This is a genomic window from Gardnerella sp. KA00771 (genome assembly GCF_049244045.1).
Lineage (GTDB): Bacteria > Actinomycetota > Actinomycetes > Actinomycetales > Bifidobacteriaceae > Bifidobacterium > Bifidobacterium swidsinskii.
In genome coordinates this window covers 865070-1095755 of the sequence record NZ_CP058368.1, presented here as the reverse complement: position 1 = coordinate 1095755, position 230686 = coordinate 865070, and the positions used below count along the sequence as shown (strand labels likewise).

183 protein-coding genes, 5 tRNA genes, 2 pseudogenes and 3 riboswitches (2 of these 193 cut by a window edge) are annotated in these 230686 nt (G+C 42.1%); of the genes and pseudogenes, 149 read left to right on the top strand and 41 right to left on the bottom strand.

The genetic code is table 11. The features are described from left to right. A protein-coding gene (locus HXT57_RS04660; protein ID WP_415693051.1) for an LTA synthase family protein crosses the window boundary here: on the top strand, positions 1 to 1099 show its 3' portion. 971 nt of this gene lie to the left of the window's left edge; the window shows 1099 of its 2070 coding nt (coding positions 972-2070); the start codon falls outside the window, past its left edge; it ends in the stop codon at positions 1097 to 1099. A 115-nt stretch (positions 1100 to 1214) separates the two neighbouring features. Here the strand turns inward: HXT57_RS04660 and purD are convergent, their stop codons facing one another. The 6 genes from purD to purT form a co-directional block, all read right to left on the bottom strand. Next, on the bottom strand, positions 1215 to 2486 hold the full coding sequence (purD, locus tag HXT57_RS04655; protein ID WP_421779377.1) for a phosphoribosylamine--glycine ligase: 1272 nt from the start codon (positions 2484 to 2486) through the stop codon (positions 1215 to 1217). A 71-nt stretch (positions 2487 to 2557) separates the two neighbouring features. Next, positions 2558 to 3592 carry a phosphoribosylformylglycinamidine cyclo-ligase gene (purM, locus tag HXT57_RS04650; RefSeq protein ID WP_421779375.1) on the bottom strand — a complete coding sequence of 345 codons (1035 nt, stop codon included), beginning with the start codon at positions 3590 to 3592 and terminating at the stop codon, positions 2558 to 2560. A gap of 96 nt (positions 3593 to 3688) precedes the next feature. Then, positions 3689 to 5176: an amidophosphoribosyltransferase gene (gene purF, locus HXT57_RS04645; protein ID WP_421782741.1), complete on the bottom strand. Its 1488-nt coding sequence runs from the start codon at positions 5174 to 5176 to the stop codon at positions 3689 to 3691. 82 nt (positions 5177 to 5258) lie between these two features. Next, entirely contained in the window at positions 5259 to 9014 is a 3756-nt protein-coding gene (locus HXT57_RS04640) for a phosphoribosylformylglycinamidine synthase (RefSeq protein WP_421782740.1), read from the bottom strand. Between the two features lie 143 nt (positions 9015 to 9157). Then, entirely contained in the window at positions 9158 to 9940 is a 783-nt protein-coding gene (purC, locus tag HXT57_RS04635) for a phosphoribosylaminoimidazolesuccinocarboxamide synthase (RefSeq protein WP_421783461.1), read from the bottom strand. A 175-nt stretch (positions 9941 to 10115) separates the two neighbouring features. Continuing rightward, positions 10116 to 11399 (bottom strand): formate-dependent phosphoribosylglycinamide formyltransferase, encoded by a 1284-nt coding sequence (gene purT / locus HXT57_RS04630; RefSeq protein WP_421783459.1) that lies wholly within the window; start codon positions 11397 to 11399, stop codon positions 10116 to 10118. 140 nt (positions 11400 to 11539) lie between these two features. Between purT and HXT57_RS04625 the strand changes: the two genes are divergently transcribed. Further along, positions 11540 to 11615, top strand: a tRNA-His gene (locus HXT57_RS04625). Positions 11616 to 11790: 175 nt separating this feature from the next. Here the strand turns inward: HXT57_RS04625 and HXT57_RS04620 are convergent. Continuing rightward, entirely contained in the window at positions 11791 to 11976 is a 186-nt protein-coding gene (locus HXT57_RS04620; RefSeq protein ID WP_076002948.1) for a hypothetical protein, read from the bottom strand. 99 nt (positions 11977 to 12075) lie between these two features. On the opposite strand from HXT57_RS04620, the gene HXT57_RS04615 reads away from it, so the two are divergent. The 8 genes from HXT57_RS04615 to HXT57_RS04580 all read left to right on the top strand — a co-directional run bounded on the left by HXT57_RS04615 (position 12076) and on the right by HXT57_RS04580 (position 25194). Continuing rightward, positions 12076 to 15795 carry a Rib/alpha-like domain-containing protein gene (locus HXT57_RS04615; protein ID WP_421783457.1) on the top strand — a complete coding sequence of 1240 codons (3720 nt, stop codon included), beginning with the start codon at positions 12076 to 12078 and terminating at the stop codon, positions 15793 to 15795. A 226-nt stretch (positions 15796 to 16021) separates the two neighbouring features. Then, on the top strand, positions 16022 to 17659 hold the full coding sequence (locus HXT57_RS04610) for a SpaH/EbpB family LPXTG-anchored major pilin (protein ID WP_116431607.1): 1638 nt from the start codon (positions 16022 to 16024) through the stop codon (positions 17657 to 17659). 89 nt (positions 17660 to 17748) lie between these two features. Further along, positions 17749 to 18762 (top strand): class C sortase, encoded by a 1014-nt coding sequence (locus HXT57_RS04605; protein WP_116431608.1) that lies wholly within the window; start codon positions 17749 to 17751, stop codon positions 18760 to 18762. 123 nt (positions 18763 to 18885) lie between these two features. Then, positions 18886 to 21585, top strand: coding sequence for a DNA translocase FtsK 4TM domain-containing protein (locus HXT57_RS04600; RefSeq protein ID WP_421783454.1), 2700 nt, complete (start codon positions 18886 to 18888; stop codon positions 21583 to 21585). 81 nt (positions 21586 to 21666) lie between these two features. Continuing rightward, on the top strand, positions 21667 to 22347 hold the full coding sequence (gene pgsA / locus HXT57_RS04595) for a CDP-diacylglycerol--glycerol-3-phosphate 3-phosphatidyltransferase (protein WP_421783452.1): 681 nt from the start codon (positions 21667 to 21669) through the stop codon (positions 22345 to 22347). Between the two features lie 112 nt (positions 22348 to 22459). Beyond that, positions 22460 to 23149 (top strand): CinA family protein, encoded by a 690-nt coding sequence (locus tag HXT57_RS04590; protein ID WP_421783450.1) that lies wholly within the window; start codon positions 22460 to 22462, stop codon positions 23147 to 23149. Between the two features lie 205 nt (positions 23150 to 23354). Beyond that, positions 23355 to 24494, top strand: a complete 1140-nt coding sequence (gene recA, locus HXT57_RS04585) for a recombinase RecA (RefSeq protein WP_064621600.1) — start codon at positions 23355 to 23357, stop codon at positions 24492 to 24494. A 31-nt stretch (positions 24495 to 24525) separates the two neighbouring features. Further along, positions 24526 to 25194 carry a regulatory protein RecX gene (locus tag HXT57_RS04580; RefSeq protein WP_064621599.1) on the top strand — a complete coding sequence of 223 codons (669 nt, stop codon included), beginning with the start codon at positions 24526 to 24528 and terminating at the stop codon, positions 25192 to 25194. Between the two features lie 59 nt (positions 25195 to 25253). On the opposite strand, the gene thrC is transcribed toward HXT57_RS04580, so the two are convergent. Continuing rightward, complete coding sequence (gene thrC / locus HXT57_RS04575; protein ID WP_415697863.1) at positions 25254 to 26780, bottom strand: threonine synthase; 1527 nt, start codon at positions 26778 to 26780, stop codon at positions 25254 to 25256. A 201-nt stretch (positions 26781 to 26981) separates the two neighbouring features. On the opposite strand from thrC, the gene HXT57_RS04570 reads away from it, so the two are divergent. The 10 genes from HXT57_RS04570 to HXT57_RS04525 all read left to right on the top strand — a co-directional run bounded on the left by HXT57_RS04570 (position 26982) and on the right by HXT57_RS04525 (position 34894). Next, positions 26982 to 28259 (top strand): glutamate-5-semialdehyde dehydrogenase, encoded by a 1278-nt coding sequence (locus HXT57_RS04570; protein ID WP_103013846.1) that lies wholly within the window; start codon positions 26982 to 26984, stop codon positions 28257 to 28259. Between the two features lie 38 nt (positions 28260 to 28297). Next, positions 28298 to 28816, top strand: a complete 519-nt coding sequence (locus tag HXT57_RS04565) for a hypothetical protein (protein ID WP_004108325.1) — start codon at positions 28298 to 28300, stop codon at positions 28814 to 28816. Continuing rightward, a complete protein-coding gene (nadD, locus tag HXT57_RS04560; protein ID WP_064621531.1) occupies positions 28806 to 29618 on the top strand; it encodes a nicotinate-nucleotide adenylyltransferase in 813 nt (270 codons plus the stop codon). The genes HXT57_RS04565 and nadD overlap by 11 nt, the downstream gene beginning before the upstream one ends. Before the next feature lie 96 nt (positions 29619 to 29714). Continuing rightward, the gene (locus HXT57_RS04555) at positions 29715 to 30737 is read left to right on the top strand and encodes a ribose-phosphate diphosphokinase (protein ID WP_421783448.1); all 1023 of its coding nucleotides are present in this window, start codon (positions 29715 to 29717) and stop codon (positions 30735 to 30737) included. A 91-nt stretch (positions 30738 to 30828) separates the two neighbouring features. Continuing rightward, a tRNA-Gln gene (locus tag HXT57_RS04550) sits at positions 30829 to 30899 on the top strand. Between the two features lie 114 nt (positions 30900 to 31013). Further along, a complete protein-coding gene (gene glmU, locus HXT57_RS04545) occupies positions 31014 to 32423 on the top strand; it encodes a bifunctional UDP-N-acetylglucosamine diphosphorylase/glucosamine-1-phosphate N-acetyltransferase GlmU (protein WP_421783446.1) in 1410 nt (469 codons plus the stop codon). 36 nt (positions 32424 to 32459) lie between these two features. After that, complete coding sequence (rsfS, locus tag HXT57_RS04540; protein ID WP_004108303.1) at positions 32460 to 32864, top strand: ribosome silencing factor; 405 nt, start codon at positions 32460 to 32462, stop codon at positions 32862 to 32864. A gap of 24 nt (positions 32865 to 32888) precedes the next feature. Continuing rightward, on the top strand, positions 32889 to 33707 hold the full coding sequence (locus tag HXT57_RS04535) for a histidine phosphatase family protein (protein WP_415693699.1): 819 nt from the start codon (positions 32889 to 32891) through the stop codon (positions 33705 to 33707). Between the two features lie 138 nt (positions 33708 to 33845). Beyond that, a complete protein-coding gene (locus HXT57_RS04530) occupies positions 33846 to 34355 on the top strand; it encodes a LytTR family DNA-binding domain-containing protein (protein WP_421783444.1) in 510 nt (169 codons plus the stop codon). Positions 34356 to 34444: 89 nt separating this feature from the next. Next, complete coding sequence (locus tag HXT57_RS04525; protein ID WP_004108296.1) at positions 34445 to 34894, top strand: DUF3021 family protein; 450 nt, start codon at positions 34445 to 34447, stop codon at positions 34892 to 34894. A gap of 319 nt (positions 34895 to 35213) precedes the next feature. Here HXT57_RS04525 and HXT57_RS04520 read toward each other — a convergent pair whose 3' ends face one another. Then, complete coding sequence (locus HXT57_RS04520) at positions 35214 to 35618, bottom strand: pyridoxamine 5'-phosphate oxidase family protein (protein WP_415693700.1); 405 nt, start codon at positions 35616 to 35618, stop codon at positions 35214 to 35216. A 344-nt stretch (positions 35619 to 35962) separates the two neighbouring features. On the opposite strand from HXT57_RS04520, the gene HXT57_RS04515 reads away from it, so the two are divergent. From HXT57_RS04515 to HXT57_RS04500, 4 genes are all read left to right on the top strand, one after another. Beyond that, positions 35963 to 36970 (top strand): DMT family transporter, encoded by a 1008-nt coding sequence (locus HXT57_RS04515; protein ID WP_004108292.1) that lies wholly within the window; start codon positions 35963 to 35965, stop codon positions 36968 to 36970. Positions 36971 to 37160: 190 nt separating this feature from the next. Then, entirely contained in the window at positions 37161 to 38237 is a 1077-nt protein-coding gene (locus HXT57_RS04510) for an ATPase (protein ID WP_421783441.1), read from the top strand. Positions 38238 to 38403: 166 nt separating this feature from the next. Continuing rightward, positions 38404 to 38476 (top strand) — tRNA-Ala (locus HXT57_RS04505). Positions 38477 to 38590: 114 nt separating this feature from the next. Then, positions 38591 to 38777, top strand: a riboswitch (Lysine riboswitch). A 149-nt stretch (positions 38778 to 38926) separates the two neighbouring features. Next, positions 38927 to 40318, top strand: a complete 1392-nt coding sequence (locus HXT57_RS04500; protein ID WP_421783749.1) for an amino acid permease — start codon at positions 38927 to 38929, stop codon at positions 40316 to 40318. A gap of 116 nt (positions 40319 to 40434) precedes the next feature. Here the strand turns inward: HXT57_RS04500 and HXT57_RS04495 are convergent, their stop codons facing one another. Together HXT57_RS04495 and HXT57_RS04490 are read right to left on the bottom strand one after the other, a co-directional pair. Further along, on the bottom strand, positions 40435 to 41319 hold the full coding sequence (locus HXT57_RS04495) for an ATPase (RefSeq protein ID WP_421783439.1): 885 nt from the start codon (positions 41317 to 41319) through the stop codon (positions 40435 to 40437). A 181-nt stretch (positions 41320 to 41500) separates the two neighbouring features. After that, positions 41501 to 41576 (bottom strand) — tRNA-Asn (locus HXT57_RS04490). A 206-nt stretch (positions 41577 to 41782) separates the two neighbouring features. On the opposite strand from HXT57_RS04490, the gene HXT57_RS04485 reads away from it, so the two are divergent. Then, complete coding sequence (locus HXT57_RS04485) at positions 41783 to 42400, top strand: M23 family metallopeptidase (protein WP_421783437.1); 618 nt, start codon at positions 41783 to 41785, stop codon at positions 42398 to 42400. A 142-nt stretch (positions 42401 to 42542) separates the two neighbouring features. Further along, complete coding sequence (locus HXT57_RS04480) at positions 42543 to 44354, top strand: AMP-dependent synthetase/ligase (protein WP_421783435.1); 1812 nt, start codon at positions 42543 to 42545, stop codon at positions 44352 to 44354. 113 nt (positions 44355 to 44467) lie between these two features. On the opposite strand, the gene HXT57_RS04475 is transcribed toward HXT57_RS04480, so the two are convergent. The 4 genes from HXT57_RS04475 to HXT57_RS04460 form a co-directional block, all read right to left on the bottom strand. Beyond that, positions 44468 to 46177 (bottom strand): hypothetical protein, encoded by a 1710-nt coding sequence (locus tag HXT57_RS04475; RefSeq protein WP_421783433.1) that lies wholly within the window; start codon positions 46175 to 46177, stop codon positions 44468 to 44470. A 123-nt stretch (positions 46178 to 46300) separates the two neighbouring features. Then, entirely contained in the window at positions 46301 to 47116 is an 816-nt protein-coding gene (locus tag HXT57_RS04470; protein WP_116431622.1) for a fructosamine kinase family protein, read from the bottom strand. 82 nt (positions 47117 to 47198) lie between these two features. Further along, positions 47199 to 47642 (bottom strand): DUF2871 domain-containing protein, encoded by a 444-nt coding sequence (locus tag HXT57_RS04465; RefSeq protein WP_080551015.1) that lies wholly within the window; start codon positions 47640 to 47642, stop codon positions 47199 to 47201. Positions 47643 to 47716: 74 nt separating this feature from the next. Next, complete coding sequence (locus HXT57_RS04460) at positions 47717 to 48157, bottom strand: hypothetical protein (RefSeq protein WP_004108264.1); 441 nt, start codon at positions 48155 to 48157, stop codon at positions 47717 to 47719. Between the two features lie 209 nt (positions 48158 to 48366). Here HXT57_RS04460 and leuS point away from each other — a divergent pair, with 209 nt between their 5' ends. From leuS to pyrE, 22 genes are all read left to right on the top strand, one after another. Further along, a complete protein-coding gene (leuS, locus tag HXT57_RS04455; protein WP_421783431.1) occupies positions 48367 to 51351 on the top strand; it encodes a leucine--tRNA ligase in 2985 nt (994 codons plus the stop codon). A gap of 593 nt (positions 51352 to 51944) precedes the next feature. Next, on the top strand, positions 51945 to 52742 hold the full coding sequence (locus HXT57_RS04450) for a ComEA family DNA-binding protein (RefSeq protein WP_421783429.1): 798 nt from the start codon (positions 51945 to 51947) through the stop codon (positions 52740 to 52742). Between the two features lie 7 nt (positions 52743 to 52749). After that, on the top strand, positions 52750 to 54441 hold the full coding sequence (locus tag HXT57_RS04445; protein WP_064621711.1) for a ComEC/Rec2 family competence protein: 1692 nt from the start codon (positions 52750 to 52752) through the stop codon (positions 54439 to 54441). A 66-nt stretch (positions 54442 to 54507) separates the two neighbouring features. Continuing rightward, the gene (holA, locus tag HXT57_RS04440) at positions 54508 to 55506 is read left to right on the top strand and encodes a DNA polymerase III subunit delta (RefSeq protein ID WP_421783427.1); all 999 of its coding nucleotides are present in this window, start codon (positions 54508 to 54510) and stop codon (positions 55504 to 55506) included. 71 nt (positions 55507 to 55577) lie between these two features. Then, positions 55578 to 56150: a tRNA (adenosine(37)-N6)-threonylcarbamoyltransferase complex ATPase subunit type 1 TsaE gene (gene tsaE / locus HXT57_RS04435; protein ID WP_012914282.1), complete on the top strand. Its 573-nt coding sequence runs from the start codon at positions 55578 to 55580 to the stop codon at positions 56148 to 56150. Between the two features lie 113 nt (positions 56151 to 56263). Continuing rightward, a complete protein-coding gene (gene tsaB / locus HXT57_RS04430; protein WP_421783425.1) occupies positions 56264 to 57091 on the top strand; it encodes a tRNA (adenosine(37)-N6)-threonylcarbamoyltransferase complex dimerization subunit type 1 TsaB in 828 nt (275 codons plus the stop codon). A gap of 25 nt (positions 57092 to 57116) precedes the next feature. Further along, a complete protein-coding gene (gene rimI / locus HXT57_RS04425) occupies positions 57117 to 57647 on the top strand; it encodes a ribosomal protein S18-alanine N-acetyltransferase (protein ID WP_064621714.1) in 531 nt (176 codons plus the stop codon). Between the two features lie 21 nt (positions 57648 to 57668). Next, a complete protein-coding gene (tsaD, locus tag HXT57_RS04420) occupies positions 57669 to 58712 on the top strand; it encodes a tRNA (adenosine(37)-N6)-threonylcarbamoyltransferase complex transferase subunit TsaD (RefSeq protein ID WP_064621715.1) in 1044 nt (347 codons plus the stop codon). A 60-nt stretch (positions 58713 to 58772) separates the two neighbouring features. After that, positions 58773 to 59909 (top strand): tRNA (adenine-N1)-methyltransferase, encoded by a 1137-nt coding sequence (locus HXT57_RS04415; RefSeq protein ID WP_064621716.1) that lies wholly within the window; start codon positions 58773 to 58775, stop codon positions 59907 to 59909. 9 nt (positions 59910 to 59918) lie between these two features. Further along, positions 59919 to 60476 (top strand): SixA phosphatase family protein, encoded by a 558-nt coding sequence (locus tag HXT57_RS04410; RefSeq protein ID WP_004108244.1) that lies wholly within the window; start codon positions 59919 to 59921, stop codon positions 60474 to 60476. 713 nt (positions 60477 to 61189) lie between these two features. Next, positions 61190 to 63544 carry a 5-methyltetrahydropteroyltriglutamate--homocysteine S-methyltransferase gene (metE, locus tag HXT57_RS04405; RefSeq protein WP_116431629.1) on the top strand — a complete coding sequence of 785 codons (2355 nt, stop codon included), beginning with the start codon at positions 61190 to 61192 and terminating at the stop codon, positions 63542 to 63544. A gap of 3 nt (positions 63545 to 63547) precedes the next feature. Next, positions 63548 to 64402 carry a methylenetetrahydrofolate reductase [NAD(P)H] gene (metF, locus tag HXT57_RS04400; RefSeq protein WP_421783417.1) on the top strand — a complete coding sequence of 285 codons (855 nt, stop codon included), beginning with the start codon at positions 63548 to 63550 and terminating at the stop codon, positions 64400 to 64402. 871 nt (positions 64403 to 65273) lie between these two features. Further along, positions 65274 to 72215 carry a peptidase gene (locus HXT57_RS04395; protein WP_421783415.1) on the top strand — a complete coding sequence of 2314 codons (6942 nt, stop codon included), beginning with the start codon at positions 65274 to 65276 and terminating at the stop codon, positions 72213 to 72215. A gap of 296 nt (positions 72216 to 72511) precedes the next feature. Then, positions 72512 to 75700, top strand: a complete 3189-nt coding sequence (locus HXT57_RS04390) for a bifunctional [glutamine synthetase] adenylyltransferase/[glutamine synthetase]-adenylyl-L-tyrosine phosphorylase (RefSeq protein ID WP_421783413.1) — start codon at positions 72512 to 72514, stop codon at positions 75698 to 75700. Between the two features lie 80 nt (positions 75701 to 75780). Next, positions 75781 to 76014 (top strand): hypothetical protein, encoded by a 234-nt coding sequence (locus tag HXT57_RS04385; RefSeq protein WP_421783411.1) that lies wholly within the window; start codon positions 75781 to 75783, stop codon positions 76012 to 76014. Continuing rightward, positions 76014 to 76346 (top strand): type II toxin-antitoxin system mRNA interferase toxin, RelE/StbE family, encoded by a 333-nt coding sequence (locus HXT57_RS04380; protein ID WP_174182560.1) that lies wholly within the window; start codon positions 76014 to 76016, stop codon positions 76344 to 76346. Before HXT57_RS04385 ends, HXT57_RS04380 begins: the two co-directional genes overlap by 1 nt. A 144-nt stretch (positions 76347 to 76490) precedes the next feature. Beyond that, complete coding sequence (pyrB, locus tag HXT57_RS04375) at positions 76491 to 77726, top strand: aspartate carbamoyltransferase (protein WP_421783409.1); 1236 nt, start codon at positions 76491 to 76493, stop codon at positions 77724 to 77726. 55 nt (positions 77727 to 77781) lie between these two features. Then, positions 77782 to 79194: a dihydroorotase gene (locus HXT57_RS04370; RefSeq protein WP_004108592.1), complete on the top strand. Its 1413-nt coding sequence runs from the start codon at positions 77782 to 77784 to the stop codon at positions 79192 to 79194. 34 nt (positions 79195 to 79228) lie between these two features. Next, the gene (gene pyrF / locus HXT57_RS04365; RefSeq protein WP_421783407.1) at positions 79229 to 80272 is read left to right on the top strand and encodes an orotidine-5'-phosphate decarboxylase; all 1044 of its coding nucleotides are present in this window, start codon (positions 79229 to 79231) and stop codon (positions 80270 to 80272) included. Positions 80273 to 80366: 94 nt separating this feature from the next. Then, positions 80367 to 81263, top strand: coding sequence for a dihydroorotate dehydrogenase electron transfer subunit (locus tag HXT57_RS04360; RefSeq protein ID WP_116994677.1), 897 nt, complete (start codon positions 80367 to 80369; stop codon positions 81261 to 81263). A gap of 5 nt (positions 81264 to 81268) precedes the next feature. Beyond that, complete coding sequence (locus tag HXT57_RS04355) at positions 81269 to 82258, top strand: dihydroorotate dehydrogenase (RefSeq protein ID WP_116994678.1); 990 nt, start codon at positions 81269 to 81271, stop codon at positions 82256 to 82258. 62 nt (positions 82259 to 82320) lie between these two features. Further along, positions 82321 to 83013 (top strand): orotate phosphoribosyltransferase, encoded by a 693-nt coding sequence (gene pyrE / locus HXT57_RS04350; RefSeq protein ID WP_004106403.1) that lies wholly within the window; start codon positions 82321 to 82323, stop codon positions 83011 to 83013. On the opposite strand, the gene HXT57_RS04345 is transcribed toward pyrE, so the two are convergent. Then, a complete protein-coding gene (locus HXT57_RS04345; protein ID WP_004108603.1) occupies positions 82989 to 83378 on the bottom strand; it encodes a YccF domain-containing protein in 390 nt (129 codons plus the stop codon). The two genes, pyrE and HXT57_RS04345, sit on opposite strands and share 25 nt — an antisense overlap. A gap of 233 nt (positions 83379 to 83611) precedes the next feature. Here HXT57_RS04345 and HXT57_RS04340 point away from each other — a divergent pair, with 233 nt between their 5' ends. From HXT57_RS04340 to HXT57_RS04260, 17 genes are all read left to right on the top strand, one after another. Continuing rightward, positions 83612 to 84817, top strand: a complete 1206-nt coding sequence (locus HXT57_RS04340; protein WP_004108607.1) for a zinc-ribbon domain-containing protein — start codon at positions 83612 to 83614, stop codon at positions 84815 to 84817. Between the two features lie 83 nt (positions 84818 to 84900). After that, positions 84901 to 85464, top strand: coding sequence for an elongation factor P (efp, locus tag HXT57_RS04335; RefSeq protein ID WP_004111770.1), 564 nt, complete (start codon positions 84901 to 84903; stop codon positions 85462 to 85464). A gap of 167 nt (positions 85465 to 85631) precedes the next feature. Next, the gene (nusB, locus tag HXT57_RS04330) at positions 85632 to 86114 is read left to right on the top strand and encodes a transcription antitermination factor NusB (protein ID WP_004108611.1); all 483 of its coding nucleotides are present in this window, start codon (positions 85632 to 85634) and stop codon (positions 86112 to 86114) included. Between the two features lie 86 nt (positions 86115 to 86200). Next, positions 86201 to 87412 (top strand): glutamine-hydrolyzing carbamoyl-phosphate synthase small subunit, encoded by a 1212-nt coding sequence (gene carA / locus HXT57_RS04325; RefSeq protein ID WP_421783404.1) that lies wholly within the window; start codon positions 86201 to 86203, stop codon positions 87410 to 87412. Between the two features lie 32 nt (positions 87413 to 87444). After that, on the top strand, positions 87445 to 90840 hold the full coding sequence (gene carB, locus HXT57_RS04320; protein ID WP_004108615.1) for a carbamoyl-phosphate synthase large subunit: 3396 nt from the start codon (positions 87445 to 87447) through the stop codon (positions 90838 to 90840). Positions 90841 to 90843: 3 nt separating this feature from the next. Continuing rightward, positions 90844 to 91755, top strand: a complete 912-nt coding sequence (pyrF, locus tag HXT57_RS04315) for an orotidine-5'-phosphate decarboxylase (RefSeq protein ID WP_004108617.1) — start codon at positions 90844 to 90846, stop codon at positions 91753 to 91755. 15 nt (positions 91756 to 91770) lie between these two features. Then, positions 91771 to 92379, top strand: a complete 609-nt coding sequence (gene gmk, locus HXT57_RS04310) for a guanylate kinase (RefSeq protein ID WP_004108618.1) — start codon at positions 91771 to 91773, stop codon at positions 92377 to 92379. Positions 92380 to 92461: 82 nt separating this feature from the next. Beyond that, positions 92462 to 92746, top strand: coding sequence for a DNA-directed RNA polymerase subunit omega (rpoZ, locus tag HXT57_RS04305; RefSeq protein ID WP_004108619.1), 285 nt, complete (start codon positions 92462 to 92464; stop codon positions 92744 to 92746). Between the two features lie 138 nt (positions 92747 to 92884). Beyond that, entirely contained in the window at positions 92885 to 94102 is a 1218-nt protein-coding gene (gene metK / locus HXT57_RS04300; RefSeq protein ID WP_012914262.1) for a methionine adenosyltransferase, read from the top strand. 72 nt (positions 94103 to 94174) lie between these two features. Then, entirely contained in the window at positions 94175 to 96595 is a 2421-nt protein-coding gene (locus HXT57_RS04295) for a primosomal protein N' (RefSeq protein ID WP_102703157.1), read from the top strand. A 22-nt stretch (positions 96596 to 96617) separates the two neighbouring features. Then, positions 96618 to 97811, top strand: coding sequence for a shikimate dehydrogenase family protein (locus tag HXT57_RS04290; RefSeq protein WP_415697872.1), 1194 nt, complete (start codon positions 96618 to 96620; stop codon positions 97809 to 97811). Between the two features lie 80 nt (positions 97812 to 97891). Continuing rightward, on the top strand, positions 97892 to 98767 hold the full coding sequence (gene rapZ, locus HXT57_RS04285) for an RNase adapter RapZ (RefSeq protein ID WP_100066708.1): 876 nt from the start codon (positions 97892 to 97894) through the stop codon (positions 98765 to 98767). A 289-nt stretch (positions 98768 to 99056) separates the two neighbouring features. Further along, the gene (gene whiA / locus HXT57_RS04280) at positions 99057 to 100004 is read left to right on the top strand and encodes a DNA-binding protein WhiA (RefSeq protein ID WP_012914259.1); all 948 of its coding nucleotides are present in this window, start codon (positions 99057 to 99059) and stop codon (positions 100002 to 100004) included. A 648-nt stretch (positions 100005 to 100652) separates the two neighbouring features. Continuing rightward, positions 100653 to 101858, top strand: a complete 1206-nt coding sequence (locus tag HXT57_RS04275) for a phosphoglycerate kinase (RefSeq protein ID WP_116431645.1) — start codon at positions 100653 to 100655, stop codon at positions 101856 to 101858. Positions 101859 to 102021: 163 nt separating this feature from the next. Further along, positions 102022 to 102828, top strand: a complete 807-nt coding sequence (gene tpiA, locus HXT57_RS04270) for a triose-phosphate isomerase (RefSeq protein ID WP_064340411.1) — start codon at positions 102022 to 102024, stop codon at positions 102826 to 102828. 61 nt (positions 102829 to 102889) lie between these two features. After that, positions 102890 to 103138: a preprotein translocase subunit SecG gene (gene secG, locus HXT57_RS04265; protein ID WP_004119067.1), complete on the top strand. Its 249-nt coding sequence runs from the start codon at positions 102890 to 102892 to the stop codon at positions 103136 to 103138. 147 nt (positions 103139 to 103285) lie between these two features. Further along, a complete protein-coding gene (locus HXT57_RS04260) occupies positions 103286 to 104122 on the top strand; it encodes an HAD hydrolase family protein (protein WP_415697873.1) in 837 nt (278 codons plus the stop codon). Positions 104123 to 104920: 798 nt separating this feature from the next. Here HXT57_RS04260 and HXT57_RS04255 read toward each other — a convergent pair. Further along, positions 104921 to 105370, bottom strand: coding sequence for a hypothetical protein (locus HXT57_RS04255; protein WP_415697874.1), 450 nt, complete (start codon positions 105368 to 105370; stop codon positions 104921 to 104923). Between the two features lies 1 nt (position 105371). After that, the gene (locus HXT57_RS04250) at positions 105372 to 105572 is read right to left on the bottom strand and encodes a helix-turn-helix transcriptional regulator (protein WP_415693027.1); all 201 of its coding nucleotides are present in this window, start codon (positions 105570 to 105572) and stop codon (positions 105372 to 105374) included. A gap of 264 nt (positions 105573 to 105836) precedes the next feature. Here HXT57_RS04250 and HXT57_RS04245 point away from each other — a divergent pair, with 264 nt between their 5' ends. The 9 genes from HXT57_RS04245 to HXT57_RS04205 all read left to right on the top strand — a co-directional run bounded on the left by HXT57_RS04245 (position 105837) and on the right by HXT57_RS04205 (position 113924). Beyond that, entirely contained in the window at positions 105837 to 106484 is a 648-nt protein-coding gene (locus tag HXT57_RS04245) for a zinc ribbon domain-containing protein (protein ID WP_421783399.1), read from the top strand. 390 nt (positions 106485 to 106874) lie between these two features. After that, entirely contained in the window at positions 106875 to 107345 is a 471-nt protein-coding gene (locus HXT57_RS04240) for a GNAT family N-acetyltransferase (RefSeq protein WP_004111719.1), read from the top strand. A gap of 194 nt (positions 107346 to 107539) precedes the next feature. Further along, positions 107540 to 108157 (top strand): SAP domain-containing protein, encoded by a 618-nt coding sequence (locus HXT57_RS04235; protein ID WP_421783397.1) that lies wholly within the window; start codon positions 107540 to 107542, stop codon positions 108155 to 108157. 601 nt (positions 108158 to 108758) lie between these two features. Further along, entirely contained in the window at positions 108759 to 109193 is a 435-nt protein-coding gene (locus tag HXT57_RS04230) for a hypothetical protein (RefSeq protein ID WP_415693025.1), read from the top strand. Positions 109194 to 109293: 100 nt separating this feature from the next. Further along, entirely contained in the window at positions 109294 to 110109 is an 816-nt protein-coding gene (locus tag HXT57_RS04225; protein ID WP_415697877.1) for a hypothetical protein, read from the top strand. 40 nt (positions 110110 to 110149) lie between these two features. After that, complete coding sequence (locus HXT57_RS04220) at positions 110150 to 112165, top strand: ATP-binding cassette domain-containing protein (protein WP_421783395.1); 2016 nt, start codon at positions 110150 to 110152, stop codon at positions 112163 to 112165. A 171-nt stretch (positions 112166 to 112336) separates the two neighbouring features. Beyond that, positions 112337 to 112639 (top strand): type II toxin-antitoxin system RelB/DinJ family antitoxin, encoded by a 303-nt coding sequence (locus HXT57_RS04215; RefSeq protein ID WP_415693023.1) that lies wholly within the window; start codon positions 112337 to 112339, stop codon positions 112637 to 112639. After that, entirely contained in the window at positions 112639 to 112962 is a 324-nt protein-coding gene (locus HXT57_RS04210) for a type II toxin-antitoxin system RelE/ParE family toxin (RefSeq protein WP_415694053.1), read from the top strand. The genes HXT57_RS04215 and HXT57_RS04210 overlap by 1 nt, the downstream gene beginning before the upstream one ends. Positions 112963 to 113195: 233 nt before the next feature. Continuing rightward, positions 113196 to 113924, top strand: coding sequence for an ATP-binding protein (locus HXT57_RS04205; RefSeq protein WP_421783392.1), 729 nt, complete (start codon positions 113196 to 113198; stop codon positions 113922 to 113924). Positions 113925 to 114027: 103 nt separating this feature from the next. Here HXT57_RS04205 and tal read toward each other — a convergent pair whose 3' ends face one another. Continuing rightward, positions 114028 to 115131, bottom strand: coding sequence for a transaldolase (gene tal / locus HXT57_RS04200; protein ID WP_416091165.1), 1104 nt, complete (start codon positions 115129 to 115131; stop codon positions 114028 to 114030). A 220-nt stretch (positions 115132 to 115351) separates the two neighbouring features. Beyond that, a complete protein-coding gene (gene tkt / locus HXT57_RS04195; RefSeq protein ID WP_415697880.1) occupies positions 115352 to 117451 on the bottom strand; it encodes a transketolase in 2100 nt (699 codons plus the stop codon). A gap of 219 nt (positions 117452 to 117670) precedes the next feature. On the opposite strand from tkt, the gene hrcA reads away from it, so the two are divergent. From hrcA to HXT57_RS04160, 7 genes are all read left to right on the top strand, one after another. Next, positions 117671 to 118687, top strand: coding sequence for a heat-inducible transcriptional repressor HrcA (hrcA, locus tag HXT57_RS04190; protein WP_165845982.1), 1017 nt, complete (start codon positions 117671 to 117673; stop codon positions 118685 to 118687). A gap of 90 nt (positions 118688 to 118777) precedes the next feature. Continuing rightward, positions 118778 to 119929 (top strand): molecular chaperone DnaJ, encoded by a 1152-nt coding sequence (gene dnaJ / locus HXT57_RS04185; protein WP_415697881.1) that lies wholly within the window; start codon positions 118778 to 118780, stop codon positions 119927 to 119929. Between the two features lie 46 nt (positions 119930 to 119975). Continuing rightward, positions 119976 to 120959, top strand: coding sequence for a methionyl-tRNA formyltransferase (fmt, locus tag HXT57_RS04180; RefSeq protein WP_415697882.1), 984 nt, complete (start codon positions 119976 to 119978; stop codon positions 120957 to 120959). A gap of 25 nt (positions 120960 to 120984) precedes the next feature. Beyond that, positions 120985 to 121638 (top strand): phosphoserine phosphatase SerB, encoded by a 654-nt coding sequence (gene serB / locus HXT57_RS04175; RefSeq protein ID WP_415697900.1) that lies wholly within the window; start codon positions 120985 to 120987, stop codon positions 121636 to 121638. 226 nt (positions 121639 to 121864) lie between these two features. Further along, positions 121865 to 122695, top strand: coding sequence for an inositol monophosphatase family protein (locus HXT57_RS04170; protein ID WP_004108666.1), 831 nt, complete (start codon positions 121865 to 121867; stop codon positions 122693 to 122695). 482 nt (positions 122696 to 123177) lie between these two features. After that, positions 123178 to 128907 (top strand): GA module, encoded by a 5730-nt coding sequence (locus HXT57_RS04165; protein WP_421783389.1) that lies wholly within the window; start codon positions 123178 to 123180, stop codon positions 128905 to 128907. A 235-nt stretch (positions 128908 to 129142) separates the two neighbouring features. After that, positions 129143 to 129679, top strand: coding sequence for a peptidylprolyl isomerase (locus HXT57_RS04160; RefSeq protein ID WP_004108678.1), 537 nt, complete (start codon positions 129143 to 129145; stop codon positions 129677 to 129679). A 330-nt stretch (positions 129680 to 130009) separates the two neighbouring features. Here HXT57_RS04160 and thiC read toward each other — a convergent pair whose 3' ends face one another. From thiC to HXT57_RS04140, 4 genes are all read right to left on the bottom strand, one after another. Continuing rightward, positions 130010 to 132667, bottom strand: coding sequence for a phosphomethylpyrimidine synthase ThiC (gene thiC, locus HXT57_RS04155; protein ID WP_012914246.1), 2658 nt, complete (start codon positions 132665 to 132667; stop codon positions 130010 to 130012). Next, a riboswitch (TPP riboswitch) is annotated at positions 132665 to 132770 on the bottom strand. It overlaps the preceding gene by 3 nt. A gap of 64 nt (positions 132771 to 132834) precedes the next feature. Next, positions 132835 to 133515, bottom strand: coding sequence for a methionine ABC transporter permease (locus HXT57_RS04150; protein WP_004108684.1), 681 nt, complete (start codon positions 133513 to 133515; stop codon positions 132835 to 132837). Positions 133516 to 133517: 2 nt separating this feature from the next. After that, positions 133518 to 134366 (bottom strand): methionine ABC transporter ATP-binding protein, encoded by an 849-nt coding sequence (locus HXT57_RS04145; protein WP_004108686.1) that lies wholly within the window; start codon positions 134364 to 134366, stop codon positions 133518 to 133520. Between the two features lie 205 nt (positions 134367 to 134571). Then, positions 134572 to 135405 carry a MetQ/NlpA family ABC transporter substrate-binding protein gene (locus HXT57_RS04140; protein WP_004106340.1) on the bottom strand — a complete coding sequence of 278 codons (834 nt, stop codon included), beginning with the start codon at positions 135403 to 135405 and terminating at the stop codon, positions 134572 to 134574. Between the two features lie 221 nt (positions 135406 to 135626). Between HXT57_RS04140 and HXT57_RS04135 the strand changes: the two genes are divergently transcribed. From HXT57_RS04135 to HXT57_RS04105, 7 genes are all read left to right on the top strand, one after another. Further along, a complete protein-coding gene (locus HXT57_RS04135; RefSeq protein ID WP_004108689.1) occupies positions 135627 to 137339 on the top strand; it encodes an NAD+ synthase in 1713 nt (570 codons plus the stop codon). 117 nt (positions 137340 to 137456) lie between these two features. Continuing rightward, positions 137457 to 139832 (top strand): formate C-acetyltransferase, encoded by a 2376-nt coding sequence (pflB, locus tag HXT57_RS04130; RefSeq protein ID WP_004108690.1) that lies wholly within the window; start codon positions 137457 to 137459, stop codon positions 139830 to 139832. Between the two features lie 110 nt (positions 139833 to 139942). Next, positions 139943 to 140824: a pyruvate formate-lyase-activating protein gene (gene pflA, locus HXT57_RS04125; protein WP_004108692.1), complete on the top strand. Its 882-nt coding sequence runs from the start codon at positions 139943 to 139945 to the stop codon at positions 140822 to 140824. A 143-nt stretch (positions 140825 to 140967) separates the two neighbouring features. Then, on the top strand, positions 140968 to 141348 hold the full coding sequence (locus tag HXT57_RS04120; protein ID WP_004108694.1) for a hypothetical protein: 381 nt from the start codon (positions 140968 to 140970) through the stop codon (positions 141346 to 141348). A 191-nt stretch (positions 141349 to 141539) separates the two neighbouring features. Continuing rightward, complete coding sequence (locus HXT57_RS04115; RefSeq protein ID WP_004108696.1) at positions 141540 to 142970, top strand: HRDC domain-containing protein; 1431 nt, start codon at positions 141540 to 141542, stop codon at positions 142968 to 142970. A 53-nt stretch (positions 142971 to 143023) separates the two neighbouring features. Next, complete coding sequence (tig, locus tag HXT57_RS04110; RefSeq protein ID WP_012914242.1) at positions 143024 to 144373, top strand: trigger factor; 1350 nt, start codon at positions 143024 to 143026, stop codon at positions 144371 to 144373. A gap of 257 nt (positions 144374 to 144630) precedes the next feature. Further along, positions 144631 to 145926, top strand: coding sequence for a chloride channel protein (locus HXT57_RS04105; protein ID WP_415697885.1), 1296 nt, complete (start codon positions 144631 to 144633; stop codon positions 145924 to 145926). A 129-nt stretch (positions 145927 to 146055) separates the two neighbouring features. Here HXT57_RS04105 and HXT57_RS04100 read toward each other — a convergent pair whose 3' ends face one another. Beyond that, on the bottom strand, positions 146056 to 146949 hold the full coding sequence (locus HXT57_RS04100) for a hypothetical protein (RefSeq protein ID WP_415693718.1): 894 nt from the start codon (positions 146947 to 146949) through the stop codon (positions 146056 to 146058). A gap of 214 nt (positions 146950 to 147163) precedes the next feature. Between HXT57_RS04100 and HXT57_RS04095 the strand changes: the two genes are divergently transcribed. The 5 genes and pseudogenes from HXT57_RS04095 (at position 147164) to HXT57_RS04075 (ending at position 150971) form a co-directional block, all read left to right on the top strand. Then, the gene (locus tag HXT57_RS04095; RefSeq protein ID WP_004108703.1) at positions 147164 to 147775 is read left to right on the top strand and encodes an ATP-dependent Clp protease proteolytic subunit; all 612 of its coding nucleotides are present in this window, start codon (positions 147164 to 147166) and stop codon (positions 147773 to 147775) included. A gap of 2 nt (positions 147776 to 147777) precedes the next feature. Then, entirely contained in the window at positions 147778 to 148452 is a 675-nt protein-coding gene (locus HXT57_RS04090) for an ATP-dependent Clp protease proteolytic subunit (RefSeq protein ID WP_004108705.1), read from the top strand. Positions 148453 to 148605: 153 nt separating this feature from the next. Continuing rightward, a tRNA-Arg gene (locus HXT57_RS04085) sits at positions 148606 to 148679 on the top strand. Between the two features lie 176 nt (positions 148680 to 148855). Then, positions 148856 to 150094, top strand: a pseudogene (locus tag HXT57_RS04080) (Na+/H+ antiporter NhaA); the annotation flags it as partial. 73 nt (positions 150095 to 150167) lie between these two features. Beyond that, positions 150168 to 150971 carry a TIGR00730 family Rossman fold protein gene (locus HXT57_RS04075; RefSeq protein ID WP_116431655.1) on the top strand — a complete coding sequence of 268 codons (804 nt, stop codon included), beginning with the start codon at positions 150168 to 150170 and terminating at the stop codon, positions 150969 to 150971. Position 150972: 1 nt separating this feature from the next. On the opposite strand, the gene HXT57_RS04070 is transcribed toward HXT57_RS04075, so the two are convergent. Then, a complete protein-coding gene (locus tag HXT57_RS04070; protein ID WP_116431656.1) occupies positions 150973 to 152049 on the bottom strand; it encodes a succinate dehydrogenase/fumarate reductase iron-sulfur subunit in 1077 nt (358 codons plus the stop codon). 93 nt (positions 152050 to 152142) lie between these two features. On the opposite strand from HXT57_RS04070, the gene HXT57_RS04065 reads away from it, so the two are divergent. The 6 genes from HXT57_RS04065 to era all read left to right on the top strand — a co-directional run bounded on the left by HXT57_RS04065 (position 152143) and on the right by era (position 157787). Beyond that, positions 152143 to 152940, top strand: coding sequence for a 16S rRNA (uracil(1498)-N(3))-methyltransferase (locus HXT57_RS04065; RefSeq protein ID WP_116431657.1), 798 nt, complete (start codon positions 152143 to 152145; stop codon positions 152938 to 152940). Positions 152941 to 153053: 113 nt separating this feature from the next. Beyond that, positions 153054 to 153416 (top strand): histidine triad nucleotide-binding protein, encoded by a 363-nt coding sequence (locus HXT57_RS04060; RefSeq protein ID WP_004106318.1) that lies wholly within the window; start codon positions 153054 to 153056, stop codon positions 153414 to 153416. A gap of 3 nt (positions 153417 to 153419) precedes the next feature. After that, on the top strand, positions 153420 to 154613 hold the full coding sequence (locus tag HXT57_RS04055) for a PhoH family protein (protein WP_076002904.1): 1194 nt from the start codon (positions 153420 to 153422) through the stop codon (positions 154611 to 154613). Positions 154614 to 154616: 3 nt separating this feature from the next. Further along, positions 154617 to 155183 carry an rRNA maturation RNase YbeY gene (gene ybeY, locus HXT57_RS04050; protein ID WP_004108739.1) on the top strand — a complete coding sequence of 189 codons (567 nt, stop codon included), beginning with the start codon at positions 154617 to 154619 and terminating at the stop codon, positions 155181 to 155183. A gap of 20 nt (positions 155184 to 155203) precedes the next feature. Next, positions 155204 to 156703: a hemolysin family protein gene (locus HXT57_RS04045; RefSeq protein ID WP_004108742.1), complete on the top strand. Its 1500-nt coding sequence runs from the start codon at positions 155204 to 155206 to the stop codon at positions 156701 to 156703. 22 nt (positions 156704 to 156725) lie between these two features. Continuing rightward, positions 156726 to 157787 (top strand): GTPase Era, encoded by a 1062-nt coding sequence (era, locus tag HXT57_RS04040; protein WP_004108744.1) that lies wholly within the window; start codon positions 156726 to 156728, stop codon positions 157785 to 157787. 180 nt (positions 157788 to 157967) lie between these two features. Here era and HXT57_RS04035 read toward each other — a convergent pair whose 3' ends face one another. Further along, positions 157968 to 160016: an AMP-dependent synthetase/ligase gene (locus tag HXT57_RS04035; protein ID WP_012914232.1), complete on the bottom strand. Its 2049-nt coding sequence runs from the start codon at positions 160014 to 160016 to the stop codon at positions 157968 to 157970. Between the two features lie 326 nt (positions 160017 to 160342). Here HXT57_RS04035 and HXT57_RS04030 point away from each other — a divergent pair, with 326 nt between their 5' ends. The 6 genes and pseudogenes from HXT57_RS04030 to HXT57_RS04005 all read left to right on the top strand — a co-directional run bounded on the left by HXT57_RS04030 (position 160343) and on the right by HXT57_RS04005 (position 164932). Next, complete coding sequence (locus HXT57_RS04030) at positions 160343 to 160966, top strand: 50S ribosomal protein L25/general stress protein Ctc (protein ID WP_004108747.1); 624 nt, start codon at positions 160343 to 160345, stop codon at positions 160964 to 160966. A gap of 245 nt (positions 160967 to 161211) precedes the next feature. Continuing rightward, entirely contained in the window at positions 161212 to 162381 is a 1170-nt protein-coding gene (locus HXT57_RS04025; RefSeq protein WP_004108753.1) for a branched-chain amino acid aminotransferase, read from the top strand. Between the two features lie 140 nt (positions 162382 to 162521). After that, the gene (locus HXT57_RS04020; RefSeq protein ID WP_041160500.1) at positions 162522 to 163235 is read left to right on the top strand and encodes a trimeric intracellular cation channel family protein; all 714 of its coding nucleotides are present in this window, start codon (positions 162522 to 162524) and stop codon (positions 163233 to 163235) included. Positions 163236 to 163389: 154 nt separating this feature from the next. Next, positions 163390 to 163785, top strand: a pseudogene (locus HXT57_RS04015) (transposase-like zinc-binding domain-containing protein); the annotation flags it as partial. Positions 163786 to 164094: 309 nt separating this feature from the next. Beyond that, a complete protein-coding gene (locus tag HXT57_RS04010; protein ID WP_012914229.1) occupies positions 164095 to 164652 on the top strand; it encodes a hypothetical protein in 558 nt (185 codons plus the stop codon). Between the two features lies 1 nt (position 164653). After that, positions 164654 to 164932 carry a hypothetical protein gene (locus HXT57_RS04005; RefSeq protein ID WP_033888441.1) on the top strand — a complete coding sequence of 93 codons (279 nt, stop codon included), beginning with the start codon at positions 164654 to 164656 and terminating at the stop codon, positions 164930 to 164932. 97 nt (positions 164933 to 165029) lie between these two features. Here the strand turns inward: HXT57_RS04005 and rpsT are convergent, their stop codons facing one another. After that, complete coding sequence (gene rpsT, locus HXT57_RS04000; RefSeq protein ID WP_004106518.1) at positions 165030 to 165290, bottom strand: 30S ribosomal protein S20; 261 nt, start codon at positions 165288 to 165290, stop codon at positions 165030 to 165032. A 262-nt stretch (positions 165291 to 165552) separates the two neighbouring features. Between rpsT and lepA the strand changes: the two genes are divergently transcribed. The 3 genes from lepA to HXT57_RS03985 are packed head-to-tail and all read left to right on the top strand — an operon-like array spanning position 165553 to position 169265. Then, positions 165553 to 167433 carry a translation elongation factor 4 gene (gene lepA / locus HXT57_RS03995; protein ID WP_012914227.1) on the top strand — a complete coding sequence of 627 codons (1881 nt, stop codon included), beginning with the start codon at positions 165553 to 165555 and terminating at the stop codon, positions 167431 to 167433. Further along, positions 167430 to 168752: a radical SAM family heme chaperone HemW gene (gene hemW / locus HXT57_RS03990; protein ID WP_004108768.1), complete on the top strand. Its 1323-nt coding sequence runs from the start codon at positions 167430 to 167432 to the stop codon at positions 168750 to 168752. The genes lepA and hemW overlap by 4 nt, the downstream gene beginning before the upstream one ends. Before the next feature lie 57 nt (positions 168753 to 168809). Continuing rightward, positions 168810 to 169265: a hypothetical protein gene (locus HXT57_RS03985; RefSeq protein WP_012914225.1), complete on the top strand. Its 456-nt coding sequence runs from the start codon at positions 168810 to 168812 to the stop codon at positions 169263 to 169265. A 198-nt stretch (positions 169266 to 169463) separates the two neighbouring features. Here the strand turns inward: HXT57_RS03985 and HXT57_RS03980 are convergent, their stop codons facing one another. The 4 genes from HXT57_RS03980 to HXT57_RS03965 all read right to left on the bottom strand — a co-directional run bounded on the left by HXT57_RS03980 (position 169464) and on the right by HXT57_RS03965 (position 173130). Next, positions 169464 to 169913 carry a Panacea domain-containing protein gene (locus HXT57_RS03980; protein WP_012914224.1) on the bottom strand — a complete coding sequence of 150 codons (450 nt, stop codon included), beginning with the start codon at positions 169911 to 169913 and terminating at the stop codon, positions 169464 to 169466. Between the two features lie 215 nt (positions 169914 to 170128). Further along, positions 170129 to 171061, bottom strand: a complete 933-nt coding sequence (locus HXT57_RS03975) for a LysR family transcriptional regulator (protein ID WP_012914223.1) — start codon at positions 171059 to 171061, stop codon at positions 170129 to 170131. 180 nt (positions 171062 to 171241) lie between these two features. Continuing rightward, positions 171242 to 171892 carry an HAD family hydrolase gene (locus HXT57_RS03970; protein ID WP_012914222.1) on the bottom strand — a complete coding sequence of 217 codons (651 nt, stop codon included), beginning with the start codon at positions 171890 to 171892 and terminating at the stop codon, positions 171242 to 171244. A gap of 98 nt (positions 171893 to 171990) precedes the next feature. Then, complete coding sequence (locus tag HXT57_RS03965) at positions 171991 to 173130, bottom strand: ADP-dependent NAD(P)H-hydrate dehydratase (RefSeq protein ID WP_102155119.1); 1140 nt, start codon at positions 173128 to 173130, stop codon at positions 171991 to 171993. A 472-nt stretch (positions 173131 to 173602) separates the two neighbouring features. On the opposite strand from HXT57_RS03965, the gene HXT57_RS03960 reads away from it, so the two are divergent. The 15 genes from HXT57_RS03960 to HXT57_RS03890 all read left to right on the top strand — a co-directional run bounded on the left by HXT57_RS03960 (position 173603) and on the right by HXT57_RS03890 (position 188627). Further along, on the top strand, positions 173603 to 174784 hold the full coding sequence (locus HXT57_RS03960; RefSeq protein ID WP_421783383.1) for a metal ABC transporter substrate-binding protein: 1182 nt from the start codon (positions 173603 to 173605) through the stop codon (positions 174782 to 174784). 144 nt (positions 174785 to 174928) lie between these two features. Next, positions 174929 to 175651 (top strand): metal ABC transporter ATP-binding protein, encoded by a 723-nt coding sequence (locus HXT57_RS03955; protein WP_421783381.1) that lies wholly within the window; start codon positions 174929 to 174931, stop codon positions 175649 to 175651. A 6-nt stretch (positions 175652 to 175657) separates the two neighbouring features. Continuing rightward, positions 175658 to 176614, top strand: coding sequence for a metal ABC transporter permease (locus HXT57_RS03950; protein WP_012914218.1), 957 nt, complete (start codon positions 175658 to 175660; stop codon positions 176612 to 176614). Continuing rightward, complete coding sequence (locus HXT57_RS03945) at positions 176615 to 177508, top strand: metal ABC transporter permease (RefSeq protein WP_004108805.1); 894 nt, start codon at positions 176615 to 176617, stop codon at positions 177506 to 177508. It abuts the gene before it with no gap. A 182-nt stretch (positions 177509 to 177690) separates the two neighbouring features. Next, positions 177691 to 179721: a threonine--tRNA ligase gene (gene thrS, locus HXT57_RS03940; RefSeq protein WP_012914217.1), complete on the top strand. Its 2031-nt coding sequence runs from the start codon at positions 177691 to 177693 to the stop codon at positions 179719 to 179721. A 215-nt stretch (positions 179722 to 179936) separates the two neighbouring features. Then, the gene (locus HXT57_RS03935; RefSeq protein WP_064621377.1) at positions 179937 to 180593 is read left to right on the top strand and encodes a CDP-alcohol phosphatidyltransferase family protein; all 657 of its coding nucleotides are present in this window, start codon (positions 179937 to 179939) and stop codon (positions 180591 to 180593) included. Positions 180594 to 180655: 62 nt separating this feature from the next. Continuing rightward, entirely contained in the window at positions 180656 to 181414 is a 759-nt protein-coding gene (locus HXT57_RS03930) for a YebC/PmpR family DNA-binding transcriptional regulator (protein ID WP_004106544.1), read from the top strand. Positions 181415 to 181420: 6 nt separating this feature from the next. Then, positions 181421 to 182002: a crossover junction endodeoxyribonuclease RuvC gene (gene ruvC, locus HXT57_RS03925; protein WP_012914216.1), complete on the top strand. Its 582-nt coding sequence runs from the start codon at positions 181421 to 181423 to the stop codon at positions 182000 to 182002. Between the two features lie 87 nt (positions 182003 to 182089). Beyond that, positions 182090 to 182719 (top strand): Holliday junction branch migration protein RuvA, encoded by a 630-nt coding sequence (gene ruvA / locus HXT57_RS03920; RefSeq protein WP_064621376.1) that lies wholly within the window; start codon positions 182090 to 182092, stop codon positions 182717 to 182719. A 94-nt stretch (positions 182720 to 182813) separates the two neighbouring features. After that, on the top strand, positions 182814 to 183818 hold the full coding sequence (ruvB, locus tag HXT57_RS03915; RefSeq protein ID WP_217431467.1) for a Holliday junction branch migration DNA helicase RuvB: 1005 nt from the start codon (positions 182814 to 182816) through the stop codon (positions 183816 to 183818). Positions 183819 to 183877: 59 nt separating this feature from the next. Beyond that, the gene (yajC, locus tag HXT57_RS03910) at positions 183878 to 184279 is read left to right on the top strand and encodes a preprotein translocase subunit YajC (RefSeq protein ID WP_064621375.1); all 402 of its coding nucleotides are present in this window, start codon (positions 183878 to 183880) and stop codon (positions 184277 to 184279) included. A 140-nt stretch (positions 184280 to 184419) separates the two neighbouring features. Then, complete coding sequence (locus HXT57_RS03905; protein WP_012914213.1) at positions 184420 to 185001, top strand: adenine phosphoribosyltransferase; 582 nt, start codon at positions 184420 to 184422, stop codon at positions 184999 to 185001. An 89-nt stretch (positions 185002 to 185090) separates the two neighbouring features. Further along, the gene (locus tag HXT57_RS03900) at positions 185091 to 186464 is read left to right on the top strand and encodes a DUF6350 family protein (protein ID WP_415697889.1); all 1374 of its coding nucleotides are present in this window, start codon (positions 185091 to 185093) and stop codon (positions 186462 to 186464) included. 33 nt (positions 186465 to 186497) lie between these two features. Beyond that, entirely contained in the window at positions 186498 to 188168 is a 1671-nt protein-coding gene (gene purH / locus HXT57_RS03895) for a bifunctional phosphoribosylaminoimidazolecarboxamide formyltransferase/IMP cyclohydrolase (protein WP_415697890.1), read from the top strand. Between the two features lie 141 nt (positions 188169 to 188309). Then, positions 188310 to 188627, top strand: a complete 318-nt coding sequence (locus HXT57_RS03890; protein ID WP_012914210.1) for a hypothetical protein — start codon at positions 188310 to 188312, stop codon at positions 188625 to 188627. An 8-nt stretch (positions 188628 to 188635) separates the two neighbouring features. Here the strand turns inward: HXT57_RS03890 and HXT57_RS03885 are convergent, their stop codons facing one another. Next, positions 188636 to 189607: an MIP/aquaporin family protein gene (locus HXT57_RS03885; protein WP_004108851.1), complete on the bottom strand. Its 972-nt coding sequence runs from the start codon at positions 189605 to 189607 to the stop codon at positions 188636 to 188638. 247 nt (positions 189608 to 189854) lie between these two features. Between HXT57_RS03885 and HXT57_RS03880 the strand changes: the two genes are divergently transcribed. From HXT57_RS03880 to HXT57_RS03865, 4 genes are all read left to right on the top strand, one after another. Next, complete coding sequence (locus tag HXT57_RS03880) at positions 189855 to 190628, top strand: pseudouridine synthase (protein ID WP_064621404.1); 774 nt, start codon at positions 189855 to 189857, stop codon at positions 190626 to 190628. Beyond that, positions 190625 to 192829 carry a bifunctional cytidylate kinase/GTPase Der gene (gene der / locus HXT57_RS03875; protein ID WP_415697891.1) on the top strand — a complete coding sequence of 735 codons (2205 nt, stop codon included), beginning with the start codon at positions 190625 to 190627 and terminating at the stop codon, positions 192827 to 192829. Before HXT57_RS03880 ends, der begins: the two co-directional genes overlap by 4 nt. A 50-nt stretch (positions 192830 to 192879) precedes the next feature. After that, positions 192880 to 195408, top strand: coding sequence for a DEAD/DEAH box helicase (locus HXT57_RS03870; protein ID WP_421783377.1), 2529 nt, complete (start codon positions 192880 to 192882; stop codon positions 195406 to 195408). An 87-nt stretch (positions 195409 to 195495) separates the two neighbouring features. After that, entirely contained in the window at positions 195496 to 196884 is a 1389-nt protein-coding gene (locus HXT57_RS03865) for a replication-associated recombination protein A (RefSeq protein ID WP_410310378.1), read from the top strand. 13 nt (positions 196885 to 196897) lie between these two features. On the opposite strand, the gene HXT57_RS03860 is transcribed toward HXT57_RS03865, so the two are convergent. The 3 genes from HXT57_RS03860 to HXT57_RS03850 all read right to left on the bottom strand — a co-directional run bounded on the left by HXT57_RS03860 (position 196898) and on the right by HXT57_RS03850 (position 200323). Beyond that, complete coding sequence (locus HXT57_RS03860; RefSeq protein WP_004108863.1) at positions 196898 to 197203, bottom strand: YhbY family RNA-binding protein; 306 nt, start codon at positions 197201 to 197203, stop codon at positions 196898 to 196900. 190 nt (positions 197204 to 197393) lie between these two features. Next, positions 197394 to 199733, bottom strand: coding sequence for an energy-coupling factor transporter ATPase (locus tag HXT57_RS03855; RefSeq protein WP_116994702.1), 2340 nt, complete (start codon positions 199731 to 199733; stop codon positions 197394 to 197396). A gap of 20 nt (positions 199734 to 199753) precedes the next feature. Continuing rightward, positions 199754 to 200323, bottom strand: coding sequence for an ECF transporter S component (locus HXT57_RS03850; RefSeq protein WP_004108872.1), 570 nt, complete (start codon positions 200321 to 200323; stop codon positions 199754 to 199756). 6 nt (positions 200324 to 200329) lie between these two features. Then, positions 200330 to 200476: riboswitch (FMN riboswitch) on the bottom strand. A gap of 72 nt (positions 200477 to 200548) precedes the next feature. Between HXT57_RS03850 and HXT57_RS03845 the strand changes: the two genes are divergently transcribed. The 3 genes from HXT57_RS03845 to HXT57_RS03835 all read left to right on the top strand — a co-directional run bounded on the left by HXT57_RS03845 (position 200549) and on the right by HXT57_RS03835 (position 203731). Next, positions 200549 to 201583, top strand: a complete 1035-nt coding sequence (locus HXT57_RS03845) for a glycosyltransferase family 2 protein (protein WP_064621409.1) — start codon at positions 200549 to 200551, stop codon at positions 201581 to 201583. Between the two features lie 93 nt (positions 201584 to 201676). Then, complete coding sequence (gene ppgK, locus HXT57_RS03840; RefSeq protein ID WP_004108876.1) at positions 201677 to 202450, top strand: polyphosphate--glucose phosphotransferase; 774 nt, start codon at positions 201677 to 201679, stop codon at positions 202448 to 202450. Positions 202451 to 202543: 93 nt separating this feature from the next. Then, the gene (locus HXT57_RS03835) at positions 202544 to 203731 is read left to right on the top strand and encodes a pyridoxal phosphate-dependent aminotransferase (RefSeq protein ID WP_415697893.1); all 1188 of its coding nucleotides are present in this window, start codon (positions 202544 to 202546) and stop codon (positions 203729 to 203731) included. A gap of 19 nt (positions 203732 to 203750) precedes the next feature. On the opposite strand, the gene HXT57_RS03830 is transcribed toward HXT57_RS03835, so the two are convergent. Continuing rightward, positions 203751 to 205967, bottom strand: coding sequence for a beta-carotene 15,15'-monooxygenase (locus HXT57_RS03830; RefSeq protein WP_410310381.1), 2217 nt, complete (start codon positions 205965 to 205967; stop codon positions 203751 to 203753). A gap of 51 nt (positions 205968 to 206018) precedes the next feature. Further along, positions 206019 to 207620 carry an ABC-F family ATP-binding cassette domain-containing protein gene (locus tag HXT57_RS03825; RefSeq protein ID WP_012914200.1) on the bottom strand — a complete coding sequence of 534 codons (1602 nt, stop codon included), beginning with the start codon at positions 207618 to 207620 and terminating at the stop codon, positions 206019 to 206021. 282 nt (positions 207621 to 207902) lie between these two features. Here HXT57_RS03825 and uvrA point away from each other — a divergent pair, with 282 nt between their 5' ends. The 19 genes from uvrA to HXT57_RS03730 all read left to right on the top strand — a co-directional run bounded on the left by uvrA (position 207903) and on the right by HXT57_RS03730 (position 228599). Next, on the top strand, positions 207903 to 210794 hold the full coding sequence (gene uvrA / locus HXT57_RS03820; RefSeq protein ID WP_421783748.1) for an excinuclease ABC subunit UvrA: 2892 nt from the start codon (positions 207903 to 207905) through the stop codon (positions 210792 to 210794). A 101-nt stretch (positions 210795 to 210895) separates the two neighbouring features. Next, complete coding sequence (gene uvrC, locus HXT57_RS03815) at positions 210896 to 213235, top strand: excinuclease ABC subunit UvrC (protein ID WP_415697894.1); 2340 nt, start codon at positions 210896 to 210898, stop codon at positions 213233 to 213235. A 38-nt stretch (positions 213236 to 213273) separates the two neighbouring features. Continuing rightward, positions 213274 to 214404, top strand: a complete 1131-nt coding sequence (locus HXT57_RS03810; protein WP_064622111.1) for a GuaB3 family IMP dehydrogenase-related protein — start codon at positions 213274 to 213276, stop codon at positions 214402 to 214404. Positions 214405 to 214767: 363 nt separating this feature from the next. After that, positions 214768 to 215358: a hypothetical protein gene (locus HXT57_RS03805; protein WP_004108888.1), complete on the top strand. Its 591-nt coding sequence runs from the start codon at positions 214768 to 214770 to the stop codon at positions 215356 to 215358. A gap of 287 nt (positions 215359 to 215645) precedes the next feature. Beyond that, positions 215646 to 217685 (top strand): AMP-dependent synthetase/ligase, encoded by a 2040-nt coding sequence (locus HXT57_RS03800; protein ID WP_033888437.1) that lies wholly within the window; start codon positions 215646 to 215648, stop codon positions 217683 to 217685. A 63-nt stretch (positions 217686 to 217748) separates the two neighbouring features. After that, on the top strand, positions 217749 to 218237 hold the full coding sequence (locus HXT57_RS03795; RefSeq protein ID WP_004108893.1) for a peptide deformylase: 489 nt from the start codon (positions 217749 to 217751) through the stop codon (positions 218235 to 218237). Positions 218238 to 218546: 309 nt separating this feature from the next. Continuing rightward, positions 218547 to 219365: a 30S ribosomal protein S2 gene (gene rpsB, locus HXT57_RS03790; protein ID WP_032842488.1), complete on the top strand. Its 819-nt coding sequence runs from the start codon at positions 218547 to 218549 to the stop codon at positions 219363 to 219365. Positions 219366 to 219465: 100 nt separating this feature from the next. Next, entirely contained in the window at positions 219466 to 220317 is an 852-nt protein-coding gene (gene tsf / locus HXT57_RS03785; protein ID WP_004106601.1) for a translation elongation factor Ts, read from the top strand. 174 nt (positions 220318 to 220491) lie between these two features. Continuing rightward, on the top strand, positions 220492 to 221241 hold the full coding sequence (gene pyrH, locus HXT57_RS03780; protein WP_004108906.1) for a UMP kinase: 750 nt from the start codon (positions 220492 to 220494) through the stop codon (positions 221239 to 221241). 19 nt (positions 221242 to 221260) lie between these two features. Then, a complete protein-coding gene (gene frr / locus HXT57_RS03775; protein ID WP_004106603.1) occupies positions 221261 to 221815 on the top strand; it encodes a ribosome recycling factor in 555 nt (184 codons plus the stop codon). Positions 221816 to 221848: 33 nt separating this feature from the next. Then, positions 221849 to 222880 carry a phosphatidate cytidylyltransferase gene (locus tag HXT57_RS03770; protein ID WP_004108908.1) on the top strand — a complete coding sequence of 344 codons (1032 nt, stop codon included), beginning with the start codon at positions 221849 to 221851 and terminating at the stop codon, positions 222878 to 222880. Positions 222881 to 222922: 42 nt separating this feature from the next. Beyond that, positions 222923 to 223840, top strand: coding sequence for a prolipoprotein diacylglyceryl transferase (gene lgt / locus HXT57_RS03765; RefSeq protein ID WP_004108913.1), 918 nt, complete (start codon positions 222923 to 222925; stop codon positions 223838 to 223840). A gap of 79 nt (positions 223841 to 223919) precedes the next feature. Beyond that, positions 223920 to 224585, top strand: coding sequence for a ribulose-phosphate 3-epimerase (gene rpe, locus HXT57_RS03760; protein WP_004108916.1), 666 nt, complete (start codon positions 223920 to 223922; stop codon positions 224583 to 224585). A gap of 123 nt (positions 224586 to 224708) precedes the next feature. Further along, positions 224709 to 225317 (top strand): CDP-alcohol phosphatidyltransferase family protein, encoded by a 609-nt coding sequence (locus HXT57_RS03755; RefSeq protein WP_064621630.1) that lies wholly within the window; start codon positions 224709 to 224711, stop codon positions 225315 to 225317. 15 nt (positions 225318 to 225332) lie between these two features. Beyond that, positions 225333 to 226382, top strand: coding sequence for a DUF881 domain-containing protein (locus HXT57_RS03750; protein WP_081378935.1), 1050 nt, complete (start codon positions 225333 to 225335; stop codon positions 226380 to 226382). 2 nt (positions 226383 to 226384) lie between these two features. Then, the gene (locus HXT57_RS03745) at positions 226385 to 226717 is read left to right on the top strand and encodes a small basic family protein (RefSeq protein WP_004106615.1); all 333 of its coding nucleotides are present in this window, start codon (positions 226385 to 226387) and stop codon (positions 226715 to 226717) included. Positions 226718 to 226720: 3 nt separating this feature from the next. Further along, positions 226721 to 227557: a DUF881 domain-containing protein gene (locus HXT57_RS03740; protein WP_004108919.1), complete on the top strand. Its 837-nt coding sequence runs from the start codon at positions 226721 to 226723 to the stop codon at positions 227555 to 227557. A gap of 18 nt (positions 227558 to 227575) precedes the next feature. Further along, positions 227576 to 228016 (top strand): FHA domain-containing protein, encoded by a 441-nt coding sequence (locus tag HXT57_RS03735; RefSeq protein WP_102155138.1) that lies wholly within the window; start codon positions 227576 to 227578, stop codon positions 228014 to 228016. Further along, complete coding sequence (locus HXT57_RS03730; RefSeq protein WP_102155140.1) at positions 227994 to 228599, top strand: MerR family transcriptional regulator; 606 nt, start codon at positions 227994 to 227996, stop codon at positions 228597 to 228599. Before HXT57_RS03735 ends, HXT57_RS03730 begins: the two co-directional genes overlap by 23 nt. Before the next feature lie 643 nt (positions 228600 to 229242). Here HXT57_RS03730 and HXT57_RS03725 read toward each other — a convergent pair. The 3 genes from HXT57_RS03725 to HXT57_RS03715 all read right to left on the bottom strand — a co-directional run. Next, complete coding sequence (locus HXT57_RS03725; RefSeq protein WP_012914194.1) at positions 229243 to 229977, bottom strand: HAD hydrolase-like protein; 735 nt, start codon at positions 229975 to 229977, stop codon at positions 229243 to 229245. Continuing rightward, on the bottom strand, positions 229970 to 230317 hold the full coding sequence (locus HXT57_RS03720; RefSeq protein WP_004106625.1) for an RNA polymerase-binding protein RbpA: 348 nt from the start codon (positions 230315 to 230317) through the stop codon (positions 229970 to 229972). Before HXT57_RS03720 ends, HXT57_RS03725 begins: the two co-directional genes overlap by 8 nt. Positions 230318 to 230426: 109 nt before the next feature. Further along, on the bottom strand, positions 230427 to 230686 hold the final stretch of the coding sequence (locus HXT57_RS03715) for a DEAD/DEAH box helicase (protein ID WP_421783373.1). Its footprint extends 2374 nt past the window's final position; 260 of the gene's 2634 nt are visible here — the last part of the coding sequence; the start codon falls outside the window, past its right edge — the gene reads right to left on this strand; its stop codon occupies positions 230427 to 230429.

Below are 230686 nucleotides of genomic sequence, written 5' to 3'. Positions count from 1 at the left end.
TGGTTATGGTGGCGGTACTGCAAATCTAGAGTACATGTCTTTAACTGGTTTGAGCATGGCTAATTTTGATCCTTCAATGACTAGCCCGTATCAGCAGTTGGTTCCTAATGCTCAATGGTCTCCAACTATTAATCAATATTGGGATGATTCTCGTAATTCTATTAAATCTATAGCTTTCCACCCGTATGAGCCGAGCATGTATTTGCGCGCTACTAATTACAAAAAGTTTGGATTTAGTAAGTTCTACGCATTGCAAGGACCTGATGTTATTGCTCACCGTGATGTTATAGATAAATCACCGTATGTTTCTGACGCATCAGCATATAAGAGTGCGTTAGAAAAGATTAAAGAGCATAAGCAACCTAGGTTCGTACAAATTGTTACTATGCAAAACCATATGCCTTATAGGGATTGGTATGCGAATAATGAATTCGAAGCGTCTCCTAAAGATGGTGCCGCTGATCTTGGTGATGATGAAAAAACTTCTATTGAAACGTATGCTAAGGGTGTGCAACACACTGATGAGGCAACACAAGCGTTTTTGAAGAGTTTAGATAAACTAAATAAGCCTATTACTGTTATGTTTTATGGTGACCATTTGCCAGGAATTTACGGCACTGCAAGTTCAGATGAAAAGAATTCATTGTCTTTGCATTTGACTGATTATTTTATTTGGTCAAATAAGGTTGCTTTGGAGCGTAAAGAGCGTAGTGAGAAAAAATCTTCAAACAAAAATGTAGAGCATTCTAATACAAATAAAGATGTAGATCATACTAATAAGTATTCTTCGCCTAACTTCTTTATTTCTCAGGCTGCTTTACATATGAACGCTAAAGTTTCTCCGTATCTTGCTTTCTTAACTTGTTTACATGAGCATGTGAGCGCTATGGAGCCTCCTGTTGTAAATACTATTCAAGGCTGGGATAGAATTCCTGAGGGACAATCAATTTATTTGGATAACGATGGTAATCCTATGATTTTGTCTAAGATGGATAAGAAGTCACGTCAACTTCTTCATGACTATCGCTTAATACAATACGATATTACTGCTGGAAAGCATTATTTGCGTAATACTGATTTTCTGAAATTACCGCGCTAAAAGCTAGTTTGATTATTACAATGCCCCTCGTTTGTATTTGATACATAGTATGTTTCAAATAGCGAGGGGCTTATTGATTTGCAATTTGTTAATGAAAACTATATCAATTAACAAACTATTTTAAGGCTTTAGATGCGATATCATGTCTAAAGAACATGTGTGGAAGATTAAGCTTATTTAATATGCTGTAGACGTTGTTTTGAGCGTCTTTTACGTCATCTCCATGCACTTGCACAAGAGCTACTCTACCTGAAGAAGTAAGAAGTTTGCCGCTTTCTTCATCGCTTTTTACTCCTGCATAATACACGTGCTGACCTTGATTTTCGTCAACAGGAATTTGAGGAAAGGGAGTTCCGGTAACTAAAGTGCCAGGGTAGCCTTCGCTTGCAATAATTACGCCGAGCGTAACACCGTTATTTTTCCAAGTAAAAGTTGGGCTTTTATGTCGCAAAATATTCCATATAGCTGCACCAAAATCTGAAGTAAGGCGAGGAAGCACAACTTCTGTTTCTGGGTCTCCAAAACGAGCATTAAACTCAATAACTTTAGGACCTGTTGCTGTATCAATTAAGCCAGCATAAAGCACGCCAGTAAAAGGCGTACCCTCTTTAGCTAGTCCTTCAACAGTTGGGCGCACAATTTCGTCGATAGCACGCTGAACTGTTTCGTCGCTAATTTGCGGCACAGGGCTATAAGCTCCCATGCCTCCAGTATTTGGTCCTTTGTCTCCGTCATAAGCACGCTTGTGATCTTGAGAAATAGGCATAACCCAAAAATCAGTTCCGCTTACAAAACTCATAAGCGAAAACTCTTGACCTTGCAAAAATTCTTCAATAACAACTTTTGCTCCAGCTTGACCAAAACGATGATCTACGAAGATATCATCCAAAGCATCAATTGCTGTTTGCTCATCCATAGCAACAGTAACGCCTTTTCCAGCAGCCAAACCATCCGCTTTAATAACAATTGGAGCACCATGCTCAAGAACGTATGCGCGTGCCGGCTCCAAAGCGTCAAATGTTTTGTAGGAGGCAGTTGGAACGTTGTGACGAGCCATAAGCTTTTTTGCGAAATCTTTAGAGCCTTCAATTTGAGCTGCGGCTTTGTTTGGACCAAAAGCGGCAATTCCATGCGCTTCAAAATCGTCAACAATGCCATTCATAAGGGGAACTTCAGGACCAATGAACGCAAAATCGTAGTTATTGTCTTTAACGAACTTAATAAGAGCGTCATGATCTGATTGACTTATGTTTGCAGTTTGAATGCCATCTGCTGCAATACCAGGATTTCCAGGAGCAACAGTTACTTCTTCAACGCTTTCTCCTTTAAGTAGCGCGTGTGCAATAGCGTGTTCGCGAGCGCCAGAACCAACTACTAAAACTTTCATTTTTAATCCTTTATTGCTTTAAGATTTCGCTGTCTACTGTTTTGCAGCTTTATATTTTGCTGTTTTGTGGATTACAACAATTCGACTGCAACGTTTTCGCGCTTAGCCATTTTGCCAATAATATAAGCTGTTTCGTTATGCTCGTCTAGTATTCGCATTGCCTCGTCTGCTTTGTTTTCGTCAACTGCCAAAACCATGCCAATACCCATATTAAAAACGTTGAACATTTCAGCGTGAGCAACTTTTCCAGCTTTTTCAATAACTCCAAAAATAGGTGGAACGCTCCAGCTAGTGGTATCAATTTTTGCAGCCAAATCATCTGCGTACATGCGTGGAACATTTTCAATAAATCCGCCGCCTGTAATATGAGCAACTCCCTTAATAAGATGTTCTGCAAAAAGTGGCTTTAAAGCTTTTACGTAGATTCGAGTAGGTTCAAGAAGAACTTCGCCAAGTGTCTTGCCGCCAAGCTCATCTAGCTTGGTGTCAACGCTAAAACCTGCTTCTTCAAACAAAGCTTTGCGAACAAGAGAGAATCCATTTGAATGAACTCCTGAAGAAGGAAGTCCGATAAGCACGTCGCCGGCAGTAATAGTGGAGCCGTCAACAATATTCGAACGTTCTGCAACGCCTACTGCAAAACCTGCAAGATCGTACTCGTCTTCGTCATACATTCCAGGCATTTCAGCAGTTTCGCCGCCAATTAAACCTGCTTCAGATTGCACGCAACCATCTGCAACGCCTGAAACTACCTGCTCAAGTATTTCAGGATTGTTTTTTCCGCATGCAATATAATCGAGGAAGAAAAGCGGCTCGGCACCTTGAGCTGCAATATCGTTTACGCACATTGCAACGCAATCAATGCCAATAGTGTTATGCTTATTCATCATTTTTGCAATCACAAGCTTGGTTCCAACGCCATCCGTGCCAGAAATCAGCACTGGCTCTTTGTAACCAAGAGATGCCAAATCAAATAAGCCGCCAAATCCGCCAATGCCACCTACAACGCCTGGGCGCTTTGTGCGATTTACATGAGATTTAATACGACGTACTACTTCGTATCCTGCTTCTACGCTTACGCCAGCTTCTTCATATGCGTGTGGCATATTGGTTCCTTTCGTAACAATGTTATAAGTATTTTCTTAAGTTTTATTTATAAATTGCAATGAACAATTTAATTAATAAATAATCAAGTTATTAAGTTATATAAGATTTTCGTGTGAATATTTACTGTGCTTCCTTACTTCTTGCAAATGTTCGCGTTCTTCAGGAGTAAGGGAAGCCAAGAATTCTTCGCCATAATCGTCTAGTGCAGTAGGGTAGTCGCCATTAAAGTAAGCAACGCACAAACCGCCATAAGGAGCAGGCTTTTTTAATCCAATCGACTCGACTAATCCATCTAAAGACAAAAATGCTAAGGAATCAGCATCGATATACTCGCGAATTTCTTCAACTGAATGCTTTGCTGCAATAAGTTCCTTCGTAGTTTGAATATCGATACCGTAGAAGCAAGGATATTTAAGCGGAGGGGAAGAAATACGCATATGCACTTCTTTAGCGCCAGCTTCTCGAAGCAATTGCACAATGCGCTTAGAAGTAGTTCCGCGAACAATCGAATCGTCAATAACGATAACGCGTTTTCCTGCAACCACACCACGAACAGCAGAAAGTTTCATACGAACGCCTTGCTCGCGTAATTCTTGTGTCGGTTGAATAAAAGTGCGTGCAACATATTGGTTTTTAATCAATCCCATTTCGTTTGGAATTCCGCTTGTTTCAGCGTATCCTGCAGCAGCAGAAAGTGAAGAATTAGGTACTCCAATAACCATATCTGCTTCAACAGGAGATTCTTTAGCCAAACGCGCACCCATACGCTTTCGCACAGAATGAACATTAATACCGTAAATATTAGAATCTGGGCGAGCGAAATAAATAAATTCCATTGAGCATACTGCATGCTGTACATGCTTCGTATATTGCTCAATAGTGTAGCCATCGTCATTAATAACAATGATTTCGCCAGGCTCAATATCGCGAATAAACTCTGCTCGCACAATATCAAGCGCACAAGTTTCAGAAGCGAGCACGTATGCGCCGTTCTTCATACGACCAAGCGAAAGAGGGCGGAAACCATTTGGATCAGTCGCTCCGATTAGTGCATCTTGAGTAAGTAATAAGTAAGCAAAACCGCCATGAACAGTTTGTAAAGCTTCTTTTAGGCGATCCATAAAAGTTGCTTTACTGGAGTGGCGAATCAAATGCATCAATATTTCAGTATCAGAATTTGAGTGGAATATTGAGCCTTTATCTTCCAAGGAATTACGTAGGCTAGTGCAATTTGTCAAATTTCCGTTATGAGCAAGAGCTACGTCTCCATCGTGGAAACGGAATAGGAAAGGCTGAATGTTATCAACGCTTCCAGAACCTGCAGTAGCATATCGCACGTGACCGATAGCCCTGTTTCCAGTAAGACGATTCATAACTTGTTCATTGCTAAATACTTGAGTTAGCAATCCCAATCCGCGATACCCATGCAATTTGCCATTGTTGTTAGATACAATGCCGGCACCTTCTTGTCCTCGATGCTGTAGCGCATGAAGTCCAAAATATGTCAGCCTAGCTGCATCTTGATGACCCCACACACCAAATACGCCGCATTCTTCGTGAATATCTTCAAGTTCTGCAGACATTCATACCCCCTAATAATCGATGATTGTAATCGTCGAATTTTGTAGTTATTTTGATACAAGTCTTGCAACTGTAAACTAAAGCTCATGCAGTGAAATATTCAACGCCAGCTTCAAACAATGGTTGCTCGTGGAAATCAGGAATATTGACATACAAGTCACGACCTGCGCGCTCGCAATGTCCCATTTTTCCAAAAACTCGACCGTCTGGGCTTGTAATACCTTCTACTGACATCATTGAGCCGTTAGGATTTACGTTTAAGCTCATACTTGGTACGCCATTGCTGTCAACATATTGTGTAGCTATTTGACCGTTTTTAATAAGCTTTTCCATAACTTCGTTAGTAGCAATAAAGCGACCTTCTCCATGAGAAATTGCAACAGTATGCATGTCTCCAACTTGCGTATTTGCTAACCATGGTGAAAGATTTGAAGCAACTCTAGTGCGAACAATCCTACTTTGGTGTCTGCCAATAGTGTTGTAGGTAAGAGTTGGGCAGTTAGAATCCATAGGAACAATATCTCCAAAAGGAACCAAGCCCAGCTTAATAAGCGCTTGGAAGCCATTGCAAATTCCAAGCATTAAACCGTCACGATTATTAAGCAAGTCACGAACTGCGTCTGTTACTGCTGGATTCCTAAAGAATGCTGTAATGAATTTCGCAGAACCGTCCGGCTCATCGCCTCCGGAGAAGCCTCCCGGAATCATTACAATTTGACTCTTTTTAATCTCTTCAACCAATTTCTCAGCTGATTGTGCAATATCTTTTGCGCTTAAATTATTAATAATAAGCGTATGAGCGTCTGCTCCAGCTTTTTCAAAAGCAGCTTGCGTATCGTATTCGCAATTATTTCCAGGGAAAACCGGGATAATAACGCGAGGATGCGAAAGCGGCTTTAGTTTTCCTATGTGCATGTGATTTGTAGTAGAAACATTAGTTTTGTTATTAATAGTTTCTACAATCTCGCCAGGCTTTTTGTACGGGAAGATTGAGGAAAGTTCGCTTTCCCAAACCTTTTGCAAATCACTTAAATCAATTTCTTCGCTATTTGATGAAGTAATTGCGTAATTTTCAGTTGTTTCGCCAACAATCTCAACGTCAACCAAGCTTGTATTAGCTAAAGATGGAACTTCAGCGTCTTCCTTGAGTTCAACGTAGAAGCTTCCATATGCTGGCTTAAATAAATCATCGTCGCTTAAATTGTTGAATAATTTAAGACCAATATGATTTCCAAGCGTCATTTTGAATAAGCTTTCTGCGCTAGCACCGTAGCCAGGAGTAGATATAGCAAGAGCTTGCTTGTTTTTCGTAATATTTTCTACAATTTCTAGTGCTTTCAGGAAGCTTTCTTTTTCTGGAGTGATTCCGTCGGATTTATACTTTGGAGCAATACGTATAACTTTATGATTTACACCCTTAAATTCAGGTGAAACAGTTAAACGTGCGTCTCCGGTAGAAACAGCAAACGAAATCAAAGTTGGTGGCACATCCAGATTCTCAAAACTGCCGCTCATAGAATCTTTGCCGCCAATAGCGCCAACGCCAAAATCAAGCTGTGCACTTAAAGCACCAAGAACTGCTGCAGCTGGCTTTCCCCAACGCTCTGGAATATCGTGAGGCTTGCCAAAATATTCTTGCAAACTCAAGTAAGCACGTTCGCGAGTGAAACCGCTAGCTGCTAGCTTTGCCAATGATTCAACAACCGCAACATAAGCTCCAGTAAACTGATTCTTTTCCATCAAATACGGATTAAATCCCCAAGCCATTGCGGAAGCTGTGTTTGTTTCGCCAAATACTGGGAATTTAGCAACCATGGCTTGAGCAGGAGTAAGCTGGCGACGACCGCCAAAAGGCATAAGCACAGTAGCAGCGCCAATAGTAGAATCAAATCGTTCAGATAAGCCTTTATTTGAAGCAATATTAATATCCGAAACTAAGTTATGCATGCGCTTTTCTAACGGCAAATCTGACTGATTCTGCCATGGAGTTTCGTAAGATTCTCCACTTTCAATATGCAATATCTGCTGTTTTGCAGCGCCATTAGAAGCCAAGAATGCGCGGCTTAAGTCAACAATGGTTTTTCCACGCCAAGTCATTCGCATTCGTGCTTCTTCAGTAACAGTCGCTATTATTTCTGCTTCAAGATTTTCTTCACGAGCATACTTCAAAAATTCTTCAGCATCACTTGATGCAACGTCGACAGCCATGCGCTCTTGAGATTCAGAAATAGCAAGCTCAGTGCCGTCGAGACCTTCGTACTTTTTAGAAACTTTGTCGAGATTAATAGTTAAGCCGTCGGCAATTTCGCCAGTTGCGACAGAAATGCCGCCAGCGCCGAAATCGTTGCAACGCTTAATAAGTTGACAAGCATCCTTGCGTCGGAAAAGTCGTTGCAGTTTTCGCTCAATAGGAGCATTACCTTTTTGAACTTCAGCTCCGCACTCTTCAATACTTTCAACATCTTGAGCTTTAGAAGCGCCAGTTGCGCCGCCAATGCCATCTCTACCAGTGCGTCCGCCAAGAAGAATAATCACATCGCCAGGAGCTGGAGTTTCTCTGCGCACATGGTCGGCTGGGGTAGCGGCAACAACTGCACCAACCTCCATACGTTTTGCAACATAACCAGGGTGGTATAACTCGTGTACTTCGCCAGTAGCTAAACCAATCTGATTTCCGTAAGAAGAGTATCCTGCGGCAGCAGAAGTTACAATTTTTCGCTGCGGAAGCTTACCGTTTAAAGTCTCGCTAATAGGCGTGCGTGGATCTGCAGCACCAGTTACGCGCATTGCTTGATACACATAGGAGCGTCCAGAAAGAGGATCACGGATGCAGCCACCAATGCAAGTTGCAGCTCCACCGAAAGGCTCAATCTCTGTAGGATGATTATGTGTTTCGTTTTTAAACAGGAATAGCCAATCTTCGTCGTGACCGTTTACGTCCACTTTAACTTTTACTGTGCAAGCGTTGATTTCTTCTGACTCGTCCAAATTTTTAAGCTCGCCGGTATGCTTTAAGTATTTTGCGCCAATAGTTGCCATATCCATAAGGCAAATAGGCTTATTTTCGCGATTTAGTTCTTTTCGCAAATCAAGATAACGGCTAAATGCTTCTTGAACAGTGTTATCGTCAATAGAAATATCTGTAAGCTCGGTGCCAAAAGTCGTGTGACGGCAGTGGTCGGACCAGTACGTATCAATAACGCGAATTTCTGTAATAGTAGGATTTCTATGTTCTTCACGGAAATACTTCTGGCAGAACTTTGCGTCAGCCAAATCCATTGCCAAACCGCGAGTATTAATAAAGTCTTGTAATCCAGCTTCGTTTAAATCGTTAAATGAGCTAATTACTTCTACATCAGATGGTACAACTGCTTCTCGCTGTAAACTTTTTACCTCATCAAGTGAAGCTTCTCGCGCTTCAACAGGATTAATAACGTAGTGTTTAATATCGTTTAGTGCTTTTTCGTCAAGATCACCTTTTAAAGCGATTACTCTAGCAGTGCGCACTGTTGGGCGTTCGCCTTGACTAATAAGTTGAATGCATTCGCTAGCAGATTGCGCACGCTGATCGAATTGACCAGGCAAAAATTCTACAGCAAATACGTGCTCGTCGGTTTCAATAGGCAAGTAATCGTAAGTATTATCAACTGGAGGTTCGCTTAATACTGTTTGCACAGCATTGTCGAATAAATCTTTGCTGATACCTTCAACGTCATAACGGTTAATAATTCTTGCGGAAGTAATCGCGCTTATGCCAAGAATCTCCCTAAGCTCATGTAAAAGCTGTTGCGCTTGAACGTCAAAACCAGTGCGTTTTTCCACATATACGCGAAATACCACGAGAAACCTACCTTGTTGAATGTGCGGTATGAATGCAGTGTTTATTGTTGTATTGGTTTTAAATTATAAATATTAAATTATTCAAAATCACATTAAGAATGCATGTGGCTCGCACCCCCTAAAGGTACGAGCCACAACAATCATTATCGTTCTACGCAATCGTCAGGTTTGCGCACAGAGACATCCAAGCCTTCGCTTTGAGCTAAAGATGCAAGCCTATCGTAAATCTCTTCATAAGCAGGAATGATGTCGCCTAAATCGCGTCTGAACAAGTCCTTGTCCAAATGGCTTACCTCATTCGTACCAGCATTGCGCTTATCCCAAAGTCTGCAAGTATCAGGAGTTATTTCATCAGCGAGAAGAATATTACCTTGCGCGTCTACGCCCTCTTCAATCTTGAAGTCAACAAGCTGAACATCAATCTTGGAGAAAATATCCAACAAAGCATTGTTAACAGCATGAGCTTGACGAGTGACTTCTGCTATTTCTTCATCTGTTGCTAATCCAAGAGCTACAACGCCTTCTGGATTAATAAATGGATCGCCAAGCTCGTCGGACTTTACGCAGAACTCCAACAATGGCTTCTTTAAAGGTGTTCCTTCTTTAACGCTATAACGTTTTGCAAAAGAACCTGCAGCAGTATTTCGCATAATAATTTCCAGTGGGAACATGCGCATACGCTTTACAAGTTGTTCAGTATCGGAAATTCGTCCGAGGAAGTGGCTTTTTACGCCGCGCGCCTCAAGTAAATGGAATAGTAACGAAGTAATCCGGTTATTTAAACTGCCTTTACCTGCAATCTGAGCTTTCTTCAGACCGTTACCAGCTGTTGCCTGGTTCATGTATTCAACCCATAGCACATTGGTGTCATCGGTAGCATACAGTTTTTTGGCTTTGCCTTCGTACAACTTCTCAAGTTTTTCCATGATATGCCCTCTCTTATGTGCATTCACAGTTGTAGGCGCAAACCAACAATATTTGTAGGTTTACCTGACCTTTGCCAGCACGATTAGCGTAACAATTGTTACCTACAAAATTTCCCTTCGTGCATACCGTAAATTATTATCTTTTTTAACTCTTATGCCTTAATTTTCAATGTATCTAAGCATTTGTTTGTGTAGTTTTTAGCAACATGGCGATGCGTGTCGCATTTTCTCTAGCTTCTTCCTGCGTTAATCCAGTAGCTAAAGAAACTGCCATTCGTCTGTGACCATGCACAGAAGGCTTAGCAAAAATACGCAAGTTGCATCGATGATTTTCGCCAGATTGCAAAGCTTGAGCAATATTCGTAAAACCAACAGATCCTTCCGCTTTAATAACAATGGCGTGACTTGCTGCAACTTCATTATTTTTCAAAGAAAGTTCAGTATAGTTAGCTGTAATTGGGACTCCCAAAATAGCCAATGCGTGTAATGCGAATTCACTGTAGTGCTGCGAAATCATAGTTACCATGCCAGTATCGTGTGGGCGAGGTGACAATTCATTAAAAAGCAAAGAGCCATCAGTAAGCACGAATAATTCGACTCCATAAACGCCCCAACCTGTTTCGCCAGCTTCTTGCGCAATATCAGTCAAACCTTCTACAGCGCGCTTTGCAATATCTTTCGCATTAGTGCGGATCGATTCAGGAATATTTGCAGGCTGCCAAGATTCTCTATAGTCTCCGTCTTGCTGACGCTGAGCGATCGGCTCACAAGTAGTAATTCCTGCGCAAGAGCTTATTGTAAGTACTGTAAGCTCATAATCAAGCGGAGCTAAAGCTTCAACAATAACGCGTGAACACTCATTCTCATGACCAGCTGCTGCACGCCTGCCATGCTGAGCTTCATTCCAAGCTGCAAGCAAATTTTCAGAACTACGAACTATTGACTGACCGTGACCAGAAGAGCTCATAACAGGCTTAACTACACAAGGATATCCAACTTTTTTAGCTCCATCCTCTAACTCTTCATAAGATGAAGCGAAACAATACGGTGTAGTAGGCAGTCCTAAATCTTCGTGCGCAATTCTACGCAAGCGCTCGCGATCCATTGCAATCGCGGCAATATCTGAGCTAGGAACGACTTGAATATTCTTTTTAGCAGCATCTTTCAAAACTTCAGTAGCAATAGCTTCAACTTCTGGAATAATAATGTCAGGATTCACATTGGAAATAAGTTCTTGCAATTCTTGCGGATTCGACATATCTAGCACGTGGTATTCGTGAGCTATTTGCATTGCAGGAGCGTTTTTGTAGCTATCGGCAGCGCATACTAGCACGCCTAATCGCATAAGCTCAATCGCAATTTCCTTACCAAGCTCGCCTGAGCCAAGAAGAAGTGCTGTCGTGTTGTTGCTATTTGCAGTTACGCCAAAAATGCGCTGATTTTGCTCAGAAAAACTCATACACCCATTGTTGCATTTGCCATTGTCGAATAATTGATGTTGTTACTACGACGCGCCGAAGTGTGTTGCTCTGGCGGAAATCTAGAAAATCGTGTATAGTATCCCTTTGTTGTGTGATTATGTATGTTTTCACGCGCATGGTGGCTATAGCTCAGTCGGTAGAGCATCTGATTGTGGTTCAGAAGGTCGCGCGTTCAAGCCGCGTTAGCCACCCCACTTAAACGGCAGGTAAGTATCTGCCGTTTTTTGTTTTGGATTGCAATATTTTTGCCTATAACCCGCATATAACCCCGAATTTAGGAATTTTTACGAATATTAAGAAATTTGCAAATTTTACTTGAAATTTTTCATGGGGGGGGGTATAACAACATATGTGCTTAGCAGTAGTGCACTACATTATCTTGCGTTTAAGTTTTTGGCGTGAATTAGCCTGCTGATTTTGGGCATGATTGTGCTTGCTTGCGTTCGTATCGACGTTTGCTTTGGTGGTTTGTGATATTTCGCGTTCATTTGCTGCTGATAATGCAGTGTTCTGCACCCCGGGCAATACTTGTTGATTCATAAAACCAACAGGCATGAGTATTCGAGCAGCTTTTAGATTTTTGGAAATCGAGGCGTTAGAATGTTACGGCTTCATGGCTGTTTCTCTAACCTTATGCGTATAACTTGTAGTTTTATGAATCGTCATCATGCGCTTGATGATGTTAGCGGTTCTGTAACTTTACAAAAATCTAAAGGTTGCACTAAAGGGTGCTCTATTGCTAACGCTTCTAAATTGTATTACATTCGTCGCGCGGCTCTTGCGTTGATTGTTGCAGTGGCGACTATTCTTGCTGTTCTCGTTGTGTCAGCTAAGCCTGCAAGCGCTGCGCAGGTTATGTGGTCGTATGGTGGTTATGGATATTTTACTGCTAATGGTAATGGCGTTGGTAATGCTGTTGAAAATATGCATATTACGCCAACGATTACTAAGGATTCTAATGGTACTCATGTGCAGTATGAAATATATTTTAACTATGCTTTTCTTGAGCGTTTAGATTCTCAGCCTAGACAGCGTATTCCAGCGCGACCTACTTTTTATGTAGATCTTCCGAAACAGCTTATTACGGACACTATTAGAGTGAAAAGAGATAGGCGAAATGTTTACGAGAAAAAGTGGAATGACTGGTCAACTCAGAATGCTAGCGGCATCCCAGAAACAATGAAAACTTGGGATAAGAAATGGGGCTGGTCTCAAACAATTTCTCGTTGGCATTATACGTATGGCAATACAGATTTCAATGATCAATGGGAAGATACTGTTGGTGATGGTCATTTTGGCTGTGGGTATAATGTTGATTCTGAGTCTAAATTTAAGAATTACAGTTTATGCGAGATAAAGAAGTGGCATGACAATGGCGACTTTGGTATAATGCTGCGTTCGTTTGAGAGTGCTAATTCTACGACTTGCTACCGTTGGGTTATTACTGCAGATGTGCCAGATGGTACTGATATTCGTTACATGCCTATTATTGCTGGATATCAGGCTACGAATGCTGAATCTCATGAGCGTGATTATGCAGCTTATGGTCCTTATGATCATGATGGTGATGGCATACCAGATAACGTGGAGTGGGATAATAGTACCAATCCGACTAAGCCTGGTGGGTTGCATTTTGAGGAGTCGGAGGATTCGCAGCCTCGTCAAGCTTCTTCTGTGAGAGCTTATACCGATGATGGTCACTGGCAAGAGAATCCTGGTGATTACTTCAATAATAAGGGTAGTTTTGTTCCTGATTATGGTAGTGACGGTAAAAGAGGTAAACTGTACGATCATATTCCTAAGAATCTTACTTATTCTATTGATGGTAATGCTTATTTTGATAACAATAAGGGATCCAATGCTCAAGTTACTTTTGATGATCCTAATAAGCAGAAGCCAGAGCCTTTACAACAAGGTCATGCGTGGATTGACAAGTCTACAGGTAAAGTGTATTTTAACCCAGCAGACTCGCATAAAAATCATACAGTCTATATACCGATTAAAGTAACATACCCTAATCCAAATAAGTACAACTGTAATCATCCTCAGCCTTTTTCAGAGACGGTTGTCGCTAAATTCAAAGTTTGGCCTATGTCTCATTTTTATAAGCCTGTGTATCCAGATTATGATAAAAAACAGGTGCAAGCTGGAAAATCAATTACGTCGGTTCCAGAAAATAAGGGGATTACTAAAGGCGATTTTCCGAAAGGTACTAGGTTTGAGCTTGGTAAGAGTAATAAATATTCTAAACCAGTGCTTTCTTGGTCAAAAATGACTAATACTAGTACTGGTGAAGTAACTTTTACTCCGAGCAAACCTCAAGATCCTAATAATTACGATACTCCTGTAATTGCTCACTATCCTGATGGCTCAAGTAGTACGGATAATGGGCAGGTTTATGCTCACGTTAAAGTAACGCCACTTACTGTAGGCAATAACGATTTAGGTTTTTCTATTGCTGAGGGTGCAGGTATGCACGATTACGGTAGTAACTATTCCGACCGTATTACTTATGGTTCGTATCATACGGATCATTACACGAATCTTGATAAAGATAAGCAGATAGATAGTAGTAGGCTTCTTATACCTGACGCGTGGTCTGCTAACAATAAGTCTCCTATTAAATTCCGCGCTATTTGCCACGAAGAAAATAAGGATAATTATACGCTTCTTAAATGGGATGAAGTGAAAAACAAGCCTTTTGGTGAAGTTAACGGATTAAAGTTTACAGCTTTTCGTCAATGGAAGATTGCTACGGAAGACGAAGAAAACAAGTGCAGGAATAATAAAAACTGTAATCTTAATGATTTTAAATACTCGCATTTAACTAAAGACGAGGACAACACGAATACTATGGCTCGTTCTCGCGCGATTATTACCGGAACACCTAAGAAAAGCGGTAAGTATGAGTGTCGCGTGTTTGCTTTTAACAATGCTGGTAGTCTTAAGGTTTTCGATGACATAATTGCCAATGACACTGGCGGAAGTGTTGTTTATAAGAAAATGCTATTTGCTAATTATGGTACTCAGGATGAGACTAAGAATTCAAAGGGTAAAGATTGGAATGATCAAACTTTAAAGTTTAGTGTTAAAGCTTCTTACGCGCATAGGAATAATCCTAGTTACGTGCCGTTGAAAGTGAAGGCTGGTGAATATCATGCAAGCCTTACTAATGGTTATAAGAATATGACTGATGTGCCTACGAGTAAGAAAGGCGCTAATAATGCTACTCATCAGGATGATATAGAAGAAGGCGCACTTCCAGACGGCACTTGGTTCGAGTTTGATGAAGACCAGTATAAGAAAGATAATCCTGGTTGGTATAAGAAGGATAAGGATCATCCTTATGGAATGTCTTTCTACGATAATGGTCAAGACAATAAGCCTAGCGATGGTGGGAAGACTGGTAAAAACCATGGTACAGGTGATGGTTCTCACTATGGAGTGATGTCTTTTAAGCCGCTTAAGTGGCAGAAGCCTGGCGTGTATAAAATTCCTGTGATTGTACATTATCCGGACGGTTCAAAGTCTACGGATAAAGATGCTGGTAATGGCGATGGCATAAGTAAACCAAATCCAGTGTACGCGCAAGTGACAGTAGATCCTATGGAAGGCGATGATATAAAGCTTCGAGTGCTAAGGTCAGATTCTCCTGACGCACCTGATATTAGTGATGTTGATGGTAAGTTTGGAAGTGGTAACGGTCTTACCATTATGAGTGGTATGAGTCTTATGCATAGACCGTTTATTGACGCTTGGTCTACAAAAGACGTGTGGAATAGTGGTAATAAAACTGAGAAGAAAATAAGCTTGGAAGTTTTATGCGAAAATGATGACCGTGATTTTGTTTCAGAACTTGCGGGTATGAAAGCAAGCAATCCAATTACATGGAGTCATGTTGATACGTACTCCGAGCGTGAGAAGTGTAAGAATAATTCTAATTGCAACGCGCAGCATAAATTGTATAGCTATAACGCTAACGATAATCCGAATAATCCGTTCGATGCTGCTCAACGTACTACTGCTACGCTCGATGGTATTCCAGAAAAAACTGGTGACTATCAGTGCGTTGCTTGGGCTTTGAAACCAGACGCTAAGAAATCTTTTGATGATATGAGTAGTCATCATGGTGCTAAATATGATTTGTTGCATGATGTTCACGGAGATCAGTACACCAGGGGTAAAGATTACGAGTTTAAGACTTTCATGATTCACGTTGTGAAACCATTCAGTCTGCCAAAGACCGGCGGATGCGGCTGGAATGCGTCTTTGTGTGTTGTTTCTGCGATGTTGTCTAGTTTGATTGCTGCTGTGTTTGTAATGGATCAAACTAAGCGCGGACACGAGTTGCTTGGAAGGTGGCGACTCGTATGAAACTTTTCTGCTGGGTGCATGTTTTTAATGTGCATGTTTTTGATGCAAAATCTCATGGAATTTTGGAGCGTGATATTGCAACATAATTTCACTAAATCTAAAAAAATTTACTCATTTATGAGCAAATTGTGTAAATAATTCGGTTAAAACCAAAAACAAGTAAATACTTACATCAAAATTTCAAAACTTTTAATTGCTGGAAACAGCATTTATGAAAGGAATGAATATGAACAAATTCACTAAACAATGCGTGGCAGCATTCGCCTCGCTCGCAATGGCTGGCACGCTGTGCGTTGCCGGTGCTGTGGTGGCAAACAACATAGCATTTGCTAATAGTCCAAGTGCTGAATCTGCTAAGCCAGCACCTTGGTCTGAAGCTGGTAAGAAGCTGACTGGTTCCATTACTATCACTAAGTATAAGGATGAAACCGATGAGAAAGGTAATCAGAAGAAGGCAACTCCTGTTAAGGGTGCAAAGTTCAAGGTTTACAAAGTAACCAACTTTGATTTAACAAAATACGATCAGTGGCTTGATGTTGCTGCTAAGGTTCCAACTCTTAATGCTAATCCAAATGATTCTTCTGCTGGTTTAAGCTTTGATAATGAAACTGAAAATCCTACAAATGATAATGGTGTTGCAAAGTTTGATAAATTGGGTATCGGCTTATACAAGGTTGAAGAAACAAGTGTTCCGGATGGATACGAAAAGCTTCCGCAGCCATTCTTTATGACCATTCCACAAATCACCAATGAATCTGGTAAGACAACATACACCTATGATGTGAAGGTTGATCCTAAGAACGCTTATACCAAGGATGCTATTAAGAAGACTGTTGATACTACAGGAATGGTTGGTACAAAGGATGATTTGCCATATACTATTTCAACTTCTGTAGTTACAACTAGTGGTACGCCTGTTAAAGATCGTACGACTGATGATTATCAAGGCTTTGCTGTGTGGGATGACGCATTGAAGTCTGCTTATGATTCTAATAAAGATGTAGTTAAAAGCGTTAAGATTGGCACTACGGAAATTAAGAATTCTACCGGTAAAGAGGATAGGTATAAGGTAGCGGTTGCTGCAACGCCTGGTGATAATACTCGTCAGCGTATTACCGTATCGTTTACAGATGCAGGTCTTGGCGAAATTGCTAATGCTCTTAAGACTTCGCCTAATGCAAAGTTAACTGTTGAGCTTAAATTCACTCTTAAGGCAGATGCTCCAGCTGGCGAACTCGTTAACAAGTATGGTTATCAGCCAGGATATAAGAAAGGTACTCCTGTAAAAGATCAACCAAAACCTGTTAATCCAACTCCAAATCCAGATTCTAAGGTAACTCTTGTTAAATTCCAGATCAAGAAGATAAGCAGCACTGACGGAAAAGCTATTAAGGGTGCTAAGTTTGCTGTGTTTGCAAAGAAAACTGAGGCTGACGCATGCGCAGCTGACGCTTCTCGTTCTACAGATAAGTGCAAGAACAAGTCTTCTAAGGGCTTTGCTACTGATACTGAAACTGCTGATACTGGTTTGACAGCAGCTGGATTTAAAGCAAAGGTTGGACAAAAGTTCTACGTTGTGGAAACTAAGGCTCCAGACAACTATGTCTTGGCTCCAAAGGTTGAAGAAGTTACTATTCCTACGACTTATACCTCTGCTGCTGGCTATGATAAAAATTCGCAGACGTTTGTTTACTCGTTCAAGGATGTTCCAACGAGCAATAACATCGACCACTGGTTCAAGCTTCCAAAGACCGGTGCTTATGGCGTGTTTATTTTCGCTATTGCTGGAATTGTTTTGATTGCTGCAAGCGTGTTTATTTACACTCGTAACAATCGCAAAGAAGAAGATAAGAAGCGCGCTTAGTATTCTTCTAACGTAAATATATTATAAAAAACTCAGGGGGTTGGGCGGTATTTGCTTAGCCCCCTATTTTACTTTTTGGAAGTGGATTTATGAGTTTTACTAAATTTGCAAAAGCTTGCCGCAGTAGCTTAGAAAGAGTAGAGCGATTAGCAGGCTTACATATTCTTAAATCCACTCCCAATGAATCGTCTGCAAACGAATCTTCTGCAGACTCAAATTCTGCAAATTCCAAAAAATCTGTTTTTAAATGCGTTATTGAACCAATCATTCTGGCGCTAGCTGCAATTCTATGCTTCACCTACCCAGTGGCATCAACACTGTGGAATAATCACGTGTCTAAACAAATTTCCATAGATTACGACAAAGTAACTTATAATCAAGCCGCTAGCGTGCGACAATCTATTCTAAAAAGTGCGCGAAAATACAATGCTCGCAGAAAAAAAATTTTTACAGCCGATCCGTATGATGGTAGTGACAATTACAAAAAAACAGCAGACTATAAGTCATATATCAAACAACTAGACGAACCAATGGGAATTATGGGAATTATAAAAATCCCAAAAATAGGCGTAAAACTACCGATTTATCATGGTGCTTCGCGCGATGTTCTAGCTCGCGGAGCAGGGCACTTGTGTGGTACAGATTTGCCAGTGGGCGGCAAAAACAGGCATACTGTTATCACAGCTCATACTGGTTTGCCTACAGCAACCATGTTTGACGGTTTAATCGATATGAAGCGTGGGGACTACTTCTACATTGATGTACAGGGCTATACAATGCGCTATAGGGTGTTTCGCATTAATGTTGTAGACCCAGAAGATATTAGTTTGTTGCAGCGTGAAAAGGGTCGTGATTTAGCGACTTTGCTTACATGTACGCCGTATGGTGTTAACTCGCATAGATTGCTAGTGACGGGGTATCGTGTGCTGCCGGACCCAGCGCATGCTCCAGAAGATCATCTTCAGTGGTCATTCTGGATGACGATGTTCCTTATAGCGTTAATAAGTTGCGCGGTGGTTCTTGCCACAATGATTATTGCTATAGTTCGAAAACGTCGTAATAATAATATTGCGCCGCAAGGAATGCATGTTGGCAGTAAATAAAACTCAGCTGCAACCGCTTCATTTAGATAACCTCAGTCTATGGAGTAGACTGGTATGGTTACGAATATGTATGTTGATGATGACATGGCGTACTAAATAGCACATGGTGCAGAAGGAGTATTTATGGCTGGTAAGGCTTCACCTAGTGAACCATTGTGGGAGACAATTCTCCTGTTTGTGCCTAGAACTTTAGGAAAGTTAGTGCGCTCGCTTTTTGGTGTTGGAGAATACGATGAGGCATATCGCAGGGACGGTTTGTGCTTCGTTATGCTTGTTCTTGCGATTTTGTTCTGCGCATCAGAATGGTTTAGAGTTAGTGGGTTTATTGGAGTAGGTCTCCATTTTGTGTCTTCTAGTTTGCTTGGAATTATGAGCGTTGTTCTGCCTGTGTGGTTAAGCGTTGTTGCTTTTAGGTTGATGCGTAACAGTGGAGTTGGCTCTGGTAATCCTCGTGTTATTAGCGGATTTATTATTCTATTGTTGTCTGTTTGCTCAATTCTTGATATTTCTTCTGCACCTCGCGGAAAAGCGTTTAATTTAGACACTGTACAGAAGTCAGGTGGGTTATTAGGTTTTGTGCTCGGATCTCCGCTATCGTGGGGTCTTTCTCGTATTTTTGCAATTATTATTTTTGTAGTAGCTGCTATTTTTTCGATATTAATGATTGCTCGCCTTCATGTAACTGATATAGCTCAAAGTGTTGCTACTATTTTTGCTAAATATAACAGTAAAAAGTCTTCTGAAGATTTAGGAAACTCTGCAGAAGATAATTCTGACAGCAAAACCAATTCTTTGGAATTTGCAGATGATGTGCCAACTCACAATGAAGAATCGCCTAAAAATAATAGCAGATCTTCTCAAATGTCTTCTGTATTGAAACTGTTTAAATCATTCTTTAAGCGTAAAAACAGCAATAATAATGGGGAATTGCTTGACGAATACGCCGGCGATGATGCATTTTCGCATGCTGCTTCTCACGGTAATAGTGCAGATAATCTTGAAAGAGTTGAACCTCGTAAAGCAAGAACTGTGAGCAGCTTTTCAGATAATAATGCTGCAAATAATTCTCAATTTGAAAATGCTGATAATAATTCGAGTCAACTTACACCTAGAAGTGTTTCATCTTCATCAAAGCCTGTTCCTGAAGAAATATTGCCAAAAGCTCCTATGAGTGATTCCTCTTTATCTGCAAGCGATCCGTGGTCAAGTATTCCAGCTGAACGTATGGATCAATATCGCAGGGATCAGGAAGATTCAGATGATGAAAATGCTGCCGGCAGTGAAAGTGGTGCTGGCAATAATAATGAGCCTTCTTTTGATTCTTCCTCTGAACCTTACAAGCTCCCTGATTTGAATCTTTTGGCTTATGGCAAGCCTCATGCTGCGAGAACTCCAGCAAACGATAACGTTATTCGCGCGTTAACTTCTACTTTCGAACAGTTTGACGTTGACGCTCACGTTATTGGATTCCTTAGAGGCCCATCTGTTACGCAGTACGAGGTTGAGCTTGGTCCTGGTGTAAAAGTTGAAAAAGTTACGAATTTGCAAAAAAATATTGCATACGCTGTAGCTAGTACGGATGTGCGTATTTTGTCGCCAATCCCAGGAAAGTCTGCTATTGGTATTGAAATTCCAAACGTCGACCGCGAAATTGTGCATTTGGGAGATGTTCTGCGCTCGCAAAAAGCTATGAATGACCCTAATCCTATGCTTACAGGCGTTGGAAAAGATGTTGAAGGTCATTTCGTAACGGCAGCTCTCGATAAAATGCCGCATTTGCTTGTTGCTGGTGCTACTGGTTCTGGTAAGTCGAGTTTCATTAATTCAATGCTTACTTCGATTATTATGAGAGCAACTCCTGAACAAGTTCGCATGATTATGGTCGATCCTAAGCGCGTGGAGCTTTCTGCTTATGCTGGCATTCCGCATTTGCTTACTCCGATTATTACAGATCCTAAGAAGGCTGCGCAGGCTCTTGAATGGGTTGTTAAAGAGATGGATGCTCGCTACGATGACTTGCAATTCTTTGGTTTCCGTCATGTTAAAGATTTCAACAAGGCTGTTCGTGAAGGAAAGGTTCATGCTCCGGCTGGATCTGAGCGAAAAGTTGCTCCATACCCGTATTTACTTGTGGTTGTAGATGAGATGGCTGATTTAATGATGGTTGCTAAGAACGATGTGGAAAGTTCTATTCAGCGTATTACTCAGCTTGCTCGAGCTGCAGGAGTGCATTTGGTTCTAGCTACTCAGCGTCCATCTGTTGACGTTGTAACAGGCCTGATTAAAGCAAATATTCCTTCTCGCTTGGCTTTTGCTACTTCATCTGCAACGGATTCCAGGGTTATTCTCGATACTGTTGGTGCGGAAACTTTGATTGGTCAAGGCGACGCTTTGTTCCTTCCAATGGGTGCTGCTAAGCCTCAGCGTGTGCAGGGTTCGTGGGTGAGTGAATCTGAAATTCGTAAGGCTGTTGAGTATGTTCGCACGCAACGCAAGCCAAAGTATCGTGAAGATATTGAGCAAATGGCTCAAAAAGCTGATGCTCAAGCTCAAAGCAAGCTTAAAACTAGCGATATTGGCGACGATATGGATGAGTTGCTTCAGGCTGCAGAGCTTGTTGTTAGCTCGCAATTTGGCTCTACTTCAATGCTTCAGCGCAAGTTGCGCGTTGGCTTTGCAAAGGCAGGTCGATTGATGGATTTGCTTGAATCTCGAGGAGTAGTGGGACCTTCTGAAGGTTCTAAAGCTCGCGAAGTTTTGGTTCAGCCGGAAGATTTGCCAAAAGTTTTGGCTTTTATTCGTGGTGAGTCAGATTCGTTATAATATATTGTATTGTTGTATACAGCACCAAGTTGTGTGATGTGCTAGAAGTTTTTACTTTGCAGTAGAATGAAGGTTATGCGTATGAAGAAAAAAGCTAAGTCATCATTTTTTGCTGGCTGGAATTATGCTCCAAATATTGTGACTTATATCCGTATTTTGCTTTCGCTTGTTTTTATTGTTTTATATTTGAAAGCAGGTATATGGGGTTTTGATTCAGTTTCGTTGCGTTGGGCTGCGTTTGTGCTGTTTGTTGTAGCTGCTTCTACGGATAAGCTTGACGGGTGGATGGCTCGTAAATATCATAAGGTTACAGAATTAGGTAAGTTGCTTGATCCAATTGCGGATAAAATTCTTATTTTAGCTGCGCTTATTATTGCTTCTGTTTTCGGCGAAATTTATTGGTGGATAACCATCTTGTTCATGATTCGCGAAATTGCCATTACTCTTGTGCGAATTTATGTTGTTCATGTTCGTGGAAGGGTAATTGCTGCATCCTCTGCAGGGAAATATAAGACTCTTACGCAGTCGATTGGTATTGCAATGATTATTGCACCTTTTGTTGCAACTCTTCATGCTAATCCATTGCCTTCTTGGATGGTTTCTTACTATGCAGTGGCTTTTGGCTTGCTTGGTATTTCTTTGGGCTTTGCTTTCTATTCTGCAGTTTTGTATGTCTATAGTGCTTTCTTTGAAGGTTCTTCAGATAGCGAATCTCAAGTTGATGATACAAAAAATGCAGTTCCTTTGTCTCCTGTGAAGTAAATAAAATATAACGAGTTAAACTTCTTGTTTGTAGCTTACGGTTTTTCTTAAAATTATCCCTGAAGGGTTTATGTTTTGGAAAATCGTAAGCTACAATCATATCGAGCGTATTATGAATAATTCTTCAGGTTTTAATACAGTTTCTTTAGCTGCGAATCTATTGGAAAAAAGTTTTATTAAAGGAATGCATATTGCTTCAGCAGAGTCATTAACTGGCGGGCTTTTGGCTGATGCTTTTGTTTCTGTTCCTGGTGCGTCACGAGTTTTTTGTGGATCTGCTGTCACTTATGATATTCATGCTAAATCCAAAATTCTTGGCGTAAATTCTAATCTTTTACAATCTGAAGGCGCGGTTTACCAGGATGTTGCTTTTCAAATGGCGATTGGAGCTGCTCAAATATATCGTGGCAGTGGATGGGTGTATGAGGAAGATTGTGAGTGTTGTGCAAATTTTCCTATTATTGGCTTGTCTACAACTGGTGTCGCAGGTCCTGGTCCTGATGGTAATAAACCAGCAGGTTTAGTTTATGTTGGAATATTTTTGCCTCAAGTTAGTGATGTTATGGATTCTGTTAAAGATGTAGCTCGTAAAGAACTTGAAAATGGCTGTGTGAGTAACGTCTATGATTATGATTTTGCTCAAATCGAAAGTCAAAGCGTAACTAAAATTGCGCCATCAAGTGCTGCTTTTGTTTTTGAATTGAGATTATCTGGCAGTCGTCAAGAAGTTCGCGAATCTACTGTATTTCAGTTGTTGAGAATAGCTAATGACTTGATTGCTTATGTCGAAGATTGTAAGTAGTTGGGTTGTAATCAAGACACGCGCTATCGAACAAATGTTCGCATATGTAGTATACTTATGTTTGTCGAGATGATTTAAGCTGAGTTAAGTGTTTAAGTGCTTGGATTAAATGTTTTATCCACATTGCACAAAAATGCTTGTACTTGAATCTAGTATGGAACTAAGGTCGTTCGATACATAACGGCATGCGAAAGGAGTAGCATACATGGCGCAAACAAAAAGTAAAGGCAGTATTAATCGCCTTATTGATGCGGATAAAACAGATCCACGTCGCCAAGCAGCGTTAGAAACTGCTTTAGCCAATGTTGAACGACAATATGGAAAAGGTTCTGCAATGCGCTTAGGTGATAGACCTATGCAAGATGTAGAAGTTATTCCTACTGGTTCATTAGCGTTGGACACTGCTTTGGGGATTGGCGGTGTTCCTAGAGGGCGAATAGTTGAAGTCTACGGTCCTGAGTCTTCTGGTAAAACAACTCTTGCTTTGCATATTGTTGCAAATGCTCAAAAAAATGGTGGGGTAGCGGCATTTATTGATGCTGAGCATGCTTTGGATCCTGTCTATGCGCGAAAGCTTGGAGTAGACACGGATGCGCTTATTGTTTCTCAGCCAGATAATGGTGAGCAGGCATTGGAAATTGCTGATATGCTTATTCGTTCTGGTGCGTTAGATGTTATTGTTGTTGATTCTGTAGCGGCATTAGTTCCTAAAGCTGAAATCGATGGCGATATGGGAGATAGTCATGTGGGCTTACAAGCTCGCTTAATGAGTCAGGCGTTGCGTAAGATGACTGGTGCTCTTTCACAAGCTGGCACTACTGCTATTTTTATTAATCAGCTTCGTGAAAAAATTGGCGTATTCTTTGGTAATCCTGAAACTACCACTGGTGGTAAAGCTTTGAAGTTCTACGCGTCTGTGCGTATGGATATTCGCAGAGTTTCTACTATTAAAGAGGGCGAAGAAGCTGTTGGCAACCGAACTAAAGTTAAGATTGTCAAGAATAAAATGGCTCCGCCTTTCAAAACTGCTGAGTTTGATGTTCTTTACGGAGAAGGTATCTCGACTGAAGGTTCTGTTATCGATATGGGACTGCAAGCTGAAGTTATTAAGAAATCTGGTTCTTGGTTTACTTATGAAGGTGAGCAGCTTGGACAAGGTCGTGAAAACGTCCGTAAATTCTTGAAAGATAATCCAGCTATTACTGAAGAAATTAGCGAAAAAGTCAAAGCTTCGTTAGGTTTAATGCATCCTGAAGATCAATTCGCTGAAGATTCTGAACTAGATCAATTCGATGATGATTCTGTAGCTAAAAATTCTGCACAAAAGTCATCCGAATCGAAGTAATAATAAGATTACAGTGTAAAGCGAATGCAATATGCCTATTAGTGTAGAGAATTTTCTTCGCGATCATCCAGTAGAGCGTGCTGAAGAAAATGACGAAAGTAATAGTGTAGTGACACATACTCGCAAAAAAATATCGCATAAGTCAGTACTTTTAAGCGCAAAAAATAATACAAAAAACATGCCGTATGTAAAAAACGCTAAAGTAAGTGATTTAAGCGACGAACTTTGCAATAGTAGTGAAGATGATTGCAGGGAAGCTGCTTTAAGGCTTTTAGATTATGCTCCTCGCTCTGTGATGAACATGCGCAAAAGGCTTAAAGAAAAAGGTTACACGGAAGTTGCTGTTGACGCGGTTATTCATCGCTTGCTTGAATTGCATCTTCTTGATGACAATCAATACGCTCAAATGGTGATTCGCTCTTGCGCAGTGAGGCTTCTTGGTGCTAGAGCTACTCGAATGGAATTGCAGCGTAAAAATGTTGATCCTGCTGCTATTTCACAAAATGTAGCTTCTGCTCAAAACTCTGGAGTATTCACTGAAGCAGCGTGGGAACTCGGTCGCAAAACGGCTTCGCGTACGAGAAATCTTGAGCCTTTAGTTCGAAGACGAAGATTTTTCGCAGCAGCTGCAAGAAAAGGTCATGATTTAAACGTTATTAACGAAGTGTATGCAGCTTTATTCGAAAGTAATAACGAATGAATAGTAAAAGAGGCTGGATTATACAAGTAAACCAGCCTCTTTCGCTTAAAACTTTATGATTATTTTGCGAAATTATGCGCTTGAGCTAAAACATACTCAGGCATATCTTCAACATTAATAACATCATTAAAGCGTGGAGTTTTATTTTCAAGATTTCTAAGCATGCTTGGAGCTTTAGTTCCTGTAGCTTTACTAAGAGCGTCCATGCATTTGAAATCATTCATATCTTGCACATGCTCAATATTCAAAGCTTCAGCAACAACGCGAGGGAATTTGTATGGGCTTGCAGTGCTTAGCAATACTCTAGGTGTGCTTTCGTCATGTGGAATATTTTGCATAACGAAGAATCCGCAAGCAGTATGTGGGTCGATCACATACTTGTACTTGTTCCAGCAGTCATAAATAGCTTCGCGAATTTGATCTTCATTTGCCCAACCGCAGCCAAACAGTGAGCGAATCTTTGCAAGCACATTTTCTGGAATCTCAAAAGCGCCCCACTGCTGTAAATCGTTCATAAGCATTTGTATTAAACGCGTGTCTTTATCGCACATGTAATAAAGCATTCGTTCCAAATTAGAAGAAACCAAAATATCCATAGAAGGAGCAACAGTGTGATGGAATGAGCGCTGACGGTTATAAGTGCCGCTTACCAAAAAATCAAACAAAACATTATTGCTATTGCTTGCAACAATAAGATGTTTTACAGGAAGACCAAGCATTTTTGCGTAATATCCAGCAAGAATATCGCCAAAATTGCCGGTTGGTACGCAAAACTCAACTTCGTCTCCAAGAGCTATTGCTTTACGCTCAACAAGTTGCTTATAAGCCGCAAAATAGTACACGACTTGCGGCACGAGTCGTCCAACATTTATTGAATTAGCAGAAGACAATTCAGTATTCGCAGATTCTTCAATATTTTTATTAAGCTCACTATTGGTGAAAATCTGTTTTACGCCAGTTTGAGCATCGTCAAAATTGCCTCGAACTGCGCAAACTTTCACATTTTCGCCCACCTGCGTAGTCATTTGCAATTCTTGAACGTGGCTAACTTTTCCTTCTGGATAAAAAGTAACCATAGAAGTGCCTGGAACATCAGCAAAACCAGCCAAAGCAGCTTTACCTGTATCTCCAGAAGTTGCAGTTAGAATCATAACGCTTTTTTCAATATCAGATTCGTTTTCGTGTTGAGTTTTAGTGCGAGACATTAATTGTGGCAACATTTGCAAAGCAACGTCTTTAAACGCGCATGTAGGACCATGGAAAAGTTCCATCACAAAATCGCGAGTGTTTCCAAGCTGCTGGAGTGGAGTAATAGCGTTATTAGCCCATTGATTGCCGTATGCCAGTTTAATGCAAGAAGAAAGCTCTTCTGAAGTATAATCTGGCAGTAACAGTTGTAAAATATCTTGCGCAATTTCTTGATACGATTTGCCTTGCAATTTAGAAATATCGTAACGCTCGCTACCAAGGCTATCGGCTACAAATAATCCGCCATCTTCAGCAATTCCTTTACGTATTGCTTCTTTTGAAGTGCATGTTGGCTTAAGCGAACGAGTGCTATGGAAAATAGTTGTATCTGATGCCATAATAACTCCGTAACCGTCTGTTTATAGAGAATATTTTTTACTTACATAGATTATTTATGTAAATTATTTACACAACTTATATCAAATTATGGTACCTGAAGTGCTGGGCGAATGGGCGTGTGCTAATCTCATATGTATAAATGCTTTTGTTTTACTATTAATTAATTGGCGATTAGGCAAATAATCTATAGGGGGGAAACGTTGTCTGTTGATGATTTAGTGAATGCTCGTGCGGATTGTGCGCGCAAAGCGTGGCGTAATTTTGCTCATGCAGACACTCGCGCAAAAAATGCGCTTCTCGAAAAAATGGCAGATGCCTTAGAATCTTCAGCTTCAAATATTGCTGAGGCTAACAAAAAAGATCTTAAAGAAGCTGAAGCTAAAGGAATGGATGCTGGAAAGCTCGACAGGCTTAAATTTGACGAAGAGCGAATCCAAGCTTCTGCAAAAAGCGTGCGAAAAATTGCACAATTGCAAGATCCTGTAGGAGAGGTTGTTCGCGGATACACTCTTCCTAATGGCATTAAACTTTCGCAAATTCGAGTTCCAATGGGCGTTATGGGAATGATTTACGAAGCTCGTCCAAACGTAACTATTGATGTAGCTGCTTTGTGTATTAAATCTGGAAATGCTGCGATTTTGCGTGGTGGAAGCGCGGCTCTCCATACGAATCAGGCGAGTATTGAAGTTATACAATCGGTTCTTAAAAATTCTAACTTTAGTGCTGATTTGATTCAGTCTGTTGATGATTTAGGAAGAGACGGAGCTACGTCAATGATGCATGCTCACGGTCATATTGATGTGCTTGTGCCTAGAGGTAGCGCAAATCTTATTGCAGCAGTTGTTCAAGAATCTACGGTCCCTGTTATTGAGACTGGAGCTGGAAACGTACATATTTATGTAGATAAAAGCGCTGATATTAAAAAAGCTATACCTATTATTATTAATGCAAAAACGCAACGAGTGGGCGTGTGCAATACTGCTGAAAAATTATTAGTGCATAAAGCTGTTGCGCAAGAATTTTTGCCAAAAATCGCTGCTGCTTTAGCTGAGCATAATGTAATTTTACATGCAGACGATAAATCTTACGATATTTTGCAATCCGCTAATATTCAAAGATTGCAGCTTGAGTGTGCCACTGAGGAAGATTGGAAGCGAGAATATTTGTCGCTGAATATGGGTGTGAAAGTTGTAGATGATTATACTGATGCAGCTTCTCATATTGCGAAATATTCTACTGGCCATACTGAAACCATTATTGCTGAAGATTATTCAACTATTCAAAGTTTTATTGCAAGTGTTGATTCCGCTGTAGTTATGGTAAATGCTTCAACGCGCTTTACGGATGGTGGCGAATTTGGTTTCGGCGCAGAACTTGGTATTTCTACGCAAAAATTGCATGCGAGAGGCCCTATGGGTTTGCTTGAAATGACAACAACCAAATGGATCGGCTACGGAGATGGGCAGATACGCGAGTAGTACTGGTTTTAATAGTTACGTGGCGGTAAGGTAAGAGTATGCCTAATAATGACGTGAATTTGAGTACAGCTGAGGCGCTTGATGTTGCTGCTGAACGTTTGTCCATTGTGCGATATGTTTTTTTGGTGCAAATTGAAGATGGTATTGCTTCTGCATCGCAACGTTCATCGCTTGAGTATGCTGACGCAGTGTTGATGGGCTGGCCAGATTCTGATTCGAATGATGTGACTATTCCTGATGAAACTTCGTTTAATAATGTTCTTAAAAATGTTCGCAATATGGAAAAGAATATTATTAAGTTTAGCGAATTAGAACGTGATCATGATATTGATGGCATGACATCCATGCTTGCTAAAATTTCGGAATCTGTAGCGAAAATTCGTGGTGCGTATCAACCAGATTTCCCTCTTCCAACTTTTGCCGAAATCCAGCGTGTCGTAAAAGATGAGTGGGATGAAGAAATGGGCAATATTAATCCGGATAGCGCAAATGTTGCATCTGGGTTAGTGAATGAAACTCAAGTGGAAGACAAGGAATCTGAGGCGAATGAGTCCTGAAATTCACGAAGATGCAGAACGTCGCATGTCTGACCTATTTCATGGCGCGTTTACTGGTAAAGAAGCGGCTCCTCCTGCGGTTGTGAATTCAGTTCATAAACGTACTTCTACTCGTGGCAATGTGCACGAGCGTCAGCGCATTGGAATTATGGGCGGCACATTCGATCCAATACACAATGGCCACTTGGTTGCTGCTTCAGAAGTTGCTTGGGTTTATGATCTTGACGAAGTTATTTTCGTTCCTACCGGTAGGCCTGTTTTTAAGCTTGATAAAAAAGTTACGAATGCAGAAGATCGTTATTTAATGACTGTTATTGCCACAGCCTCAAATCCAAAGTTCACTGTTTCTAGGGTTGATATTGATCGCCCTGGAGTTACTTATACTATTGATACTTTGAAAGATATTCACGCGCAGCATCCGGATGCTGAGCTTTTCTTTATTACTGGAGCTGACGCTATTGCTGAAATAATGCAATGGAAAAATGCGCGCGAAATGTGGAATTTGGCTCGATTTGTGGCTGTTACTCGTCCTGGCTATTCGAGACCAGAAAAGCTAGCAGATTCTAATTCTCCGTTAATGCCTCGCCAAATGCATACGAATGATACTGGTATTGCGGCGAATCGTGACGATATGGTTCATTGTGATTCTACGCATTTGCCGGTTGATATTTTAGAGATTCCAGCGTTGTCTATTTCTTCTACTGATGTTCGTCGTCGAGCTGAGCATGGTGAGCCGGTGTGGTATTTAGTTCCAGATGGAGTAGTTCAATACATAGTTAAGCATGGTTTATATCGTGCGTAATTATTGATTTTGTAGGCTTGTCGTTTATCGTCTGTGCAAAAAGTTAGTATTGATTATGTTCATTTCGCGAATTAAAGCGAACTAATGTTTGGAGATATGGTGAGCATCGTCCTTGAAGGAAAGCCAGATAAAAACCTTGTTCTCGTTACCGGTCGCGCACATCCGAAGCTTGCTCGTGATGTAGCTGATCAGCTTGGAATTGATGTACTTGAAACTACGGCATACGATTTTGCTAATGGTGAAATGTATGTTCGCTATACGCAATCTGTGCGTGGTACAGATGTATTTGTTCTTCAAAGCCACAGTAATCCTGTTAACAAGTCCATTATGGAACAGTTAATTATGATTGACGCTTTGAAGAGGGCTTCTGCTCGTTCAATTACTGCAGTATGCCCGTTGCTTGGTTATTCTCGACAAGATAAAAAGCATCGCGGTCGTGAGCCTATTTCTTGCCGTTTGATGTTTGACTTGCTAAAGACTGCTGGCGCTGACCGCATTATGAGCGTTGATTTGCACGCAGCTCAGTCTCAGGGATTCTTCGACGGTCCTGTTGATCACTTGATTGCTATGCCTGTTTTGGTTGATTACGTACGTGATCGTTTCCGTGATGATCTTGCAAACGTAACTGTTGTGTCTCCGGATGCTGGTCGTATTCGCGTTGCTGAACAGTGGGCGCAGCGTTTGGGCGGCGGTCCTTTGGCTTTTGTGCATAAGACTCGCGATATTACTTGCCCGAATAAGACTGTTGCAAACCGCGTAGTTGGTGACGTTGCTGGTCGCGATTGCGTGATGGTTGACGACTTGATTGATACTGCAGGAACTATTGCTGGAGCTTGCAATGTGTTGAAGGAAGCTGGAGCTAAGTCGGTTACTGTTGTTGCAACTCACGGCGTGCTTTCTGGTCCCGCAGTCGAGCGTTTGAAGTCTTGTGGTGCTCGCGAAGTTGTTTTGACTGATACTGTGCCAATTCCAGAAGAGAAGCGTTGGGATGGTTTGACTGTTCTTTCAATTGCTCCGCTTCTTGCAAGCGCTATTAAAGCAGTGTTTGAGGATGGTTCGGTTGCTAAGCTTTTCGACACTTATCCTGAGCATCACGGACAAGGATTCTTATTTGCTTAAGTATTGATTTCGTACGGTTTGCTTTTCGGCACGCCAATTTGACGTTTTTCGATATTATGGCATAATAGTGACTTGGCGGTTTTTCCGCCGTTCCCTCATGGTGTAATGGCAGCACACGGGTCTTTGGAACCCTTTGTCTTGGTTCGAATCCAGGTGAGGGAGCTTACTTGAAGCGCTACTCGTTAAATCGGGTGGCGTTTTTTGTTTTGAACGCTGCTAATAAGTAATAGAATTACATACAGTGAAATTTATTGAAATAGTATAAGGAGCGTATGCGTGGAAAAGCATGATGTAACTGCGGCAATAATTTTGGCAGCAGGCGATGGGACGCGTATGCGTTCAGAAACTCCGAAAGTACTACATCCATTTGCTGGTAAAACATTTCTCAATCGTGTTATGGATGCCATGAATGGCGTAAATCCTAAAAAACTAGCTGTAGTTGTGCATGCTCAGGCTGAGCGCGTATCTGCTGCTGCTGTTAGCTATAACGAAAATGTGCATATTGTAAATCAGGACGAAACTCCTGGAACCGGCAGAGCAGTGCAATGCGCTATTAAAGATCTTAACGAAATTGCTAAAAACGAAACCGGTGAAGCATTAAAAGGAGCTGTGCTGATTGCCGCAAGCGATATGCCGCTACTTGATACGCAAACTTTGCAATCTTTAGTTGATCTTCATAATAATAACAACAATGTAGCAACAGTTCTTACAGCAGTATTAGACGATGCAACTGGATACGGTCGTATTGTGCGCGAAGCAAACGGTGACGTTTTGCGTATTGTTGAACATAAAGATGCAAATGCTGGAGAGCTTGCTATTCATGAAGTGAACACTTCTGTATATGTATTCGATGCGACTGTATTATGTGACGCAATTGCAGATCTTAACTCTCAAAATGCCCAAGGTGAGTTCTATTTGACTGATGCTTTGGAACATGCTCGAAAGTTTGGTCATGTTGGCGCAATGTCTGCTCCAGATCCGCTTACTGTAGAAGGCGTAAATAATCGTGTGCAATTAGCTGCACTCGCAAAAGCACATAATAAGCGTGTGTGCGAAAAATGGATGCTTGAAGGTGTAACTATTCTCGACCCTGATACTACTTGGATTGAAGATAGTGTTACGCTCGCACAAGATGTTACTGTGCTTCCTGGATGCTTCCTTCAAGGTCGTACTACGGTTGCAAGTGGTGCTGTAGTTGGCCCTTACACGACTCTTATTGATGCGCAAATTGATGAGGATGCTGTGGTTGAACGTTCGCGCGTACAGGAATCGCATATTTGTAGAGCTGCAAACATTGGTCCTTGGACGTATTTGCGTGCAGGAAACGTACTTGGTGAGGAAAGTAAGGCAGGAGCTTTCGTAGAAATGAAGAAAGCTCATATTGGAAATGGCACTAAAGTACCTCATTTAAGCTATATTGGCGATGCTGATTTGGGTGAGCATACGAATATTGGCGGCGGTACGATTACTGCAAATTATGACGGAGTGCATAAGAATCATACTACGATTGGTTCTGGTGCTCACGTTGGTGCAGGAAACCTGTTTGTAGCACCGGTTACTGTGGGAGATGATGTTACTACCGGCGCTGGATCGGTGGTACGTCACGATGTTCCGGCTGATTCTATGGTGTACTCTGAAAATACTCAGCATGTAGTCGAAAATTGGAAGCCAGCTTGGGAACGCTAAAAAGCGTTTGTTGGAGAATTAAGGAGTAGTAACGTTATGACAGCTTTAGAAAGCTCAATTAGTGCAATTCGTATTGCTGCCGCTGCTGCAGACCGTTTGAAAGCAACGAACGAGCAGGCTTTTGATGTAAGCGATTTGCTTGGTATTACGGATGCTATGTTAGTTGTTTCTGCTTCAAACGAGCGTCAAGTATTGGCTGTTGCAGAAGAAATCGAAAAAGACTTGTACTTGAAAGACAACAAGCGCAAGGCTTTATCTCGTGAAGGCTTGGAATTAGCACAGTGGATTTTGCTTGATTTTGGCGATTTTGTGGTTCATGTAATGCATGAGGAAGCACGAGCATTTTACCGCTTGGAACGCCTGTGGAATGATTGCCCGGCAATCGATTTGCAGCTGCCAGAGCATGCTAGCGAAACTGAAGATTCTAGCAAAACTGAATAATAAGAAGAAAGTACGGTACAAACCATGGTTGATTTCGTAGAAAATGTTGCGAGTAACGTAAATAATTCCATTAATAGTGCGCATGAAGGAATTGCTCGTTCTGTTATGCTTATTCGCCACGGTCAAACTCCGTATAATGCACAGTTCCGTTTGCAAGGCATGATTGATATTGCTTTGGATGAGTCTGGAATGGATCAGGTGACTCGCTCTGGAAAAGCTTTGCGCGTGCTTTTTGGTGCTTCTGATTTAGAAGATCCAAAGGACCCGAACAGTGCTGAACACGTGCGCATTACGCCGGAAGAAGCGGACGCGAGTTTTGTGGCGATTGTTTCTCCACTTATTCGTGCTCAACAGACTGCTCATGCTTTTGCAGATAAGATTGGTCTTAATGTGCATGTTGAAGATGGCGTGCGCGAGCGATTTTTTGGCGAGTGGGAAGGGCTTAATCGCCAGCAAATTAGCGAAAAATGGCCTGAAGATTTTAATGCTTGGGTAAAAGGCGAAGGTGGAGAACTTAATCACGGTGCAGAAACTAAGCAAGAAGTTGGCGAGCGCGCTGCGAAAGCTGTTGAAGATTGGGCGCGCAAAACTGGATCGGACCGCGATTTACTAGTGTTCTCGCACGGATCTTGCCTTTCTCAAACTGTTCATAAGCTTCTTGGATTAGACAAGGTAGATTCTTCTTATAAGACGATTGGCGGAATGGGAAACGGCCGTTGGGCGCGCTTAATTCCAAGCCAAAATTCAGATGGCTCGATTCATTGGCGTTTGGATGCTTACGATCAAGGTCCTGCAGCTGACCCTACAAGCCAGCGTCTTATTCGCATTTGGGGTGCTGCGTAATCTCTCCTTTACCGCTTAATTACCGAAAGCTACCGTTTAGCGATTTTGTAAAGACAGACTATTTACAGTGCCGTATAGTCAAAATTACAAAACAAAAAGCTAACAAACGCTAACAGTAGTGTATGGAAAGGAGGCTTGATGAAAGTAACTATTGCTATCGTTCCGCCTGAGGAAGAGCAGTCAGTTCAGTTATCAATTCACAATATTGACGATGAGCTTAAGCACATTATCGCTCAGTTACAAAGCATTGACTCCAATGATGCAAATGTAAGAAGTACTGAAAATAATACTGAAATTAATACTTCAGATAAGTTGAGCAACAATAATCCATTCATATACGGTTATATTAACGATTCGATTATTGTTATGCATGAGCCAGATGTGATTATGATTTGCGTTGAAAATTCGCGCGTAATCATTCACGGTGATAAAGGCGAGTGCGTGTCTTACAAGCGCCTAATGGATTTTGACAATCCGCAATTCGCGTCGTTTGTGCGCATATCTAAATCCGCAATCGTGAACTTGAATCGCATTGTTCGAGTCGATCCAGGATTCGGCGGAAGTATGAGCGTAAAAATGGACGACGGAAGCGTTGAGTGGATTAGTCGCCGCTGCTTAGCTGGGTTCAAAAAGCGCTTGGGAATGTAGTTTTAAGCGTAGTCGAATATAAAACTATCAAAATTTTTAATACTAATTTTTAATACAAGATTTTAATACTTAAAAAGGAAACGATTATTATGGAAAAGCAAGTTACAACTTTTGGTAAAACAATGGTAAAAAACATTGTTAATGGCATTGGCATAGGGTGCACTATTTTTACTGCAATCAGTTTTGTGTCGAGCTTGTTAGCAAATACTGCGGTTGGAAACAGAATTGCATCTTATGCTGTAGCAACGTTTGTTATAGGCATAAGCTATGGAGTATTCGCTATTTTTTGGTCGAATGAGCGTATGTCAAATCTTGCAAAGTTCGTTTTTGCACTAGTACCACCAATTGCTATTCAATTTATTGTATCGGTGATTGTTGGATGGATTTCGTTCAAAGATGAGCCAGCTGTGATTTGCGGATGGATTGCGTTCACTGTTATTTTCCCGATTGCGATTGCTGCAATAATTTATTACTTCGAGAAGAAGAAAGCGGAAGAAATGAACACTAGACTGCAAGCATTGCGTAAAGAAAGCAAGTAAAATAGTTACAACTAAATAATCAAGTAAAGAATTGAGTGGTGTTCATCTTCGCCGTTGAGGACGAACGCCACTCGATATTGTATGACGCCTACTATAGACGTACTAATTCGGCGTTTTGCGCGACGACCTGCTTTCGCGCTCAGAGCGTAGTGCGCGAAAGCAACTCGGAGCGGAAACTCGCTAAAGTTGGAAGTCCAGTGGACTTCCAACTTTAGCGAGTTTCGTAGCGAGCGCGTTAACCGAGCGAGCGTCCTTCGTTCAGTGCGAAAAATCTCAAATCTCTACCACACTAATATCCACACGACTGAATAACTACGCACTAATCTTTTGCAATAGTTTTGCCGGCAGTAGCTCCAGAAGTCAAGTCCTGAATCTCAGTGATTTCCATAACTGGAACTGCAGCCGGCTTCTTCGTACCTTTTTCTTCAGCCATACGCACTTGCTCTTCGTAAATCGCGTCATCAGTGTGAAGGGTAACGGTTCCGCGGAAGCGATAGCCCTTCTTTTCTGCCAAATTAGCAACTGCTACAACCAGCTGGCTGCCGTCTTGCAAGTTCTTATAATGCTGACCTGCAGTGCGCTCGTGGTAGGCAAGATGGTTGTCGTCGAGTACGAACATAGACATTTTTGGTCCCAAATCAAGCTCGCCATCTTTGCTCACTGTTGCAATCCAAGCCAAATTATTCGCAATAAATTCTTTCATATCTGCGCTAAGAGTTGCCATAATATTCCTTTCCTAACAAGATTGCGCACTTTCTTCGTACGCAATTTATAAGCCTACATTGCTACATTACGCTGATTTAAAAGTGTATACGAGCGTGTAGCGTAAAAAAATTGTAAGTTGTGATATAAATCACCCAATTCTTCAATAGTTTCGTGGGCGAAATTTATACAGCAAAATACTTGATTGCCACTGTTTTCTGAAGCGTATATCGGAAATTTTACGAAGGAACGTCAGAAAGTTGTACTTTTCACGATTTTACGGCTATTCTGTTTATTTTATAAGCTAAAACGCTTTATAAAAGAAAAATTTTAAAGAATCAACTTTTATAGTTGAAGGGGAATATTATGAAGGTGAAATATGAAACAGCTAAATCTATAGCTGAACCGCTTTCGGATAAATCGGGCATGCCTCAAGGCAAAAGTGTTCATACTGCTCAGATTATGTTGTTGATTTGTGCTGCTATTTGGGGTGGCAGCTATGTTTCTTCAAAATATGCTCTTGAAGTGTTTCCTGTGCAATGGCTTATGGGCGTTCGTATGGTTGGCGCTTGCACGATTATGGCTGTTATTTTTTTCGGTACGCTTCGTAAAACTTTTACAAAAAAGCTTATTGTTCCTTCTTTACTAACTGGAATTACGTATTATGCTACTTTAATTTTGCAAACTGAAGGGTTACGTTCAATTGATCCAGGTCGTAGCGCGTTTTTGACAGCAGCATATTGCGTAATTACGCCATTTTCTGCTTGGTTAATCGTCAAGAAAAAGCCAACTCTTTTAGGATTAGTAGCTGCAGTTATGTGCGTTGCTGGAGTAGGTTTTGTGGCATTAAAACCTGGGATGCTTGTGCTCACATTGTCTTATGGAGATTTTCTTACTCTATTATGTGCTGCAATTTTTGCTTTTAATCTTACGTTCCTTGCGTATTATTCTCGTAAATATAATCCAGTTACGTTAACTTTTGGGCAATTTGTTGTTTCAGGCGTACTTTTTGTAGCTGGTGCGCTTATTTGTGAGCCTTTGCCAAACTTTAACGCTGCTGATCATTTCTCTATTTTTGCTAATATGTTCTACCTTACAGTAGTAGTAACAGTAGTTGCACAAATTATGCAAAACTATAGTTTGGTGAATCTTTCTACTGCAAACGCTTCTGTGATTATGTGCACTGAAAGTTTGTTCACGCTTTTATTCTCTACTGTTCTTTTTCATGAGCATGTTTCTAACATGGCTTTTGTGGGATTTGCTTTAATATTTGCTGCAATTATTACTGCAAGCTTAGGTGAGCATTATTGTGATAAAAAAGCGAATTGTGAGCTTTCTTATAAAGATAGAGATTTTGAGGTTGCTAAGTCTTAGGCATTTCAGTTTTGTGTAGCTAAGTTTTATGTATATAAGACTTGTGATTTTGTTGTAAGAATGCTCTGGCAATACTGTGCAATTTTTGCGTAGAGTGATACCATCATTGTTGTAATAATATTGGTAGTGGAATTTGCATATTTGCCATGCATTTTGGCATTATATTTGCATAAATAATTAAGGTGCATAAGTGAAGAATTTCTTCAAAGGCATATCGTTTACGCAAGTATTAGCTGGATCGCTCGCTGCAGTGACTTCGTTTTTACTTGCTTCGAAAATTGGTATTGCTGGTTCAGTTATTGGCGTAGCTATTGGTTCTATTGTCTCAGCAGTAGCATCGCAGTTGTATCAGAATGTTATTCACGCTTCATCGCGTAAACTTTCGGAAGTAAATCCGAATACTTCTACAGAACAGTCTAATTTTAGTAATGTGTCAGATTCTAGCGTGCGTTCAAATGGTTTAGAGAATGTTGATTCTAAAAGAATTGGAGATGATATTCATATGCAATATTCATCAAATTCATTGCAATGTAATACTGATCCTTCAGATGACAAAAATATGGCTGTTCAAGATGCAAGATTTGGACGCACTGTTAGTTCGCAAGTCCGTAATCCAGAATTAGAAAATACGCGTATTTTGGAATTGTCGAAATTACGTGAACAGCATGAAGAAGACATGGAACTGTCGGAAGGCACAATTCCAGAGCCGGTGCCGTTATCTAAGGTTGTTAGTGAAAACTACGGTTACTCTTCTGGATCTTACCAAAATAGAAACGATCATCGTACAACAATTGTTGTTGCTGTTATAAGTGCTCTTATAGCTGTTATTGTTACTGCAGGTGCTGTTCTTTTGTTTACACAAGGAAAAGGCACAGACAATATTGATAAGCCTGAAGAAATTAGTCATGAGCAGCAGCAAAATCAGCCGCAACCTAAGCAACGTCTTAACACGAATACTAATCAAGACCATAAGAAGTCTCATGATGATTCTGATAGTAAAGATGCTAATGAAGACGAAAATGATGAGCATGGCAATGAAAATGCAGATAGTTCGACAGGTGGTCATTCTGATAATGATTTAGGTAGTGACACTAACAATGATTCAGGAACGAATTCAGGTGATGCTGCTAGTGGGAATAGTGGATCGGGTGCTGATAGTTCTGATGCAGGTGCTGGATCTGCTGGATCTTCGGGATCTACTGGTTCTTCAAACAATGTAACTTCTCCTGGTAATGGTGATCAATCTGGAAGTGCCAATGGTAACTAATTTTCGAATTGGTTCTTGAATTGGTTTGCCGAATTGGCGACTAAATTGTTAGTAGAATTCGCAGGATTTTTGGAATTTGTAAGTTGAATTCGACACGCCGCATTTGGATAGAACGGCTATTTGTTGTAACCTATCAAAGGTTCGTTTGAACAGCATAAGTAAAAACGGGGCTATGGCGCAGCTGGTAGCGCATCTCCATGGCATGGAGGGGGTCGGGGGTTCGAATCCCCCTAGCTCCACAAATTTTAAACGTCACCTCTTTTTGGGGTGGCGTTTTTTGTTATTATTTTTTAATTTTTATGCGCCACGCCGTATTTTTTACTGTTTGTCTGCAAGTCGTACTAATAATGAACACCATCGACCAGAGGTCGCGCTCGACAAGAGTAGTAAGCATGAGCCAGGGAAAGCGTTAATTGCTTACAAAAGGGGAGAGCGCCGAAGTTTACTGCTTAATCCCAAAAGTAGTGAGCTGGGACTTGGCTTAATATACCAAGGACTGTCGCAGTGATTTGGCATCCGCTGCGGAGAGCTATCGACACGCTTGCTTTTGCTTGCTTGTTTTGCCTCTGATTGTCATGAAAGGAGGAAAAATGAGTAGCTCATTATCATCTACTGCTGCACAGAATACTCAGCAGAATACTCATCAAAATAACGATGTTCATCGAGGATTAAAAACCCGACATATTTCCATGATTGCTTTAGGTGGCAGCATTGGTACCGGCTTATTCGTTGCTAGTGGTGCAACAATCCATATGGCTGGTCCTGGTGGTGCTTTGCTTGCTTATGGTGCGATTGGCATTATGGTGTACTTCCTTATGACTTCCCTTGGTGAAATGGCAACATTTATGCCTATTAGTGGATCGTTTGCATCGTATTCTGGACGTTTTATTGATCCTGCACTAGGTTTCGCAATGGGCTGGAACTATTGGTTTAATTGGGCTATTACGGTTGCGGTGGACGTTAGTACTGCAGCAATAGTTCTGCAATATTGGTTCCCAACAGTGCCAATATGGATTTTCTCACTGTCGGTTCTTATGCTTATTTTGGTTATTAATGTGCTTACAGTTAAGTGCTTTGGAGAAACTGAGTATTGGCTTTCTATTATTAAAGTGTTGGCAGTAATCGTGTTCCTTGTTATCGGTTCGCTTACGATTGTTGGCATTGTTGGCGGCAAAGCGCCATTCTTGCAAAACTTCACTCATAAGGACGCTCCATTTGCAGGCGGTGTTCCTGCAGTGTTGTGTGCTTTCGCTATTGCAGGCTTCTCTTTCCAAGGAACTGAGCTTATTGGTATTACTGCTGGAGAGTCTGCAACTCCTGAAAAGAGTATTCCAAAGGCTGTAAAGCAAGTGTTCTGGCGTATTCTTCTCTTCTACATTCTTGCAATTTTCATTATTGCTTGCATTATTCCTTATACTGACAAGAACTTACTTGGTTCTGATGTAACTGATATTGCTATTAGTCCGTTTACGCTTGTGTTCCAGCGTGCAGGGCTTGCAGCTGCAGCGGCAGTTATGAATGCTGTTATTCTGACTTCTGTTATTTCTGCAGCAAATTCCGGCATGTATGCTTCAACAAGAATGCTTTATTCGCTCGCAAAAGAAGATAATGCTCCAAAAGTATTTGGCAAGGTAAGTCTTCGTGGTATTCCTGTTCCTGCGTTGATTGCTACATTTGTAGTTGCTTTATTTACTTTCTTTATGAGTATTTTTGGTTCGCAAATTTACATGTTCCTGGTTGCTGCAAGTGGTTTGACTGGTTTTATTGCTTGGGCTGGTATTGCTGCAGCTCATTATCGTTTCCGTAAAGCATACTTGGCTCAAGGTCATTCCTTAGATGAATTAGTTTATCGAGCAAAGTGGTATCCGTTTGGTCCTATTGTTGCGTTCTTCTTATGTATTCTTGTTATTGTTGGTCAGGATTTGCATTCATTTGCAACGCTTAACTGGCAGGCTATTGGAATCACGTACATGTCCGTGCCGCTATTTATCGTTCTATACATTGGTTATAAGATTAAAAATCATACTCGAGTAATTCCTCTTGAGGAAGTCGATTTAACTCATGTTCGAGTAGCAAAATGAATGAATAGTTTATAAAGTTCAACATCGTTTACGATGTAGAGTTAGATAATGTAAAAGCTCCCAGTGATATACGCTGGGAGCTTTTATTATTGAGTTAGATAACAGAGGAATATGTTTTATGGTTTTTGTGGAGATTCTGAAGATGGTGGAGGTCCTATTAGGTCCGCTTTAGCAGAGGAATCTTGGTCGCCCTTTTTTGCTTTATCATTCGGATCTTCTTGACCACTATTTCCTTTATGGTTTCCGTCGCCAGATTCGTCTTCGCTGCCTTTTTTGTCTGGTTTTGTGCTTCCTTTACCTTCTTCGCTTGGGTTTTCCTTCACCTGGCTAGTGCAATTTTTATCTCCTTTTTTGCACTGTGGATTTTTTGTATTACTATTTTTTCCATGATTTTCCTCAGTCTTCTGTTTTTTAGTGTTTTGTGTATTCTTCGTCGGCGCTGGTGTTGGCTTTGGCTTTGGTGGGACAACATTTGAACGCTGAATCACAATTCCAGTCGATTCATTTATCTCTTGCTTCTTTGCTTCTTCGTCTTGTTTGTCTTTATCTTTGTCTTTATCTTTTTTGTTATTTTCATCGATTAATGTAACAGCCAACTCGCGCACTCTTTTTGCTTTGACTGCATACCATTCAGAAGCAGCTAAAGCTTCTGCGCTTTGGGAACCAAGTTCTTCAGGAGAGTTTGCTGTGCAAGATACTGCGTCAGGAACCTTTTCGCTCATGATTTTAGCAAGTTTTTTTGCGTTATCAGAGTCACCTTTTGTGAGATCTGTTATTACGCTGTTGTGTGCTAAACTTTTCCATACGGCTTTGGCTTTAGAAACTTGTGCAACTTTTATTTCGCACTGTTTGCGAGCTGCTTTAGTGCGTTCAGTCTGCTTCATGTACCAAAGTGTGCCAACTGCGCCAAGAGCTAAAGCTAGCACAACAATTCCCACAATGAGAATAATGAGCTTTTTCTTTTGACTCTTTTCAACACTATCGGAGCTATGTTGATTCATATTTGTCCTCTGTTATCTATTGCTGCTCAACATTAGCGCATTTGAATACGCAACTTGTTTATATAATACGCCAAAATGTTTATGTTAGCCACGCTCATGAGCACTAAACAATCAAGATTTTGCTTGTGGATACAAGTCGTAATATTTAACGCAAAAAGCCACTGGAAAACCAGTGGCTTCATGGCTCCTGCGGCTGGGCTTGAACCAGCGACCATTCGATTAACAGTCGAACGCTCTGCCAACTGAGCTACGCAGGAATATCTTGTGCTCAACTAAGCGCTGTGCACAAGACATTTATATTACACGTAATTTTCAAAGATGCAAATATGGCGTGTTTTGGCGTGTCGAAACAGTGATTATAAGCATATGTTTTATCCACAATGCTTTAAAAGCTTATGATTTTTGCAAATTAGCTGCAAAACTGTTATAAAAGTCGTTTTATAAAAATATGGATGGGGAATATATGTGTATTCGCAAAAATTATGAATTATATTACAAAATATCTGCCTGTTTGGGGATTTTTATAATCTCAGTTATTTTATTATATACGCTGTTTTTACAACCCGAAATTTCGCAAAATAGTCATCATCTTAAATATTATGTTGTAGAATCTGCTGTGACATGTTGCCACAAGTGTGCTCTTTCTAAAGGCGCTTATAGCGAAAAAACATGCAAGTCAGCTATGCAATGGCCTGTAAAACCTGCACGAATAGTAAAAGCTTTTAATCCTCCGCCTAAACCTTGGATGGCTGGGCATCGCGGCGTAGATTTAGCTGCAAGCACAGGGACTCCTTTATTTGCGCCTGCAGATGGCGTTATTAGTTTTGCTGGTAAAGTCGCTGGTAAATCAGTTGTGACTATTAGGCATGGTGAACTGACATCTACTTTTGAGCCTGCTGTAACAAAGTTTAGCGTTGGTGTTTTTGTGAAAAGAGGCCAGAATTTTGCACATGTCGAAGGAGCTTCGGACCATTGCGGCACAACTTGTGTGCAGTGGGGTTTAAAACGTAAAAATCGTACATATGCTAATCCTGAAAGAATGACAGTTAAGCGTCGCATTGTGCTTAAGCCTGTGGAATAAGCAAAATACTATATTTATATCGTAGATATTTGTAGATAAATGAACAAAATTTATTACAATCTTGTAGATATTCGCATATGCGAAGACTTGCAAATCGCGTATAGTAAAGATATACGTCAATTCAGCAGATAGAGGAGCTAATATGCAAGAATATTCTCGTCCACTTGATGAGTCTATTGATACAGATGTTAATGTTTTCTCACTGCTAGAAGAGCGAGCAGAGCGCAATCCTAATGGTTCTTTGGTTGAATACGTTGGAGCTGACGGCGTTTGGAAGTCATATACTGCTCAAGAATTTAGAGATACAGTAATAGCTGTTGCTAAAGGCTTTATTGCTAGAGGGGTAATGCCTGGTGACGCTGTGTCAATTATTGCTCACACTTCATGGCAATGGACTGTTCTTGATATGGCTATTATGTCTATAGGCGCATTGACAGTGCCAATTTATGAAACAAGCTCTTCGTTGCAAATACAACATATTGTTCAAGATTCTCAAGTATGTTCAATATTTGTGGAGTCTCCTGAAATGTTGCCAAAAGTAGAGGCTGTTCAAGAAGAATGTCCTACTCTTCACGACGTATATGTAATGAATCGTGGTGCTATCGACGCGTGCATTGAATACGGTAAAGCAGTAACTGATGCTGAATTTTATGAGCGAGTGCACGCTGTTAATGGAAGTGACATAGCAACAATTGTGTACACTTCAGGTTCAACTGGTGAGCCAAAAGGAATTGAACTTACTCATAGCAATTTTGTCTTTATTGCTAAATCAGGTGTTATTTCTATGTCAGACATTGCGTTAAAAGGCAGCCCGCGTCTTTTGCTGTTCTTGCCTCTTGCGCACGTTTTTGCTAGGTTTATGCAATTGTTCTGCTTTGCTGGAAATATAACTCTTGGTTTGACGAGTAATTTGAAAACTGTATTGTCTGATTTTCAAACTTTTAAACCAACATTTATTCTTGGGGTTCCACGCATTTTTGAGAAGATTTACAATGCTGCTTCTCAAAAAGCAGGCAGAGGAGTAAAAGGTTTTATTTTTGCTTATGCATCTAAGGTTGCTCGCGAATGGTCTCGCGCTCAGCAGTCTAGTTCAATGGTTCCTCCAATGCTCGCTCTTAGCCATTCAATATGTAAAAAATTAGTGTATGCTCCACTACTACACGTATTTGGAGGCTCTGTTTCATACGCTATTTCGGGCGGTGCTCCTTTAGATTTGTCGATTGCACACTTCTTTAATGGCATTGGTTTGCCTCTTCTAGAAGGCTATGGAATGACAGAAACTTGTGCTCCTTCTATGGTGAATCCTACGACAGGTTATCGCATTGGTACCGTTGGTTTGCCTGTAAAGGGTGTATCTGTTGCTATTGCTGATGATGGTGAATTGTGTATTAAAAGTCCTGCAGTGTGCAAAGGCTACCATAATAATCCTGAGCTTACCAAACAGCAGATTGTAAATGGCTGGTTGCATACTGGAGATTTTGGATCTTTAGACGATGACGGTTTTGTGCGTATTACAGGCAGAAAGAAAGATCTTATTATTACTGCTGGCGGTAAGAACTTATCTCCAAATGCGTTAGAAGCTTCATTAATGTCTTCACCTATTATTTCTCAAGCTGTTGTTATCGGAGACAGGAAGCCGTTTGTTTCAGCAATTATTGCGCTCGATTTATCAGAAGTAAATACTTGGCTTTCTTCGCGTGGTGCATGCCCCGTACGGTCTTTAAAAGAAGCTTCACATAACGGTATTGTGCGAGCAGAAGTTGAACGTGCTGTTAGCAAAGCAAATGAGCTAGTTTCTAGAGCTGAGTCTATTCGCAAGTTCGAAATAGTTCCAGATGAGTTTACTCAAGCAAACGGTTTGATTACGCCAAGTTTAAAGGCGCGTCGTCAAGTTGTTGTAGAGCGTTATAACGACCTTATCGAACACGTTATTTATGCTCCACGCAAACGTTAGCTGTGTGTAAATTCGTGGGGAATATAGCTTGAAGTTAGCTTGAAGCTGCAGATTGCGTTCCACAACTTATATTTCACAACTTGCGTTCCATAACTTGCATCCAAAAATTGTATTTACAAGCCTGCGTCTGCTAATGATACGTAACCTGGGTCAATTAAACGTGATTTTAGATTTGTTGCGCTTACTGCCACTAGTCGCTCGTTAACAGTAGGGACAGTTTCCCCGTGTTCAATTTTTGTTTGCACTGTAGCGATTTTTTTGTCAAGTTTACCGTTTCTGTTCAAAGAATAACAAGTAGCAGTAAGATCTTGAACAATCTGCTTATGATTTTCTATAGTTGTCATCCATTGCTTTCCGCTCACAATGTTTGGCATAATATTTTTGTACGCGCCATAACCAGTTATTACTGGCCATTTCTTTGCTTCTGATTCTTCTTCCTCATCTTTTTTCTGCTGTTGTCGTAATTCTTTTTCGGATTTCTTTGCAGAATCTTTTGGAGCAGGAACTGGTCTTTTATTAAGATCTCGTTTCCCTATGAAGTTTCCGATAACGTCCGGCAAATTGAAAGATGGGTTTATATCTGCTGCGCTTCCTTCATAACCGAGATTGTTTAGTGCTTGTACGGCTTGTAAAGCAATTTGATCATCGAGCGCAATAATTCCATCAACGCGATGCCTTGAGTGTGAAAAAAGACTTGTACTTTTCGTAATTCGTTTTGTTAACTCATTTTTCACAGAGTCAGCTACATCTGCGTCGAAAGCAACATTGGTCCAGTCTTTTTCGCTACTATTCACATTCAATCTTCCAGAAGTGCTTATTAATGTTCCAGAAGCAAAATATGGTCTCAAAACTTTCCAAATGCCAGCGAATGCTTCTTCAGCAAAATCATCATGGAATGCTGTTTCGCTATTTGCATGCGTATTGTTGTTAGAATCATCATCTTCGCTTGCTTCGTCGCTGTTATTTTGTTGATTATTATTGTTTGCATTAATATTTTTTTGATTGTGACATGGCAAAAGAACTTCAATATAGCGTGGATTTTCTTTAGTTGCACGATCTAGAGCGATTTTTTGTATCAGAGTTGTTGCTTGAATTTCGCCAATGGTTCTTGCGTCAGATAAATGGAACATCACATCAGGTTTGAAACCGCTAACACGTCGTGAGAGCATAACAACGTGGATTCCCGCCTTTTTTGCTAGGCGAAGTGAGGATGCCAATCGTTTTTCTGCATTAAGCTCATCTTTAGATGATTGAGAGTTATCGTCGTTTTGTAAATTTAAGTCCTGAGTATTTGATTTTTGTGTATTTTCAGAATTAGACGCAGGCAACGTTGCATAATCTCCATAGTTATTATTGCCGTTTTTGCTAGTCCATGGAGCTATAACAATTGTCGTTTTACTTAATTGTTTTTTGATTTTTGAATTTTCAGAAACAGAATTGTGCTTTCCTGAATTATTCTGTTTTGCATTGTTCAATGAGCTTAGCAAATTTACTACATAATCTTGCACATCGCGGCTTTGTTCTGAAAGGCTAGAAGAAGTTTTAGTAGTAATAGAATTATCGTCAAATCCCTTATCTTTTAACGATTTTATTAATTCTGGAACCAATATGTCCCACGTGCTTAGAGGCTTATTGCGTGTTATTGCTAATCCGTCTGATGGAGTAAAAACAATAACGTTACCGTGATTCGCTTGTTCTTTATTTTCAGATTTTAAAGAAGTTTTTGTTGAACTTGCGCACGAGCTAACAACAAAAAGCATCGTAACTAATGCTGCCAGCATAACTAAAGAACGATGCATAGTTCTGTTGCACAAACGAATCATAGTAGTGACCTCTCGTTTCGTGGTCTATCTGTTGCTGTCTATATGTGATCTACTTGTAACTATCTTCTAACATTGTATATAGCCATGTGCTAAATACTTACATTGCTATTTTAGTGAGCAAAATTATCTTATAGAACTTTTTATAAGACTTTCGCACATATTACGGTATTCGCTCACGTAGCCTCCGCCAAAGAACACGCAATGTCCTGCAATAGGGTAGAGCTGCCAAATAATCATGCGCTGCTCAAAACCTGCTTTAAGTGGATGAACAGACTGATAGCCGTCTAAAATCTGCCTAAAATAGCTGATTCCAAACAGATGAAGCATAGCTAAATCTTCTTCGCGGTGCCCACCATGTGCTGCAGGGTCGATAAGAACAGCTTCAGTGTGTTCGCCGTCTGAACTTTTAGTCCATAACACGTTTCCGCTCCACAAGTCTCCGTGAACTCGAGCAGGCTTATCTTCTGCAGCTTTTCCTAATAAATCAGGCAGCGCATCAATAACTTCGTTTGTAAGATCTAAATCGCTTTGAGTAAGCTCTCCGCGAGCAATACCAAGCTCAACCATAGGACGCAATCGTCCGTCCGCAAGGTAGTCAATAACGTTACTCCAAGTGCCAGTTGGCATTTCAACTGGATCACTTAAAGGTCCAAAATAGCATGTGCCATCGTAATCTGCTGGTGCTTCACCAAAATATTTTGCACCGTAATCGTGCATATGAGCGAGCGCTGCACCAAACTCAAATGCAGCAAGTGGTGTTGCTGAGTGAGTGTCAATGCGCTCAATATTAAGGTAACCGTTTCCCCAATCAAATACTTCAGCCACTCTAGGGCCGCCGTATTTGTGAGCTTCAGAAAGCCATTTTAAGCCTTTACCTTCGCATTCAAAGAAACGCTCAGGAGCGTATAATCTACTTTTCTTATATACAGCGTTGTTCATAGAAGCCTTCTTAGCGTAGTAGCGCATACGAAACATGTGCTACATACTTAATAAAATATTTATTAATTTATTCCCAAACTCACTATTTTACTGAAGTATTAGCACAATGAGCGATGCTGCGTTTAATTTGCAATAAGATTAGTACAATACTTACGCCAAGTAGGATGTGTCCGATTCCTGCTAAACCAGTTATGGCAAAATCTATAGATGGACTGAGATGTAGACGTAGTACTTGTGCAATTCCACGAGTAACCATCATTAGTGCTGTGAGGTTGAGTCCAATATGATAAGTTACTAAGATTCGTGTAGTTTTTTCGTTACTAAAACTGAAGTTTTTCTCAACTAGTATAAGTAACAGAAAAACAACCATGCCAAGCATAAAGTAGTGTGTGTGAACTACAGCAAGCATACTTTTTGCATGGAAAGCATTAAATTTTGTAAATTCGCGATAAAAGACACCGCCAATCATGGCGAGGACAGCATACAACAAAGACGTATTAATATAACGTTTCATAACATGATTCATAGTAACTTCCTTACGTAGAGTGATAGTCAAATATTCCTTAGTAATGTTGCTGGTGTTACAAGTGTTTGTAAGCACTATTGCATAGTATGAGTGTTTTTGTAATGCGGACATACAGTTTTAACAAATTGATATCCAAAAAGCAATCCTGCTAAAAATAGTGCAGTTCCTAAGCCTGTGTAGAACACTGCAATAAACTGTTCTGGAGCTGCGTTAGTTGCGCGCAAAGCAATTCCGCCTGTCATCATAAAAGCCATAATTATGAAGGATTTTACGTCAAAGAATTTAAGGAAAAACTGCTTTTCTTCAGCATAGCCGTTAATTCTTTGAGTATGCTTTTTTACAAGTTTGCCAAAAATTAGGAATTGGAATATGCCAAAAACAAGAATAGACAAAGCATAATTAAGTGGTTGCAAATAATTTTGGTATGCTAACAACCCAATATTGAGAATATTAAAGCCTGCTGCTGCCCAAACTAAACAAGCAATAAGTAGTAGTGTATTCTTCGGTACTTTCAATTCTTAACCTCTTGTATTAAAAAGTTATTTAATAATAATTTGTTTACTATTGTTTTGTTTACTATTGTAATAATGGATTTTATGAAAAAGCTTGTTTGCATAAATTTATTGCATTAAACAGTAAAACTTTCGTAAAAAGCATATTTTTCTTAACAAAACTTGTAAAAAGTGTTGCGTAATGACGATATTAGACGCTATAGTCCTAGGGTATGAACGACAACGATCAACAGTATGCAACAGCTGACAACAAAGCTACTATTGCTGAGCCAGCTTTTCGTTACAACGCGCAGCTCGCACAAGATATTGAGCAGCGCTGGCAAAAAACCTGGGACGAGCAGGGCACATTTTGGGCCGCTAATGTTAAGGGCAATTTGAAGGATGGCGAAGGCAGGAATGCTGACGGTCGTCCTTCTTTCTTTGCAATGGATATGTTCCCGTATCCTTCCGGCAAAGGCTTACACGTTGGACATCCTCTTGGATATTTGGCAACGGATGTTGTAAGCCGCTACCATCGCATGAAGGGTGAGAATGTTCTTCATGCAATGGGTTATGACGCTTTTGGTTTGCCGGCTGAACAGTACGCTGTGCAAACTGGTCAGCATCCGCGCATCACCACTGAGGCGAATATTGCTAATATGCGCAGGCAGCTGCACCGCATGGGCTTGAGCTTTGATGATCGTAGGTCTTTTGCAACTATTGATACGAATTATGTGCGTTGGACGCAGTGGATTTTCTCCAAGCTTTATGACGCTTGGTACAACCCTGATTTTGTGCGCAAAGACGGCGGAAAAGGTTCTGCTCGACCAATTGCTGAGCTTGTTGATGAGTTTAAGAGCGGAAAGCGCGAAATTCCTGGTTTTGCAGGCAAAAAGTGGGAAGAGCTTAATAAAGTAGAGCAAGCGGATGTATTAAACAATTTCCGTATTGCTTATATTTCTAAATCTCCTGTAAATTGGTGCCCAGGCTTGGGAACTGTGCTCGCAAACGAAGAAGTTACTGCAGAAGGTAAGTCTGAACGCGGAAACTTCCCAGTATTCCAGCGCAACCTTCGCCAGTGGTCCATGCGAATTACCGATTATGGACACCGCTTGGTGGAAGATTTGAACACTATTGATTGGCCAGAAAAAGTTAAGCTTATGCAGCGAAACTGGATTGGCGAATCTCACGGTGCATCTGTGCACTTTGAAGTGCCATGTGCGGATGACGAAACGCGCGATTTGGAAGTGTACACTACTCGTCCAGACACGCTTTTTGGCACAACTTTTGCTGTTGTTTCTGTGGATCACCCAATTCTTGAGCATGTTCCAGAAGCTTGGGGTGCGGACGTTCCAGAAGGCTGGAAGGGCGGTTACGCAAGTCTTAAAGAAGGCTTGGCAGAGTATCAAGCTCAAGCTCGCGCGAAGACTGCTAAAGATCGCACGGAAGACGCAGGAGCAAAAACAGGCTTGTTTACGGGTCTTTATGCAATTAATCCTGTAACTGGAGCAAAGCTTCCACTGTTTGCTGCTGACTACGTGCTTATGGGCTACGGCACAGGTGCAATTATGGCAGTTCCTGGCGGCGACCAGCGCGATTATGATTTCGCAAAAGCATTCGGTTTGCCAGTAATTTACACTGTTGAGCCTTTGCCTGATTCCGAAGAAAAGTTGGAGGATTACGAGGGTAAAGCTCCGTTTGTTTCTCACGACGGAATTGTTATTAATTCAGCAGTAGAACATACTCATAAGCTTGGCGATGCTTTGTCTATTAACGGTTTGCGTGTAGATGAAGCTATTAAAAAGGTGACGACTTGGCTTGAAGCTGCAGGCGTAGGAAAAGGTAGAGTTTCTTACCGACTTCGCGACTGGCTGTTCTCTCGTCAGCGCTACTGGGGTGAACCATTCCCAATCGTTTACGATGAGGACGGTGTTGCTCACTTAGTGCCAGATAGCGAGCTTCCAATTGCATTGCCGGACGTTCCTGACTATCAGCCAAAAACTTACGCTCCAGACGACGCAAATTCGGAGCCTGAAGCACCTTTGAGTCGAAACGAAGATTGGGTAAAAGTTCAGCTCGACCTCGGCGACGGCGTAAAAACCTACTACCGCGACACCAACACCATGCCAAACTGGGCTGGTTCCTGCTGGTACTACATGCGCTACTTGGATCCAAACGACGCTGAGCATATGGTTGACAGCGACGAATACGACTACTGGATGGGCACGAACCGTCCAGGCAAAGAGCATGTTTCTGGCGGCGTTGACCTTTACGTTGGTGGCGTAGAGCATGCAGTTTTGCACTTGCTTTACTCAAGGTTCTGGCATAAGGCACTTTACGACTTGGGTTACGTGGATTCTGCTGAGCCATTCCACCGCTTGTTTAACCAGGGCATGATTCAGGCTTACGCTTATACGGATGAGCGCGGACAGTACGTTCCTGCTGACGAGGTTGAAGAAGGTGCTTCAAACGGCGCTGGTGAGCCAACCTTTACGTGGCACGGCGAGAGCGTGAACCGCGAGTTCGGCAAAATGGGCAAGAGCTTAAAGAATATTGTGACCCCAGACTACATGTACGAAAACTACGGTGCAGATACGTTCCGCTTGTACGAAATGAGCATGGGTCCGCTTTCTGAGTCTCGTCCGTGGAACACGCGTAACGTTGTTGGTGGCATGCGATTCTTGCAGCGCTTGTGGCGTAACGTTGTGAACGAAGAAACCGGAGCTTGCGTGGTAACTGACGACGCTTTGGATGAGAAGACGTTGAAGATTCTTAACAACACAATTGCAGAAGTGACTGTGGAAATGGAAGCAATGCGTCCAAATACTGCAATTGCTAAGCTGATTGTGCTTAACAACCATTTGACTTCGCTTCCTCACGTGTCGAGAGCAGCTGTTGAGCCGCTGGTTCTTATGTTGGCTCCAATTGCGCCGCATATTTGCGAAGAAATGTGGAGCAAGCTTGGGCATGATAAGTCTATTGCTCACGCAGATTGGCCTGTTGCAGATGCTCGCTACGTTGGTGAGGATACTGTTACTGCCGTTGTGCAAATAAAGGGCAAGGTTCGTGCAAAGCTTGAAGTTGATCCAAATATTGACGCTTCTGAGCTTGAAAAGCTTGCGCTAGAAGCTGTAGCTGATCGCTTGGGCGGTAAGGCTCCGCGCAAGGTGATTGTGAAGGCTCCGAAGATTGTGTCTATTGTACCAGACGAGAGGTAAGATTCGGCTTAATTAATGCTGTATTGCGCGATTTTTCGCGCTTTACAGCATTTTTTGTTATTCTTGGGTTTCGTCTATGAGTTTTGTAACTGATTTAGTTTTTTGGTTTTGACGAGGCTGGAAAAATTGTGTTTGCGTGCGTTCCGTCCTTCGTGCGCTCTGGTTGCTAAAGACGCTTATTGTGTTCGCCTATATTTAAAGAATGTAGCTTCTCAGTCCTCTTTTAGCACTGAACACAATTTTTCCAGCCTCTCAACACGCTAACCGTCAACACAAAACTCATAGACTCGTGCAGAAAGTTACGTAAAGTGCGTGGTTTACTAAGTGCAACTAAAGTCGCTTAATTAAGCTGCGCATTGACTTGCCGGAGCGCTCAAAGCGTAGCGCGCGTAGGCATTTCAATGCGGAAACTCGCTTAAGTTGGAAGTCCAGTGGACTTCCAACGCGAGTTTCGTAGCGAGCGCGTTAACCGCGCGAGCGTTCCTTCAGTCGCTTTGGCTGTTAAAGGTTTTAACCACAGGCGCGTATTTTTGTTGCGAAGTGTTACAAGTTGCCCAATAGTTAAGTTAAGAACTTTAAGAGTTGGGGGATTTATGGAAGACTTTGGGCAGAATTTTGGGCAGAATTATGCGCATAATTTTAGGTTTAATAAGCCTGCGTCTGATTTGCCTCGGAGACGAATTGCAACGTCTTTAGAGGAATTTTCTAACAGCAATGTTGGTAAAAATTTTAGTGACGACTATTGCGAAAAAGCTTGTAATTCTTTTGATGAAGAAATTATAAGTAGCAAAACTTCTCCTAGATTTCACATGAAGCCTGTACATACGCTTGCTTTAATGCTGATACTAGTTGCAGCTCTTTGCGCAAGCCTGACAATGCTTATTTCTCAATCCTTAACATATCAACGAGTTCAGAACGAAAAAGCAGGCGCGTTTGCAATAGAAAACGACGATACTAGTCGCGAAAAGCCTTCTTTTAGTGATTTAAAAGGTAACAATAAAAATGATGATGAAGAAAAAAGTGTAAGTAATGAAAGCGACGGAAACAGCGGAGGTGACGGAAACAGCGGAGGTGACGGAAACAATGTAAGTAAAGGCAACGGCGGCAGTAAAGGCAACAACAAAAGCAACAAAGGTGACAGTAATAACAAAAGCGACAGAAGCAACGAGAATACTGCTTCTCATCAAAGCAACACTGGCAGAATCAATATAAACACTGCAACGCTTGATCAGTTACAAACCTTAAAAGGAATCGGTCCCAAAACTGCTGCGCGCATTATTGCTCAGCGTAAAAGAGTTGGTTATTTTCGCAGTTTAGAAGATTTGATGCAAATTAAAGGAATTGGGCCTAAAACCTTGAATAAATTCCGTGGGAATGTTGACGTCAAATAGGTGAATTATGCGAGAAAACGTAGAAAAAGTAGAAAACGTTTCTGGAAGTCGTGATTTTCGTATGATTCCTGTTGCTGCAGCGTGCTGGGCTGGGTGCTTAATTGGAAAATTCTTATGCAATTTTACTATAATTTATTGCATTTCAATAGTTTTATTCAATGCAACTATAGTTTCGATTTTTATATTTTGCAAAAAATTTAAGTTTTTTATATGGCGCAGAACAGTTTTAGTAGCAATAAACGTTTTTGTAGCTGCGTGCATGCTTTCGTACATAACTCAATATGTGATATCTGGTGACGTTATTATGCGAGAAATACGCGGCAATAATCCTACTAAAGCACTGTATTTTCAAGGAAATAATGCCGAGCACGCGCATTTTGCAGAATTTACAGTAGTTGCTCCTGTGCGCTCGTCTAGAAGTTTTAAAGGAGATTGCCAAGCGAATGTTCAAGTGCATAAGTTTGATGCGCAAAAAAGTTATGTTCAAGCGCGACTGTATGCGTATTCGCCAATATGCAAGCAACTTAGCTATGGTTCGAGCCTAAGCGTTCCTGTTAGCGTGAAAGCTTCGAGATTTGATAGTAGTAAGCCTGAATTGCATGTAGAAAAAACTCAACGAAACTTGCATGTTGTACAAGACTCAGACTTTTGGCACAAAGCCGTTAGTAATTTGTGGAAATCGTTTTATGACGTAACAAATAAGCTCGATATGCAAGGCAGAATGTTGGTTCCTGGAGTAACTGTTGGCATGCTTGGGCAAGAATATGTGCCAGTAGAGGATGCAAGTTCACTTGAGCCGGTCGACGAAACTTATGCGAATATGACGCGTCAACATTTTCAACATGCTGGAATCATGCATGTTATGGCAGTTTCAGGCGGACACTTTTTGCTACTTAGTATGATTATTCGCAAGTTTTGCGCACGATTACTGTTGCCTCATTGGTCTACATCTTTAATACAAATTACGTTGCAAATTGCTTTGGCTGCAATAGTTTACCCTTCTGCATCTGTGCTTCGAGCGTTAATTATGGGAATAATATCCGCTGTTGCATGGTGTTGTAAACGACCATACCAGTCAGCTAGTGCTTTAAGTTGGACTGTTATAGGCGTGCTTGTGGTAAATCCCTCATACGCTTGGGACTATGCTTTTGCTCTTTCTTCCGCAGCAACTTTGGGAATTGTTGTTATGGGAGTGCCGATTTCTAAAACGCTTGCAAAATATATGCCATCTTGTGTTGCTTCTGCGCTAGCTATAACGCTTTCTGCACAATTTTGGACTATGCCAGTGCAAATTCTTATGCAACCGGAAGTGTCATTTATGTCTGTGCCAGCTAATCTAATAGTTGCGCCTCTTATGGATTGGGCAACAGTGTGCGGCTTAATTTCACTAGTTTGTGCGAGCTTTAACGATGGATTATCGCTTATTTTCGCTAGAGCTTCATCAATTGGAACAAGCTTTATGCAAAAGTGCGCGTGTTGGTGCGATGAAGTATCTTTTGGCGTGTTTCCATGGATAAAAGGTGCTGCAGGAGCGTGGGCAATGTTGTGTGCAGAATTTGTGATATTGGCTTTGTTTATGCTAGCTTTGCGCGCTTTTCGCAATAAGTATTATGCTCAAAGAGCTAGCATAATTGGTCAACTGTGGTCTGCTTCGGCAAAGCGAACGTTACGAGAAGCAGAGAAAATTTTCGAAGAGTAGCAAACACGCACGCATATTCGAATGCAATATTATGATGGTTAAGAGTTGGTTGGTTTAAGGAGCATTATGGCAGCAAATGATAAGCGTGCGCAACGCGTTATGCCAGTTACGCTGGTAGTTGGAGGTGACGCTTACTTAAACGAGCTCAATGCTCGAAATGTGCGTGAAAAAGTTCAAAAAAGTGCTCCGGATGCTGAAATTATTGAACTCGATGCGTCAACTGCGGATCAGTACGCATTTGACGAAGCTGTAGGTCCTTCGCTTTTCGGTGACGGAACGATTGTAATAATAAATAATTTGCAACAAGCAGACGAGTCTTTAGTAGACGCAATCGAAAATTTCTGCAAACAAGCGCAAAATAGTGAAAATAATTTTGTAGACTCTTCTGCAACTTGGGTTATTGCACGTCACGAAGGTGGGCTTAAAGGAAAGTCTATTATTACGCGCCTTACGAAAGCTGGCGCAAACACAATTACAGTACCGGATCTTAAAAAAGACGATGCAAAGCTCAACTTCGTTATGAGCATATTTGAGCGTCACAATCGAAGTGTTGAGCCTCAAGCAGCACAACGTCTTGTGTCAGTTTTGGGAAGTAAAACGGGAGAGCTTGCAGCATTATGCTCGCAATTATGCTTCGACTATGACGATAATCCAATAACGCTTGATATTGTCGATCGATACTTGGTTGCAGATCCGCAAGTTACCGGCTTTTTTGTTGCAGATAAAGCTGTTGCAGGTCATGCAGGTTCTGCTGTGCTTGCAGCAAGAACTGCAATTGCTCAAGGAGTTGACGCCATAGCATTAATAGGTGCTTTGGCTGCAAAAGTACGCGTAATTGCGCTCGCAATGGCAATTCGCAACGGCACGATTTCTAGTGCTGAAGCGAAAGTAAACCCGTGGGCTCTGAAAATGGCAATGCGTCAGCTTGCTGGATGGAATAGTGCAGGTGTTTCTCAATGTTTGCAATCTTTAGCTTGGGCGGATGAGCAGTGCAAAGGCGGATCTAGTGACGCGAATTATGCGCTTGAAAAATGTATTATGCTCATTGCGTCTCGAGGAAATTAGAAAGCGTAAATTAAGAATCGTGAATAAGAAACGTAAATTAAGAACTGCAAATTAGAAAGATTGTGTTAAGTATGAAAGAAGAAACGGTGTCAGAACAGCAAAAAGTTTGTACTGTGCCTACGGATACTGATATGCGCGAGCTTGGTAAAGCTGTTGCAAAGCTAGTTAAAGAAGGCGACGTTTTGCTGCTTTCTGGCCCTCTTGGAGCTGGTAAAACAACGTTCGCTCAAGGTTTTGGCGCAGGGCTTTCAATTAGTGAGCCGATTGTGTCTCCAACTTTTACGATTGCGCGCGAATTGCATGGCACTTTTGCGGATGGTAAGCCGGCGACGCTAATTCACGTTGACGCTTACCGTTTGGGTGGCGAAGATTTTGCTCCGGGGCAAGATACTGTTTCGCGTTTGCTTGACGAGCTTGAATCTTTGGGACTTGACGAAGCTTTGGAAGAGCCAGGAGACGGCACTGTTGTGCTTATGGAGTGGGGTGAGCAAATGGCAGGAGTGCTTGCTGCTGAGCGCTTAGAAGTTCATATTGCAAGACCTATTGACTCTTCGCAAGTAGACGATTTTACTAGCGATGGCGAGCGAATCGTAACTTTGAAAGCTGCTGGCAAGGATTGGCTTAATCGACTTGCAAAATTGTAATTAAGAAATAGGCAGAGTAATACGCGAGTAATACATAAGTAAATAACGCAGTAAATAACGCAAGTTGTGCTAAGCGAGTAAGCTAGTCTGGTACGTGACTTCGAGGAATGAACATGAGTAATACGCTGATTATTGACACATCATTTGGCTCTACTGTTGGAATTGTGGACCATGAGCCGATTGTTGAAACCGACTCTCGCACTCACGTGGAGCGTTTACAAGTAAATATTGCAAAAGTTGTGGAGGACGCTGGGTTTAAGCCTTCCGATATTAAACGCGTGGTTGTGGGAGTAGGTCCTGCTCCTTTTACAGGACTTCGCGCAGGATTAGTTGCAGCAAAAGCGATTGCGTTTGCAAATAATGCTGAAATTTTGGGGTGTGATAGTCTTCTTCCTCAAAGTTTGATGATGCGTTCTGGCGCGTTCGAAGAAGCTCGCAAAAATGGCAGTATAGAGAAGGGTTTTCTACTAAATCTTCAGAATGATGCTGATTCTTGCGACTCTAATATTCGTCACTACGTGCTTTCACTAAATGATGCACGCCGTCGTCAAGTGTACATGTCCTTGTACGACGACGAAGGAAATGCGCTAATAGATATGGATATTGACTATCCGCAAAATGTTGTATCTCGCGTAAACGAGTATTTAGCAAGACAAACTAACGAAAATTATTGCGTGGATGTGCTCGGACACGGTGCTAAAAAATACGTTGAAGACTGGCGAAATATTGCGCATGTTGGCGTTATTGCAGAAGTTTGCGCGCTTGACTTGGGTGTGCAAGGCTTGCAAATTTTCGAGCAATGCTCTTTGGAATATGCAAATAAAGATGAGCACGTAAAAGCTGTTGAACCGCTGTATTTGCGCCGTCCGGACGTGTCTGTGCCAAATCCGCTTAAGCATGTGCTTGGCTCTGGTGAAGCGAATAAGGCAAAAGAGAAATAGAAGCGTTTTAACGATTTGAGTAATTATGATTGTTGATATAACGCGTTCTCAATTTCCAGCAGTAGCCGAGAATTGCAATATAGTTCCAAAGTGCGATTTTACTTGCGATGAGTTAGCGCAAAAAATAGCGCCTATTGAAGCTGACTTGTTTGGCAAAGGCTCATGGAATGAGAGCATGATTTCGCAAGAATTACAAGCTCCTATGCGCGCGTATTACGCTCAAATCGACGAAAATACGCATACATTATGCGGGTATGCTGGCTACTGGTTTGACGGCGATGACGCGCAAATAATGACAATTGGCGTTGCAAAACAATATCAACGAAAAAGCATAGCCTCTAAGCTTTTGTTGACAATGATTAAAACTGCAAAACAAATTGGTGCTAAACGCATGCTGCTAGAAGTGCGAGTTGACAATGTTCCTGCGCTCGCGTTGTATGAACGTTTTGGTTTTAAGAAAATGGGTTTGCGAAAACGTTACTATCAGCCGGAAGGTGTGGATGCGTACACAATGTGCGCTGATCTAACCGCAAAAAATAACGGAACTGAGGAATAACGAGGAATAACGAGGAATAAAATGAGCGAAGCAATCGTATTGGGAATTGAATCAACTTGTGACGAAACTGCCGCAGCTATTGTGCGCGGACGCACGCTGGTGTCAAATGTGGTGGCATCTTCAATGCAAGAGCATGCGCGCTACGGCGGTGTGATTCCAGAAATTGCTTCTCGTGCGCACGCTGAAGCTTTTGTGCCGGTTGTTTCTAAAGCTTTAGCAGACGCAAACATGGATTTAAGCGATATTGACGCGATTGCAGTAAGCGCAGGTCCTGGTCTTGCTGGCTGCTTAGCTGTGGGAGTTTCGGGAGCTAAAGCATTAGCTTGGGCTGCAAATAAGCCGATTTATGGTATTAATCATGTAATTGGGCATATTGCAGTAACGCAATTGCAATTCGGCGATGTGCCGGAAGATGTACTTGCTTTAATTGTTTCCGGCGGTCACACTTCGCTTCTTCACGTGAACGATATTGCTAAAAGTATTGACGTTGTTGGCACAACTTTGGACGATGCTGCCGGCGAGTGCTTTGATAAGGTTGCGCGATTGCTTGGATTCCCATACCCGGGTGGTCCTCATATTGACAGGCATGGAAGGCTTGGAAATCCGGATACTTTGAAAGTTCCGCAAGGTTTAACGCAAGGTCGTTCCGGCAAAGAGCATCCGTACGATTTCAGCTTCTCGGGTGTAAAAACTGCTGTTGCTCGTTGGGTTGAAGCGCGTGAAGCTCAGGGTCTTGAAATTCCAGTTGATGACGTGTGTGCTTCTTTGGCTAATTCTGTGGCGGAAGTGCTTTCTAGAAAAGCTATGATGGGCTGCGAGCAGTACGGTTCTAAAACGCTTATGATTGGTGGCGGATTCTCCGCTAATTCGCAGCTTCGTGAGCATTTGTTGGCTTGCGGCAAGGAGCATGGAATTGAAGTGCGTTTGCCAGAGCTTAAGCTTTGCACGGATAACGGTGCGATGGTTGCAATGCTAGGCGTGAATTTGGTAGAAGCAGGGGTTCGTCCTTCTGCTCCTGATTTTGCAATCGATTCTGCTATGCCGCTTACGACGGTGAGCTTATAATAGTAGAAATAATAAAAGTCGCGCTAAGAAATCGTGCTCTAAAAATAAGTGAGGTGTTTTGTGCAGTCAGTTAATTCGCGTAGTGGAGTGTTACGAGTAGGTGAGAAGATTCAGTTCACCGATCGTAAAGGTAAGCGAATTACCGCACAACTTATTGCAGGCGGGGTTACGCAAACTGAGCATGGTCTTATTTGTCACGACGACGTGATTGGTCAAAGCGAAGGCGTTGTAATTACTACTGTTAGCGCAAAGCGCGAAACGCAACAAACTATTGTTGATCCTTCTAAATCGTCCAACAAACCTTGGAAGGCGGCGCGCGCTATTGGTGGCTGGGATTATGTAGTTATGCGGCCGCGCATGGTTGACTACGTGCTTTCTATGCCTAGGGGTGCGCAAATTATGTATCCGAAAGATATTGCGCAAGTAATCGCTTTAGGAGATATTCGTTCTGGCACGCGCGTTTTGGAGTCGGGGGCAGGCTCTGGCGCGATGAGCTTAAGCCTTTTGGACGCAGTTGGGGAGTGCGGAAAGCTTACTACGATTGAGCTTCGTCCGGATTTTGCACGAATTGCTGAATCTAACGCAACTTTGTACTACGGAAAGCGACCAGAATGGTGGAATTTGCTTACTGGCGATTTTGATTCTGTTGCAAAAACCTTAGATGCGCACAGCGTGGATCGCATTATGCTAGACATGCTTGACCCTTGGAATCGCCTTGAACAAGCACATCGCGTTATTGTGCCTGGAGGCGTGCTTATTGCGTACGTTACGACCACTACGCAAATGTCTCGCATGGCTGAAGCTTTGCGAGAAAGTGGCATGTGGACTGAGCCAGAAATTCAAGAAACATTGGAGCGCACTTGGAAAGCTCAAGGTTTGGCTGTGCGCCCGGATCACGCGATGATTGGTCACACTGGATTTTTGATTGTTTCACGCGCAATGGCTGAAGGTTTTAGTGCTTTGAAGAAGCGTGAACACGGTACTAAAGATACTGTGAGCGATATTGACGATATGACAGCAGAAGAGCGCGCTGAACAGTTGGAAGACTTGTCTTTGCGCGATATTTCGGATCGTAAATTGCGTAAAGTTTTACGTGATTTAGATGTGCAGCTTGCGCAATTGCCGGAAGATTCGCAATCGCAAGATTTGCAAGATTCGCAGTCTGCACAACAATCAGCGCATAATCAAGCTAAGTAGGAGAGCATTATGGCATCACCAATGAAAAAGCTTATGAAGAAAGCACATCATAGTAAGTACGTTTTGTTGCTGATGCGTCATGCGAAGGCTGAAGCTCCTGAAATGGGCGACGACTGGGGTCGTGGTCTTACTGATAAGGGCTTGAAGCAGGCGAAAATTATGGCAAAAGGCTTGGAATCTTTGAAGCTTGTGCCGAATTATATTGTGTGTTCTAGTGCGAATCGCACTGAGCAAACTTTGAAACGCATGTTGAAGCGTTTTGGCGACTCTCCTGTGGTTGAGTCGCGCAAAAGTCTTTATGATGGCGGCATGCAATCTGTTATGGACGAGTTGCAAGCGATTCGAGGCGATGTTCATACGACGATGATTGTTGGGCATGAGCCGACGATGTCGATGGCTGCGCAGTGGCTTTCTTCGCCTGATTCGGATCCGGATGTGCTTGGGGCGATGCGTTTGGGGCTTGCTAATGCGTCGGTTGTGGTGCTTGTGTCTGATCGTCCATTCGCGACTTGCGGCTTGCGCGGCGCCACGGCCCTCGCAATCCTTACGCCCAAATCCTTTGCCTAGCTAAGAATGCGCTGATTTCTGTTGTTCAAGGCACACTAGCATCAGTGCTGCCGCCCACACCACGCCAAAAAATAATCCCCCCGCTGCGCACCCACCCGTAGCTTAATTTCGTGACTTTAGTTGCACGAATACCAGTGTGGTAGAGATTTGAGATTTTTCGCACTGAGCGCGGACGCTCGCGCGGGTAACGCGCTTGCTACGAAACTCGCGTTGGAAGTCCATTGGACTTCCAACTTAAGCGAGTTTCCGCTCCGAGTTGCCTTCGCGCGCTACGCTTTAAGCGCTTCGGCAGGTCGTCGCGCAGAGCCGCAGGCTGCTGATTCGCCAAGCGAAGAAGAAAAATCGAAAAATCTCTGCGATAGACACGGTTATTAAAGGCTAGCATGCAGAGTTTGGGGGATTTCTTTACGAGCACTAAAAGAGGACTGATGGAGCAACGTTCGTAGAGAACGAAGTAGACATGAGAGTCTTTAACAACCAAAGCGACTGAAGGACGGGACGTGCGAGGAAAGAAATCCCCCGAAACTCGCGCCACGTTAATCAATTCGGCGCGCTGGTAATTTCCATTGCTCACATTTCGCCAAGGAAAAGAAACACGCACGAAATTAAGCATATAAATTAATCTTATAACGACACCCCAAGTTCTTGAATGACCGCATTCAAGCATTTCTTTGCTAGGCTAAAGCGAGTCAAAGAAATTTTTTGGAGGATGTATGTCTACGGTTTTTACTTCGGTTTCCGGTTTTCCACGTATTGGCGCTAATCGTGAGTTGAAGAAGATTATTGAACGTTACTGGAAGCAGGATGCTTCTTTGGATGAAGTGCGTGAAGTTGCTCAGTCTTTGCGAGCTAAGCATTGGCGTTTGCAAGCTGAAGCTGGGATTGATTTAATTCCAAGTAATGATTTTAGCTACTATGACCAAATGCTCGATACTGCTATTTTGCTTGGTGCTGTGCCTGAGCGTTACAATGCTTTGAATTTTGAGCATGCTGAGGATACGCTTTTTGCCATCGCGCGCGGCTACCAGGGTGAGCGCGGCGATGTGACGGCTTTGCCTATGAAGAAGTGGTTTACTACGAACTACCACTATATTGTGCCGGAAGTTGAGAATCCGCAAGACTTGCATTTGGCTGGAACTAAGCCTTTTGACGAGTTTTTGGAGGCTCGCGCGCAGGGTTTGGAAACGAAGCCTGTGCTGATTGGTCCGTACACTTTTTTGAAGTTGGCTCGTACTCCTGAAGCTCAGGAGTTGGAAGTAACAGAGTCTGTGATTTCGGCTCTGGCTTTTGCTTATGCGAGTATTGTTAAGCGTTTTGGCGAGCTTCACGCAACTTGGTTGCAATTTGATGAGCCTTATTTGGCGTTGGATAAAGAGCAAGGCGATTTGGAGCTTTTTGAAGCTTTGTATAAGCCTTTGCTTGAAGCCAGGAGTGCGGAAGTTAAGCTTCTTCTTAACACGTATTTTGGCAATATTGCTGACGCTTACGAAACTGTGAATGATCTTGGTTTTGACGGCGTTGGCGTTGATTTGGTGGAAGGCAAGGAAGAAAATCTTGCAGCCATTGAGCATTATGGTGTGAACGAAAAAACTACGCTTTTTGCAGGCGTTGTGAACGGCCGTAATATTTGGCGCAACGATTATGCTGTAAGCCTTGGTTTGGTTGACGCTTTGCGCGAGAATATTACGGATCGCGTGGCTGTTTCTACTGCTTGCTCGCTTCTTCACGTGCCTTTTAGCACTGTTGGTGAGGATGCTTTGGGGGCGGATGTGTTGCAACATTTTGCTTTTGCTGTTGAAAAGTTGCAAGAGATTCGCGATATTGCCAATCTTTCTGCAGAAGGCGACGAAAGCCGCAAATCTAGTAACGTTTTGGCTAAAAATCAGGCTTTGTTTGACGGTTCACGCGTGAAAGCGGATGTTGCTGTTGCTAATCGTCTTGCGAATCTTAAAGATTCTGATTTTGTGCGATTGCCTAAGAGGGCGGAGCGTCAGCGTCTGCAAAAGGAATCGCTTGGCTTGCCGGATTTGCCAACGACAACTATTGGATCCTTCCCACAAACTAAGGATATTCGTAACGCTCGTGCTGATCTTCGTAAGGGTGAAATTACTCGCGAAGCTTACGACGAGTTTATGCGCAATCGCATTGCTCAGTGCATTGAGCATCAGGAGCAAATTGGCTTGGATGTGCTTGTTCACGGCGAGTTTGAGCGAAACGACATGGTTGAATATTTTGGCCAGCATTTGCGCGGCTTTAAGTTTACGAAGAACGCTTGGGTACAGTCTTATGGCACTCGCTGCGTGAAGCCTCCAATCGTGTGGTCGGATGTTTCTCGCGAGTCTGCAATTACTGTGGAGTGGAGTGCTTATGCTCAAAGCTGCACGAAGCATATTGTTAAGGGCATGCTTACAGGTCCTGTGACGATTCTTAACTGGTCTTGGCCTCGCGAGGATATTACGCACGAGGAGCAGACTCAGCAGTTGGCTCTTGCTATTCGCGATGAAGTGTTGGATTTGGAGCGCGCTGGTATTCGCGTGATTCAGATTGATGAGGCTGCTTTGCGCGAAAAGTTGCCGCTTCGTCGTTCTGATTGGCATAAGAAGTATTTGGATTGGGCTATTGCTGCTTTCCGCCTGGTTCATTCTGCTGTGGCTGCGACTACGCAAATTCACACGCATATGTGCTATTCGGAGTTTAATGACATTATTCGTGACATTGACGCTATGGATGCGGATGTGATTTCTTTTGAGGCTTCTCGCGGTGACTTGGTTGTGCTTGACGCTATTCACGACGCGCATTTTGAGACTGAGGCTGGCCCTGGCGTTTACGACATCCATTCTCCTCGCGTGCCTAGTGAGACGGAGCTTGTGGAGCGTATTCACGAGATTTTGCGCAAGATGCCTGCCGAGAAGCTGTGGATTAACCCGGATTGCGGTCTTAAAACTCGAGGTGACGCTGAAACTTGGCCAAGCTTGGAGAATCTTGTTTCTGCAGCTAAAGAGGTTCGCGCGCAATTGCAAGCTAACAAGCTAAGCAATCAGCAGTGCAATTCTCAGTGCAAGGGGTGAGTTATGCCATATAAACCAAAGTTTTCGCTGGAAGTTTCCCCACCTAAGCGCACATCTCCTATTGGTACGATTTACGATACTTTGGATGGGTTGAAAGGCCTTGACCCGGATTTTATTTCGGTTACTTACGGCACTGGAAAGCTGCAGGATCGCACTGCTACTGCGCGTATTGCGAATACTATTCGCTCCGAATACGGCATTGATGCGGTTGCTCATTTAACAGCTCGATACCTTGATTACGATGCTGTTGATGAAGCTTTGGAAATGTTTGATAATGCTGGTGTTTCCGGTGTTTTGGCTTTGCGCGGCGACGTGATTGCAGGCCAGGAAGCGGCAGGCGTTTTTGAGCACGCTAGCGACTTGGTTTATTATATTCGTTCAAAGCACCCGGATTTGCCGATTTTGGGTGCTTGCTACCCGGAGAAGCATCCGGAAGCGGAAAGTTTGCAAGCGGATATTGATAATTTGAAGCGCAAGGTTGATGCGGGTGTTACGCATTTAATTTCGCAACTTTTTTACGATAACGAGGATTTTTTGCGTTTCCGTGATTTAGCTCGTGCCGCTGGTATTAATGTGCCAATTGAAGCTGGCGTGATGCCTGTTGCGAACGCTTCGCAAGTTAAGCGCATGACGAGTTTGTGTGCGTCTCGCATTACTTCGCAAGTTTCCGCAATGATGGATCGTTGGGGGAGTAATGCTGATTGTTTGCGCGATGCTGGCAGTATTTTTGCTTCTCAGCAGATTAACGATTTAATTGCTGAAGGTGTGGATGGCATTCACTTGTATACCATGAATCACCCGGGCATTGCGCGAAGGATTTGGGCGAATGTGAAGCCGCTTTTTACGAAGATTGGGTAGGTGGTAGCGTTTGCGAGTTTTGGGGGATTTCTTTATTTGCGGTTTTATTTTATGCAAAGGTGAGTGATAGGAATTACTTGTCTCGCAGCGCTACGCTCTTATACCTTATTTGGACTTAGCGGTTGTGTAGTTAAGTTTAGTTTTTTACTTACTTTTTCTGCAAAAATAGTATTCGTCAATAATATTATTACTATCGTTCCGCTTTTATATTGCTCGACCAAGCAATTCCTATCACTCACACGTTAATTCACTCACAATTGTTTTTGTTGTGGTGGGAAGAGTGCTTGGAGTGGCACATGCAGTAGCACGGATGTTAGTGTTCACTAATCAACAGGAATCAGCGTCTGCGCAGAGCGCAACTGCAAAACTTCATAAACGTGCATGCGTCCTCGCTCAGTGCGAAAAATCTCAAATCTCTACCACGCTAATATCCACACGACTGAAGGGCAGTGAGTATTGAAATTTAACATAGAGTGTGTGAGTGTATATAAATGTATATCTATGTATATATGCACAAAATAAATGCAATTTATTCTAAACATGTGTTTAGAATCGACGTTAAAAATGTAATCTAGCTTACATTTGCTATATTAATTTTGACCGCAAAAACCTGCCGAAAACGTTGAAATAAAGTCTCGCGGGGGGGGGGGTTAGTAGGCTATGCATCATAACAGATACATTGCAAAATATTCATATATTAGGTATTATTGAACATAAATCTCAACAAGGGATTCGTGCTTTTGAAAGCTGAGTGGAAGTTTTATATGTATCTGATTGTAGTTCAATCAGCGTTTGATTACTACATAAAGCTCTTCACTAATAAATTCATAAAGACTTATTCAGAGAGAATCGATATTAAGGAGATATCATTATGATAAATTCAAATTCCGGAAAGCACGCACGCAAGGTTACATTGGATGCTGCAGTAAGTAACGCGATTGCGAAGGCTGTGGATGCTCGCAAGGTGGCGGCGTTTACGGTTGGCGCTGCAGGCGTGTTAGCTGGTGCGTCGTTCGCTTTTGGTGCAACTCCGGCAATGGCGGCGGAGGTGAGTGGTACTCCTGATACTAAGCCGGATGTAGCTCAGACGCCTGTGACTGCTGGTGAGAATGCTGGGACTGGTAAGAAGGCTGAAGCTGGCGATAAGAATCAGACTGAAGCTAATAAAGAGGCTGGGTATAAGGCTGAGAATACCAATAAGCAGGCTGAGCAGAAATCCGAGAATACTGTAAATACTGATGGTACTGAAAATAAATCGACTGTTGTAAAGATTCGTGGTAAGCGCTCGTTGCCTGATGCTCAGCCAACCGACGAGACTGCAACTGAAAATCAAGATCGCGCTTCTGATGGTTCAGCAGGTCAAGATCCTAATAAAATTAATCCAGACACAACGGATACCTCTAATACCAAGATTGATATTGACGAGAATAACGCTGACACTATGCCGAACGTGTATGGCTGGGGAAGCTCAGACAATACATACAGCGTAGATGGTGAAAAGCATACTATTACTTTCCATTTTGCAAAGCCAAAAGATGGCAATATTACCAGTATCGCTATTTTCCCTGCTAAGACGAATGGTTTCAATAATGAGAAAAGTGAGAGAGGTATTGATTTTTACTCGAAAAATTCAGGTAAACACCAAGCTTATTCTGGCGAATATGAGTTTACTGCGAATAATGATGGTTCTGCTGACCTTAAGATGACAACTCTTTTTAGGGATGGTAACCTTAATGGAGGCGCTGAGAAGTATACAGCCAGTCGCTCTATTTTCGTGTACGTAACTAAAGATAATAACGAAACTGTTGCTTATAAAACAAACGTATTCCGTGCTGTAACGCTTGTGCCGCCAAAAACTTCCGGCTCTGTGGTGCTTAAGTATAACGAGCAGCTTACTCCTGAAAAGGTTCAATCAGCAATTACTGCCGCTGGCAATATTGAGACAGCGCGTAGTGATAAGAAGTCTGTAAATAATCAGCTTTCTGATAAATTTACAGAAAATATTAACGTAAAAGCTGATGGTGCTTACGACAAGACTGCATTTGAGGCTATTAATAAGGAAACCTCAGCTCAAGGCGCAACGGATAAGACTTACGTAGCTGGCGCGAAGACGCTTAACACCTATATGGTTACGGATTTGGGCTTTAAGTCGCAAGCTATTCCGCTTACGGTTGCGCGCTACGACACGCGTATCGACAAGCCAACTGTTGAAGATCCAACTAACGTTTCGCAAGAAGTAAAAACCGACATCATCAAAAAACTTGCGGCGCTTAACAATGTTGCCCAAGACAAGGTAAGTATCAACGACAAAGGCGAAGCTGTAATCAACTTTGATGGCGTGGATGCTAAGGACGCTCCTAAGATTGCGCTCAAAGACCTCGTCCTCAAGAATCTCAAAGCTGGCGAGTACGTTGTTCCAAGCGATGAGAAAGCAGTCTTTGTGGCTAACCCACTTGGATACTCAAATGCTGAACTTGACCGAATCAAGCAGGCTATTTTCGAAGCTAACAAAGACAACAAAGAGCTTGGCCTTACCAGCACAGATCAGATTTCGCTTTCGTACCTTACTGGCGATCTTACTGCATCTGGTGATGCTAATAAGGGTATCTCTAATGGTCAGGCGGAAAACAAGATTACCGTTAAGATCAAGACCGATAAGGCAGTTGCCGAGTTTACGTCTGATATAAAGGCTAATAAGCTTACAAAGCTTCCAAATATTCGTACGGATTACGACGTTACTTGGACTAAAACCAAGATTGATGGTCGCGAAACCGACGAAGGTATTTCTTGGAGTAATGATCAGAAAACCACTATTATCTACCGTTACGATCCAACTAAAGCAGAAGAATTTGATACAACAAAGATTCTTGGTTTGCTGAAAGCTAAACCAAAGGATCCAAAGTCTGGTTTGCGCGACCTTACAGGCGGCGAGACGCTTGCCTATGAAGGTACAAGTAATCATTCGCGCAAGTCGCACATGAACTATGCGTTGCAAAATGAAGAGCCAACGGGCGAGCTTACGCTTGGCAATATGGGTGGCGCTTATTGGTCTGGGAATCAGAAAGTTTCTAATTCTGACGTAGACCTCGGTGATAATTTATCAGATGCTGGTTCGTATTCATGGGATACAGAGGCTGGCTCTGTAACGGTGGCTGCTAAAAAGGGCAAGATTTTCAAGGCGCGTCTGTTTGTTGAGCCGTATGCAATGACATACTATAAGCATGTTTATCTGGAGCAAGGCCGCAATCCAGGCAATACAGCAAAGGCAATTAACGTTATCTTTGTGCCGCAGACGAATCATAAGACGAAAGACCTTTCGGATTCGATTGGCGAGCACAAGACCGAAAACGTTGAGGGCAAGGATGTTCCAATACAGTCGAAGTATTACAACGCGTCTGCTGATAAGAAAGATGCGTATGAAAAGGCATTAAAGACTGCAACAGACTTGCTTGCAACTGTTAAGGACAAGCAAGAAAAAGACCTTACCGAAGAGCAGAAGGCGCAAATCGATAACGCTACGATTAACCTTAACAAGGCACGCGCCGAGCTTGATGGTGCTGACACCAACAAGAATAAGCTGAACGACTCGATTGATGCTAATGGTAAGGCTGCAGAAGGCACTACCGCCGCAACTGGCACGCAAGCAACAAACCAGTTCAAGAACGTAAGCGACCCTGACTTCAAGAAGGCAGACGGTTCTGATGATAAGGACAGAAACGAAGCTGCTAAGAAGGCAAAGACAGATTACGACAAGGCTCTTGAGGAAGCTAATAAGGTAAAGGAAGACAAGAACGCCACGCAGAAGGCTGTTGACGACGCTAAGGCTAAGCTTGATGCTGCGCGCGAAAAGCTTAACGACTTTACCACCAACAAGGATGAGTTGAACGCTGCTATTGCTGTGGATGGCAAGGTTAACACGGGCGATGCTGATAAGACAGGCGAAGCAAAACTCAAGACTGCCGACCCAAGCTACCAGAACTCGAGCGAGACAGAGCGCAAAGCATACGACGAAGCTGTAACGCAGGCGAACAAGGTTGTAGCTGATCCAAACGCTTCCCAGAAGGAAGTAAACGAGGCTATCAAGAAGCTAAAAGAGGCAAAGGAAGCGCTCGACAAGAACGCAACCGACAAGTCGCCTCTTGAGGCTGCCGTGCAAAAGAGCTTTGATAACCCCGATCCTCAGGACGAGAGCAAGCAAAGCGTGTTCTACAAGAACGCAAAGGCCATGGCTGATGCTAATGATAGAGGTGCATTGATTGCAATTAACAATTACGATCAGGCACTAGCAAAGGCTAAGCAAGTTCTTGCGGATAAAAACGCTACCAAGAAAGACGTTGCGGACGCTAAGAAAGCGCTTGAAGACGCTGAAGCAGCACTTCATACTGAGGCTTATCAAACAAAGGATACTGATCTTGCCCAAGCACTTGCGGACAACTTCAGTGGTTATTTGATGCCAGCGTACTTCAATGCCTTTGATAAGGCACAAGCTGAGGGCAAAGATTCTCAGGCTGCTAAGGACTTCAAAGCCTATAACGACGCTTATCACGCTGCAAAAGACTTGATGGATGAATTAAATAAGCCTGGGAGCACCGTAGATCAGAAAAAGGTTGATGCGGTTAAAGAGCAGCTAATCGCTGCTCGCAAGATTATTGACACCTACGCAACCGACACCAGCAGACTTTCGGCTGCTGCGCTTAATGACTTTGCAATACAACACAGCCCAGCCTACGCGAATTTGAAAGAACTTGCCGAAAAGCAAAATCCTAGTGAAGAAGAAAAAGCTAAGGTAGAAGCTGCTAAAAAGGCTAAGGAAGCGTATGAAAAGGCAGCAGCGAAACTAACAGCTGCGCTTACTAACACGCTTCCGAAGGATCAAGCAAATGGTCATGATATTCCTGATAACATTATCCCAAAGGAAGATGGCGACCCTAACGATAAGGACTACCTGAAAGACATTCAAGCGCACAAGAACGGTGAGCCGCTGAACAGGGATGTTGACACAATCCTTAAGGAAATGAACGAAGCAGCGAAGGCACTGGATAAGTTTGCGACTAAGACCGACGAGCTGATTAAGTCGATTAACGAGGACGCAACCACTCATCCAAGCCCTGCGTTTAAGAACGCGTCGCAGCCAAGCTTCCAAAAGCCTGATGGCTCGGGACCGGATGATGCCAAGAACGCTGCTGCTAAAGCGGCAGCAGATGCCTACGGCAAAGCACTCAACGAAGCCAAAGACTTGCTCATCAAGAAGCCTGATGCTACGCAAAAGGAAATTAACGACGCCAAGGCTGCTCTTGACAAGGCTCGCGCCGAGCTTGACAAGTACAACACCGACGTCGCCAAGCTCAAAGCGAGCGTAAAGAAGCATGGTACCAAGGCAGACGTTCCTGCTCCAGAAGAAGGAACGCTTACCTCTGATGCGTATCGCAATGTGTCTGATCCTCACTTCATGAAGGAGCAGGATGGCAAGCTTGTTCCTGATGATGATAAGAACAACAAGGCCGCCGCAGACAAGAAGGCGTATGATGAAGCTTTGACAAAAGCTCAAGAGCTTTTGAAGAAGCATGATGATAAAGATACGCCGCAAGACGCTAAGCCAACGCAAAAAGAAATCAACAAGGCGCTTGATGCTCTTGATACAGCACGCACCAATCTTGACGCGTACAAGACTGACACTTCTAAGCTTGAGACAGAAATTAACAAGTCTACTGCTGAACATGCTCCTGCTGTTACTGAAGGCGACTTTGAAGCTACTCCAGAGTTCAAGAATGCTCAAGCTAAGACAAGCGATGGTAATGAAAATGCAGACGTTACTGCTTACAAGAATGCTCTTGCAAATGCTCGCAAGTTAGTAAGTGATGCAAAGGATACAAACAAGAAGAACAGCGAACGTCCAACGCAACAGCAGATTAACGATGCGTTCGATGCTCTTACTGCAGCTAAGAAGCAAATTACTGACAACTACAAGACGAATTTTGAAGCGTTGACTTCTGCCAAAGACTTTGCAGATGATGGCTTCAAGAAGACGCCTGAGTATCAAAATGCTCTTGCTAAGAAGACTGCTGGTGATCCAGGTGCTACAAATGACTTGGGTGAAACTGGCAAAGACACTGGCTTCGAGAATGTTCTCAATCAAATCAAGCAGAAGCTTAATGATGATAACTGGAAGAAGACAGCAACTCAGAAGTCTGTAAACAACTTGCTAAAGAAACTGCAAGCAGCTCAAGACAAGATTGCTAACAACTACAAGACTGATGCAAAGCTTCTTGAAAACGAAGTCGGCGATAAGGACGCACAGGGTCAACCTGTAACACCTCCATTCGAGGCGTCGGTTGAGTACAAGAACGCGCTTGAAAAGAAGAACGCTGGTGACGCTACTGCAACGGAAAAGCTTAAAGCTTATGTCGAGAAGCTTGCTAAAGCAAACGAGCTTATTGAAAAGGTCAAGAATCCTGATCCAAACGCAAAGCCAGAAGATCGTCCAACTCAGAAGCAGGTTGATGATGCTCTTGCGGCTTTGAAGAAGGCCAAGAAGGATATCGACGACAACTTCAAGACCAAAGTTGATAAGCTCCAAAATGAAGTTGATGATAAAAATGAGGATGGCACTGCGCGTACTCCAAAGTTTGAAGAATCAACTGAGTTTGCAAACCTTCAAGGAAAGACTAAGGGTGGCAAAAAGCCTGATGACCTTGTAGCGTATGAGCAAGCTTTGGCAAAGGCTAAGGAACTCATCGACAAGAACGATGGCAAAGTCAAGAATGATCAAGATCAAGAAGTTGACGTTCCAAAGGATCAGCTCCCATCCCAGAAGGAAGTTGACGAGGCTCTTAAGAATCTGAAGGAAATTAAGGATAAGATTACTAAGAACTACGTCACCAGCCCGCATGACTTGCAAGAAGAAGTTGATAAGTCGAAGGGCGGAGATACTGACACCAGAACCGACGTGTTCGAGAATACTCCAGAGTTCAAGAATGCGACTGCTAAGGGTGATGACGCTGCTAAGAAAGCTCTTGACGACTATAACAAGAAGCTCAAGGCTGCCAAGGATCTTCTTGATAAGTTTGATCGCACTACTGGAAAGCCAAAGACTGATCTTCCAGATGGTACTAAAGTCCCAACTCAAAAGCAACTTGACGATGCTCTAAAGGATCTCCAAGCCGCCAAGAAGAAGATTGCCGATGATTACAAGACTGATCCTTCCAAGCTGAAAACAGAAGCAGATGCTGATGCTAAGTTCCGTGATTCTGTATTCTTTATGATTGGAATGACTGAGGATATTGACGCCTATAACAAGGCTTTGGCTGAGGCTAACAGTGTGCTTAAGGATCCGAATGCTACTCAGGCTGAGGTTGACGCGGCTTTGAAGAAGCTTCAGGCGGCTAAGTATAAGATTAATCACCCGTTTGGCATAGGCAGTGGTGTTGGAAGCGGTAGCGGCTATGATGCTGATGCTAGTGATTCTCAGAGTGCTTCGGTTGATAAGACTGCTTTGAGAGTTGAGGTTAATAATTCTGAAGCAGATTCTTCTGCTGCGTCTAAGGCGAATACTGCTGCTGCTAGAGCTTACGTGAAGGCTTTGGCTGAGGCTAAGCGTGTGCTTGCTGATAAGAATGCTACTCAGGCTCAGGTTGATGCCGCTTTGAGGAATCTTAAGGCTGCTAAGGCTGCGTTGCGTAATGCTTCCGGTAATGCTGGTGGTCTTGCTAAGACGGGTGCTGCGACTGGCTTGTTTGCAAGTCTTGCTGCAATCTTCTCCGGTCTTGGTGCTGCTGGCGTAGCTTCTCGCCGTCGTAAGCACTCTAACGAGTAGTCTATCGCGTAACTAAAATCCCTCGCAGGTTATCTTCCGATAATCCGCGAGGGATTTTTTCTCGCTGCTGCACTAAACTAAACGCTCCAAATGTGAGATATGTTTTCCGCGTTTGGAGCTCTACGCAACCCTAAACTCTCCAAACGTGAGGTATGTTCCCCACGTTTGGAGCGAAATGTATCCTCAAACGCTCCGAACGTGAGGTAAGTTACGCGCGCAGTATGCAATCTGCGCTAGTAATGCACACATCTTATACGCAATTCGCCTTGTACACCACCACAATGTAAAGTTGCGGTATGGAAAGTGCGAACAGAACAGATAGTGCAACTACTGAAACCAACTGCAACGAAAGCAGCACAAACTCTTCCGCACTCACCTCAAGAAGCCTTATTAAAGCCGGTTTTTCTCGCCCGGATTCCGCACGTTGCGCAATGATAGCAATATGCAAAAACTGCAATAAAATATCTTTTGAAACACTACTAAGAAGCGCGCTTACAGTTGAAGATCCAGATTCTGCATTGCTTTCATTGCAAGATTTAAGTGAAGCATACCCCGAAATAATAAATAATATTTCAACTTCAAATTCGCAAGTATCTGACTCATTAACAAGCCTAATGCAAGTATTAGGTGCGTCTAACGCGTTGGCAATGCTTATGCGCACAAGACCTAATCTTATAAAAGCCGCTGCAAACGACCCGAATCATCTTTTTGCAATGACTAGGGAAGAGCGTGTAAAAGACTTACTCGAGGCAATACAAGCGTATACTGCAACAGTTGTTTCTTCTGAAAGCAGCAATTCCAACACAATTTACTTAACATCACTCGGCTTTGCACAAGCAGTTTCTGCGCTTCGTGCGCGCTACCGTGAGCATGTTGCTGCAATTATGGCAGCTGATTTAGCGAGCACTGACCCTGTTGAAGTGCAGCCAGATATTAGTCGTAAGCTTTCCGAGGCTGCCGATGCTGTTCTAGAGGCAGCGTTGTCTATTTCGCGCGGACAGGTTACTGGTTCTTCCGCATGCAGATTTGCGATTATTGCTATGGGTAAGCTTGGCGCGCAAGAAATTAACTACGTTTCCGATATTGATTTGATTTACGTTGTGGAGCCTGCGGATTTAAGCAACAAGCAGAACCAGGATGCTGCTTTGCGTGTTGGTGCTTCTATGGCGATGGTTTTGCAAAAAGTATGCCAGTCGGTGGTTATGGGCTCTGCGGAGCCTCCACTTTGGCAGATTGATACTGCGCTTCGCCCGGAAGGTAAGGATGGTCCTCTTGTTCGTAGGCTTGATTCTCATAGGGAATATTATGAAAAGTGGGCGAGTAGCTGGGAGTTTCAGGCGCTTTTGAAGTCGCGCCCTGCAGCAGGGGATGTGGATCTTGGAAAAGCTTATCGCGATATGGTCGAGCCGTTTATTTGGAGGGCTTCTGGTCGTGAGCATTTTGTAGCTGACTGCCAGCATATGCGTCAGCGTGTGGAGTCGCTTATTCCGGCTTCTCAACGCGATTTAGACATGAAGCTTGGTCGCGGCGGCTTGCGTGACGTGGAGTTTACTGTGCAAATGCTGCAGCTTGTGCACGGAAGTGAAGATGAGTCGCTTCGCGTAAGGGATACTATTTCCGTTTTGCAAGCGTTGGCTCAAGGCGGCTACGTCTCTAGGTCTCAGGCGGCGCTTTTGGCAGAACACTACCGTTTTGAGCGCGTTCTTGAGCATCGTCAGCAAATGTGGAGTATGCATCGCACGCATTTGTTCCCAGATTTGGGTGCGCAAGGAAACGGCGGCTTGGATCGTGCGCGCACAATTTCTACAGAGCAGCTTAACAATAATGATCAGATTTGCCGTCTTGCTCGTGCTGTGCGGCTTCGTCCGGAAGAGTTAGTTGCGCGTTTTGATAAAGCTCGTCGTGAAATTCGGCACTTGCATAAGGATATTTACTACCGTCCGATGCTTCCTATTAACGCTCAAACGGATGCGGATCCTATTGTACTTTCGCCGGAGGCTGCTCGCGCGCGCTTTGCTTCTATTGGTTTTGCGGATGCTCGCGCAGCACAGTTGCATGTTGAAGCGCTTACGGAGGGGCTTTCTAGGGCTGCTAAAATTCACAGAATTTTGCTTCCAGCAGTGTTGAAGTGGCTTGGCGACGGGCAGAATCCAGATATGGGTTTGCTTGCGTGGCGGCGTCTTGCTGAGCGTTTTGGTGGAAAAAACACGTATCTTGGTTTTTTGCGTGATTCTCCTTCCGCAGCTCAGCGTCTTTGCCACGTTTTGGCGGATTCGCGCTATCTTGGAGACGCTATGATGCAGTCAATGCAGTCTATTACTTGGCTTGGCGACGACGAAGCGTTATCTGCGCGCGATAGGGCAAGTCTTGACATGCAAACTAGCGCAATGGTTGCGCGTTATGCAAGTAATATTGAGGATTTTGCGCAGTCTTTGCGTGCTCTTCGCCGGCAGGAAATTGAGCGAGTTGCTTTAGCTTGGATGTGTGGTCTAATTGATGACGATACTTCTATGCTTGCAATGAGTGATGTGTTTGATGCTATTTTAGATGCGACTTTGCAATGGTCCATGCGTGAAGCTGTGTCAGTCATGAATTTGAATGCTCCTCAAGCTGAAATTGCTATTATTGCTTTAGGTCGTTACGGTGGTAGAGAAGTAAACTTCTGTTCTGACGCAGATATTATGGTAATTTACAAGCCTGTTGGTGAAGATTGCGATTTCAACGCAGCTCACCGCTTTGCGCAAAAAACTGTAGATATTTTGCGTAATATTTTGCAAGGTCCTCTTACGCTTGAACCAAAAATCATGGTCGATTTGGATTTGCGTCCGGAAGGAAAAGACGGTCCGCTTGTTCGTTCGCTAGAATCTTGCGAAAAGTATTATCGTCAATGGGCTAGCACTTGGGAGCATCAAGCGTTGTTGCGAGCGCGTTTTGCTGCAGGTTCTAAGGAGTTGGCGGATGCTTTGCTTGATGGCGTTGTAAACGAATTGCGTTACGCTGCAAATCCTCTTAGTGATTCTCAGCTTGCTGAAATTCGTAAGCTCAAAGCGCGCATGGAAGCGGAGCGTTTGCCTCGAGGTGTGAGTAGGGACAGGCATTTGAAGCTTGGTCGTGGCAGTTTAAGCGATGTTGAGTGGACTGTGCAATTGATGCAATTGCAATATGCTTCAAAGCATGAATCTTTACGAGTAGTTGGAACTATGCAAGCGTTGAAAGCATTGCAATCTGAGCATTTTATAAGCGACGAGGATGCTGAAGTTTTAAGCCGCTGCTGGCATATGTGTTCCGCGGTGCGCAACGCAAACTTCTTGTGGTCTGGCTCAATGGCTCGCGCAGATATTATTCCAACTGACTCGTATTCTTTGGGTGGAATTGCAACTTACCTTGGCTACGAGCCGAACCAGGGCCGCGTTTTTGAAAACGATCTTTTAGCAACTATGCGTCAGTGCCGTGAAATCATGTCTCGTCTTTTCTACGCTCGCTAATTTCTCAATCTTTAGTCGCTTCACATTTATTGTTGCATTCTCTTCTTTAGGTTATAATTTCAGGACGGGAGGTGATTTTAATGAAAAATACAGTAATAAGTAATGATGTAAAAGAAAGAGCCAACACTTCAGTTTTTTATGCTGATGTTTCTGCGCCTATAAAACAAGCAGTCAGTGGTGAAAATTTAGAAGAAAATGACGAATTATTATCTACTGATTTTGCTGCAAAACTTATGCATAGTTATAAGCAGTCAGTTTCTGGTTTAGTGCGTCCGTATGCGGATGTTTTTGCTGAGTTAGAAAAGGGCTTGTAATGAGTTCCTTTGATATTCTTGTTACTCAGGATGCAGAAAATGATTTAAAAAATATAAGAGACTATATTGCATCTAATATCTCTAAGAAAACTTCCATAAGAATTATTAATTTTATTAAATCTAGTATTGAAAGACTGTCTCTTTTTCCTCAGTTTGCACCTGTAGTTAAGTATGAGCCTTGGAATTCACTTGGTGTGCGTCGTATTATTGTAAAGAATTTTCTTGTTTATTACAGAGTTGTTTTAGAAGAAAATACAGTTTATATTTTGAAGGTTACTTATGGTAAACGTAATCAACAAACTGTATTGGAACAAATAGATTTATTGGATTAAGTACTTATTAAATGTTGCATAATAAGTTATAGTTCTCCGCCACTCCGGGGGTGGGGGGATTCGTCAACGCTAATCAGTAAAATTACGTAGGTCGCGTGTGGTTGCGACCGTTTGCCAATTGACGGAAGGTGAGCGGTACTTATTATGACGAACGCAATTTCTAGTTCTTTGCATCAAACTTTTTCTCGCAGTACAATTGCAAATTCTCTAGCTGGCAAAAGTGTTGTTACATTAGACGATATTTCAACTGCGCAAATACGAATGCTTTTAGACAAAGCGCGATACATTGATTCGCACCGTAAAGAAGTGGCTCACACTTGCGATGGCAGAGTGTTGGCCACTCTTTTTTATGAGCCGAGCACGCGCACCCGCTTAAGCTTCGAAACAGCAATGCTGCGTTTAGGTGGAAAAGTAATCGGTTTTGCAGGTGCGCAACTTTCCAGTGCGAGCAAAGGTGAGACTGTAAACGATACTTTGAAAGTCGTGTCTAACTATGTCGATGTTGTTGCAATGCGTCACCCAAAGGAGGGTGCTGCTTTTGTTGCAACGCAAGCTGTGAGCACGCCTATTATTAACGCTGGCGACGGCGGTCACATGCATCCAACTCAAACTCTTGCAGACTTGGCAACGATTCTTGCGCGTTTCGGCCGCCTTAATAATCTCACTGTCGGCTTGTGCGGCGACTTAACATATGGCCGCACGGTTCACTCGCTTATTGAAACTTTGTGCCGCTTTGGAAACGTTCATTTTGTGCTGATTAGCCCGGATGAGCTTAAAACTCCGCAGTACGTAATCGACCGTATTATTGACACTCCTTCGTGCACTTATGAAGAAACTCGCGACTTGATGGAAGTTATTGGCAAGCTTGACGTGCTTTACATGACTCGCGTGCAAGAAGAACGTTTTACGGATCGCGAGCAATACTTGCGACTTCGTGACACGTACATTTTGACTGAAGAAAAATTGCAAAAAGCAAAGTCGCATATGCCTGTGCTGCATCCGCTTCCTCGAATTAACGAGATTGCTCTTGACGTTGATGATGATCCTCGCGCAGCATACTTTGAGCAGGTTAAAAACGGTATGCTTATGCGTATGGCTTTGGAAAGTTCCGTTCTTGGAGACGAGCTTTGCGGCTACGAGCCAACTGATTTTGTAAACGTGCCAGAAGACGAATTGCGAGCAGTTGACGCACATGGAATTTCATTAACGGATCCTCGCGTGCACGTAACGGACGTGAATGCGCCTGAAGATCTTACTTGCCCGAATCCTCGTTGCATAACAAACAGCGAACTAACTCTTAAACGCAAGTTCTACAAAGCTGATTCTGTAAGGCACGAGTATCGCTGCATGTATTGCGACGAAGAAGCAGAAACTAAATAAAAAATTTAATAATATTATTATATAACTGTAAAAATTACGCAAAACCAGGAGTGAAATGAACGAATCAGGCACCTTAACTTTGCGCAATATCTCTGTGTGGGATACTGGCGAACGTATTGATCTTATTGTTGATGGCGTTCGTCAGGATGCCCTTATAGAGCAGAATGCGCGCGTTACTGGCGACATTGACGCAAGCGATTGGGTTGTTGCTCCTGGCTTTGCAGATCCGCATGTACATTTTAGAGATCCAGGGCAAACAGCAAAAGAAACAATGATGACAGGCAGTGAGGCTGCTGCGGCTGGCGGTTATACGCAAGTTTTGATTATGCCAAATACTGTTCCTGCGGTAGACGGTGAGCCTTGGGATGACGCTCCATTTGATGTAGAAAATGTAGTTGACTATTTGCAGCGTTATGGTTGCATTTACGGCGTAAAATTGCCAGTTCGCTACGATTTAAGCGTGTGCGCATCATTGGGACGTAAAGGCTTAAAACCAAGCAATATTGAGCTTTGGAAAAAGTATGTTGCTGGAATCGACGACGACGAAAAAACTTCTCCTATGAAAAAGCACCCGATTACTGCTATAAGCGACGACGGTGCTGCAGTACCTGAACCGATTTTGCGAGATGTGTTAGCTATGGCAAAACAAACTGGTTTGCCATTCGTGGAGCATTGTGAGCATCATGATACGGGAGCTGTGAACGAGGGTCCGATTGCAAAAATGCTTGGTGTTGGTGGAATTCCAGCTTCTACTGAGCTTGCAATTGTTCAGCGAGATATTGATGCTTCCCGCGAAACTGGCGTACATGTGCATTTCCAGCATGTGAGCACTGCTGCTGCGTTTGAAGCTATTCGTAAGGCAAAGAAAGAGGGTTTGCCGATTACGTGCGAAACTGCGCCTCACTATTTAGCTTTATGTGATGAGGATGTTTTGCGATATGGTGCTATGGCTAAGATGAATCCTCCTCTTCGTTCAAAAGCGGACAGGCAAGCAACGCTCGCTGCTATTGCGGATGGCACAATTGACATGATTGCAACAGATCACGCGCCTCACACTGCGGAAGAAAAGTCAGGAGATTTTGCAAGCACTCCTAACGGAATTATTGGGCTTGAGTGCGCGTATGGCGTGTGCCACAAAGTGCTTGTTGATGCAGGATATACGGACGATAAGCATTTAATCGAATTGATGGCAGTAAATCCAATGCAATTGATGAGCAGAAGACCTACTGATATTGCGGCTTTGCTTAACGTTTCTTCGCGATGCGCAAACAAGCGAACGCTGCGTTTAAGTATTACTGAGCACCCTGAAAACGTTGATTTAGTGCTGATTAATATGCGCGAAAATTGGGCGGTTGACGCAAATTCGTTCCATTCAAAAGCTCGAAACACTCCTTTTGATGGATGGCAACTTACAGGCAGACCTGTTGCGACGATTATTGGTTCAGAAATTGCTTTCTCGAGAATGTGATTGATTAAATATAAATTTGGAATGGTAGTAAATTATGGACGAACTTATTGAAGCGATTGCAGCCAAGCAAAATCCTAGTGTTGTGGGCTTGGACCCTAAGCCAGGTATTGTACCAGCCGAAATTATTAGCTCTCTTGCGGACGAAGTTTTGCAAGAAGTAGAAGGCGAGGATGCGCTGCCAACGCTTTTAGCTACAGCTTATTTTGAGTTTAATCGCGCTATTATCGACGCGGTTGCAGATTTTGTGCCGGCTGTAAAGCCGCAAATTGCGATGTACGAAGCACTAGGTTCCGCTGGAATGGACACGTACGCAATGACTTGCGAATACGCAAAATCGCAAGGATTAGTTGTAATAGGTGACGCAAAGCGCGGAGATATTGGCTCTACAGCTGGTCAGTATGCTGCTCATTTAAGCGGTTTCGCTAATCTTTCTTCATATTTTGAAGACGAAAATGCTACTGGTAACGCGCTTCCTCAATCTCTTAAAAATCTTCTAAAAAGCTCTAAAAATCTTGACGTTTGGCATGAAGATTCGCTTACAGTAAACCCTTATATGGGTTCGGATGGCGTGAAGCCTTTTATCGATGAAGCGGTAGCGCACGATAAAAGCATTTTTGTGCTGCTTCGCACTTCGAATCCTTCTAGCAAAGAGCTGCAGGAGCTTATTTTGCAAGATGGCAAGCCAGTGTATGAGCATATGGCTGATTTGATTGAGAACTGGGGTGCTTCAGGCATTGGTAAGCACGGTTATTCAAGAATTGGTGCAGTTGTAGGTGCCACGCATCCGGAGGAGGGCAAGCATTTGCGTGAGATTATGCCGCACACTTTCTTCCTTGTTCCAGGCTATGGCGCTCAAGGCGGTACAGCTCAAGATGTTGCTGGAATGTTTGATGCAAATTCTGAAGGCGCTATTGTCAATTCTTCTCGCGGTATTATTGGTGCTTGGAAAAAGTCTGAAGATTACGCTAAAAATCAAGGTCATATGTCTCTTGATGACATTCTTGATATTGTGCGTGATTCTGCAGTTGTTGCTGCGAAAAATATGCGTGACGACTTGCGAAATGCAGTGTATCGCTAGAATGTATAACTAAAATAAATATAACTAAAAATATAATTAAAATTAAAAATAAAACGCAACGGTACAAAACACATACAAGGGTAGGGGAAACCACATGAGTGATGGCATGTTTATTCCAACGCGAAAAGCTTCTGGAAACGCCATAATTACGTTACGTGAAGACGCTTTTGATTCTTCCGGATCAAGTTCTGCAGACGAAAGCAATAATGCAAAATATTCGCGCCTTTGGGGGCGCAGATCTGTAGAAGTACTCAATAATGAGAAGCTAGACGAAGGCGTGTACCGTTTGACTTTGCGAGATTCTGAGATTGCTAAAAAAGCTGCTCCTGCGCAATTTGTGAACTTGTATTCCCCTGATCCAACTGCTATGCTTCCGCGTCCTTTTGGAGTTGCAAGCGTAGAAGGTGATACTTTTACTTTGATTTTTGCTGTGATTGGCAAGGGCACTGCTAAGTTTGCTGAGCTTAAACCAAGAGATAGTATTGACGCTCTTGGCCCTTTAGGGCTTGGCTTTAATATTTCCAAACCTGCACATTATGTGTTGGTCAGTGGAGGTTTGGGCGTGCCGCCTATTTTGTGTGCTGCTCAAACGCTTTCAAAGCGTGAAGATTCTAGCGTAACGGCAGTGCTTGGCTACCGTAACAAGCGTTTTGCAGATGATTTAATGAAAGAATATATTTCAGACGTACACAGTATTACAAATGCTGAAGGAACTGTTATTACACTTCTTGACGAACTTGAAAAAGTTAAGCATTTTGATTTCGAAGACAATTTACCAACGGTTATTTTGTCTTGCGGACCTTTGCCTATGATGAAAGCTGTAGCTCACTGGGCGCATGAAAGAAATATTGAGTGCCAGCTCAGTTTAGAAGCGCGTATGGGCTGCGGATACGGAACTTGCGTTGCTTGCGTTGTTGACACTTTGGAAGGCAGGTTGAAAGTTTGCAACGACGGTCCTGTTTTTGATGCGAATCGTTTGGGTTGGGAGTAAAAAATATGAGTGCTGTAAATAATGCCGAAAATAATTTTGTAAATAACGCAAATTCCGCTGAAACTTTTGGCTTTGACACTAGCCACATTTGGAAGCATCCAACTCAAGTTGCAGGCGTTAAGTGGAAAAACATGGTTGGTACAGCTTCTGGAACTTTCCAGCTTGCAGCTTGCCGACGCTTTTACGACGTAAGCCAACTCGGCGCAATTTGTACAAAAGGTGTTTCCCCTGTTCCTTGGGAAGGAAATCCTTCTCCGCGCACTGCAGAATCTCCTTCTGGAATGGTAAACGCAGTGGGCTTGCAAAATCCTGGTGTCGACCATTATTTAGTAGACGAGTTGCCAAAACTAAAATCCATGGGAGCGCTTGTTATTACTAATGTTGCTGGTCACAGTGACGAGGATTATGCGCAAGTTGTTGAAAAGCTTGCAGATTCTGCTGCAGACATGCTTGAAATTAACGTAAGCTGCCCAAACGTGACTCACGGCGGAATGAGCGTTGGCACGGATCCGGTTGCATTGCACCGCTTAATTAAGCGTCTTCGCGCAATGACAAGCAAGCCAATGATCGTGAAAATGACGCCAAATGTGACGGATATTGTTTCGATTTGCAAAGCTGCTGTTGACGCTGGTGCGGATGCTCTTAGCATGATTAATACGCTGGTTGGTTTGCGAATTGATATTCGAACAGGCGAGCCGATTATTGCAAATCGCACGGGCGGTGTTTCCGGTCCTGCTATTTTCCCGATTGGACTTGGGTTTGTGTGGAGAGTTCGTCAAGCTATGCCAGATATTCCAATTATTGGCATTGGTGGCATTGATTCTGGCGAAAAAGCTTTGGAATACTTGTATGCTGGCGCGAATGCTGTAGAAGTTGGTGCTGCTGCTTTGGTGGATCCTACTGCTCCTATTCGCATTGCCCGCGAGCTTGACGATTTGCTTGATTCTCGTCCAAAGCTTGCGTCTTTACTCGCTGAAGGCAAAACTTGGCGCTGAAATTAAGTATTTAAAAAGTATTTAGAAAGTATTTAAAATCATTTTAAGAAAGAGAGCTAATTATGGCAGAATTAGACGAACGTTTTACAAAGTTTTTGCTTGATTCAGGTGCGCTTAAATTTGGTGACTTTACGCTGAAATCTGGTCGTCAATCACCTTATTTTATTAACGCTGGTGCTTTTGACGACGGCATGAAAATCGCAAATCTAGGCGCATACTACGCTGAGCGCGTTGTTGCAGCAATCGAAGATGGCAAACTTCCGCAAGATATCGACACTGTTTTCGGCCCTGCTTATAAGGGTATTCCGCTGGCAGTTTCTACGGCAATGGCTTTGACGAATAATCACAATATGCCTGTTGGTTTTACTTTCGATCGCAAAGAGCGAAAGGATCATGGCGACGGCGGAATTATGGTTGGAAAACCGTTAAAAGACGGCATGAAAGTTCTGTTAGTTGACGACGTGATGACTGCTGGAACTGCAGTTCGCGAAACTTTGCCAAAGCTTAAAGCGGAAGCAAATGTGCAAGTTGTTGGCTTGATTTTGGCAGTAGACAGAATGGAACGCACGAAAGACAGTGAGCTTTCTGCAGTAAAAGCAGTAGAGCAGGAGTTTGGTTTCCCAGTTTTGCCAATTGCAAATGTGCGCGAAATTTTCGCTGCAGCAAAGCGTTTAGTTAATGCTGACGGTAAGCCAGTTATGGATGAGGAATTAGCTTCGCGCGCTGCCGATTACTTGCGTACATATGGTGCGTAACTATCTTCTACAATTTCGGAACCAAACGGCCACAACGCAAGTTTTGCCATTTTGAAAGATTGTATGCCAAATGGAATGCCAACAATTGTGCAGCAGCAAATGAATCCTGAAACGATATAGCCTAATGCAAGCATTGGCCCAATGAAAAATACAATCCATAGTATGTTCCAAATTGTGCTAGTGCCGCCTCGGTAAATAACATGTTTTCCAAATGGCGTGAGCGTGAGCTTTGCCATTTTGAATGCTTGAATACCGAATGGTATGCCAATAACGGTTATGCAAAGAAGGAAACTTATAAGTAACCAGCTTGCAGCAATGAAAAGACCGCCGAATATCAGCCACACAATATTGCCAAGAAGTTTCATAAAAGTAGTATATTAGTTTTTTAAGTTTTAATGAAGTATGATTTTGTTCGGTATTTATAGTGTGTTATGGCATTATGATTGTATTGCTGTATGTAGGTATGCTGGTGTTGCGTTATTGCTACGCAGTCTTTGTAGTTAAAGAAAAGGCAATTTTTATAAAGAATTTGAAATATTTATTGTAGGCTGGTGTAAAATCATGTGTTGCAATAGATGCATTTGTTTAAAGGAAGAATATGTTCTGCACGCAATGTGGTAATAAAAATGATGATAATAGCAAGTTTTGCAATACTTGCGGAGCGCTTTTAGAAGTTACGCCAGCAGTCGAGTCAGCAATCCAAAATCAACAATACGAATTGCCTACTAACGAAGTGCCTACTACTGTATTTCCTGCGCAGGAAGCTTTATCGGATAATCTAAGCGTTTCAGGTTCTCCTATTATGGGTTCTTCGAACGAACAGCCTTCTATGAATAATTCACCTTACGCACAAGGCGAAGCTCCGGCTAATTATTCTCATTCAGATGATGATAAGCGCAAGAAGAAAGTAATTATTACTTTAATAGCCGCTATTATTGCCTGTGTTTTGGTGATAGGTGCTGGTGCATGGTGGTATGTAAATAATGCGCGAACAGCTCAATCAAATAATAAAACTGAATTACAATCATCAAAATCAAAAAATAATAAATCTAAGCAGCATGTTCTAACCAATGATGATTTAGATTCAGACGATGAAGATAGTGATACTAGCAGCGATAAGGATAACGCTATTGGAGCGAGTGAAAAGCTCAATACCAAAAAAATCAATAAATTAGTAAACAATTTTGCTTCAAATAATAGCGTATCTGTAGCAATTTCTGGCAAGAAGGGCATATTGTATGAGTCTTCTAATTCTCGTAAAACATTCCCTGCTGTAGGTTTTTACTTCCCTGTTGTTCTTTATACTAAGGATAATCCACATCATGATTATGAAGATAAATGTGAAGATGTTATTAAGACAATGAGTAATGATTCCGCTAATGAACTTTTAGATGATCAAGGTGGCATAGACGGATTAGATCAATGGCTGTCAGATAATGGCTATGCAAATACATCTTTTACTCGCAAATATGGTGATATTGATGCATCGAACGATGGTCACGAAAATCTTACTTCTTCTCATGATGCTGCGATGATGCTTTCAAAAGCTATGCAAAATTCGACTATTGCCAATGCGACGGGTTACGATATTTCTGCTGATGGCGTGAACGTTCCAGACGGCATAGAGGTTATGGCTCATCGTGGTCAAGGAATTAAGAATGTTTATAACTATTTCTTGATTCTTAAGAAGGGCAAGAACAAGATTGGAGTGTCTGTTTTAACAAAAAGTGCAGATAAAGATGACGTTGCTGAATTTGTTTCAAAATTGTTGAATTTGCTGAAAAATAATCTTCAAATATATTAAGTTGACACTTTGTGGCATAATAAGCAAGGTTTATTTCTTAGCTGCTTAACTTGCAGCCTATTAGCGAAAGAAACGGGTAACTCGTGGCACAGACTACCAATGATATTAAGAATGGATCGGTTTTGAACCTTGACGGTCAGCTTTGGACCGTCGTTAAGTTCCAGCACGTGAAGCCAGGCAAGGGTCCTGCTTTTGTGCGTACCACCATTAAGAACGTGCTCTCGGGCAAGATTGTCGACAAGACTTTTAATGCCGGCATGAAGATGGAGTTCGAGACCGTTGATAACCGCACGTTGCAATATTCATACGAAGATGGCGACAACTTCGTCTTTATGGATATGACCACTTACGACCAGGTTTATATTCCTAAGGTTTTAGTTGGCGAGCAGAGCAAGTATTTGCTTGAGGGCACCGACTGCATCGTAAGCTTCCATGACGGTACTCCTTTGAGCGTTGAGCTTCCAGCTTCAGTGATTTTGACTATTACTCACACTGAGCCAGGCTTGCAAGGCAACCGTTCTAACGCTGGTACTAAGCCTGCAACAGTGGAAACCGGTGCTGAAATCCAGGTTCCACTCTTTGTGGGTGAAGGCGAAAAGGTGAAGGTCGACACTCGTGACGGCTCTTATCTTGGTCGTGAAAACTAAAGAATTAATTATCTAATTAAAATAATTAGTTATCTAATTAAATTAGCTATTTATTTCTCAATAATTTTTATAGAGTGACCCGGTGGCGATTATTCGTTGCTGGGTCGCGTAATTTTTGATACAACTTTATTAAGTAATTTTTATACGTTACACAGAAGGGCGTTACGATGGCACGTTCTACCGCTCGTAAAAGGGCTTTGAATACGCTGTATGAGGCGGATGAGAAGAATCAACATATTCTTTCTTTGCTTGAGGAGCGAGTTAAGGAGCCTGGCGCTCAAACTCCGCTCCCAGAGTACGCTGTTGAGATTGTTCGAGGCGTAGGAGAGCGACGTAACAGAATCGACAAGACGCTAAACCGCTATTCGACTGGCTGGAAAGTTGGCAGAATGGCTGTTATCGATCGCAATATTTTGCGCATTGCGGTGTGGGAAATGCTTCTTAACGATGAGATTCCAGATAAAGTTGCTATTGACGAGGCGATTGCGCTCGCAAAAATGTATAGCGATGACGAAGCTATTGCGTTTATTCACGGCTTACTAAGCGCGATTATGGCAGATAAAGATGCTTGCTTGGCAAAGTTTAACGGCGAATCTTCTCCTGAAGACGCTGCTACGGAAGAGTCTACGGAAGAAGCTGCTGCCGAGTAAGAAGCAATAACTATCGCCGGCGCGTCGCCCGTCCGCCAACCTGAGTAGACTTACCACGAATATCCTAAAGCCATAAGGGGGTTAAGGTGGATTACAACGACACCTTTGCCGGATTCGGCAGTGATGATGCAGTATTGGTGTTGGAGGATGGTCAGGTTTACGTTGGTAAGCCTTTCGGTGCGCAAGGTTCTACGCGCGCTGAGATTGTGTTCTCCACGGGCATGACTGGTTATCAAGAAACATTAACTGATCCAAGTTATGATCAACAAATCGTAGTTCAAACATTCCCACATATAGGTAATACGGGAATGAATCATGAAGATCCAGAATCTGCCCACATTTGGGTTGCAGGTTATGTGGTTAAGGAGCCGAGCCCAGTAGTTAGCAATTGGCGAGCTGAAGGTTCCTTGGAAGACGATTTACAAAAGCAAGGTATCGTTGGCATTAGTGGTATTGATACTCGAAAGCTGGTACGTCATTTACGCTCGGTAGGCGTTATGCGTGCCGGCATTTTTTCTAATAAGGCCCTGGTTGATCCGTCAACCGGGGCTTTTCGTACCGTTGCTTCTTTCGTTGACGAAATTAAGCAAACTCCTCAAATGCAGGGCTTGCGCTTAACGGATGAAGTCAGTACTAAAGAGACATACACGATTGAGCCTTGCGGTGATTTTGAAGGAAAAGATCCGCTTTACACGGTTGTAGCAGTTGACTTTGGTATTAAATCTATGACTCCTCACCGTTTGGCTGAGCGCGGCTGCCGCGTGCATGTCGTAAGCTCCTCAATAAGCTTCGAATCGCTGCAAGCTCTTAACGCAGACGGCGTATTCTTCTCGAATGGTCCTGGAGATCCTGGCCAAGCAAATCGCGAAGTTGATCTTTTGCGCAAAGTTTTGGATGCAGGATACCCGTTCTTTGGTATCTGCTTTGGAAACCAGTTGCTTGGTCGCGCGCTCGGCTTTGGCACTTACAAGCTGAAGTTTGGTCACCGTGGTATTAATCAGCCTGTAAAAGACGTTACAACCGGAAAAGTGGAAGTTACAGCTCATAATCACGGCTTTGCAGTGGACGCTCCTCTTGACGGTCCTGTCCAATCTCCTTATGGAAACGGTCACTTTGGTCGCGTGCTAGTTTCGCATATTGACTTGAACGACAATGTTGTAGAAGGCTTACAATGCCTTGATATTCCAGCGTTCTCAGTGCAATATCATCCGGAAGCTGCAGCAGGCCCGCACGATGCTTCCTATCTATTTGACCGTTTTGTGCAATTGATGCGCGAAAACACTCGAAAAAGCAAGTAAGATTTTAAGATTTACGGAAAGAGAAGTTTACTATGCCAAAACGTACTGATATTAAGTCGGTTATGGTAATTGGTTCCGGCCCGATTGTTATTGGTCAGGCTGCAGAGTTTGATTATTCCGGAACGCAGGCTTGCCGAGTTCTTCGCGAAGAAGGCATTCGCGTAATTTTGGTCAACTCTAACCCGGCTACGATTATGACCGACCCGGAACTTGCGGACGCAACATATATTGAGCCAATTGACACTTCGATTTTGGAGCGAATTATTGCAAAGGAGCGTCCGGATGCGCTTCTTCCAACGCTTGGTGGTCAAACTGCACTTAATGCTGCAATGGATTTGGGTCGTGCAGGAATCCTAGAAAAATATAACGTTGAGCTTATTGGCGCTTCTTTGGAAGCAATCGACCGCGGTGAAGACCGAGAGCTTTTCAAAAAAGTCGTTGAAAAAGCCGGAGCTGAGTCAGCAAAATCCTTTATTGCTCACTCGATTGAAGAAGTAGACAAAATTGTTGAAACTTTAGGATACCCGGTAGTAGTACGTCCAAGCTTCACAATGGGCGGCTTGGGCTCTGGTATTGCTCATAACGAAGAAGAGCTTCACCGCATTGCAGGAGCCGGCATTCACTATTCTCCAACCAACGAAGTGCTTATTGAAGAAGGCATTGAAGGCTGGAAAGAGTTTGAGCTTGAACTTATGCGCGACGCAAAAGATAACGTCGTAGTTGTTTGCCCAATCGAAAACGTCGATCCTGTAGGCGTGCACACTGGCGACTCGATTACAGTAGCTCCTTGCTTTACGCTTACCGACCGAGAGTATCAAAAGATGCGCGATATCGGTATCGCTATTATTCGAGGCGTTGGCGTTGACACCGGTGGTTGCAATATTCAGTTCGCAATCAACCCTCAAACTGGTCGCATTATCGTAATCGAAATGAACCCGCGTGTGTCTCGTTCTTCCGCGCTCGCATCTAAAGCAACTGGCTTCCCAATCGCAAAAATCGCAACGAAACTTGCTCTCGGCTACACTTTGGACGAAATTCAAAACGATATTACGCGTTCAACTCCTGCAAGCTTCGAGCCAACAATCGACTATGTTGTAACGAAGATTCCGCGCTTTGCTTTCGAAAAGTTCCCAGGAGCAGACACCACGCTTACAACTTCTATGAAGTCAGTTGGCGAAGCAATGGCTTTGGCTGGAAACTTCCAGGAATCCCTTGGAAAAGCAATGCGCTCAATCGACAAGCGTCACGCGTGCTTTAGCTGGGATGGCGAGCGCCCAAGCAAGGAAGAAGTTAATAAGCTTCTTGAAGAAATGCATACTCCAACCGAGCATCGCTACTTGCAAATCCAGCGCGCGCTTTGGGGTGGAGCAACGCCAGATCAAATTTTTGCAGCAACAAAAATCGACCCTTGGTTTGTAGAGCAGCTGGCTCAAATTAACGAAACTGCGCTCGCAGTTCGTGAAGCTGAAACCTTAACTCCTAAAGTTTTGAAGCGTGCTAAACTTGCTGGTCTTTCGGACGTGCAGATTGCGCATTTGCGTAATCTTGGCGACGAAGGCGAAAACATGGTTCGTGAGCTTCGTTGGGCTTACGGTTTGCGCCCTGTTTACAAGACTGTTGATACTTGCGCAGCTGAGTTCGACGCAGCAACTCCGTACTACTATTCTTGCTACGCTGACGAAAGCGAGTTGAAGAAGCGCGATCGCGAAGCTGTGATTATCCTTGGCTCTGGTCCAAACAGAATCGGCCAGGGTATTGAGTTTGATTACACTTGCGTTCACGCTGTTCAGGAATTGGGCAAGGATTACGACACCATTATGGTTAATTGCAATCCTGAAACAGTTTCTACAGATTACGACATGTCTGACCGCCTTTACTTTGAGCCTCTTACTTTCGAAGATGTGCTTGAAATTTACGAAGCAGAAAAGAAGCTTGGACCTGTTAAGGGCGTGATTGTGCAGCTTGGTGGCCAAACGCCACTTTCGCTTGCTGCTCGTCTTAAAGCTGCAGGAGTTCCAATTTTGGGAACGACTCCTGAGGCTATTGATTTGGCTGAAAACCGTGAGCTTTTCGGCGAGGTTCTTCGTCAAGAAGGCATGAACGCTCCTCGATACGGCACAGCTTTGAGTCTTGAGGAAGCAAAAGATGCAGCTCACGCAATCGGCTACCCGGTTCTTGTGCGCCCAAGCTACGTGCTCGGCGGTCGCGGAATGGAGATTGTATACGACGACGCTCAGCTTGCAAAGTATGTTGATCGCGCATTGGATGAGGCTCGAGCAGACACGGTTGTTTCTGGCAGATTGCCTTCGCCGCTTTTGATTGATAAGTTCCTTCAGGACGCTATTGAAATCGATGTTGACGCGCTTTACGACGGCAACGAGCTTTATATTGGCGGCATTATGGAGCATGTTGAGGAAGCTGGTGTGCACTCTGGTGACGCTGCTTGTACTCTTCCTCCAAGCACGCTTTCGGACGATCAAATTCGACGCCTTCGCGAGGGTACGCTTTCGATTGCTCGCGGCTGCTCTGTTCGCGGTCTGATTAACGTGCAGTACGCTTTTATGGCAAACACTTTGTATGTAATTGAAGCAAATCCTCGAGCGTCTCGTACTGTTCCGTTTGCTTCTAAAGCTACTGGCGTTGCTCTTGCTAAAGCTGCTGCTCGAATTATGGCTGGTGAAACCATTGCACAGCAGCGCAAGCGTGGACTTCTTCTCCCGCAAGGCGATGGCGGAGATATTCACCCAGGTCAGCAGGTTGCTATCAAAGCTTCTGTGCTGCCTTTCAAGCGTTTCCGTACTCCTGTTGGTCGTACGGTTGATATTTTACTTGGACCAGAAATGCGCTCTACTGGCGAAGTTATGGGCTTCGATCGTGACTTCCCACATGCTTTTGCTAAGAGCCAGCTTGCAGCATACAAGGGTGGTTTGCCTACCAGCGGCAACGTGTTTGTGTCTGTAAGTGATGCAGATAAGCGTCAACTTCCGCTTCTTGCAGTGCGATTAGTGGAGCTTGGTTTTACTATTTGGGCTACTGAAGGTACAGCTTCTGTGCTTCGTCGTTATGGTATTGATTCCGTGATTGTCGATAAGCTTTCTAGTCAGGGCGACACGGCGAAGGATATGCCAAATAGTGAGAAAGCGCATGAAAGAATCGGTAAGAATGTTGTAGAGCTTATCGAAAATGGTAAGATTGATATGGTATTGAATACGCCGAATTCAAGGGGATCGCGCACTGATGGTTATGCCATTCGTGCGGCAGCTGTAGCAGCTGATCTTCCGCAATTCACTACTATTACCGAATTCGCACCAGTATTAATGGCTATTGAAGCTGTTAAGAACAACGATTATCAGGTGATGAGCATACAAGAACATGCTCAGCAGTTGTTTGCAATTGAACAGGCAGAAAGTCAAGAAAGTCGGGCTTAATACATGACCGAGAGCATTCGTGATCAAGAAGTGCAGGCGCAACGATCCGATTTTGGTTTGCGTTTGAAGAACGCTATGGCAAAATATGGACCATTGTGTGTTGGAATCGATCCTCATCGCAAAATGCTGCTTAATTGGGGATACAACATGGATGCTCTTGGAGCTGAACTTTTTTCTATGCGCATGCTGCAAGCTATGAATGGTAGGGCAGCGGCAGTTAAATTCCAATCCAGCATGTTTGAGCGCTATGGTTCTAAGGGTTTCGCAGCGCTTGAGCGTGTGCTGTATGCCGCTCGTCAAATGGATATTATTACTATTGTTGATTGCGGTCATGGAGGATTGTCTACTACTATTTCTGCGCTTGCAGACGCATATTTTAAGCCTGGAGCTCCGCTTCTTGCTGATGCTATTACTTTGCTTCCTTATTATGGCGCACGTTCTATGGGCGGCTTAATTAACGAAGCTCTTAATAACGGTCGCGGTGTTTTTATTGCGTCTCTAACTTCTAATCGCGAAGGCGCAAGTTTGCAAACTGCTATTAGGCAAAGCGGAACTTACCGCGGAACTACTGTAGCTCACGGAATTGCTCAAACGGCTCAAAGTTTTAACAATAAAACTAAAGGAATGGGTTCTGTTGGTTTAATTGTTGGAGCGACTATTGGCGACTGGATGAACGGTGGTGGAATTGACGTAACCAGTTTTACTGGTCCAATTCTTTCTCCTGGTTATGGGTGGCAAGGTGCAGAAGCTGACGATTTAAAGCGTGTTTTTGCTGGTACACATGGTAATGTATTGGTAACTGTTTCGCGTTCGATTGCGTCGCATGGTCCAGATATTGGTGAACTTTCGGCTGCAACTGAACGCATAGCATTGGATATTCGTCAGGCTCTTGTTGATTCAGGCGAATGTGTGTAAACGAGAGGTAAACAAATGGGTGCCACGGATGAGACTGCAGATTCGCAGTCTAGACGTCGATTAATCGTATTAACGGGTCCTACTGCGGCTGGTAAAGGCACAGTAGAAGGCATACTTCGTGAGAAGCATCCTCATATTTGGCTATCTGTTTCTGCTACCACTCGTGCGCCTAGACCTGGTGAATTTAATGGTATTCACTATTGGTTCTTAGATGAAGAAGAATTTGAGCGTCGTAAGCGTAATGGCGAATTCTTGGAAACTGCGCTGGTTCATGGCATGGCTCATTATGGCACCCTTCTTCAGCCTGTTTTGGATCATCTTACGCAAGATATTCCTACTTTGTTGGAAATAGATTTGCAAGGAGCTAGGCGTGTAAAACAAGAGGCAGCTCGTCTTGGATTAGAAGTCGTGTACGTGTTCATTGCGCCTCCGAGCTTTGAAGAGCTTAAGCGTCGTCTTATTGGTCGTGGTACTGAAACTCCTGAGCAGCAAGCAAAACGTTTGGAAACCGCTAAAGTTGAGATTGCTGCAGCTAAAGAGTTTGATGTTGTTATTGTGAACGATAATGCTGAGCGTGCCGCAGATGAACTGTGGAATGTTATTGCAAGCGAATACGACTTATAGTTAAAACTTACGCAATATCCAATCGATAGCATATAATAAGCCTTTTGGAACTATTGTGGCACCATAGAATTTGGAGAATATTATGGCATTAGGCACTCAGCCAACACCTACTGGTCTTGCGAATCCACCGATTGATGATTTAATGCAACATGCGGATTCCAAGTATGCGCTTGCCTTATTTGCTGCAAAACGAGCACGTCAAATTAATGCTTATTTTACTCAGCTTAATGAAGGTTTGCTTCAAAATGTTGGCCCACTAGTTGAGTATCAAAATCAAGAAAAGCCTTTAGCTATTGCTTTCCGCGAAATTAATGCTGGATTGCTTGAAGAGACTCTTGGTGAGGACGATTTAAGCGAAGGTAATTAATAAGCCTTGCTAATAAACGTCTTTATGGGTATTCGCAGTCGCGTATCATCCGTGCTCAATAAAGCGGATGCACGGCTGCGTTTTTCACTTTATTTAGCCTGTATTTAGCCTTATCGACTATAAACGTAAGGGGGAAATGTGGAAGAACGTAAATTAATTTCTGCAGAATCTGTAACTGAAGGTCATCCTGACAAGTTATGCGATCAAATTGCTGACGCTATATTGGACGATATGCTTCGTCAGGATTCTCATGCGCATGTTGCTGTAGAGGTTTGTGCTTCCGTTGGTCAGTTTGTGGTTTTTGGCGAAGTGCGTGGTGAAGTTTATAGCGATATTCCGGGAATCGTGCGTCAAGTTGTTCGTAATGTTGGCTACACGAGCTCCACAATTGGTCTTGATGCTGATTCTTGTGGTGTTATGGTTTCTTTAACTGAGCAAAGTGCAGAAATTAATCAAGGTGTTGCTAGGTTGGATGCTTCTTGCGAGAGTGCATCTTCTCGTGAGGAGCACTACGCTGCTCAAGGTGCAGGCGATCAAGGTGTTATGTTTGGTTACGCTAGCGACGAAACAGATACTTTAATGCCTTTGCCGATTTATCTTGCTCATCGTTTAGCTCAAAAGCTTGCTAAAGTTCGTAAAGATGGCACTGTTGCGCATTTGCGTCCAGATGGGAAAACTCAAGTAACGATTGAGTATGATTCAAAAGGATTGCCTAAACGTTTGGATACTGTGCTTATTTCTACTCAGCATGACCCAGAAGTTTCTAGAGACTGGTTACAAGATCAGCTTGTTGAACATGTTGTTAATCCTGTGTTGGACGAAGTTCTTGCTCAAAAAGTTGCGCACGATTCGTACCGTATGCTTGTAAACCCTACTGGCTCCTTCGTTTTGGGAGGTCCTGCAGCTGATTCGGGCTTAACTGGTCGAAAAATTATTGTTGACACTTATGGTGGTGCTGCTCATCATGGTGGTGGAGCTTTTTCCGGTAAGGATCCTAGCAAAGTTGACCGTTCTGCAGCTTATGCAGCTCGCTGGGTTGCAAAAAATATTGTGGCAGCTGGTTTAGCTCATAAGGCAGAAGTTCAAGTTGCTTATGCTATTGGTATTGCTGATCCTGTAAGCGTAAACGTAGAAACTTTCGGAACTGAAGCTGAAGGTATTACGCGTGCAGATATTGCGCGTGCTGTGCGTGAAGTATTTGATTTGCGTCCAGCTGCGATTATTGATGAGCTTAACTTGCTTAAGCCAATTTATGCTCCAACCGCAGCTTATGGTCATTTTGGTCGTACGGATGTCAAATTCCCTTGGGAAGAAACGAATCGTATTGAGCAATTGAAAGATGCGCTAAAAAAGTAGTTTTATTGATAAATTTTGCTGTAAAATAACAGTAATTATGTGATGTAATTCAAGTAAAACTAAGGGTTATTTATGGCAGAGCAACCTTCGCTAGACGGCTTAGCGCGTAAAACAAGACGTAAGCGCAATGCTGTTTCTCTAGTGCCTGCTAATGAATGCCCTATTGCGCATGTGATGCTTGATGTTCAAGCTTCACATTTAGGTCGTACTTTTGATTACTTGATATCGCAAGATCAAGATGAATCTGCTCAGCCTGGGGCGTTTGTACGCGTTCGTTTTGGAGCACAAAAGCTCACTGGAGTTATTTGGTCTCGTTCTTCGCATACAGACACCCCTCATACTGCTTTAAGATTTTTAGAGCGCGTGTTTCCTTCAGATGTTTTGCTTTCTAAATCTTTGCGAGACGATATTGACGCCATAGCTAAAGCTTATGGTGGAACTAGCTCAAATATTTTGCGTCTTGCTGTGCCTCAACGCGTAGCTCGTGTTGAGCATGAGGAAGTTTTTGACAACATACGCTTGCAACGCAGAAAACAGTGGCGTGAAAATCTTAAGAAGCGTTTGCAAAACGATAACAATACAAACCCAGGTTACGCTACAACTTCTCGCATGATTTATGATTACGAAAATGCAAATATTTTATACAATGCATTAATCAAAAAATCTATTGACGCAAGTTTTAGTGAAAATAAAACAGAAAATCAATTAGTCAAGCAAGCAGAAAATAATTCTTCTCAATCTTTTATTGTAGACGCTTTACCAGGTTCTTGCCGACTTGCACAAGATTTAGCGTGGATGATTGTCACTGCTTTAAGCGCGTGTAAGCAAGCTGTTGTAGTTTTGCCGACGCTAAGAGAAGTAAATGATGTAATGCGCGCGCTAATGGTTTACGGATTAAAGCCATATAAGCGTGTCAGTGAGAATCATCGTGGTTTTTCTGCTGGAAGTTTTGATGGCGATGTAGCTCGACTTTGTGCTGCGGATCCTCCAGCTGATAGATATAGAGCTTGGCGTGCAATCGCGTCCGGAATAGTTCCTTGCGTTCTTGGCACTAGAGCTGCAATGTATGCTCCAGTTGAGGGAGATGCTTTATTTGCGATTGTTGAAGATTGCGCGTACCAATATGCTGATGGCATGATGCCGTATGCTCAAGCGCGTGGAGTTATGCGACTTCGTGCGAAAAGGCATGGCGGCGTATTTGTGTCAATGTCGTATTCCAGAAGCGCGCTTAGTCAAAGTGAAGTAGACTGCTATATGTCAAATGCGCAAGATGCGCAAGGTGAGCAATCTGTTCAAACTACTAAAGTTATTCAAACTACTCAATCTGCTAAAACTGCTGAAACAATAAGCGGATCTAGCATCCCTGTAAGTGCGAGTAAACTTGCTCGCGAAAAGTTAGTTCCGTGGGTTCGTTGGCTTAATCGTGAAGCTTTATTGAAATTAGCTGACCCAAGTATTGGCGCTCGCATACCGCATAGCGCAGTAAGAGCTATTAATGATGCTCTTTCGGATGGTAAGCCTGTGCTGCTTTCTATTGCGCAAGATGGTGTGACGCAATCGGCTATATGCTCTTCTTGCAAACGTCAAGCGCGCTGTAGACGATGTACCGGGCCTCTCGATGTTGCAAATAGTCAGCAAACAGCACGTTGCTCGTGGTGTGGTGCTAGTGCAATAAATTGGTCTTGTTCTAATTGTGGCAGTAGCAATATGCGAGTTATACAAGTTGGCGCTGCTGGTGTTGCAGAAGAATTATCTAAACTATTTCGCAACGTGCCTATTATTATTTCGTCACAACACCAACCGAACGGAATTATCCAGTGTATTGATGAAAAACCTGTAATTGTTGTTGCAACTCCTGGATGTGAGCCTCGCGTACAAACGCAAGACGCAAATTGTAACGGAGAATATGGTGTTGTAGCAATACTCGATACGTGGGTAAGTTTGTACGCTTCGGGGCTTGATGCGCGAATAGATACACTTAATTCGTGGATGAAAGCTTCTGCTTTATGTGCTCCTAGAGCGCGCGGAGGAAGTGTGCTTTTGATTGGCGAAACGTATCCTGTTCTTGCGCGTGCGCTTACATTGTGGGATACGACTCAACTTTCTTGCAATGAGCTTTCAGAAAGAGCTCAAGCAATATTGCCGCCTTGTGTAACTGCAGCATGCGTATGGGGTGCTCGTGATGCGGTTATGCATGCGCTTGAAAACATTGGTGCAATGCAAGAAAATCTTGGGTGCGAAAGTAGTCAAGATGCTGATTTTTCAGCAATTTCTCCATTATTAGGAATTGTTCCAATGCATCCGCCTGTTACAGACAGATACCAGCATTTTGACGATATTTACGACCGTGTAAAAGCTGTAGTAAGAGTTCCGCTTTATTTAAGACAAGAATTAGTGAACCGATTGCACAAGGAAGTAGCTCGTCACGTAGCAACACGTGCTGCAGGAGAGTTGCGTTTTTGTGTTGATCCAAAAGATTTATTAGCGTACTAACTTACTAATAGGGGAGAGAAAAATGTTAAAAACATATCATTGCGCAGTTTTGGGAGATCCTATTTCACATTCGCTGTCGCCTGTGCTTCACAACACGGCTTATAAGGCTTTAGGTCTTACAAATTGGCAATATAGTAAGGAAAAAGTAAGCGAAACAGAGCTTCGCGATTTTATTGCGCATCTTGACGATTCTTGGAAAGGCTTAAGCCTTACTATGCCGCTTAAAAAAACCGTAATGAAACTCGGTACACCTTGCGACTACTGGTCGCGCGCGCTTAACGTGGCAAATACTGCAGTTTTTACTAGCAACCCAGCAACAGCTTCGCAATCGCAAATAAAGCTATACAACACTGACGTAAGTGGCATATTAATAACATTTATGCAAGCATTACATGAGCGCATATGCGAAGTAAAAAAGGCTGTTATTATTGGCAGCGGCAACACTGCGTCCTCTGCATTGGCAGCTTTAATTGAAATTGCGCAAGTAGCAAAGCTTGAGCAGGTGCAAGTTGTTGCTAGAACTGAAGATAACGGTAGTGTAAAAGGCGTTGAACGTTTTAATAATCTTATACAAAAGTATTGCGCTGATTTTCCAAATAAAATAAGCATAGGTCAAAATAATAAAAGCGAAGAAAATGACGCTATGTATGAGCCTGTGCAAGGTATTGAGTTCCCAACAATAAGCGAAGAAGTATTTTCAAAATTTGCAGACTATAGCGCAGAAAAATTGAGTGCAGAAAAATTGTCAGAATGTGATAAATCTCTCATTTTGAAATCTTTAAATTCACTCGAAGCTGTTCGTGCAATCGCAGAAGCAGACATAGTCATAAGCACAGTTCCAGCGCATGTAGCAGATCCAATTGCGTTTGCGTTGAAAGCGTACTGTCAAGATAGTGCGAATAATCAAACGAAATTAGGAACATTGCTTGACGTAGTTTACGATCCTCGCCCAAGCATGCTACTTAGTGTATGGCAACAATACGGTTGCGCTATTGGCGGAGAAGAAATGCTTTTGCAACAAGCTTTAGCACAAGTAAGTCTTATGACGATTGAGTACAGGCAATCTAAAGAAAATTTTGGGAATTGTGCTAAGACTGGCGCTGAGGATTGTGCTGAGACTGGTTCTGAGCTTGGTTATAAACCTAGTGCTGACAAGGCTAGATATTACGATGACTTAAGTAGTCTCATGCGAAAAGCCTTACAGGAGGCATTATGAGCGATAATACGCAACATACTACGCAAAGTGATGTGCAACGTGATGCGCAACATACTACGCAACGTTCCGCGTCGACTAGTATGCAACTATCTGACAGATTTGAAGTTATGCTAATTACAGGCATGAGCGGAGCTGGGCGCTCGCACGCTGCTAACGCGTTGGAAGATATGGGATGGTATGTTATCGATAATCTTCCGCCAAAACTGCTCATACCGCTAGTAGATATGATGACTTCATCCGGTTCTAAAGTGCATAAGCTTGCTGCTGTTATTGACGTGCGTTCTAGAGGATATTTCGACGACCTGTTTGCAGTTCTTGCGCATATTGATGACCTTGGTGTAAAAACGCGAATTCTGTTTCTAGATGCTTCAGATGCTGTGCTTATCAAGCGTTACGAGTCTGTGCGTAGACCGCATCCTTTGCAGCGCGGTGGCAGACTTATTGACGGTATTCTAGAAGAGCGAGAGCTGCTCAGTCATCTGAAAGATTGCGCAAATATTATTATCGATACTTCTGCACTTAGTATTCACCAACTTTCTACAAAGCTTTACGAAGGATTGCTTGGAAAAGGCTCTTCTACTGTTTCTGTGCATATTTTCAGCTTTGGATTTAAATACGGCATGCCAATGGACGCTGATTTTGTTGCCGATATGCGATTTTTGCCGAATCCTTTCTGGGTTCCTGAATTAAGGGAGCTTACAGGTAAGGATCAAGCTGTGCAAGATTATGTTTTATCGAATTCTGCGGCAATTACATTCTTAGATTCTTACGAAAATGCGCTTCTTACAGCTATCGACGGATTCGCTAAAGAAGACAAGCATTACGTGACTATTGCTGTAGGATGTACTGGCGGTCAGCATCGTTCTGTTGCCGTAAGTATTGAGCTTGCTAGACGTTTGAGATTGCACGGTTTGCAAGTTACAGTATCTGCAAGAGAGCTACAGAGAAGATCATAATAAGTGGAGAAGTAAAGTAGCAAAAAGTAAAGTAGTGAAAAAGTAAAGTAGTGAAATGCGATTATGAAACTAATCAATTAAAATTAATTAAAAAATTAAATAAAAATTGTGTAAATTATATAAAATATAAAAAATCTTGTACTAAAAGCATGTAAAGCATGTGCAAAAACCGGTAAAATGTCCAACGTATTCTGTATCACAGAAAGCCGGGCATGTCGTGTGCCACAGCATCATGCAAGTACCCAACAGCACTCATATTTTAAGAAGAACAAAAGTAGGAGGTTGTCCCTTGGCTCTTCTTGACGACGTCAAAAATGAACTCGTTTCAAACAACAATGAGCTCCCGACTGTCATTATGGCTCAAGCTGCAGCAATGATGCGCTTTGCTGGCGGCTTAAGGCCAGTAAATAATCAAGCTGTTATTCGCGCTCAGTTGGATTCTCAGCGCGCAGCTCAGTGGCTTGTTGAGGTATTGAAAACTTATTTCCAGAGGGAAGCAACAATTGCTCAAGTTTCTCGGCAAACTCCTACGGGCACTGTAGTTCGCTATGACGTGGTAGTTGAGCGTGGTGCTGCAGCACTGGCTTTGCAATCTGGTCTTCTTGATCGACGTATGAGAATTGTTGCAGGTCTTGCACCTGAGATTGTTGGTGGAAGTATCGCCCAAATCAAAGCAGCTTGGCGTGGTGCTTTCTTGGCTCACGGTGCTATTTCCGACCCTGGCAAAGCTAGCTATTTGGAAGTTGTTTGCCCAACTCATGAGGCTGCAAATGCTTTGCAAACTATGGCGGCGCGACTTGGCATTAGCGCCAAGGCTCGTCAGGTTCGTAGCTCTGAGCGAGTGACGTTGCGCGATTCTGACGCAATTGAGCGAATGTTGATTTTGATTGGTGCTCCTCGTTCTGCTCGCGAATGGACCGGTAAGCGTTCGGACGGTGAAGCTCGCGGAAAAGCAAACCGTTTGGCTAATTTTGACGATGCGAATATGCGTCGTAGTGCTAAGGCTGCTGCTGAGGCATGCGAAAAGGTTCGTCACGCATTCGATATTTTGGGCGACGATATTCCAGATAATTTGTTGATGGCTGGAAAGCTTCGTCTTGAGCATAGCGACGCAAGTTTGGAAGAGCTTGGTCACTTGGCTGATCCTCCTATTACAAAGGATGCGATTGCAGGGCGAATTCGTAGACTTTTGCAGCTTTCAGCGAAGGTTGAGAAGTCGCGTATGCAGCAGCTTTAATGCTGATTTTGCGTGGTTTGTAGCTGTATTGGCTGGCGGGTTTTTTTATGTGGCTGTGAGCGGTGGGTGTTACTTGTCTCGCAGCGCTCCGCTCTTATACCTTACTTGGACTTAGCGGTTGCGTAGTTAAGTTTAGTTTTTTACTTACTTTCTCTGCAAAAATAGTATTCGTCAACAAGATTATTACTATCGTTCCGCTTTTATATTGCTCGACCAAGCAACACCCACCCCTCACTCGTTAATTCCAATCGCAGTTGTTTTTGGTGTGGTAGGAAGAGTGATTGGTGTGGAGTGTGCAGCAGCACCGATGTTAGTGTTCGCCAAGCAATAAATACTCAACGTCTGCAGAGCATTAATGTCAAAGTTCACTAAGCAACATATAGTCGACGTTTGCAAAGCATTACTGCAAAGCTACAAAACCACTTTTCGCAGAAGCATTACTGCAAAGCTACAGACGCAACGTTTGCAAAGCAATGGTGCAAAGCTGCGTTGTTCATAGGGATTGTTGAAGATGTGCGGTATAATTGCACCCGGCAATGTGTTGATGTTTGAGGCTGATTTTGTGTTTTGTTGAACGAAGTAAGCCGGCACGGTAAGCCAGTATGTAAGTCAAATATGGTAAGCCAATATGGTTTGGAAAGGATACCAATGAAGACACTGAAAGATTTGGGAGATTTGAGTGGTAAGCGCGTATTGGTTCGCGCTGATTTTAACGTTCCTCTCAAGGGTACGACGATTACTGATGATGGTCGTATTCGTGCTGCTTTACCAACCATTAAGGCTTTGCGTGAGCAGGGTGCTAAGGTGATTTTGATGGCTCACCTTGGTCGTCCAAAGGGTCAGGTTGTTCCAGAGCTTTCCTTGGCTCCAGTTGCGCAGCGTTTGGGTGAATTGCTCGGCACAAATGTTGTTTTGGCTGCAGACACTTACGGCGAAGATGCTCAAGCTAAGGTAGCTGCCATGAATAATGGCGACGTTGTTTTGCTTGAAAATGTGCGCTTCAACGCGGAAGAAACCAGCAAGGATGCTTCCGAGCGCGCAGCTTACGCTAAGAAGATTGCTTCTCTTGGCGAAGTATTTGTTTCCGACGGCTTTGGTGTTGTGCACCGCGCTCAGGGTTCAAATTACGATGTTGCTGCCGATCTTCCAGCAGCTGCAGGCTTGCTTGTTGAGAAGGAAGTTAAGGCACTTTCTCGCGCAACTGAAAACCCAGAGCGTCCTTTGACTGTTGTTCTCGGCGGCTCTAAAGTTTCCGACAAGCTCGGCGTTATTGAAAACTTGCTTTCTAAGGCTGATCGTCTTGTTATTGGCGGCGGTATGGTGTTCACATTCCTCAAGGCTTTGGGTAACGAAGTTGGTACTTCCTTGCTCGAGGAAGATCAGCTCGAAAAAGTCAAGGGCTACATTGAAACCGCTAAGAAGAACGGCGTTGAGCTTGTGCTTCCAACCGATATTGTTGTGAACGCTGGCTTCCCAGCAGGGGATACTCCAGTTGCTCCAGAAGTAGTTCCAGCAGACGCTATTCCTGCAGACAAGATGGGCTTGGATATTGGTCCTGACTCTCAGAAGCTTTTCCACGACAAGATTGTTGACTCCAAGACTGTTGTTTGGAACGGTCCTATGGGTGTGTTCGAGGTTCCAGAGTTTGCAGCCGGTACTCGCGCTGTAGCTCAGGGCTTGGTCGATGCAACTAAGAACGGCACTTTCACTATAGTCGGCGGTGGTGATTCTGCTTCTGCAGTGCGCAATCTTGGATTCCCAGAAGATGGCTTCTCGCACATTTCTACTGGCGGCGGTGCTTCTCTCGAGTTCTTGGAAGGCAAGACTCTTCCAGGTTTGAGTGTGCTTGAGTAAGTAATATTGCTTGAGTAAGTAATATTTACGCGAGCAAGTATAAACTAAATATTTTCGCTTATGCCGACTTTCGATTTTATGAATCCGCTTTGTAAATCGAGGTCGGCATAACACTAATTTGCGCAATACTATTAATCTCAATCGTAAATTTTTAAGGGTGATTATGGTTTCCAAAAGAAAGCCGTTAGTCGCTGGTAATTGGAAAATGAATTTCAATCACCGCGAAGCTACGCATTTTATACAAAAATTTGCGTGGCTACTGCGTGACGCGCATTACGACTATCACGATTGTGAAATTGCACTTATGCCTTCTTTTACTTCAATAAGAAGCGTGCAAGTTCTTGTTGAGTCTGACCATTTGCCAATATTGTACGGAGCTCAAGCTGTTTCTGTTACTGCTCAAGGTGCTTTTACTGGTGATGTTTCTGCAGATATGCTTGCAAGTCTTGGATGTTCAATGGTTATTGTTGGTCATTCTGAAAGACGCAAGTATCATCCTGAAGATGATGCAAATATAGTTGATCAAGTTCGAGCTGTTCTTGCCGCAGGAATGCAGCCAATTCTTTGCGTTGGTGAAAGTCTTAAAGAACGTCAACAGGGTGTTGCGCTCGATTTTGCTGTAGGGCAAGTGCATGATGTAACGCGCGATTTAGACGCGAAGCAAGCTAAGCGTTTAATTATTGCGTACGAGCCAGTTTGGGCAATTGGTACTGGTATGGTTGCCACTGCTAATTCAGCTCAGGAAGCTGCATTGGCTATTCGTGAAGACTTGCGCGTTACGTTCGGTGACGATGTTGCAGATACTGTCCGTATTCTTTACGGCGGATCTGTAACTTCTTCTAATGCTTCAAGTCTTATCGCGGAGCCAGATGTCGATGGATTCTTAATTGGTGGCGCTTCTCTTGATGCGCAAGAACTTGCTAATATTGTGCGACTAACGGCTGCGCAAACACGTTTAGAGACTAAATAAGCTTAAGCGGTCAAAGGTTATTATTAAACTTAATCGGGTACTGTAAAACAGGAGGTTGGTTGTGTCCACTGTGAAGATTATTTTGCAGGTGTTGCTTGTGCTCACTAGCATTTTGCTCACATTGTTAATTTTGATGCACAAGGGCAAGGGCGGCGGCCTTTCCGACATGTTCGGCGGCGGTTTAACGAAGAACGCTGGTAGCTCTGGTGTTGCAGAAAAGAACTTAAATCGTTGGACGGTTATTATAGCGTTGATTTGGGTGGCTGTTATTGTTGCCTTGAACCTTATGACTAAGTTCTCACTTATCTAAGTATTCTTTTAAGCGCGTAGTCGAAAGATTGCGCGCTTTTTATTTTATAAATCAAAATTTATGGGCTTGTGTGTGATCTTGCGTACGCGCTTGCATTTGTGCGATTTACAAATTCATTATGCACATTAAAAATAGTGGGTAACTATAATGCTTCGTTTTTCTCCTTCTTTAGTAATTGCTGATCTTGACGGCACAATGCTTCACGATTCCGATACTTTTGAAGGCCGCTTTTTAAGCAGCGAAACTGTGCAGGCTGCTGAGCGTTTGCACGAATCTGGTATTCCGCTTGCTATTATTACGGCTCGTCCTGTTGGAAGCGCTTTTGATTTTGTTCACGATTTAAAAGCTCAAGTTTGCGCGTATCTCAATGGTGCGCTTATTGATTTTGATTGCGTTCACAGCACTATTTCTGAACTTACTTCGCAGCGAAGCATTGATACTCTTACTCGCTTTGGTTTTGACTCTAATCTTGCTGCTGATGTTTGCCTGCGATTGCTTGATAAAATACCTACGCTCCGTCTTGGTATTGTGATGAACGACGTTCGTTACACTAATTTTGATGTTCGTATGCTTTGGAACGAGCAGGATTTTATTATTACAGATTTTTCCAATGTTTCAAGTGGCATAGCAGACAAAATCATTATTGTGCCGCGAGATTGCGAGAAGGAACAGCTTCAGCGTATTATTCCGGATGATTTTTCCTTGCATATTAGCGAAGATGTTTTGTGGATGCTTACGAATCCCCTTGCGAACAAGGGGCATGCTTTGAACGTTATTTGCAATCGTTTGGGTGTAAAGCCTAGTCGCACAGTCGTTTTTGGAGACGATATTATAGATATCGACATGTTCCGTGCCGGTGGTTATGGGGTAGCGGTGGCGAATAGTAATCCGCGTTTGCTTGCGATTGCGGACGAAGTTTGCGATTCCAACAATGACGACGGTGTTGCCAGCTGGCTTCATTCAACCCTTTTTACTAGATTGTGAATAACCCACCTTTCGTTATTGGCGAAGTCGTGTGACGAATTCTTTCGTAGAGAGTCAAACGGAAAGCTTGGTGACATTATCAGTGAAGAGAAGAAATCTACCATTCAAGTCGGAACAGCTAAAAATCTCAATGGAGAATACCCATTTTTCATTAGTGGTGATGCTGTACTTTCTTGTGATAAACCACTAGTTAATAATCGGATCTGTTTATTAAATACTGGATGTAATGCAGACGTGAAATTTTATGTCGGTCCTGCTTCGTATTCAACAGATACATGGTGCATTACTGGTACTGATGGATTATCAGATTACTTATTCACTTTGCTTTATTCTATCAAACAAGAGCTTAACTTAAAGTTCTCTTGGGAACAGGGCTAAAGCATTTACAAAAACCACTACTCAAAAATCGACCCATTTATATTCCAAATGAGATTGAACTTAAGGTGTTTAATAGCATTACTATGCCTGCTTATACGACTATATCGTCTAATCAACGCGAAAATAGAGCTTTGATAGCTCTCCGTGATTGGCTTTTACCTATGCTCATGAACGGGCAAGCGACAATAGAAGATTAGGCAGCTAAATTATCATTTCTCTATCCATTAATTTCTTATCCTTAATCTATAAATTTCAATTAACAAAGCGACTGAATTTATATTTCAATCGCTAAAAGTCTTATATATTAAATTGTTTTAAGTGGGGATTCTTATCCTTACCATTTTTACATCCTAATTTTGAGTATAAAAAAGACGATAGAGTTTTAACTGTCTATCGTCTAATACCTTTACTATGATATTTTTAAATCTTTTTTGACCAATATACTTTTAATAATTTAGAAAATATTAATTGTACAAATGCAACTATTATTAACGCTAAAAAGGCTTCATAACTTACATATGCTACAATTAAAGAAACTATTACAATAACCATTGAAAATATAGGTATTATATTTGATCCTGACTTCATCTTTATTAATATCATTCTTTCATCTGTTTCTTTAGTATGCATCTTCTCCAATATATCTCTATTTCTATATGCTCTACCAAGCATTGACATGTAGAATACAGATACAAGTTCAAGTCCAATAAAAAATACTGCTACATAATATGTCACATCTTCTTTTAATGGAAATTTATATTTTAAGTAAAAATTTCCAATAATAACTGCGAGTAAGGCAGCCATACATAATAAGACTAAAATACTAATTCTAAATCCTATTTCTTTTTTATATTTTTCTAATTTGTTCATATTAATCATCCTCTTCTATACTAAATATTTCTTCAATACTCATATCAAAAAACTTAGCAATTTTAAAAGCCAACGGTAGTGACGCTATATATTTCTCAGTTTCAATGGAAGTTATGGTCTGTCTTGTTACTCCAACTTCATTTGCCAATTCTTCTTGAGTTATTTTATGCTGTTTTCTTAATTGAGAAATTGCATTTTTCATTTTCCTCCTCCAATAGCAAGCTCACTTTACATACAAAGTATAGCTCGCTTTGCTTTTTTTGTCAAGCTTACTTTGCTTTTTTTGTCAAGCTTACTTTGCTTTTTTATAATTTCTTAAACTAAAAAGACGACAGATTTTATTAACCATGTTCGTATAAAAAATGATGAAACAGAACCACAGTATTATGTAAAAGATAGCCACGCTTCGATTATTCCAAGAGATATTTTCTTTAAAGTTCAAGAAGAAATGGTAAGACGAGCCAACATGTTTAGTGGTGAGGAGAACAAAAAAAGGAGAGTTTATTCCAGTAAGTACGCTTTATCCAGCTTATGTGTTTGTTCTAAATGCGGTGATGTTTACAGAAGAATTGCTTGGAACAATCGAGGAGTGCGTTCTGTTGTTTGGCGTTGTTGTACCAGAGTGGAAAATGGTCCTAGTGCTTGTGATGCTCCGACAGTAAAAGAGGAAGAACTGCAGTCTGCTACAGTGAAAGCCATAAACAAGGTGTTTAGTATACCGGATGAAGTATTGGGTACGTTGAATAACAATATTAGAGAAATTATCGCGGGCAACAACTTAAGTGAGCTTGAAACGGTTGATAAAAGAATTGCAGACAAACAAGCGATACTACTAACCTTGCTTAAAGCTAAAAAAGACTACACGAAAATAGCTGATGAGATTGATGAACTGAAAGTTAAGAAACAGCAGATTCTTATAGAAAAAGCAGGTCAAGAAGATGCTAAGAGACGAATTAGAGAAATGGAAGATTTTCTGAAAAGTGAGTGTCACGATATTAGTGAGTATGACGAGAAGCTGGTAAGAAAGTACATCAAGAAAATAAAAGTTTACGAGGACAGGTTCAGCGTAACTTTTAAATCAGAGATTAGTGTTGATGTTGAAAGGGCATCGTAAAAGCTAAAAGAATGTGAGTGTTTGAAATGTTACAAAAGTCAGCCTAGTGGGGCATCTCTAGGCTCTTTTTGTTTTTATGCTCAAAAACCAAGTTATCAAGCCAATCTTAAACTTTTTAACGATAGCTTTTCCTATCGTTAAAAGGTGCACCCACTATCCATAGTGTGCACTCAAAAAGTGTAGCTATACTAGGAGTTCTCTCAATCAACGTTGAAGCTCTAACCCTGCTATCGCGCGATTAGCAAAGCTAATCGATGCGAAGCAGAGGTAGGTCTCGCGTCAAGAATCTCCAAGAGAAGCGACCGAATAGGAAGCTTCGATTGGAAAGATTCGACGGCGGAGGCTCTAGTATTGATGACAAGAATAAATTAGAGTTTGTGGAGGACTGGATTGAATATAAAAGTAAAAGAAATTGAGAATAAACTAGAAAAGGAATCTGTATCGAGAGAAGTATTGTATGATCTTCAAGAATGGTTTGGAATGCCAGAAAGTACAGAAGAATATATTCAAGATTCACAGGAAAAGCCTTTTCTTGCTTGTTATATTAATGATAAACTTGTTGGGTTTATTGTGTTAAACGCAACCAGCAAGGATTGTGCAGAGATTTTTGTGATGGGTATAAAAAAGAAATTCCATAGAATGGGAGTTGGCTCGGTACTTAACAAAGCATACGAAGCTATGGCAAGGAAGATGGGTTACACATACTCACAGGTAAAAACTGTTCAGATGGGACACTACAAAGAATATGATATTACAAATCATTTTTATATCGCGATGGGATATAAAGAATTGGAATGTTTTCCAACTTTATGGGATGAGTGGAATCCGTGTCAAATATATATTAAATATCTAGGAGTGTGAGAACTCTAAGTTTATTTGCTTGAAACCTTTTAACGATAGGCAGAGATAATTGTTAAAAGGTTCATGGATATGTTTCTGCATACGAACATGTCGATAAGACATACCTAGTGTTTACTCGTTTAATGTGAAAGCTGCGGCGGAGGCTCTAGTATTGATGACGAACGAATAGAAAAAAGAGAATTGAGGGAAAGTGTATGTTAGAAAGTAGACCTGAATTTAAAGATATAAAATCATTTGAAGAATTCAACAAATATTATTGGTATCGAGAGGAGTTATCAAAAGTTTGTAAGTCTCTTGGATTAGAATATAGAGGAACAAAAAAGGAACTGAATTATATTATAGAAGAATATTTTAAGGGAAATAAAATAAAAAAATCTTCAAGGAATAAAAATAAAAAGATAACTGATAATATAACATTAAATACTCCATTACTAGAATGTGGATTTTCATTCAATCAAAAATTTAGAGACTATTTTTCAGAGCAAACTGGAATTGAGCCATTTAAATTTAATGCGAATATGGCAGAAGCTTGGCGAAAAGTAACAAGAAAGAACGACAAAAATTTTACAATTAAAAATATGCTTGATGTATATAATGGAGACTCTGATTACGCAAAATATGATAATTCTACTAACCAATGGAACCAGTTTGTAAAAGATTTTAACTTAGATGAACGTAGTGATAAATTTTCTAATAAGATGAAAGTTGCTGCAATTCTTTGGAACGAAGTGAGAGAATCTAACCAAAGTAAAGTATATTCAAAAGAGCTTTTAAGCAAATATGCAGATAAAATAAAAGGATATTGTAAATGAGTAAATTCTACATTATATAATGTGTATTATATATCAAAAACATAAAACTCGATATGTTTCCAAATACGTACTAGTATAAAAACCCTATGATATGTTTACCAATACGAGGAAAACATTAAAAAAAAGTCAATGATATGTTCGCGAAAACGAAAAAATGAACTTTTTATCCATAGTGTCGACTCCAGGCATACAGAATCAGTAGCGCTCCTTTACAAATCGTGACTGTTTCAAGATATCGTTTTGATGACACCTACTTGCATATAGTCTAGTTGCTGAGTTTAAGAAGTTGCTTGTTGAATATTACGAGGGTGAAGATTTGCAGGGATTGCTTCGTTTATGAGGGAATATTGTTGGAAGCGTTAAACGCGCGCGATTATGTTGGTTCTTCTGTTTCTTCGAACCTTGCTGTTTATGAAAGAGTATAGTTTGCTAGTAAATGAAGAAATTAGTGTCGATAGTCTAGACAAATTAATAAAAAAATAGGATATTTATTAAGATTATTACAGTAATCAGAGCGAATGGGAGATTTTGTTTACTTAATAGTCTGTTTTATAATCATTTGATACAAAGTTGTGTTAACGAAAAGGAGGCTAGTAGTGTTATGAGGAGTAAAACTATTTTTTGTAAAAACATTTTTCAAAGTTGTCTTGTTATACTTCTGCTGCTAGGTTCTCTCTTTTCTCTTGCGGGATGTGCTGATGATGAGGAGAAGGCAGAGCTTGCGTCATATCATTGGGAAACAGTAGAGGTATCTCAGAAAGAATATCGCCTACCAGACGATTACATGAATAAAGGTGAACTGTATCTCTTTGTGTCACGAGACATTCTTGATTCTCATTATGATTTGTCTAAAGTCACTCTTGGAGATAAGCCCATCAAATTAGTTGACTCACAGTTTAATTTGCCTAGTTCAGGGTATAAAGCTCTATTTTTAGTTGGTAAATTTGATTTAAAAGACAAGCCATCCTCTGATGTTCTTAAAGTACCAGGACTTAATAAAACAGGTAATGTTGCTGTAGGTTATAAAAAGAAATAGTAGTATTTTGCATTCAATTTGAAGCGTTTCCCTGATGATGAATTAGTTAATGAAACTTGTAGATTAGAGGGTTTGGAATGAATATGTATGTTGGAGGTATATGTTAAATAGGGTTGTATCTCGTTATGATTCGTTCGTTGCGAATCATCAACGTACAAAAGGTGCTTTAGTATATTTTATAGTTCTTATGCCGCAGGTGTTATCAGTTTTTATTACTGGTTTGATACAGCTTGCTGGAATGTTGCTGCTTATTTATACTATGGGGTCGTTGCATTCTACTTCGACGCTGCTTGAAGGGTCTGTTGCGTTTAAGTTGGCATTATCTTTCTTCTTACAAGCATTGGGTTTTATTGCTAAAGATCGTTGTGAAATGCTTCTTATAGCTTTGTTTCGTCAGCTTACTTTCCATCGTTTTGTGCGTTTATCTGTTCAGAATAATGATGATGAAACATTGCAGTCTTCGGCATTAACATATCCAAATCAGATAAGTCAGATAGCTTATGGTGTTGATTTTGTGTTATCAATATTGCAGTTTATTATTCTTTTTGCTATCTGTGTTGTTCAATATCACGAGAATAGTATTGTAGCGGTTTTACTATTAGTTCTCTTATGTGTTGGTAATTTGTTCCTTATACGTTGGATTGGCGTATTGTGGAAGAACTATGTGGATTTAGAAGGTAAACGTCGTAATCTTCTCAGTAAAATTATTGATAAACTTCCTCACGCTTCAAGAGTGTATCGTTATAATGTTGGTATCACGGCGATTGAAGATGCGCGTAAAACAGAAGAAAGAGTGCTTTATAAGCGCATATTTCCTCAATTATTGAGTAATATTGTTGAGCAAGGTGGGTTGACATTACTGCTTGCTGGTGTTGTTCTTGTTCATGTAACTATTTTTTCCAAATGCGTTGTTTAATGTTGGAATTCTTTTTGCGATTAAATATTTGTATGGTGCCATGCAGAATAATATTGTGAATTATCGCGTGATTCGACTTGCTCTTCCAATGGACAAGGATTTAGTGCAATTAGAGCAAGATGCTATGAAGAATACTCGTGCGGATGCTACTAATATTTCTGATTCTGTCGTATTTGATAATAAGTTCGCTCTTTTGTCTAAAGAAACTCGCTCGGCTTTGGATGCGTATGATTCTATTGTTAGCAGTAGTAAAATATTGGTGCCTTGTAATCCTATTATGTCGCAGGGGCTTATTGAAGCTTGGTTTGATATTGCGAGTGATGATACTCGTCGGCAGTATGAAAACTTCTTGCGTTTATTTCATGTGTCGCGTGAGGTTGCGGATAGGTTTTTGCATAATCCTGAAACGTTATCTGTTGGTGAGCGTCAACGCGTGGTGCTTGCTATGGCGTTTGCTCAAGACGTGGAATATTTGGTGCTTGATGACGTGTTTTCTGTGTTAAATCCAGAGCTTCGAGAAACAGTTTCACAAGCCATGCTAAGTTCTCAAGTTCGGCATATTGTTTTATTCGCGCGTAATCCGGAGTATATTCCTTGCGTGTTTTATGGTAATAAGTCTAAGCAAGTCACGCATAGTGTGGTTGAGGAAAATCATTTGCAGAATACTTGTAGTGATAAAGCTATGCAAGCGGATTGTGTGGAATCGAAAATTCCTACAGGTGCAGAATCACGTGGTAAGTTCATTAGAACTGTGCGCGAATTGTTCTCCGCTAGTATTGTTTGTTTGCCGATAGCAACGGTACTTATAGTTCTTGCTGAGTTAATGTTTGTAGAGAATATTGCTACGAACACCAACTTAAATATGCTTAAGTCTTCTGCATTGTTTGCAAGCTTGCTTATTGTCGTTGGCATTATTGCTCTTAATTTTCCTGTATATGCTGTGCCAATTGTGCGGCTTACAAAACTGCATAATCGTTTAATTATGCGTTTGCATAAGTATTCAAATATTGATAATAAAGGTGATGTTTTAGGTAGGCTTGGGGATGATTTTTCTGACTTACAGATGAGTATTCCTAGTGCTATTGCACACGTTATTTTTATTATTGTTCAAACAGTAATAGTTCTTGCTATGACAATTGCTGCAGTACCGCAGTACGTATACATAATGATTATTATGGTGCCGTTATCTTGTCTCATATGGTACGCTGGTTCGCGATTACTTAATACGGCTGCGGATAAACAAGCACAATATCGCGATAAGTTTTTAGGAGCATTATCGTCGTTATTATCAACGCGAAGCTTACCGCAAGGTGCTATTTTTGATAGTTCTCGCAAGTATCATTATGCTTCGTCAGAAAATAAGTATTGGCAGCGTATGCGTCGTTTTATCAATATTTACACAGTGAGAAATTGCATGATGCAAAGTCTTTCTTTAGTGTTGGAATTTTCAATACTTTATATGCTTACAGTATCATCAATGAATTTTGCTTCTGCTAGTGCTGTGTTGTATTTTGTGGTAATGCTGTCGTCAAGCTTGGAAAATGTGATTGAAACTTTGCAAGATTCAGGTGTTTTGACTCAGACTGCTCAACGAGTTTTCAGTTTGGAAAATTATGAGCGTAAGCAGCAAGCGTATAAGAGGAATGAATTAGCATACCAGAATCTTAGTAAAACCATTGCTGATAGTTGTATTTCTTCGGTTGCTATTATTGGTGCTAGTGGTGCTGGTAAATCAGTATTGTTGCGAGATTGGTTTGATCATAATAATACTCAGAATTGTATGCTGATTGAAGATTATTTATTTGATGATAAGGGTGCTATTGTTGCTCCAGATTTTACGTCGCTCACAAAGTGTATTGGTTCTCAACAGCGAACTGTTATTATGTTGGATGAGACTTTCAAAAGTGTAACTGATGCTGATGGTTGTAGTGAACGTGAAATAATCATGCAAGCTATCAGATGTGCTAAAACTGGGAATAACAAGCTTGTAGTTGTGTTGCACGCACAAACTAATTGTGATGTATTCGATAAGGTAATTAATTTTGATGAATATTAAGAATACAAAAGTACTGTGAGTTGCGTTTGTTGTGAGACATTACTGATGGTGGATGGTTGGGTTTGAATTCATATAGTAATTGCTTACTGTATATGTTTGTGAAGTAGTGTATGGAATGTGTTGCAATATGCGACACAGTATTTTATGATGTGTGTATGGAGGTTGATTGATATGGCAGTTACTAAAACAGCGAATGTGAATGTGAGAATACAAGAAAATATTAAGCAGCAGGCGGAGAAGATTTTGGAAACTATTGGAATTCCTAGGGCTACTGCTATTGACATGTTTTATCGTCAAATCATTCTTAATAAGGGTATTCCGTTTTCGCTTACTATTCCGAAGTCACTTCCGGCACAAGATGATATGGACGAGAAAACGTTTAACGCGTTGATGGCTAAAGGTTATGATCAGGCGGTTCAAGGTGATAGTTATCCGATAGATGATGTTTTTGAAGAGCTTGAACGAGGTCTTTAATGGATGAGTATAAAGTAAAAGTTACTCGTCAGGCGAAAGAGCATCTTGCACTTATTCGAGAATATATTGCCACTGAGTTAAAAGAGCCGATAATAGCTAAAAGAATACTCGAGCTGTTGAAGTCGGAAATGATGTCTTTACAGACGATGCCTTATCGTGTGAAGTTAATTGGTGAGCAACCGTGGTGTGAGCTTGGTTTTAGAAGAATACGCGTAAAAAATTATTACGTTTATTTTTGTGTTGATGAGAGTAGAAAAGAAGTTCAAATACTCGCGGTTATTTACGTGAGAAGAGATCAGGCTAAGCAACTGGAACAATTGTAATGTAAACGTGTTATTAAGCCAATCTTAAACCTTTTAACGATAGCTTTTCCTATCGTTAAAAAGTGCACCCACTATCAATAGTGTGCACTCAAAAAAGTGTAGCTATACTAGGAGTTCTCTCAATCCAGATTGAAGTACTGTTTTTAGTAGTCTTTAGTGTTAATTTATCATCGCATTTATTACCATTTTTGCTTAATTCTCAATCATTAAGAGTTGATGATACCGCGTTGCATATGGCAATTAGAGAAGCTCTTGCAAACACGTTGATTCATTCTGATTATTATATGCGAGGTAACACTGTTATTACATATAATGATGCTGCGAGTACTGATGTTGATGGTTCTTCACAATCTTCTATAGAAACAAATAGCGCAAATGATGGTTTTAAGCTTTCTTTTGCAAACCCAGGCTGCTTACGTATGCCTGTAGAAGTGGCTTTAGCTGGAGGTTTTTCTGATTCTCGGAATCCAGCACTGCTTAAAATGTTCGCGCTGATTTCTGTTGTTGAACGTGCTGGAAGCGGATTTGATGCTATGAGAGCTGGTTGTGATTGGGCTGGAATACGCCATCCAGTTTTAAGCGAGTTCTTTAACCCTGACCGTACTACTCTTGAATTTTTTGTAAGCGATAAGAATAACTTTGTATCTGGTTCTGCAAAAAACAAAACTGAACTTAATGCTAGTTCATTGAATTTAGTGAACGGTACTTATAATTCAGAACTTACTACAAATTCACTTTCGCAAGATTCTAATAACTCGCACAAACGTATGAGCGTTGACGATTGCTATAAAAAGATTATTGAAGCAGTACATAATCATGGAACAATAAAGCGTGAGCAAGTGCAAAATATTCTTAACGTGGGTAGTATCAAGGCTAAGCAATTGTTATCTGATTTAGTTAGTAGAGGAGATATTTCAGTTTGTGGAAAAGGTCGAGCTACTACTTACGTTTTTAACCGTTAGTTAAAAACCGCACATGTGTGAATTATAATCCACGAACATGTGCGGTTTATGTTATTTAGCAGTTTCGCTGATTAGCAGTTTAGCTATCAGACGATTAGCAAAATCAGGCGTTTACGCGATCGATGCCAGACTGCACGTCAGCAATCACGGAATCCCAAGACTTGATGAAGGCGGCAACACCGTCGGCCTCAAGCTTGTCGGTAACGTCCTTGATGTTGATGCCAAGCTCAGCAAGCTTGTTCATAACAGCGTGGCTCTCTTCGTAAGTGCCCTTAACGGAAGCAGCGCCGTTGCCGTGATCAGCAAGAGCGTTCAAAGTCTTTTCTGGCATGGTGTTCACAACATGCTCAGCAACCAACTCGTCAACGTACTTGCAATCGGAATAAGCTGCGTTCTTGGTGCCGGTAGAAGCCCAAAGTGGACGCTGCTTCTTAGCGCCCTTAGCTTCAAGAGCAGTCCAACGTGGATCAGCTGCGAACTTCTTCTCGAAGAGTTCGTAAGCCAAGCGAGCGTTAGCAACAGCAGCCTTGCCTTCAAGAGCCTTAGCTTCATCGGAGCCGTTAGCTTCGAGGAGCTTGTCAACAGCGGTATCAACGCGGGAGACGAAGAAGGAAGCTACGGAACCAATGTGCTTCAAGTCGTGGCCGTTAGCGGCAGCCTGAGCGATACCTTCGATGAAGGCGTCGATAACCTGCTCGTAGCGCTCGAGGGAGAAGATCAAGGTTACGTTCACAGAAATACCCTTAGCAAGGGTAGCGGTGATAGCTGGAAGACCTTCCAAAGTTGCTGGAATCTTGATCATAACGTTTGGACGATCAACCTTTGCCCAAAGCTCTTCAGCCTGCTTCTCAGTGTTAGCAGTATCGTGAGCCAAGCGTGGGTCAACTTCGATGGAGACGCGGCCGTCAACGAAGTCGGTCTTTTCAGCGATCTCGCGGAAGATATCGGTTGCGTTACGAACGTCGGTGGTGGTCAACTCGCGGATAGCGGTTTCAACGTCGACCTTGCCGAGTTCCTTAAGCTGTGCATCGTATGGGCCAACCTGGCTCAAAGCCTTCTGGAAGATGGATGGGTTGGTGGTAACGCCAACAACATTCTTATTAGCAATCAAATCCTGCAAAGAGCCGGACTCAATGCGGGTACGGGACAAATCGTCCAACCAAATAGAAACGCCGGAATCGCTGGTGCGCTGCGTTGCTTCAGTCATGTTATCTCCTTAACACTGTGCTCCACCAATTGGGGCACGTCGGTATTTTGGCGTTTTTACAAGAAACAGCGGTTGATGTCGAACCAACGGTAGCTCGGCATCAACACGCCGTCGCTGTCTCTTGTGAAGTGTTTCGTTAGCACTTCTAGTTTTGTGACATACCAATTTTATTTTGATACATCAAGCTTTATTTTGCTTACTTGCTTTTTGTCAAGCTATCTTAGGCGCGAGCTTCTTCGATAGAAGCCTTAGCAGCTTCTACTACGTGCTCAGCAGTAATGCCCAAGTCAATCATGTTCTGACCGCCGTCACCCTGCAAGCCGTACTGTTCGATAGAAACAGCCTTGCCGCAATCGCCAAGATACTTGTACCAAGGCAATGCCAAGCCAGCTTCGATGGAAACGCGAGCCTTGACGGACTTTGGCAAGATTGCTTCCTTGTACTCTTCGTCCTGCTCTTCGAACCATTCGAGGGATGGCATGGAAAGAACGCGAGCCTTAATGCCTTCAGCAGCCAAAGTCTTGGCGCCAGCAACAGCCCACTGAACTTCGGAACCGGTTGCCATGATGATTACGTCTGGAGTGCCTTCGCAATCAACCAAAACGTAAGCGCCGTGCTTCACGCCTTCGCGAGCCTTTTCAGCAGTCTCAGCGAGGGTTGGAACGCCTTGGCGGGTCAAAATCATAGCGGTTGGGTAGCTGTTCTTCTTTTCGAAGAAGTAACGGTAAGCTTCAGCAGTTTCGTACTCATCTGCAGGGCGCACAACCTCAAGCTGAGGAATAGCACGGAAAGCAGCCAAGTGTTCGATTGGCTGGTGAGTTGGACCATCTTCGCCCAAAGCTACGGAATCGTGGGTCCAAACGTAGAGATTTGGAATCTCCATCAAAGCAGCCAAGCGAACTGCTGGGCGCTCGTAGTCAGAGAACTGGAAGAAGGTGCCGTTGAATGGGCGAGTGTCAGAACCAAGCAAAATACCGTTGGTAATAGCACCCATTGCGAACTCGCGCACACCGAAGTGAAGCTGACGACCATGCTCGGAAACGTTTGGCCAAGTGCGAGTTGCGTCCTCGGATGGACCGAAGGAGTCAGCACCCTTAATGTTGGTGTTGTTGGAGCCACCCAAATCAGCGGAACCGCCCCAAAGTTCTGGCATAACAGCAGCAATTGCGTTAAGAACTGCGCCGGAAGCCTTACGGGTAGCGACCTTAGAGCCAACTTCGAAGCCAGCAACCAAGTCGTCAATAGCCTTGTCGAAACCTTCAGGAAGCTTGCCAGCCTTAATGCGCTCGTAGAGAGCAGCCTTATCTGGGTTGGCGGCAGCCCACTTTGCAAGAGCTTCGTCCCAAGCTTTGTGAGCAGCCAAGCCGCGCTCTGCAACCTTGCGAGCGTGAGCCAAAGCTTCTTCGTCGATTGGGAATTGAACTTCTGGGTCGAAACCGCAAAGTTCCTTCAAGCCCTTCACAGCTTCTTCGCCAAGCTTGGAGCCGTGGGAAGCTTCGTTGTCGGTCTTGCCTGGGGTTGGCCAAGCAATCAAAGTATTAACCTTAATGAAGTGAGGCTTATCGGTAACTTCCTGAGCCTTTTCAATAGCTGCAGCCAAAGCCTGAACGTCTTCCTTGTAGGAGCCGTCTGGCTGGATGAAGCTAACTTCATCGGTGTACCAACCGTATGCACGGTAACGAGCAAGAATATCCTCAGAGAAGGTGAGCTTAGTGTCACCTTCAATCTGAATGTGGTTTGCATCGAAGATTACAGTCAAATTGCCAAGCTTCTGGTTTCCAGCCAAGGAAGCAGCTTCAGAAGAAACGCCTTCCTCAACGTCGCCTTCGCCGCAGATAACCCAAACCTTGTGATCGAATGGGGAAGTGCCAGCTGGAGCTTCTGGATCAAGAAGACCGCGCTCAAAGCGCTGACCATAGGCAAAACCAACAGCAGAAGCAAGACCCTGACCGAGTGGGCCAGTAGTCATTTCGATGCCTGGAGTCAAGCCGTATTCAGGGTGACCTGGAGTACGCGTGTCTGCACCGCCACGGAAATACTTGAGATCGTCAAGAGTCAAGCCGTATCCAGAGAAGAACAACTGCACGTATTGCGTAAGCGAAGCGTGACCGCCAGAAAGAATAAAACGATCGCGGCCAGCCCACTTTGGGTCAGCTGGATCGTGCTTAATGAAATGCTGGTACAATGTGTACGCAATCGGTGCTAATGAAACAGGGGAGCCAGGATGTCCGTGTCCTGCTCGCTCAACAGCATCAGCCGAGAGAACCTTCGCCATTTTTACGGCGCGCTCGTCTAATGCAGACCAGTTGAAATCGGTCATGTGATCTACTTTCCTTCCAATAATCCGGGTTTTTAAGCACAGCTTACGCTGGCTTTTTACCCTCTCATTGCCCTTCAATCCTATCTTTCGCGCGCGACGAATATGTTACAAAGTGTGTCAAAAGTTTGCTTTTATGTTCTGTTGCGTGCTAAGAAATAGACTACTATAGGAATATAGTATTTAGAGTGTTTGTAAGGAGTGGTAATGCAGTCACGACGCATGATGATTTTGCGCGCAGTTGTTGAGGATTATATTCGTTCTCAAGAGCCTGTTGGTTCTGCGGCTCTTGCAAAGCATCATCAGCTTGGTGTGAGTTCAGCTACTATTCGTAACGACATGTCGGCTTTGGAAGAGGAGGGATACCTTGTTCAACCGCACACTTCTGCAGGTCGTATTCCTACTGAAAAAGGCTATCGCTACTTTGTTGACGGTTTGGCTTCTGTTATTCCGCTTTCTGAACCGCAGCGTCGCGCTATACGTAACTTTTTAAGCGGATCTGTTAGTTTGCAAGATACTTTGCAACGTTCCGCGCGTCTTCTTGCAAGTATTACGGGTCAAGTCGCTCTCGTAGCATCTCCAGCATTGTCTAAGTCAAAAGTAAAAAGAATTGAGATTGTTCAAGTATCGTCTTCTACGCTTTTGGTTGTTGTGATTACAGATACTGGAGGCGTAGCTCAGCACATGATTCAAGCAACTACTATAAATTCAAATGACTTATTGCATCTAACTAATATGGTTAATGAGTGCTGCATTGGGCTATCTCTTTCATCTGCTTCACAACGCGTTTATGCGCTCGCAAATCGCAAGGATTTAGCGTCAGCTTTGCAAATTATTAGTCAACTTGCTAACGCTTTAGAAGATATGCATGACGGTGAGCATACTCACGACTTATATATGGCTGGAGCTTCTCAACTTGCGCATAGACAAAGTATTGTTGATTTTGCTTCACTTTTTGACGCACTCGAAGAACAGGCTGTTATTATGCGACTGATGACTTCGTTAAGTGAGGAAGCAAGCGATTGTGCAAGTGGTGTTAGTGTTGCAATCGGCTCGGAAACGCACACTCCTGGTTTGCTTAACGCTTCTGTTGTAACAAGCACTTACGGATACAATGCTGATTCTGACTCTGCGTTTATTGGATCAATTGGTCCTACGCATATGGATTATGCTGCAACGATGACTGCTGTTAAGGCTGTTGCGCGCTACCTTAATTCGTTTATATCCGAAAATTCATAAAACGTGGCTGGTTTATGGCTGGTTATTCGGCTTATGTCTGGCTGTGCCTTATGCAAGAATGATTTTAGAAAAAGGTAAAAGGGGAATTAATTGACTGATTACTACAAAGTTCTAGGCGTTGATCACAATGCTAGCGACGACGAAATTCGCAAAGCCTATCGCAAAATGAGCCGCAAATATCATCCTGATATTGCAGGCGCTGAGTTTGAAGAAAAGTTTAAGGAAGTAAATGCTGCCTACGACGTGCTTTCTAATCCTGAAAAGCGTCGAATGGTAGACATGGGTGTTGATCCTAACGATCCTTCTGCAGGAAGTGCCGGAGCTTCAGGTGCTGGTTTTGCAGATATGGGCATGGGCGACATTTTCAGCCAGTTCTTTGGCGGTTCTTTCGGTAATTCGCAAGGACCAATTTCGCGTGTGCAGCCTGGCGATGATGCGTTAGCTGAGGCTCGTATTGATTTGAAAACCGCTATTTTTGGCGGAAATGTTAGCGTACGGTTAACTACTTTTGGCGTTTGCAAGGATTGCTCTGGTTCCGGTTCTGCCGACAATTCCGCTCCAGAACAGTGCTCTGTGTGTCACGGTTCTGGCTTCTGCCAAAAAGTTGTGCGCACTATGCTCGGTCAAATGATGTCTTCGATGCCTTGTGAGCATTGCGAAGGTCACGGCACGATTATTAAGAATATTTGCCAAAACTGCCACGGTCATGGTCGTGTGCGTTCAATTCGTGAAGTTGGAGTGAACGTGCCGGCTGGAATTCGTGACGGTAGTCGTTTGCGCTTAGCTTCCCAAGGAAGCGTTGGTAAGTGCGGCGGTCCTGCCGGCGATTTGTACGTTGATATTCATATTCGTGCAGATAAGCAATTTACTCGTAACGAGGATGATTTGCATTGTTGGATTACAGTTCCTATGAGCTGGGCTGTTCTTGGTCGTAGCCTTGAAATCGACACTTTTGATGGTGCTCAGAAAATAACGATTCCTGCAGGCTGCCAAAATGAAGACACTATTACTTTGCCAAATCTTGGTGTGACGAAGCTTCGTTCTAAAGATCGCGGAAATATCGTGGTTCATGTGCTAGTGCAAACGCCTTCTAAGTTGAATGATGAAGAGCGTGCTTTGATTGAAAAATTTGCTAAATTGCATGATAGTTCTATGAAGCAAGTGCAGCAGCATTCGTTAAGTGAGCAGTCGAGTGAGCGTAAAGGTTTCTTTAGTAAATTAAAGGAAGCTTTTGCCGGCTGATTTTACGGATTTAATTTACTGCTTTAATTTAAAATAGTGGGGAAATATGGCATTACCAATATTGTTTGCTGGAACTCCGGAAGTTGCGGTTCCGTCTCTTCGCGAGTTAACTAAAGATAGTGAGCATTTTGATGTTCGCGCTGTTCTTACGCGACCGGACGCTCCGACTGGTCGCGGTAGAAAGCTTGTGCCAAGCCCTGTGAAACAGGCTGCTCTTGAGCTCGGCTTGCCAGTGCTTGAGTCGGATCCTAAAAATGAAGATGTGTTTCTTGAACAGCTTGCGGCAACCGGTGCAAAAGCTGCAGCAGTTGTAGCATACGGCAAGATTTTGCGACAGAATGTTTTAGACGCGTTGCCGCTCGGCTGGTATAATCTTCATTTTTCGCTTCTTCCGCAATGGCGAGGTGCAGCTCCTGTGCAGCGCGCAATTTGGGCTGGGGATGATATTACAGGTGCTACGGTTTTTCGCATTACGCGCGGCATGGATTGTGGGCCTATTTTGGCGCAGTTTACTACAAAAATTGAGTCTCACGAAAATTCTGGCGATCTTCTTGCACGACTTGCAAACGACGGCGCGCCGCTTCTTGCAGCATCTCTTCGCGGCATGGAAACTGGTGAAATTGTGCCGGTTGAGCAAGATCAAACTCCTCAAGAAGTTGCGCAAAAAATCACTGTTGAAGATGCTCATATTGATTTTCATGCGCCAGCTTTTGCAGTCGATCGTCAAATTCGCGCTTGTACGCCAAATCCGGGCGCGTGGTGCGAGCTTCATGCGGACGATGAACATAATGCGGATCTGATTACTTTGCATGTTTTACGCGCAGTTCCGGCAGATGCTAACGATCCGCATGCTCAAGATTTTAATCAGCTTGATCCTGGAAAATTGCTTGCTGGTAAGAAGCAAGTTTGGGTCGGTACTTTAAGCGGCGCACTTGAGCTTTTGGAAGTAAAAGCGCAAGGTAAGAAAGCTATGAAAGCGGCAGACTGGGCGCGCGGAGCTAGGCTTTCGGCAGCAGCTTACTGCGCATAAAATTATGATTATGAACTTTTCTTCGATGTTGCCAACTTTGTCTAAACCAGGGCTTTTGGTTATGGATGTTGATGCAACGCTTATTGAGGAAGAAGTTATCGATTTGCTCGGTGCAGAAGCTGGATGCGGCGATGAGCTTTCTGCGATTACAGCGCGAGCAATGCGTGGCGAAATTACTTTCGATACTTCCTTGCGTTCGCGCGTGAGTATGCTTCGCGATTTGAATATTGACGAGTGCAAAAAGCGTATTATTTCTAAAATTCATGTAACTAAAGGCGCGAATGTTTTAATTGACACGCTTCATGCGTACGGATGGAAAGTTGGCGCAGTTTCTGGCGGTTTTCATGAGATTTTGGACGAATTTTTGCCGAGTTTGAATATTGATTTTTGGGCGGCTCACCATTTAGAGTCTATTGACGGCAAGCTTACTGGCAACGTACTTGGAAATATTGTTAATGCTAATGCAAAAGTTGAAGCGCTTAGAACTTGGGCAACTAATCTTGGAATTGATCGCGAACAAACTGTTGTAGTGGGGGATGGAGCGAACGATATTTCAATGATTAAATTCGCTGGATTAGGCGTAGCTTTTTGCGCAAAACCAACAGTTCAAGCGGCTACTCCTTACTGCATTCTTACTCGCGATTTAAGCGCTGTCTTACGTTTTTTGAATGCGAATTAATACGTTTTTAAAAGTAAAAGTTGAGTAATGTACGTAGGCAATGTAAAATTGCGAATGATGATTAAAGATTAATGATTAAATTTTTTGTGAAAGTTCTGTATCTTTTAACCGCAGAGCTTAAATGTGTTGGTGAATCTTTCTATTGTTGAGTAAAATAAAGTTAATTTATGGGAGAGAGAGTGTGCATAAATACGGGAATTTATGCATTTAGGGTAGGGAGTGTAAGTTGAATTTACGAGAAGTTGCGCTTGAAGTTGCGCGTATTTTGGAAGATGTTGGTAAACATGCGTATCAGGATCAATTAAGCCCTCAAGATATGACGTCGATTGCGTTGGGTGATCCTAATAAATCTGAATCTGGTTTTGGTGATAAGCTCGTGCGTTTTATTCAAAATCGTTTGACTTATGTGAATCCTTTCCAAGGTTTTTGGCAAACTAAGCCGGAGCAGTGCAATCCGGGAGAACGTTTTTGGTGCGTTGGAAACGTTGACGGTGCTATTAATTTTAATCGCGATATGGCTGAGTGGACTCTTACGGTTTCGCTTTTTGAGTTTAACGATGAAGGCTCCGCTCGTCCAGTTCTTGGCGTTGTGCACGCTCCTGCGTTGGGATTGACTTATTTGGCTGCAAAGGGTCAGGGTGCTATTCGTATTCGTAGAACTCCGCAAGGAGAGAAGCGTGAGAAGATTACGCCTTCCACAACTTCTACTTTGCAAGGATCTGTGGTTTGTTATGGAATGTCTTATATACCTGGTGAATCTAAGCGCGCGCTTGACGTAGTCGCTTCTGTTGAAGAGGGCTGCCCTGCGGATATTAAGCGTATTGGACCTGCGTCGCTCGACTTGTGCAAGGTGGCAGATGGCACTTATGACGCTTATTTTGAGCCTCACTTGCATCATTGGGATATTCCAGCTGTTTCTGCTGGTGCCGTGGTTGTGCTAGAAGCGCAGGGTCAGGTTTGCCAGTGGGATGGAAACCCTATTCATTGGCGACGCGAAAATGACGTAGTCGCTTCTAACGGTTTGCTTATTAACGAGTTAAAGCCGTATCTTAAATAAGCAATATTCTTGCGTAAGTAACTAATATTCTTGCGTAAGCAGTTAATAGTCTTACGTAAGTAGGTCAATAACCTTACGCAAGTAACTCGTAGCCTTGCGTAAGCATTCAATTATCTTGCGGCGTGTCGTAATTTTTTTTCATAAATATTATGACGTCTTAACATGTAATTTATACGTATTCATGCGTGATTTGCGAATTATGTGATTTACGCTACACAAATTATTGCATGAAAAGGTTTGCAATGTATGAATAGTTGAGTACCATATAGCTTGTAGGAATGTCAGTTTGCACATTTTTATGCATGCTTGAAATGTATTAAGAGAGTATGAAGCGTTGTGTAAATAGCAAATTGGTATGAAACAAAGAAGCGAATGCTAATTTGTTTGGCTGCTGCATTATTGCATATTACAAGTTATGCATAAGCAGAAACATAAAGAATACACATTATTGAAGTGAGGAATAATGACGAAGAAGATTATGAGTGCGAAGCATCTTGCCGATTTGCAAAAGTCTATGCAAAAGTCGAGTAACAGCGTTATTTACGCGCCACTTTCTAAGAGCGTGTGCGCAGCTATGCTCGCAGGCGCAATGGTGCTCGGGGGGGGGGGTATTCGTTTCCTCGCCTGCCTATGCTGACGGTTATGTAGACGGCACTGGCAACAATGTTTATTACGGTTTCAAAACTGATGCAAAATATGCCGAGGCTCATTTCAACATTGACGTTGAATATTACGATACTCTAGATCACGCCAAAGCTGGCGGTACTGAAGGCATAGACCCTCTTGGTAAATTTGTTCGCGTTCATTATCTTTCTAATTGCCACAACAATGCTACAGCTGACGATTGGCGATTCCGTCCAATGTGGTGGTTTGGTGTTCCTGCTGGTTTGAAAGATCCTCAAGATATTCAATTTAAGCGTATTGAAAAGTTAACAAAAAATGGCAAGGAGCAGGTTAAACCTGCTGGTTCTTCGCAATATATTACAACCGACGCAAACGGTTATGGCGCTGTTTCTGACAAACATTTTAATAGTCCTAAGGAATGGACTAATATTTCTAATTATTATTTTAGTGACGAAAATATTCTCGCCAGCAAAGGCTGGAAACAGCTTATGGGCTTGGGTACCAAAGACAATAAAGGTTACGATAATGCGGGCAATACCGCACAACAATGGGAAGAATACCAAAAGCAAACTCAAGGCCTTAAGGGTATTTTCGTAGACTGGGAGTCTGCTGGTCAGCGTTGGTATGACATGACTTACGTTTCCGAGATGGAAGACAATGCATGGAAAGAGCGTGACACCAATCCGCTTCGTTTTGCCGCTGGCGTTTACCGTTTTGCAGGTAATTGGCATTATGCAGTAGGTCAAAAGCACAATACGCCAAAGATTGCGGATCATTTGACGCTTGCGTATCCAGAGGTTACAAAGGTTAAGAAGACTAACGATTTGAGTGAAGCCGAGCAAAAGGCTATTAAAGAAAAAATTGAAAAAGCGAATGAAAACACCAAGTACTTCAAGGAATTAGTTGCTGATAATGGTGTTGTGGTAAATAAGGATGGCTCTGCAACTATCACTTTCAAAGACAAGACGACTCGCACGATTCCTGCAAGCCTTCTTGTTGCACAAGATGAATCCGACAGCGACAGATATAAGCCAGTTATGCCAGATCGCATACCTGTTGTAAAGCCTGATTCGTTAAGTGATGATGATAAAAAGGCTGTTATTGATGCGTTCAAGAAGGCGAACCCTGATAGCAGCGAATTTAGCAAGCATCTTGCCAAGGATAATGCTATTGCTTTCGATAAAGACGGCAAGAACCTTGTTGTGACTTACGAAGATGGCTCAAAGGCTACGATTCCTGCGTCTGAGCTTGTGTTCCAAGGGCCAAAAATCTCCGATTGGGCGCCGTATGTTGTGCCGGACGCGATTGAGGTTAAAGATCCTGCAAAATTAGATGCAGATGAACAAAAGAAAGTAACCGATGCCTTCGACGCAGCAAACGCTGACTTGGATGTTTATAATGCAGCCAAGAAGGATGGCAAAACTCCTGTAAGCTTCGATAAAGACTTCAAGAACGCCATCATCACTTGGGCAGACGGTTCAACAACAGAGATTCCTTCCTGGCAATTCTTAAAGCAAAAGGCTGCTGAGGAAAATCCAACTCCAAAGCCGCCTGCTCCAACTCCTGCTGCTGAAAAAGAGTTCATCGTTGAAGCGCCTGCAACCCAAACAAGAGTTAAATTTGATCCATTCAATATGAAAGAAGCAGATTTAACAACTAACAGCCAAGCTCTTGATGCAAATAAAAAAGCCTTAATGAAGGTTAAGGGTAAGGATTCTAAAGATAATTCAGATGTAACTATTACTGATGTTTCGTATAGCGTGAAAGACGGTAAAGGTTACATTACGTTTAAGGCGGATGGCTATAAAGACGCTACTTATCCCATGAGCGTGTTCTTCAAGCAGACAGCAAATACGCAAACGTCTCAGACGCCTTCTACGGAAACTAAGACATATAACGATCCAGATAATCAGAAAATTACCTTTAAGTATAATGTTACAAAGACGGAGACTGAAGGCGATACACCAACTGTTCAAGAGGCTGTAAAGGCTTTAAAGCAGTTTGTAAAAGACAATTACGATAATGTAACTGAAGATGATTTAGCTACTGTTGCAGATAGCGTTGAGGTTAAAAAAACTTGGACTCCAAAAGCCGGTACTAAGAATATGGGTCCTTACGGTGTACATGGTAATAATGGTGGACCTATGCTTAGTATCAGTTTACGCGATGATAAGGGTATCAAGGTTATTGGTCGTCCATGGGCTGACAACGATGATGGGGGAGATTGGGATTCTGCCTCGCAAACCGAATTGATTACCATCCAAGCTAACGATTTGTATGTTAAAAAGAACAGCTCTCAACCTCAAAAAGACAATACGATTGACAATCTAAAGCAGCAAGCCAAGGATTTGCTGAAAAAGCGCACAGATGAGGGTCTTACTAAAGATGATTTGAAGCGCGCTGGCATCGACAATCCTGATCAGTTGGATGATTCCAAGATCGATAGCATGGCTCAAGGTCAAACAGCCGAGAAGGACCTGCGCGATCTTATTCGCAAGCTCACCGATGCCAAGAAGGCTGAGCGCAAGTACAATCCAATTCCTGAGATTGAAGTTACCGACCCAGAAAATCTGTCTGAAGCTGATTTCAAGAAAGCTGCGGAAGCATTCTTGAAAGCCAATTACGATGGCACGGATTCACTAGCAGGAGATAAGGCGCCGTATACCGTTCCTACGAGTCTCACGCCAAAAACAGATACAGTTAAGATGGAGCTTAGCTCAACTTCTAATGCTAATGGCATTGCAAAGGTTACATATAAGAATAGTGATTTTACAACACTTGTGTTCCAGGATTCTGCTAATAATGATTTGTTCTCCGTTAAGGTAACTTATAAGAAGGCGGGAACCCCTGCGCCAACGCCTGATGCTGGTCAACTCCAGCAGATGAAGGATGATGCGAAGAAGATTATCGACCGCAATCCAAAGCTTACTGAGGAGCAAAAAACCCAGTATAAGAATGAGATTGATAATGCTAAAGGTGCTGATGATATTCAGAATATTCTTAAGAAGGCCAACGAGCAGGCTGGCAAGAATAATGTAACTCCTGAACAGTTAAAGGAAAAAGAAAAGAAAGACAAAGAAAATAAGGAAAAAGAGCAGAAAAAAGAGGAAGATAAAAAGCAGGAGCACCAGAAGAAGCAAGAGCTACAGGATAAGAAAAAGAAAGCTTCTGATGCAATTGATGGTCTTGGCAATCTGACTCAAGATGAAAAGGATAAGCTCAAGGAAAAGCTGAATGGAAAGAGTGGGGATGCTACCAAGCCTGGTGCTAAGACTCCTGAAGAAGTTCAGCAGATTTTAGATGAAGCTAATAATCTTAATGAAGCGCACAAGGATGTTAGTGCTGGCGCGCTTCCGTTCCTAAGCCACGGCAATTCTAGTAGCGAGGACGATAAGGCTCTTAAGGAGTTAATTGGTTCTGATCCAAGCAAGAAGGATGCAGCACTCACTGCTTTGGAAGATGCTCTTGCAAAGAAGGATCCTGCTGCTACTGCAGAAGAGATTAAGAATGATCTTGACGCAGCCAAGCGCCAGAATGCGATTAACGAGCAGAATGCTAAGAATGCTGGTATTGCCAAGCTTGATGCTAAGAAGGCAGAACTTGATGCAGCATACAAGGCGTTGAATGATGAGCAGAAAGCAAAAGCTAAAGATAAGTATGAAGCTGCCACTAAGGCAATCGATGATGCCAAGAACACTGTTAACAGTGCAACAAAGCCTTCTGAAATCAAGGATGCTGTTGATGGCGTGAAAACTTCGTTTGATGACGCAAACAAGGCAATCGAAGATGCTAAGGGCAAGCGCGATATTTCTCAGAACACATACGATGATCAGTCTGTACTTAATAAAGAAAAGGAAGATCAGAAGAAACGCATTCAAGATAGTGATCTTCCAGATGCTGAAAAGCAGAAGGCTATTGATGACATCAATGATGCAAAGAAGATTGGCGACCCAACTGCTATTGCTAATCGCGCTTTGAAGGCTAAGAAGATAGAGGATGCTAAGAAGCAGATTGCTGCGCTTGATCATTTGAACAATGCGCAGAAGGAAGCTTTCAAGAAGATTATTGAAGATACTGATGCTTCTGATCACAAGAACGCTGACGGTACAACTTCTGACGACATCGACGACGCGCTTGCCAATGCTACTGCAACCGATACTGCCATGGCTCGTCTTGAAAAGCTGAAAGAGATCGCTGATAAGTTCGCTAAGGGCGACAAGTATAAGGGTCTGCAAGAAGGCAATGAGCAAAAGAAAGCGTTTGACGATGCTGCTACTGCTGCTGGAGCCGTGCTAGACAAAGCTAATGGCGATCCTAAGGATGCGGATCAGGTTAATGAGCTGTATAAGGATCTTCTTAAGGCAATGCAGGATCTTGACAACACAGTTAAGGGCGTTGGTGTTAATACCGCTAATCTTCAGGCGGAAGTTGATAACGATAAGGCTCTTAAGCCAGACGCTACGGCAACTCCTGCAACTAAGGGTGATTCGGTTTATACCACCGCTTCTAAAGATAAGAAGGATGCGTTTGACGCGGCTTTGACTGAGGCTGAAGCTGCTTTGAAGACTGCTAACGAAGAGAATGAGAACGCGAAGAATCCTAACTCGACTCCTCTTACTCCTGAGCAGGAAGCTCAAAAGCAGAAGGCTGTTGACGACGCTCTTGACAAGCTCGTTAAGGCTCGCCTTGCTTTGGATGGTGTTAACACCAAGCCGTTGCAAGAAGAGATTGATAAGGATAGCAACGTTAAGAACTCAGATAGGTATACGTATTCTACTACGACGGAAAAGAAGACTGCGTTTGATCAGGCTCTTCAAGATGCTAAGGATCTTATCGATAAGCTAACTGGTACGAAGAAGGCTGCTGCAGGCGAGGAAGATGTAACAACTAAGACTCAAGCTGAAAAGCAGAAGCTTGTTGATGATGCTCTTGCAAAGCTTAAGACAGCTGAAGAGGCTCTTGACGGTAAGAAACCAACTCCTGGTTCTGGTTCTGAAGCTGGTTATGGTGTGAATGATAATGCGCCTACTACTGTGGATAAGGGTGAGTTGAATGTTCAGATTCAGGGTGCTGAGTCTGATTCACAGCCTGGAAATGCTGGTAATGGTAACGCTGGTGCTGGCGTAAACTCGGGTAATGCAGGTAACGCTGCTAACACCAATGCTGCCAACGCTAACGCTAATAATGCTAATGGCGCAAGTTCTGCTGCTGTGAACGCTGCGGTTGAAAGCAATCCGGCTGTGAAGCAGGCTGATGCTCAAGTTTCTAAGGCTCAGGCGGCTTTGGATGCTGCTTTGGCTGAGGCTAAGAAGGTTGCTGCTGATCCTAACGCAACTCAGGCTCAGGTTGATGCTGCGGCTAAGAAGCTTTCTGCTGCTCGTAAGGCTTTGGCGTCTGCTAAGGCTCATGCGGCTGAGGTTCGTGCTTCTGTGCGCGCTCAGGTGTTGAAGAGTGGTAGTGTTGCTCAGCTTAGTAAGACTGGTAGTGACGTGTCTGTGTTTGGCTTGTTTGCTGCAACTCTTAGTGCTGCTGGTGCTGCGCTTTTCTCAGCTAAGCGTCGTGGTACTTCTCGTCACAGTAGTAAGTAGAATATTTGCTAGCTGGTCTGGTTATTGCAGATCAGCTAGTTTTAGAGCTGCTTAATGTTTGCTTAATTGTATTCAGTAAGTTTGCTGAGTATTGAGTTAATTAGCATAATGAAGTTAATGTAAAAGTGTCTCACTTTGCGTCTTTCTTTACTACGCAAAGTGAGGCATTTTTGTATGCGAATATTTTTATCTAACACGAATTGAAACAGTCGTGAAAATATGGGAGAATTACCACATGACTACAGTTATTATGCATACTTCTGAAGGCGATATAAAAATCAATTTGTTTGACAGTAAAGCGCCTGAAACCGTCAAAAATTTTGTTGGCTTAGCTACTGGTGAGCGCGAGTGGCTTGACTCATTCAGTGGAAAACCTTCGCATGAGCCATTCTACGATGGTTTAACTTTCCACCGCATCATTAAGGATTTCATGATTCAGGGTGGCTGCCCACTCGGCAATGGAACTGGCGGTCCTGGATACGAGTTTGACGATGAAATTGACGCATCCTTGAAGTTCGATAAGCCTTATTTGCTCGCTATGGCAAATGCTGGAAAGCGTCGCGGTCGTGACGGTCGTTTGCATGGCACTAACGGTTCGCAGTTCTTCATTACAACTGTGCCAACTCCATGGCTTGATGGCCACCATACAATTTTCGGCGAAGTTGCTGACGATGAATCGAAGGCGGTTGTCGATAAGCTCGAGGCTGTCGCAACGGATCGATCTGATGCTCCTCTTGAGCCTGTAGGTATTATTTCTATTGAAGTTTTGTGATTAAACGTTATTTGATTTAATACTCTTTAATATTCTTTAGTACTAAAGTTCTTAATTGCTAATCCGACATTTTCTATACGCTTGTGTACAGAAAATGTCGGATTTTTGCTGTAAGGCGGCAGAAACTTTACAACGCATGCAACGGAAAGGTTGTATTAATAGAATTTAAATGCGGATATAAAGAAAGCGAGTCTTATAGCAAGCATAATAGCTCACTATAAAACTCGCTTTGGTTCATATCAACCTTCTTCTATTATTATTCGTTGTAAGTATTGTTATTGAAGCACTTGCAATTCAGTTTTTGCTTCCGCACTTCCGTACCTCATCATTTTATGCTTTCACGCTTTGATACAACGATGAGCCGGATTCTTGGAACTTTTTGCTCATCTCTTTCATACCATCGGCAATTGCCTGACTGCGTGCTTCTTCAACGAGCTGCTCCTGCTGAGCTGCTCCGCCAAAACGCTTACGAATATTTTGCGAAATAGCCATCGAGCAGAACTTTGGTCCGCACATCGAGCAGAAGTGCGCCATTTTTGCCGGTTCTGCAGGAAGTGTTTCGTCGTGGAAGGCGATTGCGGTATCTGGATCATAGCTTAAGTTGAACTGATCCAACCAGCGGAACTCAAAGCGAGCCTTACTGATTGCGTTGTCGCGATCCATAGCATGTGGATGATGCTTAGCAAGATCAGCTGCGTGACAAGCGATCTTATACGCAATCACGCCTTGCTTCACGTCATCCTTGTTAGGCAACCCCAAATGTTCCTTAGGAGTCACATAGCAAAGCATTGCGGTGCCGTATCGCGCAATCTCCACGCCACCAATTGCGGAAGTAATGTGGTCATAGCCAGGTGCGGTATCCGTAGTCAAAGGACCAAGCGTATAGAATGGAGCATTCTGGCAAATTGCCTTTTCCATCTCAATATTCATACGCACAGTGTCGAATGGCACGTGACCAGGACCTTCAATCATCACCTGTACGTCATGCTTCCAAGCGATCTTCGTAAGCTCGCCAAGCGTCATAAGCTCGGAAAGCTGAGCCGCATCGTTAGCATCAGCCAAGCTACCTGGACGCAAACCATCACCCAAAGAGAATGCAACATCGTACTTTGCGAAAATCTCGCATAATTCTTCAAAGTGCGTATACAAGAAGCTCTCTTGATGATGTTGCAAGCACCATTCAGCCATAATTGAGCCACCACGAGAAACAATACCGGTTACGCGGTTTGCAGTAAGCGGCACGTAGCGAAGAAGCACGCCAGCGTGAATAGTCATGTAGTCAACGCCCTGCTCGCACTGCTCAATAACAGTGTCGCGGAAAAGCTCCCAGCTGAGCTTAGAAGCATCATCCTCAACCTTTTCCAAAGCCTGATACATTGGCACTGTTCCAATTGGCACAGGGGAGTTGCGCAAAATCCATTCGCGCGTTGTGTGAATATCGTTACCGGTGGAAAGATCCATAACGGTATCCGCACCCCACTTCGTGGCCCACGTAAGCTTTTCTACTTCTTCGTCGATAGATGACGTAACAGCAGAATTACCCATGTTTGCGTTGAGCTTAGTCAAGAAGCGCGAGCCAATAATCATAGGTTCAGCTTCAGGATGGTTAATATTGCAAGGAATTACAGCACGTCCGGCTGCAACTTCTTCGCGAACCAGCTCTACATCGCAATTTTCGCGCGTTGCAACATATTGCATTTCCGGAGTAGTGATTCCGTGGCGAGCGTACCACATTTGTGTAATCGGATGATCCGCGCCCTTCATTGGCTTATGCGTGCGTCCACGCCATTCTTTAGAAGCTTTGCCTCGCTTAATTGCGCGCTTGCCGTCGTCTTGAAGATTGCGCCTGCGACCCTCATATTCCACAACGTCACCGCGGTCGCGAATCCAGTCAAGGCGAAGCGGAGCCAAACCTTCCTTCGGATCGCACTTTGGACCTTCTGTATTGTAATCCTTAAAAGGCGGGTTAGGGCCTACGCCAGGAGTATCCGAAAGCTTAATTTCCGTATAAGGAACTTCCAAATCATAAGAACCATATTCATACTCAAAATGAATTGGAGTTGTTTTGCGAATATGAGCTTTATCGCGCTGAGTGCATCCGCGAGCTGCAATGTCAACTCGCTGTTGTTTAGCTAATTTCGCAGCATCCTTTGCTTCTTTCGCATTAATAAAAGTTGGCTTCTTTTCTTGAGTTTCTGAAGATTTTGATTCAGAATTTTCTGCAACTATCACTCGCTTAGCGTAGCCGTGCTTTTCTTCACCTCGCACAGCTTTCCAATGTTCAACAAATTCACGCATAGTTGATTCTGGTGTTTCTGAAGAATACAATGCTTCAGAAACGAACCATCCTGCAGCCTTGGTGTGAGCGATTGTATCGATATCGTCGAGTGCAGTTCTTCCGCCAACTAGAACTGGAAAATCACTTGCGGAACAAATCGTATTAATTTTCGCTTCGTCCAGCGTTGTGTGATTTGCTTCCAATTCGTAAGCGGCAGTAGTGCTTTCGCATCCTTCTTCAGGATTGCGCATTGCTGTTACGCAAATGTAATCAATGCATCCATCTGGAAGTTCGTTTATTACTTTAACTAAGCTTTCGGTTTCAACAGATAAGCCGATTACAGCATCTTCGCCAAGAAGAGCGCGAGCCTCTCTAGGCTCCATGTCGCTTTGTGCTAAATGCACTCCGTCAACTTTGATGCTTTGATTGCGAGCTTGCCAAACGACATCAACACGCTCGTCGATAACAAAAGTTACAGAATCGCATTTGTTATTGTCTTCGATGATTTGTGCAATATCGCGTGCAATAGTAGTGATTTCTTTAGCGTTTTCATTGTTGCAATGAAGACGAATAAAAGTCGCTCCAGCGCGCAAAGCATCATCGACAATATCGGTAAGCGGACGATTATTACAAGCTTGTGGGTCTGCAATAAAGCAGGCGCTTAGATTAAATTGATTACGCATTGATGCGTACGGATAATTCGATGTCATACTAAAATCGTTGCTCCCTACGTTGTATTAACTAACAGGTTCGAAGGGTTAGGCAAACTAATACCATCTCAGCCTTCTTTCGAAAGCACCCCTGCAAAATGTCGAATTACCAGCAAGTTTACACGATTATGTGCATTTAATTGGTGGTGGGTATGTTGCGAATTTCTTTAGCGTTCGTGATGATTGATTGCGCGTGAAATAAAATCTCCCAAGCTTTGCACAATCTGCACGAGAATAATACAAAGGATAACAGCAACTGTCATCACATCGTATTGATAACGCTGGTATCCGTATCGTATTGCAATATCTCCGAGTCCGCCTGCGCCAACTGTTCCAGCCATTGCGGAGAATCCAAAAAGCGTAATAAATGTAAGCGCAGCTCCGCGAATTAGCGAAGGTAAAGCTTCCCACAGCAACACTTTGCAAACAATTTGCAATTTGCTTGCTCCAAAGCTTTGTGCTGCTTCAATTAAGCTTCCGTCAACTTCGGCTAAAGATTGTTCAACTACTCTAGCAACGAATGGTGCAGCCGTAATCACCAGAGGCACAATAGCCCCAGGAACTCCCAAAGAAGTGCCAACTATGAGACGAGTGAAAGGAATTATTGCAACTAATAAAATAATAAACGGCACAGAACGCACGATGTTAACAATCCAGCCTAGAACTGCGTTAATTGGCGCGTTGGGGCAAATGCCTTTTTTGTTTGATGTAATGAGAAGTACGCCAACTGGAAGTCCAATAAGGTATGCAAAAAGTGTTGCAACTGATGTCATTACGAGTGTGTCTTGCACGCCTTCAATAAGTAAGTTGCCGTAGTCGTTAAAAAATTGTGTAGCAGCTTCTAACATTGTTATTTCACCTCGTTGGTAAGCGCGTTTGTTTGTTCGTCTGTTTGTGCGTTTTCTGGCTTATTGTTAAGCTCGCTTGCAATCGTGCTTGTAATTTTAGCGCGATGATTTTCCTGTTTTTCATCTGCAATAAGAGTTCGCAAAATATCGCTTTGTGGATTTGCAAAAAGCGTATCAGTGTCACCTAATTCCACAATGCGTCCGCCATCAATCATTGCAACTCGGTCGCAAATATTTCGTGCTACAGCCAGCGAATGCGTAATAATAACAAGCGTTACGTTGAGTTCGCGGTTAATTCGGCTCAATAAATCAAGGATTTGCGCAGTAGTTGTGGAGTCAAGTGCGCTTGTTGCTTCGTCGCAAAGCATAATCGACGGATTATTCGCCAATGCTCGTGCAATTGCTACGCGCTGCTGCTGTCCGCCTGAAAGCTGGCTAGGGTAGCGGTTTGCAAAATCTTGTAAACCAACTAAGTCAAGTAAGTAGTTTGCGCGTTCTTCTCGTTCCTTTTTTGCAGTGTGATTCAGCTCTAATGGGAAAGTGACGTTTCGCAATACTGTACGCTGCTGGAAAAGGCTAAAATTCTGGAAAATCATGCCAATATTAGTGCGTACTTTTGCAAGTTCTTTATCTTTTACTTCGCTAATATCATTTCCGTCAATAATAATTTTGCCGGAAGTTGGTCGCTCAAGCAGATTCATGCAACGAACTAGCGAAGACTTTCCTGCACCAGAAGAACCAAGGATTCCGAATACTTCTCCCGATTCAATAGTCAGATTAATGTCGTGTAATGCTTCGTTCGCTTTGCTACCTTTGCCGTAGCTTTTGTGAAGATGTTCGATCTGAATCATGCTTTTCCTTAACAGATTATTGCTTTCTGTGTGAAATATACTTCGTTACTAACTAGAGTTACTAACTAGAGTTACTAACTAGCGTCATTAACTAGATTATTAACTAGCACGCACATTACGTATATTACACGCTTATAAAATAATGCCGCAAAGCATACACGAAGCATACACATGCGGCATTAGGTGGCTACATTGTGAGTATTTTTTAGAAAACAGGGAGCACAGCGCCTTTGTAAGTTTTAGTAATATAGTCGCGCACTTCGCTTGTCTTCAAAGCTTTGAGTAAGGCTTTGATTTTTGCAAACTTTTCAGAGCCCTTCTTTACTACAATAATATTTTCATAAGTTTTAGCCGCAATGCCTCCAACTTTTTCTGAAGTAAGTGGGTCTTTAGTTGGGTTAAAACCAGCTTGAATAGCGTAATTGCCGTTCATGGCAGCAAGATCCACATCCTTAATGGCAGTAGGAACTGTTGCCGCTTCAAGTTCTTTAAACTTCAAATTCTTAGGATTCTCAGTAATATCTTTTGTAGTAGCGTTAATATCCTTTGGATTCTTCAACTTAATCAATCCGGCATCTTGCAAAAGAAGCAATGCGCGAGCCTCATTAGTAGGATCATTTGGAACTGCAACAGTTGCTCCGTTTGCTAATGCTTTAATCGTCTTGGTTTTTCCTGGATACAATCCAAATGGTTCAAAATGAATTCCACCTACTGAAACAAGGTGAGTTCCCTTTTCCTTATTAAAGTTGTCAAGATAAGGCAAATGCTGATAGTAGTTTGCGTCAACTTCGCCTTCTTCAGTAGCTGTATTTGGCTGCACGTAGTCAGTAAATTCCTTTACTACTAGCTTGTAGCCTTCTTTTTGCAAGATTGGCTTTACAACTTTATTTAAGATTTCAGAATGCGGGGTAGGTGAAGCTGCAACAGTAATGGTCTTGTCATCCTTTGCGCCTGCTTTTGAGCTACCGCAGCCACTTAAAGTGAAAGTCGCTAATGCTGCCAGTGCTGTAATTGATGCAATAACTTTAATTTTTCGCATATTTCCTGCTCCTTGTTCGGTGAAATTTGTTTAAAGTTAAATCCCCTTCGCGAGTAACGAATTATCAATATAGGCGAGAAAAATCAATAATTCTACACTTTGCTTATTAGTATTATTTATGACGTGTTAATAATTCGCATACTTGCAGTGTGGAAAGAGAAAAAATAAGTTTTTCAACACGTCGCTTACTTGCAATGAAGCTATCTACTAGACTGTAATGTATGAGTTTTTTGCGATTGGCGTTAGCGCAGATAGATACCTGCGTTGGGAACATTGATAGCAACGTTGAAAAAGTTTTGAAGTATGCTGCGCGCGCAAAGCAGTCGGGTGCTCGCATGGTTGTGTTTCCTGAGATGACTTTGACTGGGTATCCTATTGAAGACCTCGCCTTGCGTGCCACGTTCCGCACAACTGCACAAAAAGCTGCAGACTTGCTTGCAACAAAACTTGCGGAAGAAGGCTTGGGGGAGCTTTACGTAGTAGTTGGAACTGTTGGCTTTGACGAGTCTGCTGGAAAGCCTCGAAACAGGCTTCTCGTATTGCATGAAGGTAAATCTGTGTTGCAATACGACAAGCATTTCTTGCCAAATTATGGTGTTTTTGACGAGTTTCGTATTTTCTCTTCTGGCAATAAGTGTGAGCTGCTGGAAGTAGATGGAATGCGTCTAGGTTTTGCTATTTGCGAAGATATTTGGCAAGACGGCGGTCCTGTTGCGCGTTTGGCAAAACTTGGTATCGATGCGCTAATAACTATGAACGGTTCTCCATATGAGGAAGGTAAAACTCATGTGCGCTTGAGTTTGGCTCAAAAGCGCGCTGTTGAAGTCAATGCGCCAGTCGTATATGTGAACCAAGTCGGCGGCCAAGATGATTTGGTTTTTGACGGTGGAAGTTTTGTTGTTGATGCTGACGGAACTTTACTTGAACGCTCGGCAATGTTTGATGAAGATTTGTCGTTTGTTGATTTTGATAACTCGCTGAAAAAGCAGAAAGTTTCAAGCATTGCTCCAAAACTTGACGCAGACGAAGAAGTGTATTGTGCGTGTGTTGTAGGTCTTAGAGATTACATGCGTAAGAATGGTTTTAAGGGTGTGTGCTTAGGACTTTCTGGAGGAATTGATTCTGCTTTAGTAGCTACTATGGCTGCCGATGCTTGCGGTGGAGCAAATGTGTATGGCATTTCTATGCCAAGCATGTACTCTTCGGACGGTTCTAAAGACGATGCGCGCGATTTAGCAGAGCGAATTGGCGCTCACTATGATGTGCAACCAATTGAACCGCTTTTTAAAGCTTTCCAATCGCAACTTTCATTAGAAGGTGTTGCAGCAGAAAACTTGCAAGCTCGCGTTCGTGGCGTAATCGTAATGGCTTACTCGAATTCGCGCGGTGTTTTGGCGCTCGCAACTGGTAATAAATCGGAGCTTGCTTGCGGATATTCTACTATCTATGGCGATGCGGTAGGAGGGTATGCTCCTATTAAGGATTTGTTTAAGACGCGCGTTTGGGCACTTTCTCGTTGGAGGAATCGCGCTGCGAATGCTGGAGTAGGCATTGGTATGCTGCCAATTGTTGGATATGAGGATTCTGAGCAAACAGAAGTTACGAAAGCGAAAGCTCCGCAAGATGGTGTGCTTATTCCGGTTAATTCTATTATTAAGCCTCCGAGTGCAGAGTTGCGTCCAGGGCAAAAGGATTCTGATTCTTTACCTGAGTACGATTTGCTTGATCGTGTTTTAGAGGCTCATATTGAGCTTGCTCATGGTAGAGCGGATTTGCTTGAAGATGGTTTTGACGAGCATACTGTTGACACGGTTATGCGTTTAGTTGATCGCGCAGAATGGAAGCGCAGGCAGTATCCGCTTGGACCAAAAGTAAGTGCTATTGCTTTTGGCAGGGATCGCAGAATGCCTGTTACCACAGCTTTTCGTGAATAAATGTGATATATTTCACTAGATTTTTTGCAAAACTACTCGTGTATGCGTTTACTTATGCTCTAACATTGTTATTAAGGCAGCGTGAAGATGCGTTGCGGGTACAAAAGGAGTCTAAACATGACATCAGTTGATGCGCCAGTTCTCAGTGAAGAGGATCTTCGTACCGAAGCGTGGAATGGTTTTACTGACGGCAATTGGAAGAAAGACATTGACGTACGCGACTTTATAATAAAGAACTATACGCCATATGAAGGTGACGAAAGTTTCTTGGCAAATGCCACTGAAAAAACGAAGCACATGTGGAAGTATCTCGACGACAACTACTTAGCTGTTGAACGTGAGCGTCGTGTTTATGATGTTGAAACTCATATCCCAGCAGGTATTGACGCAATGCCAGCAGGCTACATTGAAAGCCCAGAAGTAGATAACGTAATCGTCGGTTTGCAAACTGATGAGCCTTGCAAGCGCGCTATGATGCCAAACGGCGGTTGGCGCATGGTTGAGCAAGCTATTAAAGAAGCTGGCAAGGAAGTAGATCCTCAAATCAAGAAGATTTTCACCGTCTACCGTAAGACTCATAACGATGGCGTGTTTGGCGTTTACACCAAGAATATTAAGATTGCTCGCCACAACAAGATTTTGACCGGTTTGCCAGATGCTTACGGCCGCGGTCGTATTATTGGCGATTATCGTCGTGTTGCTCTTTACGGCGTGAACATGCTTATTGAGTTTAAGAAGCGCGACAAGGATTCGATTCCATACCGTAACGATTTTACCGAGACCGAAATTGAGCATTGGATTCGCTTCCGCGAAGAGCATGACGAGCAGATTAAGGCTTTGAAGCAGCTTATTAACTTGGGTAACGAGTACGGTTTGGATTTGACTCGTCCAGCTAAGACCGCTAAGGAAGCTGTTCAGTGGACTTACATGGGCTATCTTGCTTCTGTTAAGAGCCAGGATGGCGCTGCAATGAGCTTCGGTCGCGTTTCCGCATTCTTCGATTGCTACTTTGAGCGCGATTTGAAGGCAGGTTTAATTAACGAAACCGACGCTCAGGAAATTATTGACGCTCTTGTTATGAAGCTTCGTATTGTGCGCTTCTTGCGTACTAAGGATTACGACGCAATCTTCTCTGGTGATCCTTACTGGGCAACTTGGTCCGATGCAGGCTTCAGCGAGGATGGCCGCACTTTCGTAACCAAGACTTCGTTCCGTTTGCTCAACACTTTGACTCTTGAGCATTTGGGACCTGGTCCTGAGCCAAATATCACTATTTTCTGGGATCCAAAGCTTCCAGAAGCTTATAAGCGTTTCTGCGCACGAATTTCTATCGACACTTCTGCAATCCAGTACGAGTCCGATAAAGACATTCGTGAGCACTGGGGTGACGACGCTGCTATTGCTTGCTGCGTTTCTCCAATGCGCGTCGGTAAGCAAATGCAGTTCTTCGCAGCTCGCGTGAACTCTGCAAAAGCTTTGCTTTACGCTATTAACGGCGGCCGCGATGAAATGACCGGCATGCAAGTTATCGATAAGGGTGTTATTGACCCAATCAAGCCAGAAGCTGACGGCACTCTCGACTACGAGAAGGTTAAGGCTAACTACGAGAAGGCTTTGGAATGGCTTTCCGAGACTTATATTGAGGCTTTGAATATCATCCACTACATGCACGATAAGTACGCTTACGAGTCCATCGAAATGGCTTTGCATGATAGGGAAGTCTACCGTACGCTTGGTTGCGGCATGTCCGGCTTGTCTATTGCTGCAGATTCCTTGGCTGCTTTGAAGTATGCAAAGGTTTACCCAATCTACAACAAGGATGCTAAGACCACTGAAGGCCACGAGTACGAGTACATCGAGGGCGGCGACGACGACTTAATCGTTGGCTACAAGACTGTTGGCGAGTTCCCAGTTTACGGTAACGACGACGATCGTGCAGACGACTTAGCAAAGTGGGTTGTAAGCACTGTTATGGGTCAGGTAAAGCGTTTGCCTGTGTACCGTAATGCTGTTCCAACTCAGTCCATCTTGACTATTACTTCTAACGTTGAGTATGGCAAGAACACTGGTTCCTTCCCATCCGGTCACAAGAAGGGCACTCCGTACGCTCCAGGCGCAAACCCAGAAAACGGCATGGATTCGCACGGTATGCTTCCTTCAATGTTCTCCGTTGGAAAGATTGATTACGATGATGCTCTCGACGGCATTTCGCTTACGAACACTATTACTCCTGACGGTTTGGGTCGTGACGAAGACGAGCGCATTAGCAACTTGGTTGGCATTTTGGATGCTGGCAACGGTCACGGCTTGTACCACGCAAACATCAACGTGTTGCGTAAGGAACAGCTTGAAGATGCTGTTGAGCACCCAGAAAAGTATCCGCATTTGACGGTTCGAGTTTCCGGCTACGCAGTGAACTTTGTAAAGCTCACTAAGGAGCAGCAGCTCGACGTTATTTCTCGTACATTCCACCAGGGTTCAGTTACTGACTGATTTGGTTGATTAGTAAACACCGCCGGGAGCGAGGCTAGTTTCGCTCCCGGCTTTTGTTAATTGCGTATATTATTTATTATTTATTTATAAATAGTTTGGAGGGCAGTTAGATGGCTGAAAACACAGCGTTTCGTACCACAACTCAGCATATGTTGAAGGAGTCAAAAGAGTATGCTCGCCAAACTTTAATGGGTGGACTTTCTGGATTTGAGTCGCCAATTGGGCTGGATCGTAAAGATCGCTTAGTTGCTCTTAAAACTGGCGATATTGGATTTGTGCATTCGTGGGATATCAATACTTCTGTTGATGGTCCTGGAACTCGTATGACGGTGTTTATGAGCGGTTGCCCACTTCGTTGCCAGTATTGCCAAAATCCTGATACTTGGAAAATGCGTGACGGCAAGCCAGTCTATTTGGATGCAATGATTAAAAAAGTTGACCGCTATCAAAGTCTTTTTAAAGCAACAGGTGGAGGAATCACATTTTCTGGCGGCGAGTCCATGATGCAGCCAGCTTTTGTATCTAGAGTATTTCGCGCTGCAAAAGAGATGGGCGTTCATACTTGCTTAGATACTTCGGGCTTTTTGAATCGCAATTATACAGATGAAATGATTGACGACATTGATCTTTGCTTGCTTGACGTTAAATCAGGAACTGAAGAAACGTATAAAAAAGTAACCGGCGGCTTGCTACAGCCAACTATTGATTTTGGTCAGCGCTTGGCGAAGGCTGGTAAGAAGATTTGGGTGCGTTTTGTGCTTGTTCCAGGTTTGACTTCCAGCGAAGAAAACGTTGAAAAAGTTGCCGAGATTTGCGATTCGTTTGGTGATGCTGTTGAGCATATTGACGTGCTTGGATTCCATCAACTAGGACGTCCAAAGTGGCATGAGCTTCGAATTCCGTACCCTCTTGAGAATCAAAAAGGGCCTTCTAGGGCGCTTAAAGAGCGAGTTGTAAACCAGTTCAAAGACCACGGTTTTGTTGTGTACTAGACTGCGTTTAGATTGCATTTAGACTGCATTTAAATTGTGTCAAAAATGTAACTGTAATTTAGGCAATCTTTGCGTATCGTATTGTTTTTTGAAGGATTTTTGTATAATTATACAAATACTCTTTTTTAGAGAAAGGATACGCAATGAAGCGCAGAATAGGTTGTTGGATTGCATTAGCTTTTACATTAGCGTTAGCTGTTTTTGTGCGGTGTAACGATCAGTTTGGTTTTGCTACAGCGCTTACTATTTTCGTTATTTTGCCAATAATTTTATTGCCAATAAACATTGTTGCATCTTTCGATAAGAAACTTCTTATTGAAGTGCCAATAATATCTATTGTTATAGCTGTTGTTACAGAACTTGTCACTTTTCCAATAGTCAACTTTTCGGATTTAGGTTTACATGCTGGCTACGTTGTTCCAACAGTTTTAGCTTCGGTAGTCGCATTTACTCTTACTAGATTCCTTAAAACTAGGCTTGTTAAGCGCATAAATGACGAAGTAGCAAACAATAAAACAGATTGATTATTTAATTGATTATTTATTTGATTTTTTATTTTTGAATAGTCGTAGTTGTGTGCGAAAGTTGAAGCCGTGTTAAAAGATGCATAATCTATAACACGGCTTAAATATTTTTTACGGATATTTTGCAAAAAGTACAGAATAAGTTGCAAAAGCGTAAGAATTTGGGTAAAGCATGCAATCGGGAGGCGTACTTGAACGAGGGACCAAAGCTTTTAAAAGAGCCTAGAGAAGGAGTTCCAGAAGTCATTGATACGCTTGAAGCATATAAAGATTATTGCAGCTTGTTGGCGGCAGGCTCCGGTCCTTTAGCTGCAGACGCTGAGCGAGCTTCCGGTTTTCGCTACAGTCATGAAGATTGGTTGATTCAGTTCAAACGCAAGGGTGCAGGAATTGGATTATTAGATCCTATAGAACTTACAAAACTTGGAGCTGATTGGAACGAATTTAACAAGGCAGTAGGGGATGTGCCTTGGATTATTCACGATTCGATGCAAGATTTGCCAGGATTTTTCGATATTGGTTTGCGCCCGCGTGCTTTATTTGATACTGAGATAGCGGCTAAATTACTTGGTAGAAAGCGCTTCGGTTTAAGCTCTGTAACTGAATATTATTTGGGTCTTACTCTTGCAAAAGAACATTCTGCAGCAGATTGGTCTTACCGCCCACTTCCTAGAGATTGGCGAAATTACGCAGCTTTAGATGTTGAATTACTTATTGAGCTAGAAGAAGTAATGCGCGTCGAACTTAAAAAGCAAGGTAAACTTTCTTGGGCGGAAGAAGAATTTAAACACTTACTTAGTAAGGGTGCACAAAAGAAAGCTCCGCATCCACGTCCATGGCTTAAAATATCGCATATTAGCGTACTTATGCACGATCGTGTTGGTTTAGTTATTGCGAAAGCATTGTGGCAAAAGCGAGATGCTTTAGCGCGTGAATATGATATTGCGCCAACTCTGCTACTTTCTGACGCTGCGATTATTGAAGCTGGTAAGCGTAAACCTAGTAATGCGCGTGCGTTTCGTGCTATTCGTTCTTTGAATGAGCGAGTGCGAATGCACACTGGCAGTGAGCAAGACAAAATGTTCGAGCGTTACGCTCCAATTCAGCGCAAAGTTAAACCATCTATTTGGAAAAACGTTATAGAGAATGCTATTTTGCGCGCTAAATCTGGTGAAACGGCTATGGATGATGTGCATCCAGTATTACCGAATGGAGCTATTCAACTTAATTCGCGCGAATCTCGTAAAACGAACGTACTTAAGTCAACAGATACTGACGAGTCGCAAGGTTCTAATGATTGTCAGGATTGCCATGATTTATCGGATTCGCAGTACTTGCAGGATATGCAAGATTCCCAAAGCGCTCCTAGATCTATGAAATATTGGCGAGAACATCACCCTAAGCGTTACGAGCGTTTACAAAGAGTAAAAGCTGAGTTAAATCAAATTTCTGAATACACTCATACTCCTGCAGAAATTATTATCAAACCACAGATTATTCGTAATCTTTGCTGGCATGATGATGCGCAAGATATTGATGTTAAAACATTCTTAAGTGAGCATGGTGCTCGCGAATGGCAAACCCGATTGGTAGCTGAGTCCGTAACTCGCGCTATCATGTAACGGTTGTGCCATACGGCAGAAGCTAGAAAAAACGTAATTTCAGGAGCGCAAGCGTGAAAATCAGCGTCAGGAATCTTGAGCCAACTAAAGTTAAGCTCACCATTACCGCAGATCTCGAAGACTTCAAGCCATTCTTGGAAGAAGCTCGTAAGGAGATTGCTAAGCAAATTAACGTGCCAGGTTTCCGTAAGGGACATGTGCCAGGCAAGATTGTAGATCAGCGCGTCGGTTTCGCAGCTGTTGCCGGCGAAGCCGTAAATTCCGCTGTACCAGAGCTTTATTCCAAGGCTTTGGAAGAAAAGAAGATTCGCCCAATGGATCAGCCAGAATTTGACGTTCAGGAAGTTCCAACGTCGACTGATGCAGATGCAAGTCTTAAGTTTGTAGCAACAGTTGAGCGTCGTCCAGATTTCAAGTTGAACAAGTTCAAGGGCGTTGAGATTGAAGTTGAGAAGCCAAAGGTTTCCGACAAGGATGTCAAGGAGCGCTTGGAAAGTCTCCGTCAGCGTTTTGCTACTTTGGTTGGTGTTGACCGTCCTGCAGCTAAGGGTGATTACACTAACATTGATTTGGAAGCTCGTATCGATGACGAAGTAGTTGATGCACAAGAGGGCGTAAGCTACGAAATCGGTTCCGGTGTGTTGCTTGACGGTTTGGATGAGGCTTTGGATAGCCTTTCTGCCGGCGAAGAAACCACCTTTGAAGGTACTCTCGAGTCCGGCAAGCATAAGGGCGAGAAGGCTCAGATCAAGGTTAAGGTTAATTCCGTAAAGACTCAGGAATTGCCAGAGCTTGATGATGATTTTGCTCAGGAAGCTTCTGAGTTTGATACTTTGAAGGATTTGAAGGCAGATATTCGCAAGGCTTGCGAGCAGGCTGCTGAAGGTCGTCAGGCAACTAATGCCCGTGACGCATTCCTTGTTAAGCTTCAAGAAGAAGTTGAAATTCCTGTGCCAAAGGGCGTTTTGGACAAGGCTGTTTCAGAGCATTTGAAGGGCATGACCCCTGATCCTGAAAAAGCTACCAAGAAGCAGAAGGACGAAGCGCAGCAGGCTGCTGAGAAGGAACTTCGCGACCAAATGGTTCTTGACGCTTTAGCTGAACAGATGGATGTGACTGTTTCCCAGGCTGACGTCACCAACTTCTTGGTTTCTGTTGCTCAGCAGTACGGTATGGATCCAAACCAGTTCATTAACGCAATCGTTAACAACGGTCAGCTTGGTTCTGCTGTGCAGGAAGTTGCTCGCTCTAAGGGCTTGCTTGCTGGTATGCGTGCTGTAAAGTTCGTTTCTGGCGGAGAAGCTCTTGACTTGAGTGCATTCTTGTCTGAGGATGATGACGAAGACGAAAGCGTGAAGGCTGCTTCTGCTGCTGCAGAAGTTGCTGACGAACTTTCTAAGTAGTATTTTTCAAATAAGAAAAAGTTTATACTTTCTCATATTCGCTAAAAACCCAGGGCTTTTGCTCTGGGTTTTTGTGTTGTTGTTATACTTTAAAGAAAGTGAAAAACAAATAAAATGAAAAACAAATAACATAAGGAAGGCTGCTGCTAATGGAAAAACGCAATTTGCAAATAGTAGGCAGTAAAAAACCTAGTAAATGTTTGAACTATGTTTTTACATGTTTACGATTAAGTCTTATTGCTTTTTTTGTTGCAGTTATGGCTGGGGTTGGTGCAATATTATTAACTCTGTTACTACATGCTGTGCAAAATGTAATGTTCGGATTTTCAGAATCTGCTCTTAAACCTTCGCCAGTTGGATTGCCAGTATTGCACTACGTTGCTGTTGTATTAATTGTCATATCTGTTGCTGCAATTATTTGGATGTGGTTATGGACAAAATCTTCTAATCGTATTGTCGATATAGCTCATGCTGTTCGTGGTCAATCAATGCCATGGCATACAACGATTATCCATGTATGTTTACAAATTTTTATAGTTGCTTCTGGCGCAAGTTTAGGTAGGGAAGTTGCGCCTCGAGAATTGGCTGCAATGCTTACTCAGAAGTTACTCTGCTTTATCCGAGTCAGTGAATTTCAAGCTCGCGTTTTGGTTGCAAGTGCTGCTGGTGCTGGTTTAGCTGGAGTTTATCGCGCTCCAATAGCGGGTGCGATTATGACGCTAGGTTTGGTTGCAATTCCACGTTTTTCTCATGACTCGAAATCTTCTTTAAAGCGTTTGAAATGGTATTGGTTTATACAAAAATTTAGTATTTTTGCTATTGCGTTATGTATAAGTGAAATTGCATCATTGACTACTATTTTTGTGCTTGGGTATGAGCCTTACTATTGTTTGTCAAGTCTTGATGACATCCATATTGTCAATACGACTGTGTTGCTGCTTGCAATTATAGTTGGCATTCCTTGTGGTATTGTTGGCACTCTTTTCCATGAGATGATTCGTTGGGCTCGCTCTAAGTGTGCTCGCAATTACCAAATTTTATATTTTTTGCCATTAATGGGCTTAGTAACAGGATTAGTTGCATCATGGAATCCAGCCATTATGGGCAATGGTCGAGCTTTAGCGCAATACGCATATAACATTGCAAAAACAAGTATTGCAATTGACAAAAACTCTTTGGTAACTTTGCTTCTACTGGTTGTTGCAAAAATAATTTTAACAAGTTGCACTCTTCGAGCTGGCGCAAGTGGTGGTGTGCTTCAGCCGAGTATGTCGTCTGGAGCTTGCGTAGGGCTGATTATAGGTTTTATAAGTATGAACATTCCAGTTGTTGGTGGCATGTTATCAAGTCAGCCCAAAATATTGGTAATAGCTGCTATTTTCGGTGCTGCAAGTCTGCTAACTGCAAGTCGAAAGTCATTGTGGTTTGCGCTTTTTTTGCTAGCACAATTAGTGAATTTGCCTATGATTATGATTATTCCAATGGTTGTTTCTTGTGCTGTATCTAGAAGCATAACGATGATACCAAAATTTTTAGCCGCAAATAATGTTTAAATTTTTTTAGTATAGAAAATACAATATATGCAAAATAAATGCGCCTATGCTAGTTCAGTATTAGCAAAGGCGCATTTGTTATTAGTAAATATTTTTTTAGTTATGTTGGTTATTTTAGTTATTTTTTAATTAATTATTAGAACTGAATTCTTTATCTGCAATAAAAGTTCCATCATCGTTTGAGAAGGAGAAATGTATGCGCACTGGTGCAATAATTTTTTCTTTCATTTCATCCGATGCTGATTGTGGCATCAAGTTCGAGAGGCTATCGCCGTATGTTTGCATTCCAGTCTTTAACGCTGTAATTTCTAAATCAGATAGGTGCTTTTTGAACTTTGCATTTATATTGAGCTGATCACCTTTAGTGGCAAACGTTATGTTGAATGGTGAGCTGCTAGTGGCATCATTAAATCCATTAGTGAGTTTTTTAGCTTCTTCTGAATGGCAATGTACGTATTCTTCAATATTTGCGCTTTTAGGTGCAGAGCAATTGTAATGTGGCTTAAGATTAGTTGAATTGTAATGTGGTTTTGAAATTACGTAGCCACCTACTGCAACTATTGCTACTACTATGACAACAATAAGCCAAGTGTATTTTGACTTATGAGCACTTGTATTTGTTGCATTTGGATAAGCGTTTGCAGGATAGTTGTTGACTGGTTGTTGATTATTCTGATATACGTTTGGTTGGTAACCATTATTTAGATTTACATTATTAGGGTAATTGTTGTTCTGGTATCCGTTATTTGGGTATACGTTGTTTTGATACTCATTGTTTTCATAACCATTGTTTGGGTAACCATTATTTAGATTTACATTATTAGGGTAATTGTTGTTCTGGTATCCGTTATTTGGGTATACGTTGTTTTGATACTCATTGTTTTCATAACCATTGTTTGGGTATCCGTTATTTGGATTTACATTATTTGGGTATGTATTATTTTGGTAACCATTATTTGGATACTCGTTATTTGGCATCGGAGCAGGCGAGTAGTTGTTATCTGGCAATTGGTTAGAATCCATAATTACTCCTTATAATGAATTGATAATCCGATAAAAATATACTCAATAATGCATACTAGTGTAGGATAATAAGTAAAAATTACATCTGTTGATATGAATAAAATTCTAGAAATTTGGTGTAAAACATTCAATTCAAATCATATTCGCAATATTTTCTATGTGGTCATGCGCACAAGGTAGTGTAGAAATAATTACGTGGTAACAAGGAGATATAGTGACTGAGCTTTTTACAGCTTCTCCTGTGATGGAACAGGCTGAAGCGTCTACATCAACTGATTCTATTTTTAATCGATTGCTAAAAGATCGCATTATTTGGTTGGGATCTGAAGTAAAAGACGAGAATGCCAATGTTATTTGCGCACAAATGTTAATGCTTGCTGCGGAAGACCCTAAGAAGGATATTTGGCTGTATATTAATTCGCCTGGAGGTTCAATTACTGCTGGTATGGCAATTTACGATACTATGCAATTAATTGAGCCAGATGTTGCGACTATTGCTGTTGGCATGGCTGCATCTATGGGTCAGTTCTTGCTTAGTTCTGGCACTCCTGGTAAGCGTTATATTACCTCGCATGCGCGTGTGCTTATGCATCAACCTTCTGGCGGTGTCGGTGGTACTGCTACAGATGTACGAATTAATGCAGAGCTTATTATGGATATGAAAAAAACGCTTTCTGAATTGACTGCAAAGCAGACTGGTCATACGGTAGAGGAAATTTACCGAGATAATGAATACGATCACTGGTTTACAGCTCAGCAAGCTTTGGAGTATGGTTTCGTAGATAAGATTGTGACCACTCCTGCTTCTATGCGCGGTGAGGAGTAATTATGGCAAGTGAAGAAGCAAAGTTTGTTGCGCGTGCCGAGCGTTTAGCTGGTTTTGGCGGTGTTACTTCTGCTCAGCGCATTACTAATCGTTACGTGTTGCCTCAGTTTGGCGAGCAAACTCCATACGGCATGAAAACTCAGGATCCTTACACTAAGCTGTTTGAAGATCGCATTATTTTCATGGGTGTGCAAGTAGATGACACTTCTGCTGATGACATTATGGCTCAGTTGCTTGTTTTAGAGAGCATGGATTCTGATCGCGATGTGATGATGTACATTAATTCACCTGGTGGTTCGATGACTGCTATGACTGCAATTTATGACACCATGCAGTACATTAATCCAGATGTTCAAACTGTTTGCTTGGGTCAGGCTGCTTCTGCTGCTGCTATTATTCTTGCTGCTGGAGCTGCTGGTAAGCGCATGATTTTACCAAATGCGCGTGTGCTTATTCATCAGCCTGCAATGGGCCAAGATTTTGGTAAAGCTACTGAAATTGAGCTTCAGGCTAAGGAAATGTTGCGTTTGCGTTCTTGGTTAGAATCAACTCTTGCAAAACATACTGGTCAAGATATTGAGCGTATTCGTAAAGATATTGAAGTTGATACTATTTTGACTGCTTCAGAAGCCAAAGCTTATGGAATGGTTGACGAAGTGCTTGAGCGTAGAGCATAATTCAATCTTTACAACTTAGCGGATATTTATCAATATTTGTATTTCTTAACAACAAACCCTGGTCGACACGCCGGGGTTTGTGTTTTAGTGCGGATAGTTGTATATTAGTTAAGTTGCCGGAAACAAGGACATGGTTCTTGAGGCTGGAAACATGCGCCAGTAGCCCAACGGATTAGAGCATCTGACTACGGATCAGAAGGTTGCAGGTTCGAATCCTGTCTGGCGCACAAATGAAACGTGAAGCTTTTGCTCCGCGTTTTTTTAATTCGTATGCAACTCGCTCGGTTTATGCCTCTCAGTTATACTTAAAAGTGCGAATCACATATTTTGCACTATAAAACGTTATAAACGTATAAACGCTATAAATGCTATAAATGCATTTAGTGGAGGAAATATTTACAATATGATACGACGCAGTTGGAGAATAGCTTGCAATATTGCAAATAATGAGCGAATTTCTGGATTAATTATGCTTGGTTTTGCTCTTACTGGCTTATTGCTTGCAAACATTCCTTTAACAGCGCCAATATTTGAAGCTATATCGCATACTCATGTAGGCATTCCGTGGACGAATATACATATGTCAATTGGCCATTGGGTGCAAGACGGCGTGCTTACTATTTTCTTCCTGTCAGTTGGTTTAGATTTAAAACACGAACTTATTGCTGGTTCGCTTTCTGATCCTCGTGCAGCTGCAATGCCAATGATTTGTGCTGTTGGTGGAATGATTGTGCCTCCTTTACTGTTTGTTGCTACAGTAACTGTATTTTCTGAATTGCATGCCGGGCAGGAGATTATGCGTCTTACTTCTGGCGCTTTACCTTCGCTTGATATGGTTCGTGACGGGTGGGCAATACCTACGGCAACGGATATAGCTTTCTCTCTTGCTGTTCTTGCTTTATTTGCAAAAACTTTGCCACATGCTTTGCGCGCATTTCTTATGACTCTTGCTACAGTAGACGATTTGCTTGGAATAGCACTTATTGCTGTGTTCTTCTCGTCTCTTAACGCATGGTATTGGTTTGCTGGAGTAGTTGCTTGTGGTTTGGTTTGGACTACTTTAGTGCGTTTAAAGCGTGTTCCGTGGCCGTTGGTTGTAATAGTAGGAATTATGGCATGGATTATGATGTATGAAGCTGGTGTGCATCCAACTTTAGCTGGAGTAATGGTGGGTTTGCTAACTCCGGCGCATTTAGTTCATGGTGAACAAACGCTTCGTGCTGAACGCTATCGTGAAAAAATTCAGCCTGTTTCTGCGCTGCTGGCTCTTCCAATTTTCGCTCTTTTTGCTACAGGAGTGCATTTTGAAACATTGACTTGGGAGTTGTTCTTCTCGCCAATTTTGATTGCTATCACTATTGCTCTTGTTGTTGGTAAACCTGTTGGAATTATGGTAACTGCTTGGATATCAAAGCGTGTTCTGGGCTTGAAAGTTCCTGATGGTCTTCGAGTAGTAGACTTAATGCCTACAGCATGTGCCTGTGGAATTGGTTTCACTGTTTCTCTTCTTATTGCTTCTCTTGCGTATTCTGACGCAGATTTGTCTGCTGAAGCACGTTTTGGCGTTCTTGTTGCTTCTATTATTGCTGCAGGAGTTTCTGGATTCTTACTTTCTATGCAATCAAAGCATATGGAAGAAGAATTAGATGAAGTTGAAGACTAATTTCAATTATTATTCTTAACATCTTTGCAAGTAAGTTTCTAATGGAGTAATTATGTCTAATAGTAAAGAGGATTTTTCAGTAGATGTTTCACCTTGGAATAACACGTATCATCGTGGTTCTGTTGTAATGCGCGGTTCTATGATTCCTAAGGAGAGCACTACAGAAACGCTTCTTCGTAACGATAACAATCAGCAGCTTGTTTCTGGAGTTGGTGTAGAAGTAGATAAAAGATGGGATTGGCGTAGTGCGGATCCGTGGCGTGCGCTTCGTATTCAAGCTGAGTTTGTTGATGGTTTTGACGCGCTTGCATCGTTAGGTAAAGCTGTTAGTATTTTTGGTTCTGCTCGAATAAAAGAAGATAATCCTGAGTATTCTTTAGCTCGTACTATGGGTTCAGAGCTTGCAATACGTGGTTTTGCTGTTATTACAGGTGGCGGTCCTGGAATTATGGAAGCTGCAAACCGTGGGGCTGCAGAAGCTGGTGGTACGTCTGTAGGATTGGGGATTGAGCTTCCTCATGAGCAGGGTTTGAATAAATGGATTAATCTTGGCATGCAATTTCGGTATTTTTTCGTACGCAAAACAATGTTTATGAAATATTCTTCTGGAATTATTGTGTGCCCTGGCGGTTTTGGCACAATGGATGAAATGTTTGAAGCTTTGACTTTAGTGCAAACGCATAAGGTTGCGCGCGTGCCTGTTGTTCTTTTTGGTACTTCGTACTGGAATGGTTTGATTGACTGGCTGAAGTCTACAGTAACTCAACGAGGTTTTATTTCTTCACTCGATCCGCACTTGTTTGCTGTTACAGACGACCCAATAGAGGCGGTGCGCATAGCATCTGGAATTGAATAATCTAAGAGTTTTTGCGTTCGTTTACAAGCGTTGTAAGCTGCCAAATTTCTTCGCCAATATCAATTCCGCGAGGGCATTGTCTTGAACATGCTCTAACTGACTGGCATGCGCTAATACCGTCACTGCCGTCTATTAGATCAAGGCGATGCTCTGTTGCATTGTCTCTGGAATCGTAAATAAAACGAGCCGCGTTAACCAATGCTGCAGGCCCAATAAAGGCTTCTCCGCCTGCATAAATTGGGCAAATTCCTTCGCAAGCACCGCACATAATGCAATTGCTCAAAAGCTCAAATTTTTTAAGTTCCTCAGGGTGTTGCAAAAACTCAATAAGCTGGAGTTTCCCTTCAGTATTTCTAGTAGAAACGTTAGATGCTTGCAAATAAGGTTCTAAGCGTTTTATTTGCGAAATCATAGGCGAAATATCGCAAATAAGATCTCGCTGAACTGCAAATCCTGAAAGTGGAGCAAGCTCAATAACACCAAAAGTGCCATTTTGCAAAGTGGTAGTTTCTTTAGATTTTTGCTGTAAAGTTAGCGATTTTTCCGACTGTGAGGAGCTGTTAGTAGTTCCAGTTTTTCTAAAGCCTCGAGATTGCACGCTATTTGTGCTTTCAGGACGTGCGTTTGCGCCAATAGTTGCACTGCATAGTAAGGTTGGCATGCCATTTACGTTTGCAGCGTCAGAACCGCAAACGCCGTGACCGCATGAGTAGCGGAAAGCTAAAGTTGGGTCGATTGTGCGTTTAATAGCTAGTAAACAGTCAAGAATAGTGTCAGTAGAATGAACGCGTAAACTGTAATCTTGAACCCAATGCTTACCTTGAATTCGTTTTGGAGAAGATTCGTAAGATTCGGAAGATTCACTGGATTCACTAGATTTTGAAGAATTATTTATGTTATTTTCTGAAGAATCTAGTTTTGCGAAAGGATTACTGCGCTTTCTACGTGCAAAAGGACTTTCTCTGCGCTTGCGCTCTGTCTGTTTACTGTTTGAATCATCCTCAGATTTATTACATGGAGTAAAGCGTGAAATACGCAAAGTAACAAGCGCAGTGTTATCACCAAGCTCATTACTCATTGCAAACCTCCAATACGTACTGTTCTAGTTTGCCACAATACTTGCACAGAAACATTTTTAGTACTTGGCGCATCCTCACGTTAGGCTTGAACTATGACTGACGCTTTATTTTTGCTTGATACTAATCACGATAATGCTCCTGTGCTTGCAGCAGGAATCGAAGAAGGGTGGACGATTGCGCTTCCATCTCAAGTAAAACGTCACGCTATATCCGCCATGCGGTTATCAGAAGGTGATGCTTTGCAACTTTCTGACGGCAAAGGCTTGCGCATTCACGCAAAGGTGACGGATGTAGAAAACGGCTTAGTTCGTGTAGAAGCGTTTACTAGGGAAGCTCCGCGAACGACTAGACTTGCGCTTGTTCAAGCTTTGGCAAAAACAGGGCACGATGAGCAAGCAATTGATATGGCTACGCAAATTGGCGTGGATGAAGTAATCCCTTGGTGTGCGGATCGTTCAATTGCAAAGTGGAAACCTGGTCGCGCAGATAAGCGTTGGAGCCAAGTTTTACAGTCTGCTACAGAGCAATCGCGCCGAGCATGGATGCCTGAACTTCAAGAATGTGTTTCAAGCAAGCAAATAGTTGCAATATGTAGGCGTGCGTGCGTTTACGGAAATCTCGTAATTGTATTGCATCAAGACGCAACTGATTGCTGGAATCAAATAGAGCAAGCAGTAAATACTCTTAGCGAGCGCTGTTTGGAGGATGGTAAAGAGCGCACTGTTTACGTTTTAGTTGGGCCAGAAGGTGGTATTAGTGATGACGAAGTGTCAATGTTTATTGATGCTGGTGCTAAAAGCTGTGTTTTAGGTAGCAATATTCTTCGCGCATCTACTGCAGGTCCTGTAGCTCTTTCTCTTCTTTCGCGCGCTTTAGGACGTTACGAATAATCGCATAAATTGTATCTAAAAGTGCTCATAATTGTGTAAAATAGTAAGAAGCATGTCGATCGCTTTTTGGCTTTTGGCGTTGATTTCATTTAGTAGCAAATAGGGGAGAAACCATGAGTGATATCACTTACAATACTGATGCTGATTGCATTTTTTGTAAAATTGTTGCTGGAGAAATACCGAGCAGCAGAGTTTATGAAGACGATTCGGTAGTTGCTTTTAAAGATATTAATCCGCAAGCAAAAGTGCATGTGCTGATTGTGCCGCGCAATCACTATAAGAATGTTGCTGAGCTTGCTAGTAAGGCTCCTGAAACTTTGGCTCATATTGCTGGTGTTGCGCAAAAAATTGCTGATGATGAATTCAACGGTGATTATCGACTCGTATTTAATACTGGTATTGATGCTGGTCAAACAGTGTTTCATGTTCATGCTCACGTATTGACTGGCGAAAAACTTGTAGAAGGTAGCTTGTAAACCGTGACGAAAAGTACTACGCGTTTTGTGCAAATTCCTAGCGAATTAAGCTCGGTTGCAGTTTTAGGTGCTGCAGATGCTGGTTTGCGTGAAGTAGAACATGCTTTTCCAGAAGCAGATATTACTGTGCGAGGCAAAGATGTTCAAATTGTTGCTCGTTCAGCTAGAGCAGATGAAGATGCAGCTAAAGCTGAGTATGCGTTTAGGCGCATGATTGATGCAGCTTACGAGCAACCTATGGATGCGTACGAAGTAAGACGCATGCTTGAGCGTGATATTTTGCATAACGATGAACACAATGTGCGTATAAACCGTATCGGTCATGATGGTGGAGTGCTTGGGAATAGTATTATTTCTTCGTCGTATGCAATTAGTAATTCTGTTTCGCGCGCTGAAAATGAGTTTTCAAGAGATTCAAGTGAGCTGTTGCCTTCTAGCGAAGAAGCGCATCGCCGTGCTATGAGCAGAAGAGCTCGAATGAGTAAAGGCGTGATTACGTTTGCTGGAGGAAATCCTGTTCGCGCAAAAACTGCTGGACAAACAGCGTACGTGCAAGCAATGGATTGCAATATTGTAACGTTTGGAATTGGTCCTGCTGGCACTGGAAAAACGTATTTAGCAGTTGCTAAAGCTGTTCGTGCATTGGAAGATGGAAGAGTCCGCAGAATTGTTCTTACTCGTCCTGCTGTTGAAGCTGGCGAAAACTTAGGATTCTTGCCTGGTACTTTAAACGATAAGGTTGATCCATATTTGCGTCCACTCTATGATGCACTTTCTGATATGCTTGGATCTGCACAATTAAAACGCTATCTTGACGAGAATGTTGTTGAAGTTGCTCCTCTTGCTTATATGCGAGGGCGCACATTAAACGATGCTTTTGTTATTCTTGATGAAGCGCAAAATGCGACTGTTCAGCAATTAAAAATGTTCCTGACTCGACTCGGTTTTAATACAACCATGGTGATTACAGGAGATAGCACGCAGGTTGATTTAGCAGTTGTGCGTTCTGGTCTTGTTTCTATTGAGAAGATTTTGGGCGAAGTTAAAGATATTGCTTTTGTGCATTTGCAAGCAGAAGACGTTGTGCGTCATGCTTTGGTTGGTCGTATTGTGGAAGCATACGAAAATTACGATGCAATGCTTGAACATAAAAAACGTGAACGTACTAAAGAATCTACTGAGAGGAATAACAGATAAATCATGAGCATTGAAGTCATGAATGAAACAGTGTGGAATATTGACGCTAAAATCTTCTCAGATCTTGGAATGTGGGTTCTTCAACAAATGAAAGTAAGTACGCATTCGGATTTATCGATTACTTTTGTTGATCCAGAGCCAATTGCCTGTTTGCATGAACGTTGGATGAACCTAGAAGGCCCAACGGATGTTATGAGTTTTCCAATGGACGAGCTTACTCCTGGAAGCGATGAAAAAGTTTCTGAAGGAATGCTTGGAGACTTGGTGATTTGCCCGTGGGTTGCTCAACAGCAGGCGCTCGCAGCTGGGCACAGTACTATGGAAGAAATGTTGTTGCTAACTATTCACGGTATTTTGCATTTGCTTGGCTATGATCACACTACTCCGGAAGAAGAAAAGCAAATGTTTGGTTTGCAACGTCAACTAATGCTTACTTTTTTCGCTGCTCGATCTGGAGAATTGTATGATGCTACGTTGCCGGAAGGTGCAATAAACGAGCTTGAGCGTTACGATGCTGAGCATGAAGCGAGTAGCGTCAAAAATAAAAATAAAAATAAAAAACAGCATTAAAGCGCATTAAGAGCATAATTATGGAATATATTAAACGAATATTTTCTAGCATATCAGTTCCGCAATTGCCGTTGCATGTCTGGATTGGTTTAGCCGCATTGCTTGTGCTGGCAATGCTGCTTGTATGGCTTTCGCTTGCGATGGCTGCTGCAGAAGGTGCAGTGCCTAGAGTTACTCGTGCAAGCTTAAATAATCTTATGATTGAAGCGCAAACGCATGATGATGAAACTAGTGCCATAGTGCGTATGCGTCGAATTGCTAGAATCCATCGTGTAAAAAAACTGATTGCTGACCGTTATACAACTTCTGGAGCATGCGCTTTTGTGCGTGTGCTATGTAACGTTTTAGATGGAGTTTTGTTTGCTTCTTTAGCTGCATTTTTCGGCTCGCCTCTATGGGTAACTCTTATTATTGGTGTTGTTGTTTCAGTAGTTGTAGCTGTGATTTCTATTCTTGTTCGCCCACGTTCGGTTGGTGCGGCTCAACCTGTAGCAAAGTTGATGCGGCTTTCTCGCATTGTGTCTATTGCTATTGCGATTAATCCTTTAGTGCATATTGCTAGCGATGTTGACGTCACTTCTAGGAAAAAGCATGTTGATCCGTCAGATGATGAAGCTTTGGAAGATATTCAGCTGGATCAAGCAAAGGCTAGTATTGACCGACTTGTTGAAGCGAATGATTTCGATCCGGAAGTTTCGGAAATGATGCGCAATGTGCTCACGCTTTCAGATACTTTGACTCGCGAAATAATGGTACCTAGAACCGATATGATTTGCGTAAAAAGCGACGAAACGCTGGAAAATTTCCTTAAATTATGCTCTCGCTCAGGATTTTCTCGAGTTCCCGTCATTGGAGATTCTGTAGATGATTTAGTAGGTGTTGCTTATTTGAAGGATGCTGTACGCGCTACTGTGTTTAATCCTGCAGCATCTTCTAGAGCAGTTGAAACAATTAGCCGAGACCCTATGCTTGTTCCTGAGTCGAAGCCGGTTGACGATTTATTCCACGAAATGCAGCGAATTCGCCAGCATGTGGCAGTAGTGGTTGACGAATATGGTGGAATTGCTGGTTTGGTTACTATTGAGGATGCTATTGAGCAAATTGTTGGCGAGTTGGAAGATGAGCACGATCGCACTCAGCATGCAGATCCGGAAGAAATACGTGACGGCGTGTGGAAGATGCCTGCTCGAACGTCAATCGCAGATTTGGAAGATATTTTTGAAGTTCATATTGACGAAGACGATGTGGATACTGTGTTTGGTTTGCTTACGAAGTTGATTGGTAATGTGCCGATTGTTGGTTCCAGTGCTATTACAAGAGGACTAAAATTAACTGCTGTAGATTCAGCTGGTAGGCGAAAGAAAGTATCTACTATTTTAGTAGAACGAGATGCGCAAGTTTTGGAAGAGTCTAAGGATAATCAAAATGACATTAGCTCTTCCGAAAAATCTGCTGAAAGCAAACAAACCAATGCTTTGAAGCAAGCTAGTACTATGAAACAAACGAATATGCTGAAATAAAGAACTGGACGGTAAGAATAACGTGAATAATATTAACAACTTTGACGATACTGATGACTTCGATGACACTGATGACTTTGACGACGAGATGTTTGCAAATCTAGACGCTTCAACTTGCGCAACGATTTCTACTCCTGATTTTCACGGTTATCGTTCCGGTTTCGTAGCTGTAGTTGGTAGACCAAACGTTGGTAAGTCTACGCTTATGAATGCTCTTATTGGTACGCAAATTGCTATTGCGTCTTCTCGTCCGGAAACTACGCGTAAGGCTATTCGAGGGATTGTTACTACCGATAATGCACAAATGGTGTTGGTTGATACTCCTGGTATTCACCGTCCTCGTACGCTTCTTGGTCAGCGTTTGAACGATATTGTTGACGAGTCGCTTGCAGATGTTGACGCGATTGCATTTTTGCTCCCAGCAGACCAGGAAATAGGACCAGGAGATAGGCGAATTTTAAGCCGTCTTCGCTCTGATTTTGCTAAAAAAGATGAGAAGGGCAATTGGACTTGGAAAGTTCCGCTTATCGGTATTGTTACGAAAATCGATACGCTTAGTCGCAGTGAGTTAGTTACGCATTTGCTTCAAATTCAGCAGTTTGCTGATTTTACGGATATTGTGCCTGTGAGTGCGTTGGAACGTGACAATGTTGACGAAGTTAAGAATGTTTTGATTCAAAACTTGCCGGAAGGTCCGCAAATGTATCCGGCGGATCAGCTTAGTGAGGAAAGCACAGAAAGCATGATTTCGGAGCTTATTCGCGGCGCATTTTTGGAAGAGTTGGACGACGAGTTGCCTCATTCTTTAGCTGTTGTAGTTGACGATATTGTGTATCCGGGGGATGGCGAAGATACTCAATACGAAGACAACAAAGCGCATGTGCTTGTATCTGTTTATGTTGAGCGTGATTCTCAAAAGCCGATTATTATTGGTCATCGTGCGGAGCATTTAGTGCGCGTAAAGAAGCGTTTGCGCACGGCGGTAAATCGTATTACTGGAACAAAAGCTGTGCTTGAATTGCACGTGAAAGTTGCAAAAGGATGGCAGAGCGACCCTAAGAAGCTTGAGCGTTTAGGGTTCTAGTAGAGCATATTTTGCTTATTTCGATATTATTGGACAATTACTTAATTTTATTGTGCCTTAAGCCTAATGTGTTTGCACAAAATTGTCGTAAATTAATGCAAAACCGCGGCGAGCAAGTTGAATAAAACAAGTTAAGCCGCGGTTTTGCGATATGCACTTAGTTAAGTTAATTTAAACAAACTACTTTTTGCGCGTCGTATACATTTGTGTATTAAGTAAAGTAGTGTAACGCTTAATAACTCGTGGACGAATAATCTTCATAGACGCAGTCATTAAGCCGTTTTCTTGCGTAAACTCTTCTGGCAAAATAATGAACTTTCGCACAGATTCTGCGCGTGACACGCCTTCATTGGCAAGATCTATAAATTTTTGCACTTCAGCACGAACAACAGCATTATTAGCAGCCTCTTCCATGCTCATAGTGGCGTCAAGACCCTTGAGTTTAAGCCAATTTCGTAAAGTTTCTTCGTCTAAAGTAACAAGTGCAGAAATAAACGGACGCTTATCTCCAAGAACGAGAGCTTGAGACACAAGTTCGCATCTCTTAATCATCTCTTCAATAGGTCCAGGAGCAACATTCTTACCGCCAGCAGTAATAATCAAATCCTTCTTACGTCCGGTAATATAAAGCATGCCATCGTCGTCAATTCGTCCCAAATCGCCTGTTGCATACCATCCGTCTTTAGTAAATGAAGTTTCTGTTGCTTCATCGTTTTTGTGATACTTATGGAATACGCAAGTGCCTTTAATTTGAACTTCGCCGTCGGATGCGATTCGCAAAGTAAAAGCTGGGAATGCGATGCCAACAGAACCTTCTCGGAATGGAACTCCAATAGGAGTAAACGCGCATGGTGCAGTAGTTTCTGTAAGACCATAACCTTCGTAGACAGGAACTCCTGCTCCGCGGAAGAATGAAAGCAATTCAGGATCTAGAGGAGCTCCACCTGCAACAATCCAGCGTGCGCGACCGCCAAGAGCTTGACGAAGTGGACGATAAACAAGCGGATCGTAAGCAGTGCGGCGAGCTTTAGTAAGAGCTTTAGCATCACCAAATTCCTGAACTTCCTTCATATACTGTTGAGCCGTCACAACAGCACCCTGGAAAGCCAAGCCTTTAGCACCGTGACCAGCCTTCTGCGAAGCTGCGTTATAAACCTTCTCAAGAACTCGAGGGACAACGATCATAACCGTAGGTTTTGCAACTTGCAAATCAGAAATCAAAGTAGGAATACCTTGAGCAATATAAATGCGCAACGTACTTGCAACAACAATATAGTTAATTGCTCTTGCAAAAGAGTGTGCTTGAGGAAGGAACAAAAGCACAGAACCGTCTTTTTCGCTAAGCAAATTTGGCAAGTAAACAGGCAAATTCAACGCTGTAGTGCAATAGTGTTCGTGAGTCATTTCCACGCCTTTAGGTGCAGCTGTGGAACCAGAAGTGTAAACAATAGAGCACAAGTCTGTTTTCTTTACAGAATCAATGCGAGCATCTAGTTCCTCATCGCTAACAGCGTATCCGAAAGCTTGAAGTTCTGCTAAACCGCCTGTTTCAATGCAAATAATGCGTTCCAAGCTTGGGCATTCTTCAATAGCTCCATCAGCTTTATCTCGCATGTCAGTTGTTTCAACAATAAGGAAACGCGAGTCGGAATTATTCACAATATTGCGAATTTGCTCAGCTGAATCCGTGTCATAAATAGTTGCAAGAACACCACCACAAGCCATAACTGCTGCGTCGGTGACGTCCCACTCATATGATGTTTTGCACATAAGGGCAACGGCGTCGCCTTTGCGCAATCCGTAGTGCATCAAACCTTTTGCAGCATCGCGTACTTCTTGAAGGAACTGATTAGCTGTTTTTGTGACCCACTTATCGTTTTCTTTATAAGTGTAAAGCGGATCGTCACCCATACGTGCTGCGCGATCTGCATATAAGTCATAAATGCTTGTGCCTTCGTCAAGAGGTGCTGCGCTTTCGGTTTTTGTGGTCAGCAAGCCTGTTTCCGGATCGATAAACGTCGTTGTTGGCATTTGCGCGCCCCACTCTTCTACGTGTGGAAGGCGTTGCTTTTGTGAAAGTAAAGTATTTGTGTTTTCTTGATCCGTATTAAGGTAGTCTGGTTCGCCTGCACGGTCATCGCTGACTGGGTGCGCGAAGTTACTGCCAATACGCAATGCTTTACGGGCAAGATTAAACGCTTGCTGTTGGAGTGCATTAAAAACGGACACATTTGCTCCTTCATTATGCCAAACGGCTTGCGGATTAAGCGCACATCATAGTATCATGCTATGCACTTGCATACTATTAACTATAATAATCGTTCGTATGCTCAAGTAGCAGTTATATTCGATTTGATTAGTAATAATTTTGTATTTGCCATAAGTCGTAGCCTGTCGTTAGAATAGCAAAGTTGCTTTGGCGAGGGAATATGCCGCTAGCTTTGTGGCAGAGTTCCGTTATCGACTGGGCTGATAGCCTCTTATGGTTTTCGGCGCGTCGGTGCGCCTGAAGCTGGATTAACAAACTAAACTATCCAGACCATAAGGAGACCGATATGGCTACAAAAATTACTCTTGAAGGCGAATTGCGCACTGAGTTTGGTAAGGGTGTTGCTCGTCGTTTGCGCGTAGCTCAGCTGATTCCAGCAAGTCTTTATGCTGGCGGTGCTGAACCAGTGCATGTTACTCTTCCAATGCGCGAAACCACTTTGGCTTTGCGTCACGCTAATGCTTTGTTCACTATTAAGTTTGGCAAGGAATCTCGCATTGCAGTTGTTAAGGATGTTCAGCGTAACCCTGTTAAGCGCATTGTAGAACACATTGACTTCTACGAAGTTAAGGCTGGCGAAAAGATTGACGTTGAAGTTCCAGTCTTCGTTGAAGGCACTCCAAAGGGTGCTGCAGTTGCATTCGTGGATGTCCAGGAGCTCAAGGTTCGCGCAGACGTTGCTAACTTGCCAGAGCGTTTGGTTGTTAACGTTGATGGTTTGACCGACGGCATCAAGGTGTTTGCTAAGGATGTCAAGCTTCCTGAGGGTGTTGAGCTCGATATGGATGGCGAAGAATCCGTTGTGAGCGTCACTGTTCCTGAAGATGCTGCTACAGCCGAAGCTGCTGCTCCTGCTGCAGATGCTGCTGCCGCCGCTCCAGCTGCTGCTCCTGCTGCAGAAGAAAAGTAAGTTAACGTATTCACTTATAACTTATAAAATAGTTTAAAATTTTAAGCCGCATAAGTCAGTTCTTATGCGGCTTTTTGTATAAATCAATGAATTTGCTAAATAAATTTTAGTTTAAAGCGTATTTCTTGAAATATTTTTTGAAAAATTTTGGCGTGTAAGTTTTGCGAAAAACAAGAATCGTATTATTCTATACGTTAATTGCGGTAAAAGGCAAGTAGAAATAATCCACATAGAAAAGAGACATAATGGCTGATTTAGAAGTAGCTCCAGAGTTTTCTGACGCTTATGAGTCTTATGATCATAGCGATACAACTCTGTTGAACAAATTGGCTGGCAACTTTGAAGTTCTGCCGAATGATAATCCAGTTTCGGACGCAAAGCGCAACGAACTTATTGATAAGCCTGCTTTCGGTCAGATTTTCTCCGACAATATGGTTCATATGTCTTGGACTAAAGGCGAAGGATGGTCTGATCGTCGTGTAGAGCCTTATGGTCCATTGAAAATGGATCCAGGTGCATCTGTGTTGCACTATGCTCAGGAGTGCTTTGAAGGTTTGAAGGCTTATAAGCGCGCCGACGGCTCTATTTGGCTTTTCCGCCCAGATATTAATGCTGCTCGTTTCCAAAATTCTGCTAAGCGTTTGTATTTGCCGGAACTCTCTATTGATGATTTTATTGGATCGGTTGCAGCCTTGGTAAAGCGAGATAAGCAATGGGTTCCGAGCCGTCGAGAGTATACGCTTTACATGCGTCCATTCATGTTTGCTTCCGAGCCGTTCCTCGGTGTGCGCGAAGCTCACGAAGTTGAATACTGTGTTATCGCTTCTCCATCCGGCCCATACTTCAAGGGTGGTTTGAAGCCTGTTAGCATTTGGGTTGAAGATCAGTGGTTCCGTACTGGTCCTGGTGGTACTGGTTTTGCTAAGTGCGGTGGAAATTACGCTGCTTCCTTGCTTGGTGAATACAAGGGTATTGAGCACGGTTGCGAGCAGGTGTGCTTCGTCGATGCTGCAACTAAGACTTATTTGGAAGAGCTTGGTGGCATGAATATGTTCGCACTCCACAAGGATGGCCATTTGGAAACTCCATCTCTTACTGGCAGTATTCTTCCTGGCGTTACGCGTCGTTCTTTGATTCAGCTTGCTGAGGAAGCAGGACATAAGGTTGTTGAAACCATGATTCCTCTTCAAGGGTTGCTTGACGACATTCGTTCTGGCGAGGTTACTGAAGTCTTTGCTTGCGGTACTGCTGCAATCATTACGCCAATTGGTCGCTTTAAGTCCGATGAATTCGATCTTAAGGTTGCCGATGGTGGTGTTGGTGAGTTGACTCAGGCTTTGCGCGATGAGTTACTTGGCATTCAACTCGGTGATGTCGAAGATAAGCATAACTGGATGTGGAAAGTTTGCGACTGATTTATATAAGTTAGTTAATATTATCTAATCTAATGTTGCTTATGGCGCGTTGTACTCTATATTTAGATATCGTATAGAGTACAACGCGTTTGTTTGTTATGCGCGCAGTGTTTTGGTGAATTTATTTGAAGGGAAATGCTTTGGAAGGTGCGTTAGGGGATAACATCTTTTTTCTTATAGTTGAGTATGTTGCTATGGGATGTTGTGGCATGGTTGGCGGCATGTGGGCTATTCGTAAGAATTATGATGTTTTTGCGATTATTACTACGTCTTGGATAACTGCATTGGGTGGCGGTATTGTTCGTGATGTGTTGCTTGGAGCATTGCCGCCTGTTGGTATTGCTGATCGTGGTTTTGTTATTACAGGTTTGCTTTCTGGTGTTATTGTGGCTGTTGCTCACCCTGAGATTGATAAATGGCGTTGGCTTATGCTTACGCTTGATGCTTTGGCATTGGGTTTGTTTGCGGTGAATGGCACAGCAAAAGGCTTGGATTTCCACATGTCTGGTATGGCTTCAGTATTTTTAGGAATGGCAACTGCTTTAGGAGGCGGTTTGATTCGCGACATGATTTTGAACCAAGTTCCTGTTATTGTGCGGGATAAGCATTGGTACGCTTTCCCTGCTTCAGTGGGATGTGTACTAACCGTTTTTGTTGTAAAAGCAAGGCATGCAGGTTATTTTGGTTTAACTGTTGAAATATTGCTTGATGTCCTTATTGTTGCTCTTGTTGTTGCAATGCGTTTGTTGTCTGTGAAACTAGATTTAACTTTATTTGGAGCAATGAACCGCACGGAACCTATTAAGGTTAGACGTCCTCGTATTCGTCGTATTAATAATCGTCGTCATCGTTAATATTGGGTAAGCGGCAAAAAAGTGTGTCTAAAAACCCGAGTTTTCGTTGAAATATCAAGGGAAGCTCGCTGTCATTAAGCTAAAAAGCTTAACATTTAGTATTACTTGACATTGAAAACAAATAGAGGTATAAGGCGTGCGATGTGCTTAATGCATGCCTAGATTAAGTAGTAAACGCTGCCCAATATGCTCTCATTCAATGAAGAGAAATGGTAGAACACGTAAAGGTGCTATCCGTTGGAGATGTACTGCATGTGGAATGTCTTTTACAAGGAAACGTGAAGATATTACACATGTAGCACAATTTGATAAATTCATTCATTGGATTATGGGAAACCAGACTCAATGTGAAGCCTGTCCTAGTGGTTCTGATAGAACATGGCGATATCGGATTGAATGGTATTGGAATGTTAAACCAGAATTACCCGAGACAGGCGAAATTTATGACTATGTTCAAATCGATGGAACATACCTTCCATACGGGTGGTGTTTATTAACCGCGGCAAGCAAGGGTAAAGTTATTGCTTTGCAATGGTGTAACAAAGAAAATTATTGATGACCAGCAATCAATTGGGTCTTCGGGTTTCGATACAAGCTTTGACTTATGTAGGGCAGATTACTACCCAGATATATCAATTAGAAAAGGAACACTACACTAACGACACGCCTGAATAAACACGTTTACAGACACACTTTTGCCGCTTACCTGATTATGACGGCGTTTCTATCAATCAAGTATTATATTATCGCCTTGTGAGCATAACAACGTGAATCACTCACCACATGTTTGGCCAACATGCTGTTTACTGGAATACGCTTACTCACTAATTGATAAGGCCAATATTAGAGAGGTCATCTTATGATGAAGAAAGTTAGTTCATTGTTAATAGCTGCAGCATCATTACTTGGAAGTATGGTGTTTGCAACTCCATCTTTTGCAGTTCAATCAACATCACAATATGGGAATTTTAAGTCTGAAATGAGAGGATTGCGTTCTCCAGATGGTCGACGTTCAATTGTTCCAGTATCTGGACAAGGATTGAATGTGCATACGCTAGCTGGTGATACTATCGTAGTAAAGAATAATATAGCTACTTGGAGAGATGCAACAAATCATACTATAGCAACTATCAATTTAACAGTTCATGACGGGCAGCATGTTGATTTTGGTTATAGCAAAGTTCTTCATAGGATTGCTCCTACTGTTTCCTTAGAGACAGCTTTAGAACGTGGTGGAAAGAAACATCATTGTATTCCTAAATGGATTGGTGTGGGATGGAATGTTTTATGGGATGCAACAGTTTGTACTCCATTATCACTTGGTATTTCTGGATTGGCGTCACCAATTGCTGGTGTTTCGGCTGATATAGCTTGTAGCGCTGCAGGTGGCACTTTGACAGCAGCATTGGGGTGTTAATATGGATGATGCAACTATTTCGAAGAAGCATGCCACAACAGGGCATCGGTCATGGCTTGCTTCGTTTGCTACCATTTGGCTGACGAGTGTTGTTTTCTCGTGCATCAATCATTTACCTTGGTATGCCAATGCTATTTCAGGGGTAATCTTGCTGATCGCAGCGTTTGTATGCCATGCATTGTTGCAGCATCACCATGTGAAGCCGATGGATTACGTGGTGTTTGCTGCTGCCGTGGCAGTTATACTCGTAGTGGTACTCGTATTGGCGTATATCGTCTAAATTACGTTGCCGATAGAGTGATATAAATAATCCCCAGCACCGATTGGTACTGGGGATTTTCCTTACATGCTGTGTTATGCAGTTACCTGCACAAACTTCACAGAGCGTTAATCGCTACAGCAAGACCAGACTTGCGGTTTGCAGCCTGATTCTTATGAATCACGCCACGACCTGCAGCCTTGTCAAGCTTCTTAGCGGCTACTGCGAAAGCGGCCTGCGCTGCAGCCTTATCACCAGCGGTGATGGCTTCACGAGTAGCACGAATAGCAGTCTTCAAAGCAGACTTTACTGCTACGTTACGCTTATGTGCTTTCTCGTTAGTGAGAACACGCTTTTTCTGCGACTTAATGTTTGCCACTGTTACTCCAAACGACGTTTGCTATATAAGGACATACAAATGATAAGTGTATCATGCTTATTAGATAAATATAGTAGTTTATATAATTAATTTGTTATTGTTGGTTTAATTAAAAACTTATTGAATATGCTATTTAATAAATAACTTTCGTATTTTGCACTTTACGCTAAGGTAGTAGATTTGCTAATATTGATTAGTTATAGTGCTTGATTTATGTTTGCATGTTTTCATGTATTCGCATTCTTAAAAGGAGATATTTGCCTTGATTACACCGCATAACCAGCCAGGATTTACGGATCAATCGTTGATACGCAATTTCTGCATTATTGCGCATATCGATCACGGCAAGTCTACTGTAGCTGACCGCATTTTACAACTTTCAGGAATCGTGCCAGAGCGTGAAATGCGAGACCGTTTCTTGGATCGCATGGATATTGAGCAAGAGCGCGGTATTACTATTAAATCTCAGGCTGTTCGAGTGCCGTGGACTTTTGAAGGCAAAGAGTATTCGCTTGGCATGATTGATACTCCTGGTCACGTCGATTTTACTTACGAGGTTTCACGCGCGCTGGCAGCATGCGAAGGTGCGGTGCTGCTTGTTGACGCAACTCAGGGCATTGAAGCGCAAACGCTTTCTAATCTTTATATGGCAATCGACCACAATTTGACGATTATTCCTGTGCTTAACAAAATCGACTTGCCAAGCGCAGAGCCAGACAAGCATGCTGAAGAAATAGCTGGATTAATTGGTTGCAAGCCGGAGGACGTGTTGCGCGTTTCTGGTAAAACCGGCGAAGGTGTTAAAGACTTACTTGATCAAATTGTGCTGGAAGTTCCAGCCCCAAGCGGAAATCCTGATTCTCCTGCTCGCGCGCTCATTTTTGATTCAGTATATGATTCGTATCGCGGAATTGTCACCTATATTCGTATGGTTGATGGCGAACTTAAGTCGCGCGAAAAATTGCATATGATGGGAATCGGCATGACGCACGATCCTATTGAAATCGGCGTTATTAGCCCAGATATGACTCCAACAAAGGCGCTTGGAGCTGGGGAAGTAGGTTACGTAATTACAGGCGCAAAAGACGTGAGTCAATCTAAAGTCGGCGACACTATTACTAGCGCCGTAAATCCTGCATCTGAGCCTTTGGATGGCTACCGCGACCCTAAACCTATGGTTTACGCAGGTCTTTTCCCAATTGATAACGCTCAATTCCCAGATCTTCGAGATGCTCTCGACAAGCTAAAACTTAATGATGCAGCTCTTATTTACGAGCCAGAAACGTCTGTTGCGTTGGGCTTTGGTTTCCGTTGTGGATTCTTAGGTCTTCTACACATGGAGATTGTTTCAGAGCGCTTAAGCCGCGAGTTTGGCTTGGATCTTATTTCCACTGCTCCTAACGTAACTTATGACGTCACTAGCGAAGATGGTAAAGAACATCACGTAACAAATCCTAGCGAGTTTCCAGAAGGCAAGATTAAGCGCATTATTGAGCCAATGGTTGCTGCAGATATTATTACGCCGAAAGAATTTATTGGTGCTGTAATGGATTTGTGCCAGGATCATCGCGGAGAAATGGGCACAATGGAATACATTAGTGCAGACCGCGTGGAAATGCATTACAGGATTCCTCTTGCAGAAATCGTTTTTGACTTCTTTGATCAGCTTAAAAGCCGCACAAAAGGCTATGCTTCTCTTGACTACCACGAAGATGGCGAGCAAGCTGCCGATTTAGTGAAAGTTGATATTCTTATTCAGGGAGATAAGGTTGACGCTTTTAGTGCGATTGTGCACCGAGATAAGGCTTATTCTTACGGCGTTATGATGACTAAGAAGCTTCGTGGACTTATTCCTCGTCAGCAGTTTGAAATTCCAATTCAGGCGGCAATCGGCTCTAGAATTATTGCTCGCGAGACTATTAGCGCTCTTCGAAAAGACGTGCTCGCTAAATGCTACGGCGGCGATATTACGCGTAAACGTAAGCTTCTTGAAAAGCAGAAGGCTGGTAAGAAGCGCATGAAGATGCTCGGACATGTTGAAGTTCCGCAGGAAGCATTCGTTGCGGCTTTGGCTACAGACGAGAGCGCAAACGATCGCGATACTAAAGATAAGATTCGCGCAGCGCAAAAGTCTGAAGGATGAGTTTAGAGTTGGATGCTGAATTAAATAAATCAGCTATGCAAACTGAAAGTATGCCTTTTGAAGTGTACGTGCACGTGCCGTTTTGCTTGCGCCGCTGCGGTTATTGCGATTTTAACACGTATACTGCTCGCGATTTGGGTGAAGGTGCAAGTCGCGAAGGTTATGCGGATGTTGCGATTCAAGAGATGCGTCTTGTAAAAAAATGGCAGGAATATCACGGAATTTTCGAACCTAAAGCGCAATCTGTTTTCTTCGGTGGAGGCACTCCAACAGTTCTTAAAGCGCAAGATTTAGTGCGAATTTTGCAAGAAATACGCAACTTGTGGGGGTTTAATAAAGACGCGGAAATAACTACTGAAGCAAATCCGGATACTGCAGACGAAAAGTATATTGAAACGCTTGCAGAAGGCGGATTTACGCGAATATCTTTCGGAATGCAATCAGCAGTGCCGCATGTTCTTAAAACTCTTGACCGCACGCATACTCCAGAAAACGTAACTCGCGGTGTAAAAGCAGCAAACGCATGTGGTTTGCGTTCAAGTGTTGACTTGATTTATGGCGCTCCGGGAGAGAGTCTAGACGATTGGCGAGAGTCAGTAGAAATGGCTTTAAGCCTAGGTGTTAACCATATTTCTGCATATGCGCTAACGGTAGAGCCGCGCACAAAAATGGGTCGTCAAATCGCTGCTGGCACTATTCAAGCGCCAAACGACGATGATGAAGCTCAAAAATACGAGTTGGCAGACGAACTTTTTAACTCTGCTGGATTACAATGGTACGAGATTTCTAATTGGGCGCGTCCGGGTTTTGAATCTCAACATAATCTTGGCTACTGGCGAAATATTGATTGGGCTGGAATTGGTCCTGGAGCACATTCGCACTACAATGCTGCCAATCGTATTAGTAAACAAAGCATGGATGATAGTGCTTCTTTAGCTAATCCAAACGAGTTTTATAACCTTCGCTCATGGGATATTTTGCACCCAAAACGATGGGCGCATGCTATAAATCTTGGAAATGTGCCGTGGCAAAACTACGAGTGTATAAATGCTGAAGATGCGCTTATTGAAGAAGTAATGCTTGGGCTTCGCATTAAAGAAGGTCTTAATATTTTGCAATTGTGCGAAAAGATGCGCGAAACTAATAAGGTGTTCGATGATTCGCATTTGCAAAAAGTGTTACGCGAAGTGTGTAAGGAAGATTTGGCAGTGTTGCACGAAAATCGCATTATCGCAACACGCAAAGGTAGGCTGCTCAACGATTTATTAATAGAAAGAATTGTCGACGCGTGTGAAGAAGGCCTTACCGTGCTAAAATAGTGCGTATTGTGTCATAAATGCTTGATATACGAAAATTCAATGTAGAAAGGAACAATCATGGCAAACCGCAAAGAGCGTCGCGCGAAGGAAAGGCAGAGCCGCAAGGGGATTCCTTCTCAATATGATGAAACAAAAGGTCGCGCTCGCGGAGGCATGATTGACGAATACAATTTACAAGAACGCTCTAGAAGACTTCAAGAGAGGGGAACTGGTCCTTGGAAGCCAACTTCTAACGTGACAGCTGAGGAGGAGAGACTGGCTCGCAATGTTAAGCGATCTCAGTTGGGCGATGATACTTGGAATGTTGTTCGTAAAGTTGTCGGAGTGTTTTCCTGGGCTGTGATTTTGCTTTCCGCGCTTGCTTTCTTGGTGATTATGTGGCTTCCTAGCCAGCCTATTGTGCTTGTTGTGGTAGTTTCCGTTTTGTTTGCATTAGGCGTGTTTGGCTTGTTCTTTAGCTTTAGTAATTCTAGGCAGAATCCGCGCCTTGACGAGCACGGCACTGCGATTTAGATGTACTTATAAAATAAGAATGTTTTTTAATGATTAAGGTGGGCACTTGCTAATAACAACGTGCTCGCCTTAATTATTTGTGTGTTACAATTTGTGCATTGTGTATTCTCTGCTTTTTGTATGTTGCACTTTCTACCTGTTATGTCTATTGCGATTACGTACTTTTTAGCGAGTGCTATTTCAAGAAGGATTTTGCTACTACGCAATCGGATGTTTCAAATAATAATCTCGCATTGACTTCTTGGAAATTATTTCCTCGCTGCCTTGATTTGCAGATATGCCGATTCTCGCGCGAATCCACGGATCTTCTTTATGCGTTCTTTCGCTGAGCTGATTTCCTGTAAGATTTCCAAGTTTTGCGCACACTTCCTCTATAATCTTGACCTGCTCATATTCTAAAGTTGCGCATCTTTCTGGAAGAGAAATCAGTAGTTCTTCTTTGCGAATTGTGAATCTTCCTCGATGCCTGTTAAATAGTTCCAATGAAACCGGACCGTTCGTCCAAGCTTCAAAATCTTCCGGAAATAGTGACAATCCAGTTGTAGCTAAGCTGTGCGCTTGAGAATAATACACAAGCTTCTGCAGCTTCATAGTTGTCATTGGTCCCATAATTTCCAATATTTTTGCCGCTACATTAATAATGCCCATCACGCATCTCCTTTTTCTTTGCAACAAATTAATAGCGATTTTATGAATGGAAAAAGTGAGCGTCAATTCGATTAAAGAAATGTGGACAACTTGTATTATGAGTTATTTTTTAGTTTGTGTTATTTTGCAAGTTCAACTTATTTGATTGTTGTTTTGCGAACTAATCATTTAATAGTTCAACATGCAATAAGTTAATAAGCGAGTAAGTTAATAAACTAATTTCGTGAATCTATAAGCGCGTAACCATGTCTTACAAGCACAGATTTAAGTTGCGTAAGATAAGCGAGTGAAGCTCTTGAAAGCTTCGTGCGCTCGTTGGTAATCCAGCCAACAAGCATAGTGTCATCACATTCAAGCGGAATAGTGACAATTTTTTCATTGTTTAAATCGCCGTTATCTATTCCAGTGCAAACAGTGTAACCATTCAACCCAATAATAAAGTTTAAAATGGTAGCGCGGTCAGAAACGTTGATCTTTTTCGGTGGGCGAGTAGGCCAAACCGCTTCTTCTGCGAAGAAGAAACTTCCTTCTTCTCCCTGTTCGTATTGAATAAACGGATACGGTTTCAAATCTTCCAAGCTCAAGCTTTTTCGCACTGCAAGCGGATTATTTCTAGAAAGAAAAACATGCAATTTTGCTCGGAAAAGCGGGTGGAATTCCAAATGTTTTTCACGAAGCAGCTTGCCGATTACATCCTTGTTGTAGTCAGAAAGATAAAGAATTCCAAGGTCTGCGCGCATATCGCTTACTTGCTTAATGATATTTTTTGTGCGCGTCTCGCGAATTGAAAACTCGTATTCGTTAGAATGAATACTGCGAATCATATCGACGAATGCTTCAACAGCAAACATGTAGTGTTGTGTTGCAACGCTGCATAATTGTGGGCGAGGCTTCGTACTTTTGTATCGTTCTTCAAGAAGATCCGCCTGCTCAATTACTTGTCGAGCGTACGTCAAAAACTCAGCTCCATCAGCTGTTAATGCAATTCCTTGAGTGGATCTAGTGAAAATTTCAATGTTAAGTTCTCTTTCAAGCTCTTTTACAGAAGAGCTCAATGCTGGTTGTGAAATATATAGTGCTCGTGCTGCTTCATTCATTGAACCGCAGTCAACGATTTTTACAATATACTTCAGTTGTAGCAAAGTCATACGAGCTTCTTTCGTGAGCTAAAAGTTACGATAATCATCAAAAATCACATAAATGAGCCGCTAACGAATCTAGCAAAAGGTATAGGCATAACCTAATTCTTAGTTGTCATAACCATAGTTCCACATAACCATAGTTTTATATATAATCTTAGTAGTATAAGCTAAATATTTAAGCAATTATTAAAGATTTACTCCTATTGAAGCTAAATCCTTACGCGCTTGCTCTGCAGTTGTAAAAACAAATCCATGCATGCCAACTCTATGAGCTCCATCAATATTTGCTGGCTTATCGTCGAAGAAAACAGTTGTTTGCGGATTTAATCCAAATCTACTTATAGCAAGTTCAAAAATTTCCGGTTCTGGCTTATGCAAATGCTCAACACCGGAAATAATGGTTCCTTGCAAAAGAGTAGAAAGTTCTGGGAATTTGCGTAACGCAAGTGGGAAAGTTTCTTTAGACCAATTTGTTAAGCCCCATACGCCGTATCCAGCTTTACGTAAATCATGCAATAAATCAACCATTCCAGGCATCATTCGTGTCAAAACTTGGTCATAATGAGCGCAATACCAACGGAAAGCTTCAGCAAGTTCGCTTCCAAAGCGACGTTCGTATTCAGGCATAAGATCTTTCAAAAGCTCGCCGCCATCCATGCGGTCCTCAAATTCATAGAACCCGGCTAAATCGTTCTTTCCAAAGCTTCCATTAGGGCAAATAGTATCAACTAAATTCGGGAACTGGTTTTGCAAACAGTTTCGGCAATTCCATTCGAGTAGAACTCTGCAATAATCAAACATGACGTCATGGATCTCAATATTTTGTGCGTTAGTCATTTATTTCTACTCCTTCTATTTTGTTTCATACGTTATTTTACATTCGCGTATTTTGTTTCATGCGTTAATTTTGTACACTGCTGATATTATTCCGCGCGCTACTTTATATTAATAAGAATCCCAAGAACATGCGGTAATGCATTTATAATGTCGCTTGCCACAATTGGATGTTCCAAAGTTAAAGCACGCTTTGATTTCACTATGTCTTGCACTAGTTGAGTGTAATTGTTTCCTCCGCTACTGCGTGACGCAAATACTGCGCAAACTCCATGAATCACAGCTGCGCTCGCTGCAATAAGTGCGTAATTTTTGTTGTTCGCATTGTTTTTCTCGTTGTTGTTCGCGTTGTTTTCGTTATCTTTTTCGTGCTGAGCCAGCAATGCTCCTAAAATTCCTGCTAGAACATCTCCTGAACCTGCAGTTGCTAGCCAGGATGGAGCGTATTGTGCAATATAAATAGGAGAGTGCAATTTTGATGGTGATGCAACTGCTGTTGTTGCGCCTTTAACTAACACAGTTGCTCCAGTAAGATCGGCTGCTTTTTGAGCGTAGTGTGTTGGGTTGCTGGCTATTTGTTGTGCGCTTACTTCTAAATCGTATCTAGTAAAAAGCGAGCTTAATTCTCCTGCGTGAGGTGTGAGAACTACTTTTTCGCAAACTTGTTTTGGTAGTAAGTCTAATGCTCCAGCATCTACGCATATTGGCGGAAGATTGTTATTTAATTGCGTTTCAGCGTTGTCGTTTTTGTTGTCGTTGTCGTTTTCGTTGGAGTATTTTGCAAGTATGCTAGCAATGTATTTTCTTTGAGATAAAGCCGTTTCGTCGTTGCAATGGCTTTCGTCTGGTATGCCGCATCCAACTGTTATTGCGTCGATTTTTCCGTTTAATTGTTCGTATGCTACTACTTCAGGGGATGCTTGCAATACTAAATTTTGTGCACGAAGAGGACCTGAATAACGGACCATTCCAATATTTGCATGTATTGCAGCGCTTGTGCTTAACACTGCTGCTCCGGGATAGTCGTTTGAACCGGTAATTACGCCTAGAACGCCTCTTGAATATTTATTATCGCTTGCATGAGGCGTGCGCAATGGTGTGGAAGCAAGATGAATATCTACTGATATTTCATTATTTGCAGAGTTTTTAGCGTCAGTGTGCGAACTGTCAGGTTTTGCAATGTAATTCATACCATCTGTATTGCCAAACATAGTATTAAGTGTAATCGTCATTAAGCACATGCAGAGTTGGCTAAACATGTGTATTACTGTCTAAACTTATGTATTGTTACAATTTGTAAACATTTTGAAAATATTTGTAATTTTTTTGTTATTCTGCGTGTCGTGAATATTATGGCGTGTCGCTACTAGTTTTGCGTAAAAAATAAACAAAAATGCCTGATTAATAAATTTGTCCAAATGTTATAATCACATTTATTTTTTCGTTGGTATATTAACGTTTTTTAATGCAAGATAAAGCAGAAAGCAGCATGGTCTTTTTTGAAATTTTGCATTATAGCAGATGAAAAATTCACGAAACGCATTTTTGCAAAAATAATTATATTTTTTCACATTTTTTATTGACCGTCACGTATATTTTTCTTATGCTATAAGCGTTATTGCGAATGATTATTTTTTTCATGAATAGCTTTCATGAGTACCTCTCACAATCAACCCATGCAATAACAGTTAAAGATTCCCGAAAGGAACGAGTGTGAAAACTTCACGAATTTTCGCAACTGCAGCTGCGGTTGCATTATTAGCAACTTCTATGGGTGCTTGCGGCTCCGCAAAAAATGCCGAAAATAAGGCGAAGGGCAATCAAGTAAATGTAGTGGCAACTACAACTCAAATTTGCGATTACGTAACTCAAATCGCTTCAACTGCTGACGCAAAATCTGGATTGAGCCTCAATAAGACTGATTCTCAGGGCAAGAAGTCTGTAATCGGAGCTCCTCAAGACAAAGCAAAGTCAACAATTAATTTGACCTGCTTGCTTGCGCCAAACGCTTCTGCTCATGAGCATGAAATGACTCCAGCTCAATCTAAAGCTCTTTTTAAGGCTGATTTGATGCTTGTTTCTGGTGTAGATCTCGAGCACTTCTTGGATCAAGCTGTGAAAGCTACCGGTTTTAAGGGCACTATGGGTGTAACTTCCGGTATTCTCACTGCTGACGAAATCAAGGATCCAAAGGCTGAGACTGCTAAGGAAAAGGATCTTCCATACAAGGTTGATCGCGGTATCGCTAAGGTGCATGCTGAAAAGTGGCCATTCCCTCCAGAAGAAGGCGAGAAGGAGCCTGAATTCCAGTACGATCCACATATTTGGACCAGCACGAAGAACACGATGATTCAGGTTAAGAATATTGGTTATTTCCTCGGAAAAGCTCTTCCTAAGAGCAAATCTATTTTCGATGAGCATGTTGAAAAGTTCGTTAAGTCTTTGACTGATTTGGATGCTTGGGCAACTAAAGCTTTGAATAGTGTGCCACAAAAGCATCGTGTTCTCTTCACTTCTCACGATGCATTCGGTTACTTCTCTCGTGACTACAATGTGAAGTTCATTGGTGCAGCACTTTCTGATTTCAACAGCCAGCAGGATGCTACTGCAGATCATATTCAGAAAGCTGCAGAAGATGTCAAGAAGTCCGGAGCTGTTGCGATTTTTGCTGAGAATTCTAACAATTCCAAGTCTATCAAGGCTGTTGCTGCAGCAGCAGGAGTAAAGGCTGTTATTGGCGACGACGCACTTTATGGAGATTCGCTTGGACCAGTCGGATCTGCAGGCGAAACTTACATCGGTTCCATTGTTCACAATGTTGAAACATTGGTGAAAGCTTGGAATGGTAATGTTCCTGAACTTCCAGATTCAGTTAAGACTGCATTGAAGAAGTAACATATAAATAACAGTAAAAATAATAGTATCGTAACAGTAACTTTAATAGCGAAAGTTTAATAGCGAAAGCAAGAAGTTACTGTTACGAATACTTATTAATAAACTGAAAAGACTGGAAATATAGTGAATAAGAGCGTCCTTGCAATGAAAAATTGCGACCTGGCATACGGTTATAAAACTGTAGTGACTGGTATTAATGGCAGTGTGCAAGCCGGGGAAGCTTTGGCTTTAATAGGTCCAAATGGTTCTGGGAAAACAACGTTTTTGCAGGCTATTATTGGTATCGTGCGCGTAAGTCGCGGTGAACTGAAAATGCCTAAGGCTTTGTCTATTGGATATGTTCCACAGCAGGTTGATTTGGATTTAACGTTCCCGATTATTGCACGGCAAGTTGTTGCAATGGGCTTAAGTAGACAGACAGGTTTTCTTGGATTGCTTAAAAAAGATCAGAAAAAAGCTGTTGAGGATGCTCTTAATCATGTTGGTTTATTCAATCGCGCAGATGTGCGATTTGGTGACCTTTCTGGCGGTCAGCGCCAGCGCATTCTTCTTGCGCGCGCGATTGTTGCAAAGCCAACGCTTATTTTGCTCGACGAACCTTTTAATGGTCTTGATGAACCGAATCGCCGAGAACTTCTTAATATTATGAAATCAGCAAAGCAAGAAGGTATTGCTTTTGTTGTATCTACGCACGATTTAGTTATTGCAGATGCTATTTGTGAAAAAGCGCTACTTTTAGCTGGCAAGCAGATTGCTTTTGGCGCGCTTAAAGAAGTAATGACTAAAGAAAATATTACTCGTGCATATGGTGGAAGCATGCCTGCTGCTTCTGCAGGTCTTACTTTTTCGGAAATTGCGGAAGGCTGATTTTCAATGCTTGCCCAATTAGTTGAGTCATTAAGAAAAGTTCTGGAACCAATTCCTGGTTTTGATTTTATTGCTTCTGCTCCTTATATTTTTCGCCCGTTCTGCTTACTTATAGTTCTATCTATAGCTAGCGGAATCGTTGGTGTATTTGTGAACTTGAGATGTGCTGAATTTAATGCGGAAGCTATTGTGCATGGCATATTTCCTGGAATTGTTGTAGGCGCTTTATACGGTGGCATAGATCAAATTATTCCTGGTGCTGCAATTTGTTCAGTATTTTTAGTTGCTGCATTAGTGTGGGCTTCTCGTTCAACTCGCATAAATGAATCGATTATCGCAACTGTTTTAACTACTTTCTTTGCTCTTGGTGTAGTAATTTCACTAAAAAAAGGTGATATGTCAGGTCAGCTCGAGGCATTGATGTTTGGTAGGCTGCTTGATGTCACTGATGAGCGAATGACTCAAGCAATGTGGATTTGCTTGTTTGCAATTATTGTGCTTTTGGCAACTTGGAAACAGCAGATTATTGTTGCTTTCGATCGAGCAAGTGCTCCATTAATGGGAGTGCATACTCTTTTTGTCGATATTGTTCTTAACGTTGGCATTGCTGCGGTTGTTGTTTCTGCATCTTCAGCTGTTGGTGTTCTTCTTGTGATCGGGTACCTTATTATTCCAGGAGCTAGTGCTCGTTTAGTGTCTAGAACAGTTGGGCGTATGGTTGCAGTTGGTATCTTTGTTGGTATTGCTGGAGTTGTTCTTGGTATGTACGTTATGAATTTGGAGCTTGATCATCCTATTTCTCCTCAAGCTGCAATTGCATTAAGCATGTGTGCAATGTTCGTAGTTGTGCTTATTGTACGCTGGCTATTCCAAGTCATTTCATCTATAGTTTTTGCGCATAAAACTCATACAAGCGGTACCGATATGCATGTTTTAGCAAAATCTTGTAAAGGTAGGGAATAGATGGTAAGTATTTGGCAAATTATTGCTCTACCTATAGTTGAAGCAATTGTTGTAGGTGCTCTATGTGGTTTTGTTGGCTCTCTCGCGCTTCTTAATCAGCGAATATTCTTTACTGAATCTATTACTCATGCTGCTTTTCCTGGAGCAGTATTAGGTGTAGTTTTAACTTCTGCTTATACAATAGATCAAAATATTTTGTCGCTTGGGCTTTTTGTCGGTGCTGCTGTTGCGTGTGTTGTACTTTCTTTAGTAATGTATGCACTTTCGCATCTTAAAGGCATTTCTTCGCAAGCTGCAGCTGGTATTACTTTAACTGTTGGCTTTGCTAGTGGATACTTTTTAAATAAGTGGTTTGCTCCATTGCCATTGCGTATTGAGGGATTTTTAACTGGATCATTGCTTAATTGCACTCCTGCAGACGTAATTTCAGCCTCTGTTGCTTTCTTGCTTGTTTTGGGATTATGGATTTTTAATTCTGCTAATCTTGTGCATTGCTCGTTTGACCCTATTAATTACCGTGCTGCAGGCGGAAGATCAGGTTTTATACAGGGCATGGTTCTTGCTTTGATTATTATTACTGTTTCCGTTATTATTCCAGCAGTTGGTACAGTTGTTTCAGTATCTCTTATTGCTGCTCCTGCTGCAGCATTAAAGGGAAGAATTGCTTCTATAAATAAATTCGTACTTGCATGCGTAATTACTGCTGTTTCAATTGCTTTAATTGGACTAGCTTTAGCTGTAATACTGAAGCTTTCTGCCGGTGGCACTATTGCTATTTGCGCTGGAGCTTTCTTCTTAATAGTCAAGATTGGCGAAAGCATTTTTATAAAAATTAATGATTTTTCATCAAGATTGCATGCAAGGCGAGAAAAAGTAGCCGAAAACGCTATTTAGCAAAAGAGTTTTAAAAGTCGCTCTGTTGTCCTAGAATGTCAACGAATTGCGCGTGAAAAATGCGCGCGATTGACGTCGTTTTTGCGCGTTTTGTTGATTGTTTAATCGCGTAAGTTTATCGACGCCACACAAGTCCAGGTCTGCACATTAGTAACGCAAGACCCCGATAGAAAAGGACAATTATGGCTGAAAATACCATCTCCATCACCGTAAACGAGGAACGCAAGGAGGTGGATGCAAGCTTCACTGGCGCCCAACTTTTCGCGGAAGATAAGAATATTATTGCTGTGCGTTTAAATGGCGAGTTGCGTGATTTGTACACGTCTCTTCATGACGGCGATACCGTGGAATCAGTGGCCCTTGATAGTGAAGATGGCATCGCAATCATGCGTCATTCCGCTACTCACGTGATGGCTCAAGCTGTTCAAGAAATTCGACCAGACGCAAAGTTGGGCGTAGGTCCTGTAATTAAAGACGGCTTTTACTACGATTTCGATGTTGATACTCCATTTACGCCAGACGATTTGAAGCAAATCGAAAAGCATATGCAGCACATTATTAAAGAGTCTCAAAGCTTCCGTCGTCGCGTTGTAACAGAGGACGAAGCGCGCGAAGAAGAAGCAAATCAACCTTATAAGTTGGAGTTGATTGGGGATAAGGAAGCAGCTCTTGATCCTGCTGCCTCTGGCGAAATCAGCAAGCATGAGCTTAGCATGTACGACAATGTAGATCGCGAAGGAAACAAGGTTTGGAGCGATTTGTGCCGCGGACCTCACCTTCCAAACACGCGTTACATTAAGGCTTTTAAGCTTGAGCGTGTGGCTGCAGCTTACTGGCGTGGCTCGGAGCAGAATCCTATGCTTCAGCGCATTTACGGCACTGCTTGGCCTAGCAAGGAAGAGCTTAAAGCTTACACAACTCGCATGGAAGAAGCTGCTAAGCGCGATCACCGCAAGCTTGGTCAAGAGATGGATTTGTTCTCCTTCCCAGACGAGATTGGCCCAGGCTTAGCCGTATTCCATCCAAAGGGTGCTGCAATTATTAACGCAATGGAAGATTATTCGCGCGAGCAGCACAGAAAGCATCACTACAGCTTCGTACAAACTCCGCACATTACTAAGGGTGGCTTATATGAGACTTCCGGCCACTTGCAGTGGTACAAGGATGGCATGTATCCTCCAATGAAGCTTGACGAAGAGCGCGACGAAAATGGTAACGTAACTCGCCAAGGTGCTGACTACTACTTGAAGCCAATGAATTGCCCAATGCATAACTTGATCTTCAAGTCTCGCCAGCGTTCTTATCGCGAGCTTCCTTTGCGCTTGTTTGAGTTTGGTACTGTGTATCGCTACGAAAAGTCTGGCGTTGTGCATGGTTTAACTCGTGTTCGTGGATTGACTCAGGATGATTCGCACATTTACTGCACTCGCGAGCAGATGCGCGATGAGTTGAAGAGCTTGCTTAACTTTGTGCTTGGTCTTCTTAAAGACTTCGGTTTGAACGACTTCTACTTGGAGCTTTCCACTAAGGATGAGCATAAGTTCGTCGGTTCCGACGAGATTTGGGAAGAAGCAACTAATACTTTGGCAGAGGTTGCTAAAGAGTCTGGTTTGGAACTCGTGGACGATCCAGGTGGAGCTGCATTCTACGGCCCGAAGATTTCCGTGCAAGCTCGAGACGCAATCGGTCGCACTTGGCAGGTTTCTACTATTCAGCTCGACTTCAACTTGCCTGAGCGCTTTAAGTTGGAGTACATTGCGGCTGACGGTAGCCACCAGCGTCCTGTGATGATTCACCGCGCACTCTTTGGCTCTATTGAGCGTTTCTTCGCTATTTTGCTCGAGCATTACGCGGGCGCGTTCCCAGCATGGTTGGCTCCAGTTCAGGTAACTGGCGTTCCTGTTGCAGACGAGTTCGCTCCACACTTGCAAAAATTGATTAGCGATTTGGAAGAGAATATGGTTCGTTGCGAAATGGACAACTCTGACGATCGCTTCGGCAAGAAGATTCGTAACGCTTCTAAGTCTAAGGTGCCATTCACTTTGATTGCTGGCGAAGAGGATGTGAACAACAATGCTGTGAGCTTCCGCTTCCGCGATGGCAGCCAATTGAATGGCGTTCCTGTTTCGCAAGCTAAAGAGTGGATTTTGTCCATCATTAAGCAGCGCGTTCAGGTCAATACTGCAGAAGATTTCGAGCGCTACACTAAGTAGCATAAGCTATTTAAGTTATGTAATTTAAATAACGTTACTTAAGCAGCACAGTTTCGCTTGAAAACTAAATTGCAATAAATAAACGAAATAAGCAAAAGTCCACACTTCTTAACGTTGTGTGGGCTTTTGTGTGTATTACAGCCGATTGACTAATATGAGATTGTTTATTGAACCCAAGTTTTATTTGCTTGATTACGCTAGGAAGGTTGCATTCAATGTTGGAATCATTACGCAGCGGGTTTAAGCGCACTATTTCTCCAATTGCAAAATTGCTAGTCCGATTAGGCATAAGTGCTAACTGTGTAACAATTGTCGGAACAATAGCTGTAGTTATTATTGCTTTTGTTACTGCTTTTACTAAACAGTTTGTTGTTGGCACTATATTTTTAACTATTTTTGTGCTTGCGGACAGTTTAGATGGTTCTGTTGCTGCTTTGACAACAGGCGGCACAAAATTTGGTGCATTTCTTGACTCAACTCTCGATCGCATTGCAGACTGGTCATTATTTTCCTCTGTATGCATTTGTTTGTATGAAGCTCACGAAAAAGATATGTGCACTTGGATTTCAACTTTGAATGGCAATGCAATAAAGTGTGTAGGATTATTAAGCTGTTTGGTTGCTCTTATGGCAGCTTTCGTAACTTCATACACTCGCGCTCGCGGTCAGTCAATAAATGTAGATTCTAAAAAAGGTTTAATAACTCGTGCAGATAGAGTTGCTGTGATTCTTGTTGCTATGGGGCTTGTTGGTCTTACAAATCAACTTTTTTGGTTAAGTTTTGCTATGATTCTGCTTGCTATTGGCGGTATTATTACAGTTTTCCAGCGTATTTTTGAAGTAAAGCATGGGCTTGATATAAAAGATAAATAAAATTTGTCGCGAAAGCGCAATAAAATCGTTTCGTTTGATTAACTGTACGTTTTAGGAGTATCATGTCAGGTCATTCCAAGTGGGCGACTACAAAGCACAAGAAGGCCGCTATCGACGCAAAGCGTGGCAAGCTTTTTGCCAAGCTTATTAAGAACATTGAAATTGCTGCACGTTTGGGTGGTGGCGATCCTGATGGTAACCCTACGCTGTACGATGCCATCGTTAAAGCTAAAAAGGCTTCCATGCCTGCTGACAACATCAAGCGCGCTGTAAAGCGTGGTTCTGGTGAAGAAGCTGGCGGCGCAAACTATGAAGAGATTGTTTACGAAGGTTACGCTCCTGCAGGTGTTGGATTGATTATTGAATGCCTTACTGATAACCGTAATCGTGCTGCTGCTGATGTGCGTTCAACTCTTACTAAGGGCAACGGTTCTTTGGCAACAAGCGGTTCCGTGAGCTTCAACTTCGAACGTAAAGGTTTGATTGAAGTTCCATCCGAAGGTGTTGACTACGATAAGCTTTTCGAAGTTGCAGCTGAAGCTGGAGCTGAAGATGTTGCTGATGATGGCGATGTTTATTCTGTTTACACCAATTCCAGTGATTTGGTAACTGTGCGTAAGGCTTTGCAGGAAGCTGGTTTCGACTATGATTCTGCAGATATCATTATGCATCCAAATAATGAGGTTGAATTGAGCTTCGAAGATGCTCAAAAGGTTTCTCGCTTAATCGATAATCTCGATGACTTGGACGATGTTCAGAATATTTACAGCAACTGGACCGCTTCAGATGAAGTTATGGCTCAGCTTGAGGAAGATGAATAGTCTCCTATGATGATTTTGGGCGTTGACCCCGGGCTTACTCGCTGCGGGGTCGGCGTGATTGAAGCCGGCGTCTCGCGTCGGCTTTCTTTTATTCACGTCGATGTGTTGAGGTCTGAGCCTGATCTTTCGCAAGATTTGCGACTTTTAAAGATTTATAATGGATTAGTTGAAAAAATTGAGCGTTTTTCGCCTGATACTGTGTCTATTGAACGTGTTTTTGCGCAAGAAAATCGAAATACTGTTCTTGGCACTGCACAGGTTGCAGGTATTGCAATGCTTGCTGCAGCTCAGCGCAATATTCCTGTTGCTTTACACACTCCTACTGAAGTTAAACTTGCTGTAGCTGGAAACGGAAAAGCTCAAAAACCTCAAGTAGAGCGCATGGTCGCGCGACTACTTGGACTTAATGTTTTGCCTACTCCTGCTGATGCTGCCGACGCTTTAGCTCAAGCTATTTGTCATGCTCTTCGTCCTTCTGGTGCTTTACAAGGTGGCGAGCGCGAGCAGCATCTAACTGCTGCGCAGAAACAGTGGGCTTTAGCTCAAGCTCAGGCGCGTAAATCTTCTTCTGTCGTTCGAGGCATGTAGGATATTAATAGAACAGATGTTCTATTATAATTGTATTTGACTTTATGTGCTTTAAGCTATGAGTTTTTGTTAAGTGGGAGTGAGTTTATGATTGGAATGCTTGTTGGACAAGTTGCGTCAATTGATGCTCGTTCTGCTCTTATTGTTGTTTCTGGAGTTGGCTATGAGACTTATATGCCTTCTCAAGATTTGTCTTCTTTGCATGAAGGCCAGGAAGCTCGCGTTTATACGTCGCTTCAAGTTTCGCAAGATGCTTTAACTCTTTATGGTTTTACAACTCAAGCTGCTAAACGAATGTTTTTGCAAGTGCAAAAAGTTAGTGGAATTGGTCCTAAAGTTGCTCTTTCTATGCTTTCAACTTTGAATGTTGATCGTCTTTTACAAGCTATTTCTGAGGGAGATGTAACTTCTCTTTCTTCTGCTCCTGGTTTAGGGAAAAAGGGTGCGCAGAAGATTATTTTGGAATTGAAGGGTTCTCTTGATTCTTCAATACTGGCAGATAGTTCTAATGATTCTACTCAATCTAATAAGCAGATTGTTGATTCTAGCGTGCAATGCGTAATAGAGGGTCTTGTTTCATTGGGTTGGAGACAAGTTGACGCTCAAAGAGCAGTTGAGCAAGTTTGTGCAGATAATAATATTTCTACTCCTATATCTGATGCAGATTTGCCTAATGTTTTACGAATGGCATTAGCTTCACTTGATAGGGGTAGGTAATCATGTTTGTAAAGAATCTAGTATTGGGGGAGTTGAAGTGAGTGAAGAGTATACTTCTGCGCTAAATACTGGTGTTGCTGAAGAATCCTTACGCATGGTTTCTTCAACGCCTTTAGGAAATGAGCAACTCAGTGATGAGGAACTTCGTCCTCGCGCATTAGAAGGTTTTATTGGTCAACCAGTTTTAAAAGCGCAATTGCAACTGTTTTTAGATGCTGCTAAAAAGCGTGATGTTGCGCCTGACCATATGTTATTGGCTGGCCCTCCTGGATTGGGAAAAACTACATTAGCAATGATTGTTGCTAATGAATTGCAAGTTCCTATTCGAATTACTTCAGGTCCTGCCATCCAGCATGCTGGAGATTTAGCTTCTATACTAAGTGCGCTTGACGCAGGTGAGGTGTTGTTTATTGACGAAATCCATCGTTTGCCTCGTGCTGCAGAAGAGTTGCTTTATATTGCTATGGAAGATTTTCGCGTTGACGTTATGGTCGGTAAAGGTCCTGGTGCCTCATCAATACCGCTAACTCTTCCTCGTTTTACTGTAGTTGGAGCTACCACTAGGGAAGGAATGTTGCCTTCTCCATTGCGCGCTCGTTTTGGTTTTACTGCTCACCTTGATTTTTATCCTCACGAAGAGCTTGAAAAACTTATTGAGCGATCTGCTAAAGTCTTAGGAATTCGCCTTATAGATCAAGCTGCTAAAGAGCTATCGTTACGCTCTCGTGGCACTCCTCGTATAGCGAATCGCTTGTTGAGACGTGTCAGAGATTGGGCTATTGTGCATGATTTGTCAGAAGTAAATCATGAAGCTGTTGTTGAAGCGTTAGCTTTATACCAGATTGATACACAAGGTCTTGATCGACTTGATATTGCAGTTTTGAAGGCTATGGTTTGTCAGTTTAACGGTGGACCGGTTGGTCTTAATAATCTAGCTGCAATGGTTGGTGAAGAAGCTGAAACTGTTGAAACAGTATGTGAACCATATTTAGTGCGTGAAGGATTCTTAATTCGCACTCCTAAAGGTCGTGTTGCAACTAGTAAAGCTTGGAAACATTTGGGCTTTAAAGAGCCTAGTAATGTCAGTGAGCTAGCTTAAAATAATTAACTTGGACGGCATTTCGACCGTCTTAGGGTTGGATACTTAAGGAGTTTACTTTGCCTCAATTTTTCCAGCAGTATGGCATGCTTATTATTCTCGTTGTAGCAATGGTTTGCATGATGATGTTCCAGACTCGCAATGCTAAGAAGCGTCAAGCTGAAATGCGTTCCTTCCATGAATCTTTGGAACCAGGTACTGAAATTATTACAATCGGCGGCATTATCGGCAAGATTGTAAGCGTAGATACTCAATATGAAGAGATTGTTATCGATTCAGAAGGTAGTTTGATGCGAGTATCTTTCCGCGCTGTGAACAGATTGTATGTGCGTCCAGCGTTTATTAGCGATGAAGAAGCAGAAGAAGCTGCACAAGCTGAAGAAGCTAAGCAAGATGATGCAAATAAATCTGTAAGCGAAGATAACGAGCCAGTATCAGAATCTGCAGAATCTGAAAAGTAATAACTTTTATCTCATAAATTTATAATTTAATACTTAAGTCGTGATGTGTGAGTCAGCACATGTCTCACGCATCACGCGAATATGTGACATTCTTTCCATATTCCAATAACAAGTCTTGTGAAGAAAAGAACGTTAGGATTATGACAGCAACGGATATTACAGTGAAAACGTTGAAAACAGTAAGCAACGATGATGCCGCTTATCTTGCTTCTTTGATTCGTACCGTTCCAGGATTCCCCAATCCTAGTATTATATTCCGTGATTTTCTTCCTATATTTTCAAATGCGCGCTCTTCGCGAATTCTTATTGATTCTTTAATTGATGCCTTGCCTGTGCCAGCTGATTCAATTGATTTGATTGCTGGGCTTGAAGCTCGAGGTTTTCTTTTTGGACCATTGTTGGCATCTCGGTTAGGCAAAGGTTTTCTTGCTATTCGTAAAGCTGGTAAGCTACCTCCTCCAGTTATTACTGAGTCATACATGCTTGAGTATGGTCAGGCAAGTATTGAAATTGAAAGCGACGCTATTAAGCCAGGTCAACGTGTGCTTATTGTTGACGATCTTATTGCAACTGGAGGCACTGCAAAAGCTGCTGCAAATATTGTCAAGCGCGCTCAAGGAATAGTTGCAGGTTTTAGTTTTGTTATTGAACTTACTGGTATTAGTGGAATGAGTGAGTTATGCGATTATCCTTGCAGTAGTTTAATTACTATGCCAGCTTAAAAGTTTATTATTATCGCTTATTATTAAAGTAATATCCTATTTAAAACAATATATTGGTTTTGCACCTAAAAGAATTGAAAGGAAAAGGCATGGTTGAAAAGCTTAAGTCATCCTTAATAAACATGTCTAAAGGTGTAATAACTCCTGTTATTGTTATTTTTATTTTTTCTCTTACGATAGGTCTTTTCTTATCTCTCACACTTCTTGTGGTTTCTATCGAAGAAGGAACAGGTAATCTTTCTGAATCTGCAATGTCTATGACTTGGGCTGTGTTTATGTTTGCTCAAGGCGTGGGTCTTACTTTTGGAAATTGCATTCTTACGATTATTCCTTTAGGCCTTACTTTTCTACTTATTTCAACGCTTGTATGCTTAATTCGTCGTATTAAAGGTGGGAATATAGCATATTTTACTGGGCTTGTAGTCTGGGCTGCTATTAATGCGATACTTTCTCAAAATACGCATGTTACTTTACTTGATTCTACTTTTATTGTTGCTTGTAAATCTTCTTGTGTTTATTTAATTTCGTTACTTATAGCGGTTTTCCCAAGAAGCTCGCTGTTTGTATCTGCTAAGCAGCGTTATAAGCAAATATGTCCTGAGTATATTCAAAAAAATATTCGTATTACTAAGCGAACTGCGGTAATTTTGTTCGGTTTATATGCTTTTGTTGCACTAATAACTGTTGTGGTTTGGGCTTGTACAAATTTTGGTTATGTTAATTCATATTTCAATAAACTAGGCATGCAAAATGGTTCGCGTATTCTTACAACTATTGCTTGCTTAGTTTGGTTGCCTAATGTTGCTATTTGGGCATTATCTTGGATTTGTGGATCTGGATTTAATATTGGATCTGTTGCACAATTTACTTTAACAGTTTCTCAACGTAAATCTTTGCCGCCTATTCCGGTTTTTGGAATATTTCCTGATGCTGTTATTGATGTTGTGCATCGCACTGTTTTTTACTCTATAGTTCCAACTTTATGCTTTATTGTAATGCTTGTAGCTTTATTGCATAAAAGCGGCTGTGGCTTGCGCCTAAAAAATATTATTGATAAAACTGAGCGTGAGTCTTTTATGTTGAACGCTATAGAAGCTGCAACTGATAGTGTTGGCGTATCCGCTTTAATTACAATTATGTGGACTGTTGTTTTTTCAATAGCAAATGGTTCATTAGGGGAATGTCGACTTTCTTATATTGGAGTTGACATTATTGAAAGTACTAGAGCTGTTGGTCATCTTACTCTATACGCTTCTGCTGTAGCATTGGTTATTTCAATTTTTAGTATTCTACTTATTTGTGGTGCGAGATATTGCTTAAATCTTATTGCTGCTAGTAAGTCGAATAAACCTGTAAAATTTGCAGAATTAATCGAAAATAAGGCTAGTAATAAAAAGAATCAACCTTTGCCTTTGAAAAAAGCCGCTCCTAGGACGGTTTCATCGAAGGCTAAAAGAAAATAATTCCTCACTACTATTTTGGGAAGGAAGGCCGCCGTGCAACAGACACAGAGCAAAGAATCAAACGCAAATGTGCTGATAACCACAGGTGAAAAGCAAATTCGTAGAGTTCTTGTTTCAGTTTTTCATAAAGAAGGACTTGAAATATTAGCTGAAGCATTTAGAAAGGCTGATACTGAAGTAGTTTCAACCGGCTCTACTGCTGCTAAATTGGCGGAACTTGGCGTTCATGTTATTGAAGTTTCTGACATTACTGGTTTCCCAGAAAGTCTTGATGGAAGAGTGAAGACTTTAGATCCGCATATTCACGCTGGAATTCTTGCAGATATGAGTAATGCTGATCATGTAAAGCAACTTGAAAGGCTAAACATAAAGCCGTTTGATGCTGTAGTAGTTAATTTGTATCCGTTCGTAGACACTGTAATGAGCGGTGCTGATAGTGATGCAATTATTGAGAAAATTGATATTGGTGGACCTTCTATGATTCGTGCTGCAGCAAAGAATCATAAGTCTGTTGTCGTTATTACAGATCCTGCAGATTACCAGCTTTTAGCTAATAGAATCGTTTCAGGTGAAGGCTTTAATTTGCAAGAGCGCGAATATTTGGCTGGTAAAGCATTTGCTCATACAGCAGCTTACGATGCTTCTATATCTGAGTGGACAAGTAAAGCATGGCAGAAGCCTGAAAGTTTGAACACAAATGATGAAGAAGATAGTAAAAATGCTGAATCTGTGAAGCTTCCTGCAAACTACACGCGCACTTGGAGCTTAGAGCATACGCTTCGATATGGCGAGAACCCTCATCAGCAAGCAGGATTGTATTTAGATCCTCTGCATAAGGGCGGTTTAGCTCAAGCTGAGCTTCTTGGCGGAAAACCTATGAGCTACAACAATTATGTGGATGCGGATGCTGCTTGGCGTGCGGTTTGGGATTTTGCTCCACAAATTGCAGTTGCTGTTTGCAAGCATAATAATCCATGCGGTTTAGCTATTGGAACTAATGCAGCTGAAGCTCACAAGAAAGCTCACGCTTGCGATCCTGTAAGTGCTTACGGTGGTGTGATTGCTTCAAATACTACAGTCACTTTAGAAATGGCAGAAAGTGTGCGTCCAATTTTCACAGAGGTTATTGTGGCTCCAGACTATGAGCCTGAAGCTTTGGAATTGCTTCGCACTAAAAAAAAGAACCTCCGCATTTTGAAGGTTGCAACTCCGCCAGTTTTAGGTTTGCAAGTTCATCCTATTGACGGCGGTGCTTTAGTTCAGTCTGCAGATAAGATTGATGCAGTTGGTGATAATCCTGAAAACTGGACGCTTGTTTCTGGAGATCCTGCTGATGCTGATACTTTGCGCGATTTGCAATTTGCCTGGCGTTCGCTTCGTTGTGTAAAGTCTAACGCAATTCTACTTGCGCATGATAATGCTACTGTTGGCATTGGTATGGGGCAGGTTAATCGCGTGGATTCGTGCCATTTGGCTGTTGAACGTGCGAATACTTTGGCTGATGGTGCTGAACGTGCTCGTGGAGCTGTTGCGGCTTCGGATGCTTTCTTCCCATTCGCTGACGGTCCGCAAATTTTGATTGAAGCTGGCGTTCGCGCAATCGTGCAGCCTGGTGGCTCTATTCGCGACGAAGAAGTGTTCGAAGCTGCGCGCAAAGCTGGTGTAACGATGTACACTACCGGTACTCGTCACTTCTTCCACTAAAATTGCTTTAGCTAAGATTCATAGACAAATAAATTAATCAATATTATGGATGCAGCGTTTGTGTACTTCAAGCGCTGCATCTTTGTGTTAGTGCCTAAAACAACTCATGTTTTCTTATCGCGGAGCAGGTATGATACAAGTATGACAGATAGTGAGCATCAGACTAGAAGCACTAAAACGGAACATCCGTACGTGTCGGAAAAACGTGAGGGTAAACCTTATGCTGAATGGATTGTAGCAATTATTATTGGACTTTGCGCATTATTGGCATTTATAGGATATGTAAAAGCCGCCACAGTTGTTATTTCTGTGACGGCTGTACTTCTAGGAGTTATGCGCTTAATTATGCGTCAGCGTAGCCCTTGGAAAGTTCGCTCAGTTGGCTTTGATTCTTTCATCAGTATTACGCTCGGCATAGGTTTGCTTATAACATACGCTTCAATTATATTTTTGCTATAATTTTATTCTTAAAGATTGTTCGCAACGTTATTGTCAGATACGTTTTGAACGTATTCATAGCTCATATCTGGTGCTACAGGAGCATCTGCTTTTGTGTCTGCAAAGTTTTGTATTGGTGCAGGATTTGTTTCATTTGATACAGCAGGTTTTTGTGCTGAGTTTGAAAGAAGCTTTGTTAATAGCAAAACTAGGCTAACAAGCGCTGCAGCAAAAATTGGAGCAATCCAGAATACCCACAATTGACTTAGTGGTTTAACTTCCAAATCATGAGAGTTTGCGAATAATGCAATGCCGGTAGAACGAGCAGGATTCAAACCAGCTCCTGTAATTTGATATGTAATGAAAGCGCCAGCTGCGTATGCAATACCGATGTGTGTTGCATAACCGCATTTAGTATTACCTTCATGGTCTGTGCTGCGCAATGCAGTGGCAACAATCAAAATAACAGCAATAACTTCAACTAATAACGCAGATACTATTCCGAAAGACAAGTTTATTTCTTTTAGTTGACGTGCAGAAAGAGATGCCTTTTCGAATCCGTTTACTATTGAAACAAACCAATACTTTTTGTCAAAACCTGAGCCTTGGCCAACTTGTGATGGATTAATGCTTGAATTCTGCTGAGGAATAATAAGAATGAACAATCCTGCAGCTGCAATAGCACCAAGAACTTGGGCAACAATGTAGCATAATCCTGCAGTGTATGAAGTGCGTCCAGTAAGCATCGAAGCAACTGTTACTGCAGGGTTAAGGTGGCCTCCAGAAACTTTAGATGCAATATATGTCGCTGCAGCATAAGCGATACCAGTGCCGGCAGCAATCATTAAAACGTTGATTCCGTACATTACGGTAGTAAGAGAATAAAAAGTGTAAACAACGAACATCGCTAAAGCTGTAGCAATAAATTCAGTACCAATACGAACAATAAGTGGCGCAGCAGTTTTAGTTGTGCTGCACGGTGTATCTGTAGTTTTAATCATAACTTTCCTTAATTTTAGTTGTGCCGCTTTGTTAATGATTGCAACACAATGAAACCTAGGCTATATTATCACGGCTATGCCATACGGTAACATAGGAAGATGTGGTGTTTTTTGATTTATTGCAAATTTAATAAATTGCCACATAAATTTAGTAAGTTAATGAGTAATGAATTGCTTATATTGCGTATTCTTAAGTAAATTCTGGCGCAAGTATGTATGTAATTCTTTAGGTCACGTTGGGAGAACGATGCCAAACGCATATTCCCGCGCCAATCAGGCGCATTCAGATGACAAGAACGCCATTCGACTGCAGAAGCTGCTTGCTGAAGCTGGATTTGGTTCAAGACGCAAGTGTGAAGAGATTATTCTTGACGGGCGTGTTGAAGTAGACGACGAATTGGTTACAACACTTGGTACTCGAGTAGATCCAAAACGTCAAAAAGTGCGCGTTGATGGATCTCGCGTAAAGTTCAACACAAAGCTAGTAACGCTCGCATTGCATAAGCCTAAGCGAGTTCTTAGCGCAATGGACGATCCAAAAGGTCGCTTTACTTTAAGAGATATTGTTGGAGACAAGTACGAGCGAATTTTCCACATGGGACGCTTGGATTACGATTCTGAAGGTCTTATTTTAATGACCAACGATGGCGAGCTAAGCCAGCACGTAATGCACCCAAAGTATGAGGTTGAGAAAACTTATATTGCAACTGTTGAAGGCAAAATCAACGGTATGGTTTGCCGCCGCTTGGTTTCGCAAGGCGTGAATCTTGAAGATGGTTGGATTAAGCTCGACCGCTGCGCAATAATCGACCAGAATCACGACACAACCATGGTAAAAGTTGTGTTGCATTCTGGCAAAAATCGTATTGTTCGCAGGATTTTTGGAGCCGTAGGATACCCTGTAAAGCGTCTTGTTCGTACGCAAATTGGCCCTATTAAATTGGGTGACTTAAAAGCTGGATCGTATCGCGTGCTTTCTCAAACAGAAGTGCGTTCGCTTTCTAAGGAGGTTGGCCTGTGATTTGTGTAGCAATTGATGGACCAGCAGGAGTAGGTAAGTCTTCTACTTCTCGTGCTTTAGCACAATACTACGGTTTTGCGTATTTAGATACGGGTGCAATGTATAGAGCTGCTGCTTGGTGGTGCTTGAAACAAGGTATTGACTTAAGCACGAAGCTTGAATTGGATGAAGAAGGAAATCCTGTAAATCCAGCGGATACTGAACGTTTTAATCAAATCATTGAAGCTGTTGGAGCCTTATTTACTGAAAGTGACGCTGACTTTAGTGTTAATCCTAAGAATCCTGTAGTGACTGTCGAAGGTGAGGATATTAGCGAAGAATTGCGTTCCAGCGAAGTTTCTTCGCATGTGTCTACTGTATCTTCGATTCCTGCAGTTCGCCGTATGCTTATTGCTGCTCAGCGAGCGTATATTGCTTCAGAGTCAGATGAAGATTCTTTCTCTAAAGGTGAGGGAATAGTTGCAGAAGGACGCGATATTACTACTGTTGTTGCTCCTAATGCTCAAGTTCGAGTGCTTCTTACTGCACGCGAAGAAGTGCGTCAAGCTCGCAGAAACAAGCAGAATATTGCGCAAGAAAATTTGCAAAATAATGAATCTAAAAATAATGAATCTGAAGAAGACGATATTCGCGCTCGTGATGCTAAAGATGCTAAAGTTACGCATTTTCTTCAAGCAGCAGACGGTGTTACAACGCTAGATAATTCTGATTTGACTTTTGAGCAGACTCTCGATGCTCTTGTTGAAATGGTTGACGCTGCTATCGAGCAAGATGAGTACGACCGCTATGCTGCTAATCTTGAAGGCTACGATCTTGACGATGAAGATCGTGCGCTTCTTCGAGGCGACGAAGTAAGTCAAGACGATGCAAAAGACTCTAAAGCTGTTGGAGTAATCGCCATTATAGGTCGACCAAACGTTGGAAAATCAACGCTGGTAAATCGTATTTTGGGTCATCGTGTAGCTGTTGTAGAAGATACTCCAGGTGTTACAAGAGATCGCGTAAGCTACGACGCTGAGTGGGCTGGAACCAACTTCAAGCTTGTTGACACTGGCGGCTGGGAAGCAGATGTTGAAGGTATTGATTCTTCTATTGCTCAACAAGCGCAAGTAGCAGTGCGTTTAAGCGATGCTGTGATTTTCCTAGTAGATGGTCAAGTTGGTTTAACAGCTACAGACGAGCGTATTGTTTCAATGCTTCGTGCTGCAGGTAAGCCTATTACTCTGGCAGTTAACAAGGTTGACGATGCTAGAAGCGAGTATTTGACTGCAGAGTTTTGGAAGCTCGGAATGGGTGAGCCTTACGGAATTTCTGCAATGCACGGCAGAGGCGTTGGAGATTTGCTTGATGCAGCGCTCAATTCTTTGAAGAAAGCGAATAAAACTTCAGGATTCTTAACTCCAGAAGGACTTCGCAGAGTTGCTTTAGTAGGTCGTCCAAACGTTGGTAAGTCTTCGCTTTTGAATCATTTAGCTCATGAAGAGCGATCTGTTGTAAACGATTTGGCTGGAACTACTCGTGACCCTGTTGATGAGGTTGTGCGAGTTGACGGCGAGGATTGGCTGTTTATTGACACTGCTGGTATTAAGCGCAGGCAGCACAAGCTTACGGGTGCTGAATACTATTCTTCACTTCGTACGCAAGCTGCGATTGAACGCTCGGAACTTGCTTTGATTCTTTTCGATTCTTCCCAGCCGATTGCAGAGCAGGATTTGAAAGTTATGAGCCAGGCTGTAGACGCGGGTCGAGCAATCGTACTTGTGTTTAACAAATGGGACTTGATGGACGAATTTTCCAGACAGCGCATGGAACGCTTATGGAAAACTGAGTTTGAGCGCGTAACTTGGGCTGAGCGCGTAAATCTTTCCGCAAAAACAGGATGGCATACGAATCGTCTTGCGCGCGCTATGCGAACAGCTTTAGACAGCTGGGATAAGCGCATTCCTACAGGCAAGCTCAACGCTTTCTTGGGGCGTATTCAGTCTGCTCATCCGCATCCTTTGCGAGGCGGAAAGCAAGCGAGAATCTTGTTTGCCACGCAAGCTTCTACGCGCCCACCGCGTTTTGTAATATTTACAACTGGCTTCTTAGAGCACGGATACCGTCGCTTTATTGAGCGATCACTTCGAGAAGAATTTGGATTCGAGGGAACTCCTATTCAAATCTCCGTAAAAGTACGAGATAAGAAGAAGCGCAAATAAAGCGCGATTAAGTCACAAGTAAGTTAGTGTTAAGTAAAGTAGGAGCGTATATGGCTGGTTTGAGCGAGTTAGCTTTCGATTTGCATCATGCTAGCGAAGATGAGATTTTTCAAGCATTTGTTGATTGGGTTAAAGATAACAAACATGTAGATTTGTGGCCGCATCAAGAAGAATCCATCATGGATTTGCTTGCAGGAGACCACGTTATTTTAAACACTCCAACAGGTTCCGGGAAATCTCTAGTAGCGCTCGGCATGCATTTCGCGGCACTCACTACAGGTAGACGCTCCTACTATACTGCGCCAATTAAAGCTCTTGTATCCGAAAAATTCTTCGATTTAGTAGCTATTTTTGGGCGTGACAACGTTGGTATGATTACAGGCGACTCGCATATTAATGCGGATGCTCCAATAATCTGCTGCACGGCGGAAATCTTAGCAAATCAAGCCTTACGTGAAGGTGCGAACGCTGAAGTCGATTGCGTTGCAATGGACGAATTCCACTACTATGGTGATCCAGAGCGCGGATGGGCTTGGCAAGTTCCGTTACTTACACTTCCAAATACGCAATTCTTACTTATGAGCGCAACTCTTGGAGACGTAACGGATATTGCGGAACGCTTAGAAAAATCAACAAAAAGAAACGTAGATATTATTGCAGACGCTCCAAGACCAATCCCGCTCGAATACGAGTACACAGATAAGCCGCTTGCAACAACTGTAGAACTCTTATTTAACAAGGGTTTAACGCCAATTTACGTAGTTCATTTTTCGCAAGACGCGGCTCTTGAAACAGCGCAAGCGCTCGCAAGTACGGGAGTTTCAAGCAAAGAGCAGCGAGACAAAATTGCTCAAGCCATTAAAGGTACTAAATTTACTACAGGTTTCGGCAAAATTTTGCAAAGGCTACTGCGCACCGGCGTTGGAGTGCATCATGCTGGCATGCTTCCTCGCTACCGCAGGCTCGTCGAGCAGCTGGCTCAGCAAGGACTGCTACCAGTTATTTGCGGCACAGACACTCTCGGCGTTGGCATTAATGTGCCGATTCACTCGGTTGTGCTTACAGCTCTTACAAAATTTGATGGGAATCGTAGTAGAAAGCTTCGCGCTCGCGAGTTTCATCAAATTGCAGGTCGTGCAGGCAGAATGGGGTTCGATACCGAAGGCTTAGTAGTTGCAGAGGCTCCAGAGTTTGAGATTGAAAACGCGCGAGCTATTGCAAAAGCTGGTAACGATCCTAAAAAGCTTAAAAAAGTTAAGCGTAAGAAGGCTCCAGAAGGCTTTGTTGTTTGGGGCGAGCCAACATTTACTAAGCTTATTGAAAGTGCTCCAGAAACTTTGAATCCGCACATGGTTGTAACTCACTCAATGATTTTGAACGAAGTTACGCAAGGTGGAGATGCTAGAGCGCGCGTTGAAAAACTTATTGAAGATAGTGCTCAAAAGCCGCAAGATAAAGAAAAACTTCTTGAACGTTGCAACGATATTTTCCAAACTCTGCTCGATACTCAAGTTATTGAATGTAAAAAGCGCGAGGGTGGTTCTTGTGATTATGATCTTGATGTTGCTATGCCAGAGGGTTTTGCTCTAGATCAGCCGCTTTCTCCGTTCTTGCTTGCCGCTTTGGAACTTCTTGACCCAGAATCTGAAAGCTATGCACTTGACGTAATTTCTATGGTTGAAGCAACTCTGGATGACCCTAAGCCTGTTCTTCGCGCGCAGGAGCGTAAGGCTCGCGATGCTGCAATGGCTGGAATGAAAGACGATGGCATTGATTACGAGGAGCGCATGGAACGCTTAGCTGAAGTTAGCTATCCTAAGCCTCTTGAGGATTTGCTAGCTCCTGTTTTTGCGCAATATCGCAAGGACGTGCCGTGGGCAAACGACTACTGGATTAAGCCTAAATCTGTACTTCGAGACATGGTTGAAACTGCTTCCGATTTTACTGGCTATATTTCTCGTTATGGTATTGCTAGAAGTGAGGGAACGCTTCTTCGTTACCTTTCGGATGCTTACCGTTCGCTTGCTCGCACTGTGCCAGAAGACATGCTTAACGAAGAATTGCGCGATATTATTTCGTGGCTTCGTCTTGTTGTGCGCTCTATTGATTCTAGTCTTGTTGACGAGTGGGAGAGTGCTGGAGGATCGGATGCTGAAGCTAGCGCTGTAACTACGGCTGCGCCTTCAACTTCTGAGTCTGTAGTTGAAGATCGTCGTGGACTTATTGTGTTGATTCGAAACGCAATGTTCCGTCGTGTGCAACTTATGGATTTGGAAGATGCGGATACTTTAGGAGAGCTTGACAAGGCTTGGGGTTACGGAGTTCACGAGTGGAATGATGTTCTTGACGATTACTACGAAGAGCACGAGTATGTTGGTATCGATGCCAAGGCTCGAAGTGGCGACTTGTTTATTTTGGATGATTCACTTGAGAAGAGTGAACATTCTTGGAAAGTTCGGCAGATAATCGACGATTCAGACGGGGATTATAATTGGGCTATTACTGGCGTTGCTGATTTAGATACAACTCAAGACGAAGGTGAAGTTGTGTTCTTTGATTACCAAGTTTCGCACGTGTGATTTTTAAAAATGTGCTAACGGAATGCAAAACACAGAATGCAGAATGCAATCGAACGTTTGTTCTATATGTAGTGTAAGCTGGTATTTATGGAGCAGGATTTATTTGCAGCAAGTAGCGTGCCGAGTGATGTAACTCGTCCGCTGGCAGTGCGTATGCGCCCGAGCAGTATTGAAGACGTGCTAGGGCAGTCGCATGCTCTAAAAGAAGGTTCGCCTTTGCGCAGGCTTGCAAATCCGCAATCTAAAGGTTCTCTTACTGCTCCAAGTTCTGTTGTGTTGTTTGGTCCTCCGGGAGTTGGAAAAACTACTTTAGCGTATATTGTTGCTCGCCAGTCTGGTCGCGTGTTTGAAGAGCTTTCTGCTGTAACTTCTGGTGTTAAAGATGTTCGTGCTGTGCTTGACCGCGCGCACGAGCGTTTAGTTAGCAAAGGCCAAGAAACAGTTCTGTTTATTGACGAAGTTCATCGTTTTTCTAAATCTCAGCAAGATGCTCTGCTCCCAAGCGTAGAAAATCGCGACGTAACTTTTATTGGAGCAACCACAGAAAACCCAAGTTTTTCGATCATTAAGCCGCTTTTAAGTAGGTCTGTTGTTGTTAAACTTGACTCTCTTAGTGTTGAAGATTTGCATACTCTTATAGAACGAGCAGTAACTAGCGAAAATGGGCTGAACAATCAGCTTAAAATCGACGAAGACGCAATAGATTCAATTATTCGTTTAAGCGGGGGAGACGCTCGTAAAACTCTTACTATTTTAGAAGCTGCAGCAGGAGCAATAACAGGAGATTTAGCGCTGCAACACGGCAAAAAGAAACCTGTTATTACTTCAGATATTGTGTCTAATGTAATGGACACTACCACAGTTCGCTACGACAAAGATGGCGACGATCATTACGATGTGATTTCTGCTTTTATTAAATCGATGCGTGGAAGTGATGTTGACGCTTCTTTGCATTACTTAGCGCGAATGCTTAGAGCTGGGGAAGACCCGCGTTTTATTGCCAGGCGAATTATGATTGCTGCTGCAGAAGAAGTTGGTATGGCAGCTCCGCAAATTTTGCAAGTAACTGTTGCTGCAGCTCAAGCTGTTGCTTTAATCGGAATGCCGGAAGCGCGCATTATTCTTTCTGAAGCTGTGATTGCTGTAGCAACTGCTCCTAAATCAAACGCAAGCTATAACGCTATTAATAAGGCTTTGCAAGACGTTGATGCTGGAAATATTGGTCAAGTGCCTCTTCATTTACGCAATGCCCCGACTGCTTTGATGAAAAGTTGGGGAAACCATGACGGGTACAAGTATGCTCACGATTATCCGGGTGCTGTGGCATCGCAACAGTATATGCCAGATGAGCTAGTTGGTCGCGAATACTATCAGCCGTCGAATCGTGGCTACGAGCATGAGCTTACTCAACGCTTATCTCAAATCCGTGCCATTCTTCACAATTCTGAAAATAAGAATAATAAAACTAATTCGTAAATGTTTTATTCATTTATTCACGCACAAGCATAATGTGTTCAACGCTGTCTAATGGGGATACGCGGAACAAAACAAAACGATTGCCGATTACTTGCACGACTTCGGCACCGAGCTTTTGAGCAAGTGCATCAGCAGCTTCTTTGGCGCTTAATCCGGAACCATCTTGCACAGCACACTTCATGAGCTCGTGGTACTGCATGGTTTCGTCTGCTTGCTTCACAGCTGCATCAGTAATATCGTTCTTGCCAACGTATAAAAGTGGGCTAAGCGTATTAGCGAGCGCGCGAAGCTGCTTAATCTGCTTCTTTGTCAATGCCATAAGGCGTCCTTTCAAATGCAAGTTTTATAACGCAAATATTACATAAATTACATAGTGCTTAACGGATTATACAGTATATTGCGAATTGTTGCATGTGATAATACAAATTTATTTATTGCGCATTTATTCCGTAGTTATTCCGTATTTATTGCGCTTGCTGCAAAAGGTGAAATATTTTCAAAATTTTTTATTACAAAGGTAGCATTTTGCACACAATAATCGCGCTTACAACACCAAGAGTAACTACTAATAGCAGTACATCTTTTATACGCATTTTCCATGAGTGCAAGTGAGTTCTTTCAGCTCCAGGCGTGTAACAGCGTGCATCTAATGCGAGCGCAAGAATGTCAGCATGGCGAATTACTCCTGCAAAACCTGGCACAATTAAAGCTGTTATGGCGTGTACTCGTTGTTTAAAAGAACCATCTCGAATGCTACTTCCTCGAGCGATTTGCGCTAGTGCCACAGAGTGCGCCTCTACACTAAGTGTTGGCAAGAACCGTAGTGCTAGGCTCATAATAAGTGCTATTTCTTGCGTTGGTATTCCAATATGTCGAAGTGGTGATAGTAATCGTGTGCAAGATTCGTTAAGCGTTGTTTGACTCATTGTTAGTACTAGAACTGCTCCAATGATAATAACAAGCGAGAATCGTGTTGCAAAAAGTATTGCGTAATTAATTCCGTCAGTTGTAATAGGAATAGTTGCAATATTTGCTAGCACTGTGCCGGTTCGCACTGCCAGAATGTTAAGTAATCCAGAGAAAACAAATATTGCAATAATCATGTGCAGTGAAGAAATAAGCTTAATAAATGGTATTTTTGCGGCAACAGTTAGAGTAAATGTTACAAAAGCAAGAATAGCTAACTGTATGTAGTTAGTAATACTAAAAGCACTTAGCATAAGAATAAAGCATGATAGCAGCGTCGCGCGTGGGTCAAAAGATTGAAGTAGCGAAGTTGTTTTTGCTTTTGTGGAACTTTCTTTGTTTTTGTTATTTTCAGTATTTTTTGCTGTGTTGCTTGCTTTGTTGTTTGCTTTTAATGTTACTAATCTTGCGCCTAAATCTTCTGCTTCTTGAAGATTATGCGTAATAAGTATTATGGTTACACCTTGATTATGTAGCATTCCAAGAATTTTTCGAATACGCAACGAAGCTTCAAAATCTAATCCAGCTGTTGGCTCATCCAGTACGAGTACGCGTGGCTTGCAAGCTAAAACGCCAGCTATTGCAACAAGACGCTGCTGACCTCCAGAAAGCGCAAAAGGTGATTTTTCAGCCAAATTCTCAAGGTTCAATAAGCGTAGGGTTTCATCCACACGTTCTTTGAGAGCATTGCCTTTCAGCCCAAAATTTTTTGGCCCATAAGCGACATCGTTCCGTACTGTATCAGCAAAAAGCTGTTGTTCTGGCAGTTGCATAACGTAGCCAATTGTTTGATGTAGTTTTTGTCGTATTATTCTAGAAGTTTTACCTCTAACAGATATGCCATGTACTGTTATATTTCCTGAATTGGCTTTTAACAATCCACACATTGTTTTAGCAAGAGTTGATTTACCGCAGCCGTTTTCGCCCATTATTGCAACTGTTTCGCCACTTTTAACAGTGAGTGAATAATCGTCAATAACAGCTGGAGAAGTTTTATCATATTGAACAGTTAGTCCGGAAATTTCCACAGCGAGATCTGACTTATTTTCTTTGAATCTGCTATCTGTTAAGTTCTTGTTCTCGCTAATTTTAGTTACATGATTATTAGCCAACTCAATATTAGAAAAGTAAGTTTTTAAACCATTAAAGCTTACTTCTTTCAGTATGCCATTTTCTAGTAGGAGTATGCGATTGGCTCGTTTGCATTCCTCAAAATTATGTGTAATTTGAACAATAGTAGTGCCATTTTTGTGCAAATTATCAAATAAAGCATCAACGTCTTTACGTGCGAACGAGTCGAGCATAGAAGTAGGTTCGTCAAGAACAAGCAGTTTAGAATTCATAGCAATAGCACTTGCTAAAGCTACTCGTTGCTGCTGTCCGCCGCTCATAGTGCTAGGGTCAGCGTAACGCTTATCTTCCATGTGAACAGTTTTTAAAGCTTCACTGATACGCTTATACATTGCTTTTTGAGGGAATTGCAAATTTTCTAGTCCAAAAGCAACATCTTCTTCAGTAATTGTGGTAATAATCTGGTCTTCAGGACTTTGGAAAAGTGCACCAATATATTTTCGTGCATTTTTATATGATTCAGCACAAGCAGTAGTATTTTCAAAAACTTTTTCGCCGCACAATGTAACATAACCGCTATCTGGAGCTGTTAAACCTGCAATAATTTTTGCTAAGGTTGATTTACCAGAACCGTTTAATCCCACAATTGCCACGCGTTCGCCAGGATTAATTGTAAGACTTAAATTATTAAGCGTCCAAGTTTTTCCATCATCGTAGCTAAAGCAAATATTTCGCAACACTACTTGCGAATTGTTTTCAATCATGTGCTTCTTAGCTTCGTTTATGCTATTACTTGTGCTGATATTATGCATAACTATTCCGTTTGGGATAATTATTTATTTTCGTGTAGCAGGTTAGAAATTGGTTTGTAAATAAGCATAGTTACTACTACGTGCAAAGCAAGTTTAATAATATTAAATGGCAGTAATGCTGGAAGAATAAGAGCCGCAACCTGCGAAACAGTTATGTGAGCGTAAAGAGGAGTAATAACAAGATTTCCACCTATTGCAAGAGCAATAGCAACAATCGAGCCTGCCAAAAGTGCAATGATTGCGCCTTTTTTGGTATGCATTTTTTTGTATACGATTGCTGCTGTAACGCTAGCTCCTAAAGATACTAGCACTGCCATAACTGTGCCGAGTGGATTGGTAAATAAGTGTGGTGCAAAGCCGAGTATGCTTACGATTGCTGCAGCTGCAGGACCATACGCGAATCCTGCTACGAGACACACGATTCCAGAAGGATCGTATTTAAGATAGCTGAGGTCTGGAATAAGTGGAAATTCTATGAAACTTACAGCCATTGAAAGTGCCACGAATAGAGCGTATTTTGCTATTTTTTCACTAGACCAGTTAGAATTCTTTGCATAAGTTTGGTGATTATTTGTATTAGAAATGCCCATGATGGCTCTCCGTTTCTTTCATCCGGACTGTAACCGTTGGCTTCGGAATTTAACCGAATCAGCAGCTCGTAAGCCGCTCGCGGGCTTCAAAAACGCATGAAACACGTATTTTGTTACCGCCAGTAAGGATTTTCACCTTCCCTGAAACTAACTATTCTTTTGTATCTCATGCTAAGAACATTGTTGTGATAATTGTGTGGCGAGGGTAGGTGCGAGAATACAAGTATGAGCAATACGAGTGCATCAAAAAAAATTAGTACTAATAACGCAACTAGCATTGATAAATTAGCTATTGTTGTTGTCACTTATAAGCGTCAAGAGCTTTTGGAGAATTTATTCCATTCGTTTGAATGTTTAAAAGAATGCCCTTGGCGTATTGTCGTTGTTGACAATGAGTGCAGTGACACAACCGGCGAAATGGTTGCTCGTCTTGAAGCTTCTTTAACTAATCGTTGGGGTAAAGCTCAAAAAGATTGTGAAGGCAATGAACTTCATGTTGTGTATGCTCCGCAAGATGAAAATCTTGGTGGTGCTGGCGGTTTTAGTGCTGGTGTTAAAAAAGCTTATGAACTTGGAGCTAAGTGGTTCTGGGTTATGGATGACGATGTTGAAACAGTGCCTGAATCTATTGAGCGTCTTGCTCCTTGGACTAAGCGTCACGCTGTTGTTCAAGGAAGTCGTTTAGATTACGACGGCGGTAATTTCTACTGGCAGTATGATTTTTTGGTTCCGCTTGGTATTCCAAATCCTATTGCTCCTGCTGCTTTCGGCAGAGCTGGATACAAAGTTATGAATACGATGTGTTTTGAGGGCGGCTTGATTCGTCGAGATATAGTTGAAAAAATCGGCTTCCCGGATTCGCGCTACTTTATTTACTGGGATGATACTACTTACGGGTATCTTGCGAGTAAGGTTACGAACCCTATTGTTGTTCCGGATATTATTCTTCGTCGCACTCGTGATATTCCTAATTGGGATATTGCAGGAGTGCGTCAGCTAAATTCAACATCGGACATGAATCGTTATCATATTATGCGAAATAGAGGCTTTATGGCTCGCTACTTTATGGTTCATGGCGATTTTCGTCCGTTTATGTTTGCGCTTGGAACTGCTTTAACAGCTGCTAAAGAGATTATTCGTTTGATTGCTGTCGATCGTGAGCATATTATTTCGGGTATTGGTAAATTGTTTACCGGTTGGATTGATTCTCGAAAAATTTTGCACGATCAAGACTGGAAACCTATGCCTTCGTTGAAGTAGAAGTTAGTAAACAGTAAGCGTGTCGTATCAGATATACGATAGAATACTGGTAATTGTCCATACAGCACACATTCAGAGGGGAGTGTTAGTGAAATGATTGACACTGCACAAGCATTTGGCGTCGATATTGGTGGATCCGGTATTAAGGCTGCTCCAGTAAATTTGGAAAAGGGAGAGTTCGCAGAACCTCGATACAAAATTCTCACTCCTGCGGTTTCTACGCCTCAAGCAGTTGCAGATATTGTTCGTCAGCAGCTTGAACATTTTGAAGTACCTGCAGATGTTCCTGTTGGAATTGCGTTCCCTGCTCCAATTAAGCCTGGTAAGAAGCTTGATTTTATGGCAAATCTTGACCAGTCTTGGATTGGTGTTGATGTTACTGAAGTCTTTAGCGAGGCTTGTGGTCGTCCTGTAACAGTAGTTAACGATGCCGATGCTGCTGGTTTAGCTGAGCAGCGTTTTGGTGCAGCAAAAGACAAGGATGGCTTGGTTATTGCTACTACTCTGGGCACTGGTATTGGCACGGCTTTGATTTACAACGGTGTGCTTATTCCAAACACTGAGCTTGGTCATATTCAGCTTGAAAAAGGTAAAGGCGATGCTGAAAAGTACGCTGCTTCTTCTGTTCGTGAAAAGTTGGATATGGGCTATAAGAAGTGGGCTAAGCGTTTGACTAAGTACTACGGCTTGATGGAAAAGTATTTCAACCCAGATTTGTTTGTTGTCGGTGGTGGTGTTAGCCGCGTAAGCGAAAAGTTCTTGCCGCATATCGATATTAAAACTCCTATTGTTGTTGCAACATTGCATAATGAGGCTGGAATTATTGGTGCAGCTTACTATGCAATGCAAAAAATGCAGCAAAACTAAAAAATAACTAAATATTATTTGTTATCTATTGAGCTGGGTGAGCAGTTTATGCTGCAGCCCAGCTTTTGTTATGCCAAGTGTTAGGGTAGTTTCGTGCGATTTTCTTCTAGAGTAGATGTGAGTGAGCCAAATCCTATTATTTTAGCTCAGCGAAAAGCTATTTTTAATGGTGTAAAGCTTACTAAATTAAACGATTCCAATCCAACGTCTCACGGCTTAGCTCCTCAATGTTTAAGCGGACGTTACACAGCAGACCCTAGAGGTCCTAAGGAAATTCGCGATATTCTTTCAAACTTCATCAATAAGCGAGATAACCGCACTGAAAAGTCTGTTCCACCAAAGCTTAATCCAGATCAGCTTTATGTGCTTTCTTCAACTTCTCAAGCTTACGCATGGCTTATGATGCTTTTATGCGATGCAGGGGATGCTGTTATGGGACCAACTCCTGGATATCCTCTTATAGAGTCTATTGCACGCTTGCAATGCGTGAATGCAATACCGTATCCTTTGCACTATGATGGTTCTTGGACTATTGATATTGCGCGTGTTAGAGAACTTTTAGAAGATGCGTCTTTGCGTATTAAAGCTCTTGTGCTTATTAATCCAAGTAATCCTACAGGCTCATATGTTAAGCCTGAAGAACGTGAAATACTATTGCAATTATGTCGTGATAATGGTGTTGCGATTATTGCAGACGAAGTATTTTATGAATATTCGCTTGAATCTTTTGCTGGCAATGCTCGTTTTGCTGGAGAATCTTCTACTTTAGTTTTTGCGCTTGATGGATTCTCCAAAATGCTTGCTGCTCCTCACGCAAAAGTTGGTTGGATTGAAGTTTCAGGTCCTAAAGATGATGTTTATGAAGCACAAAAAAGGCTTGACGTTATAGCGGATGATTTTTTGCCTATTGGTAATACTGTTTCTGAGCGAATACCAGAATTATTGCAATATGCATCTTCTCAAAGCGCTATTGTACGGAATCGTGTTATTAATAATCTGCATACGCTTCGAGAAACGTTGGTATCCACGCCTAAATGCTGTGTTAGCGCGTTGCGTGCAGAAGGCGGATGGAATATTTTATTGCGTGTACCATCTTGCATTGACGATGATGTATTAGCTTTGAGATTGATGAAAGATTATAATCTAGTTTCTCAACCTGGATATTATTTCGATATGCCAGTTAATGGGTATTTAGCATTGTCATTATTGCCAGAGCCGCAACAGTTTATTAGCGGATTACATGCGCTTCTTCGAACTGTAGATGCATTGTTAGAAGAATAGTAATTATATAAATAATTATTTAAAACAGTGTCATCCAACTTCTAAACGCGAACCATAAGTTTGGATTAAAACGAAGCGTGCTGTCTTCACGTCCTGTAACAAACCAACTGAGTACAGCGATAGCAATAGATGCAAATAGCAATACTGCTACAAGTAAGCGTATTGTGTAAGCAATAGTTTTTTTATGTAAAGAATTTTCTGATTGCAAGGTGGACGCATACTCTAAAAGCAAGCTAATTCCAATTGCGGCAGCTATGGCAAAAGCCCATGCAAAATCAGCAATATATCTCCATCCGATACCAGCTTTTAAACTGTCAAAAACAATAAGAACAAGCCCAACTATTATAGCTATTACGCTTGTGCGCCAAGCAATATGCGTACGGCAGTGTTTTTTCATAATAAATACGCATATTATGCCAACCAATGCTAATGGTGAAAGTGTAAGCATTCCGCCAATCATAGGCTCTGCATATTGCCAACGGTCAAATGCGATAGGCTGAATACCAATCCAAGGAAAAGTTGGAATAAAACGCAAAGGTAGCGCAATATAGCTAAAAATAGACGGCAAAATATTTTGTGACGGCAAGCGCATAGTCGTCATGTCAGTAATAGTTATTTGATACTCATTGCCAAAATTTAACGGTGAGCCAAAGCGCAAAAGGTTATAAATACCAAATGGAATTGCAGTAATTACGCATGGTAGTATCCAAGCTGCAAAATATTTAAAAGGCTTATACCATGAAGAAACTTGTTTCCAGTTGCGCAAAATATTCGGTAAATCTTTTTCTATGTGTGAATAAATTGCAGGAAGTGCAAAAAGAACAGCTATAGAAAAAGTAGGTCTGCATCCTAAATTTAATGCAATAAAGAAAGAACCTAAAACAATATTTAGCAAAGAGTGTGTTCTGTTAAAACCTAGGTAGCACCACAATCCAAGAGATGTGAAGAAAAGTGACGCTGCCATAGGTACGGAATAAAATGACGTTCTAAACCACAAATACACTGTATTTGAAGTAATGAAGAATAAAGCAAGAACAATAGATGTCGTTCCTAAAGATACTTTTTTTGAAGTCTGCTCAATAATTCGAATAACCAATAGGGAGCCTGCGATAAGAAAACCAATTAAGAATATTATCGTAGCTACTGTTGTTGGAAGCATAGAGCCTTCAGGAGTCCATAGTCTTGAAATAATGCGATAAGGCAAAAATAGCAATATTGCTGGAAGAACTCCAAAGTAGGAGTACCAGTGACCTTTGTAGTATGCGTAATCCCAATACATATGCTGTACTGAGTGGTTTAACAAATTATTTCTAGCCGTAGGATCGTAAGGATTTTGCAAGTGTTCTAACTCATTAGGAACAGGAAGATTTAAATGCACTTGACCTTTTAACAATGCGTCTGCAGTGTGGGCATATTGATCAAAATCATATGCATAATTACCGTTTGTGTAAAAATGCATAGGAGTTGCGTTTCGTAAATTCCAAAAAATAGTTATTAAACCAACAGCAATAAATGGAAGAAGAGAAGCAGCAAAGCAGCAACGTTGAATAAGACTATGAGTGTTGAGTTTAATTTTCCAAAGCTTGGACCAAGGATTCCAAAGCGTAACAAGAAATGCAAAAATAGCAAGTATTAATACGCGACCCCATGACCACCTAAAAGGCACTCGAACGTTTGCTCTTGAGTCTTCAATATTTAATATTGATCCTATTGGATGTTGCAGCCACACTCTAACAATGCAGGATTTTCCTACTGCTTGTTTTGGAAGTTTAAGCAAAGATGGGTCTAAAGAAGCAGTGTTTGTGCTTTGAGGTTCGCTTAAGTATTTGTTTGCTTCAACTAAAACATTGATGTTTGAAATAAGATTATTATTTTTGTCCTTCTTTTTAATAATCGCAGGTTCTAAGCGAATATAAGGCGAACTTCCGTCGGATGTTACTTCTAAATATGCTTCTGAAGGATCCGTTATAAGAATGCCGCCGGAAGCTAAGCGTCTAATTCCAGAACCTATATCGTTGTGCGCAGAAATGCTATCTGTGCTTCCTGTAACACTGCTCCAAAATGGCAGATTTCCAATAGAACATTCAAATAAGGTTATAAGAATTATTACGATGAATGGTATTCGCAAAAAATGTAGCGCACGTTTTATGCAATGATTGTCAATTTGATTGCTTATACGGCTGTTGGCACTATTCGTCGTATTTGGCAAAGTCTTAGACGCGTATGTTGAAATCACTGCTTAACCATTCTATTGTACAATTCAAGTAATTCAGTTCAATTCAATATTTTACTCTTCGGCAACTAAATCGAGATATTCGTCATTCCACAAATCTTCGTCGCCATCAGGCATGAGTAGCACTCGCTCAGGTTGTAAGGCTTGAACTGCACCTTCATCGTGTGTAACAAGAACGATTGCTCCCTCATACTTTGCAATAGCTTTAAGTATTTCATCTCGAGATGCTGGGTCCAAGTTGTTAGTAGGTTCGTCCAGCAGTAGCACATTGGCTTTGGAAGTTACTAGTGTTGCAAGTGCCAGACGTGTTTTTTCGCCACCTGAAAGCACTCTGGCAGGCTTCATTGCGTCGTCGCCAGAAAACAGGAAGCTGCCAAGCATAGAACGTGCTTGTGTGTCATCCAGGTTTGGTGCAACATGCTGAAGATTTTCCAAAACTGTAGAATCCAAGTCTAATGTATCGTGTTCCTGTGCAAAATAACCGATTTTGCATCCGTGTCCGTATTGAACTTCACCAGTATCTGCTGTTTCTTCTCCTGCCAAAATTCGTAATGTTGTTGTTTTTCCAGCACCGTTATAGCCTAGAATGACGACACGTGAACCTTTGTCTATAGCAAGATTAATTCCAGCGAAAACAATATTAGAACCATACGCTTTAGAAATATCTTTTGCCATAATTGGAGTTTTTCCGCATGCAGCTGGTTCTGGAAAACGAATATCTGCAACTTTTTCTTGTTTTTGAGCTTCACTTGTTTCGCTTAATAAGCGTTCAGCTCTTCGCATCATGTTTTGAGCAGCAACTGCTTTTGTAGCTTTTGCGTGCAAGCGAATGCCTTGTTTCATCAGGCGTTCAGCTTTCTTTTCTGCAACTTCTCGTTCGCGACGACGTCTTTCTTCGTCCACTACGCGCTGATGTAAGTATGCTTTCCAGCCCATTGAGTACATGTCTATTTTTGCAAGTTGAGCATCTAAATGCCATACTTTGTTTACTACTTCGTCTAGTAATTCTGTGGAGTGAGAAATTACTAGGAAACCACCTTCAAATCGTTTAAGATAATTGCGAAGCCATATTATTGAGTCTGCGTCTAAGTGGTTTGTAGGCTCATCGAGAATTAATGTGTCTGCGTCAGAAAACAGAATTCTAGCAAGTTCTATGCGGCGACGTTGACCACCTGAAAGTGTGCCTAAAGCTTGTTGCATAACTTCTTGTGGAAGTCCCAAGCTTGTTGCCATCGATATTGCTTCAGATTGCACTGAATAACCGCCTGCTTTTTCAAAATCTTGCATTGCTTTGTCGTAGCGGTTCATAGCTTTAGTCATTATGTCTGGATCTGGATCTGTCATTTCTTTTTCCGCTTTGCGAATACGCGAAACGATAGAAGCAATATCTCGAGCGCTCATAATGCGATCTATAACGCTTTGTTCTGGGTCTGCTGCGTGTGTGTCTTGAGGTAAGTAGCCTAAACCTCCACTAACTCTAACCGAGCCTCCTGCTGGCAGCATGTCTCCTGTAATAACGCGAGTAAGCGTAGTTTTGCCTGCGCCGTTTCTGCCGACTAAACCGATCTTATCTCCCTTTGTGACGTGAAAATCGGTAGGATTTAACAGCGTTCGCGCACCAATCTGAATGGTTAAAGCTTGTGCGTCAATAGGCATAATGTCTGTTCCGTTCCCCAAAATTAAGCTGCTATTATTTATTACTTATAAAAGTCATAAGCAAACTCACTATTATACTGCTTACTGGTAACGAATACAGCAAGTGGTTGATAGTCAAATACTTTACTTTTTCGAACACTTGTTCTATAATTTCTTGTTAGTGATAAAATTTGGTATTGGTTGGGAATATTCAAGTGATTATGGGGAAGTGTGGAGGTAATTGTGTCAGAACAGGCGAATGAACAAAACGACTCGTTGCAAGAATTGCTTGATAATGTTCCTATGTGCGCTAACAACGGTACTTTTATAGCTGATTTATCTAGTATTCCTTCTGAATGGAAAATAACTATCCAGGGTGCTAGAGAGCACAATCTAAAAAATGTAAGTTTGTCGATTCCTAGGAATCGTATGGTTGTTTTTACTGGTCTTTCTGGATCTGGTAAGTCCTCGCTTGCGTTTGATACGCTTTTTGCAGAAGGTCAGCGACGCTATGTTGAGTCGCTTAGTGCTTATGCTCGCCAATTTTTAGGACGTATGGATAAGCCTGATGTTGATTTTATTGAGGGTCTAAGTCCTGCTGTTTCTATTGATCAAAAAACTACGAATCGCAATCCTCGTTCTACTGTTGGAACCATTACAGAAATATATGATTATTTGCGATTATTGTTTGCTAGGATTGGTGTGCCTCACTGTCCTGAATGTGGTCAAATAGTAAGCTCTCAAACTCCTCAGCAAATGACAGATTCGTTGCTTGCTATGCCAGAACGTACGAGGTTACAAATTTTTGCTCCAGTAGTTCGTGGTCGTAAAGGAGAATTTAAAGACACGCTTGAGCTTTTACGCTCAGATGGTTATGCTCGTGCGATTATTGACGGGCAAATGCATGAGCTTTCTGAAGATATTACTCTTACTAAACAGAAGAAACATACGATTGAAGTAGTAGTAGACCGTTTAGTTATTAAAGATGGCATTCGTGTTCGATTAACTGATTCAATTGAAACAGCATTAAAACTATCTAAAGGAGTAGTAATTGCTGATTTTGTTGACGAACCAGAAGACTCGCAAACGCGTCGTAAATCATTTTCGGAACATCGTGCATGTCCAAATAATCATCAATTAGAGCTTGATGAGATCGAGCCTAGAACATTTTCATTCAATGCTCCTTATGGTGCTTGCTCTGAATGTTCTGGCATTGGATACAATCTCGAAATTGATCCTGAACTTGTTATCCCGGATCCAGACAAATCTCTTGCGCAAGGAGCTATTGAGCCGTGGACAATGAATAAGTCAGCTGGAATGTATTATCAGCACATACTTTCAGGACTTGCTAAAGATTTGCATTTTGATATGAATACTCCGTGGAAGGATCTAGCGGAAGACGTTAAACATGACATCATGTATGGTCATGATTTCACGGTTCAAGTTTCCTACACAAATAGGTGGGGGCGTCAGCGTGAATATTCTACTGGCTTTGAAGGTGTAGTTCGTACGCTTATGCGCAAACATGACGAAACTGATTCTGATCAAATGCGTCAATATTATGAGTCGTATATGCGTGAAGTTCCATGCCAAAAATGTAATGGAAAGCGTTTACGCCCAGAAGTTCTTGCGGTTACAGTATCTAATACTTCCATAGCTGAAGTTTGCGATATGCCAGTAGAGCGAAGTCTAGCATGGGTAAATGCTTTGCATTTGGATGGTTCTCAAGCAGTAATTGCAACAGAAATATTAAAAGAGATTCGTGCTCGACTTGGTTTTTTGAACGATGTGGGTTTAGGCTATCTTACTCTTTCAAGAGCTGCAAAAACTTTGTCTGGTGGAGAGGCTCAACGTATTCGTTTAGCTACTCAAATTGGATCAGGTTTAGTTGGTGTTATGTACGTGCTTGATGAGCCGTCTATTGGATTGCATCAAAGAGATAATGAGCGTTTGATTGCAACATTGCATCATCTGCGAAATCTTGGTAATACGCTTATTGTTGTTGAGCATGATGAAGATACTATTCGTCAGTCTGATTGGCTTGTTGATATTGGTCCAGAAGCTGGTGAGCATGGAGGAGAAGTAGTATATTCAGGTCCGTCTGATGGAATTATTAAAGCTCAGCGTTCAATTACTGGAGATTATATTGCTCACAGACGCTCAATAGATGTGCCAAAACAACGTCGTAGTGTAGACGAAAATCGTATGCTTCATATAATTAATGCCCATGAGCATAATTTAAAAAATATTGATATAAGCATACCTTTGGGAGTATTCACATGCATAACGGGTGTATCTGGATCTGGTAAATCAACACTTATAAACTCAATTTTGTATCCAGTTCTTGCAGACAAACTAAATGGTGCTCGAATTGTGCCAGGAAAACACAAATGTATTGATGGTATTGAGCTTTGTGACAAAGTAGTGCATGTCAATCAGAATCCTATAGGAAGAACTCCTCGTTCTAATCCAGCAACTTACACTGGTGTTTGGGATAAAATACGTTCATTGTTTGCTCAGACTCCAGAAGCAAAAGTTCGTGGCTATGGTCCTGGTCGCTTCTCGTTTAATGTTAAAGGAGGCAGATGTGAAGCATGCCATGGCGACGGTACTTTAAAAATAGAAATGAACTTTTTGCCTGACGTATACGTAGAGTGCGAAGTTTGTCATGGTAAACGTTATAACCGTGAAACTTTGGAAGTTACATATAACGGAAAGTCTGTTGCAGATGTTCTTAATATGCCTATTTGTGAAGCTGCAATATTTTTCAAAGCATATCCTTCTATTTCTCGGTATTTAGATACTTTAGTAAAAGTTGGCTTGGGCTATATTCGTCTTGGTCAAAGCGCAACAACACTTTCTGGCGGTGAGTCTCAACGAGTAAAGCTTGCTACAGAGCTACAGAGAAGATCTACTGGTAAAACAATTTATATTCTTGATGAACCTACTACTGGACTACATTTTGAAGATGTTAGGAAACTTCTAGCGGTTTTGCAATCTCTTGTAGATAAAGGCAACAGTGTTATTGTAATTGAACATAATCTTGATGTTGTCAAATCTGCAGATTGGATTATTGATTTAGGTCCAGAAGGAGGAGATAAAGGCGGAACCTTAGTTGCGGAAGGTAGTCCTGAGAGCGTAGCGCGTAATGGCGAGAGTTGGACAGGTAAATTCCTTAAGCAAATGTTACATTAAGCGTTCAAAAAAGTTACCGATTTGTAATTTGCGAACTTAGAAATTTATTCGACAAATCTTATGAATAGTTGCATAAATCTTGTTTAGGAAAGGAGGTGAAAATGAAAGATAATGATCTTAATAAAAATTCTCATAAAGCATATGATTTGCAAGAAGGAAATAGGATGAGAGATAGTGAAAAATGGCGTAAAACGCAAGAAATGATAGATGAACAGTTTTCGAAAGATTCATCATTTGATAATGAAAGAGTAAATGCATTAGGAGCTCCATTGCTTGGTGATACTCGTGATTTATTCCGTCCAGCTTCTCGTGATATTCCAGCGCAACCTGGAGTATACAAGTGGCGTGATGGCGAGGGGCGAGTTATTTACGTTGGAAAAGCAAAAAATTTACGCAATCGTTTAGCGAATTATTTTCAACCTCTTTACCAACTTCATCCTAGAACTCAATCTATGGTTCTTACAGCTCGCAGTTTGGAATGGACTGTTGTAAGCACTGAATTTGAGGCTCTTACACTTGAATATACTTGGATTAAAGCTTTTAATCCTAGGTTTAATGTAGTTTTTCGTGACGATAAAACATATCCTTATGTTGCAGTTTCGCTAGAAGAAACTTTTCCAAGAGTATGGATTACTAGAAATCGTAGTGCGCGGCATGCTAGATATTTTGGTCCGTATGCAAAAGTGTGGCCTCTTCGTCATAGTTTAGATTCTTTACTTAAAACTTTTCCTATTCGCACATGCTCATCCTCTGTTTTTAACAAAGCTCATAGGACTGGTAGGCCTTGCTTATTTGCTTCGATTGGTAAATGTTCAGCTCCTTGTATAGGAAACATAGATCCTAGCGAACATCGCAAGATGGTAGAACATGTAGTTGGCATACTTACAGGCAGTGTTGGAGAGTCTTATATTTCACAAATTAAGAACGAGATGAAAGAAGCAAGTGAAGAGCTAGAATTTGAGCGTGCAGCTAAATTGCGTGACGAGATTGCTGTTTTGAACACTATTTTGCAACAAAATGCAGTTGTGTTTGACAATGATGTAGAAGCAGATGTTTTTGGATTCTGCGGAGATGAGCTTGAAGCGTCAATTCATGTATTTTTTGTCAGAGCTGGAATGATTCGTGGAGAGAAAAATTGGTCAGTAGAACGAAATGAGCATATCAGTGACAGTGATCTTATAGCTGATTTATTAACTCGCGTATACGCAGAATATGAGCAAAATTACACACAAAACCATGAAGATACTATTAGCATTAAGAAAGTTCGCGACGCTGTTAGCTCTACGCAACAAGCTACTGCAACTGATGTAATATTGCGAGCACAAGCTACTAAAATTCGTCGTGAACGTCAAGAGAGAACAGGTCGTGAGGATTTACTTGCTCCTATTTCGCCTGTTCCTCGTGAGATTATAGTTCCAATTAAAATTTCTGAAGAACGTAAGCAAGAGCTTGAATTGTGGCTTAGCAATATTCGTGGTTCTCAAGTAAGTATTAGAGTTGCAGAGCGCGGAGAAAAACGTGCTCTTATGGATCGTGCAAACGATAATGCTAGTCAGGAATTGAAACGCATAAAATCTAGCCGTATTAACAGCATAGATATGAGAACAGAAGCTATGAATGAAATAGCAAAAGCGCTTGGAATGAGTAAATCTCCTTTGCGAATTGAATGTTATGATATCTCAAATACAGTTGATGGCAGTTATCAAGTTGCTTCTATGGTTGTTTTTGAAGATGGTGTTGCTCGTCCTAGTGAGTATCGTCATTTTGCGGTTCGAGGTGAACACGGTGATGGTAAAACAGATGATTTAAGTGCTGTTTATGAAACATTATTGCGAAGGTTTAAGCATAAAGATGTTTATGCAGAAGATAAGCTTGATACATTAGATGCATCAGATACATCTGACTCATCTGACATTAATATTTGTGATTCCAACAGTATTTCTAATAAGCATTTTTCAGGTAATTCGTTGACTAGTGCGCGGCATTTTGCTTATAAGCCTCAATTAATTATTGTCGATGGAGGAAAAGAACAAGCAAAAGCTGCTAAAAGAGCTATGGAAGATGCTGGCGTAAGTGATATTACTGTTTGTGGTTTAGCTAAGAAGCTTGAAGAAGTGTGGCTTCCTGACGAAGATTATCCAATCATTTTTAAGAGAAGCTCAGAAGGATTGTATTTATTGCAGCGCGCTAGAGATGAGTCTCATCGTTTTGCTATTTCGTATCATCGTAAATTGCGAAGAAAAGGTTCATTGCATTCTACTTTTGATGCTATTCCTGGAATTGGATCAGTGTATCGTAAACGTTTGCTTGCATTTTTTGGTTCAATAAAATCTTTGAAAAATGCTTCATTAGAAGATTTGCAAAAAGTGCCTGGAATTGGTGAGAATAAAGCAAAAGCTATATACAGTGCTTTGCGTAAAAATAATGATGAATTACTATGAGTCGCAACTCGTCAGCATAGGGCACTAGCCTAAGAAGTATGTCTCAGGAAATTGAAATTGGTTTGGGCAAAAAAGCCCGAGTTGCATATTCGCTTGACGATATTGCTATTGTTCCTTCGCGTCGCTCGCGTGATCCTCAAGCTGTATCTACTGCATGGCAAGTAGATGCTTATACGTTTGATATCCCAATTATTGCTGCTCCGATGGATTCGGTTACTAGCCCGGATACTGCGATTGCAATTGGTCAAATGGGTGGTCTTGGAGTTCTTGATCTAGAAGGTTTATGGACTCGATATGAGAATCCAGAACCTTTGTTAAAAGAAATAGCTGAGTTGCCGTCAAACATTGCAACCCGCCGCATTCAGGAGATTTATACTGAGCCGATCAAACCAGAATTGATTGCAAAGCGTTTGCATACAATCAGAGATGCTGGAGTGACAGTAGCAGGAGCTCTTTCTCCACAACGCACGCAAGAATTATATAACACTGTTCTAGAAGCTGGTGTTGATTTATTCGTGATTCGCGGAACAGCAGTATCTGCGGAACATGTTTCTAAAGATCATGAACCTCTTGATTTAAAGAAGTTTATTTACGATCTCGATGTTCCTGTTATTGTTGGAGGTTGCGCAGATTATACTTCTGCTCTTCATTTGATGAGAACTGGAGCTGCAGGTATTTTAGTTGGATTTGGCGGCGGAGCAGTATCCGCAACCATGAATACTTTAGGGGTGCAAGCACCTATGGCTACTGCTATTGCGGATGTTGCTGAAGCTCGTAGGGATTATATGGATGAATCCGGCGGCCGTTACGTGCAAATTATTGCTGATGGCGGAATGGGTAATTCCGGCAGCTTCATTAAGGCTCTTGCAGTTGGAGCTGACGCAGTTATGCTTGGTACTCCATTAGCTCGCGCAACTGAGGCTCCTGGTCATGGCACTCATTGGGGCGCTGAGGCTCGTCATTCATCACTTCCTCGTGGGATGCGCTCAAATGTTGGCACTGTAGCTCCGTTAGAAAATATTCTTTTTGGCCCAAGTCATGAAGCAGATGGTACTACAAACTTTGTTGGTGCATTGCGCAGAACAATGGCTTCTACAGGTTATGTTGATGTTAAGAGCTTCCAGCGTTGTAGTGTAGTATTTAATCCATTCCATCAAGATATTCGTTAGTGTTAAGTATGATGCTTATTGCATAAAATATAGCGGTTCAGTAATTTGTTCTGAACCGCTATTTTTGTTTTCAAAATGCATATATCTATATGAACATTCTATTGATTCATGTATAAATATGATTTTTAACTATATTTGCTATTCTTTTAAACCGTAATGTGTATAATTCAACACGCATAAAATCGTTTATTTTCAATGAAAACGACGAATATTTTGTAATTTATCCACATTTTTATTAATTACGCAGTTAGAGAAAAATTACGTTGTAAGCTTTTATCTAAACTCGTTTAGTTTGTAGAAATATAAACTTAACAAGTTTTAAATAACAACAGTTTTAAATAATTGTTAAAACAGGAGAGAAATATGAAGATAGATTTTGCTGATGCCTATGGCATGGATGATAACGATTACAGTGATGATGAGCTGAAAGATAAGTCCTCAAAGACTAAGAAAAACAATGACGAGGATCCTCCACATGTTTTCTGTAGACCTCGTATTAGCTTGCCTGTATATGAGGGTGAAGTTAGTGTTGGTTTTTCTCGTGAATGCTTGAAATACCATGTTGGAATGTGTTATTTCGACAGTAGAGATGAGCAGGCTTTTGTTAATTTAGCTTTAAAAACTTGTCAAATTGCTTGTATAGCTGCAGATATTTCGAGAGGTAGGCCTATTTCTCCAGCAATGTCGCAGCTTCTAACAAAAAGTTGTATTACTAAATTAACTAACATGTGGAAACTGATGGATGAGTATTTCACTGATAATAACGATTCGGAAACTCGCTCTGCTGTGCGTAGTTTTCCTGCAGTTCCGAGTTTGTTTAATGGAATGTTAGTCAGCCCGAATCATTTTGAAGGTGTTGTGCGCATTTGTGCAGGACCTGTGAAATACTGGGCGTCGTTATCTTTGGAATTGAAAAATAATCGTTGGATTTGCACGTATGCAGATCTAGGATAAAATCGTCGCTTATAGTAGGTAGCTGAAATAAGACATCTATGATAATGCGTTTGAAGACTTATGTACATATATTCAAATAAATATGAGCCCCTTATTGCTTGATTTGCTGATTTTTCAACAATTTTAGCAATAAAGGGGTTCACTTTTGTAAGATTAAACATTCTAACTTGTACGACTTGTAGAATCTAAGTTTTTTCCCAGTGTTTGTTTGTAAATGACAATATTAAGTATTATTTTTTGTACTTCGTGCAGTCGTGTCGATTCTGTTATCAAGTACAATAAATAATATGCTCCGAGAATTTGCTGTAGAAGCCATTCACCCAACTCAAGACGGTGATACCATTTATTCCTTACTCGCCAATCGTGCTATGCGTAGCCCACAAGACTTGGTTGCTCAATGGCAAGACGATGAAACTCGTCGTTGGCATGATGTTACTTCATCTGAAATGCTCGCGAAAGTTCGTGCAGTAGCTCGAGGCTTAATAGCGCTCGGAGTTCAGCATGGCTCCAAAGTTGTTATTTACTCTGCTACATGCTATGAGTGGGGTGTTGTCGATTTTGCTTGTGCATGTATTGGTGCTGTAAGCATTCCTATTTATGAAACAGATTCAGCATTGCAGGCAGCTGACATTATCGATGAAGTTAAGCCAGTTATTGCTTTTGCTGGAGACGATGCGCATGCTCAATGCTTAGAGCGTGTTCGTCAGGATCATAAACATATAACTTTGAAAACCGTATTTAATTTCAAAGCTGGTGGCTTGGAAGCCGTTGTTGATTTTGGTAAATCTACTACTGATGATGAGCTTAATAAAGCTGTTGATGCTGTTAAGGCAGATGATTTAGCTACTATTGTTTACACTTCTGGTTCGACTGGTAGACCTAAAGGCGCAATGCTTTCAAATCGTAATTTTACGCATATTGTTTTTGCTGGTTATGATGTTCTTAACGATATGTTATGCAAGCCAAATCGTTTGCTTTTATTCCTTCCATTGGCGCATTGTTTTGCTCGGTACATTCAATATGTTGCTATTGGTGCTCACGGTGTTATTGGATATGTGCCTAATGCTAAGCATCTTTTGGCTGATTTGCGTAGTTTTAAGCCTACGTATTTACTTGGCGTGCCTAGAGTTTTTGAAAAAGTTTATAATGCTGCGTCACAAAAAGCTGGTGCTGGTATAAAGGGTCGTATCTTTGCTAAAGCTGTAAAACATTTCATTCAATGGTCTCGCGACAATGTTGAAGGTAAAACTCATTCTCTTGCTGCACGCATGAATCACGCGATGTATATGAAAACAGTTGGCTCGTCTATTCGCTCAGCTTTAGGCCCTAATCTTTCATGGTTGGCCTGCGGTGGAGCTCCAATGGATGCTGATTTGGCTCATTTCTTTAATGGTCTTGATGGCATTACTTTTATTCAAGGCTATGGAATGACTGAAACTGCCGCTCCTTGTGTAGTTAATTTTGAGCATGCAAATCAAGTTGGATCTGTAGGTCGACCTGGTCCTGGTATAGCTATCCGTCTTGCTGACGACGATGAAGTGCTTATTAAAGGTCCTAACGTATTTATGGGATATTTCAATAAGCCTGAGCTTACTGCAGAAGTTATTGACGAAGATGGATGGTTGCATTCAGGCGATCTTGGCTCAATAGATGATGAAGGATTCTTGTCTATTACTGGTCGCAAAAAAGATATTATTATTACTGCCGGTGGCAAGAATATAAGTCCTGCTCCTATGGAAGGTATTATTGCTCAATGCCCATTAGTTTCTCATGCTGTAGTAGTGGGCGATGGTAAGCCATTCGTTTCTGCTTTAATTGAGCTTGATTCAGATATGGTTCGTTCTTGGCTAAAGAATAAGGGTATGGATGTTAACCTTACTATGAGTGAGATTGCTACTAACGAAGCAGTGCGTTCAGTAATTCAGCAATTTATTGACCAAGCTAATAGTACTGTTTCTCGCGCTGAGTCTGTTCGTAAGTTTGTTATTTTGCAAGATGAATTTACTCAAGATGCTGGAACCTTGACTCCAAGTATGAAGATTGTTCGTCCGAAGATTCTTGCTCGCTATGCTGATATTATCGAAACGCAATTGTATGCTCCAAAGCCTAATACTCGTCCTTTGCCAGCAACTGTAAAGATTCTCGATAAAACTACTGAGACTGTTAAGCAAGCACAGGAGACTGTTAAGCAAGCTCAGGAAGCTGTAACTCCTCGAGTACGTCAAGCTATCGATCAAGCTGCGAATCATTTGAAGCGTTTTGGTGAAGAATCTTCATCAGATTCCTCTTCGACATCGCATAGTGATCATAATGAACATGTCGAGTAAAAAGCTTACATATTTGTAGTTGTTTTTCGTTATTCCTACTTACATAAAAGAAAGAGTAATCGAGTGTCTATTAGAAAAATTCGTATTGTTCCGGATCCCGTATTGCGAACTCCTTGTGATGAGATTCGTGAAATTACGCCAGCTGTGAAACATTTAGTTGATGATTTATTGGAAACGGTAAATGACCCAGGTAGAGCTGGATTGTCTGCTAATCAGATTGGTGTAAGTTTTAGAGCTTTTTCTTACAATATAAATGGTCGAATCGGCTATATTTTAAATCCCGTAATTGAAGAGCTAAAAGGTGAACAGTACGACGACGAGGGTTGCCTTTCTGTTCCGGGATTATGGTACAAAACTAGGCGTGCAAATTATGCTAGAGCTTGTGGAATTGATTTAGATGGTAAGACTGTAGTGCTTGAAGGTGAAGGTCTTATGGCTAGAATGATTCAGCATGAGTGTGATCATTTAGATGGTCATATTTATTTAGATAGGCTTGAAAAGGACGTGCGCCGTCAAGCGTTGCGTGAGTTGCGCAATAATATGCGTAACTAAGTTTTAGTTTTTATGCTTTATGCGTAAATAATTTTTTAAAAATTATCGGCGTTTTTGTTGCTTTTATCACTACAAGAATGCCGATTTTTAGTATTGAGCATCTGATATAATCGCTCTTTGCGTGTCCATTTTGAGCATGAGTATTGCCGCGTTGTATGATTGCTCGCTTTTTATTGTCTACACGGATTCGCAAATACGCGCCATGTACGCGTCCGTTCGTGTCGGTCGGCTTGGATTTAGACATGTGTTAACCAAGTTGCATGCGAACAGACATGGCCAGGAAATAACCGACAAGAAAGGTATATAGATATGGCACAGATTACCATGAGCGAAATGCTGAAGGCTGGTTTGCACTTCGGTCATCAGACTCGTCGCTGGAACCCAAAGATGAAGCAGTTCATTCTTACCCAGCGCAATGGTATTCATATCATCAATTTGTTCAAGTCTCTCGACATGATCGACAAGGCTTATGACTTCATCAAGCAGACTGTTGCTCACAACGGCACTGTTCTCTTCGTGGGTACTAAGAAGCAGGCTCAGGAAGCTGTACAGAATCAGGCAACTCGCGTAAACATGCCTTATGTTTGCGAGCGTTGGCTTGGTGGTATGTTGACTAATTTCCAGACTGTTTCTACTCGCGTAAAGCGCTTGAAGGAACTTGAGGAAATGGACTTTAGCGATGTTCGTGGATCCGGCTTGACTAAGAAGGAACTTTTGCTTCTCGAGCGCGAGAAGGACAAGCTTTCCAAGCAGCTCGGTGGTATTCGCAACATGAACCGCACTCCATCCGCCATGTTCGTTGTTGATATTAACAAGGAAGCTTTGGCTGTTGAAGAAGCTCATAAGCTTGGTATCCCAGTTGTAGCAATTGTTGATACCAACACTGATCCTGAGGCTGTTGAGTATCCAATTCCTGCCAACGACGATGCTATTCGTGGCATTGAGTTATTGACTAGCTTGATGGCTGATGCTGTAGCTGAAGGTTTGCTTGAGCATGCCGGTAAGGGCGCTAAGTCTGAAGGTAATGATGCTCAGCCAATGGCAGCTTGGGAGAAGGAATTGCTCACCAAGGAAGGCGAAGCTGAAGCTAAGCCTGCCAAGGAAGAAAATACTGAGGCAAACGCCTGATAAGCTAATTTGCAACCAGATTCTTATTTAGAAGCTGCAAAATCCAATTGATTTTGCTTTTTGCAGCTTTTAAGAATCATATTGATACGAGGAGAACAAAATGGCAGCAATTACTGCAGCGTTGATTAAGCAGGTGCGCGAAGAAACTGGCGCCGGCATGATGGACGTTAAAAAGGCTCTTACTGAAGCTGAAGGCGACGTTGCCCGCGCTAAGGAAATCATCCGTGCTAAGGGTATTCAGGCAGCTGGTAAGCGTGAAGGTCGTAAGGCTCAGGAAGGTACCATCGCTTCTAAGGTTGTTAAGTCTGCTGAAGGCGAAACTGGTTACGCAGTTGAGTTGAATTCTGAAACTGACTTTGTGGCAAAGACACCAAAGTTTGTGGAATTCTCAAACACTGTTCTTGACCATGCTGTTGAAGCTAATGCTTCTACTGCTGAAGAAGTACTTGCAGCCCCAGCTGATGGTGCAACTGTTAAGGAATCTGTTGAAGAAGCAGCAGCTTTGTTCGGCGAGCATGTCAAGGTTGGTCAGGTTGCTAAGGTAAGCGGTCCACACGTTGAGATTTACGCTCACAAGAAGTCTGTGGAATTGCCTCCAAGCATCGTTTCCATGATTGCTACTGACGAAGCTGGTGCAAAGGTTGCTCACGAAGCTGCTTTGCAGATTTCCGCTATGGGTGCGCAGTGGCTTCGCCGTGAAGATGTTCCAGAAGAAGTTTTGGAATCTGAGCGTCGCGTTGCAACCGAGAAGTCCTTAGCTGAAGGCAAGCCAGAGAAGATTGTTCCAAAGATTGTTGAAGGACGTATGAACGCCTTCTTCAAGGAAACTGTACTTCTCGAGCAGGCATACGTTAAGGATCCATCCAAGAGCGTTGGTGACTTGTTCAAGGAAGTTGGCGGCACCGCTCTTGCCTTTGCTCGCGTTGAGGTTGGCAAAGGTGCTGCTGAATAAGCACTAATTATATGAGAATTTATTTTTGTTCTTGTATATAGGGTTGCGTGCACAAGTTGTGCGCAACCCATTTTTATATTCATTGTCCAGCTTAACGTGCGTTTTGAGTGTCGTTATTGATAGATAAACTGACAAAGATATACCTCATTCGCCGTTATGACTGGAGGAATCTGTATGGCTATTGCACAAACGGATGAAGGAAAGTCCCGTAGGGTTTTATTAAAGCTTTCTGGAGAAGCATTCGGTGGTGGTGCTGTTGGTATTGATACTCATGTCATTCGTAGGATTGCTGGCGAAATAGTAGCTGCAGTGAATCAAGGCGTTCAGGTTGCTATTGTTGTCGGCGGCGGTAACTTCTTTAGGGGAGCAGAACTGCAGCAAGCAGGTATTGATCGTAGCCGTGGTGATTATATGGGTATGTTGGGCACTGTAATGAACTGCTTGGCTCTTCAGGATTTTCTTGAGCAAGCAGGGCAAGCAACTCGCGTACAAACTGCTATTACAATGGGTCAGGTTGCAGAACCTTATATTCCGTTGAAAGCAATTCGTCACCTTGAAAAGGGTCGTGTGGTTATTTTTGGTGCTGGTGCCGGAATGCCATATTTTTCTACTGATACTGTTTCTATTCAACGTTCATTGGAAATTCATTGCGATGAAGTTCTTATGGGCAAGAATGGTGTGGATGGCGTATATAGTGCTGATCCTCGTAAAGATTCTACTGCTCGTAAGTTCCTAACATTAAACTACAAGCGCGCTATCGTTGATGGTTTAGCTGTTATGGATGCGTCTGCGCTTTCTATGGCTCGCGATAATAATCAAAAAATTCGTGTGTTTGGTCTTGAGGGCGAAGGTAACGTAACTAGTGCTCTTGTTGGAGAATCTATTGGCACATTAGTGTCTAATGCAGAGCCAACATTTGCTTAAATATTATAAAGGAGAACACATGTCAGCAATAATTGATCAAGCCCGTGAACAGATGAATAAGTCTGTTGAAGCTACTAAAGAGAATTTTATGGGTATTCGCACCGGTCGTGCTAATCCTGCTTTGCTAAACGGAATTATGGTTGATTATTATGGTGCTCCAACTCCAATTAAAGCTGTTGCATCTATTGGTGTTCCAGAGCCTAGAACTCTTTCAGTTACGCCTTTTGACGCTTCTCAAGCGAATGCTGTTGAAAAGGCTATTCGCGATTCTGATTTAGGTGTAAGCCCTAATCGTGATGGCAATGTTATTCGTGTTACTATGCCAGAGCTCACGGAAGAGCGTCGCAAGGAATACGTCAAGCTTGCTAAGAATAAAGCAGAAGAAGGCAAAGTTGCAGTTCGCAATATTCGTCGCAAAGCTAAGGAATCTATTGACAAGTCTGTTAAAGATGGTGAACTTGGCGAAGATGAAGGCGATCGTTTACAAAAAGAGCTTGATAAAGTAACTAAGCAAGTTACTGATTCTTTAGACGTTTTGCTTGAAGGTAAGCAAAAAGAAATTATGGAAGTCTGAGATTTTTGTAGTTTCAAACTGAATGGGTGCCGTATGAGTCAAATAAAACAGCATAATTTTGTCAATGAAGTCAGTAAAGCAAATGCTGAAAAAACTGCATCAGAAGTAGGATTGTCTTCTGACAAAGCAGATACTGCTACACATGGCACCCATGAAACTTTAAGTGATATTAATCGTCGCACAGGCAGGAATATGCCTCAGGCAGTTGCTACCGCCGCAATACTAGTTGTTGCAATTGTTTCTTGCTTAATTATTAGCATTGATGTCTTTATCGTGCTTATGGCCATTTTTATGGTTCTGGCATTGTGGGAATTACATGTTGATTTTGCAACTCTCGGTTTGCGTATTCCTTTCGTGACGTTATCAATATGTTCGCTTGTAACTATTTTTGCAACATACTATGCAAAATGGCATGCTGTTGCTATGGCTAGTGGAATTACTGCATCTTTGCTTCTTACAGTAATTTGTGCGACTCTTAGCAGTACTATTTCAGATAGAACGATGCAAGCTGTAGAAAAAAAGCTCGATGGTTCTAACCGCTCATCATACGAACATACTTTATTTACGAATACGTCTGTTTCGCTATTCGTGGTGTTGTACATTCCACTTTTAGCTTCTTGCATCGTATTAGCTCTTACAAATACAAAATACGCAGTTGCTCACGCTATGCTTTTGGTATTTTTACCTGCATTAAGTGACACTGGCGGATTATTTGCTGGTGCATGGTTGGGCAAACATAAGCTTTCTCCGCGAATCTCTCCTAAGAAGTCTGTAGAAGGCTTAATAGGCTCAATGCTTTTTGCAATTATAGGAGCATATGCAATTATTGCAGGTTTTTATGGTTCCTCTTGGTTCAATTTCTGGTGGATGCCATTAGTCATGGGTATTTCTTCTGGAATTATTGGCACATTCGGTGACTTGTGTGCTTCTATGCTTAAAAGAGATATTGGTATTAAAGACATGGGACATTTGCTAAAAGGTCATGGTGGTGTTCTTGACCGAGTAGATTCTATTTTGCTGTGCGGTCCTGTGCTGCTTGTGCTTTTGCAACTTGCTCATTTCTGAATTTATCTGTCGCAATCGTGGGCTTAGACTAATATCGACGCCATGACAGTCTGTTTTATTCCGTCGCCAAGTATTTCGCAATTTTCTCTTGGCTTTGTAAACATAAAGTTTTACGCTCTTAGTATTCTTGCCGGTATTTTGATGGCAATGTGGATTACTACGCGTCGATGGAAGCGTCTTGGAGGAGATTTTAACCAGATACTTGATCTTGTTTTAGTCAGTCTTCCTGCTGGAATAATTGGCGCGCGTTTGTATCACGTTATTACAACTCCAGAAAAGTTTTTTGGCTCTAATGGTGATTTTTTAGAAATTTTTAGAATTTGGAATGGTGGTCTAGGAATTTGGGGCGGTATATTCTTAGGCGCATTGGCTGCTTGTGTATTATGCAAGTATCGTAAATATCCTATTGGATTACTAGCTGATTGTGCAGCTCCTGCTGTGCTTATTGCTCAAGGTATAGGAAGATTGGGGAATTGGTTTAATCAAGAACTTTACGGAGCTCCTACTAACTTGCCGTGGGGTTTGAAGTTAAATTATGATACTACTCAAGCAATAGGTCATAGTGAAAGATGTTATGATGGGTTAACGTGCCCAGAAGGCACATTATTTCATCCAACATTTTTATATGAGATGATTTGGAATTTCATCGGTGCTGCATTGCTTATTTATTTTGGCAAAGTTATAGCTAAGAAGTTAAAAGCCGGTTCCGTATTCGCACTTTATGTTATGTGGTACACAATTGGACGCGTGTGGATTGAGGCATTGCGAATTGATTTTTCACATGTTTTCTTAGGTGTGCGCATTAATGTTTGGGTTTCTATTATCGTATTCATGTGTGCAACTATTGTTTTTGCTTTGCTGCAAAAGAGTACTAGTACTCGTGAGTCTCTTGTTGAACGACTTATAGATATAACTTCAGACGAAAGAGAACGTGAGTCTCAGAACACTTCTAGTAAGTAAGATTCAAGTATTTGAAAAAGCAATTTTAAAAATCTTGTTTTTATAAAACTAGTCGCTTGCATTTTCTAGAATAGTACACATGAATATACAAATAGCACCTAGCATTCTTTCCGCAGATTTTTGCAATCTTGAGCGTGACCTCGATGCAATATCTAATGCGGATCTTGTTCATGTCGATGTAATGGATCATCACTTTGTACCTAACTTGACTTTGGGTGAACCAATTGTTAAGCGAATTTGTGAGGTTACTAAACTTCCAGTTGACGTACATTTGATGATTGAGGATCCAGATCGTTGGGCTCCAGAATATGCTAGACTTGGAGCTGCTTCTGTGAGTTTTCATATGGGTGCTACTCATGCTCCAGTGAGATTAGCTCGTCAGCTTCGCGATATGGGTTGTAAAGCTTGCTTTGCTGTGCGCCCTGCGGAACCAGTTGAACCTATTTTCGATATTCTTGATGAATTCGATATGGTTCTTATTATGACTGTTGAGCCTGGTTTCGGTGGACAGAAGTTCTTAGCTAATCAAATGAATAAGGTTCGCCGTTTACGTGACGAAATTACTCGTCGTGGTCTCAATACTCATATTCAGGTTGATGGAGGAGTTAGCCCTTCAACTGCAGCAATAGTTGCTGAAGCTGGTGCTGATGTGCTTGTTGCAGGTTCTGCAGTTTATGGAGCAGAAAGTCCTAAAGAAGCGATTGAAGCTATTCGCAATACTGCAAAAGCTGCTTGGCGTGAATAAATATTAGATGTATGTTGGGGGCATGAAATATGTCCCCAACATATTAAGTATTGCACAACAAGCGAGTTTTTTTGATGCGAATATATGCTGATTAATTGTGTGATTTCGTATGAGGAAGATATTATGACTAAGTTCGTTATTAATCAGGAATATAGTCCTGAAGCAATGAATCGAGTTTTGACAATACCTAATCTAATCAGTTTTTTGCGCATATGTTCAATTCCCTATATTGCTTGGCTTATTACACAGCAACAGATGACTTTTGCTCTTATTGTTTTAGCAATATCTGCGTTTTCTGATTGTCTTGATGGTTATATTGCTCGTACTTTGAATCAAGTTAGTAAGTTGGGTCAAATTCTTGATCCTATAGCTGATCGTCTATTAATTTTTTGCAGTACGTTAGCTTTAGCTGTTGCAATGATTATCCCTTGGTGGGCACTTTTATTAGTAGTATTGCGTGATGCTATTATGGCTGTACTTGTAATAGTACTTGCGCAAAGAGATTATGGTCCTTTGCCTGTTAACTTTGTAGGTAAAGCTGGCACAGCACTTCTTATGCTTTCAATTGTTTCTTTAATGATTGTTTATGCTGTACCTACTGAGTCTATGCTCGTACTTTATGCTGCTGCACTTGCATGTGGAGTGTGGGGTATTGCTCTATATTGGTATGCTGGTCTGCTTTACTATATGCAAGCTTATTTGTTACTTGCTAAGTCAACAAAAACTAAATAAGGCGTGTACGCACATATGACTAAGCAAGATGAATTTGTTAGTTTAAAAGATAGTATCAAAGATTTAGATGTAAAACATACGTCTCATAAAAGCACTATGCCAATGTCTTTTGCTGCTCCTGATGGGATGTCGCTGACTAGGCGTAGGGCATTATTTTCGCACTCATTTACTGGTATTTCAACGCATCATGTTGTAATGTCTTCCAGTGGTTTTGCTCACAATCATGATCGTAGACGTTATATTGACGATTATGCTTTGCGTCTTATTGATGATTTAACTAATCGTCCAGTTGATCCAATGTTTATGGATGCAAGATTAAGTAAACAACCTGTTAAACCGTTTAATCTGTGGTTCACTAGAGCTATAGTATTTTTATTGTGTGTTTCTATTGGTACTGTTGGGAGCCAGTTTGTTCGCAAATTGCACACTGATCCTAGAAAAGCAATACGTTCTTCATTAGCTAATGAGTTGTCTGGCTATACGTCTCGTTTCGATAAGCTTGTAGAAGAAGTAACGTCATTGAGAAATAACGTAGATCATGAGTCGCAAAAAATTACTACGCCTGAAGAGGATGAAGTTAGTAAATCAGATGATATGGTTAATGGCACTCATGCTGTAGAAGGTTCTGGGATTACTTTGACTATTGCTAATCCTATTTCTGCTTCGAGCGATGTGAATAGCGGTTCTTTACCTCGCGAAAGTAATGGCGCAAGAATGCGATTAGTTACAGATCGTGATATTCAACAATTTGTGTCATTATTGTGGGAAGCAGGTGCTGAAGCTATTTCTGTTAACGGGCATAGACTTGGAGCGCAAACTTCTATTCGTGTTGCTGGTCAAACTATTCTTATTGGAGTTAATCAAACTCAAAGTCCATATGTTATTGAAGTTATTGGCGATTCTGATGATTTAATTAAACAATGTAATGATATGAAACGCATGAAATGGTACGCATCTTTAGTTAATGCAGGCATTAATCCACAGGTTTCACCTTCGAGAGTTATACGACTCAGTGCAGCAAACACAGGCGATATTAGTTTTGCCAATGAGAGAATTAGGAGATAAGCATGGCAGCGATTTTTGGATTAATTTTGGGAGTATTAATTGGAGTTGTTGTTCATCCAGATATTCCGATTGTCATTCAACCTTATTTACCTATTATGGTCGTTGCAGCACTAGATGCGTTGCTTGGTGCTGCACGTGCATATTTTGAAAGAAACTTTTCGGATAAAGTTTTTGTTATTTCATTCTTCTCAAACGTTATAGCAGCTACGTTGCTTGTTTTGCTTGGAAATCAGCTTGGCGTAGGTGCGCAATTACAAACTGCAGTTATCGTTGTTTTAGGAATTCGTATTTTCTCTAACGTTTCTGCAATTCGTCGTTTCATCTTCAGGAGTTAGCATATGGTTTCAATGTTTTCTCATTCTCCACAAGATGATGATATTCTTCATAAAATGCGTCGTCAAAAATCGCATGATCGTGAAAGTGATGAAACTCAAACTGGATCTTTCCCAGCAGTTCATCGTAAAGTAAAATCTTCACTAAGCGGTCACGTTACTCGAGCGCGTATATTTACGGGCTTTTTAATGATGTTGCTCTGCGCTTTATTAGGTTTTGCGTACATGATTCAAGTTAATCGTAGCAACTCACTTTTGTATGAAACAATGAGCGAAGAAGAATTGACTCGTCTTATTACAGAAACTCATTCTCAAATTCAGAGTTTGGAAAGCCGAAAAAGTGAATTAACAGGTCAGCTTAATTCGTTGCGTGAAGCAGTAGATAAACAAGATGAAGCTCGTCGTATTGCTCAGCAGAATGCTCAAGCAAATGGTCTTATTTCTGGACGTCTGCCGGCAGTAGGTAAAGGTATTGTAGTTCACATTACTGCAGGTGAAAAAGAGAATATTGATGCCGCTACGATGTTTCAGCTAATAGAGGAATTGCGAAATGCTGGCGTAGAAGTTATGTCTATTAACGATGTAAGAATAGTTACTTCAAGCTATATTTCGCAAACTAAACATGGTCTTATATGCGACAATATTATAATTGATCCTCCTTATATTGTGAAAGCAATTGGTGACCCTCAGAATTTGCAAAATGCTGTTAATATTGCAGGCGGTGTTGGGTCGCGTTTAAAAATTAAATTTGGTTCTTCTGTAATGGTTTCAGTGCCTGATGAAGTAGAAATTACTTCGACACGCGAACCAAAACAGTACGAATATGCAAAACCAGTCGAGTAACAAGGTAGAATAGCAAGTATGACTGAACCGATTCCTACAGCTGGCGAAACCACTATTATTGGTATGCCAGCTATTCATATTCCAATGAATACAACTTCAGATCGTCCTATGCAGCAGGATGATTTTGATACTATAGCGAAATTACTTCCTGGTACTGCGTTGTTGATTTCAACTAGGGGAGCAGTGTCTGGTTCTCGCTATCTTCTCGATGAAGATTTAGTAACAGTTGGACGTGATTCGCATGCTGATATTTTGTTAGACGATTCTACTGTTTCGCGTGCGCATGCAGTGTTTAAGCGCCATAATGGCGTGTTTAGCATTTCAGATTCTGGAAGCCTAAACGGTACGTATGTAAATCGTGAACGTGTTGATAAATCAGTGCTGCATAATGGCGATGAAATTATGATTGGCAAATTCAGACTGGTATTTTTCGCACATGACGCAGTCACAGTCCGATAATGTGATTAATGCAGTACAGGGGGAGCTTTTTAACTTTTCCTTGTCTGCTGATCACGCTTCAGGATACCGTGGTAGTGTCGCTATGAAGGTTGCCGGTATTACTTACCGGCAACTCGATTATTGGGCTCGTAAAAGCATTATAGAGCCTTCAATTCATGCATCTAGCGGTTCTGGTTCTCGTCGTTTGTATTCTTTTAAGGACATTGCGATTATGGCTGTAGCTAAAAGGCTGCTTGATGCTGGCGTTAATTTAGTTAATGTTACTACGGCTATTATTTTTCTTAATCGATACTCAGAAGAACGCTTAAGAAATATGACTATTATTTGTGATGGTCAATCTGTTCAAGAGTGCGATGAGAATCAAGATAATATGCGTCGTATGCTTGCTTCTGGTTTAGCAGTATTTGCTATTGCTGTTGGTCGCATTGTTTCTAGAGTGGAAGAGGACTTATCTTCTGAAAATTCTGTTGATGCTACGCAAGTTGAAGAAAAAAGTAGTAAGTCTACTCACAAATCTTATTCAAAACCTACTTCTCATACATCTTCAAACTCATGGAGTCTTGTTCAGGAAACGTGGGGATAATGGCATGTTCGTAGTTGTTATTATCGCTGTTATTTGCTGGTTTGCTTCAGTATCATTGTTTTTGTATAGTACATTTACTTGTGTGCGTTTTTTAGTAAAATTTCGAAAAAATGCTTATTTGAAATCAAATAGTATTAGCAATAGTAATAAGAGAAGTTCTATTGGTTTAATGCCTTGGAGTATTGTTATTACGCATTGTTGTGGGCTTCCTTGCGCAATGCTTGCATACATGCTTTTGCATATTGTTCGCGATTTTGGATTTGTTTGTGATGATTATTGGTTATTAATGAGATCAACGCTGATTGCGTCATATGCGATTATTATCGCGCTTATTTTTGCTAATATTTTTGCAATGCTATTTTGTGCGTACCGAAGTTGCAAGTCTTAGATTATTTAGCAAGAAGTATCGTAGGGATATTATTTGATAGTAGTGTGAGACTTTGTTGGTTGCGTTTGATTATTATCTCTAATTTGACATAACGTACATTATCGGATAAATATCAAGTAAATCTAGTCAAATAATAAGCTCAACCGGCAGAAACTGTGCAGCGTTGTAAAGAAACTGTCGTTTTCTCACTAAAAAACGACCGAAACTTTACGAGGGTGTAAAGAAAAAGCCGTTACGACAAAAATTCTGATTAGATTAAGCGAAATATTCGCAAATTGCAGTGTTTAATTCGTTTACGCTATCAATAATTCTGTAAGATCCGTGTGCTTCAAGCTCGCCAGGCTCAGCATAGCCCCAAGCGCATCCCAAGCAATCCAAGCCGCAATCTTTTGCTCCGTCAGCATCAGTCCAGCGGTCTCCAACCATCAAAGCTCTGTCGCCTTTTTCTGGATTGTAATCAATCACATCAAAAACATAACGAATAACTTGAGTTTTGCTAATACGCGACATATCTTTACTCGCGCCATAAATTCCGTCAAGATACTTCGTCAAACCAAAATATTCGCAAATAGGCTTTACTTGATATTCTGGCTTGCAAGATGCGGTTGCTAAATAATATCCAGCTTCACGAAGTTTTGTAAGTTGCTCAAGTATTCCATCGTATACTTTGTTAAGTAGGCATCCTGGAATTTTTTTACCAGGATTATTAGGATCATCAAAAGTTGCTACTTCAGAATAATACTTGCGATACGTAGCAAGTCCCTTTGCTAGCAGCGATTCAGGCACATTATTGCGTTGAAGAGATTCTAAAATTGAAGGACCTATAAAACGGTGCATTTCAGCATCGTCCGGAATAGGCTGTTTCAACTCTTTCAATGCAAGCTTTGCGCAAGTAATAATACCAGCATCTGACTTTGTTAATGTGCCATCAAGATCAAGCAGAATAATGTGACGACTAGTACATCCTGAAGACACTGAGAATTCACTCATAGTCAGGAATCCAGCCCTCATGATGCATTTTTAGACGCTTGTCTAGTAAAGTTTTTAATTCTTCTTCACTACGACGTTCAAGCAGCATATCCCAATGCGTCCTAGACGGCTTGTTGAAATCATCATCTGGGCGATCATCGTCGCCTTCGCGATGTGCAATCGTGCCGCAGCGGCATTCCCACTCTTCAGGAATTTCTGCGCCTTGAGCAAAAGGAAGAATCGTGCGATGCCCCTTTGGGCACACATACACAACATCATTTCGTGCAGCGAAATCTACATTATCGTCAGATTCCAATGATTTCGCACCAATGCTCATACCGCGTAAACTGCGTTCTGCCATAGTATCTCCTTGTGTAGTACTTTATAAAATTACCGAACTGCACGGACTATATATATAAAAACGATTTATATATACAAAATACATGCGTTTTATTTGTATATGCTCATACTTATACATCTGAGTATGCTACAACTCCACGGTTTAATAGTTTTGCAGCTTCATAAGCGCATGAAGCAAGATTTTTATCTACGCCATCTATAGCTTGTAAATATTCTCCTGTTGCAAAAAGTTGAGTAAGTAAATCAATAAGACGTTTAGTTTGACGCACGAAATCTCCTCCAGTGCTGTCGGTATTGCGCAAAACTTCAGCTAGATCAGCACCATTAGCCCAATCGTACATAATATCTACAGCACCAAATTCAAGCGGTC

What these genes read in the sequence shown, in the direction of transcription:
- recA (WP_064621600.1), top strand. Translation starts at nt 23,355, where the DNA reads ATGGCGCAAACAAAAAGTAAAGGCAGTATTAATCGCCTTATTGATGCG.
- HXT57_RS04075 (WP_116431655.1), top strand. Translation starts at nt 150,168, where the DNA reads ATGTCTAATAGTAAAGAGGATTTTTCAGTAGATGTTTCACCTTGGAAT.
- HXT57_RS03860 (WP_004108863.1), bottom strand. Translation starts at nt 197,203, where the DNA reads ATGGCATTGACAAAGAAGCAGATTAAGCAGCTTCGCGCGCTCGCTAAT.
- purD (WP_421779377.1), bottom strand. Translation starts at nt 2,486, where the DNA reads ATGAAAGTTTTAGTAGTTGGTTCTGGCGCTCGCGAACACGCTATTGCA.
- nusB (WP_004108611.1), top strand. Translation starts at nt 85,632, where the DNA reads ATGGCACGTTCTACCGCTCGTAAAAGGGCTTTGAATACGCTGTATGAG.
- HXT57_RS04235 (WP_421783397.1), top strand. Translation starts at nt 107,540, where the DNA reads ATGTTAGAAAGTAGACCTGAATTTAAAGATATAAAATCATTTGAAGAA.
- HXT57_RS04340 (WP_004108607.1), top strand. Translation starts at nt 83,612, where the DNA reads ATGTTCTGCACGCAATGTGGTAATAAAAATGATGATAATAGCAAGTTT.
- thrS (WP_012914217.1), top strand. Translation starts at nt 177,691, where the DNA reads ATGGCTGAAAATACCATCTCCATCACCGTAAACGAGGAACGCAAGGAG.
- fmt (WP_415697882.1), top strand. Translation starts at nt 119,976, where the DNA reads ATGGCATTACCAATATTGTTTGCTGGAACTCCGGAAGTTGCGGTTCCG.
- HXT57_RS04390 (WP_421783413.1), top strand. Translation starts at nt 72,512, where the DNA reads ATGGAAAGTGCGAACAGAACAGATAGTGCAACTACTGAAACCAACTGC.
- rpsB (WP_032842488.1), top strand. Translation starts at nt 218,547, where the DNA reads ATGGCACAGATTACCATGAGCGAAATGCTGAAGGCTGGTTTGCACTTC.
- ybeY (WP_004108739.1), top strand. Translation starts at nt 154,617, where the DNA reads ATGAGCATTGAAGTCATGAATGAAACAGTGTGGAATATTGACGCTAAA.
- HXT57_RS03770 (WP_004108908.1), top strand. Translation starts at nt 221,849, where the DNA reads ATGAGTCAAATAAAACAGCATAATTTTGTCAATGAAGTCAGTAAAGCA.
- HXT57_RS04065 (WP_116431657.1), top strand. Translation starts at nt 152,143, where the DNA reads ATGACTGACGCTTTATTTTTGCTTGATACTAATCACGATAATGCTCCT.
- HXT57_RS03755 (WP_064621630.1), top strand. Translation starts at nt 224,709, where the DNA reads ATGACTAAGTTCGTTATTAATCAGGAATATAGTCCTGAAGCAATGAAT.
- HXT57_RS04145 (WP_004108686.1), bottom strand. Translation starts at nt 134,366, where the DNA reads ATGATTCAGATCGAACATCTTCACAAAAGCTACGGCAAAGGTAGCAAA.
- rapZ (WP_100066708.1), top strand. Translation starts at nt 97,892, where the DNA reads ATGCAACTATCTGACAGATTTGAAGTTATGCTAATTACAGGCATGAGC.
- HXT57_RS04090 (WP_004108705.1), top strand. Translation starts at nt 147,778, where the DNA reads ATGGCAAGTGAAGAAGCAAAGTTTGTTGCGCGTGCCGAGCGTTTAGCT.
- HXT57_RS04275 (WP_116431645.1), top strand. Translation starts at nt 100,653, where the DNA reads ATGAAGACACTGAAAGATTTGGGAGATTTGAGTGGTAAGCGCGTATTG.
- pflA (WP_004108692.1), top strand. Translation starts at nt 139,943, where the DNA reads ATGGCTGAAAACACAGCGTTTCGTACCACAACTCAGCATATGTTGAAG.
- rpoZ (WP_004108619.1), top strand. Translation starts at nt 92,462, where the DNA reads ATGGCATTAGGCACTCAGCCAACACCTACTGGTCTTGCGAATCCACCG.
- hrcA (WP_165845982.1), top strand. Translation starts at nt 117,671, where the DNA reads ATGATGATTTTGCGCGCAGTTGTTGAGGATTATATTCGTTCTCAAGAG.
- HXT57_RS03855 (WP_116994702.1), bottom strand. Translation starts at nt 199,733, where the DNA reads ATGCATAATATCAGCACAAGTAATAGCATAAACGAAGCTAAGAAGCAC.
- HXT57_RS04495 (WP_421783439.1), bottom strand. Translation starts at nt 41,319, where the DNA reads ATGAATCAACATAGCTCCGATAGTGTTGAAAAGAGTCAAAAGAAAAAG.
- tpiA (WP_064340411.1), top strand. Translation starts at nt 102,022, where the DNA reads ATGGTTTCCAAAAGAAAGCCGTTAGTCGCTGGTAATTGGAAAATGAAT.
- thrC (WP_415697863.1), bottom strand. Translation starts at nt 26,780, where the DNA reads ATGGCATCAGATACAACTATTTTCCATAGCACTCGTTCGCTTAAGCCA.
- lgt (WP_004108913.1), top strand. Translation starts at nt 222,923, where the DNA reads ATGACAGTCTGTTTTATTCCGTCGCCAAGTATTTCGCAATTTTCTCTT.
- HXT57_RS03845 (WP_064621409.1), top strand. Translation starts at nt 200,549, where the DNA reads ATGAGCAATACGAGTGCATCAAAAAAAATTAGTACTAATAACGCAACT.
- rsfS (WP_004108303.1), top strand. Translation starts at nt 32,460, where the DNA reads ATGACAGCTTTAGAAAGCTCAATTAGTGCAATTCGTATTGCTGCCGCT.
- HXT57_RS04100 (WP_415693718.1), bottom strand. Translation starts at nt 146,949, where the DNA reads ATGGATTCTAACCAATTGCCAGATAACAACTACTCGCCTGCTCCGATG.
- HXT57_RS04620 (WP_076002948.1), bottom strand. Translation starts at nt 11,976, where the DNA reads ATGCCTGTTGGTTTTATGAATCAACAAGTATTGCCCGGGGTGCAGAAC.
- ppgK (WP_004108876.1), top strand. Translation starts at nt 201,677, where the DNA reads ATGATTGACACTGCACAAGCATTTGGCGTCGATATTGGTGGATCCGGT.
- carB (WP_004108615.1), top strand. Translation starts at nt 87,445, where the DNA reads ATGCCAAAACGTACTGATATTAAGTCGGTTATGGTAATTGGTTCCGGC.
- purC (WP_421783461.1), bottom strand. Translation starts at nt 9,940, where the DNA reads ATGGAAAAACTTGAGAAGTTGTACGAAGGCAAAGCCAAAAAACTGTAT.
- HXT57_RS04210 (WP_415694053.1), top strand. Translation starts at nt 112,639, where the DNA reads ATGGATGAGTATAAAGTAAAAGTTACTCGTCAGGCGAAAGAGCATCTT.
- HXT57_RS03880 (WP_064621404.1), top strand. Translation starts at nt 189,855, where the DNA reads ATGCCAAACGCATATTCCCGCGCCAATCAGGCGCATTCAGATGACAAG.
- tsf (WP_004106601.1), top strand. Translation starts at nt 219,466, where the DNA reads ATGGCAGCAATTACTGCAGCGTTGATTAAGCAGGTGCGCGAAGAAACT.
- HXT57_RS04370 (WP_004108592.1), top strand. Translation starts at nt 77,782, where the DNA reads ATGAACGAATCAGGCACCTTAACTTTGCGCAATATCTCTGTGTGGGAT.
- HXT57_RS04360 (WP_116994677.1), top strand. Translation starts at nt 80,367, where the DNA reads ATGAGTGATGGCATGTTTATTCCAACGCGAAAAGCTTCTGGAAACGCC.
- HXT57_RS04395 (WP_421783415.1), top strand. Translation starts at nt 65,274, where the DNA reads ATGATAAATTCAAATTCCGGAAAGCACGCACGCAAGGTTACATTGGAT.
- HXT57_RS04010 (WP_012914229.1), top strand. Translation starts at nt 164,095, where the DNA reads ATGATGAAGAAAGTTAGTTCATTGTTAATAGCTGCAGCATCATTACTT.
- HXT57_RS04600 (WP_421783454.1), top strand. Translation starts at nt 18,886, where the DNA reads ATGGCTGGTAAGGCTTCACCTAGTGAACCATTGTGGGAGACAATTCTC.
- HXT57_RS04450 (WP_421783429.1), top strand. Translation starts at nt 51,945, where the DNA reads ATGGAAGACTTTGGGCAGAATTTTGGGCAGAATTATGCGCATAATTTT.
- HXT57_RS03955 (WP_421783381.1), top strand. Translation starts at nt 174,929, where the DNA reads ATGAAAAATTGCGACCTGGCATACGGTTATAAAACTGTAGTGACTGGT.
- HXT57_RS04610 (WP_116431607.1), top strand. Translation starts at nt 16,022, where the DNA reads ATGAACAAATTCACTAAACAATGCGTGGCAGCATTCGCCTCGCTCGCA.
- HXT57_RS03905 (WP_012914213.1), top strand. Translation starts at nt 184,420, where the DNA reads ATGACAGCAACGGATATTACAGTGAAAACGTTGAAAACAGTAAGCAAC.
- HXT57_RS04355 (WP_116994678.1), top strand. Translation starts at nt 81,269, where the DNA reads ATGAGTGCTGTAAATAATGCCGAAAATAATTTTGTAAATAACGCAAAT.
- HXT57_RS03740 (WP_004108919.1), top strand. Translation starts at nt 226,721, where the DNA reads ATGGTTTCAATGTTTTCTCATTCTCCACAAGATGATGATATTCTTCAT.
- tkt (WP_415697880.1), bottom strand. Translation starts at nt 117,451, where the DNA reads ATGACCGATTTCAACTGGTCTGCATTAGACGAGCGCGCCGTAAAAATG.
- HXT57_RS04515 (WP_004108292.1), top strand. Translation starts at nt 35,963, where the DNA reads ATGAAGGTGAAATATGAAACAGCTAAATCTATAGCTGAACCGCTTTCG.
- HXT57_RS03980 (WP_012914224.1), bottom strand. Translation starts at nt 169,913, where the DNA reads ATGGGCATTATTAATGTAGCGGCAAAAATATTGGAAATTATGGGACCA.
- HXT57_RS03750 (WP_081378935.1), top strand. Translation starts at nt 225,333, where the DNA reads ATGACTAAGCAAGATGAATTTGTTAGTTTAAAAGATAGTATCAAAGAT.
- HXT57_RS04120 (WP_004108694.1), top strand. Translation starts at nt 140,968, where the DNA reads ATGAAGCGCAGAATAGGTTGTTGGATTGCATTAGCTTTTACATTAGCG.
- HXT57_RS03800 (WP_033888437.1), top strand. Translation starts at nt 215,646, where the DNA reads ATGCTCCGAGAATTTGCTGTAGAAGCCATTCACCCAACTCAAGACGGT.
- HXT57_RS04250 (WP_415693027.1), bottom strand. Translation starts at nt 105,572, where the DNA reads ATGAAAAATGCAATTTCTCAATTAAGAAAACAGCATAAAATAACTCAA.
- HXT57_RS03975 (WP_012914223.1), bottom strand. Translation starts at nt 171,061, where the DNA reads ATGACTTTGCTACAACTGAAGTATATTGTAAAAATCGTTGACTGCGGT.
- tsaB (WP_421783425.1), top strand. Translation starts at nt 56,264, where the DNA reads ATGAGTAATACGCTGATTATTGACACATCATTTGGCTCTACTGTTGGA.
- HXT57_RS04225 (WP_415697877.1), top strand. Translation starts at nt 109,294, where the DNA reads ATGTTAAATAGGGTTGTATCTCGTTATGATTCGTTCGTTGCGAATCAT.
- ruvA (WP_064621376.1), top strand. Translation starts at nt 182,090, where the DNA reads ATGATTGGAATGCTTGTTGGACAAGTTGCGTCAATTGATGCTCGTTCT.
- HXT57_RS04255 (WP_415697874.1), bottom strand. Translation starts at nt 105,370, where the DNA reads ATGAACAAATTAGAAAAATATAAAAAAGAAATAGGATTTAGAATTAGT.
- HXT57_RS04215 (WP_415693023.1), top strand. Translation starts at nt 112,337, where the DNA reads ATGGCAGTTACTAAAACAGCGAATGTGAATGTGAGAATACAAGAAAAT.
- HXT57_RS04005 (WP_033888441.1), top strand. Translation starts at nt 164,654, where the DNA reads ATGGATGATGCAACTATTTCGAAGAAGCATGCCACAACAGGGCATCGG.
- HXT57_RS03935 (WP_064621377.1), top strand. Translation starts at nt 179,937, where the DNA reads ATGTTGGAATCATTACGCAGCGGGTTTAAGCGCACTATTTCTCCAATT.
- HXT57_RS04500 (WP_421783749.1), top strand. Translation starts at nt 38,927, where the DNA reads ATGATTGCTTTAGGTGGCAGCATTGGTACCGGCTTATTCGTTGCTAGT.
- uvrC (WP_415697894.1), top strand. Translation starts at nt 210,896, where the DNA reads ATGAAAGATAATGATCTTAATAAAAATTCTCATAAAGCATATGATTTG.
- tsaE (WP_012914282.1), top strand. Translation starts at nt 55,578, where the DNA reads ATGAAAGAAGAAACGGTGTCAGAACAGCAAAAAGTTTGTACTGTGCCT.
- HXT57_RS04070 (WP_116431656.1), bottom strand. Translation starts at nt 152,049, where the DNA reads ATGAGTAATGAGCTTGGTGATAACACTGCGCTTGTTACTTTGCGTATT.
- HXT57_RS04160 (WP_004108678.1), top strand. Translation starts at nt 129,143, where the DNA reads ATGACTACAGTTATTATGCATACTTCTGAAGGCGATATAAAAATCAAT.
- rpe (WP_004108916.1), top strand. Translation starts at nt 223,920, where the DNA reads ATGAATATACAAATAGCACCTAGCATTCTTTCCGCAGATTTTTGCAAT.
- HXT57_RS04565 (WP_004108325.1), top strand. Translation starts at nt 28,298, where the DNA reads ATGCCTAATAATGACGTGAATTTGAGTACAGCTGAGGCGCTTGATGTT.
- serB (WP_415697900.1), top strand. Translation starts at nt 120,985, where the DNA reads ATGTTGCCAACTTTGTCTAAACCAGGGCTTTTGGTTATGGATGTTGAT.
- purM (WP_421779375.1), bottom strand. Translation starts at nt 3,592, where the DNA reads ATGCCACACGCATATGAAGAAGCTGGCGTAAGCGTAGAAGCAGGATAC.
- HXT57_RS04290 (WP_415697872.1), top strand. Translation starts at nt 96,618, where the DNA reads ATGTTAAAAACATATCATTGCGCAGTTTTGGGAGATCCTATTTCACAT.
- metE (WP_116431629.1), top strand. Translation starts at nt 61,190, where the DNA reads ATGTCTACGGTTTTTACTTCGGTTTCCGGTTTTCCACGTATTGGCGCT.
- HXT57_RS03725 (WP_012914194.1), bottom strand. Translation starts at nt 229,977, where the DNA reads ATGAGTGAATTCTCAGTGTCTTCAGGATGTACTAGTCGTCACATTATT.
- HXT57_RS04535 (WP_415693699.1), top strand. Translation starts at nt 32,889, where the DNA reads ATGGTTGATTTCGTAGAAAATGTTGCGAGTAACGTAAATAATTCCATT.
- HXT57_RS03865 (WP_410310378.1), top strand. Translation starts at nt 195,496, where the DNA reads ATGGAGCAGGATTTATTTGCAGCAAGTAGCGTGCCGAGTGATGTAACT.
- HXT57_RS03900 (WP_415697889.1), top strand. Translation starts at nt 185,091, where the DNA reads ATGGTTGAAAAGCTTAAGTCATCCTTAATAAACATGTCTAAAGGTGTA.
- HXT57_RS04485 (WP_421783437.1), top strand. Translation starts at nt 41,783, where the DNA reads ATGTGTATTCGCAAAAATTATGAATTATATTACAAAATATCTGCCTGT.
- purF (WP_421782741.1), bottom strand. Translation starts at nt 5,176, where the DNA reads ATGTCTGCAGAACTTGAAGATATTCACGAAGAATGCGGCGTATTTGGT.
- metF (WP_421783417.1), top strand. Translation starts at nt 63,548, where the DNA reads ATGCCATATAAACCAAAGTTTTCGCTGGAAGTTTCCCCACCTAAGCGC.
- HXT57_RS03730 (WP_102155140.1), top strand. Translation starts at nt 227,994, where the DNA reads ATGACGCAGTCACAGTCCGATAATGTGATTAATGCAGTACAGGGGGAG.
- uvrA (WP_421783748.1), top strand. Translation starts at nt 207,903, where the DNA reads ATGTGCGCTAACAACGGTACTTTTATAGCTGATTTATCTAGTATTCCT.
- pyrB (WP_421783409.1), top strand. Translation starts at nt 76,491, where the DNA reads ATGACGAACGCAATTTCTAGTTCTTTGCATCAAACTTTTTCTCGCAGT.
- HXT57_RS04205 (WP_421783392.1), top strand. Translation starts at nt 113,196, where the DNA reads ATGGCAATTAGAGAAGCTCTTGCAAACACGTTGATTCATTCTGATTAT.
- hemW (WP_004108768.1), top strand. Translation starts at nt 167,430, where the DNA reads ATGAGTTTAGAGTTGGATGCTGAATTAAATAAATCAGCTATGCAAACT.
- HXT57_RS04025 (WP_004108753.1), top strand. Translation starts at nt 161,212, where the DNA reads ATGGCTGATTTAGAAGTAGCTCCAGAGTTTTCTGACGCTTATGAGTCT.
- HXT57_RS03885 (WP_004108851.1), bottom strand. Translation starts at nt 189,607, where the DNA reads ATGATTAAAACTACAGATACACCGTGCAGCACAACTAAAACTGCTGCG.
- HXT57_RS04605 (WP_116431608.1), top strand. Translation starts at nt 17,749, where the DNA reads ATGAGTTTTACTAAATTTGCAAAAGCTTGCCGCAGTAGCTTAGAAAGA.
- pgsA (WP_421783452.1), top strand. Translation starts at nt 21,667, where the DNA reads ATGAAGAAAAAAGCTAAGTCATCATTTTTTGCTGGCTGGAATTATGCT.
- frr (WP_004106603.1), top strand. Translation starts at nt 221,261, where the DNA reads ATGTCAGCAATAATTGATCAAGCCCGTGAACAGATGAATAAGTCTGTT.
- pyrE (WP_004106403.1), top strand. Translation starts at nt 82,321, where the DNA reads ATGGCAGAATTAGACGAACGTTTTACAAAGTTTTTGCTTGATTCAGGT.
- HXT57_RS04555 (WP_421783448.1), top strand. Translation starts at nt 29,715, where the DNA reads ATGGTGAGCATCGTCCTTGAAGGAAAGCCAGATAAAAACCTTGTTCTC.
- HXT57_RS03745 (WP_004106615.1), top strand. Translation starts at nt 226,385, where the DNA reads ATGGCAGCGATTTTTGGATTAATTTTGGGAGTATTAATTGGAGTTGTT.
- holA (WP_421783427.1), top strand. Translation starts at nt 54,508, where the DNA reads ATGGCAGCAAATGATAAGCGTGCGCAACGCGTTATGCCAGTTACGCTG.
- pyrF (WP_004108617.1), top strand. Translation starts at nt 90,844, where the DNA reads ATGACCGAGAGCATTCGTGATCAAGAAGTGCAGGCGCAACGATCCGAT.
- pflB (WP_004108690.1), top strand. Translation starts at nt 137,457, where the DNA reads ATGACATCAGTTGATGCGCCAGTTCTCAGTGAAGAGGATCTTCGTACC.
- pyrF (WP_421783407.1), top strand. Translation starts at nt 79,229, where the DNA reads ATGGACGAACTTATTGAAGCGATTGCAGCCAAGCAAAATCCTAGTGTT.
- pyrH (WP_004108906.1), top strand. Translation starts at nt 220,492, where the DNA reads ATGGCTATTGCACAAACGGATGAAGGAAAGTCCCGTAGGGTTTTATTA.
- HXT57_RS04475 (WP_421783433.1), bottom strand. Translation starts at nt 46,177, where the DNA reads ATGATTCGTTTGTGCAACAGAACTATGCATCGTTCTTTAGTTATGCTG.
- HXT57_RS04105 (WP_415697885.1), top strand. Translation starts at nt 144,631, where the DNA reads ATGGCTGGGGTTGGTGCAATATTATTAACTCTGTTACTACATGCTGTG.
- HXT57_RS04590 (WP_421783450.1), top strand. Translation starts at nt 22,460, where the DNA reads ATGAATAATTCTTCAGGTTTTAATACAGTTTCTTTAGCTGCGAATCTA.
- rimI (WP_064621714.1), top strand. Translation starts at nt 57,117, where the DNA reads ATGATTGTTGATATAACGCGTTCTCAATTTCCAGCAGTAGCCGAGAAT.
- HXT57_RS04530 (WP_421783444.1), top strand. Translation starts at nt 33,846, where the DNA reads ATGAAAGTAACTATTGCTATCGTTCCGCCTGAGGAAGAGCAGTCAGTT.
- ruvB (WP_217431467.1), top strand. Translation starts at nt 182,814, where the DNA reads ATGGTTTCTTCAACGCCTTTAGGAAATGAGCAACTCAGTGATGAGGAA.
- HXT57_RS04230 (WP_415693025.1), top strand. Translation starts at nt 108,759, where the DNA reads ATGAGGAGTAAAACTATTTTTTGTAAAAACATTTTTCAAAGTTGTCTT.
- HXT57_RS03970 (WP_012914222.1), bottom strand. Translation starts at nt 171,892, where the DNA reads ATGACTAACGCACAAAATATTGAGATCCATGACGTCATGTTTGATTAT.
- HXT57_RS04465 (WP_080551015.1), bottom strand. Translation starts at nt 47,642, where the DNA reads ATGAATCATGTTATGAAACGTTATATTAATACGTCTTTGTTGTATGCT.
- HXT57_RS04470 (WP_116431622.1), bottom strand. Translation starts at nt 47,116, where the DNA reads ATGAACAACGCTGTATATAAGAAAAGTAGATTATACGCTCCTGAGCGT.
- tsaD (WP_064621715.1), top strand. Translation starts at nt 57,669, where the DNA reads ATGAGCGAAGCAATCGTATTGGGAATTGAATCAACTTGTGACGAAACT.
- HXT57_RS04060 (WP_004106318.1), top strand. Translation starts at nt 153,054, where the DNA reads ATGAGTGATATCACTTACAATACTGATGCTGATTGCATTTTTTGTAAA.
- HXT57_RS03720 (WP_004106625.1), bottom strand. Translation starts at nt 230,317, where the DNA reads ATGGCAGAACGCAGTTTACGCGGTATGAGCATTGGTGCGAAATCATTG.
- HXT57_RS04410 (WP_004108244.1), top strand. Translation starts at nt 59,919, where the DNA reads ATGGCATCACCAATGAAAAAGCTTATGAAGAAAGCACATCATAGTAAG.
- HXT57_RS03825 (WP_012914200.1), bottom strand. Translation starts at nt 207,620, where the DNA reads ATGCCTATTGACGCACAAGCTTTAACCATTCAGATTGGTGCGCGAACG.
- HXT57_RS04525 (WP_004108296.1), top strand. Translation starts at nt 34,445, where the DNA reads ATGGAAAAGCAAGTTACAACTTTTGGTAAAACAATGGTAAAAAACATT.
- HXT57_RS03735 (WP_102155138.1), top strand. Translation starts at nt 227,576, where the DNA reads ATGACTGAACCGATTCCTACAGCTGGCGAAACCACTATTATTGGTATG.
- HXT57_RS04580 (WP_064621599.1), top strand. Translation starts at nt 24,526, where the DNA reads ATGCCTATTAGTGTAGAGAATTTTCTTCGCGATCATCCAGTAGAGCGT.
- HXT57_RS04245 (WP_421783399.1), top strand. Translation starts at nt 105,837, where the DNA reads ATGTTTAGTGGTGAGGAGAACAAAAAAAGGAGAGTTTATTCCAGTAAG.
- HXT57_RS04615 (WP_421783457.1), top strand. Translation starts at nt 12,076, where the DNA reads ATGAATCGTCATCATGCGCTTGATGATGTTAGCGGTTCTGTAACTTTA.
- HXT57_RS04295 (WP_102703157.1), top strand. Translation starts at nt 94,175, where the DNA reads ATGGCAGAGCAACCTTCGCTAGACGGCTTAGCGCGTAAAACAAGACGT.
- HXT57_RS04380 (WP_174182560.1), top strand. Translation starts at nt 76,014, where the DNA reads ATGAGTTCCTTTGATATTCTTGTTACTCAGGATGCAGAAAATGATTTA.
- HXT57_RS03805 (WP_004108888.1), top strand. Translation starts at nt 214,768, where the DNA reads ATGAAGATAGATTTTGCTGATGCCTATGGCATGGATGATAACGATTAC.
- HXT57_RS04520 (WP_415693700.1), bottom strand. Translation starts at nt 35,618, where the DNA reads ATGGCAACTCTTAGCGCAGATATGAAAGAATTTATTGCGAATAATTTG.
- HXT57_RS04030 (WP_004108747.1), top strand. Translation starts at nt 160,343, where the DNA reads ATGGCTACAAAAATTACTCTTGAAGGCGAATTGCGCACTGAGTTTGGT.
- HXT57_RS03810 (WP_064622111.1), top strand. Translation starts at nt 213,274, where the DNA reads ATGTCTCAGGAAATTGAAATTGGTTTGGGCAAAAAAGCCCGAGTTGCA.
- thiC (WP_012914246.1), bottom strand. Translation starts at nt 132,667, where the DNA reads ATGACATCGAATTATCCGTACGCATCAATGCGTAATCAATTTAATCTA.
- HXT57_RS04150 (WP_004108684.1), bottom strand. Translation starts at nt 133,515, where the DNA reads ATGTTAGAAGCTGCTACACAATTTTTTAACGACTACGGCAACTTACTT.
- HXT57_RS04480 (WP_421783435.1), top strand. Translation starts at nt 42,543, where the DNA reads ATGCAAGAATATTCTCGTCCACTTGATGAGTCTATTGATACAGATGTT.
- HXT57_RS04045 (WP_004108742.1), top strand. Translation starts at nt 155,204, where the DNA reads ATGGAATATATTAAACGAATATTTTCTAGCATATCAGTTCCGCAATTG.
- HXT57_RS03870 (WP_421783377.1), top strand. Translation starts at nt 192,880, where the DNA reads ATGGCTGGTTTGAGCGAGTTAGCTTTCGATTTGCATCATGCTAGCGAA.
- HXT57_RS03930 (WP_004106544.1), top strand. Translation starts at nt 180,656, where the DNA reads ATGTCAGGTCATTCCAAGTGGGCGACTACAAAGCACAAGAAGGCCGCT.
- HXT57_RS03850 (WP_004108872.1), bottom strand. Translation starts at nt 200,323, where the DNA reads ATGGGCATTTCTAATACAAATAATCACCAAACTTATGCAAAGAATTCT.
- HXT57_RS04140 (WP_004106340.1), bottom strand. Translation starts at nt 135,405, where the DNA reads ATGCGAAAAATTAAAGTTATTGCATCAATTACAGCACTGGCAGCATTA.
- leuS (WP_421783431.1), top strand. Translation starts at nt 48,367, where the DNA reads ATGAACGACAACGATCAACAGTATGCAACAGCTGACAACAAAGCTACT.
- HXT57_RS03950 (WP_012914218.1), top strand. Translation starts at nt 175,658, where the DNA reads ATGCTTGCCCAATTAGTTGAGTCATTAAGAAAAGTTCTGGAACCAATT.
- HXT57_RS04345 (WP_004108603.1), bottom strand. Translation starts at nt 83,378, where the DNA reads ATGAAACTTCTTGGCAATATTGTGTGGCTGATATTCGGCGGTCTTTTC.
- gmk (WP_004108618.1), top strand. Translation starts at nt 91,771, where the DNA reads ATGGGTGCCACGGATGAGACTGCAGATTCGCAGTCTAGACGTCGATTA.
- purT (WP_421783459.1), bottom strand. Translation starts at nt 11,399, where the DNA reads ATGAGTTTTTCTGAGCAAAATCAGCGCATTTTTGGCGTAACTGCAAAT.
- tal (WP_416091165.1), bottom strand. Translation starts at nt 115,131, where the DNA reads ATGACTGAAGCAACGCAGCGCACCAGCGATTCCGGCGTTTCTATTTGG.
- HXT57_RS04445 (WP_064621711.1), top strand. Translation starts at nt 52,750, where the DNA reads ATGCGAGAAAACGTAGAAAAAGTAGAAAACGTTTCTGGAAGTCGTGAT.
- HXT57_RS04220 (WP_421783395.1), top strand. Translation starts at nt 110,150, where the DNA reads ATGCAGAATAATATTGTGAATTATCGCGTGATTCGACTTGCTCTTCCA.
- HXT57_RS03945 (WP_004108805.1), top strand. Translation starts at nt 176,615, where the DNA reads ATGGTAAGTATTTGGCAAATTATTGCTCTACCTATAGTTGAAGCAATT.
- HXT57_RS03985 (WP_012914225.1), top strand. Translation starts at nt 168,810, where the DNA reads ATGGCAAACCGCAAAGAGCGTCGCGCGAAGGAAAGGCAGAGCCGCAAG.
- ruvC (WP_012914216.1), top strand. Translation starts at nt 181,421, where the DNA reads ATGATGATTTTGGGCGTTGACCCCGGGCTTACTCGCTGCGGGGTCGGC.
- HXT57_RS03965 (WP_102155119.1), bottom strand. Translation starts at nt 173,130, where the DNA reads ATGTGCTTAATGACGATTACACTTAATACTATGTTTGGCAATACAGAT.
- HXT57_RS04260 (WP_415697873.1), top strand. Translation starts at nt 103,286, where the DNA reads ATGCTTCGTTTTTCTCCTTCTTTAGTAATTGCTGATCTTGACGGCACA.
- nadD (WP_064621531.1), top strand. Translation starts at nt 28,806, where the DNA reads ATGAGTCCTGAAATTCACGAAGATGCAGAACGTCGCATGTCTGACCTA.
- HXT57_RS03890 (WP_012914210.1), top strand. Translation starts at nt 188,310, where the DNA reads ATGACAGATAGTGAGCATCAGACTAGAAGCACTAAAACGGAACATCCG.
- HXT57_RS04385 (WP_421783411.1), top strand. Translation starts at nt 75,781, where the DNA reads ATGAAAAATACAGTAATAAGTAATGATGTAAAAGAAAGAGCCAACACT.
- HXT57_RS04135 (WP_004108689.1), top strand. Translation starts at nt 135,627, where the DNA reads ATGAGTTTTTTGCGATTGGCGTTAGCGCAGATAGATACCTGCGTTGGG.